The sequence below is a fragment of the Francisella persica ATCC VR-331 genome (genome assembly GCF_001653955.1).
Classification (GTDB): Bacteria; Pseudomonadota; Gammaproteobacteria; order Francisellales; family Francisellaceae; genus Francisella; species Francisella persica.
Genome location: NZ_CP013022.1, coordinates 576,715 through 807,400 on the forward strand (window position 1 = coordinate 576,715; position 230,686 = coordinate 807,400).

Genomic DNA, 230,686 nt, shown 5'->3' on the forward strand with positions numbered 1-230,686 from the left:
ATCGAGATTATACTAGCAGCTTCTTCTCTTGAGATATGATATGCTTCTCTGAAATAAGCATTACCCCAGAAACCAGCAAAAGCATCAACTGCCGTAAAGCTTAAGCCGACATAAAATGTCAAGAGCCAGTTATTTTTATTTTTGATGACTTCTTTAAGAGCATATAGAGTTTTTATCTGATTACTAGGCGAGCTAGCTCCTGGTTGTTTAGGATTAAAATCGCGCACAACAATATAGTAAACTACAGCAATCAGTAAGCTAGCTACAGAAAATAGTAGCATAGCTGTTTTCCAATCACCACAGAGTGTTATTAGATAAGCTAGCGGAGCTTGGGCACATAGCGCACCAATCATTGCTGCTGTAGCAAGGAAACTCGCAGCAAAAGCAAATTTGCGTGGTTCAAACCACACTGAGACAGCTTTGAGATAGGATATAGTAGCAAAGGATACACCTAAACCAGTGGTTATCCTTGCGATGTATGCCATACTTAGACTACCTAAGTTTGCTGCAACAATAAATAATATAATGCCAGTGGCAGAAATTGTGATTGAAATTGAGTTAATTAGTCTAAAGCCAAATTTATCGAGAATTGGTCCAGCTAAAAAGAGTTGGCAGATAATTATAGACCAAAAAAATGCTGAACCTAAAGCTCCTGTTTGTGTAGCATTAGTACCAAAGCTAGACATCATATCATCAGTGATTAGACTTGGAAATACTTGCATTACATACTTGTCAAATAGTAAAAATGAGCTAAGTATTATTATTATCCATGCATAGCCACGTATATTATATATCCCTTGTTCCATATGCCATTAATTCAGATAGTGTGAAACTTAATTTTATGTTCCAAAGTTCTATAAATCAAGCGTTAAAGCTTTTTCTTTGTTAATATTGGCTTTTTTGGTATGATAAGGTGATGTTTTGATTAATGAGACTGACGTATATGTTAGCAAATATTAGGATTTATACCAAAAAAATTATTTTACTTCAATTAATATTGGCATTAGTTGGTTATTTTGTTACTTTAGTATTTTATGGTCATGTTTATGCTAATTCACTTTTAATAGGATCATTAACAATGTTTTTAGCTAATTTTGTGTTTTTTTTCAGACTACTTATAAATAAGCAGTTCAGCCCATGGGCTGAAATAGTGATATTTTATCTTAGCGAGCTTCTGAAACTAAGCACTATAGCACTGCTGACGATATTGTTAGCAATTTATATAAAACCGAAATTATTTTCTTACATTTTTGGTTTAGTTTTGTTACAATTAACTGTGTGTTTTTATGCCTATCTTGTTCAAAAGGTGAGATAGGTTTAATTTAAGTGGTTATATAAAAAATAGATAGCATAATACTGGTGGAATATAATAAATGGCAAATACAGAAGCGGGCTCTCAAGTTGCTACTGAATATGTGCAGCACCACTTGCATCACTGGCAAGTAAGCTTAGGTCAAGGTGCTTTTTGGCAGCTTGATGTTGATTCACTATTGGTGAGTGTCATACTTGGAGTTGCATTTATACTAGCTATGTTTTTAGCAGCTAGAAAGGCTAGAGCAGGTGTTCCTAGTAGATTTCAGAATATGGTCGAAGCTGTGTGGGAATGGATGGATGGAATGGTTGCTGAAAATTACCATTACAAAAGAGATTTTGTTACACCGTTGGCACTTACTATCTTTATTTGGGTGGTGTTGATGAATTTGATGGACTTACTTCCTGTTGATCTTTTTGGTTGGATAATTAGTTTCTTTAATACTAGCCACGAAGCTTATTTCAGGATTGTGCCTACTGCTGATCCTAATGTTACTTTTGCCTTGTCAATAGCTGTTTTCTTTCTAGTAATTTTTTATAATCTTAAGGCAAAGGGTTTTGGACTAGTTAAAGAAGTGTTAAGCTCACCTTTTGGTGTTTGGTTATTTCCTTTAAATATCTTTTTTAGACTGGTTGACGAAATAGTTAAGCCAATTTCGTTGTCACTGCGTTTGTTTGGTAATATTTTTGCGGGAGAGCTTATATTTATCCTTATAGCTTTATTGCCATGGTGGTTCCAGTGGACTCTTGGTGGTATATGGGCAATATTCCATATCCTAATTGTTTTAATACAGGCTTTTGTATTTATGATGCTAACTGTTGTCTATTTAAATATGGCACAGGAAGCTCACTAGGTTTAAACAAACTTAAAAATAAATCTTTAAATAAAACAGGAGAAATAAAAAATGGATATGTCTTTACAGGTTTTAGGAAACTTAAATGGTTTGACAGCAATTGCAGTAGCTTTACTGATATCATTACCGGCTTTAGGAACAGCTATAGGTTTTGGTGTTTTAGGTGGTAAATATCTTGAAGGCGTTGCGCGCCAACCTGAATTAGGTGGAATGCTACTTGGTCGTATGTTTATTGTTGCGGCTTTCGTTGATGCATTCGCTGCTATCTCAATAGCAATTGGTTTCTTAGTTCTTTATGCAAATCCTCTAGCAATTCCTGGCTTGGCTGAAGCAGCTCAGAAAGTAATTGGTGCATAATTAAACAATAAAATCATAAGTTTCATTATGTAAAGGATAAGTAAATGGATATTAATATAACTCTAATAGGGCAAATGATAACATTTGCAATCTTTGTTGGATTTACAATGAAGTTTGTATGGCCTCCGCTACGTAAGGCTTTAGAAGAGCGTAGAGAAAAGATCGCTGAAGGTCTAGCATCTGCTGATAGAGCATCTAGAGAGCGAGAGGTTGCTAAAAGACAATCTGCAGAGATTTTGCGTGAAGCTAAGGCTAAGGCAACTGAAATAGTTGAAAATGCTTATGTAAGGGCCCATAAGGTTGATGAGCAAGCAAAAGAGGAGGCTATTGCGGCTGCTGATAAGATCAAAAGTATGGCTATTGCTGAAATAGAGCAAGAAAAGATTAAAGCAAAAGAGCAACTTAAGCAAGAACTTGTTAGTCTAGCTATAGCAGCTGCTAGCAAAATCATAGCAGTAAGTGTTGATGAAGAAGCTAGTAGAAAAGTTTTAGAAGACTTTTTAGAAAAAGTATAATTGATTAAATAAGGTAGACAAATGACAAATATAAGTGTGATTGCGAAACCATATGCTAAAGCAGCATTTGAGTTTGCAAATGAACATAACCTACTACGACAATGGTCTAAGTTGCTTAAAACATTTTCTGAGTTAATCAAAGATAGCTCTGTGGCTGAAATTATATCTAATCCTATTATGTCTCAGATTGAGATTATCAATGCTTTTAAAAAACAATTGGATGAAAGCTTTTTAAATTTTCTTACTTTGATAGCTGAAAATAAAAAGTTGTCAATAATGCCAGAAATAGCAAACCAATTTGAGTCTATTAAAAATATCCATAACAATATTAAAGTGGCTGATGTTACTTTAGCTTATGCTACAAATAAAAACATCTTGGATGGCTTGAAAGCTAGTTTGGAGAGGAGATTTTGCTGCACTATTGATATGCATATAAATATCGATCCAGCGATAGTTGGTGGGGTAGTGGTCAAGGTTGGAGATACAGTTATTGATAGTTCAGTATCTGGCCATTTAGATAAATTAAAAAGTATTTTGTTATCATAAAATTTATAGGAAGTGAGCTTATGCAACTAAGTCCATCAGAAATAAGTGGTTTAATAAAACAAAGAATCGAAAAGTTTGATAATTCAGTTGAACTAAAGTCAGAAGGTACAATTGTCAGTGTTGCTGATGGTGTTGTTACTATTTATGGATTGAATGATGTCGCAGCTGGTGAAATGGTTAAGTTACCAGGAGATGTGTATGGTCTAGCTCTCAACTTAAATACAGACTCGGTTGGTACTGTAGTTTTAGGTGAATATGAACATATCAAGGAATGTGATAAAGCATACTGTACTGGTAGAATTTTAGAAGTCCCAGTTGGTGAAGCTCTTTTGGGTAGAGTTGTCAATGCATTAGGTAATCCTATCGATGGTAAAGGTGAGGTAGCAACTGATTTAACTTCGCCTATCGAAAAAATTGCTCCTGGTGTTATTTGGAGAAAATCAGTAGATCAAGCATTGCAAACAGGTATTAAGTCAATTGACTCGATGGTACCTATTGGTAAAGGTCAAAGGGAGCTTATCATTGGCGATAGACAGATTGGTAAAACTGCAATTGCTGTTGATACGATTATTAACCAAAAGGGTACGGGTGTTAAATGTATCTATGTTGCTATTGGTCAGAAGGCATCTACAATTGCAAATATTGTAAGACAGCTTGAAGAGCATGGTGCAATGGAGCATACGATTATTGTTGCAGCTACAGCTTCTGATTCTGCAGCGCTGCAATACATTGCACCATATGCTGGATGTTCTATGGGTGAGTACTTTAGAGATCGTGGTCAAGATGCGCTTATCATTTATGATGATTTGACTAAGCAAGCATGGGCTTATAGACAGATTTCATTACTATTAAGAAGACCGCCTGGACGTGAAGCTTATCCTGGTGATGTATTTTACCTTCACTCAAGACTACTAGAAAGAGCAGCTAGAGTAAATGAAGAATATGTAGAGAAATTTACTAATGGTGAAGTTAAGGGTAAAACTGGTTCATTAACAGCATTACCAATCATTGAAACACAAGCTGGTGATATCTCAGCATTCATTCCTACGAATGTTATTTCAATAACTGATGGACAGATATTCTTAGAGACAGGTTTATTTAACTTTGGCTTAAGGCCTGCAATAAACCCTGGTAACTCTGTTTCACGTGTCGGTGGAGCAGCACAAACTAAGATTATTAAGAAACTTGGTGGTGGTATCCGTTTAGCACTTGCACAGTATAGAGAACTAGAAGCGTTTTCACAATTTGCATCGGACTTAGACGAAGCAACTCGTGCACAATTAAATAGAGGCCAAAGAATAACAGAATTACTAAAACAAAAACAATTCTCAACTTTATCTGTGGCTTTAATGGCATTGTCACTTTATGCCGCTGATAATGGTTACTTAGACAGCTTAGAAATTTCAGAAGTGATACCTTTCGAATCAGCTTTACATGCACTAGCAGAAACTAAGTATGCTGATGTAATTGCAGAAATTAATGAAACAGGTAAGTATAATGCAGAGATTGCTGATAAGTTAAAAACTATTGTTGAAGACTGTAAAGTAAATCAAGCTTGGTAATAGGAGTATAGACGATGTCTAGTGCTAGAGAAATACTTTCCAAAGTGCAGAGTGTTAAGAGCACACAAAAAATTACAGGTGCAATGGAGTTAGTTGCTGCTAGTAAAATGAGAGGAGCAATTGTTAAGATGAATAATGTGCGTCCTTATGTTGAAAGCGCAAACATTATTATCAAAAATGTCACAGCTGCAAGTATCGATTATCCTAATCCTTATTTGTTTGATAGAGAGGTAAAAAGAGTCGGTTACATAGTTACATCTACAGATAGAGGTCTGTGTGGAGGTCTTAATATTAACCTTTTTAAACATGTTCTAAAAAATATTAAGAACAATATTGAAGATAAGATTGGAATTGATATATGTGTGATTGGTTCAAAAGCTGAAAATTTCTTTGCAAAATTAAAAGGTGTCAATATTGTAGCAACAGCCCATTATAACGATAAAGACAAAGAAGGAAGTATTAGAGCTATTGGTGGTGCAGTTAAAGTAATGCTAGATAAGTTTATTGCAGGTAAGGTTGATAGGTTATATATGAGTAGTAACCAATTTGTAAGCACGATTAAACAAAAACCTAGGTTACAAACATTACTACCGATTCAAGATATTTTCTCAGCAAAAGAAATAAAAGCAAATAAAGAAAAAGCATCTAAAGGTCACTGGGATTATATCTATGAAAGAGATATAGAAGAAGTTTTAAATGCTCTATGTATCAGATATATTGAAGCTCAAGTTAGAGGTGCGATATTAGAAAATGCAGCATGTGAGCAAGCTGCTCGTATGATGGCAATGAAAAATGCAACTGATAATGCTAGTGATATAATTGATCAGTTGAAATTAGATTACAACAAAGTAAGACAAGCTATGATTACGCAAGAGCTTGCAGAAATTTGTTCAGGTGCGGCAGCAGTTTAGGAGAGGTAAATGAGTACAGGTAAAATTATTCAAGTGATTGGTGCCGTTATTGATGTGGAGTTTACTCGAGATAACACACCTAAAGTATATGATGCTTTAAATGTAATAGAAACTAGTCTAGTGTTAGAGGTACAACAACAGATTGGTGATGGTATAGTTCGTACTATTGCTATGGGATCTAGTGATGGTCTTAGACGTGGTATGGAAGTTGAAAATACAAATGCACCTATTTCTGTTCCAGTTGGTCATGGCACGCTTGGACGTATCATGAATATATTAGGTGAGCCAATAGATGAGGCTGGGTCAATTGAATATACTGAGAAAAGATCCATCCATCAAGCTCCTCCTGCATATGATGAGTTAGCATTAAGTACGGAAATACTAGAAACAGGTATTAAGGTAGTCGATCTTATCTGCCCATTTGCTAAAGGTGGCAAGGTAGGTCTATTGGGTGGTGCTGGTGTTGGTAAAACTGTAACAATGATGGAGCTTATCAATAATATTGCGAAAGAGCATAGTGGTTATTCAGTGTTTGCAGGTGTTGGTGAGAGAACTCGAGAGGGTAATGATTTTTACTATGAGATGAAAGATTCTAATGTACTAGATAAAGTATCATTGGTATATGGTCAGATGAATGAGCCGCCTGGAAACAGATTAAGAGTAGCTCTTAGTGGTCTTACTATCGCTGAAGGTTTCCGTGATGAAAAGCGTGATGTTTTGATGTTTATCGATAACATATATCGTTATACATTGGCAGGTACAGAAGTATCAGCACTATTAGGCCGTATGCCATCTGCTGTAGGTTACCAGCCAACACTCGCTGCTGAGATGGGTGCATTACAAGAGCGTATTACATCCACTAAGACAGGATCTATTACTTCTATTCAGGCTATATATGTACCAGCGGATGACTTAACAGACCCTTCTCCAGCTACGACTTTCTCACATTTAGATGCAACAATTGTATTATCACGCCAGATTGCTGAGCTTGGTATTTATCCTGCTGTTGATCCTCTAGATTCAACTTCTAGACAGCTAGACCCACTAGTTGTGGGTCAGGAACACTATGAAACAGCTCGTGCAGTGCAGAAAGTACTTCAAAGATACAAAGAGTTGAAAGATATTATTGCTATTTTAGGTATGGATGAATTATCTGATGAAGATAAGAAAATTGTAGATAGGGCTCGTAAGATTCAGAGATTCCTATCACAGCCATTCCATGTCGCAGAGGTATTTACTGGTAACCCTGGTAAGTTCGTATCACTTAAGGATACTGTAGCAAGTTTTAAGGCTATAGTTAATGGTGAATATGATCATTTACCAGAGCAAGCTTTCTATATGGTTGGTTCTATACAAGAAGCTATCGAGAAAGCAAAAACTCTATAAATTAGGTTATAATATGACAAAGAAGTATATAAAAGTTGAGGTTGTTAGTCCTATAGGTTCAGTTTTTAAAGGTGAAGCTGATATGGTGAGTCTACGTGGATCTGCTGGTGAAATGGGGATAGCATATGGTCATACTGAACTATTATCTACTTTACCAGCTGGTGTAGTAAATGTCAGAAAAGATCAGCATACTGATGTACTATATGTTTCAGGTGGTATAGTAGAAGTTACTCCAACTCGTGTAACTATTATGGTTGATGATATGGAGAGAGCTGAAAACCTTAATCAGGCTGAATCAGAGAAAGCAAGAGCAAGAGCAAAAGAAGTTCTCAAAAATCCAGATGCTTCAAAGCTTGATATTGAAGCAGCTAACAAAAGATTAAAAGAGGCAGATGCACGCCTTAAAGCACTTAACTCTTCAAATGGTCTGTATTATTCAAAAGATGAATAATTATTAATAACAGAATTAATTGATACAAAATGATAGGCTATTCAAACAAACTATATTGGTAATTTATTAATTTGTAGTTACTCAATTAATTAAAATGCTTTAAATTTAGAGTTATTATTATGATATCAGGGTAAAATTATTTATAATTCAAATATAATATTTTGAACCTGTTATTGATAAATGAGAAAATTTTTTATACAGCTTATAATATTTGCTTTAACATTACCGTTAATGCTAAGGGCTGCACCATTAGCTAATTTAGGCTCAGATTCTAAAGTTTATGAAACATTATTACCGAACAGAATAATCGCAGGGTTTCTCGATATTCGTACTCCAGGTTCGACAACAAGAGTTGATATGCAAAAGGCCAAAAAAGATGGCTATAATGTTATGATAGTTGCTTATGGGGAAGTTTATGATAATGATATAGGTTTTTATACTACTTCTGTAACTTCTACACAGACTATAATAGATAAAATTCGTAATGCTAAAAAAGCAGGAATGAAAATATTATTGGCTGTTGGTGGGAGTCTCAACACTTTCCATCCTGGAGTTAAGCAAGGAACTTTAGATCCAAAAATTTTTGGTCATAATATTTCTGATACACAAATAAAAGTTTTAGCTAATAATATAGTTAATTTTTTAAACAAAAATGATCTTGATGGTATTGTATATAGTATTAAAAAATTTACATCAGCTGACTTTATTGCCAAACTTTCTGCCGCTATAAAAAAAATCGATGCAAAAATAATAATTGCTGCTGAGCCTGAAGTTAACAATTATAAATTAGTTACGACAGGCGTCAGTAATGATTATGACAAGGCTATTCATGAGGGTAAAATAGATTATCTGTTTATACAAGAATATGGTGCATTTCCCGAGTATGATCCAAGTTTTATTTCTGAAAGTTATTCAAAGATTATTGAAAATGCCCATATTCCTCTTAATACAAAAATTTTGATAACAGAGCCAACAAATGCTGTTTCTGGCGGAACAAATACTATTTATCACCCGCAAGGTAACGCAACAAAATCATTATCAACTGAGCAAGCGGTAAAATTAATATTACCACAACTTGAGAAACTAAAATTTAAACCAAGGTTTGCGGGTGTTGCTGGGTGGTCATTGAATACAGATTATGCTGCTGATCTATATGGAGATTCTTCGCATAATGCTGGAGCCTTTGCAAAAGGGCTTAGTGAGTGCATTTATAAGAATGCTTGTGTTGAAATAGATAATAAAATACATGGTCCAGTCGTTGCTGGGGTTTTACCGCTGTGGGGTAAAAGTAGCTCTTATAATATTTCTGGTCAGCAGATAAATACTACTCCGATAAGCATATCAATGCCAAAAGATAAGGAGTATTGTGATTATAATCCTAATGTGTGTAAGTATAACGTCATTATATTAGCATATCTAGCCTACACTAATAGTAAAGGTTTTCAATTATCTTTTAATGAGGAGAATGGCAGTTCTAAGAAAATATATTCTCCAAAAGAACTAAAAGCTTTTATAGCTTATATGAATTCTAAAGGGAAACATACAGTCATTTCTATTGGTGGTAAGTATTCTCATGTTGATTGGGAGACGATAAATTTAAGTGACCTTATAAAAATCGTTCAAGAGTTTGGGTTTAATGGCATAAATTTTGACTTAAGTAGTTCTGATATACCTAAGAATGAGAAAACAGTAAAGGTAGCTGCTGATAAAATAAATAAATTAATAACAATATTAAGACAAAATAACCATGGTTTTTGGTTAACTTTTTCTCCTGAGTGGCACTATATAGTTGCACCATTAGCCAAAAATGACAAAGATAATATTTATGTCAATCATAATTACATTGAATTATTAGATAGCGTTGGTATGAATAAAATAAATTATATTTGGCTTAACACATATGCTGATAAACCTTCTGATGGAATTTTAAGTTTTTATCAGGATAAAAATGCAGAGTATATAAAAATTACTCCTACTGATGGTTATGCTAAGTTCTTAGCAGTACTTGCTTGGGCTTTGACGACGCAAGTAGGCTATGACGTAAATATGCCAAAGTATGATGAAATTGATAAACCTTTGGATATTCCTGCTAATAAGTTGGTCTTAATGATTCCTGCAACCAAGGGTACTACTCATGGTAGGATGATGTATGTTTTAACAGAAAAAGATATCAAAGAAGCAGTCTCTTTGATGAAAGAAAATAAGGCATCTTTTGCAGGTTTTGCAGTTTGGAGTATCGATTTTGATGCAACTAATATTAACAATGGTGATTTGGGTAATGACTACAGCCATAAGCCTTGGAGTACAACAGCTGCAATTTTAGATGTTAGTTTACCACCTATAGTGTCAAAAATAAAAAATCAAATAAAACAACAAACTAAAGTTATTCCATCAATACAGGGACAACAGCAAAGTATAGAGACTGGGGTTATAAATTATCCTGATAAAATTGGCTCTTATAATACTGATACTATCATAAATTTTCAAGGTAAAAAATATAAGTGTAAATCTAGTTTAGAAGTCAAATTTTGTAATAATAAAGGATACATTCCAAATGGACTATATGGTTATCTTGCTTGGGATGAGATTAATACTTTCAAGCCTAAGACAAAAACTAAACAGCACAAACTTGCTGCTGGTAAAATAGTCAAATACCCAAATTTTATTGGAAATTATAAAGTTGGACAAATTGTTATTGCTTGTGATAGAAAGTTTGAGTGTCAAAAGCAAGAGTTATGTAATGATAAATCATACCGACCTATAGGCAAAAGTGGTTATCTTGCTTGGAGTGATATAACTGATGATGTTGCTCACTTGACAAATGAAGCTAAACAGCCTAAGCCCAATGGTGCTGAGTATATTTATCCATATGGTATAGAGAACTATAAGTCAGGTACTATAGTTGCCGTTGGTCAAGAGCTATACCGTTGTAATCTTGGTCCTGAATCTAGTTTATGTACTAGTGTAGCATATAAACCAACTGGTAAGTATGGTATAGATGCTTGGACAAAAATAGATGGTAAGTAAAGATATTTATGTTTCATTATTTTACAGAATCAATTAGCTTTTTTAGTTCGCCAGATTCATTCATTTCCATAATTATATCGCAGCCACCTATTAGTTCTCCTTTTACCCAAAGTTGAGGGAATGTTGGCCAGTCAGCATATTTTGGTAAAACAGCTCTTATATCATGATTTTCTAGAATGTTAACAAAAGCAAATGGCTTACCACATGATCTAACTGCTGTTGCTGCATGAGCAGAAAAACCACATTGTGGTAGGTTTGGTGAGCCTTTCATATATAAGATGATATCATTTTCTTTTAATTGTTTTTCAATTCGATCAACTACTTTTTGTTCTTCTGGAGTATACATTTTGCTTCCTTTTTTATTTTTAAACAATTAAGTTTAGAAATTTCACCTAAAAGGTGATAGTATATTATACTATAATAGGAAGATACTACAAAGTATAATTCAACTGATTCAAGGAGAGTAAGCAAATGAAATTTGAATTACCAAAACTACCTTACAATGTTGACGCATTAGAACCAACAATATCAAAAGAAACTATAGAGTATCACTATGGCAAACATCATCAGACATATGTAAATAACCTGAATAATTTAGTTGAGGGCACTGAGCATGCTGGCAGAAACCTAGAAGAAATCATAAAGAATTCTTCTGGTGGTATATTTAATAATGCTGCTCAAGTTTTCAATCATACTTTCTATTGGAATTGTTTGACTCCTAACAAAACCGAGGCTTCTAGTCAGCTAAAAGCAGCGCTAATTGAGGCATGTGGTTCTGTAGAAAATTTTAAAGAGCAATTCTCAAAAGCAGCTATCTCAATATTTGGTTCTGGTTGGGCTTGGTTAGTAAAAAATACTGACAGTAAGCTTGAAATTGTAACGACAAGTAATGCAGGTTGTCCATTAACAGAGAACAAAAAACCATTATTAACATTTGATGTTTGGGAGCATGCTTACTATATCGATTATCGTAATGCTAGACCTAAGTATGTTGAAGCGTTATGGGATATCGTAAACTGGGAATTTGTTTCTGAGCAATTTGCCAATTAGGATTTTCCTTGATGTTAAAAATAAGACTTCTTTATTACTCTTTCGTAATTGGAGTGTTGTAAATAGTAGTTATAGTGTTTGTAGCTATGTTGTTTTTGTTTTGCAATTATCAATACTACATTTAAGATATATAGTATTGATAATTCTGCTATTACCTTGGATAATATTTGTGCTATCTCTTATAAAGTTAATAAATAAAAATTAGTGTAAGTTTGCCATTAATTTTATTTTTGTTCTAAAGATAAATATTAGTAGTGATATAACCATTCCGACTATAAAACTAAAAATAAACAATCCTTCCCATCTGTAGTGTGCTTGAATATATCCGGCTAAAGGTCCTACAAATACCCTTGCTAAAGAGTCTATTGAACTTAAAATTGCGAATTGAGTAGCTGAAAATTTTACATTAATAAGACTCATGATCATTGCTACTAATATTGCTGTACCCATTGCACCACAAAAATATTCTATACCTACAGAAATTAGCATGAGGTAATAGTTTTTACCGACTATTGCTAATAATAAATAAGTTAAATTTGCACATGCCATAATAATACTGAAGTATAAGAAGCTTTTATAAACGCCAATCTGTTTTGCAATCAGACCTCCAACAACTAAGCCACCTAGTGATGCAAATAAAGATAACACCTTATAAGAAACTGCAATAGTAGTTTTACTAAATCCAAGGTCGGTAAAGAAGATTGAATTAAGTGAAAATGCTATTGTATCAGCTAGTTTATAGCTTATGAGAATAGTTATTATAATTACCGCAGTATTTAAACCTTGACGCTTAAAAAACTCAACAAAAGGTAGTACAAAAGCATCCATGAAGCTTTTAGGAGACTCTTGATACTGACTTTCTTTAATTAGTGGAGTATAAAGAGGGCAAATGATAAAAAATGGGATAATCATTAACCAAGCAAGGTTCCAGTTGTTGTTAAGTCTATCTACGATGATTAAAACTAATGATCCTGTTACTAGCATACCAACACGATAACCCATAACTGCTATAGCATTTCCAAGCGCTCTTTCGTGTTCTAGGAGAACTTCTGTTTGATAAGCGTTTATAGCAATATCTTGTGTTGCTGATACAAAGCATATTAGAAACCCAATAAAAGCAATTATAAGGGGTGAGTTTGCTGGTGAAAATCGACTCATAATTGCAATTAGTATAACTAAAAGCACTTGAGTTAGTAGTATCCAGCCTTTTCTGCGTCCCAATCTAGGTATTTTTACCTTATCCAAGAAAGGAGCCCACAAATACTTAAATGTGTAAGGGATCGCTATAAGAGTTAAAAAACCAATATCTCTAGTTTCTATACCATTATCTTTATACCACAAAAATAATGACGAGGCTGTAAGCATAAGAGGAAACCCTGATGCATAACCTAATATTAGCATAGTAAACATTTTGGCTTCTTTAAAAGGAGCTGTGAGTTTTTCTATAAGTGATGGAGAATTATTCATTTTGTTATCTCGGCAGATTTCACATAAATTAAAATGTTAGTTAAAATAGCTAAGAAAGTAAATAAAGAATGAAGCAGAGAAATAAAATTAGAAAATTCTGCTTGTTGCACCTGTATATAACTGTCTTGGACGACCAATCTTTTGTGCTGTATCATTAACCATCTCTATCCACTGAGATATCCATCCTGATGTTCTTGCTAAAGCAAATATAGCTGTAAACATATCTCTTGGAATGTCCATAGCTTGTAAAATGATTCCTGAATAAAAATCAACATTAGGGAAAAGCTTTCTTTTAATAAAGAATTCATCTTGTAAAGCAATTTCTTCTAATTTTTTAGCTACTGTTAAAAGAGGGTTGTCACTATGACCAAGTTTAGCAAGAATTTCTTCACAGTTTTTTTTCATTGCTGTAGCTCTTGGATCAGTGTTTTTGTAGACTCTATGTCCGAAGCCCATTAGTCTAAATGGATCGTCTTTATCTTTTGCTTTAGCGATATACTTATCGATATTTTTAGTGCTACCAATTTCAGATAACATTTTAAGTACAGCTTCATTAGCACCACCATGAGCAGGCCCCCACAGTGCAGTAATACCAGCGATAATCGCAGCATAAGGAGAATTGCCAGTTGATCCTGATAATCTTACTGTTGATGTTGAAGCATTTTGCTCGTGATCAGCATGAAGCATAAATATTGTGTCCATCGCTTTGATATGTAACTCATTTGGCTTGTAGCTTTCATCTTTAGCAAACATCATATATAAAAAATTCTCAGCATAGTCGTATTCCATTTTAGGCTCTAAGAATTTTTTACCTTGATTATGTCTATAAGCCATAGCTGCTATAGTTGCGATTTTAGCTACGATATTTTTAGCAACCTCATCTTGAGATTCTTTTTGTCCCGTGTGGACATGTTCTGCAGCTAGGACATTAACACCAGCTATTAAGCCTGACATCGGGTGGGTATACTTAGGCATTGCAGCTATTGCGGCTTTGATATGCTCGCACACAGGCATTTTAGCAATAATTTCTTGTCTAAAGCTTTTTACTTGCTCATCATTTGGTAGTTCTCCATAAATCAATGCATAGCAAAGAGTTCTGTAGTTTGAATTTTGAGTCCATTCTTCGATTGGATAGCCTCTGTGTAAGAGTATACCTTTACCACCATCGATATATGTGATTTTAGATTCGCATGCAGCTGTAGACATGAATCCAGGATCATAAGTAAAAATTCCATGTTTTACCAATGATGAAACATCTATGCAGTCACTACCTAAGCTAGGAGAATATACTGGTAATTTTATTTCAATATTCTTATCTGCATACTTAAGAGTTGCGTATTTACTCATTAATATGGCCTCCAAGTTCCAAGTAAATAGTTGATCAAACATATAAGCAAAGGTTTGCAGTAAAACAGATACCTTTTACTAAAAAAAATATCTACAACTATGAGGTAGTATACAGGGAAATAATAAGCTAAAGAATTTTGTTTTGCAAATAAAAAAATCTCATAACTTGTATATCAATTAGGATTATAATTGTCGGCGATTAATTGAACTATCGTGTTTATACTTTAGTGAGATTTAAAATCAAAAAATCGCTTAACTATTTGAATTTGTTTGAGTAAAAATATATCATTAAGAGTTGTTGTAATAACATTGGTTACATCCGATCTACTTCTCTACAAAAATTGCTTCGGAGGAATATCAAGCATGAAAAAAATTACTAACATTGACTTGATGTCAATAAAATCGTATAACTTTCCGATTACAGCTATTAGTTCAATTGTGCATCGCATATCAGGAGTGGTTTTAATTATTGCAATACCACTTTGTGTAGTTGGAATGAACTATGCTCTTGCAGGGCCTGATGGCTATCAGCGAACAGTTGACCTGTTAACTAAAAGTTGGTTTAGTGTATTTTTCTGGCTTTTCTTATCATCGATAACATATCATGTTTATGCAGGTATTAGACATATGATTATGGATATGGGCTTCGGTGAGAGTATGAAAATCGCTAAACTTACATCGTTACTGGTTATCATTTTGGGTGTTTTATCAGCTATTTTATGGAGGTGCTACTTATGGCTGTAATTTCATTAACTTCTTCTGGAATTAAAGACTTTTTTGTACAAAGAGTTACAGCTGTAATTATTGCTGTATATTTTGGCTATCTTATCGTAGAAGCTTTGTACTTGTCGCATATAGGAGCTCTTAACTATGATAGTTGGAGAGGCTTGTTTACTGATGGGATGTTTTTTAGAGTTGCTACATTGATGGCTTACTTGGCGATGTTTTTTCATGCTTGGGTAGGTATCTGGATTATATGTGGTGATTATATTAAATGTGCATGGGCTTCTGCGCTTGTGATGTTGAGCTTTGTTTTGGTATATGTATTCTGTTTTTTTTGGTTATTTGCAGTTTTATTTTTCTATTAAGAGGTTGTTTTATGAGTATAGCTACGCAAGAATTTGACGCTGTTGTTATTGGTGCTGGTGGTGCAGGGTTAAGAGCTTCTTTCCAGTTATCACAGTCAGGTTTTAAAACAGCTGTTATTTCTAAGGTTTTTCCAACAAGATCACATACTGTTGCTGCTCAGGGTGGTATTGCTGCGGCACTTGGTAATACTAAATTTGAAGATAATCTGCCATCAGATGACTGGAGATGGCATATGTATGACACTGTTAAAGGTTCCGATTATATTGGTGACCAAGATGCTATTGAGTATATGTGTGAACATGCACCACAGTCTATTATTGAGTTAGAACATATGGGTATGCCTTTTTCACGTCTAGAAGATGGTAAGATATATCAGCGTGCTTTTGGTGGGATGTCGAGAAATTATGATCCAGCTAATCAAGCTAAAAGAACATGTGCAGCATCTGATAGAACTGGTCATGCTCTTTTGCATACGCTTTATCAAGGTAATTTGGCGCACAAAACTGATTTCTATACAGAATGGTTTGCTGTTGATTTAGTTAAAGCAAACGATGGTAGTGTTGTTGGTGTTATAGCTCTTTGTATTGAAAATGGAGAGACTGTTTTTCTAAAATCAAAAATTACAATACTTGCAACAGGTGGTGCAGGACGCATATATGAATCTAGTACTAATGCGTATATCAATACGGGTGATGGCATGGGTCTTGTGCTAAGAGCTGGTCTGCCGCTACAAGATATGGAGTTTTGGCAATTCCATCCGACTGGTATAGCTGGCGCTGGTGTGTTAGTTACAGAAGGTTGTCGAGGTGAGGGTGGTATTCTGCGTAATAAAGATGGTGAGAGATTCATGGAAAGGTATGCACCAAACGCTAAAGACCTTGCTTGTCGTGATGTTGTATCGCGTGCTTCACAACAAGAAATTATGGAAGGGCGTGGAGATACCTTTGGTGATTCAAGCTGTGTATGGTTGGATCTAACGCATCTTGGTGAAGATGTTATTGATGAGAGATTACCTACTGTTCGAGCACTTGCTAGAACATTTGCAGGTATTGATCCTGTTGAGAAGCCAATTCCAGTAGTGCCAACGTGTCACTATCAAATGGGGGGTATCCCTACCAATAAGTTTGGCCAAGTCATTACCCAAGAGAATGGTCAAGATAAAATCATTGGTGGTTTATATGCTGTTGGTGAATGTGCCTCTGTTTCTGTACATGGAGCAAATAGACTTGGTAGTAACTCGTTGTTGGATTTAGTTGTGTTTGGTAGAGCTGCGGGTATGCATGCTGAACAGAGCTTAAAAGAAGGTATGGCGATGAAGGAAACTTCGCAAGAGAATATTGAGGAAGCTACTGCTAGAATTAAAAAATGGGATACTTCAGAGAAGAGAGGTTGTAAAGAAAAAATTTCTGAATTAAGAAAAGAGCTACAGCAAATAATGCAACAATACTTCTCTGTATTTAGACAAGAAAGTACGATGAAAGAAGGGCTTGATAAATTATTTAAACTTAGAGAAAGGCTTGATAATGCTGTATTAGAGGATGGCTCGAGAGTCTTTAATATGATGAGAATTGAAGCGCTAGAGTTAGATAATTTGATGCTAACAGCAGTTGCTACAGCAAAGCTTGCTTTAGAGCGAAAAGAGTCTAGAGGAGCACACTCTAGAGTTGATTATCCTGAAAGAGATGATAAGAATTGGATGAAGCATACACTATACTTCCTAGATGGAGATAGAACGTCGTTACGTGATGTAAACATGTCTCCTACTAAAGTAAAAGCTTTTCAACCAGCAGAACGTAAGTATTAATACAAGGATTTAATATAATGGAAGTAAGATTTAAAATTTATAGATATAATCCAGAAGTTGATAAAAAACCTTATTATGATGAGTATACGGTTGAAGTAGAAAATCAAGGTGTTAAGGTTCTAACAGCTCTTGAACTAATTAAAGAGCAGGATCCTACCCTTGCTTTAAGAAGATCTTGCCGTGAAGGTGTTTGCGGTTCTGATGGTATGAATATCAATGGTAAGAACCGTTTGTCTTGTATTACTTCGGTTGGTGAGTTGAAGCAGCCTATCAAAGTTAATCCTTTACCAGGATTACCTGTGATTAGAGATTTAATTGTTGATATGAAACAGTTTTATAAGAACTATGAGAAAGTTAAACCGTATCTTATCAACGATGATGAGCCACCTGTTAAAGAAAGACTACAATCGCCAGAGGATAGAGCTAAGCTTGATGGTTTGTATGAGTGTATTTTATGTGCTTGTTGTACTACATCATGCCCTTCGTTCTGGTGGAATCCAGATAAGTTTATAGGCCCTTCTGGATTGCTACAAGCTTACAGATTCATCGCTGACTCAAGAGATACTGCTACAGAACAAAGACTTGAAGATCTAAAAGATCCATTTAGTCTGTTTAGGTGTAGGACTATTATGAACTGTGTTTCTGTATGTCCAAAAGGCCTTAACCCTACAGAAGCGATAGGTAAGATTAGATCAGCATTATTAAAGAAGAGTGTATAAAAATTAAAACCTGATATTTGGGTATCTATATGAAAAAAAAACAACAGGATTTTAGTCAATGGCTGGAGACTTCTCAGTTCTTTGGAGGTAATCTAGAATACCTTGAGTCAATATATGACGATTATATAACGGGCAACCATAATGGAATCGATCCTAAGTGGTTGTCCTTTTTTGATTCTATAGCAAGCTCAACAGATACAGTTCATCGTGAACTGGTTGAAGAATTTAAATACTTGGCTAAAAATAAAACTAATATAGCTAAAGTAACCGCAGTTGTAAGTGCTGAAGGTGATATTAGTCTAAAAGCTAAATCTCTAGTTAAAGCTTACCGTTGTTATGGTTATAAATCAGCTAATATTGATCCACTTAGACTGACAAGGTTTGAAAGAGATTCAGATTTGGAGTTAGCAGCACATGGATTATCTGAAAAAGATCTAATGGAGTTGGTTAATCTAGGAAGCTTTACTAGTAATAAAACAGTTCCTTTACAACAGGTCATCAATAAAGCTAAGGCAATCTATGAATCTAATATTGGTTATGAGTATAGATATATTGGTAACAAAGAAGAAAAACTTTGGCTTCAAGACAGAATAGAAGATACTAATACTATTTCTAATGACAAAAAAAAATGGATTTTACAACAATTAGTGGCTGCTGAAGGTTTGGAAAAATATCTTGCAATAAGGTATGTAGGTCAAAAAAGATTTGGCTTAGAAGGTGGTGAGTCGCTAATTCCATCTTTACAGCATATAATTGAAAAATCTGTTTCTAGGCATTCAACTCGCTTTATCCAGTTGGGTATGGCACATAGAGGGCGTCTAAATGTATTAGTCAATGTATTGGGTAAAAACCCTAAAGATTTATTTGAAGAGTTTGAAGGTAAACAAAGCGTAAAAAGCTTATCTGGTGATGTGAAGTATCATATGGGTTATTCTAACTATAGAAGTATTGATGGTAAAGAAGCTAAGATTGCTTTAGCATTTAATCCATCTCATTTAGAGGCTGTTGATCCAGTTGTTGAAGGTGCTGCTAAAGCAATTCAAGATAAACTAGGTGGTGATGTTTACAGTAAAGTTTTACCAATATTAATACATGGTGATTCAGCTTTCTGTGGCCAAGGCGTAGTAATGGAAACTTTTGGTTTCTCGCTTACAGAAGCATATAGCACAGGCGGAACAATTCATCTTGTTGTAAACAATCAGGTTGGTTTCACTACAAGTAGCGCTTTTGGGGTAAATAGAAGCAGTAATTATTCTACTGACGTGGCTAAAATGGTTGATGCACCGATATTTCATGTAAATGGAGATGATCCAGAAGCTGTGCTTAAAGTTACAGATATTGCTCTAGAGTATCGTATGAAATTCAACAAAGATGTTGTTATTGATTTAGTGTGTTATCGTAGAAATGGTCATAATGAGACTGACGAACCATCAGGAACACAGCCACAGATGTACGAAGTAATTAAGAAACTTCCTTCAACACTGAAAATATATAGCAACAAGTTGATAAAAGAGGCTGTGGTTGATACTGATCATTTTGCGCGCATGAATGCTAATTACCGTAGCAAATTAGATAGTGGTAAAGTTACGATTGATATTCTTGATAGAAATATCGTCAAAGATAAGTTAAATGTTTGTGATTGGCTTCCTTACCTTGGTAAACAAGAAACTAAATACATTTATAAGCCTATACCAAAGATAATTCTTAGGAAATTGGCTTTAAAAATGTGCGAAATCCCTGAAGAAATAAATGCACAGATGCAAGTCAAAAAAGCTGTTACCGATAGAATCAAAATGGCTAATAGTGAACTTCCTCTAAACTGGGGATTTGCTGAGTCGCTTGCGTATGCAACATTACTTAATGAAGGGTATCCGGTGAGAATTTCTGGTGAAGATAGTGGTCGAGGAACTTTTTCTCATCGTCATGCTGTGGTCAAAAATATGAATACTAAATCGCAGCTAAAAGAGTATGTGCCATTAAAACACATCAATGAAAATGTGAGATTTGATATTATCGACTCGACTCTTTCAGAATATGGCGTATTAGGTTTTGAATATGGCTACAGCTGTTACAGTCCTGATGCTCTGGTCGTATGGGAAGCTCAATTTGGGGATTTTGTTAATACAGCACAAGTTGTAATTGATCAGTTTCTTGTTTCAGCAGAAGAAAAATGGGGTATTCTATCAGGTTTAACTTTATTCTTGCCACATGGTCAAGAAGGTGCAGGAGCAGAACATTCATCTGCAAGATTAGAAAGATTTTTAAGCTCTTGTGCTAATGATAATATGCAAGTATGTACACCTACAACACCTGCACAAATTTATCATCTATTAAGACGTCAAGTTATTCGACCGCTTAGAAAACCTTTGATTGTAATGACACCTAAGAGTTTGTTGAGAAATCCTATTGCAGTCTCTTCATTAGAAGAGCTTTCTCAAGGCAAATTTAAAGCAATCATTGATGATGCAAATGCTAAGGAAAATAAAATTAAAAAACTTATATTATGTAATGGTAAGGTTTATTATGATCTTATGGCTAAGAAACAATATACGCATGAAGATACAGCTGTTGTAAGATTAGAGGAGTTGTATCCTTTTCCACAACAGCAACTTGCGGAAATATTTGCTAAATATAACAATGCGAATAAAGTAATATGGTTACAAGAAGAGCCTCAAAACAAAGGTGCTTGGTATAATATTAGACCTTTTATTGAGAAGTTGATAGATATAAACCAAGAGTTGTTATGTGTTGCTAGAGAGAGATCTTCAACCCCTGCAGTTGGATATCATGCTTTATATGTAAAACAACAAGAAGAAATTATTAACAGAGCTTTAGAAATATAAAATTAAATTATTACTAGGAGTAAAAGATGGTTGAATTAAAAGTACCTATGTTCCCAGAGTCTGTAGCAGATGGCACATTAGCTCAATGGAATAAATGTGAAGGTGACTTTGTAAATGAGGGCGATATCTTAGCAGAGATTGAGACTGATAAAGTTGTCTTAGAAGTACCTGCAACAGTTAGTGGTGTTTTAAAAGGGATAAAAAAACAGGCTGGAGATACAGTACTTTCAGAAGAATCATTAGCGATTATTGATACAGCGACTTCTACATCTGAACCTAAGCAACAAACTACTAATCAAGCAAATGCTTCTGGTCAGGAAATGGATGTCAAGGCTCCTGTATTTCCAGAGTCTGTAGCAGATGGCACATTAGCTCAATGGAATAAATGTGAAGGTGACTTTGTAAATGAGGGCGATATCTTAGCAGAGATTGAGACTGATAAAGTTGTCTTAGAAGTACCTGCAACAGTTAGTGGTGTTTTAAAAGGGATAAAAAAACAGGCTGGAGATACAGTACTATCTGCTGAGGTTATTGCTAAGATTACAACAGGGGCAGCTGCTTCTGCTGCGGCAAAGCTAGAAGCTGCAGTAGAAGTTTATCAAGCAAATAATGATCCACACCTAGTACCTTCAGCACGTAAGGCTTTTAATGCAAGTGGCTTAGATTCTTCTGCTAATATTGAAGGTACAGGTAAAAAAGGACGTATAACTTCTGAGGATGTGAAAAAAGCTGCTACTTCGGTAAACAAACCTCAACAATACACAGCACTAGTAAATAAAGGTGCTAGATATGAAAAAAGAGTTGAGATGACTCGTCTACGCCAGACTATAGCAAATAGATTAGTTGAGGTTCAACATACTAATGCAATTTTAACCACTTTTAATGAAGTAGATATGAGTGCAGTTATGGAGCTTAGAAATAAATATAAGGATATGTTTGTCAAAGAACATGATACTAAGCTTGGTTTTATGTCTTTCTTTATCAAGGCAGCAACAGAAGCGCTTAAGAAATTTCCAGATGTTAATGCTTCTATTGATGGTGATGAGATTGTTTATCATAATTATTTTGATATCGGTATTGCGGTAGGTACCTGTAGAGGACTAGTAGTACCAGTGTTGAGAGATACAGATACTAAATCTTTAGCTGAACTAGAAGCTGATGTTTTAGACAAGGCAATTAAAGGGCGCGATGGTAAGCTAAGTCTTGAAGATATGCAAGGTGGCACATTTACTATCACAAATGGCGGTACTTATGGTTCGATGTTATCTACTCCTATTATTAATTCACCACAAAGTGCTATTTTAGGTATGCATAATATTGTTGAGCGTCCCGTGGTAGTTAAAGGTGAGATTAAGATTCGTCCAATTATGTATTTAGCGTTATCTTATGATCATAGAATCATCGATGGTAGCACTTCAGTTAGATTCTTGAAGATGATCAAAGAGTTAATTGAAGATCCAAATAGAATTCTCCTTCAAGTCTAGTTATTTTCCTTTTAAAAATTATCGTAAAGGTATTTTTCTATGAACCTAGATTTTATTAAAAGTAAGATTGTGGCTGTGCCTGATTTTCCGAAACCAGGTATTATGTTTCGAGATATCACTCCTTTGCTTGTACATCCACAAGGGTTAAGAAAAACCGCTGAGGCAATGGTACAAGAGTTAAAAAATAAAGGTATTAAACCAACTGTTATTGCTGGTACAGAAAGTAGAGGCTTTATTTTTGGTGTTACCCTTGCTGAAGTATTAGGTCTAGGCTTTGTGCCAGTTAGAAAGCCTGGTAAGCTACCAAGAGAAACTTATAGTGTTAAGTATGACTTAGAGTATGGTAGCGATAGCCTAGAAATACATCAAGATGCTTTTAAGTATACAGATGAAGTATTGATAGTTGATGATTTATTGGCAACTGGTGGTACTGCAAAAGCGACAGTACAGCTTATAGAAAAAACTCAAGCAAAGGTTGTAGGGCTTATATTTGTGATGGAGCTTGATGGTTTAGGTGGTAGAGAAGTGCTTGCTGGATATAATGTTTCGGCACTAATAAAATTCTAGAGGATAAATATATGGCAAAGTATTTTGGAACAGATGGTATTCGTGGTGAAGTTGCTAACTCAACAATAACAGCAGAGTTTACACAAAAATTAGGTAATGCGGTTGGTTCGTTAATAAACCAAAAGAATTATCCAAAATTTGTGATTGTTGGTCAAGATACACGCAGCTCAGGAGGATTTTTAAAATTTGCCTTAGTTTCTGGTTTAAATGCTGCGGGAATAGATGTACTGGACTTAGGAGTAGTACCAACTCCTGTAGTAGCATTTATGACTGTTAAATATGGATCTTCAGCTGGATTTATCATTACAGCATCGCACAATAAATTTACTGATAATGGTATTAAATTATTTTCTTCTAATGGTTTTAAGCTAGACGATGCTTTAGAAGAAGAGGTTGAAGCTAATATTGATAGTGATTTTATCTATCAGCCAGAATTTAAGTTTGGCAGCTATAAGTTATTGGCAAACGCTATAAATGAGTATATTGAGAGTATCTATAGTCGTTTTGCTAATCTTGTCAATTATAAAGGTAAAATTGTTGTCGATTGTGCTCATGGGTCAGCATCACATAATTTTGAGGCTTTACTTGATAAATTTGGAATAGATTATGTTTCTATAGCTTCTAATCCTGATGGCTTAAACATAAATGTTGAATGTGGTGCTACTTGTATTTCAAATATTAAAAAAGCTGTTAAGCAGTATAATGCTGATCTAGGTATTTCTCTGGATGGTGACGCAGATAGAATAATTATTGTCGATGAAAATGGTCAAGAAATTGATGGTGATGGAATATTAAATATTCTTGCTCAATATAGTGATATTTGTGGTGGTACTAAAGGTATCGTTGGTACACAAATGACAAATATGAGTTATGAGAACCATTATAAGGCTAACAAAATTCCATTTATTCGTTCAAAAGTTGGTGACAGATATGTCTTAGAAGATTTAGTCAAGTATGGTTATAAAATCGGTGGCGAATCATCCGGGCATGTCATTAACCTAAACTTTGGTACTACTGGAGATGGTTTGTTTACAGCAATACAACTCTTAGCTATTTTCTCTCAAGCTGATAAGCCTGTATCTGAATTTAAATTGCAGATGGAGTTAATGCAACAAACATTAATCAATGTGCCACTGATTAAGAAAGTAACACCTTATGATTTACAAAAGGTTGCTAGCGATGTTAATGATGTTGAGAAGCGTTTAGGTAACAGAGGAAGAGTTTTATTAAGACCATCAGGAACTGAACCTGTTTTAAGAGTTATGGTAGAGGCAGATGATAAGAGACTTGCTACAAGCGAAGCTGAGTATTTGGTTGAAAAGGTAAAACAAAAATTGGTGTAGATATGCAAAAATTAATAATGGGTAACTGGAAAATGAATGGTGACTCTACAAGTATAAAAGAGCTGTGTAGTAGTATATCACAAGCAAAATATGATACTTCAAAAGTAGCTGTTGCTGTTTTTCCGTCAAGTGTTTATGTTAAAGAAGTAATTACACAGCTGCCAGAAAAAATAGGTGTTGGTTTACAAAATATTACTTTTTATGATGATGGTGCTTATACTGGAGAAATATCTGCTAAGATGTTGGAAGATATCGGCTGTGATTATTTACTAATTGGTCATTCTGAAAGAAGATCTCTATTTGCTGAGTCTGATGAAGATGTTTTTAAAAAGCTTAACAAGGTCATAGATACAAATATAACTCCAGTGGTGTGTATAGGAGAATCACTAGATAATAGACAAAGCGGTAGGCTCAAACAAGTTTTGGCAACACAACTAAGCTTAATGTTAGAGAATTTATCTGTCGAGCAATTAGCAAAAGTAGTAATTGCATATGAACCTGTTTGGGCAATAGGTACAGGTGTTGTGGCATCGTTAGAACAAATTCAAGAAACACATCAATTTATCCGTTCATTGCTATCTAAAGTTGGAGAAAGTCTTGCTAAAAATATAAAAATAGTGTATGGTGGTAGCCTAAAAGCTGAAAATGCTAACGATATATTAAGTTTGCCAGATGTTGATGGAGGTTTAATTGGTGGAGCATCTTTAAAAGCAGCTGAGTTTAACGAAATAATAAATCAAGCAAACAAGATATGTACGGAATAATTTTAACTATTGATATTATCGCAGCTATAGCAATTGTGGTGCTAGTGTTACTACAGCAAGGTAAGGGCGCTAATATGGGTGTCTATTTTGGTGTAGGTGCGTCAAATACAGTTTTTGGAAGTAAAGGAGCTGCCTCATTCTTATTTAAGATGACAGTATTTTTTACGGCAGTATTTTTTATGTGTTGCCTTACTTTAGGGTACTTAGGTAAAAGCAAAGCGACAACAGCAAATGTAAGTCCTGCTAGTTCTGATAGCTCAATTGTTAGTCAGTACGATCAGTACCAAAAAGAAGTTTCTCAAGCTGCTACAACAGATAATTCTAAATTAGCTTCTAAGTAGGTTCCTGCACTGATGGTGGAATTGGTAGACACGCCATCTTGAGGGGGTGGTATCCATAGGATGTGCGAGTTCGAGTCTCGCTCAGTGCACCAAATTATTATAATGTTTCAAATATATTTTGCTGATATTGTAATTATGCATATATATGAATGAGTAAAGTTATTAAAGAAGTAGTTGATAAAATGTAAGATACTTTACTTGTAGTTGAATTAGGTTCATATACTGCTGTCAAAATCTCTATTCTGTTGAAATAAATACAGTTTAGTAGTTAAGTTAGTACAACCAAATAGTAATAAAATAGAGATAATAAGAGATGGTAAAAAGTATTATGCATCTGTCGTAGGCTGTACACAAATTTAGAAAGCAGTATCTTCACTAGTAGATAACCTTAAATATATTAGAATCTTTGGGATACGCTCACTTATGACTTTATTTCTCCAAAGATAAATCAGGTGAATGAAAGTGGTAAATATACTTCTACATTTTATATTTATTTTTTATATCAGGCAAATATTTTTATCAGTTAAGCAAATATGATGTCGCAATAGTAACCTCTAAAGACTTCGAAAAATAAGATAAAGACCGCTGGATTATTGCTGCAAATATTGATGGAACAAAGATTTATGTTAGCCAATATATTTATATTGGGTATAACCTAGAGATTCGTAGAGATAGTATTGACTATAATTTAACTATCACTATCGATGGTAAACAATTAACTCATTCAATTTAAACATATAAAATTATATTGTTGAAGATGATATCCAAAAGACTAATCTTCTTGAGAAATGTTTAGGTGCTGGTATTAGTAAATATCAAAACTAAATATCATACCTTTAGAAGGCCGGTCACAACGGAAGCTCTAATTGATGAGTGGACAGTTATAGTTTTAAAGTATTTAGAAAATAAAACTAACTGAGTAAAGTTTTTTCGTGAGCAGGCAGAGGAATATATATACTGTTCTAATTAAATAGCTAAGATAATAGTAATTGTTAAGGTCTAATTGATGTTAGATTGATTATATAAAATACGATTATATTTTGGAGGTTATATATGAGTAAGGCAACTTGGTTAACTTCTATATTTGTACTATCAGTAACTGTGCAGTATCATATAATAGGTTTACTGAGGATATTCCAAATTCAACAGTGCTACCACTAGCTAAAGATTGTTAGTAATATCTACTTGCAAGATTATAGTGGTATCAACAAAGTTGAATATGATGATGACGTATATGTAGGCAATAGTTATTAATACAGATGGTTAAGAACAGTTATTTGTATATTGATGCTGCTACAGTAACAGTACCTGCACCAAAACAAGTGCTAAAGAGATTAATATGAGTCAGGCTATAGAGCAGATATTCCTCAAGGTAGATCTAAGACTAGTACAAGTGTTGAGTGTTATAATGGTGCATACAAAGTAGAGTGCCTATATAGTAATAATCAACAAGTTGAAGTTTTGGTTGATGCAGTTAGTGGCAAAATTTTACAAATAAGTTATGATGATTAGCTAAAAAGATTTATACAATCATTTAGGAACAAATAGCCTCTAGTTGTTGGTTTAATTTGATTATTATTTAGCTGTAAGAGACCCTTATCAATACCTAGTTGTAACTGTTGGCTGATAGTATTTCTTGGTAAAAAAGTTTGTTGTTCAAAATTACTAAGATTAAAGCCGTTTTTTAATCTCAGGGCGTTGAGCATAAACTCATATATAATCTCATCTTCAGTGACTATATTTGAGTCTTTGATAAATTTGTTAGTTTGAGTATATATCTTAGGGTGCTTATGTTTCCAAACTCTTTTGATTTGTTTAGTTTTAAGATCGGTAATCTTGCTATGTGCTCCTGCGCCAATACCTATATAATCACCAAACATCCAGTAATTAGAATTATGAATAGATCTTAGAGCATTTTGGGCAAAAGCTGAAACTTCATATTGCTTAAAACCAGCCTGTGCTAGAGCCTCTTTGCCAGCTATTTCAATACTCTCGAGAATTTCTTCATCAGGGAGTTTTGGTGGTTTAGCTGCAAATAAGGTATTAGGCTCAATAGTAAGCTGATACCAAGAAATATGCATTGGTTGCATTGCTATGGCTTGAGTTATATCAAAGATACCATCATCAAAGCTCTGATTCGGAAGCCCATGCATTATATCAACATTAAAATTTGAGATTTTTGAGTTTTTGATTTCATTAATAGTTGTATAAACATTTTCGCAACTATGAATTCTTCCCAAAATTTTTAGTTTATCATCTTGAAAGCTTTGCACCCCAAGTGATATTCTATTAATACCAATATTTTGATAACTTAGTATTGTACCTCTCTCTACAGTTCCTGGGTTCATTTCTAAAGTTATTTCGCAGTTAGTACTAATTTTTGCATTTTTAGTGATATGTTGTAAAACTTTACCGAGATGCTCAGCTTTAAAAAGCGAAGGAGTGCCTCCCCCAATGAAAATACTTATAACTTCTCTAGCTTGTAAATCATCAAGATGAGTATCAAAATCGGCTATAAGTTTTTGATAATACTGTTCTAAAAGATAGCTATCATCTCTTATCGGATGAGAGTTAAAATCACAGTATGGACATTTACGCACACACCAAGGAAAATGGATATAAATTCCAATTTGTTTGTTTATTTCAAACATTTTATACCTTAAAGATTAAAAATTTACTTACAACAAAAGTATATATGGCAACTAGACCCATAGTTATGAATAAAGCTAGTAGATATTGTATTTTTAAGATATGTAATAATACATAATAAATTGATTCATTAAGCCCAAGACCTATTATAACATTTATAAAAAATTGTATTACAGCTTTTTTATGAGATTGGGTAGTTGTCGAAAATGTCAGAAATCGATGACCAAAATAGCTAACATTAAATGCAGTTAAAAAAGCGAAAAAGTTTGCAACTAAAGGTCTAAAAATACTTACTTCAACAAGTATCCAAACGATAATAAAGTTAGTTATAGAAGCTAAGATGCCAACAATAATAAAAAAATAAAGTTGTTTTTTTAGCATTGTTTATGGAGTTTTGTTGTAGTTGTTTATATTATAACTGTTAAAGAAAGTTTTATAAGGAAAAGTTAAGTGGAAATAATTAAATATCAACTAGGAATTATTGAAAACTTGCCATCATCAGCTTTATATATGATGTTTAACATCAAAAAAAATACTGATACTAAGTTTGGATTAAAAATTTTACAAAGATTTGTTGATGGTAAAAGTGTAGTCTCAGGCTTTGGCAATAATCTACTAAAAATGTTTAAAATACCGGAGAATGAAAACTTTAAAAGAATTAAATTTAATAATCCAAGAATGTGCGATAATGATGGTTATGATTTGGTTCTTTGGTTAAGAGATGATGATAGAGGAGAATTATTTCACAAGGCAATAGCCATTAAAAAAGCTCTTGGAGATTATTTTGATATAGGAAAAGTTATCTCAAGCTATACTTATCGTGGTAGGTATGATTTATCAGGTTTCGAAGATGGTATTGAGAACCCTAAAGGTGTAGAAGTCATACCAGCAGCAATAAACTCTGAAGGTGAATTAGAAGGTTCTAGTTTTTGGGTGTTGCAGCAGTGGCTTCATGACTTTGATTGGCTCAATAGTGCTAGTCAATCAACAAAAGAAGAGTGTGTAGGTAGATCTTTGGATGATTCACATCAATTTGATAATTTAAAAGACTTCGCTCACGTTAAAAGATCAGCAAAAGAAAATTTTGAACCAGAAGCACAAATCTTAAGAAAATCAATGCCATGGTCAGATGATCAACTAAAAGGTGGGTTTATGTTTTCAGGGTTTGCGCCATCTTTTAGATCTTTTAATTTACAAATGGGCAATATGCTTGGTGGCAGTGATGGTATCATAGATGGTGTTTTTAAGTTTTCTAAGATTATAGAAACTAGTTATTTATGGTGTCCACCTTTTAAGAAAGGTAAGCTTGATATTTCTCTACTAAATTAGAACAAACTACTTGAAATTCTTTATTTTATATACAAATAGTCATTAACAGGTTAAAATATATGAGTGTTTTGCAAAAAAATAATTAGTATCTACGGAGGTTAAAGCATGTTTGATATTAAAAATATCACTAAGCTGAAAATAGAGGATAAAGGAAAGAAGTATTCTTTATATAGCTTGAAGAAACTTTCTCAAGAGCTTGGTAAAGATGTTAAGCGTCTTCCTTATTCAATTAGAGTATTACTTGAAAACCAACTTAGAAATATAGATGGTTATAAAGTAAAAGAAGATGATATGCACAAGGTTTTAGAATGGGACGCTAAAGCTAGTTCAAGAGCTGAGATTCCATATATGCCTGCTAGGGTTGTGATGCAAGATTTTACAGGTGTTCCAGCAGTAGTTGATTTAGCTGTGATGAGAAAGGCGATCAAGGATGCTGGTGGCGATGTAGATAAAATTAATCCTCTTGTAGATACAGCTATGGTAATTGACCATTCAGTACAGGTCGATTTTTATGGAACAAAAACTGCTTTAGCTCAAAACGTAGCTAAAGAATTTGAAAGAAATGGTGAGAGATACAGCTTACTTAAGTGGGCCCAAAAAGCATTTGATGATTTCATGGTTGTACCACCTGGTATGGGGATTATTCACCAAGTTAATTTAGAGTATATTGCAAAAGGCGCTTTAGTTAAAAACATCAATGGTGAAGATTTAATTTATCCAGATACTCTAGTAGGTACAGATTCACACACTACTATGATCAATGGTGTTGGTGTAGTAGGTTGGGGTGTAGGTGGCATTGAAGCTGAGGCTGTAATGCTTGGTCAACCATATTATATGGTTCTTCCTGATGTTGTTGGTGTGAAACTTACTGGTAAGTTAAAAACTGGTATAACAGCTACTGACCTTGTACTTAAGATTACAGAAGTACTTAGAAAGCATGGTGTTGTTGGTAAGTTTGTTGAGTACTATGGCGAAGGGTTAGAGAGCTTATCTTTACCAGATAGAGCAACTATAGCAAATATGGCTCCAGAATATGGTGCAACAACTGGTTTCTTCCCAGTTGATGAAGTAACATTAGATTTCTTCAACAATACAAACCGTAGTGAGTTAGTAGATGCTGCACGTAAAATGTATAAAGAGCAATTATTATTTAGAGAGAATCCTGCTGAAGAACCAGAATATTCTAGTATAGTAGAAATAGATCTATCCGAAGTCGAATCTAACCTTGCTGGCCCTAATCGTCCACAAGATAGAGTAGCCTTCCATGATATGAAAAAAGCTTTTGCAGAAGCTTTGGTTCATGAGCAAGGATTACATGGTTTTGGTTTAACTCAAGAACAGTTACAAAAATCAGCTGAAGTAAAAGGTCTTGGTGAAAGAATTACTCATGGTTCACTTGCAATTGCTGCAATTACTTCATGTACAAATACTTCGAACCCATCACTACTTTTAGGTGCTGGTTTATTAGCTAAGAAAGCAAATGTAAAAGGACTTAAAGTTAAACCTTATATTAAAACATCATTAGCGCCTGGATCTCAAGTCGTGACTCAATATCTTGAGAAGGCTAATTTGTTGTCAGAGCTTGAAAACTTAGGTTTTAATATAGTTGGTTATGGTTGTACTACTTGTATTGGTAACTCTGGTCCTCTTGATGAGCCTGTAGTAGAGGCTATAAATGAAGCTGATCTTGTGGTTGCTTCTGTAAGTTCTGGTAATCGTAACTTTGAAGGGCGTATTAACCCTCATGTTAAAGCAAATTACCTTGCATCACCAATTCATGTGGTTGCTTATGCATTAGCTGGGACTATTGATTTTGATCCAGTTGAAGATGTTATCGGTAAAGATGCAGATGGTAATGATGTTTACCTTGCAGATATTTGGCCAACTACAGAAGAGATTTCTGCTATACAAGCTGATGTGATTAACTCAGACATGTTCAAAAAAGCTTATGCAACAGTCCTTGATGGTACTGAGGACTGGCAAAAACTTAAAGCTCCAGAAGGCAAGCTTTATGAATTTGATAAATCTTCTACTTATATCCAATGTCCTAACTTCTTTGAGAAGTTTGCAGATGGTAATGATGATTTAGATATCAAAGGTGCTAGAACTCTTCTAATGTTAGGTGATTCTGTAACTACAGACCATATTTCACCTGCTGGAGCTATTCCAGAAGAGTATCCTGCTGGACAATACCTAAAATCGCATGGTGTTGAGAAGAAAGATTTTAACTCTTATGGTTCTCGTCGTGGAAACCATGAAGTTATGATGAGAGGTACTTTTGCTAATATCCGTATCCGTAACTTACTTTTAGATAATATTGAGGGTGGTTTTACTAAGTGTCATCTTGATGGTTCTCAACAGTATGTATTTGATGCAGCTATGAAATACAAAGAAAAAGGTGTTCCATTAGTTATATTAGCTGGTAAAGAATATGGTACTGGTTCTTCACGTGATTGGGCTGCAAAAGGTACATTCCTATTAGGTGTTAGAGCAGTTATAGCTGAGAGCTATGAAAGGATTCATAGATCTAACTTAGTTGGTATGGGTGTATTACCTCTCGAGTACGTTGATGGACAGAATGCTAAGACTTTAGGTTTAGATGGTTCGGAAATATTCAATATTGAGAACTTAAACAACATTAAACCACGTCAAAGAGTAGTAGTTGAAGCAGTTCATCCTGGTACTGCTCATACAACAACATTTGAGGCTTTAGCTCGTCTAGATGCCGATGTTGATGTTGACTACTTAAAGAATGGAGGTATTTTACAAACTGTTCTTAAAGATATTATAGTGGGTAAAAAAGAGTCTAAGACTACCGAATCTGCAACTACTGGTTGTGTCAGTATAAATGCTTCATCTGAAACATCTTGCCCATTTGCAAAGATTGCTAATTTTTTCAAGAAACTATTTAAATAATCAATCTAAAAAATTCCTTAATAGCCTATTTTTATCCTTTAGTAGGAAAGTTCTAATACCATTATTAGATTTAAGTTCTATTCTTGATATGATAAGAAAATTATTAACTCTTTGTGTACAAAAAAAGCCTCTGATTTGTATATATCCTATTATTGTAAGGCTAAATATAGGATAGATGGTAATTTAAATTAATATTGAATCATCACATGTATTAAATTGATAAGATAATTTCACAGATACTTTTAGAAATCATGACTGATGATCAAAAAGATGAGCGAAACTTACGAATGTGATTTTTCTATATATGATAGAGATAATGATGCAGATTTAGGGTAAATGCTTTTTTTCATAACCGTGGTTATGGTGAAGTATTTCGTCGTTTGGAAAATATTATTCCAACTTTAGATCAGTTTTGTGTAGCCAAGAATTCTCAAAGAAGTCCAAGCTAAAAATGGTGGTTTGATCTTAGTTACATTGTCTAAAGATTAGGGTAAGAGTAGTACTTTTGCAACATTAGTCAATGAGATTAATCAAAAATATAATTCGCATATTTTGACTATTGGGGATCCAGTAGAATTTGTTAGTACAAATCAAAGATCACTAGTTAATTAACGTGAGGTTAAAAGGATACAAGAAGCTTTAATGCGGCCATAAAAGCAGCACTGAGGTAAGGGTCCTGATTGTATCCTTGTTGGTGAGATGCGTAATTAAAAAATATTAGATTAGTACTAGAGGCAGCTGAAACAGGTCATTTGGTTTTAGGAACAATTACATACAATGTCAGCTATAAAAACGTTAATATGGTTTTTACTGTATTTCCACCTGCTGAACAGGAGCTTGTGCGCAATATGTTAGCTTAGTCATTACAAATTGTTACCTCACAGCACTTACTTATAAACGTAAAGGCAGTAACCGTGTCGCAGCATATGAGGGTTTATTTCAAATACTGGTATTAGAAATATAATTAAAGAAAACAAATTTCCGCGTATTTATACTGCACTACAAACTGGTACAGCTAAAGGAATGGCACACAATGTAACAGAGTATTGAGAATATTCTTGGCTGGAGCAATTACACCAGTAAATATATAGTTATCAGATAAGAAAGCTTAGTAGCTTAATTTTTCTTTAATTTTTCCTCTGAAAATATAATAAGCGTAGCTAGTATAAAGCAATAATAAAGGAATCATTGTAATTGCTGGGATTAAAGTAAATAGTAATGTTGTATCACTAGCTTGGGCCTGTGTATATGTTATTTGATAAGGAATAACATATGGGAATATTAGTGTTAACATACTTATATAAGTTAATATGAATATCGCTACTGCTAGCCAGTATGGTAGAGCATGATTTCTTGCTTCTATAACTTTGATAAGGAGTAAAAAGCTAATTATAGTAAGTACAAATAATTCTATTAATATTGCAATTTTATAGAAGTTATATAGAGGTAGTTTTATATATAATGGAGTCATCACACCGATTATTAGCATTAGAACAGCTAGAATAAGGCAGCATACCTTAGCAAATTGTTTAGTTTTGTTAAATAACTCTCCTTCAGTCTTTAAAATTAAGCGTGTTGCGCCAAGTAGACTATAGCCAAATACTAATGTAATACCTGTGACAGTAGAAAAACCAATAGTATAAAAGTGAGTATGAGGAAAGCCAACAATTAATTCACCAACTATATAGCCTTGAATGAATGTAGCTATAAACGATGATATAAAGAATAACCTATCCCAATTTTTTATACCTTTTGGTGAAGATTTTAATCTAAATTCAAAGCATATTCCTCTTAATAATATCATTACTACTAATAGTATTGCCGAGAGGTAAATCTTTGGGAAAATGTATGCAAAAGCTATTGGAAACATTCCATAGAAACATGCTAGTGCAAAAACTAGCCATGTTTGATTACCATCCCATGTTGGTAATAAGATACTTGTTGCTATATCTTTTTGGTGATCATCCAAGAGTGGAAATAATATTCCCATTCCTAATGCAAAACCATCCAAGATTACATATAGTAATAGAGCAAAAGCAATAATTGCTAGCCAAATTAATCCTAGATCCATAATCTACTCCTCTTCGCCTGTATTTTTTTCGACTGATTGGAAATATGAGTAAGGCATTCTTTCTTCTCCATCAGTGCTTGGCCCACTATTAATAATTTTAAATAAATATTTGAAGTAAAAGTATCCAAATATGATAAAATAAACGATAATTATTGAAGTGAGAGAAACAAAAACTTGCCAAAAACTAAGGTCACTAACTGAATATTGAGTTCTAAGAATATTGTATACAACCCAAGGTTGTCTACCAAATTCAGCGGTAAACCAGCCGGTAATAATTGCGACAAATCCTAGAGGTGTGGTTAATGTACAAATTTTTAGGAACCACTTTGATGATTCTAGTTTTTTTCTAGATAACAAGAAAGTTCCAACTAAGCCTATTAGTATCATTAATGTGCCTATACCAACCATTATTCTAAAGCTGTAAAAAACTACAGTGACTACAGGTCTATCTTTCTCAGTTACAGATTTTAAGCCGATAAGTTCACCATTAAGCTCATGTGTGTTAATCAAAGATGCTAATTTAGGGATTTCTATAGTAAACAAGTTCTTCTCTTGTACTTCACTCGGGTAAGCAAAGATTACAAAAGGAGCACCTTTTTGAGTATCCCAAACACCTTCTATTGCAGCTGTTTTTAGTGGTTGATGTTTATGAACTTCTCTACCAACATCGTCACCAATTATAAGTTGACTTATACTTAGTATCAAAATCGATATTACCGAAAACTTAATACAAGTTTTAGCAAAAACATGATATTTGCCTTTGACGAGATAGTATGCGCTAACTCCCAAGATTACCATTATAGTACTTAAATATGCTGCCATCAGCATATGAATATATCTAGGTATCACTGAAGGGTTAAATATAACATGATACCAACTATAAACTTCAAATTTGCCATTTATATAATTCACACCACCTGGAGTTTGCATCCAAGAGTTTGCTGATAATATCCAGAAAGCTGAGAGTGTGACACCAGCAAATATAATAAAGTTAGCTGAGAAGTGTATATACTTGTTAATTCTTCCCCAACCAAAAATCATTATCCCTAAAGCACCTGCTTCGATGAAGAATGCTGTTAATACCTCATAAGTAAATAATGAACCAAGTACTGGACCTACTTTTTCGGCAAATCCTGCCCAGTTGGCGCCAAACTGGAATTCCATCACAATCCCAGAGACAACTCCCATACCAAACGTCAAAGCAAATACTTTTGTCCAAAATTTAACAATAGCTAAATATCTATTATTTTTTGTAATTAGCCAAAGAGCTTCAAAAATCATCAAGAATGTTGATAATCCGATACTAAAGGCTGGAAACAAAATATGAAAGCTTATAGTAAACGCAAATTGTACTCTTGATAGAATCTCGACCCAATACATATGAGAACCTCATTTATTCTTGAATAACCTTTTTGTGTAAAGATTGTCATATCTTAGAGTTATTCTCAATATTACTACGGTAAGATTAATCAAATGTAACGTTATTTAGGCTATTTACTACTAATATAACATAATTTATAAGGTTAGATAAAAATTTTTGAAGAGGTGTTATGAGAATATTAGTAGCAGGAGGCTTAGGCTTTGTTTGGTAGATAACTATCTAAATACCTAAGTAGTTGACATGAGTTTACTCTCTTGAGTAGGATAGCAAAACAAAGTCTAGGTGCCTACAAAGATCTCATAACATGGCAGCAGTTGACACAATAGAATATTGCTAATTATGGTATTGCCATAAACTTATTTAGTTACAACATCGGTCAAAAACGCTAGAGTAGAGAGCAGTTAAGAATAAAATATTATCAAGACGTATTCAAACCACAAATAATCTTATATAACTGATAGGTAATTATGCATTATACTATATTTTACACTTTGGGTTTGTTATAGGTAATGGTAGAGTGCTTGATAAAAATAACACTACCAGCTAAGTTTGGTTTTTTAACTATGTTTGGCGATGGTCATAACATATATGAGTTGGGTAAGTGCGTATGATTTATCACGAGCTATTGTATTTATAATCGATAATAAACTAGACAGTAAATGAGTATTAAACTTAACTGCACCAAATGTAGCTCAGCATAAGCTCTTAATCTGGCTTCTAAGAAAATCTCTAGCTAAGAAACGTATTATAAAAATACCTGATGTTGTGTAAAGCTTATGTTTAGGCAAATTGGTGATGAATTGCTTCTTTCAAGTCAAAATATCAATCCAACAAAATTACAATTCATTGGAATTTGTTTTCGAATATTCAAAAATACAGCAAGCTTTAGAAAGTATATATTTAATCTTCATGTCGATGATCAAGAGGAATTTTAACAGTAACAGTTAAGCCTTTTTGGTCAGTATTGTTTTGAGCAAAAATTTTACCGTTATGGAGTCTAACGATTTCTGCAACAATTGCTAAACCTAGGCCACTGCCTTCTTCACCAGTGCCTGTTTCACGATAGAATCTATCAAAAATACGCTCAATATTTTCTTTAAGTATACCAATTCCATTATCTTTTATTTCAACGACTATATTATTTTCTTCTTGATATGAGCTAATCTCAACAAGGCCACCATGTGGAGTATACTTGATAGCATTTGAGATTAGATTTTTAAATAGTATTCCAAGTAGGTAGTCATTACTATAACAATATAAATGCTGTTGCGATGGATAAAAGACTATCTCAATATCCTTTTCTATAGCTTTGATAGCATTTTCGGCAATAAAGGTCTCAAGAACCTTATTTATCATAAGTTTTTTGCCGAATGTAATCTGTTCATTGGGTTGAATTCTACTTAATGTCAATAATTGGTCAATAATATGAGAATATCTATTTGTTGAGCTTTTGATCCGTTCAAGCTTTTGTTTGATTTCATCTATATCATTAGATGCTAAAGCTATTTCAACAAGCGTTTTGACTGCAGCTATTGGTGTTTTAAGCTCATGAGCTGCATCACCTGAAAAGCGCTTTTCTCTTTCAAGAGTTTCATGAAACTTTTCTATTAAAGAATTAATTTGATCAACGATAGATCTTATCTCATATGGTATAATGTCCTCATTAAGTTTTTCATTTTTACGCGGATTTATTTTAGCAACACGTTTATTTATACGTTCTAGTGGATGAAGTGCTGTCTTTAATATATAGTAGATAAATCCAATAAGTACGATATAAGTTGATCCTAAAAGTAGGGCAAATTTAAAGATTATTTGACGTGATATTTTGTCTTTAATAGTGTTGTTAGCAAAAACTGTGATAAGGTTATCATTATCAGTTTTTAGAGTATAAGTATACCAATTTTTCTGTTCATCATCCTCGTCAGTGTATACCCATCCAAATCCTGTTGTAGAAGTTATTCCATCATAGTTTTTATGAAAACTCGGTAAATTAGAAGTCTTTAGTAAGAGCTTTTTGTATTTGCGATCGTATACGATGAAACCAATACTTTTGTTGTAGTTTTTTATATTTAAGAAAGAATTTGAGATTCTATTCATTATCATGTGGGTGGTATTTTCATCATCTTCTAAAGGATAGATTTTTAGTACAGTCTCGATAACTTCAGCAGCAGTTTTTAGCTGGTAGTCAAAGAGTGAATCATTTTGGTGCTTAACTTGATAGAAACTAAAAATTGAGATAACGAGCATAAACACTGCAAAAAAGCTTGCGAATGAAACGACAAGAAAACTTAGTATAGAGCTTTCTTTTTTGTTTTTGAAAAACATGTTTTAACTAAAATATATTTACACTTAGCACAATTATAATAAATTTTGAATTTTATTATTATTATTTTTATAATTGTGTATAATCAAATTTAATATTTTATAAATCATAAGAAGTATAATTTTTGTTAAATCTTGTGAATAAAATAACCCAACCCTTTTATACAAAATACTATGAGTGTGTAGCTTTGTATTTCTATACTCAAGACAATCTAAGGTTTGATGTGTTTATTACATGCCATCTGCCAAGCTTAGTAAGAGTTTTGTTGAGTTTGATTTTCCTGCTATTGGTCAGCTTATTAAACTTAGCAAGGATGATTTTAATGATTTTTTTAGAGTACGATTTTGGTACTCACTAACTTAGTTATGCGATAGCTCAAAAACTATATGTAGTGGCTTATATTACTTTAGTTGCTGAGACATCTTTCCTCGTTCAATATTAGATGATGGAATATTATATCCGATTATGATCAGCATCTAGAATTAAAACAAACTATATAGATCAATATATGCAAAAACTGTGTCACATCATAGATGTAGTCCATCAGCATTTAAACCAGTATAGTCATGATTATCATCAAAAACTCTTGCTGTTTAGACACCACAGCTTGGAAACTTAGCCTTTAAGATAAATATTATCTTAGCAAGACTATGCTGAATTTCGCCATTAACATTAATATGTGTGTTATTTGTCTTAACCCCTCTATATCCTCATAGAAACCAAAGTTGCTCTTGCTACACCAAGACCTGCAACAACCTCAGGAAAAACAATTTTATAGTCAAAATAATTATCATAAACTCCAGTAATATACGATTTATGGCAATTACCTCCATTATAGCGAACATTATTGTCAATTAAACAACTGTTGTGACACCTATAGGTATTTTATCAAAAACTCTTCACCAATTAATACTGTTATTGAGATTATAAATCACAAATAAAGATAATATTAAAAGATGTCGCAATATATTTTATCAAAAAGCTCATAAGTATCTGCTATAACTAGAATCATAACCTTATTATTTAAATCAAGATTACCAATACATGTAATAATAACTCCTTCACTGTCACCATAATTATAGTCAATACCATTTAGCTTTAAGATATTGATAATAATCATCAATAGTTGAGCCTTTAGATACTACAACATTACTATGCTATACCCCAAATGCTCACCATTACGCAACTCATAAGCTAAGAATCCTGCATATTGCTCCTGTTTGTCTTGCATTTACTTTAAGTAAATAAGGAACTATTTGACCATTAATTTATCGTATAAGAAGATCAACCCCAAATTATACGTCCATATCACGTAATATCTCTGTCATCTGGCACATAACTCAATTACAGCAGGTTCTTCATTAAATTTAGATTTGTATTTATTACTTAAATGAGTCTGACCATTAAGCATCTGATCACTTAGACCTAAGCAAATTCAGCTTAATTAATCATAAATAATTCGACTATGTGCATAAGCTTTAAAATATCTCTTAGTTCTTTTTTTCACTCTCAAATCTATGGATTCCATAACCAGAACATGCTCGTGGCATCATTACATCATATTCATAGGTTCCGTTATTTTTATACTTTCCCAATATATTTCTAAAGCTTTTTCCACGTAATCATCATCACTGATTGTAGATAACTATATTAACACTATGGACTAGTATCTCCTTAGCATGTAGCATCTGTCTAAGAAAAGACTTATCATTTTAAAACTGTGTACAACGCTTTAGGCATTGTTTTAATTTTATACCAAGTAGTTCAGCTGTCACTGCGGTAAATGTAACTAAATGAGTATATTCAGAAATCACTAAACTCTTGAATCTGATCTGCATAATTCATAACTATAGTCGATAATCTATAGTGCTACATTAACTTATTCATAGTTAATATATGACCAATATCATAAATATGTAATAATTTTCAACTTTAGGCTACGGTTTTTTAGGTAATATTATTATCTCTATGGTCTTTTGCTAAAAGGCATAATGTACTCGTAACATACTTATTTACAAATGAGCTTACAAGGTCAACGCAATATATATCGGTAGGATTTGGTATATGAATAGCTTTATAACCCCAAATTTTCTAAGAAATAGCGTTTGTTGTCTTTTTTGTCATATGTTATGCACCATTTAATTGTTTTTGTTTCTGCGTAATTACAATAGCTTTAGCAAAAAAGCTTCTACCATCAGAATTAAATTATTTTGATCTACTTCTAGTTTATCTATATCACAGTTCTCATCATCTGTTGTTGTTTTAGTAAAAGATCATTAGGTATATCTATACACACAGTCTCTAATTCACAAATAAAATAATGAGCTACTAAATGCTCGGCAAGAATATAAGGTTTATCATACTACACCTCAACACCAATTTATTGAAGCCCATAAGATAAAGATTCCAGTAATACTTTAGATGCAAATATGCCGCGTGCATCTCCAGTAAAAAGCTCCTTGACTCTTTTTCCACCCTCTTTGTGAGCATTCTTATATATATATGTATATGGCGTTTCTATCACTGTTTCAGAATATCTCTCTTGTACTACATTTGGAGAATAGCTATAGATATAGACATTGTATGCAAATTTATTTAGTATTATAGCTTTTTGCTAGAGCACTAAGGCAATATGACCAACTTTTGCTAATTGAAGATGATGGCAAGCTAAATGATAGACTTTACGTGATTATTTTTTACGTAAGTTTGCTATTATGATTTGAAGACTAACTTTATGTGGTATGTAAATATTGCAAAATTATGGAATATCATTTTAAGCATAAAATAACTAATAAAGTTTTTCAAAAAAATACTTGGTAATATGCTCTCAGAGGCTACAAATAGCACAGATATTGTAGGAATCAAACAAAATTACATACGGCTATCAAGCTATAGATAAACCAGCTAAACAATGCTCTCATTATATGGCATTGCGAAATGTTTTAAGAAAAATGAACAAAAAATATCTAAATCTTAATACCAGTATCTTCAAGAATATTAACTAATATAAAGATTGTAAGATATCATGGGAAGTCCATGTCAGTATAATTAAAATGTATCTTTTAGAACTTGATATACCTTACTTAAACAAGCAAGATTTCTTTAATCCATACCCTGAGTTTGAATTATATAGACTATTAAAACTTATTAGTGATTAAGATCAGCTTGTATTTGCTTAGGTATAAGCATAGCAATTGGTAGGCATACTAACAAGAATATTATTACCATACCAAGAGCATTTTGATAACTTGTGATGGTATATATAGTCGTTGAGTTTACTATAAATGTACCAAAGTGTGTAAGTATGTAACCAACAAGTGGTAGTAGAATAATTGGTACAAAGTTGTTTATCATATTTACACCTGCTGTTGCCGAGCCAGTAGTGCCTTTTGGAGAGATTATTTTAGCTATTCCGAATGTTATAGCTTGAGGGCCAGCTGCAGCTCCAAGTAGGAAATACAACAGGGTAAAAACCAATAAATTCATTGGTAAATAAAGTATAATAGCTAAAATGATAGCAAGCGAGACTATACTTAAAACTATCATTAAGCGATATCTATTTGTCAGTGAAGCAATAATCGCAGCAATTGTAAAGCCTACAGCAGCTCCTATAAATAGTATGCCATTAAAATGTGATGCTAGTTCTTGGCTTAGACCAAATTTAGCTTGAATTAGCCCTACACCCCAGAGAGAGCCTAAAACATTAATTGGAATAAACAGTACTGCGCCAATAATACTTGCTGCCCAGAATTTTAGATTACAGAAGATTTTTGTTACTTTAACTATGGTTTCTTTAAAATTAGCTTCACTTAAATGCACAAATTTCACAACATGTTTAGGATTATCGCGAATAAATATAATGATAAGCAATAATATACCAACACCAACATATGTAAATACAGCATTACCCTCTCTCCAGCCAAGCTCAGAAACTAAGCTAGAAAGCACTATATCCGTGACTAAACCTCCAAGAATACCAACGACTGTTGCAAAACCTATAAACGTGGAAAAAAATTTCTCCGGAAGCCACATTCCAGCCATTTTTGCAGCTCCTGTAAAGCCAAATGCAGAACCTATTCCCATCAGTATTCTACCTATGAATGCTATTTCATAGTAGTTAGTAGCTGAAAATAAGTAATTTCCTAACACACAAAAAGTAGTAGCAAAACTAATCACTAATGTACGATTATATTTATCCAATATTACTCCTGCTGGGATTTGCATGATTGTATAAGATACAAAGTATGCCGATGATAGCATACCTAATTCTGTATGGCTTATTCCAAAATCACTAATTAAATCATTGCCCATAACGCTTGGAACACCACGAATAAAAAAGTCATAACCGTAATTAAGCGTTGCAATTAGGCATATTATCCAAGCCAAAGTGACCGAGGTTTTTGTATTTGGTAGATGTGATTTATTCATAATTTGCTTTAGATTTTATGTATTAATACCTGTTAGAATACCAAAGAGTTATTAATTATCCAAGTAGTAAGATTAGTTGTGTTTTGGTTTTTTTATCTAATAATTTTATAGTTAAGAAATAGTTAATTAGAAGTATTATTTAATTTATGTTCAGCATCAGTTTTGACTAATTTAGATTTATCACTAGCTATATACATATATACTACAAGCAGTACGGATAATGAGAATATTACACTAATAACTAGACCACTTGAAATAACTACACACCAATATAGTTTCTACTGATAGCACCAGCTCAAGATGAGGTTACAAGAGGTATTACACCAACTACCATTGCTGATACAGTCATTAATATTAAGAAGATAATGTGTATTATATCATATTTGTTCATCACTTCATGTTTTTGTAGGTGGTTGGCAAAAATCAACGACCATAATACTTTGCTTTGAAACCTTATTAAAGTATTTCAAACTGTGCTGATAATGCCAAGAATATCAGTACTATTGCAAATAGTATTGCCATTTTCGATATATTGACGCGCTGAACATGATAAGTTATATGAGAAGCCTTCTGGGGTAGTACGCTTCTAACGACACTTTGTACATACTCGATAACTTGTCCTTGTATGCCAGGAGTCATAACATCTGAAATTGTCGATGCGTTTAGCTATTGGAAAGTATTTAAGAGTATAAGAGGCTGTCCTTATATTTTGAAAGTTACTAAGGTTGATAGTGGCACTTCAGAATCAAATAAGTTACTAACTTCATTGGAACGAATATTAGATATTACCAAGTTTTTCTTTAGTAAGCATTTCATTCCTAGCTAATTGCGGAATAACTTCGAAACGATAACTTTTAAAGAAGAAGTAGTTAATGTAAACTCCAGTATACGAGTAACCTAGCCGTTTTAGCAATATCAGAAATTATAATGCCTAAAATTACGGCTTTATGCTATCGATATTAAATCAACAGTAGTTAAGGTCACTTTGAGCAAATAGAAACAAGCCACTTTCATCATTTTGTCAATGATCTTTATTAGTAATCTTATCAATAGCTTCATAATCGTGTTAACGCTTTGTTTTGTATAACTAAAGATAGTGGAGAGTCACCACGTGGGGTACCAGGTAAAGCAGGCGTTTGGTATGTATATGTTTGAATACCATGTATTCGGTAACTTTTGCTTGAGCAAATTTACAGCCCTACGACAATCTTATGGTGAGGATTTGCATAAGTCGCTTGAATAGCGATTGACCTATTAGAGTCATTAATAAAAGAGTTGATTGCTGTTATCTTTATAGTAAAATTTTCACTAAGATATGAGTCATATTACAAATTTATCTCCTAGCCAATTAATTATCATATTTACTTTATTTTGAGGTACTAGGAGTATAATAAAAATAGGGTCGATTGTAGTAAGTGTGGCAGCATTGTCACCATTATTGAAATATTGTCCTAAACTAATATTTTCTAATACCAACTTACTATCAAAAGGCGCTCTAACTTCTTTGAAACCTATTTGGGACTTTATGTTTTCAACTTGAGCTAGTGCAGATAGATAATCAGCATTATCTTTATCAGCAGATTCTTTTTAAGTTGCTCTTTGCTCAAAAGCTTATTATAATGATCTTTTATTATTTTAGCTAGTTTGAGTTTTGATAAATCTTTTCAAGGTTAGCTTTAAGTTGGGCTGGTATCTAGTTTTAAAAGTAAGTTGCCTTTTAAAAATTATTGACCACTCTTGAAATGAATTTCGCTAACAATACACCATACTGTGAATATATTTCTGTAGATTGAATTACTTGAGCTTCACCAATAGTGTTATGACTTATTTCTAATCAGTTTTTTTCAAATACTGATGATGTTACCACAACAGGCTGTGGCACATTATGCTGCCATGCCTTTTTTGATAATACTTTGAATAAACTCAGCAAAATTAAAAAAACACCATCAAAAAGTATGTGTTGCAACTACGATAGCAATATAAGCTGTTCTTTTATCTTTGAGTTTATGGAGTTATTTTAAACATAGTTAATTTAATATGAAATACACGATTGCTAATGATATTCCAAGTTTTCAAGCACAAGTCAAAAAAAAGAATAGTTCTTTTTGCTTGAGTTGATTTTTTTATTTAATGTCTAAAAAAGCTTTCTTAAATCTACTGTTTTATCTAACTATTTTCTTAATATTCTAACTAAAAAAAATACACAATTTATGACCAATAATGATATAAAAAATATAAAACTATATACAGCTGCACTAACGCCAGATATTCGTTCAGAAATATCAGTACAGCTATTGATTGTTCCTGTGATTGATTTGGTAGCATCAAGTAAAAACTTATTACTAACAGCCCCACAAGCGATATTATTGCTGCTAATATCTGTCAAGAAATACTGCATATAAGCTTGATCAGCGGCAATATATGCACCTAATGCTATTACTATTATGGTTATTAGTTGTATTTTTGTGGAAACACTCTTGAAATTTTTTACTGCTAATGCTAAAGAACTAAGTATCATAATAAAAAATACACATAATTGCTGAATTAGACATAAAGGACATGGTTTCCAATCTAAAATACTCATCGTGTAAATGACTATACCTAAAGCTATAAAGCAAACTAAAGTATTAAGAATAAGTATATAGATACCTAATTTTTTCATTGCTATATTAATAAGAAATATAAAATAATTTTCTTAATTGTATCATAGTTTAAATTGTTTTTTTATAATATCTGTATATAGCTGAGCTAAAGTGGTTCTGAGTTTATATTTAGGTGTTTTTATTATTAACTCACGAACTTTTATATTATTAATAGTATTGATAGTGGCTTGTAATAGCTTATAATTCCTAGGTGGAATCTTAAAACTGCTTATGCTTAGGTATTTTTTGTAGACATTTAAACTAATCTCAAATAAATTTTTGTCACGTATAATATTTGCGTTTTTGATTAGTTGAAATGTATCTTCAGCGGTTATGGTTTTATCTTCGAGTATTTTATTGATAGTGCTGCTTGCTTTTAAAAGCTTGTACTGTTTATTTGTCAATAAAAGTTCCTTTCTAACATAATCTAATTGTTGTAGTGGAACCTTAAGTAGGCAAAGAGTTATTTTCTCATTGACATTAGAACCTTGATAGCTGTTATTTTCAAAAAAACATCTACTAGGTATCAATGATGAAATTTTACTAATGTTTGGGAATATTATTTCCAAGACCTCTAATTGGTCTAAGGTGGCAAAGAAGATGTTAGGGTTGTTAAGAGCTTTGATAAGCTCTATATGTAATCTTTCGCGCGTTAAATGATTAAATTTTCCTGATCTAAGCAATTTTTTTGTAAGTTTAAGCGTTTCTTGGGCTATTGAGAAGTTGAAATTGCTAAGTTGGGCCTTAAAACGCGCAAGCCTGACTACGCGGAGTGGATCTTCAATAAAAGCTTCTGATGTATGGCGTAAAATCCTATTTTGTAAATCAATCTGACCATCAAAAGGATCAATGATATTATTGTTTTTATCGATTGCTATCGAGTTGATTGTAAGATCTCTACGTTTAAGGTCATCCTCGAGAGTTATATCTTTTGATGAGTTAACTTCAAAGCCTATGGCAGTTTTCTTTTCTGACCTTGCTAAAGCGTATTCTTGTTTGCTTTGTGGGTGTATAAAAACTGGAAAATTAGCAGTTATTTTTATAAAACCATTTGCTAACATTTCGCTTTCTGTTGCACCAACAACTACCCAATCTTTATCTTTAGGTGTTATTCCTAATAGCATATCTCTAACAGAGCCGCCGACTAAATAAAATTTCATTGCTTAATATAAGCTAAACATCTCTCTGATTACTTTATGTTAGCAGAAAAAAGTGTATAATTACTTGTTATTCATGTCGCTTTTTTAACAAATTATATAAATTTTTATGGTTAATATGATTGATAAAATAGATCTTAAGTCTCAAGGATCTAGTAATCTGAGTGGAGAAATGTCCAATAAGCATAAAGTAGGCACTCTTTATAAAAGGTTGTTATCCCAAGTTAAACATTTATGGCATTTTTTGGTTTTAGCTGCTATTGGAAGTATATTTTTCTCAGCTTCTGATGCCTCAATGATATATTTGATTAATCCGATCTTAAATTATGGTTTCAGCCCTGGTGGTGGTATTACTAAACAAAGTGCTTCGATACTGATGCTTATGGGTGTTGGTATGGTTGGTTTATTAGCACTCAGATCAATTAGTTCATTTATATCACAATACTTTATAGGTTCTTTGGGGCAGAAAGTTGTATATAAGTTTAGAAAAGATATATACAAAAGATTTATGGATTTACCAGCAAGCTTCTTTGATAAGCACTCAACAGGACAGATTATCTCAAGATTACTATACAATGTTGACCAGGTTACAGAGGCTACTTCAACTGCAATTATAACAGTTGTCCAAGATGGAACTTTTGTTATCGGTTTAATTATTGTAATGTTTGTCTCAAGTTGGCAATTATCACTATTTTTAATAGTGATAGGGCCATTTTTGGGCTTATTTATATCTATTGTTAATAAAAAGTTTAGATCTTTAAGTAGAAATACTCAATCATCGATGGGTAATGTTACTCATACAGCTGAAGAGACGATTAGAAATTATAAAGAAATAAGAATTTTTGGTGCCCAGCAAAAACAACAAAATAAATTCTTTAAAAATCTTGATTATACATATTCACAACAAATTAGAACTATAGCTTTAGATGCGCTAACATCACCAGTAATACAGATTATTGCTTCTTTAGTTTTGGCTTTCTCGTTATTTACAATAGCTGTATTTGGGACTAATGAGGATGGTGGTTCATCTTGGTTGACAGCAGGATCTTTTGCTTCATTTTTTGCAGCTGCAGCGGCTATCTTAAAACCGATTAAGAACCTTACTAAGGTAAATGTTGTTATCCAAAAAGCTATAGCAGCAACTGAAGATATATTCTATATTCTTGATTACCCTGCAGAGAAAGAAACTGGTAACAAACAACTATGGAAAGTTGATGGTAATGTAATTATCAAAGACCTAAGTTTTGCATTTGGTGATCATAAAGTACTTAGTGGCGTTAGTGTTGATATCAAAGCAGGTGAGACTGTAGCGTTTGTTGGTAAGTCAGGAAGTGGTAAAACTACTTTGACTAGTATTATATCAAGATTTTACACTCAGCAGAAAGGTGAGATTCTTATTGATGGATTTGATACAAGAGAATTAACCTTAGAGAACCTAAGGTCGCACTTGTCAATGGTTTCACAGAATGTTCATTTATTTGATGATACAGTTTATAACAATATAGCTTTTGGCCTTTCAAGAGAAGTCTCTGAACAAGAAGTAATCAATGCGCTAAAAAGAGCTAATGCATATGAATTTGTCCAAGAATTACCTGATGGTATTCATACTAATATAGGTAATAATGGTTCAAAACTATCAGGAGGCCAGCGTCAAAGAATATCAATAGCACGAGCTTTATTAAAAAATGCTCCAGTTTTGATATTTGATGAAGCAACTAGTGCTCTTGATAATGAGTCTGAGAGAGTAGTACAACAAGCCCTCGAAAGTTTGACTAAATCGTGCACTACTATAGTTATAGCACATAGACTTAGTACGGTTGAAAATGCAGATAAGATTGTTGTGATGGATAGTGGTAGGGTTGTTGAAAGTGGTAAGCATAAAGAATTGCTAGAGCAAGGCGGACTTTATACGAGGCTGTATCAATCAGGACTTCAATAGTACTTTTATGATAGATAAAATTTGGTACAGATCAAAACCAAGTTTGCTTAGTTATTTGCTAGGACCAATATCTTTGGTTTTTACAAAAATTGCAAATAAACGTAAAATGAAACAGCAATTCAATCAATATAAATCAAAAATTCCTATAATAGTAGTTGGTAATATCTCTGTTGGAGGTACTGGTAAAACTCCAGTGGTTAGAATGTTAGCTCAGCAGTATTTATCACAAGGTAGGAAACCGGCTATAATCAGTCGTGGTTATGGTGCAAAGTCTGACAATTATCCTTTTGAGGTAAAAAGTAGTACTTTGGCAAATCAATGTGGCGATGAGCCTGCGATGTTGTTTGATGCTTTACAAGCAAAGGTGCCAATAGTTATTGCACCCCAGAGAGTTGAGGCTGTCAAGTATATTGAAAAGAATTTTTCTGATACCGATATAATTATATCTGATGATGGTTTACAACACTATAAATTAGCTCGAGATAAAGAAATAGTAGTTGTAGATGCTAGTAGGATGTTTGGCAACAAGTTGTGTTTGCCTGCTGGACCACTCAGAGAACCAATTGAGAGACTCAAAAAAGTAGATCAGATTATAGTTATAGGTAACTGCTTAGATAAAGATAAGCAGTTACTTGCAAACTATAAAAATGTAACTTATGCAAAAGTAGTAGCTATTGAATTTGTTAATCTATTAACGGCTGAAAAAGTATCTAAGACTAATTTTCGTAATCAAAGTGTAATCGCTATAGCAGGGATTGGTAATCCAACAAAATTTTTTGAGATTTTAGAAAATAACGCAATAACTCTAATAGCGAGGAAAGTTTTTAAAGATCATCATAAATTTACTTATAGTGATTTTGGGGATGTTGATAATACTAAAACTGTAGTGATGACATACAAAGATGCTATTAAATGTAAAACTTTTGCTAAAGCTAATTGGTGGTATTTGGATATAGCTTTAGATGTTGATGTTTAAAAATCCGCCAAATCAGACAGCATTACAACAAATGAATTTGCTATACTAAGGCATATATATTACCATTAAAATGATAAAAAACTACAATAAGATCTATGAAAAAAATTGTTTTAGTAGATGGCTCTTCATACCTTTTTAGAGCCTATCATGCTTTACCACATCTTACTAATAGCCAAGGTGAGCCTACGGGAGCAATTATTGGTGTTATCAATATGCTCAAAAAATTGCCAATAATCTATAATACGGAATATGTTGCAGTTATTTTTGATGCAAAGGGTAAGAATTTTCGTCATCAATTATATCAACAATATAAAGCACACCGTAAAGATATGGATGATGAGCTAAGAGCTCAAATTCAACCATTGCATCAAATTATTGAGAAGATGGGCTTTCCTGTTATTGTCGAAGATGGTGTCGAGGCTGATGATGTAATAGGCACTTTAGCGCAAAACATTGAAAAACAAGGTTATCAAATCATCATTTCTACTGGTGATAAAGATATGGCTCAGCTAGTTACAGATAACATAGTTTTATATGACTCAATGAAAAATGTCACCACAGATGTTGCAGGAGTGCTAAAAAGATATCAAATTAGTCCACATCAGATGATAGATTATTTAGCCTTAATGGGTGATTCATCAGATAATATTCCAGGTGTTCCAAAAGTTGGCCATAAGACTGCAATTAAATGGTTACAAGACTATCAAAATATTGATAGTATAATAACAAATCAGCAGCAAATTAAAGGTAAAGTTGGTGAAAACCTACGCAATAATATTGATTTGCTAAAGCTATCTTATCAGTTGGCAACAATTAAATGTGATCTTGAGCTTGATTTAACTATAGAGGATTTAAAATGTAAAGCAGCTGATAAAGCATATCTTACTGAAGCTTATACAAGGTATGAGTTTAAATCTTTACTAAAAGATTTAGATAACAGCGATACTAAGATAGTATTAAGTCAAGTGCAAGCTGCCGATATCACTACTGAATATATTATTGTTACCACACAACACCAGCTTGATGATCTAATTGCAGAATTAGACGAATCTAGTAGCTTTGCTTTTGATACTGAGACTGATTCTTTAAATACTTATGAAGCAAACTTGGTGGGTTTATCTTTTTGTGCAAAAGAGGGACGAGCTTTTTATATTCCATTACAACATAGATACTTAGGTGTGCCACAGCAACTAGAGATAGGTTTTGTTCTAGATAAGCTAAAACCAATATTTGTAGATTCCAAGAAAGTAAAAGTTGCGCATAACTTTAAATTTGATGAAAAAATTTTAGCAAAATATGCAGTTGAGATAAACGGTCAAGTCGATGATACAATGATTATGGCGTATGTACTAAAAAGTAGTGGTAAGCATGATATGAATAGCCTTTCTAAAGAACATCTTGGCATAGAGCCAATTGCTTATACTGCAATAGCTAGTTCTGGTAAACAACAACAAACTTTGGATCAGATAGATATAGAGATAGTTGCTAAGTATGCTGCTGAAGATGCTGATATTACTTTTAGGCTTTTTAATCATTTTAAAGCTTTATTAGAGCAAGATGAAGTTCTTTATAAACTTTATTGTGAGACTGAGATGCCTTTGACTATTATTCTTAATCAAATGGAGAAAACAGGTGTAAAGATAGATGCTACTAAGCTTATACAGCAAAGTACTAGCCTTGCAACATCTATTAAAGAGCTTGAAAACAAATGTTATAATCTTGCTGGGCAAGAATTTAATCTATCTTCACCAGTACAGTTAAGAGAGATTCTTTTCGAGAAGCTAGGACTTCCTCCAGTTAAAAAGACAGCAAAGGGCCAAATATCTACTTCTGAAGAGGCGCTAGTTCAACTAGCTAAAGACTATGAAATCGCAGCTTTGATACTTAAATATCGTCATTTATCAAAACTTAAAAATACATACACAGATAAGCTACCTAAGATGTTAGATGCAAATGGTCGTGTACATACTTCATATAATCAAACAGGTACGGTAACAGGTAGATTATCTTCTTCGGATCCTAATTTACAAAATATCCCTATAAAAAGTCCTGAAGGGCGTAAAATTAGAGAAGCTTTTATAGCTGAGGATGGTTACTGTATAGTCGCTGCAGATTATTCGCAAATTGAGCTTAGAATCATGGCACATCTATCAAAAGATAAAAATCTCATCAAAGCTTTTAACCAAGGCTTAGATATCCATAGTGCAACAGCTGCTGAGGTTTTAGGTATTGATCTATATGAGGTTAGCAGTGAGCAAAGAAGAAGAGCTAAAGCAATAAACTTTGGTCTTATCTATGGTATGAGAGCCTTTGGTTTAGCTAAACAGTTAGAAATATCTAGAGCTGAGGCACAAGAATATATGGATATCTACTTTAATCGCTATCCAAGTGTCAAAGAGTATATGGCTACAGCAAAAGAATTTGCTAAGCAAAATGGCTATGTTGAAACCATACTAGGAAGAAGATTATACTTACCAGAAATTAACTCAAAAAATATAATGCAGCGTAATGCAGCAGAGCGAGCAGCAATTAATGCACCGATGCAGGGCACAGCTGCAGATATTATAAAAAAAGCGATGATAGATGTTAACACGATGATTTTACAGGAGTATAATGAAGTTAAGATGGTGATACAGGTTCATGATGAGCTTGTTTTTGAAGTTAAAAAAACTAAGCTTGAAGAGATCGCTGCGAAAATAAAAGCTATAATGGAAGCAGCTGTAAAGCTTAGAGTGCCTTTAGAAGTAAATGTTGATGCTGGTGAGAGCTGGGACCAAGCTCATTAAGTAGATTTATAGGATATTTTATGTTATTAGTAATGGATGTAGGTAATTCTCATATACATATTGGTGTATTTGATGGTGAGAAAATAGTTTCTCAGATTAAATATGCAACTTCAGCTGTAGACTTAACTTCTGATAAGATGGGTGTATTTCTTCAACAGACACGAAGAGAAAATTTGGTAAATTTAAGTAAAATTGATGGCTGTGCGATATCTTCGGTAGTACCACACTTAAATTATTCTATTGGCTTCGCTCTTATCAAATATTTTAATATTAAGCCATTTTTTTATAAGTATGGATACTACAGATTTAGATATGTCTGCCATTGAAGCACATCAAGTTGGCGCTGATAGGATAGCTAGTTATATTGGTGCGATAGCTGGTCATCCTAACAAAGATTTATTGATAATAGATTTAGGTACGGCAACTACCTTTGAATTTAGTAACTAAGGGTAAAAAAATATTTGGAGTCAAACTCTCTTTAAATTCTTTGTGTCAAGGTGCTTCTCAATTATCATTTGTGTCTATTGTTAAGACAGAGGTTGCTCTTGGTTATAATACTAAAACAAATCCGTTCATGGTTATATTATGTTAAAAGAAGAAGTACTAAAGAGTTTGGTAATCTTGCTTATACTATAGTTACAGGTGGCTTTGCTTGGTTCTTTAAATGAAGAATGCAATTTGATAAGATTTTTCCTGATTTGATATCGCGTGGAATTAGAATTGCTTTTTTTGAGAATAAATAAAAAAAAGGTATTTTAATTAGTATGTTAAAAAATAAAAAAGCAGTTATTTTACTCTTTGATTCATTTGGTATTGGACAAGCTCCTGATGCAGCGGATTTTGGTGATGAAGGTGCTGATACTTTAGGTCATATTGTTGATTACTTTACTAATAATGGCATGAGTATTAGCTTACCAAATTTATCAAAAAAAGGTCTTAAAAAAGCGGCAGAATATAATAGATGTAAGGAGTTTAGTCAAGATATTGCAGAATCTGGGCAAGCTGAAAATGCAAAATATGGTTATTGTGCTCAAATAAGTAAAGGTAAGGATACTCCAAGTGGTCACTGGGAAATTGCTGGAGTGCCAGTTATGTTTGATTGGTATTACTTTACAGAAAAACAACATCAAAGCTGTTTTGATAAAGAATTTATTGATAAGTGGGTCGAGAGAGCTGGTATTACAGATGGCTTTATTGATGCAGGGCATGCTTCTGGTACTGAGGTTCTAAAAGAGCATGGTTGTGAAAGCTGTGTTACCAAAAAACCAATTATTTACACATCTGCTGATAGTGTTTTTCAGGTTGCTGCCCACGAGGATTATTATGGTTTATATAAACTTTTGAAAATTTGCCAAGTAGCTAGAGAAGTCTTTGATGAAATGGGTATGAAGGTTGGTAGAGTTATCGCTCGGCCATTTATTGGTGAATCAGCTGATGAGTATATGCGTACTGGTAATCGTAGAGATTTTTCAATCTTACCTCCAGCACCAACATTGTTAGATAAGTTAGTTAGAGCAGGTGGGGAAGTTATCTCAATCGGTAAGATTGCTGATATTTACGCAAATCAAGGTATTACCAAGAAAGTTAAGGCAACAGGGCTAGAAGAGTTATTTAATAAGACTATACACGAATATATTTTAGCAAAACAAAATACATTAGTATTTACAAATTTTGTTGATTTAGACTCAAGTTTTGGTCATCGTAGAGATCCAAAAGGATATGGAAAAGCACTGGAATACCTAGATTCAAGAATACCTGATTTAGATGCTAAACTAGATGATGATACTATTGTTGTTTTAGCAGCTGATCATGGTTGTGATCCAACTTCTCCAGGTTCAGATCATACTAGAGAAAGTGTGCCATTTTTACTTTGGGGTAAAAATATCAAGGCTGAATTTATCGGTGCAAGGGATACTTTTGCAGATATTGGACAAACTATAGCTGACTTTATGGGTATTGAACCTTTAGAATATGGTAAATCAATCTTTGGAGCTAGTTATGATAACTAAGCAAAAAATAGTATCTTTGATAGACTTAACACAACTTGGAGATAATGATACACAAGTAGATATCGTTAATCTTTGTACTAAAGCGAGAAATTCTCTTGGTGAAGTTGCGGCAATCTGTATTTATAAACAATTTATTCCTGTAGTAAAAAAACAGCTAGGTAATAATTTAAAAGTTGCGGCTGTAGTTAATATTCCAAATGGAGATAACCACATAGATGATGTGATTTCAGAAGTCAAACAAGCTTTGTCTTTGGGAGCTGATGAGATAGATTTAGTTATAGACTACAAAGAGTATCTTAATCAAGGTTTTTCTGAGAATTCTTGTCAAATGATGGTTGAAGTTAAAAAATTTTGTAAAGATAAAACTCTTAAAGTAATAATTGAGTCTGGAGAGCTTAAATTACAAAAAATGATTACAAAAGTTTGTCAAGATGTCATATATACTGGAGCAGATTTTATCAAAACATCGATAGGTAGAACCTTCGATGGTGCAACATTAGCAGCTGCAGAGGTAATACTGAAAACAATCAAAAATAGCGCAAAAAAAATTGGTTTTAAAGCATCTGGTGGGATAAGAAATTATTATCAAGCAGTTGTATATATTGAATTAGCTGCTAATATTCTCTCTAATAATTTTGTGAACCCGCAAACCGTAAGTGGTCTTTTAGATAACTTGCTTAACGAGCAACAAGAGCAAATAGATGGTTATTAAATCGCTATATTTCATACTAGGCCTTATAGTTATTTATTTTTTAGCTTATGTTTGGAGTAATAATCGTAAAAATATTAGATATAAAAATCTTATAATTATCCTAATAATTCAGCTTATCTTAGCCAAATTTATGCTAAGTACTTCAATAGGTATCAATATTATTAATTATGTTAATAAATGCTTTGAGATATTACTTGATAGTACGCGTATTGGCGTGTCATTCGTTTTTGGTCATTTAGCTAATACAAAAGAGTTTATATTCTTTTTTGATGCTGCTATGCCGATTGTAGTAATGTCGGCAGTGATAGGGATTTTGCAATATTTTATGGTATTACAGTTTCTTGTGGTTGCTGTAGGGAGTATCTTATCCAAAGTAACAGGGATGGGCAAGCTAGAATCATTTAATGCTGTAAGCTCTCTGACTGTTGGACAACAAGAGAATTTTCTGATTTACAAAAAAATAATTGGTCATTTGCCAGCGAATGTATTATATACAATGGCTGCAACGGCAATGTCGACTGTATCATTGACAATAGCAGGTTCATATATGTCTATAATCGAACCTAAATATGTATGTACAGCTATTGTGTTAAACATGCTAAGTACATTTTTTGTTTTACATATAATAAATCCATATGACAAAGACCATAGTTTAAACTATGATACCCTGCATGCTGATTATGAAACATGCAGACAGAGCTTTTTTGAAATGTTGTCTGAATATATCCTAGATGGCTTTAAGGTTGCTATTATTGTATGTGTTATGATAATTGGGTATATTGCACTACTAAATCTTGTTGATGGTATTTTCCAAGAAGTATTAGGTGTTACCTTTAGACAAATTCTTGGTTATATTTTTTATCCGGTTGCGTGGATTTTAAATATTCATGGTAATGAGATATTTTTATCAAGTCAAATAATGGGAACAAAGATTGTTACTAATGAATTTGTAGCAATGCAAGAATTAGCTAAAAATTCGCAACAGCTTTCAGAACATACAAAGGCAGTTGTTTCAGTGTTTTTAGTATCGTTTGCCAATTTTAGTTCAATAGGCATTATAGTTGGAGCAGTACAAGCTTTAAACAAAGAGGCATCAATTAAAGTTGCAAGATTTAGTTTAAAAATTCTCTATGGTGCAGTTTTAGTTAGTATACTATCTGCATGTGTTGTAGGATTTATTGTTTAGCAAGCGAAGAAAATGCAAAGTAAATTTATTGTAATAGAAGGCCTTGATGGTGCTGGTAAAAGTACAGCTATTAGCTTTGTTAGGAAATATTTAGAACAAAATAAACTAGCAGCAATTTATACTCGTGAACCAGGTGGAACTAAAATAGCTGAAGATTTAAGAAACTTGGTTCTACATAATAAATATGATGAAGAAATTCATTCGGATAGTGAGCTGTTAATGATTTATGCTGGAAGAGTGCAGCATTATAGAAGTCTTATCGCACCAGCTTTAGAAAAGGGTATTAATATAGTCTCAGATAGATTTTACTGGTCAAGTATGGCTTATCAAGGTGGTGGTCGTGGAGTTGAGCTAAGCAAGATTAGAGCTTTAAATGATAATTTCCTTAATGGTTGTGAGCCAGATTTAGTAATTTATCTTGATATTGATCCGATATTGGGATTACAAAGAGCTCAAAAGGTTGGTAGTCCTGATAGGATCGAAAAAGCTGGACTGGAATTTTTCAATAGAACCCGTAAAGTTTTCAAAGATCTTGTCAAAGAGTCAGATAATGCTATTGAAATTGATGCTACACAGCCTATCCAAGAAGTTGAAAAGCAAATATATCTATTATTGGATAAGCATTATCTTCAAATAGCTAGAAAGAATTATTATGAGTGAATATCTACAACAAATTGTTAAGTGTAGGACTTTTGCAATTATTTTCCACCCAAATGCTGGTAAAATGACAATTACAGAGAAAATGTTACTTTTTGGTAATGCTATCACAATCAGGTACTATTAAAGCCAAAAAAAACAGCGATATGCATGCTAATCTGATTGTATGGAAATGGAGAAACAAGGAGGAATTTCAATCACAACCTCGGTAATGTAATTTCCATATAATGGGCGTATTATAAATCTACTTGATACCCCAGCATGAGGATTTCTCCGGAGATACTTTATATAACATTTACTGTAGTAGATTCAGCATTAATGGTTGTTGATGCAGTTAAGGGTGTTGAAAGGACTATTAAGCTTATGAATGTTTGTCGTTTAATAGATACTCTAATTGTAACTTTTATGAATAAATTTGATTGAGATACTCTTGAGCTTTTAGATGAAGTTGAGAATATCATTAAGGTTAAAATGTGTACCGATGAATTGGCCAATTAGTATGGGTAAATATTTCAAAGGGGTTGATGATTTGTATAATGATGAAGTTACTCATATTTGAAACAAGTCACGGTCATGGGATAATCCATATAAGAAGATTAAAGATTTAGCAAATGATAAGGATGCGATAGGAAGGTCTTGAGATTGAAATTGATTTAGTGGTGGTGCAAGTCATGAATTTGATGAGCAGTCATTTTTATAGGGCAGTCTCACTCCAGTATATTTTGGTACTGAACTAATTAACTTTGGTGTCAAAGACATGATGGATGGTTTTACAAAATACGTTCCAGCACCACAACACAGCGAATCAAAAAGTTGTCGCCGCTGATGAGTAAAAGCTGATTGGTTTTGTATTTAAAAGACACAGGCGAATATGGATGAAAAACATTGCGATAGATTGCATTTTTTAGAACTTGTTCTATAGGTAAGTATGAAAAGGGTATGAAAATCTTTCATGAAAGAACAGATAAGCTGATGCAAATCTCAAAAGCGTTAACTTCCATGTCAGGTGAAAGAGAACAAGTAATAATGGTAGTATCCAGATTGGCGATAGTTTTATTCAAGTAGAAAAACTAAAATTCAAATGGATACCAAATTTTACTCCTGATATTTTTAAAAGAGTTAAATTAAATGATCCATTAAAAATGAAAGCATTACAAAAAAGTTTAGTGCAGTTATCAGAAGAAGGGCTACACAAGTTTTCAAACCTTTTAATATGGAATGATTTTATACTTGGGACTGTTGGTGTTTTACAGTTTGATGTGTTTGCATAGCATTTGGCATCAGAGTACAATGTCAAGTATTCGTATGAGGGAGTTAACGTTACTTTAGCGCGTTGGATTTTTTATAATGACGAGAATAAGCTCAATGAATTTTTATGATGGGCTGGGTACCTTACATATCTTGCGCCAACTAGGGTTAATTTACAGCTAGCACGAGAAAAAAATTAGATATCATTATTTAGTGTAACAAGAGAGCACTAGAATCATATGCTTTTAAACTAGAAAAATATGCTATAATTTTTTAGTCTTTGTTTATAATTTATTAGGGTGCTAAATGTTAAAAGGTATCAGTAAGGTTTTTGTAGCTGGGTTTGCATTAGCGATGGTAAGTCCAATGTTCTCGATGGAAATATATACTGTTAAGTCAAATGATTATCTATACAAAATTGCAAAAAATCACGCAGTAACAGGTGTAAGCACATCTGATATAACAGATGCTATTAAAGGTATCAATAAATCTGAGATACCAGGGATTATTGATAATAGGATAAAAATTGGTGATAAGCTTGCTATTCCAACTACAAAGGCTGAGGTTGAAGATGGTTTAACACTGATGAGAAATCATATAATTCAAAGCTCATATAAACAATCTAGCAGCGATACAACGTCACAACCTAGTTCATCTGCTACTAACCTTGGTGATAATACAGCAGTTGCTAATGATGCTGATGATAGTTCAACTCCAAGTATAGTAAGTCAAGATAAAATTCCGGTACTAATCACTAATTATGATAATAGTGCTCCAGAGACCTATAAAAGTAATAACCTAGATACTCAAATAAGCTCGGATAATATTCAAGAAACAGCTTCTTATGAGCAACACTCGACACAATCTTCGAATGCTTGGGGATCATTATTTAGGTTTATTATTTATGCCATGATATTAGCTGTAGTTGTTATTGTTGGTAAAAGATTTTGGGAAACTAGAAGTTCAAGAAAAGAGCAAGAACTTGAGCTCATATCAAAAAAGAAAAGAGATCATCTAATGTCGCGAATATCTCCAGTTGTTTCGGATAATGAGTTCTATAGATCTAATAAGGTTAATAATAGCCCACAAGAAGAATTTGATTTCTTTGAAACTGCAAAAATATCTAGACTACATACAGCTGCTATTGATGAAGAAACTCAATCACATCAACAATTTGAAGATGCTTTTGAGCGGTCTTCTCAGAATGAACAAGATTTATTTGCTGCAAGAGATAAAAATATTATTGTCAAAACTAAGAAAGGTGTGGTTTTTGAGACAAATACAGATGACACACTTATCAACCCTACAGACGATGATACTAAAGTTGAAGAAATAGATTCACAGCAGCAAGCAGAGCAAGAGCTACAGTACATAAATGAACTTATTGAGCAATTCTTAGATAGTGAAAAGTATGTTGAGGCTAGTATCACGATCCAGGATTCATTAGAAAAAGATCCAAATAATATTAATTTACGTTATAAGCTTTTAGAAGTCTATGCTCTTGCAGGTGATGAGATAGCTTTTGAAGGCGAGGTTCATTTTATTAAGTCTAAAAATATTGTCAGCATGTTTGATCCATTACATCAAAAAATTGCTAAACTTAGAGATAAATATTTTGAGTGATTATTTGCTTAATTAGTTTTTTTAGAGAGAAAGATGTTTTTCAGGAAAAAAAAGAATACAGAAATTGATTCAGTTAGAGAAAGAGTACAAGAACAAGAGAATAAAAAAGGGTTATTTCCCCGACTTCAAGCTGGTCTATCAAAAACAGCAAATAAGTTTGGTAGTGGCTTAAGTAATATACTTATGGGCCAAAAAATTGTTGATGAAGAGCTTTTAGAAGATATTGAGATGCAACTATTGACAGCAGATGTGGGTGTTGAAGCAACTGATGAGATAGTTGCGTACTTGCGCAATAAGGTTACTAGAAATGAGTTGCAAACAGCTGATAAGCTTAATCAAATAATCCAAGAAAAACTCACAGAAATAATTTTACATTGTGAGAAACCACTACAAGTTGATACACAAAGAACACCTTTTGTGATATTAATTGTAGGGGTTAATGGTGTTGGTAAAACGACAACAATAGGTAAACTCACAAAGAAATTACAGTCACAGGGCAAATCAGTAATTTTAGCTGCTGGTGATACTTTTAGAGCTGCTGCAGTCGAGCAGCTTTGCGAGTGGGGTAATAGAAATAATACTCAAGTTGTCTATCAACATGAAGGAGCAGATAGTGCTTCGGTTATATATGATGCTATAAGCTTAGCTAAATCAAAAGGAATAGATGTTGTGATTGCTGATACAGCAGGTAGATTACACAACAAAGATAATCTTATGCAGGAGCTTAAAAAAGTTGTTAAAGTTATCAAAAAAACTAATGAGACAGCACCACATGAAATTATGCTTATTGTTGATGCAACAACTGGTGGTAATGCGTTAAGCCAAGCAGAGGCATTTAATCAAATTGTCAACCTGACTGGTATAACAATTACTAAGCTTGATGGCACAGCAAAAGGCGGTATTGTGTTTTCAATTGCTAAAAAACTTGGTTTACCACTTAGATTTATAGGCGTAGGTGAAAAAATTGATGATCTACAAGTCTTTAATGCTAGGGATTTCACTAGTGCGTTATTTAGCTCTAATGACTAACGCTACAAACTAATTTCTGAAACTTAGCACTATATGAATATTTTTTGTTACAATATTGTTTATCTAAGTTATATAAAATATAAATATTCTAATGTCTAATTATGACTTTATCTTAGGATTAAATCCAGAGCAGCAAAAAGCAGCACTACTAGATGATCGTAATGCTTTGATTCTCGCTGGTGCTGGTAGTGGTAAAACAAAGGTTTTGACGTCACGCATAGCATATCTTTGTCGTGATAAGGGCATATCTATTGAAAATATTCTTGCCGTAACATTTACCAATAAAGCAGCAAAGGAGATCCAACAGCGTGTTGAAAAGATGCTAGGGATTTCTACATTTGGTATGTGGATAGGTACTTTTCATGGTATCGCACATAGGTTGTTGCGTAAACATGCCCATGAACTTGGCTTGGATAAAAACTTTAGGATACTTGATCAAGATGAGCAAGCACAATTGATCAAAAAAGTAATTAATAGCCTAGATCTTGATGATAAAAAATATACGCCTAAATTATTGCGGAATTTTATCAACAAACAAAAAGATAAAGCTATCCGTAGTAATAAGCTTGCTAAGCAATATGATGCTAATTTTAGTCATATTTATACTGCTTATGAAGAGAGGCTTCAGCTAGATAATGCTTTGGACTTTGCAGACTTGCTTTTACATCTTTATGAGCTTTTTTCTCTTAATCAAAAGCTTAGAGAATATTATCAAAACAAATTTAAATATATTTTGATTGATGAATTTCAGGACACTAATCATATTCAATACATGTGGCTAAAGTTACTTGTAACTGATAATAACTATATGATGGCAGTTGGAGACGATGATCAGTCAATATATGGTTGGCGTGGTGCTGTCGTGGATAATATCCATAACTATGTAAAAGATCTCAAAAATGTTGAGATTATAAAACTAGAGCAAAACTATCGTTCAACAAAAAATATCCTAAAAGTAGCTAATTCAGTAATCAAAAAAAATGATAATAGAATGTCAAAGGAACTGTGGTCAGCAGCTGAAGATGGCGAAAAGGTAGAGCTTTATTGCGCTGTTAATGAGCGTGATGAAGCAAAATATATTATAGATAAAATTCGCCAGCTACATAATGAAGATGTTGATTATAGCAATATAGCTATTTTATATCGTTCAAACTATTTATCGCGTGTCCTAGAGGAGAGTTTTATTTACGCAAGTATTCCATATAGGATTTATGGAGGTTTTAGATTTTTTGATAGAGCTGAGATTAAGGATGCTTTAGCATATCTAAGGTTAGCTGTTACCAGTAGTGATAATTTAGCATTTGAGAGAATTATTAATACACCAACGCGTGGAATTGGTAATAAGACGTTAGAGACAATTATAAATTATGCGCAAATTAATTCATTGTCATATTGGCAAGCTACGTTAGATGTTATCCAAAAAGAGCTTGTAACTAAAAGAACAGCAAGTTTGCTTTTACAGTTTATTGAATTAATTAATGATATTTCTGCACAAATAAGTCAATACAGCTTAGATAAACTCTTAGAATTAGTAATAAATCAAAGTGGTCTTTTAGCATCTTATCAAGAAAGAAATAGTGAAAAGGATCGCCAAAAGATTGATAACTTAAAAGAGTTAATAAGTGCTGCTAAAGATTTTGAGCCTCAAATAGAATTACTTGATGATAATACTGATATACTACAAGATTTTTTATCATTTGCTGTTTTAGAAGCCGGTGAAATGCAAGCGGATGAGACTACAGATAGTGTTCAGTTAATGACTATTCATGCCTCAAAAGGTTTAGAGTTTCGTTATGTGTTTTTAGTCGCTGCAGAAGAAGGTGTCTTTCCACCAAGTTCAATTGTTAACTCTGAAGAAGTATTTGATAATAAAAACTCTAAAAAAATGCAAGATAAGCTTGCTGAAGAGCGTCGCCTTTTTTATGTGGCAATAACAAGAGCTATGAAAGCCTTAACTATAAGTCATGCACAAGTACGCAATATATTTGGTCGTAGTAGTTTTCAGGTTAAGTCACGCTTTGTTGCAGAGATAGACTCTCAGCATCTTAATCAAGGTAAACTAGAATTTACAGCATCTAAGCTTAAAACCAAACAAAAAACAAATTTTGGAATGTCGCCTTTTGATTTTCTTAAATCAAATAATACTACTAATAGCTTTAAACCAGGTGATAAAGTATTTCATAAAATTTTTGGCAAAGGAGTATTTATAAAAGTGCAAGCACAAGGGACAAAAGAGTTTTATACTGTAGATTTTGGTGTAGATGTTGGTCAGAAAATACTGCTAGCAGATATCGCAAACTTAGTTAAGATTTAATATTTTTGACCATATTTTTCATAACGATAAACGCTAAAATTAAAATAACAATAAATGCTGGAATTATACTCGTATTTGCTTGAATATTAGAATGATCACCGCTATAACAATAGCTAAACCTGCACCACATTGACCAATCTCTATAACTAAAGTTATTCATATTGTAATAGCAATACCTACAGCAGCAAAACTTGGTGGACATATTAATTATTTAAGTAATACTAAACTAAAACTTGTGAGGCAGAAAATGTGCCAAATAAAAAAGCTATGATTATTGTATAATTTTTTATCGTTGAACCTATTACAAAAATATTTTTCTAAGAATACACTATAATGAGAAATTATAATGCTAATGTTTTGTGAGAATACTGCTGCTGCAAGGGTACTCAAAGATATTACCAAACTTGTGATAATCTGAAAATACTTTGACTCAAAGTTCTCTAAAGTTAGTTTTATTATAACAATAAAAGCAAATGATGAACCTAATCTTACTAAGAGTTTACCAAATAGAGCTAACTCATAACCACCTGAGACAAAAATTACATTATCAAACACCACACAATAAAGTAGCGCTAATAAGTACTTTTTACTGCCAAATCTATCAAGTAGTACTACAGCGTGGATTTGCATTAAAAGATAAGTAACGTTATAGCTTGATATTAAGAAAGAGAATATAATATGTGTTGATAAATGAAAATGCTCAACTATCTGTTATTTATATGTACCTGTTAGGGCCTTATAAGAATTTGTAGCAGTAAAAGCTAATACCAATAATTAGAATCAACGAAAGTTTAAATTTTTGCATCTTAAGAAGTATAAGTGAATAATTTCTATAACTTAATTTTTCGTTTTATAAAAAGTAATAAATTTCTATGATTCTAAAAAATAATTATTATGCAAAAAGCATATTTAATCTTGTGCTTTTTATTACCATTATATACTATAAATGTTATTACTGTTAATAGATACATATGAACAAGAGAGTACCAAAAAAAGGAGATCAGACAGCAAAACTTTCAAGAAGTTTTTAAGAAATGTTCATCATTAGTGCTGCAGATGGATTATGTTGGAGAAAATTTCTTACAGCGCTTCTATAAAAAAAATCTACAAATAAAGGAAATACAGATGCTATTGGATAGCTAGGCGTGATGTATTATATAATGGTGAATATGTTAAAAAAGATCAATTTAAAGGGATATAACTTATCAAGTATAGTAATGGTATGGAAAAATCATATAAATACTATGGTACCTTAATGCTTATGAAAAATATTTAGCAATTAAAAAATAAAAAGCATGTGGTTAAGAGTACATATATTTCTAGAGAATACATGTTCGTAAATTGGAGGAAAGTATCAGCGGTGTTATACTTTCCCTAGAGAAAAATGGCCTAACATATGTACTAATAAAGAGAACAATGTTTTATCAATAATTGATCAGGTGTTACGTTATGAGGAGAATAGTAACTTTGTTAAGAAAACTCTAAATATGGACATTTATTATATCCCGAAGGCTCTTTTTTAAAAAAGAAAAGTTAATAATATGTATTTAAGACGTATCGTGAATGGAATTCATGCACTAAAAAGCATATTTTTTATACAAAGCCATACTTGATATTTATTATGATATACTTAAAATAGTAAATTCAGAGAAGTATGTATGAAATTTGTTTGGGGTTGTATTTTTTAGTTAGTTTCTCAAGTGTTTATGTAGATAACAACTTCAACCATCGAACTGGTGTGTATTATATCACTGCTAATAATTTCTTTTATCGTCCAAGTAATGAAAGAGGTAATGAAGTTATTGATAGAGAAAATGCCTCAGAATTCTCAGATAGAATATCAGTTAGTTCTATTAATATTACTGATTCGCTTGTTTTTTTGATGCATATACAAGCTCAACTAGTCTGATAGCGCAAGGATAAATGGGCGATCTCAAAGATACAAAGTTTTATATACAAGAAACAAAATTAGTTAAAAAGTTATGGAATGGTAAACTTGAGCTTTATGGTGGAACAGTTTTAGGAGCAAATACATATCAGTTAAATAATATGAATTCAGCTTATGACCCTAGTTCTAGAATAATTGCTTTTGCAAGTGGACGTACAGATGCTAAATAATAATGTTTCAAGTAACTTTGGTTTATTGGTTGAAGGACAGTATAATCTTACAGGTGAAATAGCTGACAATACTGATATGTTTACTGGCTTTAATGGTGCACAATATAGCAATTTGACATTAGTAAAGACTGGCTTTGAGTGGAATTTTTAGTATAGATAAATAAACTTTTAGCATGGTATACTTAATTGATGGTTAAGGTATGTATAACTAATTGAAGTTGATAGTTAAGAAATTATTTATATTTACATATAAGGGCTTTTGGAGCATAATTTTGAAATATCAAAACACATTTTCAGTTACTCTATGCAAAAAGTTACTAAAGCCGGTTTTATTATATGGTTTATATGTGCATTCTTTTATGCTCTAGAATTTACCATTAGAGCATCAGGAAACTCTTTATATAATGATTTCTCGGTTGAACCATATAACCTTAGTCCTGAGCAAATCAGTGTATTAAGTTCAGCATTTTATTGGGCTTATGTAGCTTCTCAACTTCCAGCAGGAATCTTGATTGACAAATTTGGCGTAAAAAATATTATGCTAGTAAGTATTTTGCTGTTTTCTATTGGTGTTTTTATTGCTACAAGAGCGATATCGCAAGAGTATCTAATTGTATATAGAGTTTTAGCGGGTGTTGGTGGTGGTTTTGCATTTTTATCAGCATTGAAATCTATTGCAATATGGTTGCCAAAAAGAACATTTCCATTATTTACTGGTGCTACGCAAATGCTAATGTATGGTGCTGGTACCTTAACAGGCTTACCATTAGTTATTTTGGCAAATCATTTTAGTATCCAAGTGATTATGTCAGCGATATTAGTCGTTTCAATATTGCTATTTTTAAATGTGATATTCTTTATACCAGCAGTTGAACCACATAATCAAAAAGATTCTGATGAATTAGCAGATACACATACAAAGATAGAAAATATTCAGATTGTATTTAAAATTAAACAGATTCTGTTAAATGGTTTTTTCTGTTTTACTATTTATGGGACAACGGCTATTTTTGCTGATTTATGGAGCTATAGATTTTTAAATTTAGATGGATATTCGGTACATTATGCAGGTCTAGCTTCATCGATGATATTTGTTGGTATTGCTATATTTAGTCCACTTTGGGGCTTTATCGCGACACTTTTAAATAAGCAAAAATCTTTACTTACTTTAGCTTCAATCCTAGGTTTTTTTATAGTTATTGCTATTGTATATATGCATGTTAATCCAATAATAATGTGCATATTATGTATATTATGGGGTGGTATGCAAGCTGTGCATGTGCTTAACTTCACGATTTTGCGTATGCATATAAGCCCATTATATATCGCAACAGGTATCTCAGCTATAAATCTTTTTATCCCTCTTAGTGGTGCTATGTTACAGCCGTTTGTTGGTTTTGTTGTATCTCTATTAGAGAGTTATGGCTTTGAGCAGCTTATAGCATTTAAGTATGCTTTATTCATTTTGCCAGTATTAATGCTACTATCAATAATCTTATCTCTTTTTATTAAAGAGAAAAGAAACTAAAATACTCTTAACAATATACAATTTGTATTAATTTTTATAAGAAGGAATATATATTATGTCAAAAGATTTCATATTAGCTGTAGATCAAGGTACAACAAGTTCACGAGCAATTATTTTTGATAAAAAAGGTAATATAAAAAAGATTGCTCAAAAAGAATTTACACAAATATATCCTAAAAGTGGTTGGGTAGAGCATGATGCGATGGAAATATGGGGAACTCAAAGTGGTGTAATGCGTGAAGCACTGGAATTTGGTCGTATAAAGCCAGATCAAATTGCGGCGATAGGTATCACAAATCAGCGTGAAACAGTTGTGGTTTGGGAAAAAGAAACAGGAGATCCTATCTATAATGCTATAGTATGGCAATGTCGTCGTACTTCAAGTATTTGTGATGAAATCAAGCAAGATACTGAATTTGTCAAATATATAAAAGAAAGTACAGGCCTAGTTGTTGATGCATATTTCTCGGGCACTAAAGTAAAATGGATTTTAGATAATGTTGAAGGTGCTAGAGAAAAAGCTAATGCTGGCAAATTGCTAATGGGCACTATAGATACTTGGTTGATTTGGAATTTGACTCGCGGCAAAGTGCATGCAACAGACTATAGTAATGCTTCGCGCACAATGCTGTTTAATATTAACACCTTAAAATGGGATAAAAAAATTCTTGATTACTTAGATATTCCTAAGTCAATGTTGCCGCAGGTTAAAAACTCAAGTGAGGTTTTTGGGGTTACAGATAGTCATATTTTAGGTGATGCTGAGATTCCTATTGCAGGTGTTGCAGGAGATCAGCATGCGGCATTATTTGGTCATTGCTGTTTTGAAAAAGGTATGGCAAAAAATACTTATGGTACTGGTTGTTTTGCGCTAATGAATGTTGGTGATAAGCCAGTATTTTCTGACGCTGGGCTTTTGACAACTATTGCATGGGCAGAAAATGGTAAGCCAACTTATGCTTTAGAGGGTAGTGTCTTTATAGCTGGGGCTGTTATTCAGTGGATTCGTGATGGTTTAGGGTTGATACGTTCTGCTGAGGATAGTGAGTACTATGCTACTAAGATTAATTCCACAAATGGTGTATATTTAGTGCCAGCATTTGTTGGCTTGGGTACACCATATTGGGATATGTATGCTCGTGCTACTATAGTTGGTATTACTCGTGATACAAGGCGTGAGCATATTATTCGTGCAGCACTAGAGGCTATAGCATATCAGGCAAAAGATGTTTTAGAATGTATGAAAGAGGATACAGGACTTAATCTTGCTGGTTTGCGTGTTGATGGTGGCGCGGTACAAAATAACTTCCTAATGCAGTTTCAATCTGATATTTTACAGACTGAAATCTCAAAACCAAAAATAAATGAAATCACTGGTTTAGGAGCTGTTTTCCTAGCTGGTTTAGCAATAGGTTTTTGGAAAGACAAGCAGGAGTTGAAATCTATTCTTACAACTGAAAAAGTTTTTGAGCCGCAGAAAGACTCTAAAACTGTTGCTCATGATTATAAAGGTTGGAAAAAGGCAGTAGAAAGAAGTAAAGCATGGGTAGAATAAAAAATGTACAATAATTATGATATTATAATAATTGGTGGTGGCGCAACTGGCTTTGGTTGTGCTATTGAGGCGGTTTCTCGAGGTTACCAAACTCTACTTCTAGAATCGAGTGATTTTGGTAAAGGAACCTCTTCGAAGTCAACAAAATTGATTCATGGTGGTTTAAGATATTTAGAGAATTTTGACTTTGCTTTAGTTAAAGAAGGTCTTGAAGAGAGATTCTCTTTTTTACGTAATGCGCCACATCTGACACATAAACAATCTTATCTTATTCCAATGTGTAGCTGTTTTGAGACTATTAAATATACTATTGGTGTTAAGCTCTATGAGTTTTTATCAGGTAAATATAAGATTGGCAAAAGTTATAATCTAAATAAACAACAAACACTTAAAGAGCTCCCTAATATAGATGCCGCAAAACTAAAAAAAAGCTTAGTTTATTATGATGGACAGTTTGATGATACTCGCCTTTTGATCTCTTTGATGAAAACTTTTGAGGCAAATGGTGGTACAGCGCTTAATTATCATCAAGTTGAAAAAATATATAGCTCAACTAATTCAAAATTAGATACTGTTAAGGTTATTGATGTTTTAAACGGTGAATATAAAGAATTCATAGCTAAACATATAATCAATGCTACAGGTACATTTAGTGATAAAACTATAAGTCTGGCAAGTCAGCAAGATGCACATAACTATGTTTCTGTCGCACAGGGAACTCATATTGTTTTTGCTAGGGATAAGTTTCCAACTAAACATGCGATTTTGATACCTGAGACTAATGATGGTCGCGTATTGTTTATCTTGCCATGGCATAATCACCTAATAGTTGGTACTACTGATATTAAAAAAGAAGCACCAAGTCTTGAGCCGAAAGCTGATAAATCGGAGATAGACTTTATATTAGAGACTTTCAACCAATATGCTAAAGACAAAGCAACTATTGCAGATATTAAGTCAGTTTACTGTGGCCAGCGTCCTTTATTAGCTCCAAGAAAAGCTAAAAATTCTGCGAAAATATCGCGTAAGCATGAAATTTTTGAGTCAAAAGATGGCTTAATTACAGTTGTTGGAGGTAAGTGGACTATTTTTAGAAGAATGGGTCAAGATACTATTGATTATATTGAAACTAAGAAAATTGCGCTAAAACCCTCGAAAACTTCAGACCAATTACTTATTGACGCTATCGAACCTAAAGAAAGTTATCCACTAAAAGTTTATGGCAAAAATGCTGAAGATATCAAAAATATTCAAAATGAGCTTAATAATTTTGAACTTTTAGCTAGAGGTTTGCCATACTATCAAGCAGAGGTTATATATCACGTTAGACATGAAAAAGCTAAAACTGTTGAAGATGTCCTTGCACGTCGAACTAGAGCAGCATTTTTGGATATCAAAGCAAGTATTGATGCTGCGCCAATAGTAGCTGAGCTTATGGCAAAAGAGCTTGGTAAAGATCAAGCTTGGCAAAACCAGCAAATTGAAAGTTTCATAGAGTTTTCTAAAAACTTTAATGTTGAAGAGTTGTATAAGTAGAGGAAGTTTATGTTAACAGCATGTATTGCAGAAGTAATAGGCACAATGTTACTTATCATTTTAGGTAATGGTGTTGTTGCTGGTATAGTTTTGAATAAGACAAAAGCACATAATGGTGGCTGGATAGTTATTACATTTGCTTGGGGTCTTGCTGTTTTTATTGGTGTGTTAGTTGCTGGACCAATTAGTGGTGCGCATATGAATCCTGCTGTGACATTAGCTCTAGCTCTTGCGGGTAAGTTTTCATTGGCTTGGGTGTTACCATTTATCATAAGCCAGATTATAGGAGCTATGCTTGGCCAACTATTAGTGTGGATTATGTATTACCCTCATTATTCAGCTACTGATAATCCTGAGCTAAAACTAGCAACTTGCTGTACATCACCGGCAATTAAGCATTTACCAGCAAATTTTGCCAGTGAAGTAATTGGAACATTTATTCTAGTTTTAGCCGTTTTGACTATGCATGGGGTTGTTGTTCAAGTTGGTAATAATAATATAATTAAAGCCTATCCAATTGATATGGGAGCTTTAGGAGGTATTCCTGTGGCATTTGTGGTTGTTGCAATTGGGATGTCTTTAGGTGGAACTACAGGTTATGCAATCAATCCAGCTAGAGATTTTGGTCCAAGACTATTTCATGCTATTATGCCAATACAAGGAAAAGGTCCTTCACAATGGAGTTATGCTTGGATACCAGTAGTTGGCCCTGTGTGTGGAAGTGTAATTGCTACAGCTTTTTATCTATTGCTAAAGGTAGAGGGGGTTTTTTTGGAGTAATGTGTGAAATAACTTTTATACCGCTATTGGCAGATGATGTTATGAGGTTGTTTATTTCTTTTATTTTATTCTTATGTTGCGTGATTCTAAGTTATATTTTTGCTAGGAAAAAGCCTTGGGATATTGCTTTTTGGATTTGTTTTTCGATATTTTTATTTAGCTTATGTGGTTATGGTTATGGTTATGGTTATGTTATTCATCATATCTATCTAGAAAATACTTTTTCGTATGATGGTTTTATTTCTGGAGCTGCTTTTATAACAGTTTGTGGACTGTTATTTTCAAGAAGAAGGTATATCGATTTTGCTGATACCTTTGTAAGTAAAAATACAGCTATTTTATTTGCAACTTTTCTCGTTTTTGCTTTTATTTATATTTTAACGATAAGATATAATTTAGGTTATGTTAAAGAGCCTCATCGGTTTTTTATAGATGCATTACAGATAGTTATTTATCCTTTGTTATTATTGTTTGCTATCTCAGCTTTTTTATATAGATTTGCCATATGTTTATCTGCGTTTGCTGTAAGTATGGCTTTATTTATAATAGAAAATATTTTGTTTATAGTTCATGCTATAGCTACTCAGCATCAATATGATATAGCATTTGAAGAGTTATCATTTGCGATTATATCGATAGTCTTAAGTACTATATCGATAGTCTTAAGTACCATATCGGTGTATATGCTTACTAGAGCAAAAAGGATATATAAGGAAAATAAAGATGTTTGATAAGGTAATTAGTAGTAGTTCATTTTTTGTTAACCTTTTGGTTGCGGTTGTTATTTTATTTGTTGGCCTCTGGGTATCTAAACATATAAAGTCTTTTGTGTATGGCTTGTTGAAAAAATATGACAAAACAGTATCACAATTTTTAGCTAGTCTAGTTTATACAATATTTTTAGTGCTTGTGGTTGTGATTGCTATGGCGAAGTTGGGTGTGCCAATATCCCCTATTACAGGTGTTCTAACTGGTATAGTTTTTGGTATTTCAATGTCACTAAAGACGTCTTATAATACTATTGCCTCTGGTATCATGTTGGCATTTAGTAAGCCTTTTGAGGTTGGTGAAAAAGTCGATTTGGGTGGTGTTAAAGGTACTGTTAAATCAATAGGTTTTTTATATACTAAGCTTGATGATAGCGATGGTAATGAAATTGTAATCTTAAATAATATTGTTATGTCTAAAGTAATTACTAGGTTTACTCAAGTAGATAAATAATGCACAAAAGTTTTCTTTCTTCAGAGAAAACTTTCTATTTACATAATGGTCAAAAGATAGTTCTCAACTAGCAACAATTAGAAGCGGTAACTTAAAATAAATGAATTTCTCAAAAGTGAAGATTGTTATTTTTTATTATCAGGTTTTGCTGGTACTGGCAAACTACTATGGTAAAAAAATCTAGATGAATATCATAAAAAAGTTATAGTATATGCTCATTCTACACGTAAAGCCAATACTGTTATATCACAAGCAACAGCTACACAAGGTTATACTATTAACTCATTGTTAAGTTTGCAACCAGACATGAATTTAGAAGATTTTAATCCAAATGGATCCAGTTTTGGACAGATCAAAAAAAGCTACTATCAGAAACTATAAATCTTGTTGTCATAGATTAAGCAAGTATGGTAAATGCAGTGCTCTTCGAGTCTAAAATAGCTACAAGCTAACACAGTTGATGCGTCATGCAAGTAATAATTCATTAGCACCATTAGTTAACAACTTCACCAACTCAATGATGAATGCCCAGAATTTAATTTTAAAGCAAACTCTTTTAAGTAAAGCAGCCAGAGGGAATGCTTTTTGTGCATTCAAACCAACCGTGAGCAATTAATCGAAGTATTTGGTTCTAGTTACGCAAAAAACTGATCTAAATTATGCTAAATTGATAGCTTGGCGTAATAAAATTATGATGCAATTAAATCGAATAACAGAGATTTGGTGTTTGGTGAGTTTGTAAGACTTGTTGAAAAAGGTGATATATTGATAGATGATCGAGCGATAAAAGCTAATTCAAAAGAAGCCTTTCTGATAAATAACTGTATAGATTATAAAGGTGGTTGATGTATCTGAAAATCAAAAGAACACAAATAGAGAAAGCAAAAATTATTTAAGGGTTTCGATGAGAAAGATATTTTTGTGATAGATTCTCAAGATGAAGCTAATTTGCGTGACTATGAAGAAATACATGATAGCTTATTGGCAATTGCAAGATCTTATAAATTATTAAATACATAAAGAATTTCGTAGAAATAACCTATTATTGATTGATATTGATAGCTACTATTATAGTAGACCTAGATCTAAGAACAATTTAATTAAAAATGATCTTGATATGGTTTTGGTGTTACAGGACATAAGGCGCAAGGTTCAATGTATAATAAGTATAATAAGGTATTTGTACTACTAAAGGATATTCAGTTAAATACAAATATCAGTGAAAGAAATCAGATTCTTTATGTTGCAATGATTAGAGCAAAAAATATTATCAATATTTTTATAAAAAGTTTGTACATTACTTTACATTTTATATTTAGGCATAGTAAGATAAGGACAGTTTTTTTGTAAAACGCTATTGTATATATGGAAAGTAAACAATAATGTAAAAAAGCTTGATTTTTAGTCAAATAAACTTTATAATTTACCTAAAAGTTTTAGGGAGGGGTTCCCGAGTGGCCAAAGGGATCAGACTGTAAATCTGACGGCTCAGCCTTCGCAGGTTCGAATCCTGCTCCCTCCACCATGCGGGTGTAGTTCAGTGGTAGAACTTCGGCCTTCCAAGCCGATAGCGTGGGTTCGATTCCCATCATCCGCTCCACCTAAGCTGGTTTTGTAATATATAAGCTCGCATGGCTCAGGTGGTAGAGCACTCCCTTGGTAAGGGAGAGGTCACCAGTTCAAGTCTGGTTGTGAGCACCATGTTTGAAGTTTTTTTGTTTTTTGTTGAAAAAAAATGGAGTAAAAAATGGCTAAAGAAAAATTTGAGCGTTCGAAGCCGCATGTGAACGTAGGTACAATCGGTCACGTTGACCATGGTAAGACTACTCTTACAGCAGCTATTACAAAAGTTATGGCTGAGAAAAACGGTGGTTCAGCACGTAACTTTGATGAGATTGATAGTGCACCAGAAGAAAAAGCGCGTGGTATTACTATCAATACTTCTCACGTTGAGTATGAGTCTCCTAATAGACACTACGCTCACGTTGACTGTCCAGGTCACGCTGACTATGTCAAGAATATGATTACTGGTGCTGCTCAGATGGATGGTGCTATTCTTGTATGCTCTGCTGCTGATGGTCCTATGCCTCAAACTCGTGAGCATATACTACTTTCTCGCCAGGTTGGCGTACCTAAGATCGTTGTTTTCTTAAACAAGTGTGACATGGTAGATGACGAAGAATTATTGGAGTTAGTTGAGATGGAAGTTCGTGAGCTTCTTGATCAGTACGAATTCCCTGGTGACGATACTCCAGTAGTTATGGGTTCTGCGCTTAAAGCTATTGAAGGTGAAGAGCAATATGTTGAAAAGATTGTTGAGTTAGTTCAAGCTATGGATGACTATATACCAGCTCCAGAGCGTGATACTGAGAAGCCATTTATTCTTCCAATTGAAGATGTATTCTCAATATCTGGCCGTGGTACTGTTGTAACAGGTCGTATTGAGCGTGGTGTTATAAACGTTGGTGATGAAGTTGAAGTTGTTGGTATCCGTCCAACTCAAAAAACTACTGTAACTGGTGTTGAAATGTTCCGTAAGCTTCTAGATAGAGGGGAAGCTGGTGATAATGTTGGTATCCTAGTTCGTGGTCTTAAGAGAGATGACGTTGAGCGAGGACAAGTATTATGTAAGCCAGGTTCAATTAAGCCACATACTAAGTTTGAAGCTGAAGTTTATGTATTATCTAAAGAAGAAGGTGGTAGACATACTCCTTTTTTCAAAGGGTATAGACCGCAGTTCTACTTCCGTACTACAGACATTACTGGAGCAGTTGGTCTTCCAGAGGGTGTAGAAATGGTTATGCCTGGTGATAACGTTAAGATGACTATTACTCTAATCAATCCAATCGCTATGGACGAAGGTTTACGTTTTGCAATCCGTGAGGGTGGTAGGACAGTAGGTGCTGGTGTTGTTGCTAGAATTATTGAGTAATTGATAGTTACTGGTATTTAGGTCAGTAGTTCAATTTGGTAGAGCAACGGTCTCCAAAACCGTAAGATGGGGGTTCGAGTCCCTCCTGGCCTGCCACATAATTAAGGCGGTGTTGTGATTTTTGCAGCATCGCTTTTTTATTTCTTGATATTATATCCTCTGTGTGTTACTTTATAGACTACATTTATTAATTTCTCTATATATAATTGCTTTCTTAAAGGATTTGTTTGTGAAAAAAAATCAAGGTTTTAATAATAACAAAATATGGATAAGTGGGGCTACAAAGACCACTGAAGTTAAGAAAATCTCTAAATCTAATAATCTAATGTTATGGTTTGCTGTGGTGGCAATCATTGTTTTAGGTGTTGCTGTTACAATGTATTCGGATGTTTTAGGTGATAATTATAGTACTTATAATACATCTTTAGCAGTGGTTGTTGTGTTACTTGCTATTGTTGTGGCTAGGTTTACAAACCAGGGACGTAGTTTCTGGGCATTTTTCCAAGCTTCAAAACTTGAATTGGCAAAAGTTGTGTGGCTTACACGTAAGGAGACAATAACTATCTCTGCGATGGTGATAGTTGTGGTAATGATTTTTGCGCTGATAATATCTTTATTTGGTGTTATATTTGAAAATTTTGTTCAGTATTTTCTGGGTTAATAAAGGGATATAAATATATGCTTTGGTATGTTGTGCAGGTGCGCTCAGGTTACGAAAAGAGAGTCAAAACTCAGCTTGAAGAAAATATAGAAATAGCTGGATTGAAAAATAGCTTTGGTAGGATTCTTGTTCCTACTGAAAATGTGGTTGAGATGAAAGGTGGTCAAAAGCGTAAGAGTGAAAGAAAATATTTTCCAGGTTATGTTTTGATTGAAGCAGATCTAACTACTGATGCTTGGAACCTTGTTAAATCAGTTATACATGTTTTAACAGTAGTTGGTTCTAATGGTAAGCCAATACCTTTGAGTAAACTAGAGGTAGAAAGAATACTTGGATTTGTCGAAGGAAATAAATCTACTGTAGAACCAAGATTAAGAAAAACTTATCATGTTGGTGAGGTTGTGCGAGTTCTAGAAGGACCATTTAACGACTTTACTGGTGTTATTGAAGAGGTTAACTATGAGAAGTCAAGATTAAGGGTTGCAGTGTCTATTTTTGGTAGATCTACACCTGTTGAACTTGAGTTTTCACAAGTTGAAAAAGAATCTTAGTATTAAACTAAGATATTGGGGAGCTTATATTGGTTTATAAGTGCTATTAACCTAAATTTGGAGTAAAAAAATGGCTAAGAAGAAAATTGAAGCTATTATTAAGCTGCAAGTTGCAGCAGGAAAGGCTAATCCAAGTCCACCAATTGGACCAGCGTTAGGTCAACACGGTGTGAATATTATGGGATTCTGTAAGGAGTTTAATGCTAAGACACAAGGTATGGAGCCAGGTATGCCGATACCGGTAGAAATATCTGTATATAGTGATCGTAGCTTTACATTTGAAATGAAAACACCACCTGCTTCTTACTTAATTAAGAAAGCAGTTAATGTAAAATCAGGTTCATCAAAACCTTCTAAAGAGTTTGTTGGTACTATAACTCGTGCGCAATTAGAAGAGATTGCAAAAGTTAAAGATCCTGATCTAACAGCTGTTAATTTAGATGCTGCTGTAAGAATTATTGCTGGTTCTGCTCGTAGTATGGGCGTAAAAGTAGAAGGGGTTTAATGATGGCTAAAGTTTCAAAAAGAATGAAAAAAATCTCGGCAAAAATTAATGCTGAGAAAAAGTATCCAGTATCAGAAGCTTTTGATATTTTAAGAGAAGTTTCTTCTGTCAAGTTTGTTGAGTCTATAGATGTATCTGTAGCTCTTGGTGTAGATCCACGTAAATCTGATCAGGTTGTAAGAGGGGCTTCAGTTCTTCCTAATGGAACTGGTAGAACTGTTAGAGTAGCAGTTTTTGCAAAAGGTCCTGCAGCTGATGCAGCAAAAGCAGCTGGTGCTGATGTTGTTGGTATGGAAGATTTAGCTGATGAAATTAAAAAAGGTAATATGGATTTTGATGTTGTAATTGCTTCTCCAGATTCTATGAGAGTGGTTGGACAACTAGGTCAAATTCTTGGTCCAAAAGGCCTTATGCCAAACCCTAAGATTGGTACTGTAACTATGGATGTTACTAAGGCTGTAACTGATGCTAAAGCAGGCCAGATTAGATATAGAGTTGACAAGGCTGGTATAATTCATGCTACAATCGGAAAAATTAACTTTACTAGTGATGCACTTAAGCAAAACTTAGAGCAGTTATTAACTGATCTGGAAAAAGCTAAGCCAGCAGTATCTAAGGGTGTTTATCTGAAAAAAGTTTCTGTATCTAGTACAATGGGGCCGGGAATAAATGTTGACTTTTCAGATTTGAACATATAAAATGCTGCCTTGCAATTTCTTTGGGTTGTATGTAAATGCAACGATCAAAGACCGTAGGAGCCAAGCTTGCTTGGCTTAATAATTATCCTACGCAGACGATGTTGACAACCTTCTTGGTCTAAATATCGTGTTAATTAAATAAAGTGTGGACAATATAATAAGGAGTCGATATGGCACTTAGAATAGAGGATAAAAAAGCAATTGTTGCTGAAGTTGCTGAACAAGTGTCCTCAGCATTGTCTGCAGCAGTAGCAGACTACCGTGGTTTGACTGTTAATGAAATGACTTCATTAAGAAAGCAAGCTCGCGAGTCTGGAGTTTATTTAAGAGTTGTGCGTAACAACTTAGCACGTTTAGCAATTAAAGGAACTGAATTAGAGTGTCTTGCTGATGCTCTTAAAGGTCCTCTTGTTCTTGCTCTTTCTATTGATGAGCCAGGTGCAGCAGCTAAGCTATTTAAAAACTTCCAAAAAGATCATAATGCTTTTGAAGTTAAGAATTTAGTGATGTCTGGTGAACTGTTTGGTCCTGAAAAGTTAGATGACTTTGCTAAGCTTCCTAATAGGGAAGAGGCACTTGCTACATTACTTAATGTTATGCAAGCACCAGTTACTAAGTTTGTTAGTACTCTTAATGAGATTCCGTCTCAGGCGGTACGAGTATTTGCTGCTGTTGGGGATAGTAAATAATTGCACTGGCTTATTAGAAAGCTAAAAAAGAATTAATTGTTAAATAAATAGGAGTTATAAAATGGCTATAACAAAAGAAGATATCTTAAATGCTGTTGCTGAAATGAGCGTTATGGATGTATGTGAATTAGTTAAAATGATGGAAGATAAGTTTGGTGTTTCCGCCGCAGCTGCTGTTACTGTTGCTGCTGGCCCAGTTGTCGGTCCAGCTGAAGTTGCTGAAGAGAAAACTGAGTTTGACGTTGTTTTAGTTGATGCTGGTTCAAACAAAATTGCTGCTATTAAAGCAGTAAGAGGTGCAACTGGTCTAGGTCTTAAAGAAGCTAAAGATGCTGTAGAAGGTACTCCTTTCACAATTAAAGAAGCTGCTTCTAAAGAAGAAGCGGAAGCTCTTAAAAAGCAACTTGAAGAAGCTGGCGCTAAAGTTGAGCTTAAATAGTAAAATTCTAAACTATAATAGTTTTTAGGAATTTATGACTAGTGGTCAGTTTCGGCCCCTAGTCTTTCTAGTATTGAAAGATACATAGATGTTGGTGCAAATATAGTCATATTTGCTTTTTATTTTGTGTAAACAAAATCTTAGGGATGTTTTTGATGTCTTACTCATACGCTGAGAAAAAAAGAATTCGTAAAGAGTTTGGGGTTCTTCCTCATATCTTAGATGTGCCATATTTACTTTCTATTCAAACAGAGTCATACAAAAAATTCTTGACTGCAGACGCAGCGAAGGGAAGAATTCACTCTGGACTTGAACTAGTTTTAAAACAATCTTTCCCTGTTGAGAGTAAAAATGGTCAATATGAAATTCACTATGTTGATTATCAAATTGATGAGCCTACTTTCGATGAAACTGAATGTCAGGTTCGTGGTGCTACTTATGATGCACCATTAAATGTGAAGTTAAGATTAGTTGTATATAATAAAGATGCTCTTCCAAATGAGAAAATTGTCGAAGATATTAGAGAAGAGTATGTATATATGGGAGATATTCCACTGATGACAACTAATGGTACTTTTATCATTAATGGAACAGAAAGGGTGGTAGTTTCTCAGTTGCATAGATCACCAGGAGTATTCTTTAGTAAAGATGACTCTGAGGAAGGAGCATTCTCAGCACGTATTATTCCATATAGAGGTTCGTGGCTTGATTTTGAATTTGACTCAAAAGGTATTATATGGGCTAGGATTGACAGAAAAAGAAAATTCTGCGCTACTGTTATTTTAAAAGCTCTTGGTTATACTCAGGAGCAAATATTAGAGAACTTCTCCGATATTAAGACAATTACTTTTAACAATAAAGGTTTTGCTCTTAAACTTGATAACCTTTCAAATATGAAGGGTGAGCTACTTAAATTTGACATCGTTGATGCTCAAGACAATGTTATTGTTAAAAAGAATAAGAAATTAACTTCAAGAGATGTTAAGAAAATCAAAGATGCTGGTGTTGACTCTATTGCAATTGATTTTGATTTAGTAAGCACATTTAGAATGGCAAAAGATATCATTAATGAAGCTACTGGTGAAGTTATAGCTTATGCAAATGATGATGTCACAGAGAGTTTATTAGAAACATGCGTAGAGATTGGTATGATTGAGCTTGAGGTTATTGATTTTATAACCACAGAAAGAGGCAAATATATATCTGATACTCTAAAATATGATCTTGCAAGAAATACTGATGAGGCTCTTGTTGAAATATATAAAGTCTTACGACCAGGTGATCCTCCTGCAGCAGCTTCAGTTAAATCTTTATTTGAAGGTTTATTCTTTATTGAAAGTAGATATAGCCTTTCTGATATTGGTAGAATGAAATTAAATGCCAGATTAGGTTCAGATAAAGTATCTAAGGATATCTATACTTTAGAAAATAGTGATATTATTGGTGTAATTGAGGAGCTTATAAATATCCGTGATGGTAAAGGTAAAGTTGACGATATCGATCACTTAGGCAATAGACGTGTACGTTCTGTTGGTGAGATGGTTGAGAACCAGTTTAGAATAGGACTTTATCGTGTTGAAAAGGGTATTCGTGAAAGTATGTCTTTAGTGCATAAAGATAAGCTTATGCCAAAAGATATCGTCAACTCTAAGCCAATTACAACAGCAATTAAAGAATTCTTTACTTCTGGTGCTTTATCGCAATTCATGGATCAAGATAACCCATTATCAGAAGTAACACATAAGAGAAGAATATCTGCACTAGGTCCAGGTGGTTTATCACGTGATAGAGCAGGTTTTGAGGTACGTGATGTTCACGCAACACACTATGGTAGATTATGTCCAATTGAGACTCCAGAGGGCCCAAATATTGGTTTAATTAACTCGTTAGCAAGTTATGCTCGTATTAATGATTATGGTTTCTTAGAAGCGCCATATCGAAAAGTTATCAACGGTAAAGTTACGAATGAAATTGAGTATTTATCTGCTATAGATGAAGATAACTATGTAATTGCACAAGCATCTACTAAGCTTGATGGAAATAACCACTTCGTTGAAGACCTTATTCAATGTCGTTCTGGTGGTGAGGCTATATTTACTGAGTCAAGTAGAGTTCAGTATATGGATGTTTCTGCAAAGCAGATGGTTTCAGCGGCTGCAGCGCTTATTCCTTTCCTTGAGCATGATGATGCTAACAGGGTATTGATGGGTGCAAATATGCAACGTCAAGCAGTACCAACTCTTAAATCTGAGAAGCCTTTAGTCGGTACTGGTATGGAGAAAATTGTTGCTAGAGACTCTGGTAACTGTATTATCGCAAGAAATGCTGGTGAAGTGGCTGAGGTTGATTCTAATAGAATCGTTATTAAGGTAGATACTGAAAAATCACAAACTAGTAATTTAGTCGATATTTACAGTCTAACTAAATTTAAACGCTCAAATAAAAATACTTGTATTAACCAGCGTCCAATAGTAAATGTTGGTGATAAAGTAGAAGCTGGTGATATTTTAGCTGATGGCTTTGCAACTGATTTTGGTGAATTGTCTTTAGGACATAACTTGATGGTTGCTTTCATGCCATGGAATGGTTATAACTTTGAGGATTCAATCTTGCTATCCGAAAGAATAGTGAAAGATGATAAGTATACTAGTATCCATATTGAAGAATTCACATGTGTGGCTCGTGATACTAAGCTTGGTCCTGAAGAGATAACTGCAGATATTCCAAATGTTAGCGAATCTAGTTTGGCAAAACTTGACGAATCAGGTATTGTCTATATTGGAGCTAATGTCGAAGCTGGTGATATTTTAGTGGCAAAAATTACACCAAAAGCAGAACAGCAATTAACACCTGAAGAGAGATTACTTAGGGCAATCTTTAATGAAAAAGCATCAAATGTTGCTGATAGTTCATTAAGAATGCCAAGTGGTACTTCTGGTACGGTGATTAATGTTCAAGTATTTGAGAATGACAAAGGCGGCAAGAGTAAGCGAGCTCTTAAGATTGAAAAAGAACTAATCGAAAAAGCTCGTAAGGACTTTGATGAGGAGTTTGCGGTAATTGAATCTGTAGTTAAATTATCAATTGAGAAAGATGTTATTGGTGCAAGAATCCAAAAAGCAAAAGGTCTTAAAAAAGGTGCTATTCTTACTAAAGAGTTCTTAGAGAAGTTACCATTTGCTAAGTGGTTAGAAATCTCTTTTGAGGATGAGAAGCTTGAAGAGAAAGTTCAGAATGCTAGAGAGTATTATGAAGAAGCTAAAATTGCTATAGAGACTAGATTTGAAGCTAAGAAAAAATCTATTACTCAAAGTAATGAATTATCTCCAGGTGTGCTTAAGACTGTTAAAGTTTTTGTTGCGATTAAAAAGTGTATCCAACCTGGTGATAAGATGGCTGGTCGTCACGGTAACAAAGGTGTTGTTTCGCGTGTACTACCTGTTGAAGATATGCCGTATATGGAAGATGGTACTCCTGTCGATGTTTGTCTCAATCCTTTAGGTATCCCATCGCGTATGAATATTGGACAGATTTTAGAGGCACACTTAGGTTTAGCTTCTTACGGATTGGGTAAAAAGATAGAAAAAGCTCTTGAGGAAACTAGAAAAGCATCTGAGCTAAGAAATACTTTAGAAGAAGTATATAATAGTGTTGGTGATAAGAAAGTTAATCTTGAGGCTTTAAATGATGAAGAGATACTAAATCTTTGTGAAAACCTAAAAGGTGGTGTACCTATTGCTACGCCAGTATTTGATGGTGCTAAAGAAGAAGACATCAAATCTCTACTGAAAATAGGTGGCTTTGCAACTAATGGCCAGATGAAGCTTTTTGATGGTCGTACTGGTAAGCCTTTTGATAGACATGTAACAGTTGGTTATATGTATATGCTAAAACTAGATCACTTAGTAGATGATAAGATGCATGCTAGGTCCACTGGCTCATATAGTTTAGTTACACAGCAGCCACTAGGTGGTAAGGCACAGTTTGGTGGACAAAGATTTGGTGAGATGGAAGTTTGGGCATTACAAGCGTATGGTGCTGCTTATACATTAAGAGAGATGTTAACAGTTAAGTCAGATGACATAACAGGAAGATCTAAAATGTATAAGAATATAGTTGATGGTAAATTAACTATGAATGTTGATGTTCCAGAATCATTTAATGTTTTAAGGAATGAAGTTAGAGCATTGGGTATAGATATGGATTTTGACTATTCATCTGAGGAAGAATAAGCATCTTAATTTAAAGCTACTTATTTTTTGTTATTAAAATAAAAGCATAGGAGAATTACCTGTGAATAACAGTATCCTACATCAAAATTACAATAGTAAAAAGTTTGATATTATTAAAATATCTCTAGCATCTCCTGAGGTTATTCGTTCATGGTCTCATGGTGAAGTTAAAAAACCAGAAACTATAAACTATAGGACATTTAAGCCTGAGAGAGATGGATTATTCTGTGCTAAGATATTTGGACCTATAAAAGACTATGAGTGCTTATGTGGTAAGTATAAAAGACTTAAGCACCGTGGCGTAGTATGTGAGCGCTGTGGTGTTGAAGTGGAGCAAGCTAAAGTAAGAAGGGAAAGAATGGGACATATTGATTTAATATGTCCTGTTGTGCATATTTGGTATCTAAAGTCTTTACCTTCTAGAATAGGTTTATTCTTAGATATGCCATTAAAGAACGTTGAAAAGGTTTTATACTTTGAGTCGTATATAGTTACTGACCCTGGTTTGACTCCATTAGAAAAAAAACAACTTCTTACAGATGAGGAGTATGCTGAAGCGCTAGAAAGCTATGGCTATGAGTTTGAAGCGTCGATGGGCGCTGAAGCTATAAGAGATTTATTAGCGGATACTGATATTGAGTCAGAGATTGAGTTACTTCAAGCTGAGTATGAAGATAGTAAATCTACAGTTAAGAAAGAAAAGGCTATCAAGAGATTAAGACTTCTTGAGACTTTCCAAGCTTCTGGTAATAAACCTGAGTGGATGGTTATGACTGTATTGCCTGTATTACCACCAGATTTAAGACCATTGGTGCCGATTGAAGGTGGTAGGTTTGCAACTTCTGATCTTAATGATTTATATCGTCGAGTAATCAATAGAAATAATAGGCTTAAAAAGCTATTAGACCTAAATGCTCCTGATATCATTGTTAGAAATGAAAAAAGAATGTTACAAGAAGCAGTCGATGCTTTATTAGATAATGGTAGACGTGGTAGAGCAGTAACAGGTGCTAACAAGAGACCACTTAAATCACTAGCTGACATGATTAAAGGTAAGCAGGGGCGTTTCCGTCAAAACTTATTAGGTAAGCGTGTTGACTACTCTGGTCGTTCGGTGATTACAGTAGGTCCATCACTTAGGCTATATGAGTGTGGTTTACCTAAGAAGATGGCACTGGAGTTATTTAAGCCATTTGTATATTCTAAGCTAAGATTAGGTGGTCATGCAACGACTATCAAACAGGCTAAGAGAATGGTTGAACTAGAAGAGGCAGTAGTATGGGATATTCTCGAGACTGTAATTAATGAGCACCCAGTGTTATTAAACCGTGCTCCTACATTACATAGACTAGGTATTCAAGCATTTGAACCTAAGCTTATTGAAGGTAAGGCTATACAGTTACACCCATTAGTTTGTGCGGCATTTAATGCTGACTTTGATGGTGACCAAATGGCTGTACACGTACCGCTAACGGTTGAGTCACAATTAGAAGCTAGAGTATTAATGATGTCAACAAATAACATCTTATCACCTGCATCTGGTCAACCGATTATTACTCCTACTCAGGATATTGTATTAGGTCTGTACTATATAACTAGAGAGAAAGAAGATGCGCGTGGTGATGGTAAATTATTCTCTAGTTATGAGGATGTAAGTAGATCCTACAACTCAGGAACTATAGATATCCATGCTAAGATAAAGCTAAGAATAGATAGACAAGTATTTGATACTAAAGGTAATACATATAATGAAAAAGGTGTAGTCACTACTACTGTTGGTAGAGCACTTTTACTAAATATACTACCTGAAGGTTTATCTTTCTCTTTACTAAACAAAGTGTTAGTTAAGAAAGAAATTTCTAAAATTATCAAGCAAGCATTTAGAGTTTTAGGTGGGAAGGCCACGGTAGTTTTAGCTGATAAATTGATGTATGCAGGTTTTAAATATTCAACATTATCAGGTGTATCTGTTGGTGTTGATGATATGACTATCCCTGATAACAAAGAAGCTAAAATTGAAGAAGCAGAAAAAGAGATTAAGCACATTACTGAACAGTATCAATCTTCATTAATTACTGAAAATGAGAGATATAATAATATTATCAATATTTGGAGTAAAACTTCTGATGAGGTTGGAGCTTCGATGATGGATGCGATATCTAAAGACACTCTTATAGTTAATGGCAATAAAAAAGAAATTGAGTCATTTAACTCTGTATATATGATGGCTAAATCAGGTGCAAGGAGTTCTTATAATCAGATGAGACAGCTTGCGGGTATGCGTGGTCTAATGGCAAAACCAGATGGTACTATGATTGAGACTGCAATTACGGCAAACTTTAGAGAAGGTCTGTCAGTATTGCAGTATTTTACATCTACGCATGGTGCGCGTAAAGGTCTAGCTGATACGGCTCTTAAGACAGCTAATGCAGGTTATTTAACTCGTAGATTAGTTGATGTTGCTCAAGATTTAGTTGTTATTGAAGAAGATTGTGGGACTGATGATGGTTTAATGTTCTCAGCTATTGTTGAGGATGGTGAAGTTAAAGTTCCTCTAGCAGAGCGAACTTTGGGAAGAACTTTAGCGGCAGATGTTGTTACTGAAAAAGGAGTTGTGTTACTCGAAGCAGGTACTCTATTAGATGAAAATCTTGTTGAGTTGCTTGATGATAATGGTATTGATATGATCAAGATCAGATCTCCAATAACTTGTAAAACGCGTAGAGGATTATGTGCTAAGTGTTATGGTCGTGATCTGGCTCGTGAGAAACAAGTTAATGTTGGTGAATCTGTTGGCGTGATTGCAGCACAATCAATTGGTGAACCAGGAACACAGTTAACGATGAGAACATTTCATACAGGTGGTGCTGCTTCTCTAGGTATTACAGTTTCTGACATCAAAGTTAAGACTGCTGGTAAGATTAAGTTTAAAAATATTAGAACTGTAACCAATAAAGAAGGTCAAGAAATTGTTATATCACGCGCCGGTGAGATTATTGTTTCTGATACTATGGGTAGAGTAAGGGAACAGCATAAGATCCCTATGGGCGCTACTGTTCCTTTAGCGAGTGGTAAAGCTGTTGAAATTGGTGATGTGATTGCTACATGGGATCCGCATGCTCAGCCGTTAATAACTGATGTGGCTGGTAAAGTTGTTCTTGAAGATGTCATAGATGGTATAACATCTAAGCATACTTATGATGATCTAACTGGTCAGCAAACTATTGAAATAACTTCGATATCACAAAGAACAACATCTAAGAACTTAAAACCAGTAGTTAAAGTTGTTGATGAAAAAGGTAATGAGCTTAAATCAATACCTTTATCAGTTGGTGCGGTGTTAAACGTTACTGATGACTTTAATCTCAAAGTTGGTGATGTCGTGGCTAAGATCCCTCTAGAAGGTTCTAAGAATAAAGATATTACTGGGGGCCTTCCACGTGTTGCTGAGCTTTTCGAGGCTAGACGTCCTAAGGATGCTGCTATACTTTCTCCATGTGATGGTATGGTTAGGCTTGGAAACAGAGACACTAAAGAGAAACAGAGAATTGAGATTATAGATAAGAATGGTCATATTGTTGAAGAAATATTACTACCTAAATCTCGTCATCTAGTAGTTTTTGATGGTGAACAAGTTTCCATGGGTGATGTTTTAGCTGATGGACCTACTGATCCACATGATCTTCTTAAGTACAAAGGGCTTGAGGAATTTGCTGATTATATCCTTATTGAAGCACAGTCTGTGTATCGTATGCAGGGTGTTGTGATCAATGATAAGCATATTGAGACAATTGTAAGACAAATGTTGAGAAAAGCTGTAATTCTTGATGAGGGTGATAGTAAATTTGTCAAAGAAGAAAATGTTGAACTAGTAAGAATTCTTGAAGAGAATGATAAACTGAGTAAGCAAGGTAAAAAAGCAGTCGAGTATGAGCTTGTACTGATGGGTATTACACGCTCTTCTTTATCTACGGAATCATTCTTGTCAGCTGCTTCTTTCCAAGAAACAACAAGGGTACTTACTGAGGCTTCGATAAATTCGCAGATTGATAATTTAAGAGGACTTAAAGAAAACGTTCTTATCGGTAGATTAATACCAACAGGTACTGGTTTAGCAGTAAGAAAAGAGTCAGCTAAAATTGAAAAAATGCGTGAAGAGTTAGGAGTTGAGGATAACATGACGTTTACTGATTTATCATCTTTAAATCCTGAAGAAATTTCTTTTGAGAGTACTCAATCTGAAAAAGAAGATAAAGATATTAATGAAGATATTGAAGAGTCATTAAGAAATGCTCTTGAGTCTTTAGATTTCTAATCTTTGATTATTTTTCAATTCAAATAAAATTTTATTATTCAAATATTTTCAATTATAATAGTGCTATATAATATAACTGTAAGAATATAGTTAATGTTTAGTGCGATTAAAAAGTTATTTTGGCAGATATTATTTGGTATAACAATCATACTAATTGTATTATTATCCATATTAAATACAGATACTGTCAGCTTTGATTATATTTTCGGTAATGCCACTTTACCATTAATGGTCTTGCTATCAATCTCATTTGTTATTGGTTTGGTTGTTGGCTCTTTCATAACTAAGTTTATCCAGATTACTAAAACTAATGGTGGTGCGGGGACTGCTAAGAAATAATGCTAGTACTTGGTATTGAAAGCTCCTGTGATGAAACAGGCTTAGCGATATATGACTATTCGACAAAAAAGTTGATAGTAGATGCTTTATATAGTCAAATCAAGTTACATAAGAAATACGGTGGTGTTGTTCCTGAGCTTGCCTCGCGTGAGCATACTGCTAAGCTTAATGATTTAGCCAAGAAGATATTCAAAGAAACAGATCTTAGCTTTGAAGATATTGATTGTATAGCATATACTGCGATGCCTGGTTTAGTTGGAGCTTTGATGGTAGGCGCTACATTTGCTAAAACATTAGGTTTAATCCACGGCATTGATACAATTGCGGTACATCATCTAGAGGGTCATCTACTATCACCATTATTAGATCAAAATAGTGATATAGAATATCCTTTTGTAGCTTTACTAGTTTCTGGAGGTCATACACAGCTATTTGAAGTAAAAGATTTTGGGAAGTATAGTCTATTAGGTGAATCAATTGATGATGCTGCAGGTGAGGCATTTGATAAAATAGCTAAGCTTTTAGGTATGGGTTACCCTGGTGGAGTTGAGGTGGCAAATTTAGCTGATCAAGCCATTGATCAGGCTAAGTATAGATTACCAAGGCCAATGAAAAATAAGCCTAATTTAGATTTTAGTTTTAGTGGTTTAAAGACTGCAGTTCTAAATACATGGTATGATGAGCAAGATCAGTCATTAGAGAATAAGGCTAATCTATGCTATGCTTTCCAAGATGCTGCTATAGATGTCTTAGTCTTTAAATGTGCTAAGGCACTACAAAGAACCAAAAATACAAGATTGGTTATTTCAGGTGGAGTCAGTGCAAATAAACTATTGCGGAAACGACTAGATCTATTAGCTAGGAGTCAAGGCTATCAAATATTTTTTCCGCCAATGAAATATTGCACAGATAATGGTGCAATGATTGCTTTGGCAGGGGCATATAGATATGTAAATGGTTTTAAAGACACTAATTTAGAGATTAATGTTAAAGCAAGGTCATCAATCTAGCCTTTGTATAAAGTACTATCAAAAAAGTTATAGTTGTGCTATCATTAAGCTGTAATAAAATTTTTTACATCCACACAGAGTGTGTCAATTCAAAAAAGGGTTCCAAATGAATAATAATCAAATAATATACCAAACCATAGAAAAAGAAGGTAGTATAGTCTGGAAAAGTGTTTTCGGGCTATTAATCCTTCCACTATTTACTTTGATAGCAGTACCTTGGTATGCTGTGACTTATGGTTTTACGACTTCTGACTATATTTGCTTAGTCGTTTTTTATGCACTGACAGGTATTGGTATCACAATGGGATATCATAGATTATGGTCACATAAGACTTATAAGGCGAATAAGATTGTCAGCTATATACTTTTAGTTTTTGGTACGGCAGCACTACAAAATAGTGTAATTCAGTGGGCTTCAGATCATAGAAAACATCATAAAGATGTTGATGATCCTGTTAAAGATCCATATGCTGCTACACGTGGCTTCTGGTTTTCTCATTTTGGCTGGCTAATAAGACATAGTAGCCCTGATGTTCAAGAAATCAGAGGTGTAAATGATCTTCTAAAAGATAAAGCACTAGTATTCCAGCATAATCATTATACTGTATTAGCGATTTTATCATGTTTTGGTTTACCTGCACTGGTAGGATTTATATTTGGTTTTTTGAGTGATCATACGCTTAAAGCTGCTTGGCATAGTGCTCTGGGTTTCTTGCTTCTTGGTGGTTTTCTTAGGGTTATATTAGTCCATCATGCGACTTTTTGTATCAACTCTCTAGCACATACTATCGGTAAAAGACCTTACTCCACAAAAAATACAGCTAGAGATAGTTGGATTACAGCTATCGTAACAGGTGGTGAAGGTTACCATAATTACCATCATGCCTTTGCTGGTGATTATAGAAATGGTATTAGATGGTTTGATTTAGATCCATCTAAGTGGTTTATTGCTGGTTTGGCTAAGATAGGCTGGTGTTATGATCTTAAGACAACACCTAAGCATTTAATTGAAATTGCTAAAGCAAAAGTTAAGTTAGAAGAAGCATTAACTAAGAAAAATAAGACTTTTCATCTTAGTATTGAAGAGAAGTATACTAAGCTTGTTACAAATGTTAAAAATATGTATAACGCTAAGCAAGAATATTTGAAAGCTAAGAAAGATAATGTATTGTCTAAAGCTGATCTTAAAGAGATTAAATCAAAATATAAAGATTTAAAAATTGAGTTTATCCAGGCGAAGAAAAAATACAATAAAGCTAGTACTATTGCATAAATATCATTCTCATATTAAAGTTAATTACTATAAAAATTTTATTTTTAGATATTCTAAGCTAATAAGTTATAAAGGTAGTTGCTGAGCTTATCGGATTACTCAATGCTCTTGCACAAGAGTATAGTTTAATTATCTTTGTTTAATTAATTCAATCAAAAAAATTGAAGGAGTATTTTGAATAGTTCAACTATTAGAATGCTCATAAATTAACAAGTTTTGCAGTAAATGCGTAGTTGTTAGCAAGAAAAATAAAATGATGACATTATCTAATAAATGGCTAAAATAGTTAACAGTGTTAAAGACTTAGAACACAATACGCTTATATTTTAGATGCTGATTTAAGAATGTCAGCCTTATCAATTTTTTCCCAACTAAACTCTGGTAATTCGCGCCCAAAGTGACCATAGTTAGAAGTCTTGTGATAAATTGGTCTTAATAAGTCGAGATTTTCAATAATTTTACCGACTCTAAGATCAAAAACCTCAGCCACGAGATTTTCTATTTGATTATCAGTCATTTTACCAGTACCAAAAGTATTAACCATTAGAGAAACTGGTTTTGCTATACCAATCGCATATGCTAATTGTACTTCACACTTGTCAGCTAGACCAGCTGCTACGATATTTTTAGCTATATATCTACCCATATAAGCGCCTGAACGATCAACTTTAGAAGGATCTTTACCAGAGAAAGCACCACCACCATGATGAGCAGAACCACCATAAGTATCGACAATAATTTTTCTTCCTGTAAGGCCGCAATCACCCTGTGGTCCACCAATTAGAAATACACCAGTTGGGTTTATATGATATTTAGTATCTTTAGTAATTAGTTCAGCTGGGATAACTTCATTAATGATTTCCTCAATCACTGCATCATGTAGTTCTTTTTGAGAGATTGACTCATCATGTTGAGTTGATAATACGATCGTATCGATAAATTTAGGTTTATCAGCCTCATATGCTAGAGTTACTTGAGCTTTTGCATCAGGGCGTAACCATGCTAATTTAGCTGTTTTTCTAAGTTCCGCTTGTTTTCTCATCAATAGGTGAGAGTAGTAAATGGCTGATGGCATTAACGTTGGTGTTTCATTTGTAGCAAAGCCAAACATCAAACCTTGGTCACCAGCACCAAGATCTTCTAGGGAACCATGATCTACGCCTTGAGCAATATCTCTAGACTGCTTACCAATAGCATTAATTACAGAGCAAGTCCTACCATCGATACCTTTGCTGGCATTATCATATCCTGTTTCTATAATAACATTTCTTACTAGTTCTTCAATATCTACCCAAGCAGATGTTGTAATTTCGCCAGCAACTAACGCCATACCAGTTTTTACTAAAGTTTCACATGCTACACGAGCATTTTTATCTTGTTTTAGAATCTCATCTAAAATTGCGTCTGATATTTGATCAGCCAGTTTATCTGGATGTCCTTCTGATACAGATTCAGAAGTAAATAAATAATTTTTTGACATTTTGTGCTCCTTTTAGTTTAGCTGAAAGGCTTCTAGAAAATTTTTAGGCAAAATTTAGTAAAAACGCTTTAGCTTATTATTTAATGTCGCAAGCAATTTGTTTGTTAAATACAGCGACTTGCGGTATTATATATTTATGTTTATGTCAAGTCAACTATTGACATTTTAGCTAAGAGACTTTAAAATACTACCGGTAAGTTTTTGCATATTTTTTTGCTAAGTTGGTGGCTACTAAGCTTAGCTAATGAAATATTAGTAATTAAAAAATTAAAATACAAAAGCGGAGAATAATAAATGGTAGTAATTCGTATGGCTCGTGGTGGAGCTAAAAAGCGTCCTTTCTATAGAATCGTAGTTGCTGATAAAAGAAGTCCAAGAGATGGTAGGTTTATCGAAAAATTAGGTTTCTTTAATCCTTTAGCTAAAGGTGGTGAAGAGAGATTAAAGCTTGATGTTGCTAAAGTTGAAGCTTGGCTAGCAAAAGGCGCACAACTTTCTAATAGAATAGCTAGCCTAATCAAAGAAGCTAAAAAAGCTGCTTAATACACCAGCTTCTTAATAAAAATTTATCTCCTATGTCACAGAATTTAGTGGAAATAGCTAAAGTTGGTGCTACTTATAAGCTTGATGGTGAGCTTAATTTATATCCTTTGGCAAGTTCAATAGAAACACTTCTAAGCTATGGCAATTGGTATATTCAATTACCTGCAACTAATGTTTGGCAACAGCTCAAAGGCGAAAGTGTGCTAAAAAGGGCTAATAAAATTTATATTAAACTTGCCAACATCAATGATGTTGAGACTGCTAAGAGGTATGTAAACTCACTAATTGGTGTGCCAAAGCAAGCGTTACCAGAGCTAGCTGAAGATGAAGCGTATTTTAAAGATCTAATTGGTTGTAGTGTCAAAAATACTAGCAATGATTCATTTGGTGTTGTAGTAGATATTATCGAAACTGGCGTTAATGAAGTTTTGGTGTGTAAGGAAGATGGTAGTGAATATCTGATTCCTTATGTTAAGCAATATATTGTTAGTGAATATCTTAATTTAAAAAAGATAGTAGTTGATTGGGAATACGATTATTAGTTTCAAAATTGACAAAAATATTTGCGTAGTTACAAATACGTTATATTGCATTAAGCTATATATTATATTCTGATAGATCAATTATCTACTCTCATATAAGAAAAATTCATTAAAGAAAAATCTTAACAAATGGGAGTAATGTGTAGTGGTCGAGCCTATGTACCTAGCCTTTATTAGAAACAAACATTTGTATTTATGCTTTCTAAAAACTACAATTAAATCTGTTGAGTTAATTTCGTTGAGTTTAATGTAATTAAAATGAAATTCGGAGTAATATCAATATTTCCAGAAATGTTTAGGGCAATAAATGATTTTGGGATTACAGCTAGAGCTTTAAAAGACTCTAAATTATCAATAAAATACTTTAATCCACGTAACTATACTACAGATAGGCGTGCAACTGTAGATGATACTAGTTTTGGTGGTGGTGCTGGGATGGTAATGAAGTATGAGCCTTTGTCAGCAGCTATAGAAGATGCAAAAAATACTTTAGGTTGTAGTGCAAAAGTAGTATACTTGTCACCTCAGGGTGGTATATTTAACCATAAAAAGGCCCTTGAGCTTTTGAAATATGATTCATTAATACTGCTTTGTGGAAGATATGAAGGAGTTGATGAGCGCCTAATACAAGATTACGTTGATGAAGAAGTTTCTGTAGGTGATTTTGTATTAAGTGGTGGTGAGATCCCTGCTATGATAATTATGGATAGCCTAATTAGGCTATTACCAGAAGTGTTGAGCAATAAAGAATCTGTTATAGAAGATTCCTTTTATGATGGTCTTTTGGACTACCCACACTATACAAAGCCAGCCGTATTGCTAAATGGTAATACAGTCCCTGATGTTTTGTTATCTGGTAATCATAAAGAAATAGCTAAATGGAGGCACAAGCAAAAGTTAATAAGAACTTATGAGCGTCGTAAAGATTTAATAGAGTGCCTATGCCTATCTGCGGAAGATAAGCAAGTTATAAATGATTATAAAATAGATAAGGTAAGCACAAAAGGAGAAGAATAATGAAAAATAAATTTGTTGAGTTAGTAGAAAAGTCACAATTAAGAACTGATCTTCCGGAATTTAATCCAGGTGATTCTATTACTGTTAATTTATGGATTAAAGAAGGTGAGAAGCAAAGAATTCAGGCTTTCAAAGGTTTCGTTCTTAGAAAAAGAAATAGAGGTCTTCACTCTGCTTTTACAGTAAGAAAGATATCTTCAGGTATGGGTGTTGAAAGAACTTTCCAAACACATTCACCATTAATAGATAGTATCATAGTAGAGAAGAGAGCAGATGTGTGTAGAGCTAAGCTTTACTACATGAGAGGTCTTACTGGTAAAGCTGCTAGAATTAAAGAAAAAGTATAATTCTAGGATTGTTAAAAAGTGTCTTCAGCAGTTGATGCTTTTCTTGATAATCTTTGGCTTGAGCATGGCTTAAGCCAAAATACTATCTCATCTTATCGTACTGATCTTAAATTTTTACAAAATTATTTCGCAAAAACTGATTTAATTAGTTTGGATTTTGAGCAGCTATATACCTTTATTTCATATCGTTCAAAAAATGGTTATAGTAGCCGTTCTAATGCTCGAATGATATCGACATTGCGTAAATTCTATGCTTGGCTTGTCTCAACTGGTCAAACTGGTAACAACCCTACAGCCAAGTTGACATTACCAAAATTAGCCAAGAAATTGCCTAAAGATATAACAGAAACTGATGTTGAGAGATTGCTTCAAGCCCCTGATATGACAGATGATGTTGGTATTCGCGATAAAGCAATGCTTGAGCTGATGTATGCAACCGGGTTGCGTGTAAGCGAATTAGTTGGGTTGAATATAGATGATATAGATATCAATATTGGTGTAATTCAAGTAATGGGGAAGGGATCAAAAGAGCGCATAGTACCAATAGGTGAGTATGCACTGGAGTATTTGCAAAAATATTTTAATGAAGCTCGCTTGAGTTTATCTAAAAAATTCAAAGAGAAAGCAGTTTTTATCAGTAAACATGCAAAAAGGATAACGCGACAGTCATTTTGGCACCGTATCAAAAATTATGCGTTTATTGCTAATATAGGTACTGATATTTCACCTCATACCCTGAGACACGCATTTGCTACTCATTTACTAAATCATGGTGCTGATTTGAGATCAGTACAGTTATTGCTTGGTCATAGTAATGTTTCAACAACAACTATTTATACACATATATCTCAAAATCGTCTACAAGAGATTTATCAAAAGCATCACCCAAGAGGCTGACTTTGCTATAAGTATTTTATTTTAAGCTTCATGCCTATAAACTAGCAGTGATTAATAAATCTAGCTAATGCAACAATATGGTATAGTTGCTATAATAGGCACAAATTTAATTTTATTAAAAATAATGGAGTGGTAATGAATATTCTTAGTGTTGATTATTATGCAGATGATGCAGCTGAATTGTTTACTAGATCTTTAAAAGAAACTGGTTTTGCAGTTCTTAGAACTCATCCTATTGCTTGGAACCTAATTCAAACAGTTTATAAAGAGTGGCGAGAGTTCTTAAAATCAGGCTTTGCTGATAAGTATATCTTTGATGTTAAGAATCAAGATGGCTATTTTCCTAAGGATGTCTCAGAAGTTGCTAAGGGTGAAACTGTAAAAGACATTAAACATTTTTATCATTTATATTTTCCAAATGGTAGATATCCAACAGAAGTCAGTAGTGCTGCTAGAGAGATGTTTGAGAAAATGATTAAGCTTGGTGAAATACTGTTACGGTGGATTGATGAGCACATGGATCCTGCAGTAGCAAGCAAGTTACCACAAAGACTGAGAGATACAGCATCTTATGAAAATACCTTACTTAGGATATTACACTACCCAGTTATACAAGGAGATGAAGAACCAGGTGCAGTTAGAGCAGCTGCACATGAGGATATTAATCTTATCACACTGTTACCAATAGCATCTTCACCAGGTTTACAAGTATTATCTCCATTTAACAACCAATGGTATGATGTGCCTTGTGATAGTGAGTCTATAATTGTTAATATTGGTGATATGCTTCAAGAAATGACAAATCGAGAATACATAGCTACTAAGCATAGAGTTGTTAAGCCTGAAGATGAAAAGGAAAATCTTGATAGAATTTCAACACCATGCTTTATACATCCTAAATCAGATGTTTATCTCTCTGATAAATATCCAAGAGCAGAGATCTTTCTTAATGAAAGACTAAAGGAACTAGGTCTAAAATAAACTATATGACTAAAGAGCAAGTTATTTCTTATTATGAAAGTCAAGCTCATGAAGATGAAGTAAGAAGTATTCTTGAAAAAGCTAAGCAAATAATAGAGAAGCGTGTTTCATTAAAAGATTGTGCTATAATTATTGATATAGATGAGACAGCTCTAAATCATTATTATCCACTTAAAAAAGCTGGTTTTCCACAAGATGATAATCATATTATATGGCATCAATTAACTTCAAGTACAAAAGTGATGCCGATAAAATCGACACTAGATTTCTATCATTATTGTCTTGATAGGGGTCTTAAAGTATTTTTTATAAGTGCTCGTTTTGCTGAATATTTGGAATCTACAAAACAGGCTTTGAGAAATGCTGGCTATGTAGGTTTTGAAGATGTGTTTGTATTGCCTGAGGATATTGAGGAATACAATTCTAACGATTTTAAGAATTTTAAGGCTGAGAAAAGAGCGCATATAGAGTTATTAGGATATAAAATACTTATTTCTATAGGTGATCAGTCATCAGATCTAGTAGGTGGTTATACACTAAATACTCTACAATTACCAAACTATTTATATGGTGAAAATTCACGATTTTAGTATACTGATTTTGATTTAAAGATTAGAAAATTACCTAAAAATATTAAAATAGCGCAAATTATCATAATATTTTGATCAAATAGTAACAATGCAAACAATGATCCCCCAATAATATATTTAAGACATTGCTAGCGTGATATTTGAATACTTAAAGGCTTTAATATATGAAAACCAGCTATATGGCCAATGATATCTATAGCTAAAGTTAGAAGTAAAATGAACATATTAACACTATGAATTATTACCCAAGTAAAAGGTAGGGAAATTATTATTGTTGAGATCTTACGAAAAAAACAATAAAGTATTTATTGCTACCTTAGCATTGAGCAGTGTTTTATACATAACCACTTCAAGCTCCAAAAATATAGCATCTAAAATTGCCAAACTAAGACCGATAAAGCTATTACTCTTATCATAAAGCTCATTTGTGGCTGTATTATAACTATTATAAAACCAACTATTTTGAATGTTGTTATAGATTCTTTAAGAAAAATTCTTGCTCCAATCATTACTACTACTGGATAGTATGATGATATAATAATCGCGGTTCCAGTCGTGATATCCCGTGTTGAGGCGATTACTTCAACATCTTGAGGACGCAATCCAATCTCTTCATATAGCTCACGATACATTGCCTGTAAAGGCGTTTCTCCAGCAACTACACCACCTTGAGGAAACTGCCAGGATGTTCGGTTTCTTCTCTGCCCCAAAAAGACTCCTGGTAGAGAGCCAAAAACAAAAGCACTCTTCTTAAATTCATTATTTGGTTATAAAACATTTGATAAAATATCATATACAAACCTTGTAAATAAATATTATTTCAGGCTTTCGTAAAGATTTGTTAAGATGATATCAAATAGTAGTTATAGTTTAGGAGCTAAGTTTTACAAAAATAATATTATCTTTTTTAGTTATAGAACCTTTTTCTGGAAAGATTAGCAGTGAAGGGCTGATTTGCCTTCCAAGCTCAATTTGTTGTTTAGTTGGTAATTTGTAGAATAATCCAAGCCATTGCATAAAGTAATATACCCGATGATTTATACTGCTTGTTTGCCACATCTTGTCTGGAAAAACATTACTTAGAAAATCTTCATTCGTGTTAAAGTAAAAAGGCTGAGAATAAATATGTTTTATATAAAAACTATTACTGGCTTTTGGGCTAGCGATAAAAACTACTGGAGTGTGATAGAGTTTATTACCAAATTTATCATGTAGAATAGAGTATATGTGTTCTAAGTTATACTCATTATATTTTTGTACCATATTTTGACTATATGTTAGTTGACAGATTTGTTTAAAATTCACAAATAAACATAAACAAGCTATAGTGGTAAATATCTTTTTTTTAGAAGATACTCTAAGGAGTAATAACATAACTATCGCAATACTTAGAGGTATTGGAAATAGTATTCTTAGTGGTATCGGAGTACCCAAAAATACCACAAAAGCAAATGGTAATGCTAAACACCCTAATAAGGCTAGTACTACAATAAAAGAAAATTTCCTAAGAAAGTATATAAGTAATAGCCATGCTAATACATATGTGAAATTAAAAGGCGATACTAGCATATTAGCAAAGTAAAGTGCTAGTTGTTTTATAACTTGGGAAAAGCTATTATTATGCCATCCTCCGTAAACATTAGCTAAATAATGAGATTGACCAATAAATATATAGGTTAATTTAGTTATTAAAAAATAACTGATAAGCGCAGCTAAAGAGACAAATAAAATTTTTACTAAAATATCTGTAATATCTTTTAAGTTATGTCTTACATTGTTAAGTTGTCCTAGAATCAGTAAAAAAATAACTCCCTCAACAAAAAGTATTATAAATGACTGATATATTCCAATAGATAGAAATAAATAAGTTATAGATATTAGGTAGTTTTTAAGTTTTTCATAGTTATGATTAAATATAAGTGAGAAGTAATATATAGATAGGGTAGCTAATACAAATCCTATACCGATACCAATTGCTTGATTAACAAAATTAAACTGAAATATATAAATAGGTGAGATAAGATAAAAACAACAAAAAACCGAAGTTTCGACTATAGAGAATTTTTTCTTAGTAAGAATAACAATCCAAACAATTCCAGATATAAATAGTAATGACATACTTATTAGTAAAGTAAAATATGGAATAGCAACTTGTCCTAAAACATAAGTTATGATTGCTAAGATAGGTCTGCCTAAAAGAAAGTACTGGATATGTAATGGGTATAAATATTCACTATTACCTAATCCATAGGTTGCAAGTTCTGTATCCATACCAATACTCCAAGATAAAATGAAGTAGGCATAAATAACAATAAACAGAAAAAATAGCACAACGATGCTATAGATAAGCTTATTTGGTAAGTTTCGTAAATCTCTTATTAATTCTTTCATTATATTTTTGCTAACTAATTAATTTAAGCTAATAATAGCCGATCATCTTCTCAAAATACAACTTTGAGTTATTTTTTTATTATCTTTTATAAATGCAATATAAAACCAAGAGGAATTAGTTTAGAATATAATAACTAGGTAGAAGAAATTTTTCTTTTAATAATGATAGATAAAAGTGGATATCGAGCAAATATAGCAATAGTTTTACTTAATAAGCAAAATAGAGTCTTTTGGGGGCAGAGAAGAAACCGAACATCCTGGCAGTTTCCTCAAGGTGGTGTAGTTGCTGGAGAAACGCCTTTACAGGCAATGTATCGTGAGCTATATGAAGAGATTGGATTGCGTCCTCAAGATGTTGAAGTAATCGCCTCAACACGAGATTGGTATAAATATAATATTCCAGACTCATTAGTTAGGACTAAAGAACCTGTATGTATTGGTCAAAAACAAAAATGGTTTCTATTAAGGTTAAAAAGCCCTGAAAGTAACATTGATTTAGATGCTAATGATTCACCTGAATTTGATAATTGGCGTTGGGTAAGTTATTGGTATCCAACCAATCATGTAGTGTATTTCAAACAGGAAGTTTATCGTAAAGCTTTAACTTATTTTAAAGGTTACCTAGCGTAGAGAGTGGTAAACTTTATCTACTATCAACAAATGCCTTAGACCATTACGTCAATATTCTTAATAATAACCCTACTCACTGCAACTAAACAGCTAATTAGTATGCTATTATATGATCAGATGGTAATAAGCCTTTTAAAAGGAAAAAAAGTGAAAGACATAGTGATATCAAACAGCAGCATTTCTGGTTTATATCTAACAAGTAATTTAATAGTCATTATCAATGATAACGACATTGCACATAACTTTTTGTGACGGTTTTTTTGTCATATATTTGTAGATATAAATTACTGTGACTATAGCTGTAATAACAGTCCAGATTTTAGGAGAAAAAATCTTAGAAGTCAAAGCTGCACTGTAATAGTTCCAGTGACAAAGAAATCACTGGCATTGTGCTAGTGTTGTAACTTTTATATCCAACAAATTATAGCTATAGCTTAGGATTACAATTATAAGCGTTAAAATCCATGTAAAACTGTCTTTTTTGCGAGTTTACAATCAAAGCAATTAATATTTAAATTTGTTCAAAATCACCAGATTAGTTGATAAAATGTAGTATTATTATAACTAAATTCCAAAAACTAAAATGTTTAATCAAGGCTGGTATAAAAAAGCTAAATATATTAAGAGTCAGAACTTTAATCAACGGGCTAATAAAAATGATATTAGCCTGGTTGTGATACATTGCATAAGTCTACCTGAAGGACAATACGATAATTGCAATGTTGAGAAATTATTTACCAATCAATTAGATTGTAGTTTGCACCCCAGTTTTACAAGCCTTAAAGGTGTTAAGGTTTCTGCTCATTTCTATATAAAACGCGATGGTGAAATTGTGCAGTTCGTTTCAGTTAATGATAGAGCATGGCATGCAGGGATAAGCGAATTTCAAGGTAGACAAGGATGTAATGACTTTTCCGTAGGAATTGAGCTACAGGGTACTGATAAAACAGTTTATACTGAGCAACAATATCTTAGTTTGAATAGACTGCTAAAAGATCTTAAAAAGGCATATCCAGGATTAGTAAATATTACTGGTCATCAAGATATCGCGCCACAGAGGAAAACTGATCCAGGTAAGTGTTTTGAGTGGACTAAGGTTATGTGGTAAGAATTCTAGTATGAATTGATAATAAATTACTATGATTTAAAAGTAAGTAAAAAGAGCTTATTATTCGACTTCTGCTCTATCACCATAGTTCTCAAGCCAATCACGGCGATCTTTCGCTCTTTTTTTAGCTAAAAGCATATCTAAAATTTCAGCATCATCATATACATCAGATATAGTAAGTTGTAAAAGTCTCCTTGATGATACATCCATTGCTGATTCACGCAGTTGTGTAGGGTTCATCTCACCAAGACCTTTAAAACGCATGATATTTATCTTGCCTGTTAGTTTGGAATTTTGAGCTAAGATAGTTTCTTTTTCATTTTCATCAAGAGCATAGAAAGTGCTTTTGCCAATATCAATTCTAAACAAAGGAGGTTGAGCTATATAAATATGACCATGCTCAATAAGTTTTCTAAAATGTTTTAAGAACATTGCACACAGTAGTGTTGCGATATGTAATCCATCAGAGTCGGCATCTGCAAGGATACATATTTTATTATATCTTAGACCGGAAATGTTATCACTATTAGGATCAACACCAATTGCTGTAGCGATGTTATGGATTTCTTGAGAGTTCATGATAGTATCAGCATCTAGTTCCCAACTATTAAGAATCTTACCCTTAAGAGGTAATACGGCCTGAAAGTTTTTATCACGAGCTTGCTTTGCTGAGCCTCCAGCTGAATCTCCCTCAACAATAAAAAGTTCAGTTGAATTAATATCAGAGCTAATACAGTCGGTAAGCTTACCTGGTAAACGAATAGAAGTATTCATTATGCGTTTACGCGTAGTTTTTTTGTCTGTGTTAATTCTCTTTTGTGCAACTTTACTAATATTTTCAACAATTTGACGCGCCTCATCAAGATTCTGGTTTAGCCATATAGTCAGTAAATCTCTCACAGCAGTAGCGACAAAAGTAGTAACATCTTTATTAGAAAGTTTCTCTTTGGTTTGACCAGCAAATTGAGGATTTGTAATTTTTACAGATATTACATAGTTTAGCTGAGCAAAAGAGTCATTGGCAGTAATTTTGATATTTTTTACGCTAAGCGAGTTTTTCTCAATATATGCCTTAATTGCATCGTAAACACCATTTTTAAGACCAGTAACATGTGTACCATCTTGAGGTGTCGGAATTAGGTTTACATAGCTATTTTTGATACTTTCAGTATGATCTTCACACCAGCAAAATACCGCATCTAAATAAGAGTAACCATTTGAAAAGTTATCAATTATAAATGGTTCAGCTGGGAGTGTTTCTCCAGCTAATTTATGATCAAGATAGCCTTTAAGTCCAGCTTCAAAATGCCATGTAAGCTTCTCTTTTTTTACTTCATTTGAATATTTTATTGTAAGAGCTTTGCAAAGTATCGCTTTTGCTTCAAGCAGATTCTCAAGGGTTTTAAAATTGACTTTGATATCATCAAAGTATTTTTTGTTTGGCCAAAACCTAATTTTTGTACCAGTATTTTTCTTACCAACATTATCAATAATTTCTAAATCTTTGGTTTTAAAACCATCCTCAAAGACTATATGATAAACATTGCCATCTCTTTTAATCTCTGCTTCAAGTTTAGTTGATAAAGCATTAACAATCGATACTCCAACCCCATGAAGACCACCAGAATGAGTATAGTTTTTGTTACTAAATTTACCACCAGAATGAAGCTTAGTCATAATAAGTTCAATACCAGATATTTTATGCTCAGGATGAATATCTACAGGCATGCCACGGCCATCATCTGCTACTTCGATACTGTTATCATCGTATAAAGTGATACTTATTTTGCTAGCAAATCCAGCAAGAACTTCATCAACGCTATTATCAATAATTTCTTGGATTAGATGATTTGGATTTTCTATATTAGTATACATTCCTGGCCTTTTCTTGACAGGGTCTAAACCAGTAAGAACTTCAATAGATTTGGCATTATAGCTTTGTATTGACAATTTTTAGATAGAGTGAAATTATATTATTTAATCTAGATTTTATCATATAATCATTTTAATTCTAAGCTTAACTAAGAATTAAAGCTTTATTTCTTGAGGAAGTAGCAACTATAAGGTAAAAATATCGTTAGACCAATAAGCGGTAAGATCACAAATGCAAAAGATAGCGTAAACTCACTACCTAGGCTGATCTGACTCATAATTGCTGTTGTTATTGAGGCTATGCCCATTTGCATAAAGCCCATTACAGATGAGGCAGCACCTGATGTGGTAGTGAAGTTTTCTAGTGCAATAGGTGTTAGTAAAGGCGTACTAAATGATATACCTATAAATGTCAGTGATAATATTGCAGTTAATGCTATCGATAATTCTAAGCCTGTGAGTTTTTTGAATGCGTAGATACATAGTATTCCTGAAATTAAAGTGCAAAACATACCGAAATTTGCAAGATGTTTGTATGCAATTAGATGGCTTAGTTTTGAGCAAACAAGAGATCCTAGTACAACGGCTGTAACCATTATCGTTAGTAAGTATAAAAAGTTAGATTTATCAAGTTTGAGAATATTGACAAATATATCTGGAGCTGTGATTAAACATGCGTATATCACACTGATATTTATTCCTAAAACAAAAGTGGCAAAGAAAAACTGATGATCTTTAAAAAGTAAAAAGTAGTTTTTTAAAAAGGACTTAAAAGTTAAAGCTTCAAAGTTTCTTTCTCTGATTGTTTCTGGAAAAAATATTGCTACTTTGATGAATAATAGACTAGCTGCAACTAACAATATCCAAAAAATCGATTTAGGACTAAGAAATACTCCAAGTACTGCGCCAAATGCTGGGGCTAGAGCAAAAGCTATATTCATAATAGCAAATACTGCACCTTGCTCTTTAACTTTGAAAGCATCTTTGACGGCAACTGTAGCAATAATACCACCAGCTGCAGCACCAAAGCCTTGTATAATTCTGGCATATATCAAAGTATTGATATGGTTATTTAATATACATATTATTGAACTAATTATGACTAAGCACAATCCTACTAACATTACAGGTTTGCGACCAAACCTATCAGAAAATGGTCCATATAATAGCTGACTAATCGAGTAGCCAAGTAAATATGAGGTAATAGTAAGTTGTACATGGGGATAGTCGGTACCTAAAATTGTTTTTAGCTCAGGTAAGGCTGGAGCATAAATAGTATCACCAAATGGTCCTAGAGATACCATGAGGATTAAGATAAATATTGATGGTCTGATGCCTTTATACATTAGCTAGGTTTACCTTTACTAAAATCACCAATTATTATAGTAGCATGGATGCCTTTTGGTTTAGTTTCTGTTGTTTGTGTGGTTTTAGCTACTACAGTACTTGTTGCTTTAGCATGTTTGTCTTGCTCAAGCGGGTAAATTTGCGCAATACTCTTACCTTTGTCAACATGATAATCACTTAGTATACTATCATAGATAACTTTACCGCTATAAGCATCAATTAAGTATATAGTTCCATTATCAGCTTCAATAACAATTCCTTTTTCGGTTGGGACTAACTGTCCGGAAATACCATAATCAAAAATATCACTTTTAGGAGTTAACTTATATCTGCCAAGATACTCACCATTTAATGAGTTAAAAAAATGTAGATAACCTTGGTAGTCAGCAACAACTATTAAGCCTTTATAATAAACTGGTGCAGTTATTTTACGCCATTTTAGAATATCTTGAGTCCAGACAGTATCACCAGTTTGTATATCATAAGCTTTTAGCTCACTATTATCTTGAGTGGTAAAAATAACCCCATTGTTAATTGCCATATTATTGATAATAGAGGCTTTTTTAGCCCAAAGCATTTTACCATTATCTTTATCTAAAGCAACTATAGCTCCTTGGTAAGCAGCAAAAATAAGATAGTGATCATATAACATTGGGTTAGAGGTGATGTCTACCATTTTATCAGTAGGTGATGAGCCGTGAGAAATCGCTATCGGTATATTGATGGTTCTATCACCACTTTTTATAGTAAAGCCTAAAACTGCACCAAAAGCATTACCAACCATTACGGTATTATTAAGAACTATAGGTGATGAGTTACTAGGTAATGTAATTTCAGGAATATTATTTGAAACACTCCATTCTTTAGAACCATTTCTTGCATCAAATGCTGAAACTGAGCCATCATGAGTTTGTAAATAAATTGAATTATCATAAATTGTTGGCTGGGAAAAAATACTGCTTGGAGCGTCTGTACGCCATAGAGTTTGGCCATCTTTACCATCTATAGCAGTCAATGTTCCTTTTATAGAGCCAAAAATAACAGCATTTGCTATAGTATTTGGTTGTGCTGATAGATTTGTACCAGTATCATTTTTCCAGATTATTTTGCCATTAGTAATTGCTAAACCATATGCCATACCATTTTGGTTAGGGACAAATATAGCATCATTTGCATAAGAAGGAGCAACATTGTAATTTGCTAACCCAGCATTACCATTTCCTGTTTTTCTCTTCCATATAACTTTTACATAAGTTTCTCTAGGAGGTTTCTTAGCTAATGGCGTAGGAGGTGGGACATTACTCTTAGAACAACTAGCTGCTAATACAGATAACAGTAAAGGAGCCATAATAAATAATAGTTTTTTCATGACTAGTTAGTATTGTTTATAAGTTGACTAATGATCTGTTTAAATTGACCAGAGCTATTAGTATCTTGTAAAGCTTTTTGCCAAGCTTCAATGGCTTTTGTTTTATCTTTTTTCTCGCTATATGCTTGTCCTAATAACATCAAAGGATAGGCATTATTAAAAGATTTGATATTTTGAAGCGTTTTAATAGCTTGATCAGGTTGATTTGTTAATATGTACAGTCGAGCAAGCCTTACTTTGCTAATATCTATAAGGCTATCTTTAGGGTTATTTTCTATACTTTGTTGTAGTACTACTATAGCTTTTATTAGATTAGTAACATTTACATTGAAGTTTTTTGTATCTAGTTTCGTTGTTGTAGTATATAGGTCAGCTAGTTGCCAACTTGCGAATATACCAAAGCTAGTATTTGGATAGTTGTTAATTACTTGCTCAAATTTATAGATTTTTGTCTCAAAAGGTGATTTTGGATTTTCATTAGTTATTAGTGCCTTTTGATACATTGTTGCTGCTTCGAGCATTTTTTTATCATTGCTAGAGTTGTAAAACTGTAAAATTATCGCGCAAATTATTGCAACTATGATTATTCCAGCTACCATATACAAAGCTTGAGTTTGTTTCTTTGATAAGTTTTTCATATTCGTAAAGTCTACAAAATTATTGAGTTTACAGTAAACATATAACATCTTAACATAAAATTTATCAACGTTGTAAGTTTATTAATCAGATTAGAATGTAATGTCTTAATCTTTTGTGTTAAAATATGTTTTTGTTTTTTTTAGGTTATTTTATTAGATTTAAATAATATTTGAATATGGCATTAATATCTTTAGCAATTGATTATAAAAAGTCCCCAATAGAAGTTCGTAGTGAGTTTGCACTCTCTGGTTTAGATGTATCTATGCTGTATAGATCAATACTCGCTATAGATGATGTTGCACATGCTGTAATCTTATCTACTTGTAACCGCACCGAAGTGTACCTTGAAATATCTGATCTAAGAGTGGTAGATGATGTTTTGGTATGGTGGCAAGGCTATGTTAGAAATCCTAATTACAAAATAAAAGATTATTTTAAGCTAAGACAAGGTACAGAAGTAATTATGCACCTTATGAAATTGGCTTGTGGTTTAGAATCAATGGTTTTAGGTGAACCACAAATATTAGGACAAGTTAAAGACTCTTACACTCTTAGTAAAAAAAATCATGCTACCGGTAAAGAACTAGATAGGGTTTTTCAGAAAGTTTTTGCAACTGCTAAAAGAGTACGCAGTGAAACTAGAATTGGTCATTGTCCAGTTTCAGTTGCATTCTCAGCAATCACTTTGTCTAAGAGACAACTAGATAATATTTCTAGTAAAAATGTCCTCATCATTGGTGCTGGTCAAACAGGAGAGCTTTTGTTTCGTCATGTTACAGCGCTTGCTCCTAAGCAGATAATGTTAGCAAACCGTACTATCGAGAAAGCACGCAAGATTACTACTGCTTTTAGAAATGCTAGTGCTCATTACTTATCAGAACTACCACGATTGATCAAAAAAGCTGACATTATAATTTCTGCAGTGAATGTTTCAGAATATATTGTTACATGCAAAGATGTTGGTGATAAACCTAGAGTTTTTATTGATATATCAATACCACAAGCTTTAGATCCTAAATTAGGCGAGTTAGAGCAAAATGTCTATTATTGTGTTGATGATATTAATGCAGTTATTGAAGATAACAAAGATAAAAGAAAACATGAGAGCTATAAAGCACATAAAATTATTGTAAAATCTCTTGAGGAATATCTTGAAAAAGAAAAAGCTATTATCTCAAATAGCGCGATTAAAGAACTTTTTCAAAAGGCTGATGTCTTGGTTGATCTATCACTAGAGAAAAGCTTAGCTAAAATAAGAAATGGTAAAGATGCCGAAGAGATAATTAAAAGATTTGCCTATGAAATTAAAAAGAAAGTTTTACACAACCCTGTTGTAGGAATGAAAGAAGCTTCTAAACAGGGTAGAAGTGACTGTATTGTATGTATGAAACGTATGTTTGGTTTAAATGTGGAAAAATAAATGAAAGATTCTATTAAAGCAAAATTGCAAAGTTTGATAGAAAGGCATGAGGAAGTTAGTTCCTTATTAAGTTATGCAGAGATTATCTCTGATCAAAATAAGTTTAGAGACTTATCAAAAGAGTACTCTCATCTTGAGCCAATTGTAAAGGCTTTTAAAGAGTATTCTCGAGCTTTAGAAGATAAAAAAGCCGCTTATGAAATGCTTAATGAAAAAAACGCTGAGCTTATTGAGATGGTAAAAGAAGAGTTAAAGTTAGCTAATGAGGCTATTGAAAAACTTGAGAGTGAATTACAAATACTTCTTTTACCTCGTGATCCTAATGATGATGCTAACGTTTTCCTAGAGATTAGAGCTGGGACTGGTGGTGATGAGGCTTCGATATTTTCAGGTGATTTGTTTAAGATGTATTCAAAGTATGCTGAGCAAAGAGGCTGGAAGATTGAGGTAATATCAGCTAGTGAAGGTGAACATGGTGGTTACAAGGAAATTATCTCAAGAATATATGGTGATGGTGTGTATTCACAGTTGAAGTTTGAATCTGGCGCTCATAGAGTACAAAGAGTTCCTGCCACAGAGTCACAAGGTAGAATCCATACTTCAGCATGTACTGTTGCAGTTATGCCTGAGGCTGATGAAGTTGAGGGAATTGATATTAACCCGGCAGATCTAAAAATTGATACATTTAGAGCATCTGGTGCTGGTGGACAGCATGTTAACAAAACTGACTCAGCAATTAGGATTACCCATATCCCAACTGGAGTGGTTGTCGAGTGTCAAGATCAACGCTCTCAACATAAAAACCGTGCAGCAGCAATGTCTATGCTTAAATCAAAACTTCTACAAGCTGAAATTTATAGACAGCAAAAAGAGCAGTCTGATACACGTAAGAGCCTAGTAGGTAGTGGTGATAGATCAGAGAGAATTAGAACTTATAATTACCCTCAAGGTAGAGTTACCGATCATCGTATAAATTTAACTATTTATAAGCTTGATGAGGTTATGGAGGGTAGTCTAGACAGTATTATACAACCACTAATTATAGAGCATCAAGCGGATCTTTTAGCAACTATGTCTGATGAGTAATATTACAATCTCTCAATTACTAGCAACTAGACTAGCTAATTTTAATCAATCAGATATAATAAAGCATGAGTTACAAATGATTATTTGTGATGCTTTATGTGTTGATAAAACATATATTTATCTAAATTCAGATAGGCAACTTGACAGTAGTATAGTTAAACTAATAGATGCTAAAATATCGCGGCTTCTAGCTGGTGAGCCATTCGCTTATATTCTTGGTTATAAGTATTTTTGGAATCAAAAACTTTATGTAACTAAAAATACGCTTATACCACGTGCTGATACTGAAGTATTGGTATCTACAGTTTTAGATGACATAGTTGATAAAAATGCTGATATTAAAATACTTGATCTTGGCACTGGTACAGGAGCAATAGCGTTAGCTTTAGCAGCTGAACTAGAAAATAGTCAAGTTGTTGCGGTTGATCTGTATCGGCAGACCCTTGATATTGCTAAAAACAATGCTCGAGCAAATAATATTACTAATGTCAAATTTATCCAGAGTAGTTGGTATACAAGCCTTGACGATGGTAAATTTGATATTATAGTTTCAAATCCTCCATATCTAGATTTGGCTGATAAAAACATTGATCAAAGCGTCAAAGACTATGAACCTGCAGAGGCTTTATTTGCCAAATGTAATGGTTTAGCAGATATTAAGATAATTATATCTCAAGCAAATAACTTTCTAAAACAAGATGGTTGTGTTTATATAGAGCATGGTTTCACTCAGGCAAATGCTGTTGCAGCGTTATTTTCAAAATATAATTTTACTGATATTAATACAATTAAAGATTTAAATAATAACTATAGATGTACTAAGGCTCGACTTAGCTATTTATGATAGGGATGACCTTCTAGTATTGTATAGGCTCTGTAGAGTTGTTCGGCAATAATAATACGCACTAAAGGGTGAGGAAAAGTCATTTTTGATATTGATATTTTCTCTTTTGCAATTTCTTTAACACTTTGGTCAATACCGTTAGGACTACCAATTAGAATCACAACATTTGGATTATTAAATTTCCAGTTTTGCATTTTCTCTGCTAACTCTTCTGTTGAGATGATTTTAGAATTAACATCAAGTATCACCAAGTGATCAGAATGATTGAGTTTACCAATAATTGTTTTAGCTTCTTTTTTCATCCATAGTTTAGGATTACCAGTTTTGGACCGTTTAGTTATTGGCAGTTCGATTAACTCAAGAGGTATTGATTTACTTAAACGTTTCTTATATTCATCATAGCCATCACTAACCCATTTAGGTGGTTTTTCTCCAAGTGTGATTATTTTAATTTTCATGGTTTACCTTGTAAAGCACAAAAGGTTTTCTTTTGATAATTCTGGATTAAATTGGTAACCTGCTACATTAAAGTTTTTGATATCACTAATATCTTCGATTCTATTTTTAAGAATAAATCTAGCTATTAAGCCACGAGCTTTTTTGGCATGGATTCCAATAGTCTTATATGTGCCTGCTTTATTCTCTTTAAAGTCAATATCTAACCATTTAGCATCTAAAGATTTTTTATCTATGGCTTGAGAGTACTCATTAGAGGCAAGGTTTATCAAAATTTTATTTTGCTGTTGGCTAAAATACTCATTTAATTTAGTTGTGATTTTATCTTGCCAATACTTATGTAGGATTTTGCCTTCGATTTTAATGTTTGTGCCCATTTCGAGTCTATAAGCTTGTATTAAATCAAGAGGGCGAATCAATCCATATAGACCAGATAGCATTAATAAATGACTTTGTGAATACTCTATGGTTTTACTATTTAACGTATCTGCTTCTAGTCCTTTATATACATCACCATTAAAAGTAAATATTGCAGCTTTTGCATTTGAGTTATCATATTTATTAGGATCAAAGTTGTTGTGTTTAGCAAATACTTCTCCAGCTAATTTAGTGCTAATTTTCATTAGTTTTTCTATTTCTTCAACTTCGTAATGCTTTAGAGTGTTTATAAGTTTTGTTATTTGTTCCTTAAATATTGGCTGCGTGAATTTATAGTCTGTTTTTATCGGCTCAAAATTTTGGCTTTTAGCTGGTGATATTATTACTATAATCATTTTAGTTAATTGTGTATTTGTTACTAACACAATGATACCAATTTATCTTAAATAATGGAATTTGCTTTGATAACTTGTAATTTCTAGCTATATCTAGTATCATATACATTGCTGACTTGGTTTCCACGCAATGATAGATTGCGAACCCCGCCAGGTCCGGAAGGAAGCAACGGTAGCTTTTGATTCATGTGCCGTGTCAAAGATAAGTCAGCACTTCAGAAATTTTATAGTTATTTCAATTCAGCATGTCTAACTCTTAACAATTATAATAATTATCATATTAAAAATAAATCCAAGTAGAAATTAATCTAAAGTTAGTTTATCTCATTAGTATTTGTTTATTTTTTTTGATTATAAATCCATGCCAGCCATTAATAATGGATGATTTTTGGCGATCAAGTATAAATTTTTATAATAATACTGTTTGTTCTAATGTCATATAATGATTATTTTTACTGGACAGGTAGAATTTCTGCTCAGATTCAGATTTATTTGCTTTTAAATAGAAGTTATCCATGTTTGATATATCTTATAGACTTGATAAATGCTTTCGCCATGACTGTATTGATTGTTTACTTATATAAATCTATTATTAAAAATCGTGAGAGTATATTATCAAAAAATTTATTGTATATATATCTTTATTTTATTATGTATTTTAAGTACAACTGGATTTATAAAATGCTATATGGAAAACTGCTGGCATACAATATTTATGGGAAATGAGTTTATTAGTTTATTGTTTTATAATTCTTTATGTGAGAGATAATTTTTCTCCAATAAAAAGCATACCATTAGCTATAAATAATTGGCTTGTATAAATTTTTATGGTTATTTTTTACTAATTTCTTTTGCTAGTAGTATTACTCTTTTATATATCTTATAGTTGGATTTTATAACTATAAAAGGATTTAATGAAGTAGGATAATTAAGAACTCAGGAAAAATATTAGCTTAAAGCCATTGCCTTTGATAGACTTTGTTAGGGATGGTATATATTATTTTGAGCTTACTCCTGATCCTAATGGATGGTATAACAAAGAATTTACTAATTACTATAGTTTTGATTCAGTTAAATTAAAGTAATCATAATATCTTAAAATGTTTTTTTATAATTAATTTATTACAGATTCAACTTTTTTATACTTTCTTTATAAAAGCTTATTTCTGTAAAATTTTAAAATAGCAAAAGTCACTAGTTATTTATAAATAAAACTTATTAATATATTAAAATTTATATATTTAAAGTTGATGAGGTAGTCATGCATAATAAATGTTATGATTTGATAAATAACAAAGGTAATTTAAAAATGAGAAAAGTAACTTTATCACTTAAAATAATCGTATTTTTAGTAACACTAAGTTCAGCAAATGGGCTACATGAGCTAGGTCATTTTTCTAGTGCTAATTTTCCAAGAGCTGAATTGAATTTAGCATATTAGAATATCAGTGGCACACCCAGAGGGACTTGAACCCCCGCCTCCGCCTCCGGAGGGCGACGCTCTATCCAGTTAAGCTATGGATGCTTGTATCAAGTTATTTACCTATGGATAAAATTAAAGTATATCTTATCGAAGGTATAATTATACATAAAAGCATATATAAGGTAAAAAATAACAAAGCCAATATCAACTACAAGAGCTACTAATAAGTTCATATTGAGTATATAAGCTACCAAAGGGATTGTAACTACAAGTAATCCCAGTTCAAAAAGCAAAGTGTGTAAACCACGAATAATAATTTTTCGCTTTGAACGGCACATACCAAATTTTATTTCTATGATATCAAAAATATAGTTATATATGAAATTCCATAACATTGCTATTAGTGAAATTATAATAGCTAAGCTTGAGATATGAAATATATCTTGATGTAAAATAAACATAGCAAAAGGTGTAAATATCACAATGCCAAAAAATTCAAATCCTATTGTATGGATTATTCGAGCTAAAAAGCTCATATTTTTTTTACACTCGTTTATACTCCTAGTTATATAAAGCTTAATTATTATGTACTTTTATTGCAATTGTTTTTTATTTGAATTTGAAAGTTTCTCTATAAATATTGATTAGACACTAAGAATTTAAGTTTACAATAATTTTAGATTAGAGAATTTATTTGACAAAAAAATAAAAAATTTCCTTGAAAAATTTTTTTTTGACTCAATATCTAAGCTTGCAAGAACTTAGAACTATGGTATTGTTCTAAGATGTACACAAATTAAAACGTTTAAACAAGAAGTTAATTTAATAAAGGAGTAAGATTGTTATGAACATTCGTCCATTACAAGATAGAATATTAGTTCGTCGTGCAGAAGAAGAAACAAAATCTGCAGGTGGAATTATCTTAACTGGCAGTGCTCAAGAGAAACCTAGTCAAGGTGAAGTTATCGCTGTTGGCAATGGTAAAAAACTAGATAATGGCTCTACACTACCCATGGATGTAAAAGTTGGTGATAAAGTGCTATTTGGTAAATACTCTGGTAGTGAAGTAAAAGTTGGTGATGAAACTCTCCTGATGATGAGAGAAGAAGATATTATGGGTATTATTGTATAATCAAAGAATCTTACAAATTTTAGAGGAGAAATTAAAATGGCTGCAAAACAAGTTTTATTTTCAGATGAAGCTCGTACAAAAATGCTAGATGGTGTTAATACATTAGCAAATGCTGTAAAAGTTACTTTAGGTCCAAAAGGTCGTAACGTTGTTTTAGATAAAGCATTTGGTGCACCAGCTATAACAAAAGATGGTGTATCTGTTGCTAAAGAAATCGAGCTAGAAGATAAGTTTGAGAATATGGGTGCTCAGATAGTTAAGGAAGTAGCTTCAAAAACTGCTGATGTTGCTGGTGATGGTACTACTACAGCTACTGTACTTGCTCAATCATTATTAACAGAAGGTCTAAAAGCTGTTGCTGCAGGTATGAATCCTATGGATCTAAAAAGAGGCATCGATAAAGCAACTGCTAAGCTAGTTGAAGAACTAAAAGTACTTTCTAAGCCATGTTCAGATCCAAAATCAATTGAGCAGGTTGGTACTATCTCTGCTAACTCTGATGCTACTGTTGGTAAACTTATCGCTGATGCAATGGCAAAAGTTGGTAAAGAAGGTGTAATTACTGTTGAAGAAGGTAAAGGTTTTGAAGATGAGCTTGATGTTGTTGAAGGTATGCAATTTGATAGAGGTTATCTATCTCCGTATTTTGCAACAAATCAAGAGAATATGACTACTGATTTAGAGAATCCATATATTTTAATAGTTGATAAGAAGATCTCTAATATCCGTGATCTGTTACCAGTATTAGAAGGTGTTTCTAAATCTGGTAGAGCATTACTAATAATTGCTGAAGATGTAGAAAGCGAAGCTTTAGCTACTTTAGTTGTTAATAACATGAGAGGTGTAGTTAAAGTATGTGCTGTTAAAGCTCCTGGCTTTGGTGATAGAAGAAAAGCTATGCTAGAAGATATTGCTATCTTAACTGGTGCTACACTTGTATCTGAAGATCTAAGCATGAAGTTAGAAGAGACTAAAATGGAGCATTTAGGTACAGCTAGTAGAGTACAAGTAACAAAAGATAATACAACAATCATTGATGGTGCTGGTGAAAAAGCAGCTATCGCTAAACGAGTAAATGTAATCAAAGCAAATATTGCTGAAGCTAGTTCTGATTATGATCGTGAGAAGCTACAAGAGAGACTAGCTAAACTTTCTGGCGGTGTTGCTGTTATCAAAGTAGGTGCTGTTACAGAAGCTGAGATGAAAGAGAAAAAGGATCGTGTCGATGATGCTTTACACGCTACTCGTGCAGCTGTAGAAGAAGGTATCGTTGCTGGTGGAGGTGTTGCTTTAATTAGAGCACAGAAAGCATTAGATGGATTAACAGGTGAAAATAATGATCAAAACCATGGTATAGCTTTACTTAGAAAGGCGATAGAAGCTCCGTTAAGACAGATCGTGCAAAATGCTGGTGGAGAATCTTCTGTAGTTGTTAATAAAGTTAAAGCTAATCAAGGCAACTATGGTTATAATGCAGCTAATGATACTTATGGAGATATGGTTGAAATGGGTATCTTAGATCCTACTAAAGTTACTCGCTCAGCTTTACAACATGCTGCTTCAATTGCTGGTCTAATGATCACAACAGAGGCGATGGTTGGTGAAATCAAAGAAGCTGCTCCAGCTATGCCTATGGGCGGTAGTATGGGTGGTATGCCTGGCATGATGTAAAATCTAGTTATATTCCTTCTAAAACTTAAAATACTTTTCTAAATTCTTTATTATTCCCTATAATACCTTTATCAAATTTTAAGATAAAGGTTCACTATATGGATATCTAATCAATATAAAGTTCTAGGTTTAAAAGATGTTATAATCATGGCTATCACAGCTAATTTTGGTATTCGCTCGATATCTCTAGTATCTTGCTTTGGTAGCTTCAGTAATATTCTTTTGGATACTTGGTGCTGTAATGTTTTTCTTACCTTTGGTCATAATCGCAGTTTAGTTATCCAGAAAAAAATTCTGATTATGGATGTATTTACTCATAGACCGTCAGAGCCTTAGAGCAAAAGGCAGGTTTTATGGCAGCGTGGTTATTTTACTAGGTAAATACAATATTTTATTATCCAGCTGTATTTTTAGCTATTAACTTTGCATATTTCATAGGTTGGCCTAACTTGGTTAATAATCACTATTTATATAATGATAGTTGTTTTAGTGGCTTTTAGGTTAATTACAGTGATTAGTTTTTATGGTTTGAAAGCTATATTAAATACCTTGTTGATATTGGTGGTGTCTTAGGTTCATTTTTGCCTGTTATAGCAATTATTGTTCTAGGTTTCATAGTATATTTAATCGTATGTAAAAGTGATACAGATTTTTTTTGCTAATATCATCCCACACAATAATATTTGGCATAACCTATCAACACTAACTATTATAATGTTTGCAATGGGAGGTAGAAATTATTCTAACTTTTGCTAATTCAGTCAAAAATACTAAGAAAAACCTATATTATGGTCTAATGTTTTCTGCATTTATTTTGTTGGGGTTGTATATATTTAGGATAATTTCCTTTAATCTTGTCGCATCACCTAACACGATAAATAGTGCTTCAGGATTGATTGAGTCTTTTGGAATAATTGGTCATAGATTTGGTTGGGATTGGTTCCCAAGATTAATGTTTTTTACTGACGTTTGCAGAACTGGCTGCTGTGAGTATTTGGCTCTTATCCCCAGTAGTAATGTTCTTTAAATGTACACCTAAAGTAATATTGTTAGAGTGGTTACTCAAAACTAACAAATATGATTCTCCTAAAAATGCTTTAGTATTTATGGGAGTGTTAGTAATAGCTATTGTATTACTAACAAACTTTTTACCATCAGTAAATTTGATGTATTAAGCTTTAATAATTATGGCTATAGTACTTTATTTTATACCTTACTTATATCTATAGTTGCTTACATCAAGCTTATTGATAGTGCTTACAAATATTTACTGGGATTTTTTGTGTTTACATCGACATCACTTGGAATTATATTTAGTTTTCAGCAATCTAGCGATTTTTTATGTATGAATTTGAATTAATTTCTCGGACCTGCGATCTTTATTATTTATTGGTTGGTTATTATATAAATTCAAGCGATAATCAAAAGGTAGCTTCGCTAGTATCTATTAAGAAAATTATCTAGAATATGTGTTGGTAGTATCTTTTTAAAAGATGCCATAATCCAAGTCGCTTTTGTAATATAGTATCTTGGTTTTGGTTTGTCGTAATTTATTATTTTTCAACAACTTATTGCAACTCTGAAATGGCAGGTTCATTAAATGGAACTTTTTTTGTGTTGGCATGCAAGTATTTTTTTATATTGCTGTTTATATACTGAAGAGTTATAATCAACATTAGTAATTGTTTAAATAGAGTTTTTTCTAAACTTGCTAGTAATAAGGTCCTGTGTTTAGACTAGTTATAAAAATATTAGAGTCTCTTAGTTCTAGACGTATGGTATCTATTAGACCTTCAATAGCATTACACTTGCATTGTATGCGCCTGTGTAATCTAAATATATTTGTTTCAAATTGTTGTTTGAAAAATTTAGTGTCAATATCTTCTAAAGCACCAGCCTGACTATATCTAGCATTATTAAATACTACATTCTAAAGTACCACCAGTTTTATTTAAAATATCAACTAAAGCATTATCTATGTGCTCATAGTTAGTTACATCTATAAGATAGGTCTCAAAACCTTTTGATTGAGTACTTCAACATCTTTTTGTTGTCTTGCTAAAGCAAAAACTCTATGACTTAAATTTTTAAGATGGATAGCTGTAACGTAGTCTATACACCATGAGAGTAACCAGTTATAAGGATTGTTTTGCTATTGCTTGACATAATGAAATTAATGTGTTTTATCTGCATATTGATTAGTTGAGGTTAAAATATTTACTATGTAAATTTATCTTATTTAAGATTTTCTAAAATATCTTCGAATTAATATATATAGCTAGTTGATTATAAAAATCTCATGCTGACCTTTATTTTTGCATCTTACGGTAACCAAAAAAGAATATTTGTATAACTTTTATAATGGATAGCTCTATACGAATCCTGTTATATACAAAAAACTTAAATTATCTTTTTGAATTTATCAAGAATCTTTTTGAAAAATCCCTTATCTTGAGTAGCAGTGTTTTGCTGCTGTAACTGTATTTGTCTGATTTGTTGTAGTTTTTCTTGAATCTTTATTTCAGCGCGATTGATTTGAGGTTTAGGTTCATCTATTACAGGTGGCTGGATATCTTGATTGTTAGTTTGTTGAGTTTGCTGTTGTTGATCTTTTATATCATCATCTAAATCAAGTTTGCTAGATTCAGGCATTCTCGGCTTAATAGAGAATTTATTTTCTGTTATGATATATATGTCATTTTCATTTTTTCTTATGAAACCATGATCTTTGAGTGCTCTACGATACTTATAGATTAAACTTTTAGATACACCAAAGCTATCTGCTAACTGAGCTGGACTGTAACCATGTTCAATTGCTTTTAGAATCGCTTTTTTTATTGCAAATTCTTTATCGGCAGGAATTTTCATACCACAAAATAGCACTTATAAATATTTAATTAATTATAGCCTAGCTTTGTTACTTATACAACTTGACCAGCAGCCCAACCAGAAGCCCAAGCCCACTGGGAATTGCAGCCACCGAGCCAACCGGTGACATCGACAACTTCACCAATAAAATAAAGTCATTTGACTTTATTTGTTTCTAGAGTTTTAGATGAAAGCTCGTCATAACTAACTCCACCAAGGGTGACTTCTGCAGTACAATAACCTTCTGTAGTTTGAGGATATATTAGCCATTGATGTATTCACTATTAATCTCATCGATTGCTAAATCACAGACTCTTTTTTCGAGAATACCACTATCGAAAAAAGTAGCTACGAAATTCTTAGGTAATAATTCTGATAGTGTGTTTTTTAGTGTAGCCTTTGTGCCTTGCTCTTTTTAAATGCTTAGAAAATCAGCAATATTGATATTAGGGGATAAATCAATCTTAATGCTTTCTCCAGAGTTCCAATACGAGGATATTTACAAAATTGCTGGACCACTTAAACCTTTATGAGTAAAAAGAATATTTTCACCAAAATTAGCTTGATGATTAGATACACGACAGAAGATTGAAATACCACGTAGTTGCTCAAATTTTTGTTGATCTTCTTAATTAAATATGAAAGGTACAAGTCCAGCGCGTTGTGGATTTACTTTTAGTCCAAATTCCTTGGCAATCTTATAACCAAAACCTGTAGCGCCAATCATTGGGATAGATAATCCACAAGTGATTGACAGCTATATTCATCTGTTTGTGTTGTAATATGAAATAAAGATACTTTTTAAATAATCTTATCAATAGTAGTATATAGTTGTATCTTAGCATCATACTTATCACATTCTCCTAAGAGCATATTCACGATATCTTTAGCTTTGTTATCACAGAAGAGTTGTCCTAAAGTCTTTTCATGAAATGGGATATTATAATAATTAACTAAGGATATAAAATCCCACTGTGTATACCTTGATAGTGCAAATAAAATGTGGATTATCAGCTAAATATCTATCAGCAGCGATATTATAGTTAGTAAAATTACAGCGTCCACCACCAGTTTTTTTGCAGCTTGTATAGAACACATAAGCCCAGCAGCATCCGTACCGATTATTATTACATTATAATTTTTTGCTGACATAAAATAAAGATTCTTTAGTTTATAACAGTATAACCCAACAATGATAAACATCAAAACTAGGTAAATAATATAATATCTGTAATGTTGCGAGCATAGTATAGCTTTGCATAAAAGAAGTTAAGCTAGTTATAATATTTACAAAGTACGTAATAGCTAAGGCAGTTCCTGATATATGTCAAAACATTGATATGCATTTTTTCATAGATAGAGGAAAAATTTAACCACACGTAAAATTTAAATAACTATAATAGTAGTTATAATAATCAAAGCTATATCATTAGTTGATAAGCTAATTACAAAAAAACTTATTGTTAATAAGGTGTAATCATATGTGTAAATATAAAAAAGATCCTCCCAATTGAAAAGTTACCTAATAACTTGTACCTAATTATTGGTGTTGGTAAAAAAACAAAACCTAAAAATATAGCAAGTTTTACAAAATAAGCGGTTGAATAACCCATTATATTTTGAATTAAGAAAAGGACCCAGGGTGTTATAGGTTATGATAAGTAAATAGGCAATTCCCATTGTGATACTTAAGGTCATAAACTTTTTATTGGTTATTACTTCAGTGATATCTTTTCTATTAATACTCAATTTTTATTGTTTCTTGTATATATAAAAACTAATATTGTCAATAAAGCTACAATTAGATTAAAGAAATAAAAACTAGATTTCCAACTAAAAGCATCTTGGAAAAGTCTCAAATTATTGGCCTTGCAATAGTCTCCAATCCCCATAGAAATCATATAGTAGATCTTAGTTTATAAGTTTATCATGAGGAAGTATATTTGAAAACACCTCTTGTCACAACACCTATTGATCCCATAAGAAATCCTTAAAAGAATCTTGAGCCTAAGCGTACGTATTCATTTGATATTAATATAGGTAGTGAGCTAGCTACTACAAATAGTACACATGTAGTAGTACCTTACGTCATAATGCATCTGTAATGATACCTACTATTTAATTTAGCCTATTTAAATATATATGAGGCATGACCATATTTGAAATAGATGCTGAAGTGTTTTAAGTGAAGTACTTATCCCAGGTAAGGATGGTGCAAAAAGATCTATACTCATACCAATAAGAATAGGGAATGAAAGTAAGACAAATATTCATATTTTATGATTATAATCATCATCATTTATAAAACTAGTTTTTTTAGTGTTAAATTTATTCTAAATGAAAAAGCTCTAAGAGTGTGATTTTAGTAGATTTTACTAGTGAATAAATAGTAGCTAGCATTTTATAAGATAATATGTTTTATTATGATTTAGTATTTACCTTGTTGAATCATAGCTTCTGCTACTTTTTCAAAACCAGCTAGATTTGCACCAGCAACTAAATTATAACCAAGGTTGTATTTACTACTAGCAAACTTACAAGCATGGAAAATGTTAGCCATAATTTGTTGAAGTTTAGATTCAACTTCTTCAGCTGTCCAAGATAATCTAGCTGAGTTTTGGCTCATTTCTAGACCAGAAACAGCAACACCACCTGCGTTAGCAGCTTTACCTGGAGCTAGAATTATACCTTTCTTAATTAAGAACTCAATTGCTTCATTAGTTGTTGGCATGTTAGATGCTTCAACAACATACTTAGCACCAGCATCAATAAGTTTTTGAGCATCTTTAACATCTATTTCATTTTGAGTAGCTGCAGGAATTGCGATATCTGCTTCTATACCCCAAGGTTTTTCACCTGCGTGCCAGCTTGCATTGAATTCTTTAGCATAGTCTTGCATTGTTTTTTCACCATTACGGATTTTTAGCAAGAATTCGATTTTCTCATCAGTTGTAATACCTTCATGGTCATGTACAAAACCTTTTGAACCAGAGATTGTAACAACTTTACCACCTAATTGAGCAACTTTCTTACATACGCCCCAAGCAACGTTACCGTAACCAGATGTTACTACAGTTTTACCTTTTAGAGTTTCACCATCATGCTTAAGCATCTCTTCTAAGAAGAATACTACACCATAACCAGTAGCTTCAGGACGTATTAAGCTACCCCCTGACTCTAGTGACTTACCAGTTAATACACCGTTCTCAAAACAAGCACGAATTCTTCTGTATTGACCATACATATAACCGATTTCTTTACCGCCAACACCAATATCGCCAGCTGGTACATCGATATCTGGACCAATATGACGTTGTAATTCCATCATAAAGCTTTGGCAGAAGTTCATTATCTCAGCGTCAGTTTTACCTTTAGGATCAAAGTCGGCACCACCTTTACCGCCACCCATAGGTAAAGTAGTTAGGCTGTTTTTGAAAATTTGCTCGAAGCCTAGGAATTTGATAATACCTGAGTATACACTTGGATGAAATCTAATCCCGCCTTTGAAAGGACCGATAGCGCCATTAAACTGATATCTGTAACCACGGTTTACTTGGATATTACCATCTCTATCAACCCATGGCACTCTGAAAGAAATACCTCTTTCAGGCTCAACTATACGCGCTAGAATATTTTCTTCGATATATTTAGGATTGTGTTCTAGAGCTGGTTTAAGCGTAGAAAATACTTCTTTTACAGCTTGTATGAATTCTTTTTCATGACCATCTCTTTTTTCTACTTGGGCAATTACGCTATCAATATACTTTTGAGCATTCATTTATGCATCTCCTTTATGATTTGAAATTTATTAGAATATATTTTCATATGTTTTATACAAGTCAACTTATGTAGTTATTATAAAGAAACTTATGAATAAATATCCTCTGCTTGTACAATTTTGCATTTAACCAAGCTAGTTTACAACTAACTTAGTTTAATTAATACGACTTTATAATAGTTTTTTTTGATTAAAAATCAAATAATTTAATTTTGTATATAAAATATTTTACAAAGTTGGTATTTATTATTGTCTTTAGACAATTAAGTATTTTCTCTGGTAAATAATATGATACAAACATGAGTATGTCTTTGGGTTTTAGTTTTATGAGTGTTGTTTAGAATCTATAAAAAGGAGTTGTGGATGTTAATTATTTTTAATCAATCTATTCACCACTGTATATAAATTGCCTAAAGTATATATAATTTTGAATCATCTTTAAAGTAATAACAAGAGCTAGAGGTTGGCCTTTATGAATTCTCAACAACAGCTTTAGACAAAATAGTTTAAGCTAAACAATTGATGGGATATCTGGTAAGGGATGACATGAATATTATCATACTTTACTAGAAATGGTGCAAACACTTGGAGAGTTATTAAACCAGCCATAGCTGTTGTGATTGGTAAAAGTGGTCTAGAATGGGCATATGCTTGTACCAAAATTTAGCAAAGGCGCTACTAAAGCAAGAAGGCGATAGCAGATCTTCAGCAGTAGTTTTTAGCTTAGGTAAAATTTTTGGTTTTGCTAATAGAACATCAGCTGACTGTATTTAAGTTAGAAACAGGCATAGAATGTATCGATGACAGTAAAATATTAAATCACATATATTAATAGCAAGCAAATTAGTGATAATAGATTGATGCTCAGCAGAAAATATGTTAAAGATTTCATTCTAATTAAATAAGGCATAGAAGTTTTGCACAATAAAAATCCAGCAGTATCAACAAAAGGCTCATTTATCTTTATGCATATCTGGAAGTCTGTAACAATTGGTACATAATGGTGTACAGCTATTGATGAATAGGATACTAGTGGATATGCAATTTAAAATGATTGGCAAGGGCATAAATTAATGAATAAATATATATTTTTTTGATAATACAAAATTAGTCAACTATATAGAATTCCCTTACAATACCTTGCTATATTTATGTGTATGTTAGGTTTTATACTTGGTTTATTTCCACCTAGCTTTTCACATGTTAAAAATGTCTTCCAGTACGCTATGATACTTGTGGTAGTGGATAATATAATTATTGCAATACCTCTTCGCTTATATGGATTTGGTTACATATAAAAAGAATTTTGTGATTCACAAAGTAAAAAAGATCATTTATATTTTTTTATTTTGTTATATAGTGATAATTAAATTCAAAACTATCCCTTTAATAGCTTTTTAAACAAGACCATACAAGCCTTTAAGGCTCAATAAAAGTTTATCAATTTTTTCAGATTTTAGAACACTAAAAGTATATTTTACTTGACTTAAATGAATCAATTATGAAGTGTAGACACTGCAATGCCTACGGCTTGATGACGTTAGAAAATTTAAAATTTCAACGTTAGAAAATTAATTTGATAAAATTTCAGCAGCTGCTTTGTTAAGATCTTTTACAGCATTTATATATATCTATAATTATTCTCTTTTTTTATCAGAAAACCAATAAGTACATATCCATCATGACCATATTTTACTTTAGTAGCACATTTAAGAGTTATGTTGTATTATTAACTATCTGCTTCTAAAACATACCACAGGCATTAGTATCTTATTTAGACGAAGTATATTTTGCCATAACATTGATTTTTGAAATTATGATTATCTTAGCATTCTAAGTATTTGATTCGAACTTCAGCAAAAACTCTTTTTTATCTAATCCACCATTATAACCACCAAGTTTACCGTTTGTACTTATTGCTCGGTGACAAGGGATAATTATTGGCAAAAGATTTTTACCATTTGCATTAGCTACAGTTCTAAAAGCTGTTGGTTTGCCAATTTCTCTAGCTTCTTCAAGATAGCTGATAGTCTCACCGTAAGGGATTTTTATTAATTGTTGCCAAACTTGTTTTTGAAAACTAGTACCTGTTAGTTGTAGTGGAATTGAGAAATCTCTTAGCTCTCTTTTAAAATATCTGTATAATTGATCTGCTGTTTGCATTGTTATGCTATTAGCTTTAAAAATTATATTTGCAGTATAAATTTTTAGCAACTTTTCTATTGAAAAGGTACTTGAATTACTGATAAAAAAACAAGCATATAAATAACTAGTATCAGCAATTGCAATTAGACTACCAATAGGCGTTTGTATTTCTTGAGCATAAAATATAGTTTTATAGGTATTTTTACTTAGCGCAGCTAAATAAATTTGATGAGTTTTTTTTAGCATGAGTATATTATGCCTTTAAAGTAAAATACTTCAAATTATGGTTAATAGTAAGTCTTATAAATTTTTGCCTATAGCATTTAATTATTGTATTGTAGCATTTTGTAGCTTTGGTGGGCAAATTATTTATCGTTAAATGCCCTGAAAATTATCAAAGTATTATAATTTTTGCTAATAGTCACTTCTTGACAAGTATAATAGTTTTATCATGCGTTTATACAGTAGTGGTGATACTTTCAATCCCAGGATCTACTATTATGTCCTTGCTTAGAGGATTATTATTTGGTTTACTGTTAGGACTTTTGTTGTTGTGGTTGCTGCTACGGTTGAGTTAGTATAGTTTTCTTTGCGGTAAGAATAGCTTTAGGGGATTCTCTAAAGACTAAAACTAAAGAAAGTATAGCTAAAATACGTAGTGGTTTTGACAAAAATGTTTTTAATTATCTGCTAGTGCTAAGGTTAATTCCGATATTTCCTTTCTTTATTATAAACATCACCGCAGGCATGTAGGTGGTCAAGTTTAGAGATTTTTTACGGGCAAATTTTATTGGTATAATCACTGGTAGTGTTTTCTATGTATGGGTTGGAACTAGTTTTGTCTATGTAATCCAGCAGGGTGCTGAGATTAAACTAGGCATTATATGAGAACCACAATTTATTGTACCAATAGTTGCTTTGACAATATTATCAGTTGTCCCTATAAAAATTAATAAAAAGGTTTACTAGTTATGATTAAGACAGATATTTGTATTATTGGTGCCGGGAGGATTTGTTGCAGTTGGTGAAGTGCAAATGGGTGCTAAAGTTTTCTTGTGTGAAGGCAACAAGATGGGTAGTGATCGTCTTAATTATGGTTGTGTACCTCACATGTTGCATATCCAACTCTAAGTGAGTTAAATAATAATGATAGGGTTAAAAAAAGTAATCCGTTTTTTACTAATGTTTAACTTAAGAACAATAAGAAATTGGAGGAATATATAAAAATAAATAAAAATTTAGTTTAGTAATAAAATATAGAAGTTGGAGAAATAAAAATGTAAAAATTAAATATAAAAAAACTTATTTAAAATTATGGTTTCGGGGGTTATCGCTACTATAGCACTTTCACTATTCATAATTATAAAAATGAAAGCTGGCATTATGAAAACTCAACCCTATAAAGACTTTAACTATGACGGCACATGATATGTTGGGAATGCCTCTTAATCCTATCATCGGGTGGATAATCCATTTTATAATAGGAACTGAGGTATAGCATTTTTTATTTTAATATAATAAATTACCTAATTCTCCAGTTGTTAAGGGTATATCTTTTGGTATAATAGCTTAGCTACTTATGATGTGTATATCTATGCTAATGAGTGGAGAAGGTTTATTTGGATTAAAACTTGGTATGATGGCTCCAATAATTATTAGTACTTCACATTATATATGGAGCAATGATAAGATTCACTTATAAGTTATTACAACCAAAATAGACGTGATAGAACAAAATAATTAGGCCCTAGTTTCATAGGTTATTTGTTAATAAAGCTGCAATTCTGTTGCCTGCTCTAAATATAAGAGCAAATACCTTACTTATACTATCTTTTATAACAGGTTTAATAAGTGCTGTTTTAGTTTTATACCCACCATGGTTAAGGCTATGGTTTTCCTTTTAATATCGGGTTATTATAGATGTGTTAGATGGTAGTCTGGCAAGGCTACAAAATCTAGTTCATGTTTTGATACAATGCTTGATATATTATCTGATCACTTTGTGTAGAGTTTTATTATTACTATTTTCATTAATTAGCTATAAATAGCATGGGTTGGTTTTTAAAATGATAATGTCTATAGTTTTTTATTAGTAGTTTTTTGTTAGTTAGTATTTTCAGTCAAAAAGAATCAATAAACAGTTTTTACTATAGTCCTGGCTTGATTGAGAGAGCTGAAACATTTATATGATTTTATCATAATGATTTTATTTCCTAGTATAGTACTTATTCTAGGATTGTTATACATTATTAGTTTTATGGACGACGTTGTATAGTTGCTATGAGTTTTATGTTTATCCTAAAGAAAGGAGTAAATTTCGATGAGAAATTTGAATAAAACTTTTGTTGGTTTTATAGCTGGTTTAATTAGTGCTTGCATATTATATTTTACTCTTATTCGTCAGCATGGTATTGAATTTAATGATCAGTTTAAGTATACATTATATCGTTTAATTGATATGGGGTTGGGTTTGGGCTATCCTATTTACACTACCATTAAGAATATTTTTATTAAAAGTTCAATTATAACTTTAGTAGTTATTTTATTTAATTTTTAGTTAAAATGCCATAGCAGTACAAGGTTTTTTGCTTCAAATGCTGGCGCTGAAATCTTTACTATGAATATCGTCTTTAACTATATCTGGGCAATATTAGCAGGACTTATATATAAAATTGTTAGCCTTAAATAATCTCTTGACAGATTCATTGATAAGGTTGTTTTTTGTATAAATCTTTCATAATTTAGCTATATTACTTGTTTTTTGCCAATTAATCCTTACATCTAATAGCATAAATTTTATAACATTAATCAAGTAGTTTATATTTAGTATAGATATTATTATTACAGTAGTATTTAGGAGTTTTAGGTATGGTAGATTATTATTCTTTACTAGGGGTGAGTAGAGATGCATCAGAAGCAGATATAAAAAAAGCGTATAGAAGATTAGCAAAAAAATATCACCCTGATGTTAATAAAGAAAAAGGTGCTGAAGAAAAATTTAAAGAAATCCAGACAGCGTATGATGTTTTGGGCGATAAAGAAAAAAGAGCACTTTATGATAGCTACGGAGAAAACTGGGATAAAGTCCAGCAAGGAGGCTTTAGCGGAGCTAGTGGTGGCTTTGGTGGTGGATCTAATAGTTTTAATTTTGAGGATCTTGGTGATATCTTCAGCGATCTTTTTGGTGGTGCTGGCGCTAGAGGTTTTACTGGTGGTCATCCAAGAGCAAGAAAAGGTGAGGATATAAATATATCATTACGTCTAAATGTTGAAGATGCGATCAAGGGTAGTAAGAGAACAGTTTCATATAGTTATCAAGAAGTAGGTGTTAATGGTATGCCGACAATGCAGCATCAAAGTGTTGATGTTAAAATACCGCCAGCGATTGGTAATGGTAAGAAACTTCGTGTTAAAGGTAAGGGTAGTGCAGGTATAGGTGCAAATGCTCAAACAGGTGATCTTTATATCAAAATAGAAGTAGTAGATCATAAAAATTATAACGTTGATGGTAATGATATTTATGAACATATTAATATTGCACCATGGGAAGCAGCTCTTGGCGCATCATTAGAAATAGATACTCCCTATGGTAAGAAAAAAATAAAAGTACCAGAAGGAAGCCAATCAGGGCGTAAAATGCGTATCAAAGGTAAAGGTCTTGGTGATGGTGATTTTTATATTGTTTATGATGTTAAGCTACCTCTTGCAGATACTGATGAGAAAAGAGAGTTCTACATGCAGATGCAAGAAAAAATGAATTTCGATCCTAGGGCTTAGGATTGTCTTTCCCTATTACCAATAAAGTAACTTGTAAGTATTAATGCACCACCAATTATTGTCGATAGATAAATTTTCTAATCATTAATTAATTTTCCAAAGATTGTTGCAAAAACAGGCTCAAAAGAGAAAATGATAGCAACTTGTGACATCCTTAAATGCTTTTGATATAATGGTCGAGATTGAGAGAATGTGATCGCAATTACTAGTATGTAATTAAAATGTAAGTATATAAAAAGATGATATATCAGTAATTAGTGGTATAGGTATACTAAAGGCTACCTGTAGTATTATTTAGTAAACGTAAATCTTTTAAAGCTTCACTACGATGATCTTTTATAGTTTCATAGCTTAGATACACAACTGATACAGCATACATCAAGGCACATAGCACTGATTAAAAGTAGCCAATAGTAAAGTTGTAAAAACTCGCACCAGATAGGGCATAGATCCCTAATAATGAGACGCAAGATGCTATTGCCATATACTAAGGCGATCAACCTTGAAAAGACTACCAAATAAAAGGAATTATAACTATATTCAAAGCAGTTTTTAAAGCTAACACACTTGAAGAAACTGTATATAGTCACTGAGTTTGTAAATAAAAAACTCATACCTTCAAATGAGCTAAATATGACACCAACTTTTAGCAAATAGATTTTGCTATTAATTTAGCTTTCAAGACTAAAGGCAAGAATAATAGGTACGATAAACTAAGCCTAATAGCCACAAAAAGCTCAGGCGGAATATACGCAAGTGAGATTTTGATTAAGGGAAATGTTGCTCCCCAAAATATGGTAACTATAAAAAGATTTAGAATAGCTTTTCTTTGAATATTCATAAAATATTAGATAAGTTTGTATCTATTTGCTCTTTAAATTAAGCTAGAAATTTTAGATGAAGATTAGTTTTGTGGTTTGGCTTAAATTTGTATCTAATTACATCATTGGAAGTATTTTTTGATGTTAGTAGATTGTTGATGTTTGTTTACATTAAATTATTAAAATTGGTATAATTTATTGTTTTTTGAAAAAAGTGCTCAAAGGTTAAACAATGAAACAAGTCTCAAAAGTTAAGCAAATTGGTGCTATAGCTATTATAGCCGGAACAGCTATTGGCGCAGGCATGCTTGGGATTCCTTTTGCGGTAGCTGCAGTTGGGTTTAATTATGCAGCGGCAGCTTTATTTCTTGTTTGGATAATTATGTATGCAACAGCTTTATTAATTGTTGAGGCAAATGTTTCCCAGCCTTTAGGTACAGATATGGACTCGATCGCGCACAGTATATTAGGTAAACCTGGTAAAGTATTAAATCTATTATTTTATCTACTATTATTATATTCTTTACTTACAGCTTATATTTTTATGGGCGGGCAGCTTTTTCAAACTTATATACTTGGTTGGTTAAACCTAGAAAATGCTAGCTTAGCAAAGATGCTATTTTGTTTAATTTTTGGTTTTTTTTTATATAAAGGTATCAAAGTAGTATTTAGTGTTAATGAACTATTCTTAAGTCTAAAAATACTAGCTTTTGTTTTATTTATTGCTTTTGTTGCTCCACAAATTCGTGCACCTATACTAGAAAATAAAGCTCTAGGGGTAGAGTATGTTTGGTTTGCTATTCCAATACTTGTTACATCATTTGGTTTTCATATTGTTATCCCAGCAATTAGAAACTACTTTGGGAATGATGTAGTTTTCAAAAAAACAGTGGCTATTGGAGCATTAGCGCCATTACTTGTTTATTTAGTATGGGTTGTAGCTACACTTGGAACAGTAAGTCTATATGGGGATAATGGTTTTATAGCGTTGAGTAATGAAGGCAAGACTCTAGCAGAAGCTTATCAAGGTTTAGATCAAAATGGTCCATTAGTTTTTATAAGACTTTTTGAGAACTTTGCGATTATTACATCTTTTTTAGGTGTTGCTTTAGCCTTATTCTCTTTTAATAGGGATCTTTATAGCTTGGATATCAGGAAAAAATTGCTAACTTTAGTGATAACGCTATTACCACCACTTATTTTTGCTATATATTTTGTAAATAGTTTTATAGCTGCTTTAGGCTATGCTAGTATCTTTGTTTCAGTATTACTGATCGTGCAGCCTGCAATGATGGTTTGGGCTATAAGAACTAAGCAAGGTAAAAATGATATCCTTAGTAAGCTATATTTATCTTTGATATTATTTAGTGGTCTAGGTATTATTGTATTGCAATTATTAGTAGCCTTTGGTAGATTACCTCATATATAATTTTGTTAACTTTCAAATCTTTGATTATTTTCTATGAAGAAACCTAATTTTGATATTAATAAGAAATCTTTTGCTAATGATGATTTAGTAGGCGATGAGTATAGTAAGAGCCCTAGTGTTGAGGAGTTTAGTATAGATAAGCTTAAGCAATTCCCTAGTGATATGATTGAGCTTTTTAAATTGGTTCAAACAGTTAGATATGATAGGACACGTCTGCAAGAAGAATACAATAACTACCGTTTAAAACTTAATAATGACAGAATGGATCTTGAGTTTGAAGTTATCAAACTAAAAAAACAATATAATGCAAAGATATGTGCTTTGCAGGAAGAATATAATTCGGTAAAATCTAATAATAATATTGAGTTAGCTAAAATTAGAGAAAGCTAATAAATGCAAAGTCAGTCGGACAGTCGCGCTTGTAATTGAGTGAGGAAAGTCCGGGCTTTACAGAGCAAGATGCCAGATAACGTCTGGGAGGCGTGAGCCTACGGAAAGTGCAACAGAAAATATACCGCCTTATTTTTAGTAAGGTAAGGGTGAAAAGGTGCGGTAAGAGCGTACCGCATTGGTGGTAACACTCAATGGCATTGTAAACCCCATCTAAAGCAAGACCAAATAGTGTCACTGTGATGTTGCTCGCATCGTGTCAGGGTAGGTCGCTTGAGCTTACTGGTGACAGTAAGCCTAGATAAATGACTGTCTATTACAGAACCCGGCTTATAGACTGACTTTGTATTTTTTACAAAAAAGTGGGTAATTATGCAAGTTATTGACTCTAAACTTCTAGGTAGTGATGGTCAAATAAAAGATAATCTTTTGATATCTGAGCTTAAAAGTTTTTATACTAGTGATAAGTTTGAGATTATAGCTGCAGCTTTAGAGCTTCTTAAGAGTAAAAGTGCTGAATCTGTGCGCCATCCTACAGGTATTAGCTCATTTTTATATGCTATTGAGATGGCGTATGTACTTTTCAAAATTAGAGCAGATGAAGAATCTGTTTCTGCAGGTATTCTTTATGAGCTGTATAATTTTGGCGATATATCTGATGAAAATATCGAGCAGGCAACTAATCAAACAGTACTTAAGATTTTACAAGGTACGCGTAAAATGTCAGCTATTAGGATGTATCGTTCAGATAACATCTCCTTAGAGCAAATTGATACATTTAGGAAAATGCTGCTGACAATCATTGAGGATGTTAGAATTGTTCTGGTAAAAATTGTCGACAAACTATGTACAATTCGTCATCTAAAATCTTTAAGTAGTAATGCCCAACTAGTTATTGCTAGAGAAACATTAGATATCTATGCGCCACTAGCAAATAGACTTGGCCTAGGTGCTATCAAATGGGAGCTCGAAGATAGAGCATTTTTCTTTTTAGAACAAGATGAATACAAACGAATAGCTAAAAGCCTAGGTGCTACGCGAAAACAGCGTGAAGATTTCTTACTTCAAGTAATACAAGATTTAAAAACAACACTTAAGAAATATAATTTACATGCAGGTATTCAAGGTAGAGTTAAACATATATATAGTATCTACAAGAAATTTAAGAATAAAGGTTATCAAGAACTTGATGATTTATATGATATTACTGCTGTTAGAGTTATAACAAATAATTTAGATGAATGCTATAAAGTACTTGCTGAGGTTAATAACTTATACTTACCAATACCAGAAGAGTTTAGTGACTATATCGCCCATCCTAAACCAAATGGCTACAAATCAATACACACAGTTGTTAAAGTTGGTGAGCAGAATATTGAGGTTCAAATTAGAACACAGCAAATGCATGAGGAATCTGAGTTAGGTTTTGCGGCACATTGGCGCTATAAAGAAGGTGTTAAATTTGATGCTTCTTATGAAGCTAGGGTTGCTTGGTTAAGATCTCTTCTTGAGTGGGAGAGAGAGATTAATGAAGATGATAGTGAAATAACTAAAGAGCTTAATAAGAGGCTTTATGTATTTACGCCAGTAAATGAACTAATAGATTTATCTGAAGGTTCAACAGTTCTAGATTTTGCTTACTCAGTACATACGATGGTCGGTCATCGTACTAAAGGTGCTAAACTAAATGGTAAGATAGTACCGTTAACAACTAAGCTAAAAACTGGTGATAAAGTCGAAATTCTAACAGGTAAAGAGCCTAATCCAAGTAAAGATTGGGCGTCAGAAAATTTAGGCTATTTATATTCTGCGCGTAATAGATCAAGAGTAACTAAATGGTTTAATGAGCAGAACAAAGAAGATAATATAGTTTTAGGAAAAGATCGGCTTCTAAAAGAGCTAAGAGGCTATGATCTTAAAGAGGTTGACTTCGTTGAAGTTGCTGCTAAGTTTAATATGAAAACTAGTGATAGTCTTTTTGCAGCAATTGAGGGTGGTAGCTTAAAGGCTAATAGTGTTGTTAACTATATTATTGACACGTATTCAGCAGAAGAAAAACTAATCAAGAAAAGAAATAAACCAATAACGGTAAAAGCAAAAACTCCAAAAGTCTTAGTTTCAGGCTTTGATGGTATGAAATATGAGATGGCTAAGTGTTGTCATCCTGTTTATCCGGATCAAATTCAAGGATATATGAGTGTTTCAAAAGGTGTGGTTATACATACTACAAGCTGTCCTAATTTAAATCATCTCAAAGATAAAAGTCCAGAGAAATTTATAGAAGTTAATTGGGATAGTGAAGACTAGCTAGTAATTGTTAGAAATTAGTTAATTGAATGTGAATGGGTAAGTTATAAAATTGGCTCCAAGGTTCGAAAGACCGTATCAAAAATTCAATTATTCAGATTTAGATAAATAGTGTTTGTTAATTGCCACGATAGTTGCCAGTATTTTTAGCTTGCTGTAACCAGCCATTTTTGATATAAAAAGTTACTTGGTTAGTTGATTTTATTTCATTACCTTGAGTAGTGCGCCCAGAGATACTAAGTTTATTCTCACCAGGAGCAGGTCTAGCTATTTTCCACTGTCCATCCTCATAGGTTGCTGGAATAGCTGAACCATTTATTATAAATGTTGGACTATCATTGCTAGCTATATGAGGATTGGTTGATATAGCAATTTTACCTTCTTTAGTAAAAATGTTAGCATAATTAGCAGGTGAGGTAATCTCAACGTTGAAATCAGCATTTTGGCCTTCTTCAAGAACTTCTTTGTTTTTCTCTGCTAACTCTGATGTTGCTAGTTTTGCTACGTCAGATTGGTTTATTTTAACTGGTTTATCATTAGTAGGATTTTGCTGAGTTTTAGTATCAATAACAGTAGGCTGACCTACTTCAATAATTTTATAATCAACCTCATCACTAGGTTTTTCTTCTGAAAATACCACATTACCATTCTCATCTCGCCAAGAATAGACTTTTGTATCAGCTGCTTTAGCAAGAGATAAAAAACTCAATATGCAAGCTATAACGCTAAAGACATTTTTATAAAATTTTGACATTATTAAATTCTCAAAGTGCTAATTGTATTAAGTATATATAAAATTAGCTCTAATCAAAAGAGTTCTTAGATTAAATTTATTTACCTATAGTACTCGCTTTCTACAAAATTCGGAATCATTATAGTTAATAATTTTATTATCTTTTATTCTACCTCGAACTGCAATTGTTACTGGACCTGGATTTCGGTTGATTGAAGTAGACTCTAGTATTGTTGCTAATTTATCATTATGCACAAAGCGGCTCTCATGATTAGCTGGTTAGATAATTTTAACTTTAAGTACTCTTATGGTTGATTAGTTGCTTGGGTTGTCGTTGCTTGGTAATTTTCGTTATCTAAAATAAAGATTATTGTGTTTTAAAGAAGCAAGTTGTTGTTTTTTGTTCGACTGGGTTTTCTTTGCTCAATCTACTAATTTTAAAAGAAGTGTTTAATATTTTTATAGACTATAAATATCAAATCTATTAGTCTTACCTTTAAGCTGAGAGCTTGGCTTCTTGTTACTGAGAAACTTGGCATTTATAGGTCTTTTGACTACAGCTTTTTTGGTTATTCGTCCTTGTATAATGTTATCTAATAAATTGGTGTTAGATATCTCATCATTAAATGCGACTTGATGGAGTATTTGCATGCCTTGTTTGACTTTAGCACTTTTTTTACGAGGTGGAAACATTGGGTCGACATATACACAATCAAATGATTTATCAGTTGTAAGCATATAATGATTACTATCTATATTGATTAAGGTTATTTTAATGACAATCTCTTTCAGATAATCTATTTGTTGAGCTCTTTGCAAAGCATCTTTTAGCAGCAGATAGAGATATGGATCTTTTTCTAGAGTTATTAGCGTATGACCTCTAGCAGCTAATGTAACAGTATCCATACCTAATCCTGCTGTAGTATCAAGTATAGTAAGCTTAGCTTTAGAGCGGCCTTCAACTGCCTGTACAACACTACATTTCTTAGCTTTAGGGTTTATTCTATTTAAGGTTTCACTATCATTGAAATCTATAAATAATTCATTATTATCATAATGAAGTTTTAGATTATCATTTTCGAGATACAGGTATTTATGTTGCTGGCAAAGCTTATACTCTAGTGTATCTTCTATAAGCTTATCAAGATGATTTTTTACATCTAAGTTAGAAATATTTATCTGCATTACTTTTTCTTTGCTCGAGGATGTGCTTTATCAAAAACACTTGCTAATTGTTGAAAGTTTAAATGAGTATATATCTGTGTACTAGAAATATCAGCATGACCTAATAAATCTTTTACAGCTAGCAGATCTTTAGATGAGTCAAGTACATGACTAGCAAAAGAATGACGTAGCATATGTGGGTGAATATGGCGGCTAGCATATTTCTCAGCAAATATTTCAAGGCGCTTTTGGATTGATCTATTTGTTAAATGTTTACCATCACGAGAAATAAATAGATAATAACAGCTTGGTTTAAGGGTATCTCTGATTTTGAGCCATCTATTGAGGTTACTTAGGGTTTTAGGACCAAAGTATACAATACGCTGTTTGTTGCCTTTGCCTGTAACACGGATACTTTTTTGTGAGATACTGATATCTTTTAGCTCAATTGACGACAATTCACTCAGTCTAATGCCACAGCTGTATAACAGATCAAAGCAGGCAATATCACGAGCTTCAATATCATTGTTTGGATTTATATCTAGTAGATATGCCAGTTCATCTGTATTAACTGCTTTAGGTAGTCTTTTACTACTTTTAGGTGCTTTGATACCACTAGCTGGATTTTGTGATATTATTTTGCTATTTATTAGAAAATTAAAAAAGCTTCTCACCGAACTAATTTTACGCTGAAGTGTCTTAGGAGAGTTACCTTTAGCGTGTAGCTTCTTTATCCATATCAATATATCATTACTAGTTAAGCTAGTAATATTTTTATCATTAAGAGATTGATTTAGTTTTAATAAATCTCTTTGGTAGTTATTGATAGTTTCTTGAGAGTAGTGTTTGAGATAAAATAAATTATCAAGGAAATTACTGATATATTCTAGGTTAGTCATACTTAGGTTTTAAGCAACAACGCATAATATAACTATTAAACCAGAAACTAGTGAAATTAGCCATAGACTTTTATAAGTTGATATCTTGTAATTGAAATTCTCACCGAGGCTATTTATCTTAAATGCCATAAGTGCTGGCATAATAATTAACAAAACAGCAATTAATAAACCAACACAAGTCATTGCATAAATAAAGATGTCTGGATCCATTTGGTTTATTATTAGTGGTATAGCAAAGGTTAGTACTGCTGCTATTGAGTAACCTACAATTTTTTTAGTTTTATATAATTTATAAGTATCTAAATTAAAATGAAATAGAGATAAGTTTATGCTTAAGAATGATGTCATAATCGCTACATAAGTAAAAATATGTAATACAGCATCTGTCGTTGGAGTTCTTACTTTACTACCTAGCATTTTTAGGATATCGCCGATATTAGCTTTATCTACTGGGATATTATTGAAAATTGAATCCATAAAGCTTACTTGGCCATGTAGGGGTAATACACCTAAAATAGTTACCACCCATACTAAATATAGGATTAATGGGATAATACTACCTATTATAACAATATGCTTCATGTCTTTAGCATTTTTACCAAGATAGTCAGACAATGCCGGTACTATAATATGTGAAGTAAAAGATGTTGTAAAAACAGGAATAGCTATTACCAGTGATATTTCAAGGTCAACAGGAGCTACAAAAAGATTAGGAACATCAATATATCTGTTAAAAACTACACACAAAATTACTAAAACTAAGATCTTAAGGATTATAAAAAATCTATTAGCATAGTCAACAAACCTAGTCCCTAAGACCACAATACTACCAAAGATAATCACAAAGATTAAAGATGATTGTTTTTCATCAAGACTTGGGAATGATGTTGATAATGAAGATGCCGCTGCAGAGATATATGCAGTACTTATGAAATACATTAATATCAAAAAAGCAATACTTGCAACAACTCCACCTGGTTTACCAAGATATTGCTCTGCTATGGTTTTGAAGCTACTGCCATAAGGCATCGAGCATGAGATATCTGATATAACTACCGCGGTGTAGGTCATTATGCTCCAAACTATGAATATGAGCATGGAACCTATTACAAAACCAAGCTTAGCGGTAATTATTGGTAGAGCTAATATGCCGCCGCCAATCATGGTACCTACAATAATCATTATAGATCCTAAAATTTTAATAAAACTATTTTGTGAATGATGCATAGGTTATTTAATCTTACTTAATGTGTGGATTGTTGTGATTGCTGAGTTTTATTTTGTAGATATATTGCATCAAAGTTGATTGGCGCAAGATTAAGAGGTAAGAAACCTCCTTTGATTATTGAGGAGTCAATTATTCTTTTGGCATAAGGAAAAAGAGTATTTGTACAATATGTATTAAGTACAGAATAAATTTGTTCTGCTGTCATGCCTGTAATTGTAAATATTCCAGATTGAGTAACTTCAGCTATATAAGCATTAGTATCGTTGTTCTTTGTAGTTACAGTAATAGTTAAATCTAGTTCGAAATTTTCATCATTTATTTTTGTGGTATTTATGTCAATGTTGAAATCAGAATCAGGATTCCACTGTTCTTTAAAACAAGCAGGTGAGTTAATAGTTTCAAAAGAAACATCTTTTGTATATACTTTCTGGATTAAGAAAGATGGTCGGATTTCATTATTCTGCATGATTTTCCTAAGATTTTTATAAAGTTTTATAGTTTTGGGAAATTATAGCAAATTGAAAAAGGTTTATATAACTAAATTAGCGTTTTTTTTAGATCAAAGAGAATATTTAATGCTTCTAAAGGTGTTATTGTGTTGATATCGATGGCATCAAGTTTTTGTTGTAAAATATTTTTTTTAGTGGTTGGTTCTAACTCAAGTTGGGGTTGGATTTGGGTTGGTTCTGTTAGTTGCTGTTTTTTTTCGAGATTATATAAATTTTGCTTTGCTGACTCTAGAACATCTTGAGATATTCCAGCAAGTTTAGCTACTTGGATGCCATAGGATTTTTTAGCCGCTCCTGCAACGGCTTTGTGCATAAAGTAGATATTATCCTTATATTCTTTTGCTTCAAAGTGGATATTGCATACATTTGAATATTGTTTGGCTAATTCTGTGAGCTCAAAATAATGTGTTGCAAACAAAGTAAATGCACCTATTTTGGCAAATTTCTCTGCACATGCCTTAGCTAAAGCCAGACCATCAAAAGTGCTTGTGCCACGACCTATCTCATCCATTATTACTAGCGATTTAGCACTAGCATTGTTGAGGATATAGGCTGTTTCAGTCATTTCAACCATAAAAGTTGATCTGCCGCTAGATATATCATCAGATGCACCAATCCTTGTGTAAATAGTATCAATGTCACAAATATCTGCGTAACTTGCCGGTACAAATGAGCCGATGTAAGCTAAGAATATTAGTTGTGCAACCTGACGCATATATGTCGATTTACCCCCCATATTTGGACCGGTGATTATTTGTAAGGTATTGGTATCTTTGCTTAGTAATGTATCATTAGGGATAAATTGCTCATCAATATTCTGTTCAATAGCTAGGTGACGAACTTGTTTAAGTTCTAATTTTGCTAAGTTATTAAACTTAGGCTGACTAAGTTTAAGTTTAATGGCTCTTTCAGCAAAATTTGCTAAGACATCTATTTCCGCAATACTTGCGGCAGTTTCTTGTATTTGCTTATAATATTCTAGAACTTTCTTTAATAGTGCATCATAGATTATTTTTTCACGGGCTAAAGCTTTCTCTTTTGATGAAAGTACTTTATCTTCAAAGTTTTTTAGCTCTTCAGTGATATAGCGTTCACTAGCTTTTAGAGTTTGGCGTCTGACGTACTCAGTCGGGATTTTATCAGCATGCTGTTTTGATAATTCTATATAGTAGCCATGGACACGGTTGTAACCAACTTTGAGTGTGCTTATACCAGTTTTTTGTTTTTGTAACTCTTCAAATTTAACTAAAAAATCATAAGAGTTATCTTTTATGTTTTTTAGTTCGTCTAGTTCTTTATCAAAACCATCTTTAATGACGCCACCATCACGAATAGTTGCTGGTGGGGTTTCAACTATAGCTTTCTTTAAAAGTGCGACAAGTTCATCAAGCTGATGGATACGTCTATTGATATTCTTAATCTCTTGAGTATTTTTGTCGTTCAAGAGTTTTTTGAGTGTTGGTAATTGCTCAAGAGAGTCGTGTAGTGCGACAAGATCTTTAGGCTTTACAGTTCCAAGTGCAACTCGTGAGATTATTCTTTCAATATCACTGATATAGTTAAGTACATCTTGAATTTTTAAAAAATACTGATTTTTACTTAAGCTATTTATAACACTATGGCGAGTAGATAAAATATTTAAATTCCTTGTTGGATTGCTGAAATACCTTTTTAGTAAACGACTACCAAGACTAGTCTTACATTTGCTAATTATGCCGAGCAAACTACTTTTTGAGTTATTATCTAACTCAAGATTTATACGACTGTTTATATCTATGTTAATGATATCTTGTTCTTGTTCATAACTGATATTAGTGATATGTCTAGGAGTATCCTTGAGAATATTTGCAAGATAGCTAAGTATTGAGCCAATAGTTGTTAGCTGTTCACTTTTATAAAGATTGAGAATATTATTAGCAATATTATTATCAAAAGAGTTGTTAATATATTTTTTTGCCTCAAAATTACTATAACACCATTCTTCTAAAGCTTTAATTGGTATCTTAAAAGGATTTTGTTGAGCAAGCTCACGAGAGTTGGTAATAATTTCTTGAGGCGATAGTTTAAGAACGGCATTTTTTAGCTCATTTAGACTAGTTAGTGTTTTAACTAGATAAATTTTTCCTTGAGTATAGCTAGTGTATGCTAAATTGTATTTATTTTTTTTGACAAAAATACTTACAAGAATACTATCTTGATTACTGTCTAAAAAAGCTTCTTCAGTAACTGTCGCTGGAGTTATAATGCGTGTAACTTGTCTCTCAACAGGGCCTTTTGATGTATTTGGATCGCTAGTTTGCTCACATATAGCAATCGATAGACCTTTTTTAACAATTTTTGCAATATAAGCTTCAGCAGCATGATATGGTACCCCAGCCATTGGAATTGATTCACCATTTGACTTACCACGAGAAGTCAGAGTGATATCTAAAAGTTCTACGGCTTTTTTAGCATCATCAAAAAAAAGCTCATAAAAATCACCCATACGGTAAAATAATAATATATCTTGGTATTGTGATTTAATTTTTAAATATTGCTGTATCATCGGGGTGTGATTAGAAGTACCTTGCATAATAGTTAAATTGTATAATCTTATTTGTAGTAATGATTATATCTATAAATGTTTAGCATAACAAACTTTCAAAATCAGTCGTTGTCACTTTTTTATTTTGCTAAAATACTTTAAAATATCACGTAGCTATTTTTTATGAATTGATTTGTATTTGAAAGGAGAAAATAAATGAATTATTTAGACTTTGAGTCAAAAATAAAAGAAATCGAAGATAAAATCACATCTTTATCACATGTATTTGAAGATGAAAAAACAGAAGCCGAAATTAAAAAGCTAAGTAAGAAAAGACTTGAGCTGATGAAATCTATTTACTCTAAACTTACAGATTGGCAAGTAGTACAGTTATCACGCCATCCTGATAGACCATATTTTAAAGATTTATTACCATTAATTTTTATGGATTTCCAAGAATTGCATGGTGATAGAACTTTCGGTGATGACTTAGCTGTTATCGGTGGTTTGGCAAAATTAAACAATAAGCCAGTTATGGTTATTGGTCAGGAAAAAGGTCGTGATACCAAGAGTAAAATAAAACACAATTTTGGTATGATGCATCCCGAAGGATACCGTAAGGCTTTAAGACTTATGAAACTAGCAGAGAAATTTAATATGCCAGTTGTAACTTTTATTGATACTCCAGGTGCTTACCCTGGTATCAAAGCAGAAGAGCGTGGTCAAAGTGAAGCTATTGCAAGAAATCTATTAGAGATGAGTTCTCTAAAAGTTCCTGTTGTATGTATCGTAATTGGTGAAGGCTGTTCTGGTGGAGCTTTAGGTATAGGTGTTGGTGATAGACTACTGATGCTGCAGTATAGCTATTTTGCAACTATTTCACCTGAAGGATGTGCTTCAATTCTGCATAAAACAGCTGAGAAAGCATCTGAGGTTACACAAATGATGAATATCACCTCAGGGCGTCTTAAAGAATTAAAAATAGTTGATGAAGTAATTCCTGAGCCACTAGGTGGAGCTCACCGTGATTATAAAACTACTGCTACTAATATTAGAAAAGCTATAACTACAGAGCTAAAAATACTTTCTGACATGACAGTAGAACAAAGAAATTCTAAAAGATATGATAAATTAATGTCTTTTGGAAGGTTCAAGGAAGCATAGTTTATAAGTACTAAATCAAAAATGTTTCGATGCTCTTACAAAAGATAAAATCACAGGCAGGCTTTGGTATAATAGAGTCAATCCTTGCCGCTTTGATTTTGTTGTTTGTGTTATCCTCAGGTTTTCTGCTGCTAAATAGTGTCTTAGTCAATATAACTCTTGAGAACAAAAAATATGAGATAGCAACTATTCTTGATGAGAGAGTAAGTGTTTATCGTCTAACTGGAGTTTTTGATGATACTAAAACCAAAGATGGTATAGAATTTATCAAATCAGTTGTGTTAGAGAAACAAAATGATGCTAAGCCTAAAGAAAAGCTAGAGGCTGTGAATAGATTTAAAGCGTTCAGTGTTACTGACGTAAGAAAAATGGTTGAAAAAGTAGATAAAAAATCCAAAAAAGCTGCTGATAACAATGTTGATATAGTATACAAAGTAGTCAATATTGCAGCTATTGATGATCATCTTGGTGTTGCAGATCGTGTTAAGGTTATTGAGCGTGAGGTAAAGCAAAATGATAGTCAAGAGCAATAATAAAAATGCTGGCTTTACACTGCCAGAGCTAATGGTTTCAATGGTTATAGCAGCTATAGTTATGGCAATGTCTATTGGTATTTATATTGATATGAAGGAGCAATATATCAAATTAAGTGACAAACATAAGATAAATACCAATCAGCTTTTGATTAAGCAAATTTTCTATAATGCGATCAGTCATGCAGGATTTACGACTAAATATGGTGATATCTATCAACAGCTTGTGGATAACTCAGGGGATAACTTTGGAGATATATTTGGTAAAATGGGAATAATAACCATTGGAAAAGCTCCAATTCAAGAGTTAGAAGGTCTGCCAAAGGGACTAAGTTTTTCAGTTGAAGCATGTAAAGAGCGGATATTACACGATGAAGATCTTAGAAATATGAATATAAACGAAAGTATTCACTGTGTACAACCAGGTACAGATTTTCTGATGATTCAAAGAAGTAGCTTAGACTCAACTTTGAAAACTAACTCGTCAAATAATATTTTTAAAATAAATGAGTTTCAAAAAGATACGATACCTGAGAAAGATCTTAAAGCTAATGATTATCTAGTTTTGTGTAATGCTCTTGAGTGTGAGCTAGTTAAAGTTGGTACTGTTACACTAGATTTTATTTCGACTACTAAACGAGTTGAAGATAAGTTTAAGATCGGTGACTATGTTGGTAAGTATATTCTAGAAGTTTTCTTTGTAGCAGATAGTGGTAAAAAAGATAAAAGTGGTCAAGAAATCTACTCTTTATATGAGTATGTCAAACAAAACTCCGATGACTCGGCAATATATGAGTTAATAGATAATGTTAGTGATTTGAAGATCGAATATGTTTTAAATTCTAATATCCATCAAGGAAGTGCAAAACTAAAGTGGCAATCACTACAAAAACAATCAATAAAAGTAAAAAGTGTAACAATTGCGGCGCTTAAGGTTTCTTTTAAAGTATCAGGTCAACCAACTAGTAAAATATTCTTATTAGATCAAGTTTAGGGGCTTATAATGTATAAAAGACTAAAATCAAAAGTTTCTGGTTCGGCATTGTTAATGGCTTTGGTATTTTCTTTTGTGATTATGGTGATGCTTACAGGTCTTTTATATACATTTAAGATGGGACTTTTGACTACTAAAAGTATCATCAAAAATAATAATGAGAAAGTCTTAGGTGAAACCTATATATATAAAGTTAAAGATGATATAAATTTCACAAAATCATCGGAGTTTGAAATAGGCGATAGTAAGTTTCAAATTATAGTTAATAAGGATAATATATCATCGTTTTTCCCCAATAATACAAATGTAGAACTTTTTCAGTCTCAGCAATATGATAGTTATGATGTAATATATAAAGCTTTTAACTTAGGTACACATGTTGATCTTACTGAAAGGATTATCTACAATGCGTTAGCGGCAAATAGCTACCAAAGTTTTGATGACGATTTTATCCCGATTAATGTGCCGATGATAAATATTGATGCTATGACTGATTACCAAGAGAGAATTTATCGCTTAAAAAGTGATGGTACTATTGATGATACACCAAAAGGATTTATTGGCTTTATACAAAAACAGAATAAGCAGTTAAATATTTTTACAAAAAATGCAAAAATTGGTGTGCCAATTCTAGATAAAATGGCAACAGACTATAAAGTTAAGGTAGGCTGGAACCTTGAGAAGGGTAAGTGGAGATTATATTTACTCCTATATGATACAGATAAATTATTTACTACAGATATACTTTTAGATGATCTTATTAATGAAGAGGTCAAAGGTTTAGCAGCTGATAATGAAGCTCTGGGTAATCAAATTGGTAAGTGGCAAGCTGTAACTAGTGGCGGTGGCAGAGGTATGAGTTCATCAGGAGAGCAATTTATCAAAGATGGTATTATTGATGTAGTTTGGTATTTTGATAAAAATGATGCACCTCCTGAGCTGTTAATTGTTAGAAGTGGTGGACAAAACCAAAGTGGTAGTAATACCAATGATAATGCTACTAAAAGAAAAAAAATAACTAGGCAACAGTTAGAAGTCTACTATTCAGAGTATTCATCTATCAATAAAAATTATGTTGTCAAATTGGCTGATAAAATTGACTTCAAAGAAGAGTTAAATGAAGATACAGTTAAGTTACTAGTGCCAGATATGGCAAGTAATCTTGAGGCTAATATGGTGCTGATATTTCATCCTAATGATCAAAGCAAAACACTTATGGGTATCAGTGATTTTAATTATAACGGTGATCATCGTGTTGGTAAAAGTCTAGATACATATGTTGATGGAGAGAACTTTGGTAAACCAATAATAGTGTCAAAATCTAATGATTCGATATATATAATTACATTTGAGCCTAATAAATTACATCGTTACGAATATAAAAAAGGCTATGGTAGTTTTATAAGTTTGGAATACGGCTCAAATAGTCTTGAAAAAGAGTTTGACTTGGATAATCAAAGTAGTGATATGGTTGTTGGCTTACCAAAATCAAAAAAAAAAGCTGATAAAAAAAATAAAGGTATTCAGTTAGTTGTATCAAAGTTTGGCTATTTATTTGTATTTACACCAGATAAAGTTATGCAACTTAATTACGACTTTGACATACTCCAAGAGATTGATTTAGCAGCATCTAGCCCACAAATTTTAGCTGATTTTGATGCTGTTAAAAACACAATTAATAAGATATATATTCAATCAGAGGCATTAGATCTTAAAGTACAGGAAATTAGAGATGAACTAGGTGATGAAGATCAGCCACAGGATAAATCTGAAATTAATGATAAAATTAAATCTTTTTCCCAAAATAAAACTAAATCAAAATCGATAGCTGAAAGAAAAAAACAAGAGTTAACAAAAAAGAATAGCAAAGCTAAAAATGAAGAAGATAATGAGCCAGCTGCTCCTGTATATTTAGATAGTAAGTATCTTTATCCTTTAGGAATAGTCAAGGAAATCAAATTATGAATATCTTAGAAAATATTAATACGGAAAAAAGAAACCCTAGAAGCTTTAATCTTGATTCAATATCTATAGCTGAAGCAGTCAATTTAATGATAGATGAAGAGTATAGTGTAATTGAAGCTCTAAAAGAACAGCATACAAATATAACAGAGGTGATTTTAGCAACATCTTATGCTTTAAAAAATGCTGGTAGGATTGTATACATTGGGGCAGGTACTAGTGGTAGATTAGGTATATTAGATGCTGTAGAGTGTCCACCAACTTTCAGTGTTGATTATAATACGGTTATAGGCTTGATAGCTGGTGGGGAGAAGGCTTTTATCCAAGCCCAAGAAGGAGCTGAAGATAATGTTAATTTTGGCAAAGAAGATTTACAGAGTATAAATCTTACAGCTAAAGATATTGTAATAGGTATTACTGCAAGTGGTAGGACACCATATGTTATTGGCGCTCTTGAGTATGCTAATTCTATCGGTGTAGCTACAGTTGCTATTAGTTGTACTAAGCAGGCAAAAATATCTAGATATGCTAAATATACCATAGAGGCAGTACCAGGGCCTGAGGTTTTGACAGGTTCAACAAGATTAAAAGCTGGAACTACTCAAAAGCTTATTCTAAATATGATATCGACTCTTTCAATGGTTGCTATCGGTAAAGTCTATCAAAATCTAATGATAGATGTAAAACCTACTAACCAAAAGCTAGTTGAGCGCTCAAAAAATATTATCTGTGAAGCTACGGGAGTAGATTATATGACAGCAGCGGATTTTTACTTAAAAGCGAATAAATCCGTCAAGGTTGCAATAGTAATGATACTAAATGACTGTGATTATGAAAAAGCTTTGGCAATGTTAAAGAACAATAGTAATTTTATCAAAGAGTTAAAATGTTATTAATATTATATTATAGCTGTTATGATTAGTTTCAATGTTTGTGCTGTTATTTATGAGACATATAAAATGGCGTGCTAGAATTATCTAATCATACATCTCAAGGTGCCAAGCAGCTAATTTAAGTGATGATCAAGTTTCTGTGATTGATATGAACAGTATTTATACACGCATAATAAGTTTGGGGTAGTAATCAGCAGCAAGTATTATATGTCTTATCCTCAACCACAAGAGGATACGCTTAAAGTAGCTTTTCCAGAAGAATTTATAGATAATTATTTTGATTTCTATGGTAGAAACTATCAATATCATAGCTTGATGTCATAAATAATGGATACAAGTATATATTCACCAAATGATGCAAATAATATGCACCTGCAAAGAAATTGCTAAATTAATTACAATTTAAACTATTGATTATAAGATTTTATGAAATCTGATAGATCACTTTGTGAGGCGAACTTTTTTACTTCTTTGTTTAAGTAGTAACCATTTTGTGGACTTGTGAGTATAAGTAACTTTATCTTTATCATTTATCTTTTTTATAATTTTACTAATTGTAGCATCTACACTTAGGCTATAACCATCATAAGGACGATTATAACGCTTGAAAAAATTTTGTCGCGTTTTTAACACTATAAACATTTTCAGTCAATAAGAGCAATATTTGATATTCAATATTACTAAGTTGATAAAGTGTATCATATTTATTTTGAATTGTTTTCTCTAAGTATCAAAAACAACTCCGTCAAAAAAATAAACATCTAGAGCGAATCATACTCCTGTTAATAGTAGTTTATTTTTGCTAATAAAAGCTTTATATTGAAAGGTTTTGATATAATAGTATTTAGCACCAAATTTGTATGCTAGAGTTTGATCTATCTCATCATCTGAAGCTGTAGCAGTAACTATATTTATAATCTTTCTAATAAACATATCATTTTACAAAAATCTAAGCCACTTTCATTATAGGCATTATAATATATAATGACATTAAGTAAATTTTTTGTGAGTTTAGAATACTCTCTGCTGTTTCTGCTGAATCTGCAATATAAATTTATAGCCCTCTTTTTCTAATAAGTCTCTTAAGTTTATTCTTATTTCTTTTTCGTCATTGACAACTAAAATACTTTTCATAATTAGTTTAATTATAAAAATTATATTTACATCTAATGATATAATGTAAATAAATGTAAATAAATGTAAATAAATGTAAATAAATGTAAATAAATGTAAATTATTTCTTTAAAGTTTTTAGACATCATTTGAGGAAATTTCCATTTTTGAGATTTCAGCACATATAATATGACTTATAATTCAATGAAATCTTGGAAATAGTACAGCTTATATAGTAGATTGATAGGCTTTATTTCTAGAATTAAAATATTTTAACTTATCAATCTCTTTACGATACTCAGTATCATTTTCAGACATTTTATTTTCTTCAAACTTCCTAAAAATTATGTTTTAATTAGCTCTTTATTCTAGCTTAGAATTAGTATATATTTAGTATAATCTTTAGATTCAGTTAGATATTCTAAGTAATCAGAAGTTATATAATACTATCTAACTGTTGTGAGATATTGACTAATACATGAGAGTTAATATTATTTCTAGCTGATAAATTAATATATTCTGAACCAAAAGATGGACTGCTAGAAAGATCTAAACTTAATAAAACTATTTTTTCATCTTTACTCCTATTTTTATATTTTAGATTAAATAGTTACTTTAAAGTTAACAATAATTGTTGAAAATAATGTTAATAGATGTTCAATTTTGAAAAAATTGTAAACATTTGTTACTTTTGTAGATTTTGAGCTAAACAGCTAAGTTTACTAAGCAGAAGACAGTCAATTTAACAGCGAAGTTTATTGTGGGCTTCGACAAATTCAAAAGTTGTAAAAATATCTTTTATAATTATTAGTAGTTGTTAGTTTTAAGCGAAATTATTTATTTATGAAATTAGATATTAAACATATTGTAAATATGGTTTATAAATCAGCCAAAACTTTATATACAGTCAAATTATTTAATAATTTTGATCTTTAAGTTTAGTAGTCACTTTAAAACTACGTGGTTAAATTGTTTTCGATAGATATTTGGAATTGTTGACTTCAAATATCTTTTTTACGATACAATATCAACATAACCAGTATATTTAATATATTATTTATTATATTTGAAAAAGCTCTTTTCATCTCTTTGATTTGAATATATACAATTCCTTCTTCTATTGAAGAATAGAAGTATAAACTTCATAATCCTCACATAAGCATTCCATAAAATTTACTATATATGTTTTAATAGGCTCAATTTTTTATTACTTTTTTGTTGTAAGTAGGTAGGTATCTGAGAAAAAAGTATTCATATCGTCAAAATATTTAAGAATTAATGAATTATTGGAATATTTATTCTCTATCAATAGTTTAGCTTTTGTAAGAGTGGTTTAAAAATCATGAGATATTGCATTTAGAGTAAAAACTCTATTTTTTATTTTTTTTATAGAAAGTAAAATTTAAAAAATAGAGTTTTTGCAATAAGTTCAATATTTTTAGTAGTAAATTGAACCTGATTAGGCTAAATAGTAAAGACTAACTACATATTAATTTTAGAGGAAAGAATATTGATATTATTATTGATAATAATATAAAATGTAGTATATAAAATTTTTAGGGTAACAAATATATATAGCTTTTATAATATCTTGATTTTAAGTATATTTTTAACTTTTTTCTTTGTAGTTCATGATTAGCTTTAGTGTCAAAAATCTATACTATACATGGTGTTAAATTTAGAAGTGCTATATAGTAACATCTACTAAATCATCATAAAAGGTATAATTTCAAATAAGTGGTTATATCATTTATAGATATATATAATTTGTGTATTTAGATAATAAACATATGAAATATATAAGAAACTAAATTAAATATAGCTATAAGAACAAGTATCACTATAAAATAGCTATAGAAAATATTTTTTACTATTATGTTTATTCAACATATATTATCTTTTATCAAAAATCGTAATTTAAAATTGTGCTAAATTTCAATAAATCAAAAAGTACGTTTTATTGTAAAACATTAGCATTTTAAATCTATACTGGTTTATATATCAATATTATTATTGAAGAGTTAATGAGACAAAGATAATTTGGTTACAAATACTTAATTTGATGCATAGGTAATATAATTTCAGTTGATATTTTATTTAAACTTTCTTTCGTGCCAACAAATTCAAAGAAATTAAAGATTTTTCAAGTTAAGTAATTGTGGCAGTTAATATTATGAGTTTTATCGTTTTACTATCATCTAATTTAGCAGTAATTGGCTCTATTACATTATTAGTCGAATAGGGGCCGATAAGCTTAGCATTTTTATTTGCAGCTCTAGTTGGAAATTCTCAAGATGATGAGATTGTGGTATATGTTTGTGAAGTTGCACCAATTTTAGGCTTTCAGTCTAGCATATTGTATTTTAATTCCAATTGGATTGGTAAATCTTGCTATAGTGATTGTTAGATATATCCAAGACAACTAAAAAATATCCAAAAACCAACGTAAAAAATCCCTATTATAAAGTCATATGTGACCTATTTATGGGATAGGTTTTATACGGATCAATATCGTTGTCTGATCAAAGAATTTGTAAAAAAATGTATGCAAACTACAAACTATTTGGACATTAGTGCGTGGATTAATTATCGAATTAATTCGCGTAAACCTACATACTCAACGCCATAAGCAATACAGGTAGATAGTTATATTCAAATACTATAAACATAAATACGAATAATTTATTAGTTATCTATAGTATTTGCAGCTTTCTTAGTAATATTGTGAGGATAAATCATATTTAGAACTATCTTCAAAGTAGAGCCTTGAGCAAGTATCGATAAGATAACTACAGTATAGGTGATACTAACTATAACATTACCTTCGTCAGGTAATGATAATGCTAAGGCTAAAGATATACCACCTCTGACTCCAGACCAAGCTACAAGCAAATTATCTCTCGCTGAAGCTCGAGTAAGTTTTTTATCAATTACAGTAATTGGTATTGATATACTAATTAATCTAGCAAATGTTACAATGAATATGCCAGCAGCACCAACCCAAAAAGCGCCATGATAAAATGGTATACTAGTTAACTCTAAACCTATGAGTATAAATAAGAAAGAGTTAAGCATATTATCAATAACCATCCAAAAGTTATCGAGTTTTTCTACTTGATCTGGAGATGTTTTTTTACGATCTGAAAGATTATTACCTATGAATAAACCAGCAACGACCATGGCAATAGGTCCTGATACATGTAAGCTATGAGCGATTACATATCCCATGCTTGCTACAGCTAATGTTACAAAAATTGAAGTTTCAGAGTCCTGATTAGTTTTGAGAAATATTAGTGCGACTCTAGCAAATATATAACCAAGTAGTATGCCACCACCAGCTTCTGAGCCAATTTGTTTAGCTATTATCCAAACATATTCAATACCATGACCATTAATAGCTTGTCCAAAATCACCACCACTACCAAAGAAAACGATATTTGATAATACGACGAAAAGGACAATACCTGTAGCATCATTAAATAGTGACTCGCCAACTACACGAGTTTTTATATGCTTAGGTATAGATTTGTTACCAGCAAGAGTACTAATTACAGCAATAGGATCAGTAGGTGAAATTAATGCGCCGAAAACTAAGCAATAGCCTAAGCTAATATCAAAACCAACTAATAGACAGAAGCCGTAAATTAATATAGCAGTTGTAAGCGCTGATAGTAATAGACCAATACTTGCAAGTCCAAATATGGCTTTTAGTTCTTTTTTTAGATCAATCATATTAAAATGTAGCGCATTGGCAAATAATAAGAAAGATAACATTCCATCAAGAACTGTTTTTTTGAAATCAAAACTTGATAAAGCCACTACTAAAAAATTTGATGGACTTAAAAAAGAGGCACATAGTGCCGAAAAGGTTATTGAGAGAATTGTTAAGCCTATTGCCTTGGGTAACTTTAGAAACTTAGTATTAATGTAACTCATCAATGCTGCTACAACAGTTAGCAAACTAAATAAAAAATATTCACTCATAATAATTCCCTATAAGCCACAGCTATATTCCCAACTGCATGCTTTTGATAATTCTTCTAATAAATTCTTTTGTGTAAAGAAACCATCACTTAACTTGCTAAAAGGTAGATCTCCAAACATAAAGCTGTTTGTTTTAACTTCTAAATCAGTTACTTTCTCAATATCTTGTTTTGTCAATATCTTAAACTGCTGCTGCGTTAAATGTATACATGGTTGGCATTCAAGACTATGTTTTGCAGGTTCAAATGGTAACTCTTTGGTTAAGTCGCAAATGTCATTATAGCTATTATTTAGTAAAGGATATGCTAAATGTCTACAATCATATCTTTCTTCTTCATCTATATTTTTTAAAAGCTGTGATACACTAGACATATCTTTGCGATGACTAAGTAAAATAGTGGCATTACCATTAGCATCAAGCTCATCGATTTTATTAAGTAAAGTTATGCCTTTTAGAAAACTAGCACACCAGCTAAACTTTTGCGATGGAAATTGCTTGCGTGTTAAAACTAATTCTTGGAAAGTATTTTCTGAATTTAAATGAAAGTAGTTTATATTTTCTCTTTTTAGCCAGTCAAAAACTGCTGCTAAATAACTATTCCACCTAGCTGCAGCAAATCCTGTATCTACAGATAAAACACAGAAGTTATCTGATAAATTTTGCTTCGCCCAGCATATAAGTGCTAAAGAATGAATGCTATAGTTAGCAATAATTATATTACCTAACTTCTGCATTTTAAATTCCTATGATATCTTTAATTTCTTTGAGTTTATTTTTTGCGAAAGGGTGTACCTTTGCAGCTCCTTGACTAAGAATATCATCAACAATTTTAGGATTATGTATATAATAGTCGTATTTTTCTCTAGCATCTCTTAGATACTCATTTATTTTTTCAAAAAGTATTTGTTTGGTATCTCCCCAACCAAGTCCACCTGCTAAGTACTTCTCTTCTAGGGCAATTATCTCTGATTGGCTTGCAATACTTTTATATATTGCATAAATAGTACAATTATTTGGATCTTTTTTCTCTTCAGGTGTTTGAGAATTTGTAATGATTTTCATTACTTGTTTTTTAAGTTTTTTCTCTGTTGAGAAAATAGCTATAATATTATCGTAGCTTTTTGACATCTTGCGACCATCTAAACCAAGTATAGTTTGGCTATCTTCACTTGTCAGAGCTTGAGGTGCTTTAAGAATTGATTTTTGGTAAATATGGTTGAAACGGTTGGCGATATCTCGAGCTATTTCTATATGTTGAATTTGGTCTTTACCAACAGGAACTAGATCTGCATCAAACATAAGAATATCTGCAGCCATAAGTACAGGATAGTTAAATAATCCTATAGTTATACCTTTATCATGGTCAGTATTCCCCTCTTGAATATTTTGGTCAACTAAAGCTTTGTAAGCATGAGCACGATTGAGCAGTCCTTTAGCAGTAGTTGTACTGATAATCCATGTTAATTCCATTATCTCAGGGATATCTGACTGACGATAGAAGTAAGCTTTATCTGGATCAAGACCAAGTGCTAGCCAAGATGAGGCTATTTCATAAATGTATTGCTGGCGTAATTTTTTATCCCAAAGCTTGATTAATGAATGTTGGTCAGCAATAAAGTACATACATTTATATTGATCATTCTTAATCATTTCTATTGCTGGTTTAATAGCACCAATATAGTTACCTAAATGTGGCGTTCCTGATGGAGTAACCCCAGTTAAAATTATTTTTTGTGACATTTTTATCTCTATTGGCTTATTAATACATTTTTAAATAATGTGAATTTTAGCATATAAGGACTGTCAAAATAAGAGAATTTATCATAAATTTATGGAGCGGGAAACGAGGCTCGAACTCGCGACCCCAACCTTGGCAAGGTTGTGCTCTACCACTGAGCTATTCCCGCAAATTTCTGAAGCATGGCGCACCCAAAGGGATTCGAACCCCTAACCGCTCGGTTCGTAGCCGAGTACTCTATCCAGTTGAGCTATGGGTGCAAAATCTGAGCCAGATTATATAGCCTTATTTTTAGTTAGTCAAGTTTGTTATGTTATTAATTGTATCAATTAATTTATTTTCTAATTCTTGATCACTTAGTTCAGTATTATCTATGATAAAATCAGCTATTTTTTCTCTTTCTTTATCAGATATTTGTAGATTTATAAAAGCAACGGCTTGCTGTCTATTTTTGCCATCACGCTCCATTAGTCTTCTAATTCTAGTTTCAAGATCTGCTTTGATAACTATTACTCTTTTTAAATAATCGTAGTGACGAAAGTTGTATGGTCCTAGTAGTGGGATATCAACAATCGTCATAACAGTGTCAGATTCTTTTATTTGTTTCTTTATCTCTTTGTTTATTACTGGATGTAGATAATCTTCTAACCATTTTTTAGCTTCTTTAGACTCAGTAATAATAGCTCTCAGCATAGCTCTGTTTATCTGCTTATTCATTATTATTTCATTACCAAATTGTTCGGCTATTTTTTTTATTACTGAAGGTTTTTTAGTGATTTCTCTACTTATAGTATCTGCACACACAACATTTAAGTTTAGTTTTTCTTTGAGAATTCTTGTTGCTGTTGATTTACCACTTGCAATACCGCCAGTTATACCAATTGGATAAGTGTTTATAAAATTCATCTACAATTTGCTTGTAAAAATTATTTGAGCACAAATTTTAATATTTTTTTTTTAGAAAGTCATATATTTTTTGAATAAAATATATTTTAAGCTTAAAATTAATTAGAGTTTTATATTTTATAAATTGGTATTTTGTGTCGCTTAAAAATATTATCTTAGAGCGGATAAAATCATCTAAGCAGCCACTGCTATTTAGAGATTTTATGCAAATGGCTTTATACTATCCTCAACTAGGTTATTATTCTGGAACAAAAGAAAAAATCTCCTCTCAAGGTGATTTTATTACCGCCACCTCCCAAACGTCTTTATTTGCGCGAACCTTTGCTAGACAGTTTGCAATTGTACTTTGTCAACTTGGTAATGACTGTAGTATTATAGAATTTGGTGCAGGTAATGGTAAGTTTGCTGCAGATTGTATTGATGAGCTTGAGAGTTTGGCAAAGTTGCCAAAACATTACGTAATTATAGAGTTAAGTAATGATCTGAGATTAAGACAGCAGCAATACATTAAGGAAAATAGACCGCATTTATATGACAGATTTATCTGGCTTAATAAATTACCTGAACAAAAGATTAAAGCTATTGTATTTGCTAATGAACTTTTAGATGCAATGCCTGTTGATGTTTTTAGATATAAAAATAATAAATTAATACAGCAGGGTGTTATTGTTGCAAACGATGGTTTTAAATTCTCTGACATGCCACAAAATGATTTTCGTTTTGAGTATGAGTTAAATAGAATTCTAAATGATGGCATTACCTTTGATAATGGTTATATAAGTGAGATAAATACTTGGATACGACCATGGATTAAATCTTTGCTTGAGTTTTTATCACATGGTATAGTTTTTTTATGTGATTATGGATATCATAGGGCTCTGTATTATTCAAAAGAAAGATATATGGGAAATTTAGCATGTTATCATCAGCATCATGTTAATTTTGAACCATTTATAAATATTGGCGAACAGGATATTACTGCCCATGTTGATTTTACAACTGTTACTGAGGCAGCAGTTGAAGTGGGTTTCCAACTTGATGGCTATATGACTCAAGCGAATTTTCTCAAAAGAGCTGGCATCTCTAAGGTTTTTAGTGATATATCGCAACGCTTAAGTACAAAACAGCACTTAAAATATAGTAATGATATAAAAGAATTACTAATTAATGACAAGCTTGCCGAAGTCTTTAAAGTTATTGCTTTTTCATTAGATTTTGACTTTGTTTTAGATGTGTTTGATAATCAAGATAATATTGATTATCTGTTATAGATTATATTTAAAAGCATAGTGAGAGCTCACTTTAGTAGTCATAATTAGTCTATTAATAACAAAAAAATCTAAACATTTATAAAGATTGTTGAAAAGCTAGCTGGGCATAAGTCGAAGTCTTATCTTCTTGGCTTGAAAAAGATATTTCGAAAAGTATTTAATATGCTTAGAAGAAATCCTTGATGATATTTAAGGTAAAAAGCCTTGTAAACTCAGTGTTTTAGCGAAAATATCTAAGACATAATCTAAGTTATATAGTAATCTTTGAGGTTATTGAAGTTGTTAATAAAGTTTTACAAGATTATAATTAAACTAATTAAATAGTTAACAAGCTTGTTATTGGTTGATGTTGTATATCTATTGGCTTATAATCTGGCAATAAGTTTTAATTTCGTTAATATTCGATTAATTCGGAGGATAAAAGATGTCGGATTTTACTAAAGATATTGATGTTTTAGAGACCCAAGAATGGCTTGAGGCCTTTGAAGATGTCATTAAAAGAGAAGGTGTTGATAGAGCTAAGTTTTTATTTGAACAATTGTTAAATAAAGGTTCTGAGCTTGGTTTTGAGAATGCTTATGCGGCAGCTAAAGTTAAAAAATATGTTAACTCTATAGATGTTTCCGAACAACCTAGTTATCCTGGTGATATTGAGCTTGAACAAAAGATAGAAGCTATAAATAGATGGAACTCTACAGTTATAGTAGCAGCAGCTAACAAAAAAGATGGCTCAATAGGTGGTCATATTAGTACTGGTGCTGGTGCTATGACACTTTATGAAGTTGGTTTTAATCACTTCTGGAAGGCACCAAATGATAAACATGCTGGTGATTTGATATTCTATCAAGGACATCTATCTCCTATTATTTATGCTCGCTCTTTTCTAGAGGGTAGAATTACAGCAGAACAGTTAGCTAACTTTAGAAAACAAGCTTTTAATGGCGAAAATGCTGTTTCTTCTTACCCGCATCCTTATTTACAGCCTACATACTGGCAGTTTCCTACAGTTTCTATGGGACTTGGTCCTCTGCAAGCCATTTATCAGGCTAGATTTATGAAGTATCTAGAGGCAAGAGGCTTAGCTAAAACTTCTGATCGTAAAGTTTGGGCTTTTTGTGGTGATGGTGAGATGGATGAGCCAGAGTCAATCGGTTCTATCACTAGAGCAGGTCGTGAAGGTCTAGATAATCTTATTTTTGTAGTTAACTGTAATCTTCAGAGACTAGATGGTCTTGTAAATAGTAATGGTAATATTGTAGAAGAGCTTGCAGATGTATTTACTGGTGCAGGATGGAACGTTATCAAAGTACTGTGGAGTAGTGATTGGGATAAATTATTAAATGATCCAAAAGCAGGCAAAAAATTACAAGAAAGATTAAGCTCATTAAATGATGGTCAGATGCATACTATTAAAGCACATGGCGGAGCAGAGTGTAGATCGGTAGTCTTTAGTGGAGATGAAGACTTAGAAGCTCTAGCTAAAGATATGTCAGATACTGATTTAGCAGCACTTCGTCGAGGAGGTCATGATCCACTTAAAATCTATGCTGCTTACAAAAAAGCTGTAGACAATGCAAATGGTCGTCCAACCATTATCTTACCTATGACTGTTAAAGGCTATGGTTTAGGTGAATGGGGAGAGTCTAAAAATATTGCCCATAACGTTAAAAAGCTTGATACTGATGCACTTGAGCACATTAAAAATAGATTTGATGTTCCTGCTACAAAAGAAGATGTTGAAAACTATAGACTTATTAAGTTAGATGAAAATTCTCCAGAAATGAAGTATCTTCATTCTAAGAGAAAAGACTTAGGTGGTTATATTCCTAGGAGATTAGAGAATAAGCAAGCACTACAAGTTCCAAGCTATAAAGATTTTGCTAAGAGCTTATTAGATGATAGTGGTGATAGAAAATTCTCAACTACTACAGCTTTTGTAAGAATTTTATCAGCATTAGTAAAAGATAAACAAATTGGTAAGCATATTGTACCAATTACAGTTGACGAATCGCGTACTTTTGGTATGGAAGGCTTGTTTAGACAGCTAGGTATCTATAATCGGCATGGTCAGCAATATGTACCAGAAGATAAACAACAAGTGATGTTCTACAAAGAGTCAGTAGATGGTCAGATCTTACAAGAGGGTATCAACGAGCAAGGTGGTTTTTGTTCTTGGATCGCAGCAGCTACTTCATATAGTGTACATAAGGTGCCAATGATTCCTTTCATGATTTACTACTCAATGTTTGGTTTCCAAAGGTTTGGTGATCTTGCATGGGCAGCTGGTGATTCGATGGCAAAAGGTTTTGTCATCGGTGGAACGTCAGGGCGTACAACTCTAAATGGTGAAGGTCTACAGCATGAGGATGGTCATAGTCATATCCAAGCTGGACTTATCCCTAACTGTATCTCTTATGATCCTACTTATGCTTATGAATTAGCTGTAATTCTTGGCGAAGGTATGAAGAGAATGTATGTTGATGGTGATCATGTGTATTACTATATCACAGTAATGAATGAAAACTATTCTCATAGAGCAATGCCAGAAGGTTGTGAAGAAGGTATTATCAAAGGTCTGTATAAGTTAGAGGAAGAGAAAAAACCAGCGGCTAAACATGTGCAGTTATTAGGTTCAGGCTCTATTCTAAGAGAAGTTGAAGCTGCAGCTAAGATGTTAAAAGAAGAGTATGGTATTACCTCTAATGTTTGGAGCATGACTTCAGCAAACGAGCTTTATAGAGAAGCTAAAGATGTAGCTAGAACTAATATGCTTCATCCAACTGCAGAGAAAAAAGAGAGCTATATCGAGAAGTGCTTTAAGAACGAGCAAGGTCCTGTAATTGCTTCTACTGATTATATTAAGCTTTATACTGATCAGTTAAGAGAGTTTATACCGCATAAATTTGTAAACTTAGGTACAGACGGTTTTGGTAGATCTGATACTCGTGTAGCTCTAAGAAGTTTCTTTGAGGTCGATAGATACCATGTCGTTGTTGCTTCATTATATGCACTATATTTAGACGGCAAAGTTGAAGCTAGCGAAGTTAAGGATGCCATCGAGAAGTACAATATAAATCCAGAGCGTATGACACCATTTTATAGCTAATTGGTAAGGAGATATTAATGTCTATAAAGATAGTTAAAGTCCCTAATATTGGGGATTATGATAACGTTGATGTGATCGAGGTTAATGTTGCTGTGGGTGATGTTATCGCTAAAGAAGATTCACTAATTACGTTAGAAACAGATAAAGCAAGTATGGAGGTTCCTTCTCCAGTTGCTGGTAAAATCACTACGTTAACTGTAAAAGTTGGTGATAAAGTTTCACAAGGAACTGCGATAATGGAAGTTGATGTCGATGGTAGTAGTGATCAAGCTGCTGCTACAAAATCACAACCACAATCAACTAGCCAAGCTCCTGCAGCAGCTGCAGCGAGTCAAATTGTCGATGTTGAAGTTCCAGATATTGGCGATTATGATAGTGTCGATGTGATTGAAGTATTTGTAAAAGTCGGTGATAAGATAGCAGAAGAGGATTCGTTAATCACACTAGAAACAGATAAAGCGAGTATGGAAGTACCATCTCCTATAGCAGGTAAGGTTGTTGAAGTTGTTACAAAGGTTGGTGATAAAGTTTCGCAAGGTAGCTTGATTCTTAAAGTTGAGACTGGTACTAGAGCAGCTGTTCCAGCACTAGTATCAAGTTCAGTAAATGAGTATGACGTAGATAACTCTAATGCTCATGCTTCTCCTGCAGTGAGAAAGATAGCGCGAATTTTAAATGTTGATCTAAGCAAGGTTAAAGCTACAGGTCGTAAGGGTCGTGTAACTAAAGAAGATTGCTACAATTATATCAAGTATGCTATCACAAAAGTGCAGACTGGAAAGGTCACTGCTAGTGGTAGTGGTTTAGATCTTTTAGATGATCCAGTAGTAGATTTCAGTAAGTTTGGTGAGATTGAGACTCAACCATTATCAAGAATTAACAAGATTAGCGCTAAGAATTTACACCGTAACTGGGTTAAGATTCCACATGTGACATTCTATGATGCTGCTGATGTCACAGACTTAGAAGAATTCAGAAATGCTAAGAAAGCCTTTACTGAGAAAGATGGTATCAAGATTACGCCTTTATCATTCTTGGTTAAAGCGGCTGCAGTTGCATTACAAGAGTTCCCAAAAATTAATAGCTCATTATCAAATGATGGTGAGAACTTAATTATCAAAAAATACTACAATATTGGTTTTGCTGCAGATACTCCAGCAGGATTAATAGTTCCGGTAATCAAAGATGCTAATAAAAAAGGTATTATTGAAATATCAAAAGATATTATGGAGTTGGCTAGCAAAGCTCGTGATGGTAAACTTGGTGCAAAAGATATGACAGGTGCTACATTTACCATCTCAAGTTTAGGTGTATTAGGTACTACATCATTTACACCAGTTATTAATATGCCAGAAGTAGCTATTATGGGTGTATCTAAAACAGCTGTGAAACCTGTTTGGAATGGTAAAGATTTTGTTCCTAGAACTATGCTACCATTATCACTATCTACAGATCATAGAGTGATAGATGGCGCATTAGCAGCTAAATTCTTAACTAGATATTGTCAGATTTTATCTGATTTACGTGAAATCATAATGTAAGCGGAGTTTTAAAAATGAGTGACATTAAAACGCAACTTGTAGTTTTAGGTAGTGGTCCTGGTGGATATAGTGCAGCGTTTAGAGCGGCTGACTTGGGACTAGAAGTAACTTTGGTTGAGAGATATGAAAATATTGGTGGTGTGTGTCTAAATGTTGGTTGTATTCCATCTAAGGCACTTCTTCATATTGCAAAGGTGATAAATGAAGCTAGACATTTAGCTGCTAATGGTATCATTGAAATGAGAGATATGAAAATTAATAAAGATAAAATTCTTAAGTATAAGGATGATGTTGTAGCTAAGCTTACTGGCAGTCTTAAAGGTATGGCTCAAATGAGAAAGGTCAAAATCGTTCAAGGTTACGGTAAGTTTATTTCTGATAAAGAACTAGCTGTAGATGCCGCTGATGGTAAAGTTACAAAGATTACTTTTGATAACTGTATTATTGCTGCAGGTTCAAGTGTTATTAAGCTACCGTTTGTACCAGAAGATGATAGAATTATTGATTCAACTGGTGCATTGCAAATGAAAGAAATCCCTGAAACTATGCTTGTAGTTGGTGGTGGTATTATTGGTCTTGAGATGGCACAGGTTTACTCTGAGCTAGGCACAAAGATTACAGTTGTTGAGTTTGCTGACCAGCTTATGAACGGTGTTGATAAAGATATCATCAAAGCCTACGAGAAGATGAACAAGCGTTATGAAGTGCGTTTAAAAACTGCTGTAACAGCTATGGATGCGCGTAAAGATGGTATTTATGTGACTATGGAAGGTGATCATCCTGCTGAAGAAGAGCGCTATGATAGAGTACTTATGGCTATTGGTCGTAAGCCAAATGGTAAGTTAATAGATGCTGAAAAAGCAGGTGTTAAAGTTGACGAAAGAGGCTTTATCCCAGTAGATAAACAACTTCGTACTAATGTTCCGCATATCTTTGCTATCGGTGATATTGTTGGTCAACCTATGCTTGCGCATAAAGCTGTACCAGAAGGTAGGACTGCTGCTGAGGTTGTCTCAGGTCTTAATCATAGTTTTGATCCTTCAGTGATTCCTTCTGTTGCTTATACTGATCCAGAAGTTGCTTGGGTTGGTGAGACAGAGACTTCTGCAAAAGCTAAAGGTATCAAGTATGAAAAAGGTGTGTTCCCATGGGCTGCTAGTGGTAGATCATTAAGTATCGGTAGATCAGATGGTATGACTAAGGTTCTATTTAATGAGAATCATAGAATTATTGGTGCATCTATCGCTGGTACTAATGCTGGTGAGCTTATTTCAGAAGCAGCTCTTGCAATAGAAATGGGCTGTGATGCTGAAGATATAGCTCTTACAGTTCATCCACATCCTACTCTATCTGAAAGCTTAATGATGGCTATAGAAGTTTATGAAGGTACTGCAACAGATCTTCCTCCACAAAAGAAAAAGTAATTTCTATTAATTTCAAGTTCTGTAAACTTTTTTCTTTTTATATATTTCATTTTGTTATAATCATAAAAAAATTCTAAAAAATAGTCTCTCAATGGTTATAACTGAATCTCTATCCGCTAGAGGCTTGCTTAAGTAATTTTTATTAATCAAATTTTACAGGAGTGCCAAAAATGATTTGGTCAGATATTATCTCAGAAGAAAAACAAAAACCTTATTTTAAACAAATACTAAACTTCTTAGCTTTTAAAATTGCTAAAGGTAAGGTGATTTTCCCAGCTAAAGAAAATATTTTTAATGCTTTTAAATATACTGAGCTAGATAATCTAAAAGTGGTAATTTTGGGTCAAGATCCGTATCATAATTATAATCAAGCACATGGTTTGGCCTTCTCAGTGCAAAAAGGGGTAGATATTCCTCCATCATTACAAAATATTTATAAAGAGCTTGCTTGCAGTATTCCAGAGTTTGAAATTCCAAATCATGGTTGCTTAGTTGATTGGGCAAAGCAAGGAGTATTTTTATTGAATACTACTTTGACAGTTGAAGCTCATAAAGCAAATTCACATAAAGATATAGGTTGGGAGACTTTTACAGATACTGTAATTAGCAAGATTTCAGAAAATAAGCAGAATGTTGTGTTTATGCTTTGGGGTTCGCATGCACGCAATAAAAAAGCTCTTATTGATAGTTCAAAGCATTTGGTTTTAGAGTCTACACATCCATCGCCGTTATCAGCACATAGAGGTTTTCTAGGCTGTAATCATTTTGTTGATTGTAATAAGTATTTGATTGAGAAAAAAGGTCATAAAATAGACTGGAATTTATTTGGTTGAACCATCCCATCATGGGCAGCCTAGGATGATTATTTAATAATATTCCAAGGATCTTGATGATATTGAGTATGATTTTTTCTACATGATTAACTCCTTTATTTCACAATTGCGCGGTGTATTTGACACGATTAATTTCAACAATGTCACCAGAAATATACTCTTTATAGGATCCTATGTAATGAAGTGTAGACAGAATTTTGCGCCAGTCATATTTTACACTTATATTCACTATCACCTGCTTTTACTACAGTTCCATTTACCATAGCTACAAATACCATATGGATATGTATATTGAGGCTCTGGGCCTGGTTTGCTTGCATCATAATTTAGTAGAATCAATATTATTATTTTGAGCAAGATTAGTTATTGATTTTTGAATTATTGTTGATTGACTGTTTTTTTTGAGTATTTGATAAACTTAGCTCTTTTAGTCTGTTCTTGTAATTTTATTGATAGCTTGATAAAATGCTTTATTAGCATCTTCTACACTGATAAAGTGAAGATCATGAATATATTATCTCGATAAGATAATTTATCACCATTGCAAATACTTGTTTTAGTCTTGCCACTGATAAAGTAACTTGGTTGTTTATTTCAATACCTGTATCTTCGTTTTTTGTTATTATTGTTGAATATTTGATTGATATAGAAAGAAACTTGACGTGAATATCTGTAATTTATAGCTTCACCAGTATTAGGCTTTGCTTCAATTCTAGTTTTTATAACTGATTGTATCTAATAACTTAAATTATCATATTTTTATACTCTTTAGTGTTGGCGCTATCTCCAGCATAGATATTTAATATGTCTTAAGTACATGGTATAGTCACCAGCATTATAGACAACATTAATCACAAATGTGAATGTTAAACCGCCAGCAGTATTTTTTTTGATAGTTTTCTAAACATTATTCCTTTGCTCATGGTACACATACCAATCATTCGTCGAGTTAACATTCATTCTATTTAAATTTGTTTAATACTTGAAATGACTAAAGTAGTTATCATTGGCCCAGAGTATATATTTATAAAGCTTCAGGACCTATTTTTTTGTCTGTGAACCATTATTATTGATATTGTATTGAATGCAGCTACAGCATCGTAGTTTGCTAGACCAAGAGCTCCCTTAGCTTCTGCTGAAGGTAGCCTTTTGAGTAGTCGTTAATCTGATAAGGTGTAGTAGTATATTTGTATATGTGCAGTTATGAATCAGTTGATCAGGATTGTTTGGCTCAAGTTTGTATATTTTTGCTTCATCAAATAACCATACATCACATCAGCTATAGTATAACATACTAACTATATTTGCATATTCGGTATTTGGTAATACGATAATATACATATGCCTCTGACTGAATTATAGTAAAAGGTTATTGTGATAAGGGTTACTTCACTTGATTTAATTGTTTATTTATTAGTAAAAGTTACTGCTGGCAACATAATTGATGCAATATATAACTAATAATAACTTTATTCATTGTTTTTCTAAAAAAAAAGTAGTTTCAGATTATAGATTTTTTTGCAAGATTTTCCTTATCAGTTATTAATAAGAGTTATCAAAAATTGATAAGTGTAATTTTATTATTTGTGATAATTAAGATATTTTGGCAGTGAGATTTTGTAAGGTTTTTGAATGGATTGCTAAAGAGTGCTTTTTGTCATCTGTTATGTTAAAATAGCGGTTATGTTTTATCTTGATTAAAAGCGATAACTAATGTCTATAACCACGAAAGAATCATCATCTATAAATATCGAAAAAGAACTAAAACAATCGTATCTTGATTATGCGATGAGTGTAATTGTTGGTCGTGCTTTGCCAGATGTACGTGATGGTCTTAAGCCTGTCCATCGTCGTGTACTTTTTGCGATGAATGAGTTATCTAACTACTACAATAGGCCATATAAAAAGTCTGCAAGGGTTGTCGGTGATGTTATAGGTAAATATCATCCACATGGTGATACAGCTGTTTATGATACTATTGTTAGGATGGCACAGCCTTTTTCATTGCGCTATACTTTGGTAGATGGGCAAGGTAACTTTGGTTCTGTTGATGGCGATTCGCCAGCTGCAATGCGTTATACTGAAATTAGGATGGAGAAACTAACGCACGAGCTTTTAATCGATATAGATAAAGAAACTGTAGATTTTTCACCTAATTATGATAATACTGAGTTAGTTCCGGATGTTTTGCCCACAAAAGTTCCAAATCTTTTGGTAAACGGTTCATCAGGTATCGCTGTTGGTATGGCGACTAATATTCCACCTCATAATATGACAGAGGTTATCAATGGTACTATAGCTCTTATTGATAATTCTAACTTAACTATAGAAGAGCTTATCGAATATATTCCTGCACCTGATTTTCCTACTGGATCATACATTAATGGTACAGATGAAATACTAGAGGCGTATAAGACAGGTAGAGGGCGCGTAATTATGCGTGCTAAAGCTAATATTCATAAAGATGAAGCATCTGGTAAATCACAAATAGTGGTCACAGAAATACCTTACCAAGTAAATAAAGCTAAGCTTGTAGAGAAGATTGCTGAGCTTGTTAAAGATAAGAAAGTAACAGGTATTTCAGAACTTAGAGATGAGTCTGATAAAGATGGTATTCGTGTTGTAATTGATCTGAAAAGAGATGAGTCACCTGAGGTTGTCCTAAATACTTTATATACCCAAACACAATTACAATGTAGTTTTGGTATTAATATGGTTGCTCTTAGTGATAACAAGCCTAAGCTACTAAACCTCAAAGAAATTCTAGAACAGTTTATTAAGCATAGAAAAGAAGTTGTAACTCGAAGAACAATTTTTGAGCTGAGAAAATCAAAAGAAAGAGCTCATATACTAGAAGGGCTGTTGCTTTCGTTAGCAAATATTGATGAGATGATTGAGCTTATCAAGGCATCTCCTTCACCGGCTGATGCAAAAGAGTCTATGCTTACTAGATCATGGAATGGTTCTATGGTTAAGAGTATGCTAGATGGTGTGGATGTCAAAATGTATCGTAAAGAAACTTTAGCGTCTCACTATGGTATCCAAGCTGATGCTTCATATAATATAACTGAGGAGCAAGCGGATGCAATACTTGCTTTGAGACTACACAGATTAACTGGGTTAGAGCAAGATAAGATTGTCAATGAATTCAAAGAGCTCATTAATAGAATTAAATATTTAATTAGTATTTTGAGCGATGTCAATGAGCTTATTCATGTTGTTAAAGAGGAGCTTATTGAAATTAGAGATAACTATGGCGATCAGAGAAAATCAGAAATTATAGAGTCAAGATTAGATCTAACTAGAGAAGATTTAATTGCAGAAGAAGATATGGTTGTAACTTTGTCTGTGGATGGTTATGTTAAAACTCAACCATTAAGTATGTATAATGTTCAAAAGCGTGGTGGTGTTGGTAAATCTGCAACTAAGACTAAAGAAGAAGATAGTATATTTAAGTTAATGCTTGCTTCAACTCATGATACTATGTTGTGTTTCTCAAGTTTAGGTCGAGTTTACTGGTCAAAAGTTTATGATTTCCCAATCTCAAGTAGAATTTCTAAGGGTAGACCAATTAACAATATTTTGCCACTAGAGAAGGATGAAAGAATAACTGCAATGATGCCAATTTCTCAGTTTAACGAGGGTTGGTATGTGTTTATGGCAACTAAACTTGGCAGAGTCAAGAAAGTTGGTCTGTCTGAATTTGCTAAACCGCGTTTAACAGGCAAGATAGCAATTGGCTTAAATGATGGTGATGAGTTATCTTACGTTGCTCTTACAGATGGTAATAAGCAGATTATGATGTTCTCTGATGCAGGTAAAGCAATCCGTTTTGATGAATCTAATGTGAGGGCTATGGGTCGTTCAGCAGCTGGAGTAATTGGTATGCGTATTCAGTCTGATCAAAAGATAGTTTCAATGCTTGTAACAAATGCAGATGATGGGATTGTCTTAGCAGCTACAGAAAATGGTTATGGTAAGAGAACAGCAGTCTGTGAATATCGTAAAACTAAGCGTGCTAGCCAGGGTGTGATAGCTATATCAACATCGCAGCGTAATGGTAAGGTTGTAGTAGCTGTTTTAGTTGAGAATGATGAAGATATTGTGATGATTACTGATAATGGCACTTTGGTAAGAACATCTTCTGATGAGGTTAGAGAATGCAGTCGCTCTGCTCAAGGTGTTAGATTGATTAATCTGAGAAATAATGAAAAACTTATTAGCTTAAAAGTAGTTAAGCAGGATGATGTTGAAAATAATGAAGGTATAGAATCTTCTGATGATACTACACATAGTGAATAGTTGGTATGTTTAGAAGAGTTAAGATTACCATACTAGGAGCTACAGGGTCAATAGGTGATAGCACTTTAGCTGTTATTAGAGAGAGTAATGATTTTGAAGTTTTTGCTTTAACAGCATTTAGTAATATTGAGAAACTGGCAAAGCTATGCCAAGAGTTTAAGCCTAAGTTTGCTGTAGTTCCCAATTTAGCAAAAAAAGAAAAGTTACAATCATTAGTTGCTAATGTTGATATTTTGATAGCAGAACAGGGGCTTGAGAAAGTATCCAGTTTGCCAGAGGTTGATATAGTTATGTCTGCTATAGTTGGTATTGCAGGGCTTAGGCCAACTTTTGCAGCAGCCAAAGCAGGTAAGAAAATTTTGCTTGCTAACAAAGAATCGTTAGTAACGGCAGGGCACTTATTGGTAGATGAGGTTATAAAAAATAATGCTCAACTTATACCTGTAGATAGTGAGCATAATGCAATATTCCAATGTATAGATAATGCTAATAAGCGATATGCCAAAGATATTGACCAAATAATTTTGACAGCATCTGGAGGACCTTTTAGAGATAAACAGTTGCATGAGCTAATTGATGTAACACATGAGCAGGCATGTGCTCATCCTAACTGGCAAATGGGACGCAAAATTTCTGTTGATTCATCAACAATGGTAAATAAAGCTCTAGAGGTTATCGAAGCATATTGGCTTTTTGGTGTCATAGCTGACAAAATAAGTGTTCTAATTCATCCTCAGAGTGTAATTCACTCAATGGTGAGATATATTGATGGTAGTTATTTGGCTCACTTAGGAGTACAAGATATGAAAACGCCTATAGCAAACGCCTTATACTATCCTCTTAGGGGTGAAACACAAGTCGCTAAGCTTGATTTTACAAAGTGTGAATTGACCTTTAGAAATGTATGTTTTGAAAGATTTGAAGCATTGAAGATTGTATTTGAGAACTTACAGAATAAAAATTATGCCGCTAATATAGTTTTTAATGCCGCTAATGAAGAACTGGTAGCAGCATTTTTAGATGAAAAGATTAAGTATTTAGAGATTGTAGAAGTAAATAAAAAAGTAACAAAAGAGTTAAATTTTGAGAATCCAAGAAATATAGAAGAAGTTTTTGAAATAGATAGAAAAACTCGTGAGTATGTGGATTCTGTTTTGGGGTAAATTGAGTGTTTTTTTTGAGAAAGAAGTTTGTATTAGCCTCTCTTCTTATGTGTATTGCATTTAATGGCTGGGCTGATAATGACAGCTTTATATTAAATAATGTATGTATTAATGGATTAGAGGGCTTACAGAGTGATGTAGTTAAGAGCCGTATTGGTTATAAGAAAGGAAGCTACATTACACCTGAAGATACAAATCAGATTATTAACAATCTTTATGGTACCGGATTTTTTAATAGTGTTGATTTATATCGTAAAGGAAGTAATCTTTTTATTAATGTCAAAGAAAGACCGATTATAGCAGGGTTTAGTTTTAGTGGTAATAAAAAACTTAGTAAAGGTAATCTTGAGAAAGTTTTTACTGATGAGGGTATATATGTAGGTAATGTTTATAATCCTAATACGATGTTTTTGATTAAGCAATCTTTGCTTAATCAGTACTCTATGATGGGTTTATATGGTGCAAAAATACAAGAAAACATCAGGAAACTACCAAATAATAGGATTGATATAAATATAAACTTTCAAGAGGGTAAACCTGCAACTGTTGATTCGATAAACTTTGTTGGTAATAAAAATTTTGATGATGCTGACTTATATACCAGTGTTGCATTTCAAGTGCCTTCGATATGGAATTTATGGGGTTTTTTGTCATCTTTTGATAGTTATTCACCAGATGGTATGAGTCAGTCTGTCCAGGGCATAACAAACTATTATTTAGATAGAGGTTATTTAGATTTTAATGTTACATCGAAACAAGCATCAATGTCCAAAGACCATGAGCATTCATACATTACTTTTGATGTTGTGGAAGGACAAATTTATAGAGTTGGTAATGTTTCTTTAACTGGTAAGTTTATTTTACCGAAATCAGAGTTACAATCTTTGGTAAAGATAAAAAAAGGTGAAGTGTTCTCAAAATCTAAACTAGTTGATACAGTTGAGGGTATAAAGACTCTGCTAGGTAGTAAAGGATATGCTTTTGCTACAGTTAATCCTATTCCTACGGTTGATAAGAATAATCGTATAGTTTCTTTTAAGATTGTTGTCGATGCTGGGAAGAAAGTTTATGTAAATAGAGTAAATTTCTTTGGCAATAATGTAACTAATGATTATGTATTTCGTCGCCAATTACAATATTATGAGCAAAGTCAATATAATAAGGAAGCAATAGATAAGTCTCAAAGAAGGTTAGACCAATTGCCATATGTTGGCTCAGCGGATATGGAGCTTGTTCCTGTTGTAGGATCTGATGATTTGGTTGATGTGAACTATAATATCAAAGAGAGGAATGCTAATTCAATAAGGGGAAGCTTAGGATTCTCGGATTTGTATGGTTTTATGATAGGCGGTAGGCTAAATATGCCTAACGTTTTTGGTACTGGCAATACTTTTAATGTTAATGCGCAGCTTTCGATCCCATTCCAACAATTAGATGTAAGTTATATTGATCCATTTTTTACTACTACAGGAATTAGCCAAAGTATTTCTGCATATGTAAATAGATCAAACTTTGCTAAGACAAATGCTGTTGTTGCGTATCAGTTAAATACGATTGGTGCAAGATTGATGTATGGTTTACCTATATCAACGTTTAGTAATGTTTCAGCAGGTATAACTTTTGCTAATAATACAGTTAAGCAATCAACTGGTTATCAGTCTTCAATTGTACAATGGTTTATCAAACAACAAGGTGGTAGAAACAACTTTAATGAGCCTGCATTGACAGCAGGTTGGAGTTACGATAACTCAAATAAATATATTTTTGCTACAGATGGAGGATCATTAAATTTAAATGGATCTGTTAACATTCCAGTTATTAGTAATATTAATGCATATAAGGTAGAAGTTGGAGGTACTTATAATATAGCCGTGCCAAATACTGATATGTCAGCGCTAACTATTAGAGCTGGAGTTCAATATGGTGGCGGTTTTGGTAAAACAAAAGAACTACCTTTCTACGAGAACTTCTATGGTGGTGGTTGGGGAAGCGTACGTGGTTTCCTACAAGGTTCACTTGGTCCACGTGATATTAACTTAATAGATGGTTCTACAGGTAAATCAATTGGTGGTAACCTTAATATTTATAATAACTATGATTTATTGTTTCCTATACCTTTTATTAAGGATAGTTCTAAGATGAGGATAGGAGCATTTTTCGATATAGGTAATACATATACAACTTATAATTTAAATGGGGTAGTAGCCGCTCAACCAAAGCAAGAAACTGTACCTTCATTTTCTAATTTGAAATACTCTATTGGTGTTGAGTTTAGATGGGCTTCGCCAATGGGACCATTAGCTGTGTCATTTGCTCAGCCATTTAATGTGCAAAAAGGTGATATAACTCAAGTATTCCAATTTTCATTAGGACAAAACTTCTAAAATAGACATGTTATTTTCTTATATAAAAAACTAGGTTTAATTGTATCTGGTACCTAAAACGGTTTAACAACTTTGGTAATATTGTGTTAGAATACATTATTAAATAATTATATAAATTTAGGGGAGATCTTATAAATGAAAAAAATTGCTTTATCAATATGCGTTTTGGCAAGTGCATTTACCGCAGTAGCGTATGCAGACACTAAAATAGCTGTAGTTAATCCAGTTGAGATCTTCAATGATTCTGATTTAGGCTCTGTTAGCGTCAAAAAACTTGAAAATGATCTTAAGCCAGATGCTACTAAGCTTAAGCAAGAACAAGAAAATATTATGCAGAAGATGAAAGCTTTACAAGATAATTCTGCAACTATGACTAAAAGTGAATTAGATAAGAAACAGCAGCAAATCCAACAAGAACAACAAAACTTTGCTGAAAAAGCACGAATCTTGCAGCAAAAAGAGTATATGGCAAAAGATAAGCTATCAAAAAAATTTCAAGCTTCATTTGATAAGGCTGTACAGATAATTGCTAAGCAAAAAAAATATAACATAGTGCTTACAACACAGGCATTAGCTTATGTCAATAATATTGATGATATATCAAACCAAGTTATTGAATTGATGAATAAGGACTCTGAATAATCCTAGGGAGTTTTATTAATGTATACTTTAGATTTTCTAGCATCAAAGCTTGATGGTGAAGTCAAGGGCAATAAAAGTATCGAGATAAATAAGATTGCTACACTATCACAAGCTGGTGAAGGCGATATTTCTTTTTGTACTAACCCTAAGTATTTAAAGGCATTATCCGAGACAAAAGCATCAGCAGTTTTAATTACAGAAGAGGCATTAGAATACTGTAATACAAACGCAATAGTGTTATCAAATCCTTATATGGCTTTAGCAAAGGTTATGGAACTATTTGATAAATCCCCGTGTCCAGATGGTAAAATTCATAGTAAAGCTGTTGTAGCTGTAAGTGCTGTAATTGGTGAAAATGTCACTATAGGAGCTAATGCGGTTATTGGAGAAAATGTAATTATCGGTGATAATGTCTGCATAGGTGCCTGTGCAACTATTGATAATGGCACTAAAATAGGTAATGATACTTTTATTAAGAATAATGTATCTATTGCTCATGATGTTGTAATTGGTACTGGATGTATTATTCATCAAAATGCTGTAATTGGTTGTGACGGTTTTGGTAATGCAAGAGATGAAGATGGTAGTTGGACTAAGATTCCTCAACTAGGTAGAGTAATTATCGAAGATGATGTTGAGATTGGTTCAGGAACAACTGTTGATAGAGGGGCTATTGATGATACGATAATTAAAAAGGGTGCACGTATTGATAATTTAGTACAGATAGCTCATAATGTAGTTATCGGTGGAAATACCGCCATAGCTAGTGTTACAGCTGTTGCAGGTAGTACAAAGATTGGTGATAACTGTCTTATTGGAGGTCAGTCAGCTATAACTGGGCACATCAGTATTTGTGATAACACTATCATAGGTGGCGCATCTAATATTGGTAAGTCGATTACTAAGCCAGGAATGTACTATGCTGCGTTTGAAGCTAAACCTAGGATCCAATGGGGTAGGTTTGTGGCTAAACTAGCTAAGATTGATATTCTAATTACAAAAGTAAGACAACTAGAAGAAAAATTAAATAAGTAAGGATTATTTAATGAGTCAGTTTAATGAAAATAATAAACAGATAGATGTAATGGGAATTAGAAAAATCTTACCTCATAGATATCCTTTTGCACTTTTGGATAAGATCGTTGATTGGAGTATTGAAGATAGAACTATTGTTGCACAAAAAAATGTCACTATAAATGAGGATTTTTTTAACGGGCACTTTCCTGATTTCCCAGTTATGCCTGGTGTATTAATAGTTGAAGCAATGGCCCAAGCAACAGCAATACTTGGTGAATTAATGGCAGAAACATTGTTTGCTCATGTGGTTGAGAAAGCTGGCGGTGGTAGAAGAACGTTTATGCTAGCTGGTATTGATAAGGTAAGGGTTAAAAAACCTGTTGTACCAGGTGATGTGTTAGTGATTGAGTCACGCATGGTAAAACAAAAAAATATCATTTGCACTGCAGAGTCAGTAGCGAAAGTTGGTGGACAAGTTGTTTGTTCAGCTGAATTAATGGCAGCATATAAGGACTATTAATCGTGATACATAGTTTGGCAGTAGTACATGAGAGTGCCAAAATAGCCGATACTGCTATAATAGGGCCATTCTGTGTTATTGGAAAAAATGTTGTTATTGGTGAGAATACTGAGTTAAAAAGCCATGTAACAATTGGTGGTAATGCTGTTATAGGTAAAAATAATCAGATTTTTCAGTATGCTTCAATCGGTGATGATCCAATTGATTATACATATAAAAAAGGCGATTTTTCTCAGGTTGTGATTGGTGATAATAATATTATCAGAGAATGTGCAACCATTCATGGTGGAACCGCAAAAGAAACTGGAATTACGTCAGTTGGTAATAACAACATTATTATGTGCTATGTGCATATTGGTCATGATTGTAAAATAGGTAGTTATATAAATTTGGTTAACGGTGTTGGTTTAGCTGGACATGTGCATATTGATGATTATGCAATCTTAAGTTCTAATGTTGGTATTCATCAATTTTGTAGAGTCGGTAAACATGCTTTTATTGCTCATGCAGCACTAATTGGTAAGGATGTACCTCCATATCTAATGGTTACTGCTGTGAATGCTGGCTCAACTCCTTGTGGTATAAATACTGAAGGCTTAAAGCGTCGTGGCTTTACACCTGAAGAAATGAAAAAAATCAAAGAAGTTTACAAGGTGTTATATCGCAAAGGTTTAATGATGAAAGAAGCTTTTGAGATAATCAAAGATATGGCTAAAGAAGACAAAGTTTTAGAGCCTTTTGTTGATGTGATTAGTACTTCGCGAAGAGGTATACTAAGATAGTGAGAATAGGTATTGTAGCCGGAGAGCTCTCAGGTGATCAATTGGGTGGCACACTAGTTAAGGTTTTAAAGCTAAGATATCCTGATGCAACAATTGAGGGTATCGGTGGCCCTAAAATGGCAGCAGCTGGTTTTAAAAGCCTCTACCCAATGGATGCACTATCATTAATTGGTTTATTAGAAATTATTTCAAAGGGTCTGCGCATATTAAGTATTCGTAGCAAAATTATCAATTATTTTAAGCAAAATAAACCTGATATATTTATAGGTATAGATGCCCCTGATTTTAATCTTACGGTTGAAAAAGAATTAAGAGCTGCTGGTATTAAGACTATACATTATGTAAGTCCTAAAATATGGGTTTGGCGCGAATATCGTATCAAAAAAATACGCAAAGCAACTGACAAGATATTAGCGATTTTGCCTTTTGAAGTTGAATACTATAAAAAAAAGCATGATTTTGAAGTTATATATGTTGGCCACCCATTAGCTAAGAATATTCCAATACATATTGACAGGGCTAAGTATAGAGAAAAACTTGGTTTAGAAAATAATTCTTTGCCAATATTATCAGTTTTACCAGGAAGTCGTACTACAGAAGTTACAAGGCTGTTACCATTATTTTTGACAGCATTACAGAAATTAGTAGATGCTGGGTATAAATTTAAGGCTATTATGCCTTTAGCTAAGTCATCATTAAAAACACTATTTGTTAAATATAAGGAGCAAATTGATGATCTAGGGATTGAAGTTTTTGAAGCAAGTTCGCATGAGGTTTTAAAAGCGTCTGATTTGAGTTTATTAGCATCAGGAACAGCAACATTTGAGGCTATGCTATGTAAACTACCTATGGTTGTAGGTTATAAATTATCATGGCTTTCAGCTTTTATTGGTAAAATGTTTATTAGTAACCATAGTTATTGGGCTTTTCCTAATATCTTGCACAAAAGCGAAATTGTGAAAGAATTAATACAAGAAGACTGTACGGTAAATAATTTATTTAGTGAATTAAAAAGATTGTTTGATGATAAAAAGCGCAACGATTATATAGTAAAAGAATTTGAAAAAATTCATACAGAAATGGTTATAGATACTGAGAGTAAGATCATCGAAGTATTAGATACTATGATAGAAAAAAATTAATTTTTATAGTCTTTAGAGATATAATACATGGATATGAAAACATTATAGGTGTTAGGTAAATGACAATAATACTGGCATTAGTTTTAGTTTTGGTGATATTGATCATAATAGATTTATATCGTAAAAGTTTGCGTCTAAAACAAGTAGAAATACTTAGAAATATTGAACAAAGTAATACTAAAGAGCTTATAAATCAAGCTAAAAGTTTCTCAGAATATGCTGCTAATATTGAAGATGTTCAGCGTGAATATCCTCTCTTAAGAGATGGTTTTTTACTACTTTACTTTGAAGCGATTGAAGCAATTCAAATAAAAGACTTAGCCGCATTTTTAAAGTACTATGGGGTGAAATATACTGATACCAAGGTTTTCCAAAAGGTTAATTATAAGGATGTTATATTTAGCATTTTACCTGATAACCAAGAGCAAGAGTTTTTTAGTGCTACGGATGGTACTATAACTGGTATTATCGCTGTAATGAATTATAGAAAACTTGCCAGTATCGATTATGATGTTAAAACATGCTATGAATTAATGCTAGATGTTTTAGAAGATTTAGCTAAGTATTTTCATGGTACGTTAATGAACGAGCATAAAGTTAGACTTACTAAAAAAGACAAACAAAACTATTTAGCGGCAATTTTATAACAATAAAAATCTAAAAAAGATTTTGTTTTTGGTAAGTCATATCCGTAATTTTGATAAAAAAATAATATATCTCATAATTTCTTAAACTTTACATCAGGAAGAATTTGTATTAGATCTCCATCTTTTATTATATTTTCAACTACGCCATCACCCATTTTTTAAAAAATCTAATCTAATTTTTATAGGCTTGATTAAATTCATTAAAGTCATCCATAAATATTGGTATGGGAAACAATATATAAGTTCCATTTTCTAAGGATAGCTTTGTCTATAGCTTTCTTAGGCTATATGATATAAATCGATAATTGAGTAAATTTTTTATTGTATTTGGCGTAGTACCATATTTTAAAATTAAATTAGGTTAGGCACATAATATATTTGATATGGGTTGCATTTTCTATATTCAAGGTTATCAGTAATAGGGATAATTTGAGTAAAACCTAATATTATATCAATATTGCTTTTTGCTAAATCACTATCTTGTTCAGAAATATTAGTTTACACTCAATCAATTAGAGGATATTTATTTATAAAATCAACTTAGTTAGATGCTTTAAGATTAGTTCTTTAGCTAAAATCTTTGATACTAATACATACAGTTAATTTACCCTAGGGAGTTTTTTGTCTAGATTCTAGAAATTTTTGAAGATTATTTACCTTCTTTAAGTAAACTCTGGCATTTATCAAACATTATTATACCAAAAGGTGTTATTTTCCATGTTTAGCTGTAGTTGAAATACAAAGTTAATCACTAGCTTATTTATAACTTAAATATTCTGCAACTTTTATATATCTTAATTGTGAATAATTTAACATATTTATTAATCTTTTATGTTTCCGTTATTATAAACCAAAGATTTATAAAGCATGGATATAATTTGATTAAATATAATTAATAATTTTTCTTTAGATATAAATAAAAAATATGGATAAACAGTTATGAAATACTAATATCCACCATGCGGGGATTCCTGTAACTGAAACACAACCTGGAGAGCGCTATAGTCAGTCCTAATATGGATATATCACTCAGGTGGTGAACTTCCACAGGCAGAATACAATAAAAGATTTACTCAATTATCGTTTTATACCAAACCGCCCATTAAATAAATTAATCCAGACACTACCTCATATAGCTTATAAAATAATAGATTTATATAGTGTGATTAAGTATAAAAATGTTCTTTTAGAACCTTATTTTCCTATAGAAGGATTTAAAGTTGCTGTAGTTGAGGAAAATGGAGAGATAATAGAGTTTTATATACAAACTGATTTGTCAAACGAAGAGGTATGGAATAAGCCTGAATTCAATCCTGTATCATAGTTAGTATTTAGATTTTTTTATAAATAAATACTTTATAATTGTTTTCTAGATATTTAATTTAGAAAAGGGAAAATAGAGTTTCTCAAGCTGCTGGTTACTACTGACAAAAACTATTGAAGTACAAATTTGGTAACTAATAGATTAAACACTCTTTTGGTAGCTAACCTAGAAAGTGCTTAGTAATTTAGTAATCTACTTTAATAGTAGCATATTAATTATCTTTATATTGTATTATTAGCTGCTTTACATTTTAAATCACTACAGTAACTACAGTAAAAATTAAAAATATTGAGAAAAATTAACATGAAATATTATTTTTTAAAATTTAAATGAGCTTTATTTAATATCATCCTTGCTAGCAGAGTTAGATAAGTAGCTGTGAGCGATGAATCTATCAAAGATATGTTTAAATATTCTTTGATTACTTATTTTAGGCTATGAGTGTACATTGAAAATGGGTACACGTACTCTTAAATGTACACTGCAATATACTCTACTATACTATCAAGGATTAAATAAATCTAAATAACACACAATTTGATACAATAAAGATATATCAAAACATCGTTATTATTTGATTTATGATATCGTAACAGTATTATGAGAAATATGTTTGGTGGGCCCAGTAGGACTTGAACCTACGACCTACGGATTATGAGTCCGGCGCTCTAACCAACTGAGCTATAGGCCCATTAGGCATGATTGTATTTTAAATAAGGTTGTTAGTCAAGAGATATTTTTGTTTTAGATTGTTATTTATATATTTTTGAAGATGTGCCTACGATAAGAGGATCAGGTGGGATTGCTATTTCATGATCTTTATTGTCATACTCAGCGTTATTAAGTATATATCTTATTGCATTTAGTCGGGCGCGTTTTTTATCATCAGATTTAACGATTACCCATGGTGCATATGGTTTGTCCGTATATATAAACATTCTTTCTTTAGCTTCAGTATAGTCATCCCATTTATCTAAAGACGCTTTATCTATTGGGCTAAGTTTCCATTGTTTTAAAGGGTGACTTTCTCTGGCAGCAAATCTATTTTTTTGTTCCTTTTGGCTGACTGAGAACCAAAACTTTATTATCATAGTACCACTATCAACTAGCATTTTTTCTAGTTGAGGAGCCTGTTCTAGGAATAAAAAATATTCCCTTTCAGTACAGAACCCCATAACTCTTTCAACTCCAGCACGATTATACCAAGATCTATCAAAAAGTACTATTTCCCCCCCAGATGGTAGGTGTTCTATGTATCTTTGGAAGTACCATTGATTTCTCTCTCGTTCTGATGATTTCTCTAGGGCAATTACCTTAGCACCACGTGGATTGAGATGTTCCATCATTCTTTTTATAGTTCCATCCTTACCAGCGGCATCTCTCCCTTCAAAAATGACTAGAACTTTTTTATTATTTTCTTTTACCCACTTTTGAAATTTTAATAGTTCTATTTGTAGGTAATGCTTTTGTTTTTCATATACATTGCGTGGAATTTTATGTTTATATGGAAAAATATTTTCTAAAAATAGCTTTTGGCGCTCATCTTGTCTTAAAACTTTCATATAGAATTAGAAAAACAGCTTAACTTAGTTAATTATATTATCATATAGAAGTGATTAAAAGGTAAACAGATTAGCTTTTTACAGGTTTAAAATTTAGCTTTAGACTAAAAAATATATAAAATATTGAGAACATTAATATTATTGTTATCAGAGGTGTTGGTGTTTTTAGCGGGTAAAGTAGTACTGCTAAGAAAGTTACGATAGCCACTAACATTGTTAAAATAAACGTAAATGTTTTGACAAATTTACTCTTACTAATATGCTCAGTTCTTGATAAGTATATATATTTTATCGGTATAAAAGAGAATATTGATAATATTATTATCGTTATTTCATTAATCAATTGACTTGACTGAAAACACAGCATATACATTACTATAACATTCCAGTAACTTGGAAAGCCGACAAAAAAATGATCATTAGTTTTTGCATTTAGTTGACAGAATTGATAAGAAGAAGAAATAGTTATCATTATTATTATCGGAATTAGCCATTGTTGGCTTACTATTGCAGACACATATATCCAAATGCAAGGAACAATTGAATATGTCGTAAAGTCTATAATATTATCAAGAAGTGAGCCATCTAGAGGAGCAAGTTTTTTGATATCAACCAATCTCGCTAGACTACCATCTATTGAGTCAATAAATATCGCTATTATAATGCTAAACATTGAAAGCTTAATATAGTAGTGATGTAGATTTGTTTGACCTAATACAATTGTTTTGGCAGCTTCTATTGAAAATATAATAGCTAAGATACCAAATACAGCACCTAATGATGTAAAAAGGTGCACTAGCCAAGCATATATTTTTTGTAGGGTTTGCATTTTAAATTAACTTTTCAATAAACTTACGGAATTGTAGCAAAAATAACTAACAGTTTCTATTAATAACTAAATCAATAAGTTTTTCAAGTTTGATTGAGCTAATGTTGTTATTTTTGAGCTTATTGATAATTTGATTGATTTCATTTTTTTTATTTACTAAATATTTATTTGCGCCTTCCAATCCCATTAATGACACATATGTTGATTTATTAGCATCTATATCCTTAGCACTAGTTTTTCCTAGCTCAGTAGTTGTCTTCGTGACGTCTAAAATATCATCTTTGATCTGAAAGCATAAACCTATTAAGTCTGATAACCTTATTAATAAATCTTCTTTTTTGTTATTTTGATTTTGTGATAGAATATAAGGTAAAACTATGCATGCTCTAAACATTTTTGCAGTTTTGTTAGTATGTAATATCTCTAATTCATTAAGCATAAGTTTTTTATTCTCACCCTCAATATCTAGCTGTTGACCGCCAACCATGCCACTAGCACCACAGCATTGAGCAAAGAATTTATTCATTTTTCTTAATTTATCTATATCTGGACAGTTGATCTCTTGTAATATTTCAAAAGCTAAAGATTGTAAGGCATCACCTGCTAATATTGCAGTAGCCTCGTTAAATTTGATATGACAAGTCGGTTTGCCCCTACGCAGTCTATCATTATCCATAGCAGGAAGATCATCATGTATTAGCGAGTATGTATGGATAGATTCTACTGCAAAAGCAATTTTATCACAGTTTGCTTTATCAATAGCTAACGCCTCACCAATTACATAAACAAACTGTGCTCTTATTCTTTTACCACCACTAAAAAAACTATAATGCATCGCACTTAGTAATGTTTTGGATATGCATCCAAACTGAGTAAATACATTTTCAGCAAAAATTTCGAAATCTTTTATTATCTTTTCACTACTCATAAAAATTTTACGATATTATTATACTGCTTTTCAAGCACATCACTGTGCGCTTTAAAGGTTTTAAGCGCGCCTGAAGACATCTGTTGTGATAGTTGTTTATCTTCTAATATTTTGAGGATGTTATTTACAAGCTCTTGTTGACTTCTTACACGAGTTAGAGCTTTATTGCGAATTAGTTCTTTGGATATTTGACTAAAATTATAGAGACTTGTGCCGCTTAAAATCGGTTTTGCTAGTGCAGCTGGCTCAAGTAAATTATGTCCACCATTATCTATTAAAGTTCCGCCAACGAAAGTTATATCTGCAATGTAATAAAGATGTAGCAGTTCACCCATTGTATCGCCTAAATATACTTGAGTGTGACTAGAAATTTGACATTCTAAAGAACTTCTTTTTTGGTATGTCAAAGAATTATTAGAGATTAGCTTTTCTACTTTCTGAAAGCGTTCTTTATGTCTTGGAACTAATATTAATAAACAGTTTGGACGTATTTTTAAGATTTGTTTATGTGCTTCAAGTATTATTTCTTCCTCGCCTTGATGAGTACTGCCTGCGATCCATGTTGGTCTAACTTCTAAACTATCTTTGATGCTATGCATTTTATTTTCAAGGTTTTCTGGAGTGATAAGATTGTATTTCAAGTTTCCTGTTACAGAAATATTGTTTTTATTTACTCCCAAAGAATAAAATCTCTTGGCATCTTTCTCAGTCTGAGCATTGATGTGAGAGAGATTCTTAAATAGAAATTCCTTACCAAAAGGAATTTTAGTATAGTTTCTCATTGATTTTTTTGATAGTCTGGCATTTGTTATTATTACAGGAACTTTCTCAACAAAACATTTATTTAGAATATTTGGCCAAATTTCTGTTTCAATAATTATAAAAATTTTAGGATTGACTTTAACAAAAAAACTATTAACAAATGGAATTATATCATAAGGGATATACATATGATGTACATTTGAATATTTACTATATAAACTACTTACAACATCACTACCAGTTGGTGTAGTTGTGGTTATAACAAAATTCTCATAAGGAAAATTCTTTAGTAATTTTTTTACTAGTGGCGCGGCAGAAATAGTTTCACCAACTGATACTGAATGTATCCATATGCTGCTGTCAAATCGAAAGCTAGTTTGTGCGAATCTTTCAGCCCATCTTTTTCTATAATTGATATTTTTAAAGCTTCTTTTAAATTTTTTTACATATAGAAAAGGTATATATACGATAAATAAACTCGAGTATATGTGAGCTAGAAAAACATAAAAGAATTTTTTTAACTGTTCCACTCTTTAAACCTAAAGTTAATAGTTATATTCTTGATAAGAATTATTTGTATATTTTAGCACATAACATATAAATTTATATAATCTGAATTGGTAAAATTTAGTTTTCTAGTAGTAGTTGTACCATTTTATGAAGTGCAATGGCTCTATGGCTTATTTGATTTTTATCTATTTCAGAGATTTCAGCTAAGGTTTTTTGCAATTGTGGCAATACGAATATAGGATCATAACCAAAACCATTTGAACCACTATTTTGATAAGCTATCTGTCCCGCTAAAAAACCATATGCTAAAATTGGGGTTGGGTCAAGTTCATGCTCTACATACGCTAGGGCACAAACAAATCTAGCGTTCCTATTATCATTACCAGCTAATTTAGCTAGTAATTTTTGTATATTAGCCTTATTGTTACCATGTTCTCCACAATATCTTGCTGAATAGATTCCAGGCTCACCGTTTAAAGAAAATACTTCAAGCCCTGAATCATCAGCAATCGTAGCTAGACCTGTATGTTTGGCGCAGTTTCTTGCTTTTAAAATAGCGTTCTCAATAAAGCTAAGTCCAACTTCATCAGCATCAGGAACATTAAAATATGTTTGAGGGATAATCTTAATATTCTTTTGCTTAAACATATTAGTAAATTCTTTAATTTTGCCTTTATTACTAGAAGCTAAAGCTATTTCTTTCATACTATTATTAAATTATTTACTTAAGGATAATATTAGCAATATATTGTTGTAAATGTTATTCTTTCAATACGTATATTTTGTATTGGTAGAAGTAAATTAATGAAAATATGTTTTATCGGTGGTGGCAATATGGCAGCAGCAATGATTGCTGGCATGACTTCCCATGGTTATAAGAGTCAAGATATAATTGTTTTTGATAGAAATGAGTATAAGTGCTTAAACTTATCTAAAAAGTACAATATAGAGATATCTGCCTCATTACTAGATGCAGTTAAACTTGCTGATATCATTATTTTAGCAATTAAGCCACAAAATATGTCTGAACTTATCAAAAATATTAGGGAGGTAGTTACATCTAGACAGGTGATAGTTACAGTAGCTGCGGGGATACAGACTAAAGCATATGAGAGATTATTTAATAAAGAGATCAGTTTTGCTAGAACGATTCCTAATATACCTAGTAGCTTAGGCTATGGTGCTACGGGGATTTATTTTAACGGTTATATTACTGCTGATAAAAAAACTATAGTTATAGACATTATGCAGACAATTGGAGTAGTAACAGTTGTTAGTGATGAAAAAGAAATTGATATCATTGCTGCTATAGCAAGTTCTGGACCTGCATATTATTTTAAATTTATGGAACATATGGTTAATGCAGCAGTCAAGCAAGGTTTAGACAAAAAACAAGCGGTAAAACTAGTTGCTCAAACATGTTTAGGAGCTGCACAAATGGCATTAAATACCAGTAAGGATATGGCATCTTTAAGAAAAAATGTAACTTCTAAAAAAGGTATAACTTATGAGGCATTAAATACTTTTGAGAAGTTTGATTTCGGTGGAATTGTAGATAAAGCAATTCAAGCAAATATAGCTAGAGCACAACAGTTAGCTATAAAATTCGATGCTGAAATAAAATAGTTAGTAATTAAAAGGCTTTGAGCAAGCTTTTTGTGAGCATTAGTAATTTTAAATAAATATTTATTTTATGTATCTTATACTATATACTTGTTCTAATAAAATGCTCTGCAAAATATTTTTAACAGCAAAGGTGGGTTATGAGATTATTGTTAGCTGAGGATGATCTTAATTTAGGAGAAGGTTTATTAGAAGCTTTACAAAAAGATGGACTTATTGTAAATCTAGTTTCAGACGGTGAAGCAGCACAAACTTTTATAGAATCTGGTTTGTATGATATAGTTGTCTTAGATATTGGTATGCCAATAAAGACAGGTTTAGAAGTTCTAAGAAATGTTAGAAATAGAGGTATTAAAGTTCCAATAATCTTGTTGACTGCTAGAGATGGTTTAGAAGATAGAATTAAAGGTTTAGACCTTGGTGCTGATGATTATCTAACAAAGCCATTTGAGCTAAAGGAGCTTGTTGCTAGGATTAAGGCTATTTCTCGTCGGATTAATACTAGATCAGGTAAAAGTCTTAAAGAAGAGATTAGATTTGGCGATTACAGTTTTAATCCAAGTTCTGAAACAGTAACTAAAGATGGTATTATTATTCCGGTATCTAAAAAAGAGTTAGCACTACTTGCAATACTAGTACAAAATGCTGGCAGAGTAGTGCCGAAGACTCAGCTTTTAGAAGAGGTTTATTCTACAGATAAAGAAATGGATACGAACACCTTAGAAGTGCATATGCATAATTTGAGAAAAAAAATTAATATTCCTAATTTTATACAAACTATCAGAGGGGTTGGTTACTTTGTACAAAAGGATAAAGTAATTAAGTAACTTCATGGGATTATTAAATTATATTCTAAACCTAGGTTTTACATTTTGGCTTTTGTACTTAACCGTTGCAAGTGGTTTGATTTATATTATTGATCTTGTATTTTTCCAAAAATCAAGATTAGCTCCATATGCTAATGAACTAAAAGGTTTTTCTAAAAAACAAAAATGCCAATTCTATAAAGATAGAGGATTAAAAGCACCTTTTATAGCTGATCAAGCAAGGTCTTTGTTTAGTGTATTTTTTGTAGTATTCCTACTTAGAACTTTCTTGATTGGTAACTTTTTAATCCCAACTGCATCGATGACACCAACACTTCCAGTTGGTGACTTTATTTTCGTTAATAAAATTGCTTATGGTATCAGATCTCCATTTTCAAATGAAACTTTAATAAAAGTCGGTGAACCAAAAAGAGGTGATATTGTAGTATTTCATTTTCCAGTTAATCCTAATGTTGATTTTGTTAAGCGCGTGATTGGTTTACCAGGTGATATAATTTCATATAAAGATAAAATGCTAACAATAAATGGTAAAAAGCTTAAATATACTAATTGTAATCGTGATGCTGTAAACTATTACAACCAATCTTTAGCTGATGGTAGTGGCGATACAGTATGTACAGAGAATCTTGATGGCGTTAAGCATGAAGTTGATTGGGTAGAGTCTATAAAAGGAACTGATTTTGAAAATCTTAAAGTCCCAGCTGGTCAATACTTTGTCATGGGAGATAATCGTGATAATAGTGAAGATAGTCGCTATTGGGGCTTTGTACCTGAGAGAGATTTAGTAGGTAAAGCAAAAATTGTCTGGATGAGCTGGGATAAGGTAGATAAGAAAGTTCGTTGGGATGAAATTGGTAAGGTCTTTTAATTAAAAATGTTTACTGAATATTCACAATTTTATAATACACTTGGTTATAGCTTCAAAGATTATACTCTTCTAATAAGAGCCTTGACACATCGAAGTAAGACTAAAAAAAATTATGAGAGATTAGAGTTCCTTGGTGACTCTATTTTAGGTTTTGTAATTGCTGAAGCATTGTATCTACAATTTAAAGATATAGCTGAAGGAAGACTTTCTCAGCTTAGATCTAAACTAGTCAAAGGAGCAACTTTAGCACAATTAGCCTTAAGCCTTAAAATGGATGAGTACGTTATTGTAGGAGCTAGTGAGCAAGGTGGACAGAAAAGTGAGAAAGTATTAGAAGATGTTTTTGAAGCTGTGATAGGAGCTATTTATCTAGATAGTGATTTTGTAACTGTTAAGAAAGTTATATTGAAATGGTACCAGCCAGTAATATCAAGTATTAATCTAGATACTATCAAAGTCAAAGATAGTAAATCAAAGCTTCAAGAGATTCTGCTACAGAATGCTTTGAGTTTGCCAGAATATAGTATTGAAACTATAGAGGGTAAAGACCATGAGCAGCAATTTACTGTAATTGCTATATCAAAAGATTTAAATCTTCAAGTTAAAGCTAGGGGAACTTCACGGAAAAAAGCTGAGCAAAAAGCAGCTGAAAAAATGATAGAAATGTTATCACAACAAGGTTTACATGAAAAAAAATAGACTAAACTTAAATGGTGTAGTTGTTATCAATAAGGCTAAAGGTGTTAGTTCAAATAAAGTTTTACAACAGCTAAAGTATTTATTTAACGCACAAAAAGCAGGTCATACAGGTACCTTAGATCCTATGGCGACAGGAGTTCTACCGATATGTTTTGGTAGAGCTACTAAAATAGCACAATACTTGCTTGATGCCGATAAAGAGTATATAGCTACGATTAGGCTTGGTATTGAAACAGATAGTGGTGATGCTGAAGGTCAAATGATAGCTAAAAATAATAACATACCGAAGCTATCAAATCAGCTAATAGAAGAAGTGTTAGCAAATTTTCGTGGTAATATCACACAGGTTCCGCCTATGTACTCTGCACTTAAACATAATGGTCAGCCTCTTTATAAACTTGCCAGAGAAGGTACGAGTGTTGAGATTAAATCAAGAAATATCAAAATTTATGAACTATGGCTATTAGATTTTGACAAAGATACTTTGAAAGTTAGAGTTAAATGTTTAAAGGGAACATATATCCGTAGCTTAGCTATAGATATCGGTAAGAAACTAGGTTGTGGTGGGCATTTAATAGCTTTACAAAGGACTCAAAGTGGACCTTTTAAATTAGCTGAGGCTTTTGAGCTAGAACAACTAAAAGATTTAAGTTTTGAGCAAAAAATTGCTAGTATAACTAGTATAGAGAGTGTATTTATCGACAAGCCAATATACTCTCTAGTAGAAAATGAGAAAGATGATTTATACAAGAGAGGAATCTTAGCTACTAAACCAAATTTAGATAAAACTGTAAGAATATATGATAACGATAAATTTGTAGCTATAGCAGAGTTTGATAAAGGTAAGTTGATTAATAAAAAATTTTTTGATCAGGATATATTGATAAGTGAGTAAATATAGCATACATAATGATCCGAATAGGGATATTGAGGCACGAAAATATGAAAATCCAATCCCAAGTAGAGAGGTGATTTTAAATTATATAAGAGATGTAAAATTTCCTGTCAGTATTGAGAATATAGCAAATACTCTAGAGATTTTCAAAAATAATCTTTTTGAAGGTCTTGTAAATCGTTTAAGTGCAATGGTTAGAGATGGTCAGTTAGAGAAATATAAGGCATATTATAACTTACCAGAAATGGCAGCGATTTATATAACTTCTAAAGTTACATCTGATAAAGATTCTCACCTTGAGTTATTTAGTCATACTTTGAATACTAAAGTTGCTATTGTCTCTCATCAAGCAAAAATGGTAATGGTTGGCGATGAGGTCACAGCAAAAGTTTTAGGTCTTAATAAACGTGGACGAATAGAAGCAGAAATAAAAACAATCGTTTCACGAGCACAAAAGACTATAACAGGTTACTATTATAAAAGCTTTGATTGTCATTTCTTAAAACCTATAAGTAAGAACATAACAAATGACATTGTTCTGTTACCACCGAAACAAAAAATAGAGCATAATTCTCTGATAGAGGCTGAAATAATAGTTTATCCTAGTATAAATAGTGCTGCAGTAGCTAGATTTAAACAAGAGGTAGAAGCTGTATCTCCAGTTAAAGAAGCGATGATTATGGCAACTCAAAAATATGATCTAGTAGAGCAGTGGAGCAAAAAATCGTTGAGATATCTAGATGACATCTCAGAACAAATAACTGTAGGTACTAGAATAGATTTACGCGATAAACACTTTGTAACTATAGATGGTGAAGATGCTAAAGATTTCGATGATGCAGTCTATGCACACAAAACTAAGAGAGGTAGTTGGAAGCTATATGTAGCAATTGCAGATGTTTCAAATTATGTTGAGAAAGATTCAGCTTTGGATTTAGATGCTAAACGTCGTTCAACATCAGTATATTTCCCTGGTTATGTAATACCGATGTTACCAGAAAAACTATCAAATTGTTTATGTTCATTAAGACCAAACGAAGATAGATATTCTCTAGTGTGTGAGATGAATATTAGTAAGGAAGGTAAGCTTTCTAGGTATAAGTTTTATTCAGCAGTAATAAATTCAAAAGCGCGTTTGACATATACAGAGGTAGATAAGCTTTTAGAAAAGAAGCAAAATCTTATTGTTGAGCAAAATCCAGAGCTTATAGAAAATATTTTTGATTTATATGAGTTGTATAAAATACTTCATCAAGCTAGAGTTGAAAGAGGTGCTATAGATTTTGATACAGTTGAAACACAGATAATCCTTGACGAGCATAATCATATCGAATCAATTGTGCCAAAGCATCGTAATGATGCTCATCGATTAATAGAAGAATGTATGCTTGTAGCTAATGTTGCGGCAGCTAAATTTGCAATAAAATATAAGAAGACGTCGCCATTTAGAGTTCATAGTGAACCTAAACAGGATAGAATGGAGACTCTTAAGAAGTATCTAGCTAAACATGGTATACATCTTGCTTATGGTAAAAATGGTAAAGTCACTCCAAAAGCATTAGCACTGATGCTGGACAGCGTAAAATATCGTCCTGATTATGATGATATTCAGATGATGACTTTGCGGAGTATGAATCAGGCTATTTACAGTATAAATAATGATGGTCATTTTGGTTTGGCATATAGTGAATATACACATTTCACATCACCAATTCGTAGATATCCAGATTTAGTAGTACATAGGATAATTAAATCAATTATTGGTGAATATGAGCATGGTGCTGCTGATTATAAACCTTATGAACTAGCTAATATTTGTGAGAATGCTTCAGATCAAGAGCGTAACGCTGATGCGGCATCTAAGCAAGTTGAGAATTGGCTTAAGTGCTACTTTATGCATGATTATATTGGTCATGTCCTTGAGGCACAAATCAAGCATATAAATGGCTTAGGTCTTTTTGCAGAGCTAAAAGATATGTATATAGAAGGTTTGATACATGTATCAGCAATTCCTGGTGATTATTATATTTATGATGAAACTAAGGATATATTGATAGGCAAGAGAACACATAAAGTCTATAATATTGGTCAAGATATAACAGTAAGAGTTGTACGTGCGGATCTAGAGAATATTCATATAGATTTCGAATTATTTGATCCAAAAAAAACATTTGGTGACAATAATTTAGATAAGCCATTTGCTAATAAAAAGCCTAAAAAGACTAAGAAAGTTAAAAAGAAAAAAGCAAGACGTAGAAGAAAAAAATAAGTCAAAAGTGAAATCCTAATTGTAATTATAAGCTTAAAGTTAAGTGTTTTTTTAGGTTGTTTAAAATCCCAGACAATCATAAGTTTCTTTAATACACATAGAATCCTATAAGTAATATCAATTTGCTAAAATTTGAGGTTATTTCTCACCGATAAATAAATTTATGATGGTTGTTGTACCAGCCTTAACCGAATGTAAATTAGTGCTATAAGCCAATTATTGCGACTATTGTCTTAAGTTTCGTCCAAATATGTGGCATTGAATTTACACTAAATGTATTTATTTTAAATATTAGCAAATAAGTGTTGAGATAATATTGCTATAAAATTAAATTTTTTATAAGGATTATTATCCTAGAGTTATACTTTATATGAATTGATGAATTTAGCGGCACTTATTCGATCTAGCTATTGTTGAGGCTTAGGAATATTATTTAATCTTTTTAGATACAATTTTCAAAGCTTGCCCAATGGATTTTAGATAAATCACTTTAAAAGTTAATAGCGGCGATATTTGATTAGAGTTTATACTATAAGATTTTATTTTGCCACTAGTTGCGGTACCAAGCTGTAGCTGATTATTATTGTGTGATTTATAATAATTTGTACTTTTGTATCTGATGGTTAGATGTGAAATACTTTTGAGCCTAAAACAAAATCCTTTATCACGTGGTTGTAACTTCTAGTTTAGCTGCAACATTTACAGCACTTAGTATACTAATTTTCATGGAAGCCGCACCTTAGATAAGTTACATAATAATAGGTATTATTAACTACTGTATTTTATCAAAGTCTTGTTGTAGGTATCGCTTTTTTATCAAAAACAGGGTGCTCAAAAAATATGTTGATTAATAATTTTCGACTGCTGAGGTTTTTGATCAGGATTAATTGTTACAAAATAGTTGGTAGTAGTGTTAAATGGTTGAAGATTATTCATCCAGTAAAGTAATTAAGAGAAACAACCTTACGTTTATATATGGTTTGGCTACTTAGATAGTTCCAACTTGACCAAGCAAGTTGACGCTTTAGCATGATATAGTCATCTGTGTGAAGTATTGCCATGTTAGATTTATATTTAATAGCTGAGATTAGCTCGTATAGTTCAATAGAATCATCAATAAATTTTTTTATATCTAATTTTTGATTAGATTCTCACGCCCATACTCTAGGAATTAAGCCTTAGTAAGTTATTAAATAATATCAAGTAATTGGTTGCATTCTGCTAGTGCTTCTACAATATCTTTGCTTGGATTAGTATGTTGCTCGAGGTTTCCTAATCTATTTTTTAGCTTTGTCAAGTTGTTTTTAGGTCATGGGCAATGTTATTTTATCTAATGAAAGATCCTCAATATTAGCCAAAAGAAGGTTAAAATATTAGCTAGATTACTAAGGTCATCCCAGTTAGTATTTGATTTGATCATTTGGCTAAAATCTTGGGTATTTACTATTGAGGCTGTTGAGTTGGCGATGTGATTAATTTTTCTGACAACAAAGATACTGATCAGATAGCTTATAATCATAACACTTGCTGTGCAGAAGATTCATATACTCAAAGGAACTATATGTTCAATAACTCTATCTCCAAGAACAGTAAAAATTATATAAACTCAAGAGATTATACATTAGTCATAGTAATAATAGTAAAAATTACCATTTTTAAGCTAGAACTTATTATGTATTTACGCTGATAGTATCTATGGAGACTATTCTTAGATGACATAGCCAAAGCCTCGTATAGTTTTTATTAGATCTGTAAGAGGCCGTCTTCGGTTAATTTGTTACGCAGGAGAGAAATATGTACTTCTAATATATTGGTTTGCTGATCAAAATCATATTCCAACTTTTTTGAGTATCAGCGTTTCGCTGACAACTTCATTTTTATGTTTTAGAAGAAAGTAGTATCTTATACTCACGTTGTTGTAGATGTATTAACGTACCATTACGTCGTACTTCATGTACAAGCTCATTAAGAACAATATCACCACAACTTAACTTATGAGTTTGAGCCTAGGTAATTTGTTTGGTTCTTTTGTAGAGTATATTTACTCTTATCATTAATTCATATATCGAGAAAGGTTTGGTAAGATAGTCATACACCCTTATTTGAGGCCTTGAATTGTTTTCAGTACTATCAAGAATGCTTAGAATAATAATTTGGGAGTATTTATATTTGGTTTGCGTAATATCTTAAGCAAAGAAATACCATCTAAATGTGGCATCATCCAATCTATAACTATGACATCATTAGTTATTGGTGTTGACTAGAAACAGAGCTTCTTTACCGTCAAAAGCTATAGTTGTATAGATGCCATTTTCTTCAAATTTGGGTTTTATGAACTGAACTATCTTTTTATCATCATCAGCTACTAAAACCTTAGTGTTGTTACTAATCGTATTTGGTTGATAATTCTAGTTGGATTTTATAACTTATAGCTAATGAATAGCTTACTATTTTGAAAAATAGCTGTAAAACTTATTTTAAAAACAAAATCTTTTATGTATAAAATATTTACAGCAAAAAAAGGAGGCTAAAATGAAGAAAGTTCTAGTGACAATCTTAGGATTAACTGTAGTTTCTGGAGTATATGCTGATAGCTACACAATGTATGCAAAGCCAGATACTAAAACACAAAAGCTTGCAACTATAAATGATCAAGATCCACGTTATAAAGCAATTTTTGCAAAAGATGACTGGATCGAGATAGTTGATAATAAAGATGGTAGTGTGGGTTGGGTCAAACAAAAACCACAAGATAAAAGTTCACAAACTATCACTCAAGATCCAATTGAGCAAATGATGGCAAACTTTCACAAGCAACAACAGTTATTAGATGAGCATTTCAATAAAATGCTAGCTAATATTGATCACAGTATTACCCAAATGCAAGCACAGCATGGCACAATTCAAGCTAAGAATAATCCTCAAGTATTTAAAAAAATTAGTTCTATTACTATAAATTCAGATGGAAAAACTGCAAAGATTGTTAAAAAGACTGAGGATGGTAATGGTGATATTCAAACTGTAGAAAAAGAAATTCCTGCAGATCAGTTAGGTAATATTAAGCTTTAATTGAGTATGGTGCTTATTCTGTTAACTAATATCTTCTGCAGGCTAGTAATATGCTTGTGAATTTATTTTAAAGCTTATTGTTATAAGTTAGTATCATGAATAGATAAATGATTAGTCTGAGGAATAGGTTATGTATGAATAAGATTTTATCAGAAAAATTACAACAGTTTAGCTTACTAGGACGTTGCTTTAGTTAAATTGTCTATTTATTAATATTTCTAACAGCAGCATTTTCAACGGTAATATATTTATTTTCATTTGAGGGTTCGTGTATTCAAAAGGCGCGTAAATACCTAAAATAATCAATAAATATAACTCAAAGTTAGCTACTACAGGTTGCAAAATTAATGATAAAGGTTTTTGATAATAAAAATGACACTAATATATATAAAAAGTCTCAACAAGAATTGTAAGCAATACTCAATCAAGCAAATAGGTTCAGTATATGTATATGTTATTAACCAACCAGTAAAGTAATTTTTACTATTTATTAACAATAACATTACTAATTGTTATAATCACTATACAAGTAATTTTTAAAGTCAACAATATTCAATGAAAAAAAAACTTTTATTTATAACTATATCTGCTAGTTTAGTATTAGTACTTAGTTCATGTGGTAAAACTATTGTAGCATATGAAGATCCAAATGGTGTTGATACAACATCTATAAATTTTAGTTCAACAGATTTACAAGCTATCACTAACAAAATGGCTGAAGATATGCTTAATTCACCTGCAGTTAAAAGGATCACTACTATGTATACGCCAACGTTGTTTTTTAATAATATCCGTAATGAGACTCGTGAGCATATAAATACGACTATGCTGTCAAATACAGTTCAAACACAGATTATAAAATCAGGGTTATTCCAAGTTACAGATATGTCACAAATTAAAAATATCCGTGAGCAACTTGGCTATCAAGCAAATAGTGGTATGGTTGATCAAGCTACTGCAACTAAGATTGGACAGCATATCGGTGCTAGATATATGGTCTATGGTTCTATCCAAGATATTGATAATACTAATGTTGATGGTGATAAGAGATCTAAGTTCTTCTTAACTACACTAAAAATGTTGGATTTAAAAACAGGTTTGGTTGTATGGCAAAATGATAAACAGATTCGTAAATCTCAAACTAAATCAACTTTTGGTTGGTAAGATATAAATTATTGTTAGGATCTTAAAAAAAGAAAATTTTAACTTCATTAATTGCCTCTTAATTTTTGGTAAGCTCATTATTTGCTGCAGATACTATAGCTGTAGACACTAAAACTACCAAGCAGCAAACACAGGCAAAAGTTGATATGTGAGCAGATGTTACTAATTTAAACAATGCTATTTCGTCAGACTCTAAACCAGTTGCGATAACTACTCAATATAAAAGAATAGCAGAAGAGATATTAAACGATGTTATGGAAAATTACATTAATCAAAATAATCTCAGAGATAGGTATGATTATGTTGGTTCTGCGATTGGTACAGCATCTGTTAATCAAACAAATTCAAACTATGTTAATAGTGTGCAGCTTGCATTTGAGAAAGCATTAATAAAGGCTCAAGCAGAGTATATATCATTTATCTCAGCAAATACCAAAGTTGATAAGAGTTTAAGTATAGATAGTACTCAATGGTCAACTGCGAATGAGATTGATACAGATGCTGATAAACCAAAACAGGGAACGCAAGCAGCTATTGATGCTAAGCAAAAGGCTTTTGATGAAGCAAAATCAGATAATCAGCTTAAAGAACAAGGCCTAAATACTAATGATTTTGCGACGCCAGAAGAGAATAAAAAGTCTCTATTGAGCCAGCAAATGACAATAAGAAACTTAACTACAGATTTTGGTAATTTATCATGATTATTACCGATTAAGACTTTTGTAATTGAGAAAGACGGCAATGCTGCTATTGGAGTAGTAGTTATCTACTCATGTTTGAGGATATTAAGCATGGCAATGAGCCAGTAATATTTGGCAAAGGTGGTCAATCACCGTCTGACCTATACAAATATTAAGTCAGGTTAGGATATAATGGGTGACTATGGTATCCGTGTTGGTTGTGGTGAGGATAACAAACCATATATTTTAGCTTATGGTCAGGGTTTTTATAATGGTCAGAGTATTCAAGGTGTTTCAGCAAGTGATTATGGCTACAAACAAGCAGAAATTATGGCAAGGGCAAATCTTGTTACTCTAATTGCAGGGCAGATGTCGACATAAGAAGCATTTACTATGTCTGAGGATATATCAAGTACTCTGGCTAAAAATACAAATATACAACAAACAAGTAGAATAGATGCTACAGCTATTGTAGCACAGAACACTTTGTAAGCACTAGTATGCTCTCAGGTAGTACAAAATGAGCTCTATAAGTTCAGTGCTTAGCTCAGCTAGTAGTGTTGGTTACAAAGGTGTAGATGAGCGTAGTAAAATAAAAATGTTTAGAGTTACAATATTACCTTTTGATACAAAAGGAGCCAAGATAGATGGTGACATTGACCTTAAATGATATTATAATTGCGCAAATCACGCAGTCGCGTAAATTTAGAGTATCAAATCGTGATGTCAATGATGAGAAAGCTTATGAAAAAGAAATTAAGCGTATACTTAACTCTGAGATAGATAATGAGAAAGAAAAGCTTAATCAAAAAATAGGCGTGGACTTTATCCTTACTGGCGATATTTTGAATCTAAATATAACTAAAAACAAAACATCATACTATGGTGAAGGTTTTACGACACTAAATGTTTCTGCTACTGTGGCATATCCTATGGTAGAATTAGCAATAATGGAGGTTAAATGGTCAAATGTTGTTACTATTGAAGTACCAACAAATATTGCTAACCAATATGCTAATGCCGATGATGCTAATTATATGCAACTATTAAGCTATTTAGGTAAGCAGCTAGGTAAGAAAATATCAGACCAAGTTATTGGAGCTATATATCCTATTCAAGTTTTGAAAGTTTATGATGGTGAGATTTATTTTAATCAAGGAGGTAATAGAATTATTAAAGGAAGTGTTTATGAGGTTCGTCAAGATGGTCGAGTTACATTAGATCCTGCTACTGGACAACATATTGTACTTGATAGTAAAGTTTTAGCAAAAGTTAGAATTACTGATGTTATGCATAAATATTCTATTGGTATAGTGATTGATGGTAGTCTAGCTAAAGTTCAACCTGGTTTACGCGCTTATCTAACTAAATAGCATTATGGAAGCGAAGAGTTATTTACTATTACTTTTGTGTGGGATTACTTCGAGTTGTGCTACATTTAGTGGTAGTAGTCATCTTAGCAAAGTTTTGAATGCTAAAAAAGCTATAGAAACTTGCCAATATAAGCTGGTAGAAACTAAGTTTATAAAAACCTTTGATAATGATGGTGTTGATGCAGCTATTGGATTTTTAGAGACTGCTCGTTTTGAGCAACTAATAGGTAATACATATTTATCACAAAAAAAATATACCAAAGCAACTGAATATGTTGCTAAGTCTGAAGCTGAAGCAAAAATAAGAGTTAGAAATATTCTTAAAGATACTCAAGCAACTCTATTAAGTGATAAAGAAAGGTATTATTACATATCTGATTATGAAATAACTTTTTTATATGCTTATCAAGCACTTAATTACCTAAAACAGCATGATTTAGAAAATGCTGCTGTAAGTATACGCAATCTATCCTATGCACAGTATGCAACATTTCAAGCCAAAGATCTAGCTGCTCAAACTCGTGATATAAATTATCAAGAGTTAAGTCATGTTAATTCTAGGCAGATATCATTAAATATCTCAAACTCAAAACAGTACAGACAGCTAGCAACAATAGCTAACAAAGTAAGAAACTCTTACGAGAATGCTTTTGGCTATTATTTAGAAGCGGTAATATATCAATCATATGATACAGATTTAAATAATGCTAATCTATCAATGAGTAATGCATTTAGGGTTGTGACAGATAATCCATATGTCAGCGCAGATTATCAACAAATTAAAAAGGCTTTTGATAGCGGCGGCAATATCTATCCACAAGGACAAGGAAAACTTGTAGTTATTTATGAAAGTGGTTGGGTTGAGCCGCTAAAAAAGTTTGATATTCCAATAACTGTATTTTTTCAACAAGCTGGTGTACAAAAAATTTCTTTACCATACTATAGCTCTTATAATTTAGCACAAAGTGCCGATATTAAGATTTTAAAAGATAACAAGCTTATTGATCATGGCAAAAGCGCTTTATTAGTTGATACTACTGCAATGGCAGCTAAATCTCTAGCTGATCAGTATCCTGTAATTGTGATCAGAGAAGTTTTGCGTTTAGTTACCAAAACAGCAATTTCTGTAGCAGCAATTAAATCTTCTGGAAACTATGCAGCTTTAGCTGCTATCAGCACATCTATTTACAACTTAGCAACGACTCAAGCTGATCAAAGAAGCTGGAATCTTTTACCTAAGAATGTTGATTTGTTTTCTAAGAATTTAGCTGCAGGTAATTACACTCTAAAAATCAATAATAACACCACAAATATTACATTACAATCGCAAAAAATAACTCTTGTGTGGCTAACTAAAGAAGGCTGTTATGAGCGTATTTTATTAAAACAAGTTCTATGATATAGCTAAATCACTATATTTTAGTTTTAATATTTTGTATTTTAAAAATGATATATTAACTAGATTTTCGTCTTTAACATACCAGGCAACAGCAGATAGATAAAGTTAAAAACATTTATATTTAACTTTTTTAGGTAATCAATTATAACTAAATGTAAAAACTTTTTATTTCCTAGTGTTATTGATAATGTTAGGTAAGATCTGCTACCGATAGGTTTTATGCTTATATTAAGGAAAATAGAAAGCCTAGATATGATGAGTTAGATTTGAATTTTATATTTTTCATTATAACTCGTTAAAAATATATAAGGTACTTTGAGTACCATATTATATTTTAAAGATAGTCTTTATTGATAGACTCTTTAACAGAATGTTTAAAATTACAATTTTTTATAAATAGGATAGATTTTAGTTATCATTTTGTGAATATCTGAAGCAGAGTCACTTGAATGATGGTGTGTAGTAATTAATTAGAAATAAAATGATAAGGAGATAATATAATGTATGGAAGATATTTATTTTAAAATACAATTAGGAGTTATTTACTTAAAATTATAGAAGAGATTTCAACCACTAATACCAAATTTTGATGAGCTGGTTGGATTTATAAAGTCTACTGGTAATGAAGATATAAATAAAGATGAAATAAAATAGGTATTAATCAAGGATTTTGAGATTTTTTTTAGATAAAAAGATAATTCTAGAGTCACAACTCAATTTAAAGAAAAGGTTAAAAGCACTGTTGAAGACGAGCAAGCTGAAATAATATAGGGTAACTTTTTTGATCGAACTAGAGTAATTTTAGCTGTAAAAGTTTAAATTTGGTGTAATCTAGGGGCGATAGGGGTCGGGAATATTAAACCTGCCATCTTATAAATGGATTTTTGTTTAATATATAAATTAGTTTTCCATGAAAACACTAAAATATAAAGCTACTTTAAATTACTAGCTTAATTCAAATCAAAGAATAAAATAAATTAAAATATTGTTAGTCTCTAAGACCAATAGAATAGCTTCAATTTTTTAGTTGGCTAAATTGTAAGGAGATAAGCTTGAACTTAGTTATATATTTTTCTGGAACTGGACAAACTGGTATTTGTGATAACTCGAGATGATGAACAACAAAATAAATGTCTAAAATGTGAAACTTTATCATGAATCATAGACATCATTGCCGTATATTTAATAAAGGGCATTTCTGTAGTAAATGTGCCACAAACTTTCCAGGCCTTGATAATCTTAAGTTTTTGTTAACTTTATATTAATGCTATAATAATATTTGGACTATGATATATAACTACTCTATAAAACTAGTAAATATATACTGTTCTACAGAACGCTTATATAAACTAGGCTAGATGTAATGTTACAGTGTAATATTTATAATAAATTTTGTTTTTTTATTAAAACATTAAACAGTTTAATTAGAGAGAATAAAGAACTTCTTTGGAAACACTTAAAATTTTAAGTATGACTTTAAACTCACGTATTCAAGAGATAGATTCTGGCTTTAATGAATTACAGGCGGTACTTATAATATATTTTAATAATATTTTAGTAGTAATTAATAGAAGAGCAGATTGGAATATAAGTAATGTAACAAATACTACAAAGCTTTTAATCAAAATCTATTAATAAAAAGTCTTAATTATCTTAAATCAAAAGCTGAAGCCTACATGAATTATGATAAAATGCTCCTGAATGTAAGTGGGTTTATATAGGAACTTCTGAAAAACGCTAGACAAAAAGTGGTTGAACTACCTATAAATCAATATTGTTTAAAAGAACAATGGCAGACAGTTACTACTATGACTAGTGTATGTAACTGCAGAGTGCAAATAAGCCAATGGCAGAAATATTAAATTGTCATAAAGTTTAGGGAATTGCTTGTTCTATTTATCTAGTAGTTATTGGCCATGATTTCGTTTTAGATGATTTTGAATTAGAAACTAAATATGAGTCAGAGCATATTTTAACTTTGAAACACGATATTTTATGGTTGAAGCGTGAGAAAGGTATTTAGCTGATTTCTCAATAGTAAATATAGTCAGAAAATAAATATGTATTAGTTTTATTCCTTATGAAAAAAATAAATATATTACGGCACAGGCAAAAGAAGGCAATAATTTAGCTATGTCTCTTCTAAGAAATTTAAAAGTTAATTTTTAATTCAGTGTTGCTCAATTTTTATGCATTCGTATTAGCTATCTGTTTAAATATAAAAAGTTCATAAATATATTTGCAATCAGCAATTAGTGAGATATATTTGTATCTATCATAGCTTTAAAAAAATAATGTAATTAATTATGAATAGATATATTGCTAACACCGTAGTCATGGTCGAGCCAAAATACTTCTGCTTTAATCCAGAGACTTCAGTTAATAATACTTTTCAAAACCAACTAGATATTTAAATGATAAGCTACAAAAAATATGGTTGCAAAGACTCGTGCTAATGGTATTGAAGTTATTGTTTTAGAATCAAAACCAAATACTCCAGATGCAGTCTTTCCTATCAACACATCTAATAAGATAACCAGCCACATACTTTTATATATCCAATGTATACACAAAATTGCCGAAACGAAGTCCAAATTTACAACAACTAACTACAAAGTTATAGATTTTTGTGGGGATTGCTCAAAAGCCCTTGAAGGAACAGGAGTTTTTATATTTGATAATGATTACAAGTTATAACAAAAAAGATACTATCTATCATATAAATGTGATGTTAAGTATAGGTGAGCATTTAGCTATAGTTTGCTTTGAGTCTATAAAGACAGCTACAGAAAGAGAACTTGTTTAAGAAACTCTTCAACAGTAAAAGTATATATCCTTAGAGCAGATGTACCAAATGTGTGGTAATGTTTTAGAAGTTAAAAATAAAGGTGATAAAAGCTTTTTAATACTCTCGCAAACTGCATACAATGGTTTTTCTCAAAGTCAATTGGCAATGATTGATAAATATGCAACACCTATAACTTGCGATATTATTAAATATCGAAGTGGTTGTTGGTAGTGCTAGATGTATGTTAGCTGAGCTACTTTATCAGCATATCTAATCTATAAGTTACTTTATATAATATAAATTAGTTTTATTGTTATTTTTTTATAGTAATATGATATTAGAAATTGATTTTTATGATATTTTAGCTATTGTTATGCCTTATAGTAGTAGCACAAAGCAATCATCTATATATAAATTGCGTATTAAATATCTAAACTACGATGACACAAGTTAACGATTAATAGTGGTATATGAGATTTATCAGTCCAATATATGGCAAAATATTGCAAATACGTGATTTTAATAATTTCATAACAGATCTTGTTGAGTATACAAAACAAGACTTGATTCATTGGAGTGAATTTGATAACTCCCCACACTATGCAGCACATGTAACAGGTGGCATTTTAGAACTTATGCCGACAGCAGATAAGAAACTATTTAATCTATATAAGTATGTAAATGGGTCATCTAGGTAATCCAAAGTATGGTAAATAAGCAGTAATTGCTACAGGATAGCTTATCTAAAACAGTTTTAGCAACTGATTATCTGGCGTGTAAAGATAGTAAAACGATGGTTCTAATAGGTACAGGAGTACAGACTTATTTTCAAACTTTAGCACATAAATTGATTAGACCTATACAGACAGTTAGATATTTTGATATAGATCCACAAGCTATGAAAAATAATATGCTATACAATATGATGATGTCGATCTTGAATTTATAGCATGTGATAGTGCTAAAGAGGCTTGTGAAGGTGCTGATATTATCGTTGTATGCACTGTGTGTAAACTTCATGCAATTGTTATTGAAAATGAATGTATCAAAGAAGGTATTCATATCAGTGGTCTAGGTGGTGATTGCAATGGTAAAACTGAACTTGATATGAGGGTAAGGTTGTAGTTGAGTATAAAGAGTAGTCAATTATTGAGGGTGAAATTCAAATCAAAATTTATCTCTGCAAGAAGTAGAACAAGTGCTTAATGCTGAAATTTGGGAAATATTAACAGGCAATAAGAAAGAGCGTGAAAATTATAAGGAAATCACAATATACGATTCTGTAGATTTTGCCATTGAAGATTTCTCAGCTTTATACTTAACTTTGGATCTAGCTGAAAAAAATATGATATAGGCAGTCAAATGGACATGGTTACGCCAATAAAAGACCATAAAACTTATTTTAAGTTCTTTAATCCATATTTATTATTTTATTCTCATCATATATAAGTATAATTTCTATTATTTACTAGTAAATTCTATTATGAGTTTTAATAACCTGCTTCTAATGACAGATAGTTATAAGCATTCACATCCGTATCAATATCCTAAAGATACTAGCTATCTACATTTTTATCTAGAAAGTCGTGGTACAGCAAATAAAGATTTAGGTAATCATACTAAGTTTTTTGGCTTGCAATACTATATAAAAAAATATTTATCTCAACCAATAACTCAACAAATGATAGATGCTGCAGAGAAAATTTTATTATCTCATGGGTTACCATTTTATCGCGCTGGATTTGAGAAAATATTAAGTATTTACAGTGGTTATTTACCGATTAGAATTCGTGCAGTTAGAGAAGGTAGTATAGTTCCTTTGCATAATGTTTTGATGACTATAGAAAGTACCAATGAAGAACTATTTTGGTTACCTGGATTTGCCGAGACTTTACTTCTAAAAGTATGGTATCCAACAACTGTAGCAACAATTAGTTTTAATATAAAACAGGTAATAAAGAAATATCTACTTGAAACAGCGGATAGTTTAGATAGATTAGACTTCATGCTTCATGATTTCGGTTATAGAGGTGTTTCGTCAGAAGAGTCAGCTGGGATTGGCGGTGCGGCACATCTAACTAATTTTCTAGGTACAGATACATTAGCAGCATTGCATATTTGTAAAGAATTTTATTCTGAGAATATGGCTGGATTTTCAATCCCTGCGAGTGAGCACTCAACTATGACAAGCTGGGGTGTCGGCACTAAGTGTGAGTATCAAGCTTTTGAAAATATGATAACACAATTTGGTGATAATAGTGTTTTATATGCTTGTGTTTCTGATAGTTGGGACTTCAAAAAAGCAATTCAAACATGGATTGATTTAAAGGATAAGGTTATAGCTAAGAAAGCAAATTTAGTTATTCGCTCTGATTCTGGAGATGCTGTTGATAATATTTTATATGCATTGCGTGAGTTAGATAAAGGTTATGGTAGTAGGCTTAACTCTAAAGGATACAAAGTTCTGAATAGAGTTGCTTTGATTCAAAGTGATGGTGTAAGTGTTAGCTTAGCAAAGAAAGTTTTAGCAGCGATGAAAGCAAAAGGTTACTCAGCGGAGAATATTGCTTTTGGTATGGGTGGGGCGTTGCTGCAAGGTAATCATGAATCATCAATAAATAGAGATAGTTTCAAATTTGCAATTAAGTGTTCAGCGATTATGCGTGGAAATACTCTAATAGGCGTCAAAAAAGAACCTATTACAGATCTAGCTAAAAAATCAAAACAGGGTCGTCTTGATTTAATAAAAGATGCTAAGGGAAATTATAAAACTATAGTTCTTGATGATAGTTATGCTCTTGGCGAATACCACCATGAGACACAACTACAAACATATTATGATAATGGTGAAATCAAGTTTGAGCAGAGTTTAGCACAGATACGAAATTACAGTCACTAAAGTTATTAATTAATATAATTTGTTTGCTTTTATCTTTTAGTAGATATACAGTTAGGTTATAAATCAAAAATTCTAGGAGCATTTATATGTTAGAACATCATCCACTAGTCAAAGAATTACCTGAGTTAAGAGAAGCAATTACATTATTTAAGTAAAAGCTCCAATAAGTAACTTTTCCTTTAATTTCTTATAAAACTTTGGCTTTATTTAGTATAACTTTATAGTTATTAGGTTATTTCTTAACAGGTGTTTGCTTTGGATTTGATATAGGCGCGTGATCTCAGGTACATTTTATAAAAGAGTAACTATTCCTTAATTTTACGCAACTGCCTGAAATAGCTAGTATTGCATTTTTGTGCACTGGTATCAAGGTTTATATCATGACCTTGTTTATATCATATTACCTTTAATTGGTTTAAAATGTTTTAGCGTTTTTTGGTGCATTCATATTTACATTTTCTATGGTTTTGGTGATGTTTTCTAATACTCATACGACATTATGTTATCAGGCTTTTACAAGTAATATCAATAGGATTGTTATTAACGGTAATTCCAGTTTATATCTCAGAAGCTATTGTAGCTAAATTCGTGGTAGAACAATTGGGATATTTCCGTTACCTCTAGTTTCTGGAATTTTCTTAGCCAACTTATTTGCTAGTTTACTTTTAGCAAGCTTTGTTAGCGTATGCTATTAATTTTTCAATTTTATCTTATTGCGCCATTCTTACCTTCGTGGTTGATATTAAAAGGCAAACATCAGCAAGTCTTGACTATTAGTGAACAACTAGTATTGAAGATACAACACCAATTAACTGAAAAATAATAAAATTGTTTTTTTTGAATTTATTAAAATAGTTATTAAACAGAAATACTATCTTTCTATATAATTTTAATTAGTTTAATGGCAGTTTAAAATGGATACTTATAGAGAAAGTATCTTTATTTAAAGGTTTTTTGATCTTACTCATAATTATGGTTATATACCAGGTTATATTTTATGGAAGCTTGTATTGTTGCATTTATCGTTATTGTGTATAAATTTTTACCAGAAATGGAAAATAAAGAACTTATTTAAGATGTGTGACTAAATCTTCAAGATTGTAACTAGAGATATTTTCTTGTTTGACATGATGTTCTTCTAAAATCATAAAATAAGCATCTGCAAAAGCACATAAATCACCTTTTTCATTATAGATATTGACCTTAATCCAAACGGTTGTGAGACCCTTACTAATAATATTAGTTTTGAATATATGTTCTACTTTACTATAAGTTGGTTTTAGGTATTTAATATTTAAGTTGTGAGTCATACAAAATGGCTTACTAATACTTAAAACATGCTTGCCAAGAATATCATCACAGATTAATGCGATAATACCACCATGAATGACATTATCCCAACCAACATTATTTGGTAAGCATTTGAATTTGGTGTACATGTGTTCTCCGATGTGATACAGAGGTAATTGTATGCTAAAGTATCTTACTAAAGCAAGTAAAATACCATGGAAAATCAATTCGTGTGTAATTACTTAAATCTATCATCTTAGTTAGCTTATAATTTAATTTAGAATTTGGTTGTATAAGTTTAGCTATTTAATTATATAAGCTACTTAGTCTAATGCACATTCAAAGTTAACATGTTTCAATAATAGCATTGGGATTATCTTGTTGAGATCTTAAATCAAAAGCACAACTGGAAATTTAGCATTTACAAAGTGAGCAGCAATTTGTGCTCCCATTGTTCCAGCACCAAAATTTTATCAATAGCTTTACGCTGTGATTTATGGTTAATACAGGTTCCAGTTTATTTGCCATTGTGGTTGGCTTACTACTATCACTTTCTCCAGTAGGAAGATACTCATCGCCATTTAAGTAACCGTGCATAGCATCTTCTTTCAACATACCATTTAATTGCATTACACACCATACATTTAGTACGCTCAACTATCCTTAAAGCCGAATTTTTTAGTATTATTGTCGCTTTTAAAACTTGCTGATAAAAAGCATACAGTTTTAGTTTTTGACTATTATTAGGTTCGAGATCAATAGTCTTATCACGAACGGCTACTAGCATTTCTTCAAATTTCTTTTCTAACTCAGTCATATTTCCCTCCCGGTGTTTATTATATGCATCTTTTTTAGATTCTGCAATTTAGGTGGAATGGCATTGGTACACTATTTTTCAGCATTTGCTGCCATTCTGGATGAGCATTTTTAGGTCCTAGAGTATAATCGTAAACTCATCTGTTTAAATAATATTATCAACCTTAGTAAGCATTTCTTTTAATAGTATTATCCTCTTGTTGTGATATGATTTTATTTTCTAGCGGCATCAATACAGTTTGACCAGTTGGTTTTAGGTAATATCAGTCTTAATTGCATCAGTTTTTTCTTGATAGTATGAGTTACTAACGATGCTAAGTACGCATTTTCAACTCTACCGATTGAATCATTATCATCATTAGGAATATAACATTTATCTTTCATCGATTGTCTAGTGGTACTGTTACTAACTAATGACTTACAGATTTGCTCTTCAAGTTTATCTAAAGGTCTTATGAACTTTTTACCATAAGGAAAAACAAAAAGTTTCAATTTTAGTAGCAAATATTCTATTTGGGAATTTTCTAAATAAATCTAGCATTGCTTGTTAAGCTTGGTATAGACAATGTTGGATACTCCAATCGACAAAAATATCCTCATTTTGAGGCCTCACAGGTATCCTTATAGTATTTCAATAGAGCAACTGCCATATACAGGTAACTCATAATATCTCCTAGACGAGATGATAATCTTCTTGACGCTTCATACCTACTCCTAAAATAGTCATTTAAATATCATTAACATAAAAAGTATGCTGTACTCATATGTGAAATATAGAGATAGTAGGAAGCAGTGAAACCACCACTTAAATCATACCAAAGCATGCGTGTACCGTTGAGAGCTATATATATTAAAATAATTTTAAAAATTACTAATAAATTGCTCTTCATCATCATTCATCAATCTTTCTATCTCTCACTACCGTACATATGGATGGCATTTCATCGCTCCTTGACAAATATAATCAGATTTCGCGTCATAATATTGGCGCATTTTACGTTTATACCAATTGGCGTAGCCATATACGGAATAGCAAGATAGTTATTTGGTCCATAATAATCGCATGGCCACCGTGGATATACAGTGGCATTGTTAATATGTAATACGACTCCATCTCGGTTAGATGACACTTGGCTATAGCAGATGATACTGATGGTCGAATACCACTATCGACGGCTACAACTGTAAATTAACGAGTTGCATTAGCGATATATACAAGCCTAGCAATTTCAGCAAGTTTTTCTTGGACACCTTCAAACTAGGAAATTGGAATCTTAAATTGTTCACGTATACTAGCATAAGCAGCTGTCATAACTGTAGACATTATGTGCCACAGGCTGGTAATGAAATTGCTCTACCTATACACTCAACTAGCATGCACCCCTTCACCAGCCATTTTTTGTCCACCAATTATCCAATCAATCGGAATAAAAACATCCTTAACTTGATATAGTCATTCATAAAAGCCTGCCTAAGCGAAAAACCACGTCTACCAATTTCTAGGTTTTATGGTTATATGGTAGTGGTGCATATGTTGAGCCTTTTTACCTTTGCCATCAAGTAGGTTATCAGAATCTTGTAATTGAAAAGCTAAGCTAACTAGGGTAGCTATAGGAGCTAATGTGATATAGCGTTTATTAATATTTCTTAGCTTGATGCCGAGAGTTTTTTGATCATTAAAATCTTCATAGCAAACAACACCATAATCAAGGTAGCGAGGTTGCATCAGATCCACAGCTTTAGGACCAATAAATGCAAAACAATGTATTTCTTGACCAGTTGCTAGTCTTGGCAGATAATGATCTTTTTGCTTATCTGTACCATAGTGGACTAAAAGCTCACTTGGACTTAGTGAATTTGGTACGATCACCGTAATTGCAGCGGTGACACTTTTTGTATTACAATCTCAGAATGAGCGGCAGCTGAGAAACCTTTACCACCGTAGTCCTTACCAATGACTAAGCCTAAGAAACCTTTAGTTCTGATAAAATCTCAAGCCTCAATACTTAGTTTATTGGTAATTTATTCGCCAATCATCAAGCATTTCAAATAATTTGGTTGTTTCATTTTTAAAAATGACTTTTCTTCTGCAGTAAGTTCAATTTTTTTAAGCTGTGTAGCTTGTTAAAATCAGGTTTACTTTGAAATATATCTTGTTCAAACCAATTATCACCAGCATTCATGGCAGTTTATTCTGTTTACGAAATTACCGGCGTGGTTTTTTGGCTATTTTATAAATCTTGTTGAACATTTTTAGCTCCTTAAGCATCAAGCTGTTCAATTTATTTATTGTTCATACTTCTTAGCATATTATTTTTGTAATGCATTTACATCTATTTTTCCAACAGTATTTTATTTAGGTAACTCATCTTTGAAGGTTATTTTAATACCTTTAAGATATCTTGCTCCAAAAGAAATTATTTGCTTCTTAGGGCTTTGGTAAAGATCGGCAATTTTTGTAACCATTAGGTGTTTAAAGTCTTTACATTCATCTGCAATTGCTTCAACATTATGAGCTAGTGCTGATAGCACTATAATTCTTTTCGCTTTTGAATCTTGGAGAATTCCTTTAATTTCTATTGGTATAAAGCGGGTTTATATTGATAAAAACACAACCTAGTTTTATCAAAGTAAAAATTACCATAGGAAACTGTAAAATATTCGGCAGCATAATCGCGATATGGTTACTTTTGCAGTTGCCAAGTTATTAGAAGCCAGCAAATTTATTGGCATAGTTATCAAACATCGTTAATGTTATTTTCTCACTATGGCATACTAGTGCATCATTATTAGAGAAATCTTGACTGGCGCCTTTGAACCATATCGTTTAAAGTTATATTAGGGATATCTATAGACTGAGGTACTTGTTTGGGTAGTTTTTGTTCCATGGTTTAGTGATCATAAATACCTCCTGAAGCTTTTTAGATTTGGTTACTAGCTAAGCCTTCAAATATCTATTTTAAAAATAACTTATTAACTCTAATAAACATTGTATAATATTTGTCTATATTGATACATTAAATAAACTTAACTTAATTATTTTTTTATGACTTCTACACCAATGTAATTTATAATTATAGACATCCTAAGCGTATTATATACTGTTATGAAAATTTATCATAATCCAAAATGTTCAAAATCACGCCAAGCTAAGCAAATTCTAGATCAAAATAATATCAATTATGAGATACACTTATATTTAGATAAGCCTTTATCGAAAGAGGAGATCATAGCACTACTTCAAAAGCTTAAGCTCTCAATAAAAGATATAGTCCGTACTAAAGAAAATATTTGGAAAGGAAATTTTAGCGATAAAGAATTTACAGAAACTGAACTTATCGAGATTGTTGCAGCTAACCCTAGGCTTTTAGAACGACCAATAATTGAGCATAAGGATTTTGCAGTAGTTGCAAGGTCTGATGAGAAAATACTAGAGATATTAAATACCTACTAGTTTTATGTTAGTATTTGAGAAAATGAAATTCTATCTATAGGAGATTTTAATGCATAAAATATTTTATACATTCACAGATGAAGCCCCAGCATTGGCAACTGGATCATTTTTACCAATAGTTGAGAGCTTTACTAAAGTCGCGGATATCAAGCTAGAAACCAAAGATATTTCTTTAGCAGCTCGTATTCTAGCAAATTTTAACGACTATCTATATGATGAACAAAAGCAGTCTGATGATTTAGCAATACTTGTAGAACTAGCAAAAACTCCTGATGCAAATATTATCAAGCTACCTAATATTAGTGCTTCAATTCCACAATTGATAGCAGCAATTAGAGAACTTCAGTCACAAGGTTATAAAATACCTGATTATCCATTTGAGCCAAAAGATGACAAAGAGCAAGAAATTAAATCACGCTATGCAACAGTTCTAGGTAGCGCAGTAAATCCAGTTTTAAGAGAGGGTAACTCTGACCGTAGAGTGGCTGATGCAGTTAAAAGATATGCTGAAAAGCATCCACATTATATGGGTGAGTGGACAAAAGATTCAAAATCACATGTTGTGAGTATGATTGATAATGATTTCTATGCTAATGAGAAATCTTATATAGTACCAAAAGCGACTAAGGTTAAAATAGTACATACAGATACTAAAGGCACTCAAACAGTTCTTAAAGAAAATTTTGCATTAGAAGAAAAAGAGATTATTGATGCTACTAAGATATCTGTTAAAGCTTTAAGAGAATTTTATAAAACAGAAATTGCTAAAGCTAAAAAAGAGGGTACTTTACTATCACTTCATTTGAAAGCCACAATGATGAAAGTTTCTGATCCAATATTATTTGGTCATGCTGTAGAAATTTTCTTTGAAGATGTTTTCAAAAAATATGCTAAAGAATTTAAAGAGCTTGGTGTAAATCCTCGTAATGGTTGGGGTGATGCAGTAGAGAAAATCAAGCAGCTACCTCAAGATCTCCAAGATAAAATCAATGCTGATATTGAAAAAGTATTTGTAAAACAGCCTGATTTAGCAATGGTAAACTCTGATAAAGGTATCACCAACCTCAACGTGCCAAGTGATGTGATTATTGATGCCTCAATGCCAGCAGCTATCCGTTCATCTGGTAAGATGTGGAATAAAGCTGGCAAGCTTCAAGATATAAAAGCGATGATTCCTGATAGGTGTTATGCTGGAGTATATGCTGCAACTATTGATTTCTGTAAAGAAAATGGTGCTTTTGATGTTACAACTATGGGCGATGTTTCGAATGTTGGTCTAATGGCAAAAAAGGCTGAGGAGTATGGCTCACATGATAAGACATTTGAGATTCAAGCTGATGGTAAAGTTGAAGTTATCGATGCTGATGGTAATGTGATATTTGAACATCAAGTCGACAAAGGTGATATTTGGCGTGCTTGTCAAACAAAAGATATCGCTGTTAAAGACTGGGTTAAACTAGCTGTTAATAGAGCTAAAATAACCAGGAATCCAGCGATCTTTTGGTTAGATTCAAAAAGAGCCCATGATAGAAACCTAATTTCCAAGGTTAATGAATATCTAATTTTACATGATACAACTGGTTTAGATATCCAAACCTTATCACCAATAGAGGCGACTAGGTACTCTTTAAAAAGAATGAAAGCTGGAAAAAATACGATTTCTGTTACAGGTAATGTTTTGAGGGATTACTTAACTGATCTTTTCCCAATTCTAGAACTTGGCACAAGTGCTAAGATGCTATCAATTGTACCACTTCTAGCAGGTGGTGGTTTATTTGAAACAGGTGCTGGTGGTTCTGCACCGAAACATGTTGAGCAGCTTATTGAAGAGAACCATTTAAGATGGGATTCCCTTGGAGAGTTCTTAGCTTTAGGAGCATCTTTAGAGGATTTAGCTATCAAAACAAGAGATACTAAGATTAAGGTATTAGCAGAGGCGTTATCTCAAGCAAATAAGGATTTTTTAGATAATGATAAGTCGCCACGTTGTAAAGTTGGTGAACTTGATACTCGAGGAAGCCATTTTTATTTAGCTTTCTACTGGGTTAAGGCTCTCGCTGAGCAAACAGATGATGCTGAGCTAAAAAATAAATTTGCACCAATTTATACAGAGCTAAAAGCAAATGAAGATAAAATTGTCAAAGAGCTAAATGATGATCAAGGTAAAAAAGTTGATGTTGGTGGCTACTATCATATGGATAGAGCAAAACTAGATGCGGTAATGAGGCCTAGTAAGACTCTAAATACAATTCTAGCAAAGCTTTGATTCTTTATGAAATCAATTATTTTTTATTCATGTTATAATTTCTTCCTTAAGAATATAAATTTCTATTGATTACTATGAAACTAAAAACTTTCTTCTCAGTGTTAGAGCTCTTCTGGAATATTTTAAAAGATATTATGGTTTTAGTTTTGTTAGCTATTTTTGTCTTTATAAGTAAAGCCATCATGTTGGTTTTAAGGTTACTTAATAAAATTCTAAAACTAACAGGTATAAAAAAGCGATTAATTGAATAGCGTGAGTATAAGTAAAAGTTTATATAGTGATTATATTAATAAAATACCAACTAAATTACGCGCTAAATATATAGTAATCCTTTAAACTAAAAATGAGATTATTGCTAAGTTAAAGTCTTTGGTTGCATTAACTAATCAGTAAAATTTATCTAAGATAACTTATCCAGATTTACCTGTTAGTGAGAAAGTTGAACAGATAAAAAAACTTATTAAAGATAATCAAGTTATAGTTGTCGCAGGTGAGATAGGCTCAGGTAAATCAACTCAATTACCTAAAATATGTCTAGATCTTATTTAGGAAAGTGTGGTTTGATAGGGAATACTCATCCTAGAAGACTTGCAGCTAGATCTATAGCTACTAGAATTGCTGCAGAAATTAGTGATCATTCAAAAGTTGCCTATAAAATTCGCTTTAGTGATCAAAGTGATGAAAATACTTTAATAAAGGTAATGACTGATGGCGTATTAATCTCTGAGATAAGAAATGATAGATTTTTGTCACAATATGAAGTAATTATCATAGATTATGATCATGAGAGAAGTTTAAATATTGACTTCTTACTTGGTGGGTGTATAAAGAAGGTTTTACCTTTTAGACCTGATCTTAAGATCATTATAACTTCGGCAACGATTGATTATCACAAGTTTATAACATTTTTTAATAATACTAAAGTTATTACAATCAGTGGTAGAACTTATCCGGTAGAAATCCGTTATCAAAGTGGTGAGGTTTTTAAGGAGTTTCCACTACAGGAAAGAATTTTATATTCTATTCATAAATTTGGTAGCGGTGATGTATTAGTTTTTTACCAACAGAAAGAGATATTTATGAAACTTTAGCTTATCTAAATAAGCAAGATCTTAGATTTACGGAAGTTTTACTTGATTCTCTAGGCTATTAATAAAGATCAAAACAAAATTTTTAACCCTGAGTGCTCTACACGCAGAATTATTTTAGCGACAAATGTAGCCGAGAGATTCTTTGATAGTGCCGCGCATAAAGTATGTTATAGATTCGGGTTTAGCTAGGATAAGTAGATATAGTTATCGCACAAAAGTATAACAATTACCAGTAGAAAAAATCTCTCAAGCAAGTGCTAATCAAAGGGCAGGACGTTGTGGTAGGTTATCTGCAGAGGGATTTGTGTAAGGCTGTATAGCGAAGAAGACTTTAATAATCGTAAAGAATTCACAGATCCTGAAATTTGGCGTACTTAACCTAGCATTAGTTATTTTGCAGATGTTATTTTTGAGATTAGGCAATATCCAAAAATTTCCTTTTATGGATCCTCCAGATTCTAGATTTATTAAAGATGGCTTTAAGCTTTTATTTGAGCTATAAGCAATTTCAGAGCTTAATTATTAAAAGCTTAAAATTACTGATGATGAGATAAAAATGGCAACTATGTCATTAGACCTAAAATTAGCAAAAATAGTTATCAAAGGACATAGAAAAATACTCTTAAAGAGATAGTTTCAATAGTTAGTTTTTTAAAGTATTCAAGACCAGTGTGAGCAACCTTTGAATTTTCAACAAAAGTCTGAAGAAATACATTCGCTTGATAAGGATAAGTCTTCAGATTTTATTGCTATCCTTAATTTAGCAAAAAAGAATTGTCCAATAGAAAGAAAAAAGAATATTTTTAAAAAGAATTTTATTTTACCAATTAAAATTTAATGAGTGGAATAATATTATCAACAAATTATTGAGGTCGTTCATCAGTTTAAGTGGAAGTTATCTTCAAACGAAGAATTAAATTATGAAAATCTCCATAAAGCTATAGCAACGGGTTTTTAAAGTAATATTGGCTATAACTAAGCAGAGTATTTAGGAAGGGGTCTTAATTTTTTATATTTCCTAGATCTCCACAATTTTAAAATAAACCTAAATGGATAATGTCATCTGAAATTATCGAGACAACCAAGATTTATACTCGTAATGTTGCAAAAAAATGAATCGGAGTGGCTAGAGAGCTTGGTAGGACACCTTGTTTAAAAACATTATGATCAACCTTGTTTGGAATAAAAAACGCAGAGCCGTAATAGTAAATGAAAGAGTAACATTGTATGGCTTAGAAATATTTTCAAAAAAAACCAGTACAATATTCGAAGATAAATCCTCAAGATGAACACGAGATTTTTATTACGAATCTTTGATTAATGGTAATTTTGATTATAAGGCATATATCTATCAACAAAATCTTAAGCTTATAAATCAAGTTGAAGATCTTGAAAACAAATCGCGTAGAAGAGATATCTTGGTTGGTGAAGAAATATTGTTTGAGCATTATGATGATTTTATTCCAGATGATGTCTGTGATGGTGTGACTTTTGATAAATGGAAAGACTTTCTCCAAAGAGCCGCAAAATTTTGTTTTTGATATAAAAGTGCTGATGAAACATAATGCAGAAGATATTACACAGCAGAAATTTTCTGATGTTTTGAGTATTGGTGATATACATTTACCGTTAGAGTATTATTTTGATCCATTAGATTAGCTAGATAGTGTAACTGTTATAGTACCTATTGTTTTTCTTAATGATATTAACCTTATAGTAAAATAGAGTGGGGAATGTATGTTTTTTTGTATGATAAGATTGTCGCGCTACTAAAATTGTTACCCAAAAATATCCGCAAAAGCTGTGTACCTATGCCAACATATGCCCAAGCAATATTTAAATAAATAGACTTTGAAGCTGATAAATATAAACCATTACAATCTATTGTTGCAAAACATATTACTCTTATTGGTTGGTTTTGTTGTTGATGAAACTATTTGTCACAATCAAGAGCTAGAAAAACACTTGGTACTAAATATACAAGTTGTTGATGAACAGAGTAAAATTCTAGCTATAGATAAAGACATACATAAGCTAAAACAAAAACTTAAAGACTTAGTGCAGCGACCACAGCTAATAGTTGAAGATAAAGTTTATAATGATTGGCAATTTGGCACTATTGAGCATATACTAGTCAAATAAGGGAACATGGTATAACTATCAAGGTTTATAATTTTGAAGAATATCAAGATGGTATGCGACTGGGATATAAAGAAACTGCAGCTGAAACTAAAGTTTGTATGCAAAATGCTGTGAAAAAGCTGGTTAAATTACGCTTAAAAATTGTTTATTAAAAACAATGATTTAATAAGCTTATCGATGTCATTAAAATTTAATGATTCAAAAGATAGTATTATTAATAAAGCTATTGATTTGAGTTTTTTATACTAAGAATGGAATTCCCATATTGCCAAAAAAAGCTTTGAAGAGTTTTATAGTAGAGGTTTATAGAGTTTTACAGCTAATAAAACTAAGGTTAAACTGTTATTTGCAGAGATAGCTAAAGCAAAAGGGCAACTTGATAGAAAACTTAAAGAAAATAGCAGTTAATTTTATCGAACTTTTTACAGCTGTCAGAAATTAGCTAAATGAGCTTTTTACTGATAATTATTCTAACACAACCTATGCCTTATTTGCAGAGGTATAAGTATTATATTCAAGCTTTAGAAAACCGATTAGATAAGGCTAAACTAAACCTACAAAGAGATATAGCTTACCAGTTAGATGTTGATGAGCTTAAGGCTAAGTTAGTGAAAAAGATTAACGCTAAAGACCTTGCTAGTAATAGTGTAGATGTAATCAAGATTAGTTTGATAACAATGAGTTATGGATATCTTGGTATTTACAAAATGTAAAAACTATTGAATTAGTTTTATATACGAGAAAATTTAGTTTACATAAATGAGATATGGTTAAGATACTTTGGTATAATTAAATCAAAATATCTATTAATTTTTTATTGAATGAAATCTTTATATGATAAAAGAGTACTTAATTTCTTGGTAATAATATTCATCACTATTATTACAGTAAACTGGACTTCTTATATTTTCAAGCAAGATGTTAATTCATACTTTTTAGCTTTTCTTATTTTTTTAAGGTGTTTGGCATCTTTTCTACTTCTTAGAGACTATATGGCAAGTTGGAGAAAATCTACACAAAAGACTTTCTTGCGTAAAGTATTTATTAACCTTCCAGTATTTTTTATAGTTGCATTTATTTTTTATGGTAAAGTTCGATTTGCACTGATATTCTCAGAATTTTTATTCTATGTATTTTTAATAAATTTAGGCGTATATTTTTACTGGCATTTGACTAATAGAAGATTGACTAATAAATCAAAAACAGCTGTAATTTATGGTGCTGGTGCTGCTGGTACAAAAATAGCTCAAGAGCTTGCTTCGGTTGGTTATCGCATAAAGTGTTTTGTTGATGATAATGAAACTTTACAAAAAAGAAGTATAGATGGTAAAAGAATTCTATCTAGTGTACAGCTAAAAAAAATGTTACTTTCCTCAAGGTTTGATTTATTAGTTATTGCCCTACCCAAAAGTGCTAATCAAATTATTAAAAGAATTTATAAAGAATTAGAAAAAGATTTTAGTCAAATTAGAATTATGCCTCCTCTTGAAGATGTGCTCCAAGATGAGAGTTTTATGTCACAGTTAAAGCCTGTTTCAGTCTATGATCTTTTATCTAGGGATTCTAAGAGTTTAGATAAAAAATCTATTTCAAATTTTATCAAGGAAAAGATTATACTTGTCACTGGTGCTGGTGGAAGCATAGGTTCTGAAATAGTTAGACAATGTATTAAATATGGAGCCAAGCAGATAGTTTTATTAGATCATAGTGAATTTAACTTATATAAAATCACGGAAGAGTGTAAAAAATTTGACATTAAGAGTATTTTATGCTCTGTTTGTGATAAAGATTCATTTGCTAATATTTTTGAAAAGTATTCACCAAATATAGTCTTTCACACTGCTGCTTATAAGCATGTCCCTTTGGTTGAGGAAAATATTTCTAGAGCTATTAGAAATAATATTCTAGGTACCCAGAATGCTATAGATCTAGCCATACAAACAGGTGTCGAATCATTTATTCTGATTTCTAGTGATAAAGCAGTGCGCCCAACCAATGTTATGGGAGCTACTAAAAGAGTTTGTGAGCTGTATTTACAAAACGTTGATCCAAAAAATACTAAGCTTGCAGCAGTGCGTTTCGGCAATGTGCTTGGTAGTAGTGGTAGTGTAATTCCAAAGTTTGAAGAGCAAATTAGAAATGGTGGTCCTCTTACTATTACTCATCCTGAGATTACGCGTTATTTTATGTTGATACCAGAGGCTTGTGAACTAGTACTACAAGCTGGTGCTATTGCAAAAAATTCTGAAGTTTTTGTTTTAGATATGGGTCAACCTATCAAAATACTTGATCTTGCTAAGCAGTTTATAAAATTATCAGGCAGAGATGATATTGATATTGAAGTAATAGGCTTACGTCCTGGTGAGAAACTATACGAAGAATTGCTTGTCGACGAAAATGATATTAGCACTGAGTATAAAGATATTTTCATTGGTAGAAGAACATTTTATGATATAAAGATATTAGAAAATAATTTAAAAGAGCTATTTACAGAGGAGCCAGAAGTCCAGGTGGCGTTGCTGAAGAAGATAGTTCCAGAGTTTGATCATAAGTTAAATTAATTTCGCTGGATACGATATAATCCTGTAAGTTCTGATGTCGTTGGGATTAGTTTTTTATTAATGATAAGAGTATCAATAAGTTTATGGTTATTATTTTGGGACATTGTCCATGTACCAAGTAATAGGTAGTTATCGTCTTTACAGTTCGATAACTTTGCCTGTGCTACGATATTTGTTATATCGCTTATGTCCCAGCCTCCCGTAAGAATTCTATCTTGGTATGCTGATAGGAAAAAGTTATATTTTACAGGTTGATCATTTGTGTATAGTACTAAGCACTCTGACTTGGATAGGATATTGCTTATAATAAGTCCTGTTTGCTTTCCTCCGCCTATATTAGCTTGAGCTTTTTCTTGGAAGCTGTATAGTTTAGTGTTACAGGTTAATGATATAAATATAACTATTAATGAAATAATAGTTGCTTTTATTATAAGGCTTGTTGAACTTAAGTTAAATTTACTTTTGTTGGGTTGGTAAATTTTTGTATTGTGCTTATTTTTCAATAATTTTGAAATATATATGCTTAAGGAAGTTATTCCAAACATTTGTACCCACACACTATTTCTATAATCATATGAGAAAGCTAAAAGCCAAACTATAGTACCAATTAGGTATGCTAGAAGCGTTAAGCTTTCGAGTTTTACTATATTTTTTGGACTTTTATATATCGAATAGATGAATAGCACAGGTGTTATAATAAGTATTAGAGTGTTTATAATTAAGTTTAATACCGAAGCCCCTTTTAAAAAAATATAGATTTTATGAGAGAAACTACTATTTTTTGTTAAGTTTATTAGGTACTCTAAGTTACCAGCATAATTGTGTGCATGCTTGTAGAATATAATTAAGAATGAGCTTATAAATATTAATGATCCTAGCGTTGAAATAGAGATAGTTAATAAGCTTCTCTTTGAGAGGTGTTTTATATTTACTGCTATATATGTGATTATAAAAATAAAAAAGAATATACCAGATTGTTTGATAATTATTGAAATGCCAGCAATAATAATAGCCAAACATATGTATATTGTGAATGTGTATTCCTTTTTATTATTTTCAGCTAAATAAAGTAGTAATAGAGAGACGCAGCCAACAAAAGCTATTGGGTAGTCCATGTAGCCACTTGTAGCAGCTGGAGTAATCATATGTGAATAGATCATTATTAGAAATGATACTGCATATATTTTGCTTGTTTTTCTATATATTGACAGTGTCATCAATAATACTATGAGAATTGGATACAGAAGAGAAATTTTTGCTGTGATATTAATTTGAGTTGTACCTTGCAGCTTATATATAAGTGACCAAATAGATGGCAGTAATATAGGGTAGGCTGTATCCATTGGGTAGTATTTGTTTTGTGCTAGTTCTATTGCCCATCTATTCCATGAAACCAAAGCATCCCAATCGATAAAAACTTTAGTATTAAAGCAGTATATTGGTATGATTAATAGTAGTACAATAGTCACTATAGAAAGCTGATATTTAGTAAATCTCATTTTAAACATATATATTAAAGCTATATAAGCGAGTGTTAAAACTATAGCTCTTAGTATATTTGTTGATATTGGCATTACTTTTATATTTAAAAAGATGATAAATAATAACCATGATCCGCTAAAACTAACTATCGTAGATAAAGCTATCTTTATAGCTGAATCGTATCGTTTTAAAAATATGTAACTACAAATTAAAGGAAGGGCAAGCACCGCTAGATAAAAAGCAATGCCAAATAATAAAATCACTTGTTAACTAACCTCTTTTTTGTTAAAAACTATGGTTCCAACAAAACTATAGCTAACTATAAAAAGTATACTTTCTACAAGTATTTTAACTAGCAAAACGTTTAGCCCTGTTGAAGAAGTTATTTTTTCTTGAATTATTACAGATACTACACCACTTAAATATACATATGCTACAAAAAGTATAAAACTGTATTTTTTTGCTACATTTATTTTGAAAACATATTTTTTAGAAGCATTGTACTGAAAAACTATAGATGCTGTCCTAGCTAAGAGGTTTGACCATGAAACACTTGCACCTAGTCCAAATGATATTGAAAATACTAAGAAGTCGATTAAGAAAGTTGCAAAAGAAACAGATACATATCTTAACAAAATAAAGTAAATTCTTAATGAGTCGAACAGTGGATTGAAATGACTTCCTGAATTATTTTCTATGTATATTGTTTGAATATCTGTTTCATAAATATTTATTTTGTCACGTACAGCAATCACAAACTGCTCTGTTTCAAATTCAAATCTATTTGATTTAATGCTAAGACAATCTTTCATGAACTCTCTACTTAAGCCTCTCAAGCCTGTTTGAGTATCTTTGATTTTTTTACCAAGTATGAAAGCATAGATTTTTTTAGAAATAGTATTTCCTAAGTAAGATTTTATAGGGATATCTTTGGTAAATGTTCTACAACCTAGGACAAAATCTTCACCTGTTGAGAGTATCTTTGCGATTTTTAAAGCATCTGTAACGCTGTGTTGGCCATCACTATCTAAAGTTATGCATCCTTTGATATTTGGGTGGTTAACTAGTATTTCATTAAAAGCTGTTTTAAGTGCTGCACCCTTGCCCATATTTATAGCATGCTTGAGAACTAGTACATTCTCAGTTTCCAAAACCTGATCAAAGAATTCTAGCCCATTTTTGCTACCATCATTAATTATAATTATTTTATCACTAGATTTTTCTCTTATTCTTTTGACTAGGTCTACTAGCATATTAGTAGGATTTTTGGAGGGTATTACAAATGCAAACATATCATTGATTTTTTAAAAATATTTTTTTAATTATACTAAGTTTGATCAAATATGAAAAAACAAATTTTTAAAGTGTAGTTTAATTTAATCGAAGTAAAATTTTATTTGCTATAATTATCTCAGTAATGATTAGATTTTATAATAATTAGATGTTTTATAGGGTAGTAAAGAGATTATTGGATGTTTTTTTGTCTTTTATCGGATTAGTGCTGTTAAGTCCGGTTTTTTTGATTATTGTTTTGATGATAAAAAAAGACTCAAAGGGCCCTATACTTTTTAAACAAAAGCGTTATGGCAAAGATAAAAAGTTTTTTTATATATACAAGTTTAGAACAATGTATACAGATACTCCAAAAGATATGCCGACACATTTGTTACAAGATCCATCAGAATGTATAACAAAAGTAGGAAAATGTTTGAGAAAAACTTCTTTGGATGAGTTGCCGCAAATTATAAATATTTTAAAAGGCGAAATGAGTATTGTTGGGCCAAGACCTGCTCTATGGAATCAGGATGATTTAATAGCTGAACGAGATAAATATGGTGCTAATAATGTTCCTGTAGGTTTAACTGGGTGGGCACAAATTAACGGACGCGATGAGCTGCCAATTTCTGATAAGGCTAAGCTTGATGGTGACTATGCTAAATATAAAAGTACATGGTTTGATTTGAAGTGTATTTTCTTAACGGTCTTTTCTGTATTTGCAAAGAATGGTGTTGTTGAAGGTGGAACAGGCTCTCTAGATAAGAAGGAAGATCAGAAATAGTATGAAAAGAGTTTTAATCACTGGCTTAAATAGCTATATTGGTAATTCTTTTGAAATCAAATACAGAAATGAGTTTGCTATCGAAAAAATATCATTAAGAGACAAGTCATGGCAAACTTTAGATTTTTCTAAATATAATACTATATTACATGTTGCAGGTATTGCTCATACATCAAAAGATCCTTCTATGAAAGATAGTTATTATGCCATAAATACAGACTTAACCTTTGAATTAGCAAAGAAAGCTAAAAGCTCTGGTGTGAGACAGTTTGTCTTTATGAGTAGTATAATTGTATATGGTGATAGTGCGCCAATAGGACAGCAAAAAATAATAACAAAAGATACCGAACCTCAACCTGATGATTTTTATGGTGATAGTAAGCTTCAAGCAGAACTTAAATTAAAAACATTAGCATCGAATGGTTTTAAAATTGCTATAGTAAGACCGCCAATGGTATACGGAGAAGGTTCTAAAGGGAACTATCCTAAGCTTGTTAAACTTGCAAGATATGCTTTTATCTTTCCTCAAATAAATAACCAAAGAAGTGTTATACATATTAATAACCTTACTAGAGAATTGAAAGATATTATAAGTAATAATCAAGATGATATCTTTTTACCTCAAGATGCTAAGTATTTTTGCACATCTGAGTTTGTTAAAGAGTATAGGCAAAATTTATTTAAAAAAACCTATCTGACAAAATTATTTAACCCAATAATTAGGTTAATAGCTACCAAGATAGGGTTTTTGAATAAAGTTTTTGGTAATATGGTATATAAGAAATAGCAAGTTTGTAATTCTCTTGGTTTGTGGAAAATTACTTTTTAAAGTAATATAATTTTGAGAGGTAATGATTGTTTGCTTATTGCGATACATACTATAGGAGATGTTGTGATAAACTTGGTACTTTGTGGTGGTAGTGGTACTAGGCTTTGGCCTATTAGCAGAAAGCTATTGCCAAAGCAGTTTGTGAAAATGTTTAGTGATAAGTCATTATTTCAGTTAACTGTAGAGAGAAATTCCACTTTATGCAGTTTAACGATGGTAGTTTCTAACGAAGGACAGTTGTTTTTAGCAAAAGATCAGTTAGATGAGCTTGGTATTTTAGATAAAAGTATTTTTCTCGAAGAACCAGTTGGTAGAGATACTGCTCCTGCAATTGCTCTTGCATGTATGAAGTTAGATCCACAGGAAATTGTATTTGTTACACCATCTGATCATGTTATTAATGTTGATGACGGGTACAGAAGTATATTGGTTCAGGCTAAGAGATTAGCTAGTGAGGGGTTCCTTGTCACGTTTGGTGTAACACCAACTTTTGCCAATACTGGTTTTGGTTATATTAAATCTTCAGGTGACTTTGATGTTGGGAGCTTTCATGAGAAGCCTAATGCTGATACAGCAGAGAAGTTTTTAGCAGATGGATCTTATTATTGGAATTCTGGAATGTTTATGTTTAAGGCTGGAGTCTTCTTAGAAGAGTTAAAAAAACACTCACTAGAAATATATGCAGCGTGTGTTGAGGTTTATGATAAAAGTGACTTGAAAAATTCAGATGCTATAAAATATGATGATATGATGAGTATTCCAGCTAAGTCTATAGACTATGCGGTGATGGAAAAATCTGATAGGATAAAAATGGTCGTCGCTGACATTGTCTGGAATGATGTAGGTAGCTTTGACTCTCTTTTTGATCAACTTCCTAAAGATAGCAATAATAATACAATAAATAGCAACCATATTAGTATTGATAGTAAAAATAATCTAATCCATAGTGAGAATGGTTCTAAGAAAGTTGCTACTATTGGAGTAGAAGACTTAATAGTTGTTGATAGTGGAGATGCTCTTCTTATTGCTAAAAAAGGGAGTTCACAACGAGTAAAAGAAGTTGTAGAGCTTTTAAGTGATGAATTGAAAAATATTCACTTAAAAGCACATAGACCATGGGGTACATATACTGTTTTGGAAGATACTCCAGGTTACAAAATTAAAAAAATAGAAGTCAAACCAGGCAAAAGATTGTCTTTGCAGAAGCACTATCACCGTAGCGAACATTGGATAGTAGTATCAGGTACTGCTACAGTTACTAAGGGGGATCAAGAATTTATCGTTAGACCTAATGAATCTGTGTATATTCGTATGGGAGAGGTGCATAGACTAGCAAATAATGGCAAGATTCCAGTGGTCTTAATTGAGGCGCAAGTTGGTGAATATACTGGTGAAGATGATATTGTTAGACTTGAAGATGATTTTAATAGAATTTAATAAAGTAAATAATAAGGGTTACAAATGAAAAAAGTAGCATTAATAACAGGTATTACTGGTCAAGATGGTTCCTATTTAGCAGAGTTTTTATTAAAGAAAGACTATATAGTTCATGGTATCAAAAGAAGAAGTTCGCTCTTTAATACAGATAGAATAGATCATCTTTATCAAGATCCTCATTTTGAAAATAGAAATCTAATTCTACACTATGGTGATATGACGGACTCTATGAATTTAACTAAAATTATAGCAGATACGCAACCATATGAGATCTATAATCTAGCGGCTATGAGTCACGTACATGTTTCATTCGAGACTCCTGAATATGTTGCTAATGCTGATGGTACTGGTACGCTTAGAATTCTTGAGGCTGTTAGACTTCTTGGTTTAGAGAAAAAAACTAAAATTTATCAAGCAAGTACTTCTGAACTTTATGGTAAGGTTCAAGCAATTCCACAAAGCGAAACTACTCCATTCTATCCAAGATCACCTTACGCAGTTGCTAAGATGTATGCTTTTTGGATAACTGTAAACTATAGAGAGGCGTATGGTATGTATGCTTGTAACGGTATTTTATTTAACCATGAGTCTCCAGTTCGTGGTGAGACTTTCGTAACTAGAAAGATTACAAGAGCAGCATCTAAGATAGCTCTAAATCTTCAAGATAAACTATATCTAGGTAATCTAGATGCGAAAAGAGATTGGGGTCATGCAAAAGATTATGTAAGAATGATGTGGATGATTCTTCAGGCTGATCAGCCTGAAGATTGGGTTATTGCTACTGGTCAAACAACTACAGTTAGAGATTTTGTTAAGTTATCATTTGCTTATGCTGGTATTAACCTAAGATTTGAAAATGAAGGTATTGATGAGATTGGTGTGGTTGATTCTGTAGACTTATCTAGAGCTGAGGAATTAGGGGTTAATTTATCGCATTTGTCAGAAGGTCAGGTAGTAGTTTGTGTTGATCCTAGATACTTTAGACCGACTGAAGTGGACTTATTATTAGGAGATCCTACAAAGGCTGAGCAAAAATTAGGCTGGAATAGGGAGTATGACCTAAGAGATCTTGTTAATGATATGATGGAAAGTGATCTTAAGTTAATGACAAAAGATGTTTATTTAAAAGAAGGTGGCTATAAAATTATGAGCTATTTTGAGTAAGGAATTATTAGAGATGCATGAAGATAGCAAAATATATGTAGCTGGTCACAGAGGCTTGGTTGGTTCTGCTATTGTTAAGAATCTTCAGTCTAAAGGCTATACTAATTTGGTACTAAAAACTCATGCTGAACTTGATTTAACAAATCAAAAAGTTGTTGAAGATTTTTTTAGTGCTGAAAAACCTGAATATGTAATTCTTGCCGCTGCTAAGGTTGGTGGGATTGTTGCAAATAATACTTATAGAGCAGAGTTTATTTATGATAATATTCAGATTCAAAATAATGTTATTCACCAAAGCTATGTAAATGGAGTTAAGAAGCTTCTATTTTTAGGCAGTACATGTATTTATCCTAAAGAAGCCTCTCAGCCAATGCAGGAAGATTGCTTACTAACTAGCCCATTAGAATATACCAATGAGCCGTATGCTATTGCTAAGATTGCGGGTATAAAAATGTGTGAAAGCTATAATTTACAGTATGGTACAAACTTTATATCTGTGATGCCGACTAACTTATATGGACCAAATGATAACTTTGATCTTGAAAAATCGCATGTTTTACCAGCTTTGATTAGAAAAATACATCTTGCTAAACTTCTTAATGAAGGGAAAATAGAAGATGTGTTAAAAGATTTAGCTATAGACTCTATTGAGCAGGCTAAGCAATACCTGTCTAAATTTGGTATAAGCAAAAGTTCTGTGGAGATATGGGGTACAGGTAAGCCAAGAAGAGAGTTTTTATATTCTGAAGATATGGCAGATGCTTGTGTGTTTTTACTTGAGAATAGAGATTTTAAAGATACTTACTCTAATGATTCAAAAGAAATAAGAAACACTCATATTAATATTGGTACTGGTATTGATATCTCTATTAGAGAATTGGCTGAACTTATCAAAAAAAATATTGGGTTTGATGGTGAGCTTAAATTTAATACTGTTAAGCCAGATGGTACTATGGTTAAACTTACAGATCCATCTAAGCTTCACTCTCTAGGATGGAAGCATAAAGTTGATCTTGAAGATGGTATCAGAAGGATATATGATTGGTATCTGGCAAAGTCATAGTTTTACATTTTGAACATCGAGTAGAGTTATGTTGTCTATAAATATCTCTTTGATTGAAATTTAGTGGCTCTACTCGTATACTATCTATTAGATACTGAAGTGTGTTCTTATTAGGATAATTTATGAAAGGAATAATATTAGCTGGTGGTAGTGGTACTAGGCTATATCCAATTACAAAAGGCGTAAGTAAGCAACTAACACCTATATACGATAAGCCACTTATATATTACCCTCTGTCTGTGTTGATGCTAGCAGGATTAAGGGATATCTTAGTAATTACAACAGAACAAGACCAACCTAGTTTTAAAAATCTTTTAGGAGATGGTTCTGATTTAGGTATTAATCTTAAATATATAGTACAGCCTTGTCCTGATGGACTTGCTCAAGCTTTTATATTAGCAGAAGAGTTTTTGGAAGGTGATTCAGCTTGTCTTGTGCTAGGTGATAATATTTTTTATGGGCATGGTTTACCAAAAATGTTCGCTAAAAGTATTCAAGATGTAGAAAAAGAGAATTGTGCTAGCATCTTTGGTTATTATGTAGATGATCCTGAAAGATATGGAGTTGCTGATTTTGATGCAGAAGGAAGTGTTGTAAGTATCGAAGAAAAACCAAAAAAACCAAAATCCAATTATGCAGTCGTAGGGCTATATTTCTATCCTAATGATGTTGTGGAGAAAGCTAAGCAGGTACAGCCATCAGAGAGAGGAGAGCTAGAGATTTCAACGCTTAATCAGATGTATTTGGATGAAGTACGCCTAAAAGTTAAGACTATGGGTAGAGGGTATGCATGGTTAGACACTGGTACGCATGAAAGTATGCTTGCTGCTAGTAATTTCATTCAAACTATAGAAGATAGACAAGGATTAAAAGTTGCATGCCTTGAAGAAATTGCTTATGAAATGGGCTATATTTCTAAAGAACAGCTTCTAAAGTTAGCACAGCCATTGAAGAAAAATCAATATGGTCAATATTTGATCAAAAGAGCTAAAGAAAGAGTGGTGCCACGATGAAATTTACTCGTGCAGATATTGAGGATGTTATCATCTGTGAACCGGCTGTACATGGCGATCACAGGGGATACTTTGTTGAAACTTTTCGCGAAGATAAACTGTTTGATTTCTTAGGTTATAATATTAATTTTTGCCAGGATAATGAGTCAAAAAGTTCTTATGGTGTGCTTAGAGGATTGCATTATCAACTGCCACCTCATTCACAGACAAAGCTCGTAAGAGTTATACAAGGTAGTGTACTTGATGTTGCTGTGGATATTCGTAATGGTAGTCCTACATTTGGTCAGTATGTTGCTGTAGAGCTAAGTGCTGAGAATAAAAAGCAGGTACTAGTCCCTAGAGGTTTCGCTCATGGTTTTGTTGTTTTAGAGGATGATACTATATTTGCTTATAAGGTTGATAGCTACTATTCGCCTGATTGTGATAGAGGGATAGCTTTTGATGATAATTATATTGCTATAGATTGGCAAGTACCATCATCTGAACTGAAACTTTCTGTAAAAGATAAGGTTCAGCCAAAACTAGCTCAAGCAAGCGATTTGTTTGAATATGGTGCGAATTATTATTAATTTTTTTTTTAATTGGTGATTAGTTATTAGTACCAATTAACTAGTGCACTACTAGCTAATAACATAATAACTGTAAAAATAAGAATATATGAGAATATTAGTAACAGGTAGTAGTGGCCAACTTGGATCCGAATTAAAAGAATTAGTTCAAAATTCAAAATTCAAAATTCAAAATTACATATTTGTGTTCACGGATAGTAAGTTATTGGATATTACTAATCATGAAGCGATTGAGAAGTTTATAAAAGACAATAATATAAAAATTATTATTAATTGTGCTGCTTATACAGCTGTCGATAAGGCAGAGTCTAATATGGAAATGGCTGATAAGATAAATCATTTAGCAGTTGTAAATATATCTAGAATTGCTAAAAACTACAATATTAAGCTTATACATATATCTACGGATTATGTTTTCAATGGTGAGAACTTTAAACCATATATAGAGACAGATACTACGAATCCACAAGGCATATATGGAGCTACTAAGTTAGCAAGTGAAAAAGCTATCCAAAGCATAAACCCAAAAAACACCATCATTATTAGAACATCTTGGGTTTATTCATACTATGGGACTAATTTCGTAAAGACAATGATGCATTTAGGTAGTGAAAGAGAATCTTTAGGTGTAATCTTTGATCAAGTAGGTACGCCTACTTATGCTAGGGATTTGGCTAGTGCTATATTACAAATATTGCCTAAGCTTAATAATCAAGATGTTGAAGTTTATAATTACTCCAATGAAGGTGTAGCAAGTTGGTATGATTTTGCTAGAGAGATTATGAGGATTGCAAAATTAAACTGCAAAGTTAACCCCATTGAGACTGTAGACTATCCAACTCAGGCAAAACGCCCCCACTATAGTGTGCTTAATAAAAACAAAATAAAACAAGATTTTGATATCACAATACCATACTGGAAAGATTCCCTACAAGATTGTATAAAGAGATTACAAAAGGATTTATGAAAATGTATAAAGCAAAAAACATATTAGTAACAGGGGCAGCAGGTTTTATAGGTAGTAATTATGTGCGTATGATGTTATCACGTTACAATGATATTAAGATAGTATCTTATGACAAAATTACTTATGCAGGTAGCTTAGATAATTTAAGAGGTTTAGCAAATGAGCATAATCACACTTTTATCAAAGGCGATATTTGTGATGAGGCATTAGTTTATAAAACTCTAAAAAATCATAGTATTGATACTATAGTGCATTTTGCAGCGGAATCACATGTTGATAATTCCATTGTTAACCCTAAAGTGTTTTTAGAAACAAATGTGATAGGGACTTTTATACTTTTAAACTGTGCCAAAAGATATTGGCTAGATGAATTGGGTTTAGATGAAAATAGTTGTAGATTTCATCATGTATCTACTGATGAGGTGTATGGAACACTAGCAAAATATGAACCAGCATTTAACGAGACAAAGGCGTATGAGCCAAATTCACCATATTCTGCATCTAAAGCAGGTTCTAATCATATTGCTAGAGCATATTATCATACCTATAAGCTACCTGTAACAATTTCTAATTGTTCAAATAATTACGGGCCATATCAGCATCCAGAGAAGCTAATACCAGTTGTAATTAATAGTTGTATAAATCAAAAACCCATTCCAGTATATGGAGACGGCTCAAATATTCGTGATTGGTTATACGTGGTGGACCATTGTGATGCTATTCAGACAGTTGTGGCAAAAGGTGTAGTAGGTGAGGTTTATAATATTGGTGGTATAAATGAAGTTGATAATCTCACACTTATAAACACTATATGTAAGCTAATGGATGAATACAAGCCACGAAATGCTCCACATAGTAGATTAATCTCATTTGTTGAAGATAGGAAAGGCCATGACTGGCGATATGCTATAGATAATGGTAAAATTCAAAATGAGCTAGGATGGAAGCCATCACAAGATTTTGAGAGAATGTTTAAAGAGACTATTGAGTTTTATATAGGTGAAATAAATACTGTAGTAAGTACAAAGGTTTGTAAAATGTTTAATAAAAAGAGTATATAATGTTTAATAATAAGATTATATTAATAACAGGTGGTACAGGTAGCTTTGGTAAAAAATATACAGAAATTCTTTTATCTGAGTATAATCCTAAGAAAATAATTATTTATAGTAGAGATGAACTAAAGCAATTTGAAATGTCTCAAGTTTATGACGCACCGTGTATGAGATATTTTATTGGAGATGTAAGAGATCCTGAGAGACTCAAAGAAGCAATGCAAAGTGTTGATTATGTGATACATGCCGCTGCTCAGAAGCAGGTTCCAGCAGCTGAGTACAATCCTATGGAATGTATAAAAACAAACATACATGGTGCTGAAAATGTCATAAAAGCAGCGCTATCAAATAATGTTGAAAAAGTAATTGCTTTATCTACTGACAAAGCAGCAAATCCTATTAACTTATATGGAGCAACTAAATTAGCATCAGATAAGCTTTTCGTAGCAGCTAATAATATGGTTGGTGCAAGAAAAACTCGATTCTCAGTCGTTCGTTATGGAAACGTGCTTGGTAGTAGGGGCTCTGTGATTCCTTATTTTCAGAAGTTAATATCAGAAGGTGTAAAAGAGCTTCCGATTACGCATGAGAAGATGACTCGTTTCCTGATTACTTTGGAGGAAGGGGTTAGGTTTGTGCTGAAGAACTTTGAGAGAATGCAAGGTGGTGAAATATTTGTACCAAAAATTCCGTCTATGTATATGACAGAATTGGCAAAAGCAATGGCTCCTGATTTATCGTTGAAAATTATTGGTATTAGGCCAGGAGAAAAATTGCATGAGATTATGTGTCCTTCTGATGATTCCCATTTAACACTGGAGTTTGATGATCATTATGTACTTTGCCCTACGATTCAGTTTGCATATAAAACTAATTTTCTTGAGAATGCTATTGGTGAGAAAGGAAAATTTGTTGAACAAGGTTTTGAGTATAATTCGGGTAACAATACCGAGTGGTTAACTAAAGAATCATTTTTGGAAATGATGTCAAGGATGTGATTATGGATTTTATCCCCTATGGAAGACAAAATATATCTGCTGAAGATATAGAAGCAGTGGTAGAGGCTTTGAAGTCTGATTTTTTAACTCAAGGTCCAGCTGTGATTAGGTTTGAAGAGTCTGTTGCAAAGTATTGTAATGTTAAGTATACCTTTGCTGTAGCAAATGCAACGTGTGCATTGCATTTGGCATATTTGGCACTAGATGTTGGTAAGGGTGATGTTATCTGGATATCTCCAAATACTTTTTTATCTACCGCAAATGCTGCTTTGATTTGTGGAGCTGATGTCGATTTTGTAGATATTTGTTCAAAAACATATAATATGTCTGTTGATGCATTGGAAAAAAAACTTATAGAGGCAAAAACAATAGGAAAGCTTCCTAAGGTTGTTACTCCCGTGCATTTTGCAGGGCAGTCGTGTGATATGCAAAGGATTTATGAATTATCAAAAGAGTATGACTTTGCAATTGTGGAAGATGCTGCGCACGCTATTGGTGGTAGATATATTGATAAACCGATAGGGTCATGCCAGTACTCAGATATTACAATTTTTAGCTTTCATCCAGTCAAAATAATTACTACAGCTGAGGGAGGGATGCTAACTACAAATTGTTATAAGTTAGCACAAAAGATCAGTTTACTACGTACACATGGTATGACTAGGGATAAGTCTTTGATGATTAATGAGGTAGAGGGGCCTTGGTACTATGAGATGATAGACCTTGGTTATAATTATCGTATTACAGATATTCAGTGTGCTTTGGGCTTATCTCAGATGTCTAGACTTGATGAGTTTGTTGCAAGGAGACATGTTGTAATGGATAAGTACAAAGAGTTGATGTCAGATTGTAAAGAAGTTATTCTTCCTCATCAGTTTGAAAAAAGCTATTCTGGGCTACATTTATTTCCAGTGGTTGTTCCAGCAAATAAGAGAAGAAAAGTTTTTGAATACTTGAGAGATAATGGTGTTGGTGTTAATGTGCATTATATTCCAGTATATCTGCAACCATTTTATCAAAAGTTAGGCTTTAAGCAGGGATATTGTAAAAATGCTGAATCATACTATTATGGTGCAATAAGTCTACCTATGTATCCTGATTTGACATGTGATCAAATTAAGTTTATCTGTGATAAACTAAGGTATGTTTTAAAATGAGACTTGCTGTAATACCAGCTCGTGGAAGCAGTAAAAGAATTCCTCGTAAAAATATTAAGCACTTTGATGGAAAGCCTATTATTGCTCACTCAATACAAGCACTGTTAGATTCCAAAGTATTTGATAGGGTTATTGTATCCACAGATGATGCTGAAATTGCTGAAGTTGCTAAGCAATACAGTGCAGAGGTGCCATTTATGAGGCCAAGCAATATTTCAGACGATTTTGCAACAACTGGTGATGTGATTAAGCATGCGGTTGAATGGTATTATTCCAAAGGTGAGTGTGTTGAAACTGTATGCTGCTTATATGCGACTGCACCATTTATAAAAAGTCAAGATTTAATTGATTCTGTTGGAATTTTGGAGACAGGTGATACCGAGTGTGTATTTTCTGCAACTGAATTTAGTTATCCAATATTTAGATCATTTGCACTAGATCAACAGTTACGCCCAAAAATGTTTTGGCCAGAAAACTTTACAAAAAGGTCACAGGATCTACAGGTAGCCTATCATGATGCTGGGATGTTTTATATTGCAAAACCAAGTATTTTCATTGAACAAAAACCTTTATTTTCAGATTACTCAAAAGCTTATTTAATTCCACATTACAGGGTGCAGGATATAGATACTTTAGAAGACTGGAAAAGAGTGGAATTGATGTATGGAGCATTAAAAAGTTCTGGAGAAATTTAATGAAAGTCATAATCAGAGCGGATTCATCATCTAATATAGGTACCGGACACATTATGAGAGATCTTGTATTAGCGACTCAGTTCAGCGATGTAACCTTTGTCACGAGAGATCTACCTGGGAATATTAATTTTAAGATTAATGATGAGGGGTATAAACTAGAGATTATTAGCGATAATAGTGTTGTAGAGTTTGAAAAAGTTGTTAATAAAATTTCTCCTGATCTAGTGGTTATAGATAATTATGATATTGATTATTTTTTCGAGAAAATTCTTAAAGACAAGTATCCTAATGTATTACTAATGGTTTTAGATGATACTTATGAAAGACATTATTGTGATATTCTTTTAAACCATAATATTGGTGCTGATGAAAAAAAGTATAAAAACTTAGTTCCTAAAAACTGTGAGCTCTGCTGTGGATCTAAATATACTCTTTTAAGACAAGAGTTTTATGACTATAAGGCAAAACCAAAACAAAAAAATCAAATTCCTAAGATATTTGTTGCAATGGGGGGAGCAGACCATAGTAATATAAATATTTCCATTTTAGAAGTCATAGAAGAGATTGGTGGCGTATATGTAAATCTAGTAACAACAGTTGCCAATAAAAACTTAGATGAATTGAGAGAGTATTGTCGAGATAAGAAATGGATTAATTTACATATTAACTCTACTGAAATAGCAAGATTAATGCATGAAAGTAATTTCGCTATTGTAACACCAAGTGTTACGGTTAATGAAATCTATTTTATGCAATTACCACTGATAGCCATTAAAACAGCTAAAAATCAGAGTGATATTTTCGAATATTTGATTAAGAATGGTTATGATGCAGTTGATGGTCTTAATACTGGACTGTTGAAAAAGTATATAGAAAGACATAAGCAAAATGTAATTGTGGGTTATGATCTTCAAGATTTTGTAGATTTGTCACAAGATGATAGCTTAAAAATTTTATCATGGCGTAATGATCCAACCGTTCGTAATAATATGTATAATACAGAAAAAATATCTGTAGAAGATCATTTGAAGTTTGTTAATAGCTTGTTTGCTTGTACTAATAAAAAATATTTCTTAGTTAGAGAATATGGCCATGATATTGGTGTTATTGATTTTACTCAAATCATACATGGTGACAGTCTTCATATGGGTTTGTATGCGAAGCCGAATGTAAATGGTGCTGGCAAGATTCTAATGAATGCTGTTGTTGAATACGCTTTCAAGATTTTAAAAGTTAAAAAAATATTTGCTGAAGTTTTTGAGTTTAATAATAGAGCCTATAACCTATATTTGAGATACGGTTTTAAAAAAATAGGCGATAAAGAAGTTAATAATAAAAAAGTAATTTGTATGGTGTTTGAAAAATGAAGATAGGTAGTTTTGATTTAAAGAGAGATGGTGTTTTTATAATTGCAGAGTTAAGTGCAAACCATGGTGGTAAAATTAAAATAGCAAAAGAATCAATTAAAGCCGCTAAAGATATTGGTGCAAATGCTATTAAACTGCAAACATATACTGCAGACACATTAACATTAGACTGTGGCAAAGATGATTTTATAATCAAAGGTGGTACACTATGGGATTCACAGAAATTATATAATCTTTATCAAGAGGCATTTTTACCTTGGGAGTGGCATGAGGAGTTATTTAGATATGCTAGAGAGATTGGTATAGATATTTTTTCTTCGCCTTTTGATAAGGCAGCTGTTGACTTTCTAGAGCAGTTCAAACCAACCGCATACAAAATAGCATCTTTTGAGATTACTGACTATGAACTTATTAAGTATACAGCTTCAAAAGGTAAGCCAGTTATAATATCAACAGGTATAGCAACTATTGATGAGATTCAGGATGTAGTCAATATTTGTAGGGATGTTGGAAATAATAATATTGTACTTCTAAAATGTACGAGTGCATATCCAGCTAAACTAGAAGATGCAAATCTGGCAATGATTCCTAGTTTAGCCGATACTTTTGGTGTGGTAGCTGGATTTTCTGATCACACATTAGGCTCTACAGCACCTGTAGTTGCAACAACACTTGGTGCAAAAGTTATTGAGAAACACTTTATCCTTGATAAATCTATTGGTGGTGCAGACACTGACTTTTCCTTGGATAGGGATGAGTTCGCTCAAATGATAACTGAAGTAAGAAATGCTGAGAAATTGTATGGTAAAGTAGACTATACACTTACTGAGAATAAAAAGAAAAGTAGGCAGTTTGCTAGAAGCTTATATGTGGTAAAGGATATCAAGAAAGGTGAAGTTTTTACAGAAGAAAATGTTCGCAGTATAAGACCTGGATATGGAATGCATCCTAAGTATTTAAATGATATATTGGGTAAGACTGCAGAAAGAGATTATAAATTTGGAGACAGGTTTGAAAAATGAATTAAACTTAATGTGGAATATTATGTACTATTATTTAGTAGAATGTTTTTCAATGTGATTTAAAGTTGACTAAAGTAATAGCTATGAGTTTTCTAGATAGGTATATTTTCATTAATTAGTAGTCAATATTTAGTTTATAAGTTTAAGTCATTATAAAAGTTTAATGATAGGAGATATATGCAGGCTTTAATTTTGGCAGCAGGAATGGGTAGTAGGCTTGGTAAGTATACAAAAGATAACACTAAGTGTATGCTCGAGATTAATGGGGAAACATTAATTAAACAAGCAATGGAAAAACTAAATAATGTGGGAATAACAAAACTCATTTTAGTTGTAGGTTATAAGAAAGATAATTTAATTGATCATGTTGGCAGTAGATATAAAAATATAAAAATAGAATATATAGAGAATCCAATTTATAGTAAGACAAATAATATTTACTCATTATATCTTGCTAAAGACAAATTAGCCGAAGATGATACTATTCTTTTAGAGAGCGATTTGCTGTTTGAAGAAAGTATTTTGGAGAAACTATTAAGTGATAATAGAAAATCATTAGCAGTAGTTGACAAATATAAATCATGGATGGATGGAACATCTGTAACAATTGATAATGAAGATCGTATTTTGAATTTTTTTTCTAAAAAATCATTTCGTTTTCAAGATGTGGGTAATTATTATAAAACAGTTAACATTTATAAATTTTCTAAAGATTTTTCTAATAATATATATATTCCTTTTTTAGAAGCTTATTCTAGGGCTATGGGTGATAATGAGTATTATGAATCAGTATTAAGAGTTCTTACAGTATTAGACAGTCATGAATTGCGAGCACTTAAGCTAGATTGTGAAAAATGGTATGAGATTGATGATGTTCAAGATAAACATAATGCTGAAGTTATTTTTGCTAAAACGCCAAAAGATAAATTAAATTTAATCCAAGAAAGATTCGGTGGATATTGGAGATTTCCTGAATTAAAAGATTTTTGCTATTTAGTGAATCCATACTTTCCAACTATTAAAATGCAAGAAGA

The 230,686-nt window shown here is 32.3% G+C and carries 171 protein-coding genes, 9 tRNA genes, 2 other RNA genes and 37 pseudogenes (2 of these 219 running past the window's edge); 152 read left to right on the forward strand and 67 right to left on the reverse strand.

Translation table 11 applies throughout. The features are described 5' to 3' along the window. Positions 1-806, reverse strand: the 5' portion of a protein-coding gene (locus FSC845_RS02720; RefSeq protein WP_064461655.1) for an MFS transporter. The gene continues 499 nt to the left of window position 1, outside the view; 806 of the gene's 1,305 nt are visible here — the first part of the coding sequence; its start codon is at positions 804-806; the stop codon falls past the left edge of the window. Positions 807-943: 137 nt separating this feature from the next. On the opposite strand from FSC845_RS02720, the gene FSC845_RS02725 reads away from it, so the two are divergent. The 10 genes from FSC845_RS02725 to FSC845_RS02770 all read left to right on the forward strand — a co-directional run bounded on the left by FSC845_RS02725 (position 944) and on the right by FSC845_RS02770 (position 10,920). Continuing rightward, a complete protein-coding gene (locus FSC845_RS02725; protein ID WP_082343479.1) occupies positions 944-1,315 on the forward strand; it encodes an ATP synthase subunit I in 372 nt (123 codons plus the stop codon). Positions 1,316-1,373: 58 nt separating this feature from the next. Beyond that, on the forward strand, positions 1,374-2,165 hold the full coding sequence (gene atpB / locus FSC845_RS02730; RefSeq protein WP_064461657.1) for a F0F1 ATP synthase subunit A: 792 nt from the start codon (positions 1,374-1,376) through the stop codon (positions 2,163-2,165). 51 nt (positions 2,166-2,216) lie between these two features. Then, positions 2,217-2,522 (forward strand): F0F1 ATP synthase subunit B, encoded by a 306-nt coding sequence (locus FSC845_RS02735; protein ID WP_064461658.1) that lies wholly within the window; start codon positions 2,217-2,219, stop codon positions 2,520-2,522. Positions 2,523-2,566: 44 nt separating this feature from the next. Then, positions 2,567-3,037: a F0F1 ATP synthase subunit B gene (locus tag FSC845_RS02740; RefSeq protein WP_064461661.1), complete on the forward strand. Its 471-nt coding sequence runs from the start codon at positions 2,567-2,569 to the stop codon at positions 3,035-3,037. A 21-nt stretch (positions 3,038-3,058) separates the two neighbouring features. Next, complete coding sequence (locus FSC845_RS02745; RefSeq protein WP_064461663.1) at positions 3,059-3,583, forward strand: F0F1 ATP synthase subunit delta; 525 nt, start codon at positions 3,059-3,061, stop codon at positions 3,581-3,583. 20 nt (positions 3,584-3,603) lie between these two features. Beyond that, positions 3,604-5,145 carry a F0F1 ATP synthase subunit alpha gene (gene atpA, locus FSC845_RS02750; RefSeq protein ID WP_064461665.1) on the forward strand — a complete coding sequence of 514 codons (1,542 nt, stop codon included), beginning with the start codon at positions 3,604-3,606 and terminating at the stop codon, positions 5,143-5,145. Positions 5,146-5,159: 14 nt separating this feature from the next. Next, positions 5,160-6,056 carry a F0F1 ATP synthase subunit gamma gene (locus FSC845_RS02755; RefSeq protein ID WP_064461667.1) on the forward strand — a complete coding sequence of 299 codons (897 nt, stop codon included), beginning with the start codon at positions 5,160-5,162 and terminating at the stop codon, positions 6,054-6,056. A 9-nt stretch (positions 6,057-6,065) separates the two neighbouring features. Then, on the forward strand, positions 6,066-7,442 hold the full coding sequence (gene atpD / locus FSC845_RS02760; protein WP_064461670.1) for a F0F1 ATP synthase subunit beta: 1,377 nt from the start codon (positions 6,066-6,068) through the stop codon (positions 7,440-7,442). Positions 7,443-7,455: 13 nt separating this feature from the next. Beyond that, positions 7,456-7,893 carry a F0F1 ATP synthase subunit epsilon gene (locus tag FSC845_RS02765; protein WP_064461672.1) on the forward strand — a complete coding sequence of 146 codons (438 nt, stop codon included), beginning with the start codon at positions 7,456-7,458 and terminating at the stop codon, positions 7,891-7,893. A gap of 180 nt (positions 7,894-8,073) precedes the next feature. Next, positions 8,074-10,920: a glycosyl hydrolase family 18 protein gene (locus FSC845_RS02770; protein WP_064461674.1), complete on the forward strand. Its 2,847-nt coding sequence runs from the start codon at positions 8,074-8,076 to the stop codon at positions 10,918-10,920. 16 nt (positions 10,921-10,936) lie between these two features. Here FSC845_RS02770 and grxD read toward each other — a convergent pair whose 3' ends face one another. Beyond that, positions 10,937-11,266 (reverse strand): Grx4 family monothiol glutaredoxin, encoded by a 330-nt coding sequence (gene grxD / locus FSC845_RS02775; protein ID WP_064461676.1) that lies wholly within the window; start codon positions 11,264-11,266, stop codon positions 10,937-10,939. Between the two features lie 125 nt (positions 11,267-11,391). On the opposite strand from grxD, the gene FSC845_RS02780 reads away from it, so the two are divergent. Further along, positions 11,392-11,970, forward strand: a complete 579-nt coding sequence (locus FSC845_RS02780) for a superoxide dismutase (RefSeq protein WP_064461678.1) — start codon at positions 11,392-11,394, stop codon at positions 11,968-11,970. 201 nt (positions 11,971-12,171) lie between these two features. Here the strand turns inward: FSC845_RS02780 and FSC845_RS02785 are convergent, their stop codons facing one another. Further along, the gene (locus tag FSC845_RS02785; protein WP_064461680.1) at positions 12,172-13,437 is read right to left on the reverse strand and encodes an AmpG family muropeptide MFS transporter; all 1,266 of its coding nucleotides are present in this window, start codon (positions 13,435-13,437) and stop codon (positions 12,172-12,174) included. Positions 13,438-13,524: 87 nt separating this feature from the next. After that, the gene (locus FSC845_RS02790) at positions 13,525-14,784 is read right to left on the reverse strand and encodes a citrate synthase (protein ID WP_064461801.1); all 1,260 of its coding nucleotides are present in this window, start codon (positions 14,782-14,784) and stop codon (positions 13,525-13,527) included. A gap of 270 nt (positions 14,785-15,054) precedes the next feature. On the opposite strand from FSC845_RS02790, the gene sdhC reads away from it, so the two are divergent. The 12 genes and pseudogenes from sdhC (at position 15,055) to FSC845_RS09590 (ending at position 27,250) form a co-directional block, all read left to right on the forward strand. Continuing rightward, positions 15,055-15,528, forward strand: a complete 474-nt coding sequence (gene sdhC / locus FSC845_RS02795; protein WP_144416529.1) for a succinate dehydrogenase, cytochrome b556 subunit — start codon at positions 15,055-15,057, stop codon at positions 15,526-15,528. Then, positions 15,504-15,872, forward strand: coding sequence for a succinate dehydrogenase, hydrophobic membrane anchor protein (gene sdhD, locus FSC845_RS02800; protein WP_144416530.1), 369 nt, complete (start codon positions 15,504-15,506; stop codon positions 15,870-15,872). Before sdhC ends, sdhD begins: the two co-directional genes overlap by 25 nt. A gap of 11 nt (positions 15,873-15,883) precedes the next feature. Then, on the forward strand, positions 15,884-17,677 hold the full coding sequence (gene sdhA, locus FSC845_RS02805) for a succinate dehydrogenase flavoprotein subunit (protein ID WP_064461688.1): 1,794 nt from the start codon (positions 15,884-15,886) through the stop codon (positions 17,675-17,677). A 17-nt stretch (positions 17,678-17,694) separates the two neighbouring features. Continuing rightward, complete coding sequence (locus FSC845_RS02810) at positions 17,695-18,396, forward strand: succinate dehydrogenase iron-sulfur subunit (RefSeq protein WP_064461690.1); 702 nt, start codon at positions 17,695-17,697, stop codon at positions 18,394-18,396. A 29-nt stretch (positions 18,397-18,425) separates the two neighbouring features. Next, the gene (locus FSC845_RS02815; protein ID WP_064461692.1) at positions 18,426-21,239 is read left to right on the forward strand and encodes a 2-oxoglutarate dehydrogenase E1 component; all 2,814 of its coding nucleotides are present in this window, start codon (positions 18,426-18,428) and stop codon (positions 21,237-21,239) included. A gap of 26 nt (positions 21,240-21,265) precedes the next feature. Beyond that, complete coding sequence (gene odhB / locus FSC845_RS02820) at positions 21,266-22,723, forward strand: 2-oxoglutarate dehydrogenase complex dihydrolipoyllysine-residue succinyltransferase (RefSeq protein WP_064461694.1); 1,458 nt, start codon at positions 21,266-21,268, stop codon at positions 22,721-22,723. A gap of 39 nt (positions 22,724-22,762) precedes the next feature. Next, positions 22,763-23,290 (forward strand): adenine phosphoribosyltransferase, encoded by a 528-nt coding sequence (locus tag FSC845_RS02825; RefSeq protein WP_064461696.1) that lies wholly within the window; start codon positions 22,763-22,765, stop codon positions 23,288-23,290. A gap of 11 nt (positions 23,291-23,301) precedes the next feature. Further along, complete coding sequence (glmM, locus tag FSC845_RS02830; RefSeq protein WP_064461698.1) at positions 23,302-24,633, forward strand: phosphoglucosamine mutase; 1,332 nt, start codon at positions 23,302-23,304, stop codon at positions 24,631-24,633. A gap of 2 nt (positions 24,634-24,635) precedes the next feature. Then, on the forward strand, positions 24,636-25,397 hold the full coding sequence (gene tpiA / locus FSC845_RS02835) for a triose-phosphate isomerase (RefSeq protein ID WP_064461700.1): 762 nt from the start codon (positions 24,636-24,638) through the stop codon (positions 25,395-25,397). Next, a complete protein-coding gene (secG, locus tag FSC845_RS02840; protein ID WP_064461702.1) occupies positions 25,385-25,738 on the forward strand; it encodes a preprotein translocase subunit SecG in 354 nt (117 codons plus the stop codon). The genes tpiA and secG overlap by 13 nt, the downstream gene beginning before the upstream one ends. A 6-nt stretch (positions 25,739-25,744) precedes the next feature. Next, positions 25,745-25,830: transfer RNA gene (locus FSC845_RS02845), tRNA-Leu, on the forward strand. Positions 25,831-26,791: 961 nt separating this feature from the next. After that, positions 26,792-27,250, forward strand: a pseudogene (locus tag FSC845_RS09590) (PepSY domain-containing protein). Here the strand turns inward: FSC845_RS09590 and hemW are convergent. Together hemW and FSC845_RS02855 are read right to left on the reverse strand one after the other, a co-directional pair. Then, positions 27,247-28,389: a radical SAM family heme chaperone HemW gene (gene hemW, locus FSC845_RS02850; protein WP_064461704.1), complete on the reverse strand. Its 1,143-nt coding sequence runs from the start codon at positions 28,387-28,389 to the stop codon at positions 27,247-27,249. The pseudogene FSC845_RS09590 and the gene hemW sit on opposite strands and share 4 nt — an antisense overlap. 1 nt (position 28,390) lies before the next feature. Then, positions 28,391-28,768, reverse strand: a complete 378-nt coding sequence (locus FSC845_RS02855) for a GtrA family protein (RefSeq protein WP_064461706.1) — start codon at positions 28,766-28,768, stop codon at positions 28,391-28,393. Between the two features lie 69 nt (positions 28,769-28,837). Here FSC845_RS02855 and FSC845_RS02860 point away from each other — a divergent pair, with 69 nt between their 5' ends. From FSC845_RS02860 to FSC845_RS09595, 3 genes and pseudogenes are all read left to right on the forward strand, one after another. Beyond that, positions 28,838-29,716, forward strand: a complete 879-nt coding sequence (locus FSC845_RS02860) for a Dyp-type peroxidase (RefSeq protein ID WP_064461708.1) — start codon at positions 28,838-28,840, stop codon at positions 29,714-29,716. A gap of 105 nt (positions 29,717-29,821) precedes the next feature. Beyond that, positions 29,822-32,632: an aconitate hydratase AcnA gene (acnA, locus tag FSC845_RS02865; protein ID WP_068594357.1), complete on the forward strand. Its 2,811-nt coding sequence runs from the start codon at positions 29,822-29,824 to the stop codon at positions 32,630-32,632. A gap of 88 nt (positions 32,633-32,720) precedes the next feature. After that, positions 32,721-33,734: pseudogene (locus tag FSC845_RS09595) on the forward strand (type IV pilus twitching motility protein PilT). A 6-nt stretch (positions 33,735-33,740) separates the two neighbouring features. Here the strand turns inward: FSC845_RS09595 and FSC845_RS02870 are convergent. Further along, a complete protein-coding gene (locus FSC845_RS02870; protein WP_064460655.1) occupies positions 33,741-34,703 on the reverse strand; it encodes a cytochrome d ubiquinol oxidase subunit II in 963 nt (320 codons plus the stop codon). A gap of 3 nt (positions 34,704-34,706) precedes the next feature. Further along, positions 34,707-36,083: a cytochrome ubiquinol oxidase subunit I gene (locus FSC845_RS02875; protein WP_064460656.1), complete on the reverse strand. Its 1,377-nt coding sequence runs from the start codon at positions 36,081-36,083 to the stop codon at positions 34,707-34,709. A 170-nt stretch (positions 36,084-36,253) separates the two neighbouring features. Here FSC845_RS02875 and FSC845_RS08695 point away from each other — a divergent pair. Then, a pseudogene (locus FSC845_RS08695) lies at positions 36,254-37,032 on the forward strand (DUF1731 domain-containing protein). Here FSC845_RS08695 and FSC845_RS02885 read toward each other — a convergent pair. After that, on the reverse strand, positions 36,985-38,409 hold the full coding sequence (locus FSC845_RS02885) for a sensor histidine kinase (RefSeq protein ID WP_064460657.1): 1,425 nt from the start codon (positions 38,407-38,409) through the stop codon (positions 36,985-36,987). The pseudogene FSC845_RS08695 and the gene FSC845_RS02885 sit on opposite strands and share 48 nt — an antisense overlap. A 122-nt stretch (positions 38,410-38,531) precedes the next feature. Between FSC845_RS02885 and FSC845_RS09600 the strand changes: the two are divergent. After that, positions 38,532-38,984 (forward strand): annotated as a pseudogene (locus tag FSC845_RS09600) (hypothetical protein); the annotation flags it as partial. A 372-nt stretch (positions 38,985-39,356) separates the two neighbouring features. Here FSC845_RS09600 and FSC845_RS09975 read toward each other — a convergent pair. Together FSC845_RS09975 and FSC845_RS09605 are read right to left on the reverse strand one after the other, a co-directional pair. Next, positions 39,357-40,495 (reverse strand): annotated as a pseudogene (locus FSC845_RS09975) (ATP-grasp domain-containing protein). A 39-nt stretch (positions 40,496-40,534) separates the two neighbouring features. Beyond that, a pseudogene (locus FSC845_RS09605) lies at positions 40,535-40,973 on the reverse strand (hypothetical protein); the annotation flags it as partial. A 487-nt stretch (positions 40,974-41,460) separates the two neighbouring features. Between FSC845_RS09605 and FSC845_RS09980 the strand changes: the two are divergent. After that, complete coding sequence (locus tag FSC845_RS09980; protein ID WP_407637673.1) at positions 41,461-41,565, forward strand: hypothetical protein; 105 nt, start codon at positions 41,461-41,463, stop codon at positions 41,563-41,565. On the opposite strand, the gene FSC845_RS02895 is transcribed toward FSC845_RS09980, so the two are convergent. The 6 genes and pseudogenes from FSC845_RS02895 to FSC845_RS02910 all read right to left on the reverse strand — a co-directional run bounded on the left by FSC845_RS02895 (position 41,555) and on the right by FSC845_RS02910 (position 46,637). After that, entirely contained in the window at positions 41,555-42,835 is a 1,281-nt protein-coding gene (locus FSC845_RS02895) for an MFS transporter (protein ID WP_064460658.1), read from the reverse strand. The genes FSC845_RS09980 and FSC845_RS02895 overlap by 11 nt on opposite strands. Before the next feature lie 122 nt (positions 42,836-42,957). Further along, positions 42,958-43,287: pseudogene (locus tag FSC845_RS09985) on the reverse strand (efflux RND transporter permease subunit); the annotation flags it as partial. Between the two features lie 13 nt (positions 43,288-43,300). Continuing rightward, a pseudogene (locus FSC845_RS07105) lies at positions 43,301-44,021 on the reverse strand (efflux RND transporter permease subunit); the annotation flags it as partial. A 7-nt stretch (positions 44,022-44,028) separates the two neighbouring features. After that, positions 44,029-44,954, reverse strand: a pseudogene (locus FSC845_RS08705) (efflux RND transporter periplasmic adaptor subunit); the annotation flags it as partial. 51 nt (positions 44,955-45,005) lie between these two features. Then, positions 45,006-45,497 (reverse strand): disulfide bond formation protein B, encoded by a 492-nt coding sequence (locus tag FSC845_RS02905; RefSeq protein ID WP_064460660.1) that lies wholly within the window; start codon positions 45,495-45,497, stop codon positions 45,006-45,008. A 42-nt stretch (positions 45,498-45,539) separates the two neighbouring features. After that, positions 45,540-46,637, reverse strand: coding sequence for a CCA tRNA nucleotidyltransferase (locus FSC845_RS02910; RefSeq protein ID WP_064460661.1), 1,098 nt, complete (start codon positions 46,635-46,637; stop codon positions 45,540-45,542). Between the two features lie 106 nt (positions 46,638-46,743). Between FSC845_RS02910 and msbA the strand changes: the two genes are divergently transcribed. The 12 genes and pseudogenes from msbA (at position 46,744) to FSC845_RS02970 (ending at position 63,113) form a co-directional block, all read left to right on the forward strand. Further along, positions 46,744-48,573, forward strand: a complete 1,830-nt coding sequence (gene msbA / locus FSC845_RS02915) for a lipid A export permease/ATP-binding protein MsbA (RefSeq protein ID WP_064460662.1) — start codon at positions 46,744-46,746, stop codon at positions 48,571-48,573. Positions 48,574-48,580: 7 nt separating this feature from the next. Next, on the forward strand, positions 48,581-49,549 hold the full coding sequence (lpxK, locus tag FSC845_RS02920) for a tetraacyldisaccharide 4'-kinase (protein WP_064460663.1): 969 nt from the start codon (positions 48,581-48,583) through the stop codon (positions 49,547-49,549). Between the two features lie 95 nt (positions 49,550-49,644). After that, positions 49,645-52,335: a DNA polymerase I gene (polA, locus tag FSC845_RS02925; protein ID WP_064460664.1), complete on the forward strand. Its 2,691-nt coding sequence runs from the start codon at positions 49,645-49,647 to the stop codon at positions 52,333-52,335. Between the two features lie 20 nt (positions 52,336-52,355). Then, positions 52,356-53,078 (forward strand): annotated as a pseudogene (locus FSC845_RS09260) (type III pantothenate kinase). Positions 53,079-53,099: 21 nt separating this feature from the next. After that, positions 53,100-54,344 carry a phosphopentomutase gene (locus FSC845_RS02935; RefSeq protein ID WP_064460665.1) on the forward strand — a complete coding sequence of 415 codons (1,245 nt, stop codon included), beginning with the start codon at positions 53,100-53,102 and terminating at the stop codon, positions 54,342-54,344. Then, a complete protein-coding gene (gene deoC, locus FSC845_RS02940; RefSeq protein ID WP_082343458.1) occupies positions 54,307-55,056 on the forward strand; it encodes a deoxyribose-phosphate aldolase in 750 nt (249 codons plus the stop codon). The genes FSC845_RS02935 and deoC overlap by 38 nt, the downstream gene beginning before the upstream one ends. Continuing rightward, entirely contained in the window at positions 55,046-56,242 is a 1,197-nt protein-coding gene (locus FSC845_RS02945; RefSeq protein ID WP_064460666.1) for a NupC/NupG family nucleoside CNT transporter, read from the forward strand. The genes deoC and FSC845_RS02945 overlap by 11 nt, the downstream gene beginning before the upstream one ends. 12 nt (positions 56,243-56,254) lie before the next feature. After that, positions 56,255-56,902, forward strand: coding sequence for a dTMP kinase (gene tmk, locus FSC845_RS02950; RefSeq protein WP_064460667.1), 648 nt, complete (start codon positions 56,255-56,257; stop codon positions 56,900-56,902). Further along, positions 56,895-58,347: pseudogene (locus FSC845_RS02955) on the forward strand (peptide chain release factor 3). The gene tmk and the pseudogene FSC845_RS02955 overlap by 8 nt, the downstream one beginning before the upstream one ends. A 106-nt stretch (positions 58,348-58,453) precedes the next feature. Next, the gene (locus tag FSC845_RS02960; protein WP_064460668.1) at positions 58,454-59,770 is read left to right on the forward strand and encodes a LysM peptidoglycan-binding domain-containing protein; all 1,317 of its coding nucleotides are present in this window, start codon (positions 58,454-58,456) and stop codon (positions 59,768-59,770) included. Between the two features lie 33 nt (positions 59,771-59,803). After that, a complete protein-coding gene (gene ftsY / locus FSC845_RS02965) occupies positions 59,804-60,799 on the forward strand; it encodes a signal recognition particle-docking protein FtsY (protein ID WP_064460669.1) in 996 nt (331 codons plus the stop codon). A gap of 91 nt (positions 60,800-60,890) precedes the next feature. Next, positions 60,891-63,113 carry a UvrD-helicase domain-containing protein gene (locus FSC845_RS02970; RefSeq protein ID WP_064460670.1) on the forward strand — a complete coding sequence of 741 codons (2,223 nt, stop codon included), beginning with the start codon at positions 60,891-60,893 and terminating at the stop codon, positions 63,111-63,113. Here FSC845_RS02970 and FSC845_RS02975 read toward each other — a convergent pair. Then, a pseudogene (locus FSC845_RS02975) lies at positions 63,103-63,918 on the reverse strand (hypothetical protein). The gene FSC845_RS02970 and the pseudogene FSC845_RS02975 overlap by 11 nt on opposite strands. 849 nt (positions 63,919-64,767) lie before the next feature. Between FSC845_RS02975 and FSC845_RS02980 the strand changes: the two are divergent. The 24 genes and pseudogenes from FSC845_RS02980 to FSC845_RS03090 all read left to right on the forward strand — a co-directional run bounded on the left by FSC845_RS02980 (position 64,768) and on the right by FSC845_RS03090 (position 89,495). Continuing rightward, a pseudogene (locus FSC845_RS02980) lies at positions 64,768-65,382 on the forward strand (hypothetical protein). A 153-nt stretch (positions 65,383-65,535) separates the two neighbouring features. Beyond that, a complete protein-coding gene (locus tag FSC845_RS02985) occupies positions 65,536-66,759 on the forward strand; it encodes an MFS transporter (protein WP_064460671.1) in 1,224 nt (407 codons plus the stop codon). A 55-nt stretch (positions 66,760-66,814) separates the two neighbouring features. Next, positions 66,815-68,314, forward strand: a complete 1,500-nt coding sequence (glpK, locus tag FSC845_RS02990) for a glycerol kinase GlpK (RefSeq protein WP_064460672.1) — start codon at positions 66,815-66,817, stop codon at positions 68,312-68,314. Positions 68,315-68,317: 3 nt separating this feature from the next. After that, positions 68,318-69,850 (forward strand): glycerol-3-phosphate dehydrogenase/oxidase, encoded by a 1,533-nt coding sequence (locus FSC845_RS02995; protein ID WP_064460673.1) that lies wholly within the window; start codon positions 68,318-68,320, stop codon positions 69,848-69,850. Positions 69,851-69,859: 9 nt separating this feature from the next. Continuing rightward, complete coding sequence (locus FSC845_RS03000; protein ID WP_064460674.1) at positions 69,860-70,630, forward strand: MIP/aquaporin family protein; 771 nt, start codon at positions 69,860-69,862, stop codon at positions 70,628-70,630. Next, positions 70,630-71,361, forward strand: coding sequence for a hypothetical protein (locus FSC845_RS03005; protein WP_064460675.1), 732 nt, complete (start codon positions 70,630-70,632; stop codon positions 71,359-71,361). Before FSC845_RS03000 ends, FSC845_RS03005 begins: the two co-directional genes overlap by 1 nt. Then, positions 71,354-71,851: a mechanosensitive ion channel domain-containing protein gene (locus tag FSC845_RS03010; RefSeq protein WP_064460676.1), complete on the forward strand. Its 498-nt coding sequence runs from the start codon at positions 71,354-71,356 to the stop codon at positions 71,849-71,851. The genes FSC845_RS03005 and FSC845_RS03010 overlap by 8 nt, the downstream gene beginning before the upstream one ends. Positions 71,852-72,574: 723 nt before the next feature. Then, positions 72,575-72,697, forward strand: coding sequence for a hypothetical protein (locus tag FSC845_RS09990; protein ID WP_257719640.1), 123 nt, complete (start codon positions 72,575-72,577; stop codon positions 72,695-72,697). A 594-nt stretch (positions 72,698-73,291) separates the two neighbouring features. Then, a tRNA-Tyr gene (locus FSC845_RS03015) sits at positions 73,292-73,376 on the forward strand. Position 73,377: 1 nt separating this feature from the next. Then, a tRNA-Gly gene (locus FSC845_RS03020) sits at positions 73,378-73,451 on the forward strand. A gap of 25 nt (positions 73,452-73,476) precedes the next feature. Further along, positions 73,477-73,552, forward strand: a tRNA-Thr gene (locus tag FSC845_RS03025). 46 nt (positions 73,553-73,598) lie between these two features. Further along, on the forward strand, positions 73,599-74,783 hold the full coding sequence (gene tuf / locus FSC845_RS03030; protein WP_064460677.1) for an elongation factor Tu: 1,185 nt from the start codon (positions 73,599-73,601) through the stop codon (positions 74,781-74,783). A gap of 19 nt (positions 74,784-74,802) precedes the next feature. Next, a tRNA-Trp gene (locus FSC845_RS03035) sits at positions 74,803-74,879 on the forward strand. A gap of 94 nt (positions 74,880-74,973) precedes the next feature. Further along, positions 74,974-75,444 carry a preprotein translocase subunit SecE gene (gene secE, locus FSC845_RS03040; protein ID WP_144416531.1) on the forward strand — a complete coding sequence of 157 codons (471 nt, stop codon included), beginning with the start codon at positions 74,974-74,976 and terminating at the stop codon, positions 75,442-75,444. Positions 75,445-75,461: 17 nt separating this feature from the next. Then, positions 75,462-75,995: a transcription termination/antitermination protein NusG gene (gene nusG / locus FSC845_RS03045; protein WP_064460679.1), complete on the forward strand. Its 534-nt coding sequence runs from the start codon at positions 75,462-75,464 to the stop codon at positions 75,993-75,995. A 70-nt stretch (positions 75,996-76,065) separates the two neighbouring features. Further along, positions 76,066-76,500, forward strand: coding sequence for a 50S ribosomal protein L11 (gene rplK, locus FSC845_RS03050; protein ID WP_064460680.1), 435 nt, complete (start codon positions 76,066-76,068; stop codon positions 76,498-76,500). 2 nt (positions 76,501-76,502) lie between these two features. Further along, positions 76,503-77,198 (forward strand): 50S ribosomal protein L1, encoded by a 696-nt coding sequence (rplA, locus tag FSC845_RS03055; RefSeq protein ID WP_064461712.1) that lies wholly within the window; start codon positions 76,503-76,505, stop codon positions 77,196-77,198. Between the two features lie 170 nt (positions 77,199-77,368). Further along, positions 77,369-77,887, forward strand: coding sequence for a 50S ribosomal protein L10 (gene rplJ / locus FSC845_RS03060; RefSeq protein ID WP_064460681.1), 519 nt, complete (start codon positions 77,369-77,371; stop codon positions 77,885-77,887). A 61-nt stretch (positions 77,888-77,948) separates the two neighbouring features. Beyond that, entirely contained in the window at positions 77,949-78,326 is a 378-nt protein-coding gene (rplL, locus tag FSC845_RS03065; protein WP_064460682.1) for a 50S ribosomal protein L7/L12, read from the forward strand. Positions 78,327-78,481: 155 nt separating this feature from the next. Next, positions 78,482-82,558, forward strand: coding sequence for a DNA-directed RNA polymerase subunit beta (gene rpoB, locus FSC845_RS03070; protein ID WP_064460683.1), 4,077 nt, complete (start codon positions 78,482-78,484; stop codon positions 82,556-82,558). 61 nt (positions 82,559-82,619) lie between these two features. After that, positions 82,620-86,873, forward strand: a complete 4,254-nt coding sequence (gene rpoC, locus FSC845_RS03075) for a DNA-directed RNA polymerase subunit beta' (RefSeq protein ID WP_064460684.1) — start codon at positions 82,620-82,622, stop codon at positions 86,871-86,873. Positions 86,874-86,966: 93 nt separating this feature from the next. Next, on the forward strand, positions 86,967-87,212 hold the full coding sequence (locus FSC845_RS03080) for a LapA family protein (protein ID WP_064460685.1): 246 nt from the start codon (positions 86,967-86,969) through the stop codon (positions 87,210-87,212). After that, positions 87,212-88,222 carry a tRNA (adenosine(37)-N6)-threonylcarbamoyltransferase complex transferase subunit TsaD gene (gene tsaD / locus FSC845_RS03085; RefSeq protein WP_064460686.1) on the forward strand — a complete coding sequence of 337 codons (1,011 nt, stop codon included), beginning with the start codon at positions 87,212-87,214 and terminating at the stop codon, positions 88,220-88,222. The genes FSC845_RS03080 and tsaD overlap by 1 nt, the downstream gene beginning before the upstream one ends. Before the next feature lie 106 nt (positions 88,223-88,328). Beyond that, positions 88,329-89,495, forward strand: coding sequence for an acyl-CoA desaturase (locus tag FSC845_RS03090; RefSeq protein WP_064460687.1), 1,167 nt, complete (start codon positions 88,329-88,331; stop codon positions 89,493-89,495). 319 nt (positions 89,496-89,814) lie between these two features. Here the strand turns inward: FSC845_RS03090 and metK are convergent, their stop codons facing one another. After that, positions 89,815-90,975 carry a methionine adenosyltransferase gene (metK, locus tag FSC845_RS03095; protein ID WP_064460688.1) on the reverse strand — a complete coding sequence of 387 codons (1,161 nt, stop codon included), beginning with the start codon at positions 90,973-90,975 and terminating at the stop codon, positions 89,815-89,817. A 294-nt stretch (positions 90,976-91,269) separates the two neighbouring features. On the opposite strand from metK, the gene rpsP reads away from it, so the two are divergent. The 7 genes from rpsP (at position 91,270) to FSC845_RS03130 (ending at position 95,892) form a co-directional block, all read left to right on the forward strand. Then, a complete protein-coding gene (rpsP, locus tag FSC845_RS03100) occupies positions 91,270-91,518 on the forward strand; it encodes a 30S ribosomal protein S16 (protein WP_064460689.1) in 249 nt (82 codons plus the stop codon). 32 nt (positions 91,519-91,550) lie between these two features. Beyond that, positions 91,551-92,060, forward strand: coding sequence for a ribosome maturation factor RimM (gene rimM, locus FSC845_RS03105; protein ID WP_064460690.1), 510 nt, complete (start codon positions 91,551-91,553; stop codon positions 92,058-92,060). A gap of 258 nt (positions 92,061-92,318) precedes the next feature. After that, positions 92,319-93,077, forward strand: coding sequence for a tRNA (guanosine(37)-N1)-methyltransferase TrmD (gene trmD / locus FSC845_RS03110; RefSeq protein ID WP_064460691.1), 759 nt, complete (start codon positions 92,319-92,321; stop codon positions 93,075-93,077). Then, complete coding sequence (gene rplS / locus FSC845_RS03115) at positions 93,077-93,424, forward strand: 50S ribosomal protein L19 (RefSeq protein WP_064460692.1); 348 nt, start codon at positions 93,077-93,079, stop codon at positions 93,422-93,424. The genes trmD and rplS overlap by 1 nt, the downstream gene beginning before the upstream one ends. A gap of 18 nt (positions 93,425-93,442) precedes the next feature. Continuing rightward, on the forward strand, positions 93,443-94,321 hold the full coding sequence (xerD, locus tag FSC845_RS03120; RefSeq protein ID WP_064460693.1) for a site-specific tyrosine recombinase XerD: 879 nt from the start codon (positions 93,443-93,445) through the stop codon (positions 94,319-94,321). A 135-nt stretch (positions 94,322-94,456) separates the two neighbouring features. Beyond that, the gene (locus tag FSC845_RS03125) at positions 94,457-95,302 is read left to right on the forward strand and encodes a 2OG-Fe(II) oxygenase family protein (protein ID WP_064460694.1); all 846 of its coding nucleotides are present in this window, start codon (positions 94,457-94,459) and stop codon (positions 95,300-95,302) included. 5 nt (positions 95,303-95,307) lie between these two features. After that, positions 95,308-95,892 (forward strand): HAD family acid phosphatase, encoded by a 585-nt coding sequence (locus FSC845_RS03130; RefSeq protein WP_064460695.1) that lies wholly within the window; start codon positions 95,308-95,310, stop codon positions 95,890-95,892. A 560-nt stretch (positions 95,893-96,452) separates the two neighbouring features. Here the strand turns inward: FSC845_RS03130 and FSC845_RS08315 are convergent. After that, positions 96,453-96,608, reverse strand: a pseudogene (locus FSC845_RS08315) (NUDIX domain-containing protein); the annotation flags it as partial. Between the two features lie 154 nt (positions 96,609-96,762). Then, entirely contained in the window at positions 96,763-98,283 is a 1,521-nt protein-coding gene (locus tag FSC845_RS03140) for a glucosyltransferase domain-containing protein (protein WP_064460696.1), read from the reverse strand. A 162-nt stretch (positions 98,284-98,445) separates the two neighbouring features. Here FSC845_RS03140 and FSC845_RS03145 point away from each other — a divergent pair, with 162 nt between their 5' ends. Beyond that, the gene (locus FSC845_RS03145; protein WP_064460697.1) at positions 98,446-98,913 is read left to right on the forward strand and encodes an RNA pyrophosphohydrolase; all 468 of its coding nucleotides are present in this window, start codon (positions 98,446-98,448) and stop codon (positions 98,911-98,913) included. A gap of 135 nt (positions 98,914-99,048) precedes the next feature. Here FSC845_RS03145 and FSC845_RS09995 read toward each other — a convergent pair. Then, positions 99,049-99,422, reverse strand: a pseudogene (locus FSC845_RS09995) (phosphatase PAP2 family protein); the annotation flags it as partial. A gap of 74 nt (positions 99,423-99,496) precedes the next feature. Between FSC845_RS09995 and ampD the strand changes: the two are divergent. Then, positions 99,497-100,021 carry a 1,6-anhydro-N-acetylmuramyl-L-alanine amidase AmpD gene (gene ampD, locus FSC845_RS03150; protein WP_064460698.1) on the forward strand — a complete coding sequence of 175 codons (525 nt, stop codon included), beginning with the start codon at positions 99,497-99,499 and terminating at the stop codon, positions 100,019-100,021. A gap of 60 nt (positions 100,022-100,081) precedes the next feature. Here the strand turns inward: ampD and parE are convergent, their stop codons facing one another. The 4 genes from parE to FSC845_RS03170 form a co-directional block, all read right to left on the reverse strand. Continuing rightward, the gene (gene parE, locus FSC845_RS03155; RefSeq protein ID WP_064461714.1) at positions 100,082-101,965 is read right to left on the reverse strand and encodes a DNA topoisomerase IV subunit B; all 1,884 of its coding nucleotides are present in this window, start codon (positions 101,963-101,965) and stop codon (positions 100,082-100,084) included. 92 nt (positions 101,966-102,057) lie between these two features. Continuing rightward, on the reverse strand, positions 102,058-103,239 hold the full coding sequence (locus FSC845_RS03160; protein ID WP_064460699.1) for a multidrug effflux MFS transporter: 1,182 nt from the start codon (positions 103,237-103,239) through the stop codon (positions 102,058-102,060). Next, positions 103,239-104,609 (reverse strand): outer membrane protein assembly factor BamB, encoded by a 1,371-nt coding sequence (gene bamB, locus FSC845_RS03165; RefSeq protein WP_064460700.1) that lies wholly within the window; start codon positions 104,607-104,609, stop codon positions 103,239-103,241. Before bamB ends, FSC845_RS03160 begins: the two co-directional genes overlap by 1 nt. 2 nt (positions 104,610-104,611) lie before the next feature. Continuing rightward, positions 104,612-105,247: a YfgM family protein gene (locus tag FSC845_RS03170; RefSeq protein ID WP_064460701.1), complete on the reverse strand. Its 636-nt coding sequence runs from the start codon at positions 105,245-105,247 to the stop codon at positions 104,612-104,614. Between the two features lie 176 nt (positions 105,248-105,423). Between FSC845_RS03170 and FSC845_RS03175 the strand changes: the two genes are divergently transcribed. From FSC845_RS03175 to prmC, 3 genes are read left to right on the forward strand one after another with little or no spacing between them, the layout of a single operon-like run. After that, on the forward strand, positions 105,424-106,668 hold the full coding sequence (locus FSC845_RS03175; RefSeq protein ID WP_064460702.1) for a glutamyl-tRNA reductase: 1,245 nt from the start codon (positions 105,424-105,426) through the stop codon (positions 106,666-106,668). Then, positions 106,669-107,754, forward strand: coding sequence for a peptide chain release factor 1 (gene prfA, locus FSC845_RS03180; protein WP_064460703.1), 1,086 nt, complete (start codon positions 106,669-106,671; stop codon positions 107,752-107,754). It begins immediately after the preceding gene. Further along, positions 107,747-108,598, forward strand: coding sequence for a peptide chain release factor N(5)-glutamine methyltransferase (gene prmC, locus FSC845_RS03185; protein ID WP_064460704.1), 852 nt, complete (start codon positions 107,747-107,749; stop codon positions 108,596-108,598). Before prfA ends, prmC begins: the two co-directional genes overlap by 8 nt. Here prmC and rlmH read toward each other — a convergent pair. Further along, positions 108,589-109,056 (reverse strand): 23S rRNA (pseudouridine(1915)-N(3))-methyltransferase RlmH, encoded by a 468-nt coding sequence (rlmH, locus tag FSC845_RS03190; RefSeq protein ID WP_064460705.1) that lies wholly within the window; start codon positions 109,054-109,056, stop codon positions 108,589-108,591. The two genes, prmC and rlmH, sit on opposite strands and share 10 nt — an antisense overlap. A 3-nt stretch (positions 109,057-109,059) precedes the next feature. Next, complete coding sequence (gene yaaA, locus FSC845_RS03195; RefSeq protein WP_064461716.1) at positions 109,060-109,824, reverse strand: peroxide stress protein YaaA; 765 nt, start codon at positions 109,822-109,824, stop codon at positions 109,060-109,062. Positions 109,825-109,941: 117 nt separating this feature from the next. On the opposite strand from yaaA, the gene ffs reads away from it, so the two are divergent. Together ffs and FSC845_RS09385 are read left to right on the forward strand one after the other, a co-directional pair. Next, positions 109,942-110,038, forward strand: an RNA gene (gene ffs, locus FSC845_RS03200) — signal recognition particle sRNA small type. A gap of 1,098 nt (positions 110,039-111,136) precedes the next feature. Then, positions 111,137-111,268 carry a hypothetical protein gene (locus tag FSC845_RS09385; RefSeq protein WP_257719641.1) on the forward strand — a complete coding sequence of 44 codons (132 nt, stop codon included), beginning with the start codon at positions 111,137-111,139 and terminating at the stop codon, positions 111,266-111,268. Positions 111,269-111,276: 8 nt separating this feature from the next. On the opposite strand, the gene FSC845_RS03205 is transcribed toward FSC845_RS09385, so the two are convergent. Both FSC845_RS03205 and FSC845_RS03210 read right to left on the reverse strand, forming a co-directional pair. Continuing rightward, positions 111,277-111,352 (reverse strand) — tRNA-Arg (locus FSC845_RS03205). A gap of 14 nt (positions 111,353-111,366) precedes the next feature. Next, positions 111,367-111,786 carry a PACE efflux transporter gene (locus tag FSC845_RS03210; RefSeq protein ID WP_064460706.1) on the reverse strand — a complete coding sequence of 140 codons (420 nt, stop codon included), beginning with the start codon at positions 111,784-111,786 and terminating at the stop codon, positions 111,367-111,369. Positions 111,787-112,094: 308 nt separating this feature from the next. Here FSC845_RS03210 and FSC845_RS03215 point away from each other — a divergent pair, with 308 nt between their 5' ends. The 3 genes and pseudogenes from FSC845_RS03215 (at position 112,095) to FSC845_RS08720 (ending at position 115,474) form a co-directional block, all read left to right on the forward strand. Continuing rightward, on the forward strand, positions 112,095-112,382 hold the full coding sequence (locus tag FSC845_RS03215; protein ID WP_064460707.1) for a co-chaperone GroES: 288 nt from the start codon (positions 112,095-112,097) through the stop codon (positions 112,380-112,382). Between the two features lie 36 nt (positions 112,383-112,418). Next, positions 112,419-114,053 carry a chaperonin GroEL gene (gene groL, locus FSC845_RS03220; RefSeq protein WP_064460708.1) on the forward strand — a complete coding sequence of 545 codons (1,635 nt, stop codon included), beginning with the start codon at positions 112,419-112,421 and terminating at the stop codon, positions 114,051-114,053. Positions 114,054-114,200: 147 nt separating this feature from the next. After that, positions 114,201-115,474: pseudogene (locus FSC845_RS08720) on the forward strand (APC family permease). A 16-nt stretch (positions 115,475-115,490) separates the two neighbouring features. Here FSC845_RS08720 and FSC845_RS10000 read toward each other — a convergent pair. From FSC845_RS10000 to gdhA, 5 genes and pseudogenes are all read right to left on the reverse strand, one after another. Further along, a pseudogene (locus FSC845_RS10000) lies at positions 115,491-115,854 on the reverse strand (short-chain dehydrogenase); the annotation flags it as partial. A gap of 24 nt (positions 115,855-115,878) precedes the next feature. Next, positions 115,879-116,219 (reverse strand): annotated as a pseudogene (locus tag FSC845_RS10005) (SDR family NAD(P)-dependent oxidoreductase); the annotation flags it as partial. 234 nt (positions 116,220-116,453) lie between these two features. Next, complete coding sequence (locus tag FSC845_RS03230; RefSeq protein WP_064460709.1) at positions 116,454-116,921, reverse strand: FTL_1293 family small RNA FtrC-regulated protein; 468 nt, start codon at positions 116,919-116,921, stop codon at positions 116,454-116,456. Between the two features lie 53 nt (positions 116,922-116,974). Then, a pseudogene (locus FSC845_RS09615) lies at positions 116,975-118,073 on the reverse strand (aminoacetone oxidase family FAD-binding enzyme). Between the two features lie 1,276 nt (positions 118,074-119,349). Next, on the reverse strand, positions 119,350-120,699 hold the full coding sequence (gdhA, locus tag FSC845_RS03240; RefSeq protein ID WP_064460710.1) for an NADP-specific glutamate dehydrogenase: 1,350 nt from the start codon (positions 120,697-120,699) through the stop codon (positions 119,350-119,352). Positions 120,700-121,338: 639 nt separating this feature from the next. Here gdhA and FSC845_RS09390 point away from each other — a divergent pair. After that, positions 121,339-121,473: a hypothetical protein gene (locus tag FSC845_RS09390; RefSeq protein WP_257719642.1), complete on the forward strand. Its 135-nt coding sequence runs from the start codon at positions 121,339-121,341 to the stop codon at positions 121,471-121,473. Positions 121,474-121,838: 365 nt separating this feature from the next. Continuing rightward, positions 121,839-122,011: pseudogene (locus FSC845_RS08740) on the forward strand (APC family permease); the annotation flags it as partial. A 521-nt stretch (positions 122,012-122,532) separates the two neighbouring features. Here FSC845_RS08740 and FSC845_RS03245 read toward each other — a convergent pair. Beyond that, positions 122,533-123,090, reverse strand: a complete 558-nt coding sequence (locus FSC845_RS03245) for a methylated-DNA--[protein]-cysteine S-methyltransferase (protein ID WP_064460711.1) — start codon at positions 123,088-123,090, stop codon at positions 122,533-122,535. A 37-nt stretch (positions 123,091-123,127) separates the two neighbouring features. Here FSC845_RS03245 and FSC845_RS03250 point away from each other — a divergent pair. The 5 genes and pseudogenes from FSC845_RS03250 (at position 123,128) to FSC845_RS03260 (ending at position 126,621) form a co-directional block, all read left to right on the forward strand. After that, a pseudogene (locus FSC845_RS03250) lies at positions 123,128-123,813 on the forward strand (TVP38/TMEM64 family protein). A gap of 2 nt (positions 123,814-123,815) precedes the next feature. Further along, positions 123,816-123,951: pseudogene (locus FSC845_RS07790) on the forward strand (dihydrolipoyl dehydrogenase family protein); the annotation flags it as partial. 674 nt (positions 123,952-124,625) lie between these two features. Next, positions 124,626-125,168, forward strand: a pseudogene (locus tag FSC845_RS09620) (CDP-alcohol phosphatidyltransferase family protein). Further along, the gene (locus tag FSC845_RS08745; protein ID WP_227806639.1) at positions 125,165-125,401 is read left to right on the forward strand and encodes a hypothetical protein; all 237 of its coding nucleotides are present in this window, start codon (positions 125,165-125,167) and stop codon (positions 125,399-125,401) included. The pseudogene FSC845_RS09620 and the gene FSC845_RS08745 overlap by 4 nt, the downstream one beginning before the upstream one ends. Before the next feature lie 311 nt (positions 125,402-125,712). Further along, positions 125,713-126,621, forward strand: a complete 909-nt coding sequence (locus FSC845_RS03260; RefSeq protein WP_064460712.1) for a DnaJ C-terminal domain-containing protein — start codon at positions 125,713-125,715, stop codon at positions 126,619-126,621. Here FSC845_RS03260 and FSC845_RS03265 read toward each other — a convergent pair. Beyond that, positions 126,618-127,462 (reverse strand): annotated as a pseudogene (locus tag FSC845_RS03265) (DMT family transporter). The gene FSC845_RS03260 and the pseudogene FSC845_RS03265 overlap by 4 nt on opposite strands. Before the next feature lie 212 nt (positions 127,463-127,674). Here FSC845_RS03265 and FSC845_RS03270 point away from each other — a divergent pair. The 4 genes from FSC845_RS03270 to FSC845_RS03285 all read left to right on the forward strand — a co-directional run bounded on the left by FSC845_RS03270 (position 127,675) and on the right by FSC845_RS03285 (position 131,568). Further along, positions 127,675-128,871, forward strand: a complete 1,197-nt coding sequence (locus FSC845_RS03270; protein ID WP_064460713.1) for an amino acid permease — start codon at positions 127,675-127,677, stop codon at positions 128,869-128,871. Between the two features lie 33 nt (positions 128,872-128,904). Beyond that, the gene (locus tag FSC845_RS03275; RefSeq protein WP_064460714.1) at positions 128,905-129,261 is read left to right on the forward strand and encodes a hypothetical protein; all 357 of its coding nucleotides are present in this window, start codon (positions 128,905-128,907) and stop codon (positions 129,259-129,261) included. Between the two features lie 7 nt (positions 129,262-129,268). After that, positions 129,269-129,610: RNase P RNA component class A (rnpB, locus tag FSC845_RS03280), an RNA gene on the forward strand. 23 nt (positions 129,611-129,633) lie between these two features. After that, positions 129,634-131,568 carry a RelA/SpoT family protein gene (locus FSC845_RS03285; protein ID WP_064461718.1) on the forward strand — a complete coding sequence of 645 codons (1,935 nt, stop codon included), beginning with the start codon at positions 129,634-129,636 and terminating at the stop codon, positions 131,566-131,568. Positions 131,569-131,686: 118 nt separating this feature from the next. Here the strand turns inward: FSC845_RS03285 and FSC845_RS03290 are convergent, their stop codons facing one another. The 6 genes from FSC845_RS03290 to mutS all read right to left on the reverse strand — a co-directional run bounded on the left by FSC845_RS03290 (position 131,687) and on the right by mutS (position 138,673). After that, on the reverse strand, positions 131,687-132,322 hold the full coding sequence (locus tag FSC845_RS03290) for a DUF4124 domain-containing protein (RefSeq protein ID WP_064460715.1): 636 nt from the start codon (positions 132,320-132,322) through the stop codon (positions 131,687-131,689). A 438-nt stretch (positions 132,323-132,760) separates the two neighbouring features. Then, positions 132,761-133,486 carry a class I SAM-dependent methyltransferase gene (locus FSC845_RS03295; RefSeq protein ID WP_082343459.1) on the reverse strand — a complete coding sequence of 242 codons (726 nt, stop codon included), beginning with the start codon at positions 133,484-133,486 and terminating at the stop codon, positions 132,761-132,763. Beyond that, entirely contained in the window at positions 133,486-134,364 is an 879-nt protein-coding gene (locus FSC845_RS03300; protein WP_064460716.1) for a tyrosine-type recombinase/integrase, read from the reverse strand. Before FSC845_RS03300 ends, FSC845_RS03295 begins: the two co-directional genes overlap by 1 nt. Before the next feature lie 9 nt (positions 134,365-134,373). After that, positions 134,374-135,591, reverse strand: a complete 1,218-nt coding sequence (locus FSC845_RS03305; protein WP_064460717.1) for an amino acid permease — start codon at positions 135,589-135,591, stop codon at positions 134,374-134,376. Positions 135,592-135,608: 17 nt separating this feature from the next. Then, the gene (gene secB / locus FSC845_RS03310) at positions 135,609-136,058 is read right to left on the reverse strand and encodes a protein-export chaperone SecB (RefSeq protein ID WP_064460718.1); all 450 of its coding nucleotides are present in this window, start codon (positions 136,056-136,058) and stop codon (positions 135,609-135,611) included. Positions 136,059-136,129: 71 nt separating this feature from the next. Then, positions 136,130-138,673, reverse strand: a complete 2,544-nt coding sequence (mutS, locus tag FSC845_RS03315; protein WP_064460719.1) for a DNA mismatch repair protein MutS — start codon at positions 138,671-138,673, stop codon at positions 136,130-136,132. Positions 138,674-138,841: 168 nt separating this feature from the next. Here mutS and FSC845_RS03320 point away from each other — a divergent pair, with 168 nt between their 5' ends. The 6 genes and pseudogenes from FSC845_RS03320 to FSC845_RS03345 all read left to right on the forward strand — a co-directional run bounded on the left by FSC845_RS03320 (position 138,842) and on the right by FSC845_RS03345 (position 144,561). Beyond that, complete coding sequence (locus FSC845_RS03320; protein WP_064460720.1) at positions 138,842-139,789, forward strand: acetyl-CoA carboxylase carboxyltransferase subunit alpha; 948 nt, start codon at positions 138,842-138,844, stop codon at positions 139,787-139,789. A gap of 29 nt (positions 139,790-139,818) precedes the next feature. After that, positions 139,819-140,322: a type IV pilus modification PilV family protein gene (locus FSC845_RS03325; RefSeq protein ID WP_064460721.1), complete on the forward strand. Its 504-nt coding sequence runs from the start codon at positions 139,819-139,821 to the stop codon at positions 140,320-140,322. Then, positions 140,303-141,316: a PilW family protein gene (locus FSC845_RS03330; RefSeq protein WP_064460722.1), complete on the forward strand. Its 1,014-nt coding sequence runs from the start codon at positions 140,303-140,305 to the stop codon at positions 141,314-141,316. The genes FSC845_RS03325 and FSC845_RS03330 overlap by 20 nt, the downstream gene beginning before the upstream one ends. A 9-nt stretch (positions 141,317-141,325) precedes the next feature. Beyond that, on the forward strand, positions 141,326-143,281 hold the full coding sequence (locus tag FSC845_RS03335; protein WP_064460723.1) for a hypothetical protein: 1,956 nt from the start codon (positions 141,326-141,328) through the stop codon (positions 143,279-143,281). Beyond that, positions 143,278-144,174, forward strand: a complete 897-nt coding sequence (gene murQ / locus FSC845_RS03340; RefSeq protein WP_064460724.1) for an N-acetylmuramic acid 6-phosphate etherase — start codon at positions 143,278-143,280, stop codon at positions 144,172-144,174. The genes FSC845_RS03335 and murQ overlap by 4 nt, the downstream gene beginning before the upstream one ends. Before the next feature lie 18 nt (positions 144,175-144,192). Next, positions 144,193-144,561, forward strand: a pseudogene (locus tag FSC845_RS03345) (hypothetical protein). Between the two features lie 51 nt (positions 144,562-144,612). Here the strand turns inward: FSC845_RS03345 and FSC845_RS08755 are convergent. The 8 genes from FSC845_RS08755 to coaE all read right to left on the reverse strand — a co-directional run bounded on the left by FSC845_RS08755 (position 144,613) and on the right by coaE (position 151,913). After that, on the reverse strand, positions 144,613-144,813 hold the full coding sequence (locus FSC845_RS08755; protein WP_227806640.1) for a hypothetical protein: 201 nt from the start codon (positions 144,811-144,813) through the stop codon (positions 144,613-144,615). 129 nt (positions 144,814-144,942) lie between these two features. Beyond that, positions 144,943-145,104, reverse strand: coding sequence for a response regulator (locus FSC845_RS08760; RefSeq protein ID WP_227806641.1), 162 nt, complete (start codon positions 145,102-145,104; stop codon positions 144,943-144,945). A gap of 2,865 nt (positions 145,105-147,969) precedes the next feature. Continuing rightward, positions 147,970-149,268 carry a cation:proton antiporter gene (locus FSC845_RS03355; protein WP_064460725.1) on the reverse strand — a complete coding sequence of 433 codons (1,299 nt, stop codon included), beginning with the start codon at positions 149,266-149,268 and terminating at the stop codon, positions 147,970-147,972. A 9-nt stretch (positions 149,269-149,277) separates the two neighbouring features. After that, positions 149,278-150,003 (reverse strand): hypothetical protein, encoded by a 726-nt coding sequence (locus FSC845_RS03360; protein ID WP_064460726.1) that lies wholly within the window; start codon positions 150,001-150,003, stop codon positions 149,278-149,280. Position 150,004: 1 nt separating this feature from the next. Continuing rightward, the gene (trpS, locus tag FSC845_RS03365; RefSeq protein ID WP_064460727.1) at positions 150,005-151,009 is read right to left on the reverse strand and encodes a tryptophan--tRNA ligase; all 1,005 of its coding nucleotides are present in this window, start codon (positions 151,007-151,009) and stop codon (positions 150,005-150,007) included. A 92-nt stretch (positions 151,010-151,101) separates the two neighbouring features. Further along, positions 151,102-151,176 (reverse strand) — tRNA-Gly (locus FSC845_RS03370). 14 nt (positions 151,177-151,190) lie between these two features. Then, a tRNA-Arg gene (locus FSC845_RS03375) sits at positions 151,191-151,267 on the reverse strand. Positions 151,268-151,298: 31 nt separating this feature from the next. Next, on the reverse strand, positions 151,299-151,913 hold the full coding sequence (gene coaE, locus FSC845_RS03380) for a dephospho-CoA kinase (RefSeq protein ID WP_064460728.1): 615 nt from the start codon (positions 151,911-151,913) through the stop codon (positions 151,299-151,301). A gap of 134 nt (positions 151,914-152,047) precedes the next feature. On the opposite strand from coaE, the gene FSC845_RS03385 reads away from it, so the two are divergent. The 5 genes from FSC845_RS03385 (at position 152,048) to ung (ending at position 160,088) form a co-directional block, all read left to right on the forward strand. Continuing rightward, on the forward strand, positions 152,048-153,184 hold the full coding sequence (locus FSC845_RS03385; protein WP_064460729.1) for a class I SAM-dependent methyltransferase: 1,137 nt from the start codon (positions 152,048-152,050) through the stop codon (positions 153,182-153,184). Positions 153,185-153,608: 424 nt separating this feature from the next. After that, positions 153,609-156,290 (forward strand): pyruvate dehydrogenase (acetyl-transferring), homodimeric type, encoded by a 2,682-nt coding sequence (aceE, locus tag FSC845_RS03390; RefSeq protein WP_064460730.1) that lies wholly within the window; start codon positions 153,609-153,611, stop codon positions 156,288-156,290. A 17-nt stretch (positions 156,291-156,307) separates the two neighbouring features. Then, positions 156,308-157,831: a dihydrolipoyllysine-residue acetyltransferase gene (locus FSC845_RS03395; RefSeq protein ID WP_064460731.1), complete on the forward strand. Its 1,524-nt coding sequence runs from the start codon at positions 156,308-156,310 to the stop codon at positions 157,829-157,831. A 14-nt stretch (positions 157,832-157,845) separates the two neighbouring features. Next, positions 157,846-159,255, forward strand: coding sequence for a dihydrolipoyl dehydrogenase (lpdA, locus tag FSC845_RS03400; RefSeq protein WP_064460732.1), 1,410 nt, complete (start codon positions 157,846-157,848; stop codon positions 159,253-159,255). A gap of 170 nt (positions 159,256-159,425) precedes the next feature. Further along, positions 159,426-160,088: a uracil-DNA glycosylase gene (ung, locus tag FSC845_RS03405; RefSeq protein WP_064460733.1), complete on the forward strand. Its 663-nt coding sequence runs from the start codon at positions 159,426-159,428 to the stop codon at positions 160,086-160,088. A 29-nt stretch (positions 160,089-160,117) separates the two neighbouring features. On the opposite strand, the pseudogene FSC845_RS10010 reads toward ung, so the two are convergent. Continuing rightward, positions 160,118-161,565 (reverse strand): annotated as a pseudogene (locus tag FSC845_RS10010) (chitin-binding protein). A gap of 236 nt (positions 161,566-161,801) precedes the next feature. Here FSC845_RS10010 and gyrA point away from each other — a divergent pair. The 10 genes from gyrA to FSC845_RS08765 all read left to right on the forward strand — a co-directional run bounded on the left by gyrA (position 161,802) and on the right by FSC845_RS08765 (position 174,011). Continuing rightward, positions 161,802-164,390 (forward strand): DNA gyrase subunit A, encoded by a 2,589-nt coding sequence (gene gyrA / locus FSC845_RS03410; RefSeq protein ID WP_064460734.1) that lies wholly within the window; start codon positions 161,802-161,804, stop codon positions 164,388-164,390. Between the two features lie 5 nt (positions 164,391-164,395). Beyond that, positions 164,396-165,553: a 1-deoxy-D-xylulose-5-phosphate reductoisomerase gene (gene dxr / locus FSC845_RS03415; RefSeq protein WP_064460735.1), complete on the forward strand. Its 1,158-nt coding sequence runs from the start codon at positions 164,396-164,398 to the stop codon at positions 165,551-165,553. A gap of 5 nt (positions 165,554-165,558) precedes the next feature. Beyond that, positions 165,559-167,937: an outer membrane protein assembly factor BamA gene (bamA, locus tag FSC845_RS03420; RefSeq protein ID WP_064460736.1), complete on the forward strand. Its 2,379-nt coding sequence runs from the start codon at positions 165,559-165,561 to the stop codon at positions 167,935-167,937. A 135-nt stretch (positions 167,938-168,072) separates the two neighbouring features. Next, the gene (locus FSC845_RS03425) at positions 168,073-168,579 is read left to right on the forward strand and encodes an OmpH/Skp family outer membrane protein (RefSeq protein WP_064460737.1); all 507 of its coding nucleotides are present in this window, start codon (positions 168,073-168,075) and stop codon (positions 168,577-168,579) included. 18 nt (positions 168,580-168,597) lie between these two features. Beyond that, positions 168,598-169,614 (forward strand): UDP-3-O-(3-hydroxymyristoyl)glucosamine N-acyltransferase, encoded by a 1,017-nt coding sequence (gene lpxD, locus FSC845_RS03430; protein ID WP_064460738.1) that lies wholly within the window; start codon positions 168,598-168,600, stop codon positions 169,612-169,614. Positions 169,615-169,624: 10 nt separating this feature from the next. Further along, positions 169,625-170,116 carry a 3-hydroxyacyl-ACP dehydratase FabZ gene (gene fabZ / locus FSC845_RS03435; protein WP_064460739.1) on the forward strand — a complete coding sequence of 164 codons (492 nt, stop codon included), beginning with the start codon at positions 169,625-169,627 and terminating at the stop codon, positions 170,114-170,116. Positions 170,117-170,118: 2 nt separating this feature from the next. Further along, positions 170,119-170,898 (forward strand): acyl-ACP--UDP-N-acetylglucosamine O-acyltransferase, encoded by a 780-nt coding sequence (gene lpxA, locus FSC845_RS03440; RefSeq protein WP_064460740.1) that lies wholly within the window; start codon positions 170,119-170,121, stop codon positions 170,896-170,898. Next, a complete protein-coding gene (gene lpxB, locus FSC845_RS03445) occupies positions 170,898-172,040 on the forward strand; it encodes a lipid-A-disaccharide synthase (RefSeq protein ID WP_064460741.1) in 1,143 nt (380 codons plus the stop codon). The genes lpxA and lpxB overlap by 1 nt, the downstream gene beginning before the upstream one ends. Positions 172,041-172,099: 59 nt before the next feature. Then, on the forward strand, positions 172,100-172,687 hold the full coding sequence (locus FSC845_RS03450; protein ID WP_064460742.1) for a cell division protein ZipA C-terminal FtsZ-binding domain-containing protein: 588 nt from the start codon (positions 172,100-172,102) through the stop codon (positions 172,685-172,687). A 1,162-nt stretch (positions 172,688-173,849) separates the two neighbouring features. Continuing rightward, positions 173,850-174,011, forward strand: coding sequence for a hypothetical protein (locus FSC845_RS08765; RefSeq protein ID WP_236940298.1), 162 nt, complete (start codon positions 173,850-173,852; stop codon positions 174,009-174,011). Positions 174,012-174,625: 614 nt separating this feature from the next. On the opposite strand, the gene FSC845_RS03460 is transcribed toward FSC845_RS08765, so the two are convergent. From FSC845_RS03460 to rdgB, 6 genes are all read right to left on the reverse strand, one after another. Then, positions 174,626-174,702, reverse strand: a tRNA-Ile gene (locus tag FSC845_RS03460). A gap of 61 nt (positions 174,703-174,763) precedes the next feature. Beyond that, complete coding sequence (gene ppk2, locus FSC845_RS03465; RefSeq protein WP_064460743.1) at positions 174,764-175,573, reverse strand: polyphosphate kinase 2; 810 nt, start codon at positions 175,571-175,573, stop codon at positions 174,764-174,766. A gap of 70 nt (positions 175,574-175,643) precedes the next feature. Beyond that, positions 175,644-176,402: a CDP-alcohol phosphatidyltransferase family protein gene (locus FSC845_RS03470; protein WP_064460744.1), complete on the reverse strand. Its 759-nt coding sequence runs from the start codon at positions 176,400-176,402 to the stop codon at positions 175,644-175,646. Positions 176,403-176,448: 46 nt separating this feature from the next. After that, complete coding sequence (locus FSC845_RS03475) at positions 176,449-177,330, reverse strand: polyprenyl synthetase family protein (RefSeq protein ID WP_064460745.1); 882 nt, start codon at positions 177,328-177,330, stop codon at positions 176,449-176,451. Further along, on the reverse strand, positions 177,327-178,622 hold the full coding sequence (gene waaA, locus FSC845_RS03480; protein WP_064460746.1) for a lipid IV(A) 3-deoxy-D-manno-octulosonic acid transferase: 1,296 nt from the start codon (positions 178,620-178,622) through the stop codon (positions 177,327-177,329). Before waaA ends, FSC845_RS03475 begins: the two co-directional genes overlap by 4 nt. Positions 178,623-178,719: 97 nt before the next feature. After that, positions 178,720-179,307 (reverse strand): RdgB/HAM1 family non-canonical purine NTP pyrophosphatase, encoded by a 588-nt coding sequence (rdgB, locus tag FSC845_RS03485; protein WP_064460747.1) that lies wholly within the window; start codon positions 179,305-179,307, stop codon positions 178,720-178,722. A 99-nt stretch (positions 179,308-179,406) separates the two neighbouring features. Between rdgB and proC the strand changes: the two genes are divergently transcribed. The 6 genes from proC (at position 179,407) to rnr (ending at position 185,783) form a co-directional block, all read left to right on the forward strand. After that, complete coding sequence (proC, locus tag FSC845_RS03490; protein WP_064460748.1) at positions 179,407-180,228, forward strand: pyrroline-5-carboxylate reductase; 822 nt, start codon at positions 179,407-179,409, stop codon at positions 180,226-180,228. 137 nt (positions 180,229-180,365) lie between these two features. Continuing rightward, the gene (gene qseB / locus FSC845_RS03495) at positions 180,366-181,052 is read left to right on the forward strand and encodes a response regulator QseB (RefSeq protein WP_064460749.1); all 687 of its coding nucleotides are present in this window, start codon (positions 180,366-180,368) and stop codon (positions 181,050-181,052) included. 4 nt (positions 181,053-181,056) lie between these two features. Then, the gene (lepB, locus tag FSC845_RS03500) at positions 181,057-181,920 is read left to right on the forward strand and encodes a signal peptidase I (RefSeq protein WP_064460750.1); all 864 of its coding nucleotides are present in this window, start codon (positions 181,057-181,059) and stop codon (positions 181,918-181,920) included. A 6-nt stretch (positions 181,921-181,926) separates the two neighbouring features. Then, positions 181,927-182,619, forward strand: coding sequence for a ribonuclease III (gene rnc / locus FSC845_RS03505; protein ID WP_064460751.1), 693 nt, complete (start codon positions 181,927-181,929; stop codon positions 182,617-182,619). Next, positions 182,606-183,514, forward strand: a complete 909-nt coding sequence (gene truB / locus FSC845_RS03510) for a tRNA pseudouridine(55) synthase TruB (RefSeq protein ID WP_064460752.1) — start codon at positions 182,606-182,608, stop codon at positions 183,512-183,514. Before rnc ends, truB begins: the two co-directional genes overlap by 14 nt. After that, the gene (gene rnr / locus FSC845_RS03515) at positions 183,507-185,783 is read left to right on the forward strand and encodes a ribonuclease R (RefSeq protein WP_064460753.1); all 2,277 of its coding nucleotides are present in this window, start codon (positions 183,507-183,509) and stop codon (positions 185,781-185,783) included. The genes truB and rnr overlap by 8 nt, the downstream gene beginning before the upstream one ends. A gap of 41 nt (positions 185,784-185,824) precedes the next feature. Here the strand turns inward: rnr and FSC845_RS08770 are convergent. The 3 pseudogenes from FSC845_RS08770 to bfpR form a co-directional block, all read right to left on the reverse strand. Next, positions 185,825-186,093, reverse strand: a pseudogene (locus FSC845_RS08770) (acyl-CoA desaturase); the annotation flags it as partial. Between the two features lie 354 nt (positions 186,094-186,447). Beyond that, a pseudogene (locus tag FSC845_RS10015) lies at positions 186,448-187,502 on the reverse strand (hypothetical protein). Further along, positions 187,492-188,173, reverse strand: a pseudogene (gene bfpR, locus FSC845_RS08775) (two-component system response regulator BfpR). Before bfpR ends, FSC845_RS10015 begins: the two co-directional pseudogenes overlap by 11 nt. A gap of 142 nt (positions 188,174-188,315) precedes the next feature. On the opposite strand from bfpR, the gene FSC845_RS03520 reads away from it, so the two are divergent. The 13 genes and pseudogenes from FSC845_RS03520 (at position 188,316) to FSC845_RS03555 (ending at position 199,155) form a co-directional block, all read left to right on the forward strand. Further along, entirely contained in the window at positions 188,316-188,852 is a 537-nt protein-coding gene (locus FSC845_RS03520; protein ID WP_064460754.1) for a hypothetical protein, read from the forward strand. Between the two features lie 555 nt (positions 188,853-189,407). After that, positions 189,408-190,016 carry a penicillin-binding protein activator LpoB gene (gene lpoB, locus FSC845_RS03525; protein WP_068594358.1) on the forward strand — a complete coding sequence of 203 codons (609 nt, stop codon included), beginning with the start codon at positions 189,408-189,410 and terminating at the stop codon, positions 190,014-190,016. Between the two features lie 65 nt (positions 190,017-190,081). Next, positions 190,082-191,167: pseudogene (locus tag FSC845_RS03530) on the forward strand (DUF6844 domain-containing protein); the annotation flags it as partial. Continuing rightward, positions 191,165-192,069: pseudogene (locus FSC845_RS07795) on the forward strand (penicillin-binding protein activator LpoB). The pseudogenes FSC845_RS03530 and FSC845_RS07795, both read left to right, overlap by 3 nt. A 4-nt stretch (positions 192,070-192,073) precedes the next feature. Continuing rightward, positions 192,074-193,468, forward strand: a complete 1,395-nt coding sequence (locus FSC845_RS03540) for a COG3014 family protein (protein ID WP_064460756.1) — start codon at positions 192,074-192,076, stop codon at positions 193,466-193,468. A gap of 1,446 nt (positions 193,469-194,914) precedes the next feature. Continuing rightward, positions 194,915-195,103, forward strand: coding sequence for a hypothetical protein (locus tag FSC845_RS07800; protein WP_169815254.1), 189 nt, complete (start codon positions 194,915-194,917; stop codon positions 195,101-195,103). Between the two features lie 798 nt (positions 195,104-195,901). After that, positions 195,902-196,487 (forward strand): annotated as a pseudogene (locus FSC845_RS07805) (arginine deiminase-related protein). Between the two features lie 100 nt (positions 196,488-196,587). After that, positions 196,588-196,710, forward strand: coding sequence for a hypothetical protein (locus tag FSC845_RS09395; RefSeq protein WP_257719643.1), 123 nt, complete (start codon positions 196,588-196,590; stop codon positions 196,708-196,710). A 16-nt stretch (positions 196,711-196,726) separates the two neighbouring features. Further along, positions 196,727-196,954, forward strand: coding sequence for a Rossmann-fold NAD(P)-binding domain-containing protein (locus FSC845_RS10020; RefSeq protein ID WP_227806643.1), 228 nt, complete (start codon positions 196,727-196,729; stop codon positions 196,952-196,954). Between the two features lie 26 nt (positions 196,955-196,980). Continuing rightward, complete coding sequence (locus FSC845_RS10025; RefSeq protein ID WP_250635896.1) at positions 196,981-197,205, forward strand: hypothetical protein; 225 nt, start codon at positions 196,981-196,983, stop codon at positions 197,203-197,205. 38 nt (positions 197,206-197,243) lie between these two features. Then, positions 197,244-197,381, forward strand: a complete 138-nt coding sequence (locus FSC845_RS10030) for a hypothetical protein (protein ID WP_407637680.1) — start codon at positions 197,244-197,246, stop codon at positions 197,379-197,381. A gap of 73 nt (positions 197,382-197,454) precedes the next feature. Beyond that, positions 197,455-197,610, forward strand: a complete 156-nt coding sequence (locus FSC845_RS10035; protein ID WP_227806644.1) for a hypothetical protein — start codon at positions 197,455-197,457, stop codon at positions 197,608-197,610. 129 nt (positions 197,611-197,739) lie between these two features. After that, positions 197,740-199,155: a nicotinate phosphoribosyltransferase gene (locus FSC845_RS03555; RefSeq protein WP_064460757.1), complete on the forward strand. Its 1,416-nt coding sequence runs from the start codon at positions 197,740-197,742 to the stop codon at positions 199,153-199,155. A 1,067-nt stretch (positions 199,156-200,222) separates the two neighbouring features. Here the strand turns inward: FSC845_RS03555 and FSC845_RS03560 are convergent. The 4 pseudogenes from FSC845_RS03560 to FSC845_RS09630 all read right to left on the reverse strand — a co-directional run. Next, a pseudogene (locus FSC845_RS03560) lies at positions 200,223-200,700 on the reverse strand (PaaI family thioesterase). A gap of 99 nt (positions 200,701-200,799) precedes the next feature. Then, a pseudogene (locus FSC845_RS07180) lies at positions 200,800-201,262 on the reverse strand (acyl-CoA-binding protein); the annotation flags it as partial. 34 nt (positions 201,263-201,296) lie between these two features. Beyond that, positions 201,297-203,512 (reverse strand): annotated as a pseudogene (locus tag FSC845_RS09290) (acyl-CoA dehydrogenase). A gap of 131 nt (positions 203,513-203,643) precedes the next feature. Further along, positions 203,644-204,163: pseudogene (locus FSC845_RS09630) on the reverse strand (AMP-binding protein); the annotation flags it as partial. Positions 204,164-204,367: 204 nt separating this feature from the next. Between FSC845_RS09630 and arsC the strand changes: the two are divergent. The 4 genes and pseudogenes from arsC to FSC845_RS03595 all read left to right on the forward strand — a co-directional run bounded on the left by arsC (position 204,368) and on the right by FSC845_RS03595 (position 212,775). Continuing rightward, entirely contained in the window at positions 204,368-204,715 is a 348-nt protein-coding gene (gene arsC, locus FSC845_RS03580) for an arsenate reductase (glutaredoxin) (protein ID WP_064460760.1), read from the forward strand. 49 nt (positions 204,716-204,764) lie between these two features. Beyond that, positions 204,765-206,981, forward strand: coding sequence for an NADP-dependent isocitrate dehydrogenase (locus FSC845_RS03585; RefSeq protein WP_064460761.1), 2,217 nt, complete (start codon positions 204,765-204,767; stop codon positions 206,979-206,981). Positions 206,982-207,239: 258 nt separating this feature from the next. Further along, positions 207,240-211,035, forward strand: a pseudogene (gene hrpA / locus FSC845_RS10040) (ATP-dependent RNA helicase HrpA). Further along, positions 211,036-212,775: a polysaccharide biosynthesis protein gene (locus FSC845_RS03595; RefSeq protein ID WP_064460762.1), complete on the forward strand. Its 1,740-nt coding sequence runs from the start codon at positions 211,036-211,038 to the stop codon at positions 212,773-212,775. Here the strand turns inward: FSC845_RS03595 and FSC845_RS03600 are convergent. Both FSC845_RS03600 and FSC845_RS03605 read right to left on the reverse strand, forming a co-directional pair. Further along, positions 212,772-214,274, reverse strand: coding sequence for a hypothetical protein (locus tag FSC845_RS03600; protein ID WP_144416469.1), 1,503 nt, complete (start codon positions 214,272-214,274; stop codon positions 212,772-212,774). The two genes, FSC845_RS03595 and FSC845_RS03600, sit on opposite strands and share 4 nt — an antisense overlap. Positions 214,275-214,523: 249 nt before the next feature. Then, positions 214,524-215,549, reverse strand: coding sequence for a glycosyltransferase (locus FSC845_RS03605; protein WP_064460764.1), 1,026 nt, complete (start codon positions 215,547-215,549; stop codon positions 214,524-214,526). Positions 215,550-215,698: 149 nt separating this feature from the next. Here FSC845_RS03605 and FSC845_RS03610 point away from each other — a divergent pair, with 149 nt between their 5' ends. From FSC845_RS03610 to FSC845_RS03680, 15 genes are all read left to right on the forward strand, one after another. Beyond that, the gene (locus FSC845_RS03610; protein WP_064460765.1) at positions 215,699-216,316 is read left to right on the forward strand and encodes a sugar transferase; all 618 of its coding nucleotides are present in this window, start codon (positions 215,699-215,701) and stop codon (positions 216,314-216,316) included. A gap of 1 nt (position 216,317) precedes the next feature. Beyond that, positions 216,318-217,103, forward strand: coding sequence for an NAD-dependent epimerase/dehydratase family protein (locus FSC845_RS03615; protein WP_064460766.1), 786 nt, complete (start codon positions 216,318-216,320; stop codon positions 217,101-217,103). A gap of 105 nt (positions 217,104-217,208) precedes the next feature. After that, on the forward strand, positions 217,209-218,582 hold the full coding sequence (locus tag FSC845_RS03620) for a mannose-1-phosphate guanylyltransferase/mannose-6-phosphate isomerase (protein ID WP_064461723.1): 1,374 nt from the start codon (positions 217,209-217,211) through the stop codon (positions 218,580-218,582). 24 nt (positions 218,583-218,606) lie between these two features. Continuing rightward, a complete protein-coding gene (gene gmd, locus FSC845_RS03625) occupies positions 218,607-219,746 on the forward strand; it encodes a GDP-mannose 4,6-dehydratase (RefSeq protein WP_064460767.1) in 1,140 nt (379 codons plus the stop codon). Between the two features lie 13 nt (positions 219,747-219,759). Continuing rightward, positions 219,760-220,809 carry a GDP-L-fucose synthase family protein gene (locus tag FSC845_RS03630; RefSeq protein WP_064460768.1) on the forward strand — a complete coding sequence of 350 codons (1,050 nt, stop codon included), beginning with the start codon at positions 219,760-219,762 and terminating at the stop codon, positions 220,807-220,809. A 122-nt stretch (positions 220,810-220,931) separates the two neighbouring features. Further along, the gene (rfbA, locus tag FSC845_RS03635) at positions 220,932-221,822 is read left to right on the forward strand and encodes a glucose-1-phosphate thymidylyltransferase RfbA (RefSeq protein ID WP_064460769.1); all 891 of its coding nucleotides are present in this window, start codon (positions 220,932-220,934) and stop codon (positions 221,820-221,822) included. Continuing rightward, positions 221,819-222,391 carry a dTDP-4-dehydrorhamnose 3,5-epimerase gene (gene rfbC, locus FSC845_RS03640; protein ID WP_064460770.1) on the forward strand — a complete coding sequence of 191 codons (573 nt, stop codon included), beginning with the start codon at positions 221,819-221,821 and terminating at the stop codon, positions 222,389-222,391. The genes rfbA and rfbC overlap by 4 nt, the downstream gene beginning before the upstream one ends. Before the next feature lie 88 nt (positions 222,392-222,479). Continuing rightward, a complete protein-coding gene (gene rfbD, locus FSC845_RS03645) occupies positions 222,480-223,358 on the forward strand; it encodes a dTDP-4-dehydrorhamnose reductase (RefSeq protein WP_064460771.1) in 879 nt (292 codons plus the stop codon). A gap of 2 nt (positions 223,359-223,360) precedes the next feature. Continuing rightward, positions 223,361-224,419: a dTDP-glucose 4,6-dehydratase gene (rfbB, locus tag FSC845_RS03650; protein WP_064460772.1), complete on the forward strand. Its 1,059-nt coding sequence runs from the start codon at positions 223,361-223,363 to the stop codon at positions 224,417-224,419. Beyond that, entirely contained in the window at positions 224,419-225,411 is a 993-nt protein-coding gene (pseB, locus tag FSC845_RS03655; protein ID WP_064460773.1) for a UDP-N-acetylglucosamine 4,6-dehydratase (inverting), read from the forward strand. The genes rfbB and pseB overlap by 1 nt, the downstream gene beginning before the upstream one ends. Before the next feature lie 2 nt (positions 225,412-225,413). After that, positions 225,414-226,568, forward strand: a complete 1,155-nt coding sequence (gene pseC, locus FSC845_RS03660; protein WP_064460774.1) for a UDP-4-amino-4,6-dideoxy-N-acetyl-beta-L-altrosamine transaminase — start codon at positions 225,414-225,416, stop codon at positions 226,566-226,568. Then, the gene (pseF, locus tag FSC845_RS03665; RefSeq protein ID WP_064460775.1) at positions 226,565-227,263 is read left to right on the forward strand and encodes a pseudaminic acid cytidylyltransferase; all 699 of its coding nucleotides are present in this window, start codon (positions 226,565-226,567) and stop codon (positions 227,261-227,263) included. Before pseC ends, pseF begins: the two co-directional genes overlap by 4 nt. Continuing rightward, the gene (pseG, locus tag FSC845_RS08105; RefSeq protein WP_064460776.1) at positions 227,263-228,630 is read left to right on the forward strand and encodes a UDP-2,4-diacetamido-2,4,6-trideoxy-beta-L-altropyranose hydrolase; all 1,368 of its coding nucleotides are present in this window, start codon (positions 227,263-227,265) and stop codon (positions 228,628-228,630) included. Before pseF ends, pseG begins: the two co-directional genes overlap by 1 nt. Next, entirely contained in the window at positions 228,627-229,652 is a 1,026-nt protein-coding gene (pseI, locus tag FSC845_RS03675; RefSeq protein WP_064460777.1) for a pseudaminic acid synthase, read from the forward strand. The genes pseG and pseI overlap by 4 nt, the downstream gene beginning before the upstream one ends. Positions 229,653-229,829: 177 nt before the next feature. Then, a protein-coding gene (locus FSC845_RS03680) for an aminotransferase class I/II-fold pyridoxal phosphate-dependent enzyme (protein ID WP_064460778.1) crosses the window boundary here: on the forward strand, positions 229,830-230,686 show its beginning. It continues 949 nt past the right edge of the window; 857 of the gene's 1,806 nt are visible here — the first part of the coding sequence; its start codon is at positions 229,830-229,832; its stop codon lies beyond the right edge, outside the window.

Excerpts from the sequence above, each read along its gene's own strand:
- FSC845_RS02725 (WP_082343479.1), top strand. The coding sequence starts at position 944 with ATGTTAGCAAATATTAGGATTTATACCAAAAAAATTATTTTACTTCAA.
- atpB (WP_064461657.1), top strand. The coding sequence starts at position 1,374 with ATGGCAAATACAGAAGCGGGCTCTCAAGTTGCTACTGAATATGTGCAG.
- FSC845_RS02735 (WP_064461658.1), top strand. The coding sequence starts at position 2,217 with ATGGATATGTCTTTACAGGTTTTAGGAAACTTAAATGGTTTGACAGCA.
- FSC845_RS02740 (WP_064461661.1), top strand. The coding sequence starts at position 2,567 with ATGGATATTAATATAACTCTAATAGGGCAAATGATAACATTTGCAATC.
- FSC845_RS02745 (WP_064461663.1), top strand. The coding sequence starts at position 3,059 with ATGACAAATATAAGTGTGATTGCGAAACCATATGCTAAAGCAGCATTT.
- atpA (WP_064461665.1), top strand. The coding sequence starts at position 3,604 with ATGCAACTAAGTCCATCAGAAATAAGTGGTTTAATAAAACAAAGAATC.
- FSC845_RS02755 (WP_064461667.1), top strand. The coding sequence starts at position 5,160 with ATGTCTAGTGCTAGAGAAATACTTTCCAAAGTGCAGAGTGTTAAGAGC.
- atpD (WP_064461670.1), top strand. The coding sequence starts at position 6,066 with ATGAGTACAGGTAAAATTATTCAAGTGATTGGTGCCGTTATTGATGTG.
- FSC845_RS02765 (WP_064461672.1), top strand. The coding sequence starts at position 7,456 with ATGACAAAGAAGTATATAAAAGTTGAGGTTGTTAGTCCTATAGGTTCA.
- FSC845_RS02770 (WP_064461674.1), top strand. The coding sequence starts at position 8,074 with ATGAGAAAATTTTTTATACAGCTTATAATATTTGCTTTAACATTACCG.
- grxD (WP_064461676.1), bottom strand. The coding sequence starts at position 11,266 with ATGTATACTCCAGAAGAACAAAAAGTAGTTGATCGAATTGAAAAACAA.
- FSC845_RS02780 (WP_064461678.1), top strand. The coding sequence starts at position 11,392 with ATGAAATTTGAATTACCAAAACTACCTTACAATGTTGACGCATTAGAA.
- FSC845_RS02785 (WP_064461680.1), bottom strand. The coding sequence starts at position 13,437 with ATGAATAATTCTCCATCACTTATAGAAAAACTCACAGCTCCTTTTAAA.
- FSC845_RS02790 (WP_064461801.1), bottom strand. The coding sequence starts at position 14,784 with ATGAGTAAATACGCAACTCTTAAGTATGCAGATAAGAATATTGAAATA.
- sdhD (WP_144416530.1), top strand. The coding sequence starts at position 15,504 with ATGGAGGTGCTACTTATGGCTGTAATTTCATTAACTTCTTCTGGAATT.
- sdhA (WP_064461688.1), top strand. The coding sequence starts at position 15,884 with ATGAGTATAGCTACGCAAGAATTTGACGCTGTTGTTATTGGTGCTGGT.
- FSC845_RS02810 (WP_064461690.1), top strand. The coding sequence starts at position 17,695 with ATGGAAGTAAGATTTAAAATTTATAGATATAATCCAGAAGTTGATAAA.
- FSC845_RS02815 (WP_064461692.1), top strand. The coding sequence starts at position 18,426 with ATGAAAAAAAAACAACAGGATTTTAGTCAATGGCTGGAGACTTCTCAG.
- odhB (WP_064461694.1), top strand. The coding sequence starts at position 21,266 with ATGGTTGAATTAAAAGTACCTATGTTCCCAGAGTCTGTAGCAGATGGC.
- FSC845_RS02825 (WP_064461696.1), top strand. The coding sequence starts at position 22,763 with ATGAACCTAGATTTTATTAAAAGTAAGATTGTGGCTGTGCCTGATTTT.
- glmM (WP_064461698.1), top strand. The coding sequence starts at position 23,302 with ATGGCAAAGTATTTTGGAACAGATGGTATTCGTGGTGAAGTTGCTAAC.
- tpiA (WP_064461700.1), top strand. The coding sequence starts at position 24,636 with ATGCAAAAATTAATAATGGGTAACTGGAAAATGAATGGTGACTCTACA.
- secG (WP_064461702.1), top strand. The coding sequence starts at position 25,385 with ATGTACGGAATAATTTTAACTATTGATATTATCGCAGCTATAGCAATT.
- hemW (WP_064461704.1), bottom strand. The coding sequence starts at position 28,389 with ATGTTTGAAATAAACAAACAAATTGGAATTTATATCCATTTTCCTTGG.
- FSC845_RS02855 (WP_064461706.1), bottom strand. The coding sequence starts at position 28,768 with ATGCTAAAAAAACAACTTTATTTTTTTATTATTGTTGGCATCTTAGCT.
- acnA (WP_068594357.1), top strand. The coding sequence starts at position 29,822 with ATGTTTGATATTAAAAATATCACTAAGCTGAAAATAGAGGATAAAGGA.
- FSC845_RS02870 (WP_064460655.1), bottom strand. The coding sequence starts at position 34,703 with ATGGATCTAGGATTAATTTGGCTAGCAATTATTGCTTTTGCTCTATTA.
- FSC845_RS02875 (WP_064460656.1), bottom strand. The coding sequence starts at position 36,083 with ATGTATTGGGTCGAGATTCTATCAAGAGTACAATTTGCGTTTACTATA.
- FSC845_RS02885 (WP_064460657.1), bottom strand. The coding sequence starts at position 38,409 with ATGTTTTTCAAAAACAAAAAAGAAAGCTCTATACTAAGTTTTCTTGTC.
- FSC845_RS09980 (WP_407637673.1), top strand. The coding sequence starts at position 41,461 with ATGTATCTTTTAGAACTTGATATACCTTACTTAAACAAGCAAGATTTC.
- FSC845_RS02895 (WP_064460658.1), bottom strand. The coding sequence starts at position 42,835 with ATGAATAAATCACATCTACCAAATACAAAAACCTCGGTCACTTTGGCT.
- FSC845_RS02905 (WP_064460660.1), bottom strand. The coding sequence starts at position 45,497 with ATGAAAAAATTAGGTATCTATATACTTATTCTTAATACTTTAGTTTGC.
- FSC845_RS02910 (WP_064460661.1), bottom strand. The coding sequence starts at position 46,637 with ATGAAATTTTATTTAGTCGGCGGCTCTGTTAGAGATATGCTATTAGGA.
- msbA (WP_064460662.1), top strand. The coding sequence starts at position 46,744 with ATGGTTAATATGATTGATAAAATAGATCTTAAGTCTCAAGGATCTAGT.
- lpxK (WP_064460663.1), top strand. The coding sequence starts at position 48,581 with ATGATAGATAAAATTTGGTACAGATCAAAACCAAGTTTGCTTAGTTAT.
- polA (WP_064460664.1), top strand. The coding sequence starts at position 49,645 with ATGAAAAAAATTGTTTTAGTAGATGGCTCTTCATACCTTTTTAGAGCC.
- FSC845_RS02935 (WP_064460665.1), top strand. The coding sequence starts at position 53,100 with ATGTTAAAAAATAAAAAAGCAGTTATTTTACTCTTTGATTCATTTGGT.
- deoC (WP_082343458.1), top strand. The coding sequence starts at position 54,307 with ATGGTAAATCAATCTTTGGAGCTAGTTATGATAACTAAGCAAAAAATA.
- FSC845_RS02945 (WP_064460666.1), top strand. The coding sequence starts at position 55,046 with ATGGTTATTAAATCGCTATATTTCATACTAGGCCTTATAGTTATTTAT.
- tmk (WP_064460667.1), top strand. The coding sequence starts at position 56,255 with ATGCAAAGTAAATTTATTGTAATAGAAGGCCTTGATGGTGCTGGTAAA.
- FSC845_RS02960 (WP_064460668.1), top strand. The coding sequence starts at position 58,454 with ATGTTAAAAGGTATCAGTAAGGTTTTTGTAGCTGGGTTTGCATTAGCG.
- ftsY (WP_064460669.1), top strand. The coding sequence starts at position 59,804 with ATGTTTTTCAGGAAAAAAAAGAATACAGAAATTGATTCAGTTAGAGAA.
- FSC845_RS02970 (WP_064460670.1), top strand. The coding sequence starts at position 60,891 with ATGTCTAATTATGACTTTATCTTAGGATTAAATCCAGAGCAGCAAAAA.
- FSC845_RS02985 (WP_064460671.1), top strand. The coding sequence starts at position 65,536 with ATGCAAAAAGTTACTAAAGCCGGTTTTATTATATGGTTTATATGTGCA.
- glpK (WP_064460672.1), top strand. The coding sequence starts at position 66,815 with ATGTCAAAAGATTTCATATTAGCTGTAGATCAAGGTACAACAAGTTCA.
- FSC845_RS02995 (WP_064460673.1), top strand. The coding sequence starts at position 68,318 with ATGTACAATAATTATGATATTATAATAATTGGTGGTGGCGCAACTGGC.
- FSC845_RS03000 (WP_064460674.1), top strand. The coding sequence starts at position 69,860 with ATGTTAACAGCATGTATTGCAGAAGTAATAGGCACAATGTTACTTATC.
- FSC845_RS03005 (WP_064460675.1), top strand. The coding sequence starts at position 70,630 with ATGTGTGAAATAACTTTTATACCGCTATTGGCAGATGATGTTATGAGG.
- FSC845_RS03010 (WP_064460676.1), top strand. The coding sequence starts at position 71,354 with ATGTTTGATAAGGTAATTAGTAGTAGTTCATTTTTTGTTAACCTTTTG.
- tuf (WP_064460677.1), top strand. The coding sequence starts at position 73,599 with ATGGCTAAAGAAAAATTTGAGCGTTCGAAGCCGCATGTGAACGTAGGT.
- nusG (WP_064460679.1), top strand. The coding sequence starts at position 75,462 with ATGCTTTGGTATGTTGTGCAGGTGCGCTCAGGTTACGAAAAGAGAGTC.
- rplK (WP_064460680.1), top strand. The coding sequence starts at position 76,066 with ATGGCTAAGAAGAAAATTGAAGCTATTATTAAGCTGCAAGTTGCAGCA.
- rplA (WP_064461712.1), top strand. The coding sequence starts at position 76,503 with ATGGCTAAAGTTTCAAAAAGAATGAAAAAAATCTCGGCAAAAATTAAT.
- rplJ (WP_064460681.1), top strand. The coding sequence starts at position 77,369 with ATGGCACTTAGAATAGAGGATAAAAAAGCAATTGTTGCTGAAGTTGCT.
- rplL (WP_064460682.1), top strand. The coding sequence starts at position 77,949 with ATGGCTATAACAAAAGAAGATATCTTAAATGCTGTTGCTGAAATGAGC.
- rpoB (WP_064460683.1), top strand. The coding sequence starts at position 78,482 with ATGTCTTACTCATACGCTGAGAAAAAAAGAATTCGTAAAGAGTTTGGG.
- FSC845_RS03080 (WP_064460685.1), top strand. The coding sequence starts at position 86,967 with ATGTTTAGTGCGATTAAAAAGTTATTTTGGCAGATATTATTTGGTATA.
- tsaD (WP_064460686.1), top strand. The coding sequence starts at position 87,212 with ATGCTAGTACTTGGTATTGAAAGCTCCTGTGATGAAACAGGCTTAGCG.
- FSC845_RS03090 (WP_064460687.1), top strand. The coding sequence starts at position 88,329 with ATGAATAATAATCAAATAATATACCAAACCATAGAAAAAGAAGGTAGT.
- metK (WP_064460688.1), bottom strand. The coding sequence starts at position 90,975 with ATGTCAAAAAATTATTTATTTACTTCTGAATCTGTATCAGAAGGACAT.
- rpsP (WP_064460689.1), top strand. The coding sequence starts at position 91,270 with ATGGTAGTAATTCGTATGGCTCGTGGTGGAGCTAAAAAGCGTCCTTTC.
- rimM (WP_064460690.1), top strand. The coding sequence starts at position 91,551 with ATGTCACAGAATTTAGTGGAAATAGCTAAAGTTGGTGCTACTTATAAG.
- trmD (WP_064460691.1), top strand. The coding sequence starts at position 92,319 with ATGAAATTCGGAGTAATATCAATATTTCCAGAAATGTTTAGGGCAATA.
- rplS (WP_064460692.1), top strand. The coding sequence starts at position 93,077 with ATGAAAAATAAATTTGTTGAGTTAGTAGAAAAGTCACAATTAAGAACT.
- FSC845_RS03125 (WP_064460694.1), top strand. The coding sequence starts at position 94,457 with ATGAATATTCTTAGTGTTGATTATTATGCAGATGATGCAGCTGAATTG.
- FSC845_RS03130 (WP_064460695.1), top strand. The coding sequence starts at position 95,308 with ATGACTAAAGAGCAAGTTATTTCTTATTATGAAAGTCAAGCTCATGAA.
- FSC845_RS03140 (WP_064460696.1), bottom strand. The coding sequence starts at position 98,283 with ATGAAAGAATTAATAAGAGATTTACGAAACTTACCAAATAAGCTTATC.
- FSC845_RS03145 (WP_064460697.1), top strand. The coding sequence starts at position 98,446 with ATGATAGATAAAAGTGGATATCGAGCAAATATAGCAATAGTTTTACTT.
- ampD (WP_064460698.1), top strand. The coding sequence starts at position 99,497 with ATGTTTAATCAAGGCTGGTATAAAAAAGCTAAATATATTAAGAGTCAG.
- FSC845_RS03160 (WP_064460699.1), bottom strand. The coding sequence starts at position 103,239 with ATGTATAAAGGCATCAGACCATCAATATTTATCTTAATCCTCATGGTA.
- bamB (WP_064460700.1), bottom strand. The coding sequence starts at position 104,609 with ATGAAAAAACTATTATTTATTATGGCTCCTTTACTGTTATCTGTATTA.
- FSC845_RS03170 (WP_064460701.1), bottom strand. The coding sequence starts at position 105,247 with ATGAAAAACTTATCAAAGAAACAAACTCAAGCTTTGTATATGGTAGCT.
- FSC845_RS03175 (WP_064460702.1), top strand. The coding sequence starts at position 105,424 with ATGGCATTAATATCTTTAGCAATTGATTATAAAAAGTCCCCAATAGAA.
- prfA (WP_064460703.1), top strand. The coding sequence starts at position 106,669 with ATGAAAGATTCTATTAAAGCAAAATTGCAAAGTTTGATAGAAAGGCAT.
- prmC (WP_064460704.1), top strand. The coding sequence starts at position 107,747 with ATGAGTAATATTACAATCTCTCAATTACTAGCAACTAGACTAGCTAAT.
- rlmH (WP_064460705.1), bottom strand. The coding sequence starts at position 109,056 with ATGAAAATTAAAATAATCACACTTGGAGAAAAACCACCTAAATGGGTT.
- FSC845_RS09385 (WP_257719641.1), top strand. The coding sequence starts at position 111,137 with ATGAGAAAAGTAACTTTATCACTTAAAATAATCGTATTTTTAGTAACA.
- FSC845_RS03210 (WP_064460706.1), bottom strand. The coding sequence starts at position 111,786 with ATGAGCTTTTTAGCTCGAATAATCCATACAATAGGATTTGAATTTTTT.
- FSC845_RS03215 (WP_064460707.1), top strand. The coding sequence starts at position 112,095 with ATGAACATTCGTCCATTACAAGATAGAATATTAGTTCGTCGTGCAGAA.
- groL (WP_064460708.1), top strand. The coding sequence starts at position 112,419 with ATGGCTGCAAAACAAGTTTTATTTTCAGATGAAGCTCGTACAAAAATG.
- FSC845_RS03230 (WP_064460709.1), bottom strand. The coding sequence starts at position 116,921 with ATGAAAATTCCTGCCGATAAAGAATTTGCAATAAAAAAAGCGATTCTA.
- gdhA (WP_064460710.1), bottom strand. The coding sequence starts at position 120,699 with ATGAATGCTCAAAAGTATATTGATAGCGTAATTGCCCAAGTAGAAAAA.
- FSC845_RS09390 (WP_257719642.1), top strand. The coding sequence starts at position 121,339 with ATGGGCATATGCTTGTACCAAAATTTAGCAAAGGCGCTACTAAAGCAA.
- FSC845_RS03245 (WP_064460711.1), bottom strand. The coding sequence starts at position 123,090 with ATGCTAAAAAAAACTCATCAAATTTATTTAGCTGCGCTAAGTAAAAAT.
- FSC845_RS08745 (WP_227806639.1), top strand. The coding sequence starts at position 125,165 with ATGAGAAATTTGAATAAAACTTTTGTTGGTTTTATAGCTGGTTTAATT.
- FSC845_RS03260 (WP_064460712.1), top strand. The coding sequence starts at position 125,713 with ATGGTAGATTATTATTCTTTACTAGGGGTGAGTAGAGATGCATCAGAA.
- FSC845_RS03270 (WP_064460713.1), top strand. The coding sequence starts at position 127,675 with ATGAAACAAGTCTCAAAAGTTAAGCAAATTGGTGCTATAGCTATTATA.
- FSC845_RS03275 (WP_064460714.1), top strand. The coding sequence starts at position 128,905 with ATGAAGAAACCTAATTTTGATATTAATAAGAAATCTTTTGCTAATGAT.
- FSC845_RS03285 (WP_064461718.1), top strand. The coding sequence starts at position 129,634 with ATGCAAGTTATTGACTCTAAACTTCTAGGTAGTGATGGTCAAATAAAA.
- FSC845_RS03290 (WP_064460715.1), bottom strand. The coding sequence starts at position 132,322 with ATGTCAAAATTTTATAAAAATGTCTTTAGCGTTATAGCTTGCATATTG.
- FSC845_RS03295 (WP_082343459.1), bottom strand. The coding sequence starts at position 133,486 with ATGCAGATAAATATTTCTAACTTAGATGTAAAAAATCATCTTGATAAG.
- FSC845_RS03300 (WP_064460716.1), bottom strand. The coding sequence starts at position 134,364 with ATGACTAACCTAGAATATATCAGTAATTTCCTTGATAATTTATTTTAT.
- FSC845_RS03305 (WP_064460717.1), bottom strand. The coding sequence starts at position 135,591 with ATGCATCATTCACAAAATAGTTTTATTAAAATTTTAGGATCTATAATG.
- secB (WP_064460718.1), bottom strand. The coding sequence starts at position 136,058 with ATGCAGAATAATGAAATCCGACCATCTTTCTTAATCCAGAAAGTATAT.
- mutS (WP_064460719.1), bottom strand. The coding sequence starts at position 138,673 with ATGCAAGGTACTTCTAATCACACCCCGATGATACAGCAATATTTAAAA.
- FSC845_RS03320 (WP_064460720.1), top strand. The coding sequence starts at position 138,842 with ATGAATTATTTAGACTTTGAGTCAAAAATAAAAGAAATCGAAGATAAA.
- FSC845_RS03325 (WP_064460721.1), top strand. The coding sequence starts at position 139,819 with ATGCTCTTACAAAAGATAAAATCACAGGCAGGCTTTGGTATAATAGAG.
- FSC845_RS03330 (WP_064460722.1), top strand. The coding sequence starts at position 140,303 with ATGATAGTCAAGAGCAATAATAAAAATGCTGGCTTTACACTGCCAGAG.
- FSC845_RS03335 (WP_064460723.1), top strand. The coding sequence starts at position 141,326 with ATGTATAAAAGACTAAAATCAAAAGTTTCTGGTTCGGCATTGTTAATG.
- murQ (WP_064460724.1), top strand. The coding sequence starts at position 143,278 with ATGAATATCTTAGAAAATATTAATACGGAAAAAAGAAACCCTAGAAGC.
- FSC845_RS08755 (WP_227806640.1), bottom strand. The coding sequence starts at position 144,813 with ATGTTTATAGTGTTAAAAACGCGACAAAATTTTTTCAAGCGTTATAAT.
- FSC845_RS08760 (WP_227806641.1), bottom strand. The coding sequence starts at position 145,104 with ATGTTTATTAGAAAGATTATAAATATAGTTACTGCTACAGCTTCAGAT.
- FSC845_RS03355 (WP_064460725.1), bottom strand. The coding sequence starts at position 149,268 with ATGAGTGAATATTTTTTATTTAGTTTGCTAACTGTTGTAGCAGCATTG.
- FSC845_RS03360 (WP_064460726.1), bottom strand. The coding sequence starts at position 150,003 with ATGCAGAAGTTAGGTAATATAATTATTGCTAACTATAGCATTCATTCT.
- trpS (WP_064460727.1), bottom strand. The coding sequence starts at position 151,009 with ATGTCACAAAAAATAATTTTAACTGGGGTTACTCCATCAGGAACGCCA.
- coaE (WP_064460728.1), bottom strand. The coding sequence starts at position 151,913 with ATGAATTTTATAAACACTTATCCAATTGGTATAACTGGCGGTATTGCA.
- aceE (WP_064460730.1), top strand. The coding sequence starts at position 153,609 with ATGTCGGATTTTACTAAAGATATTGATGTTTTAGAGACCCAAGAATGG.
- FSC845_RS03395 (WP_064460731.1), top strand. The coding sequence starts at position 156,308 with ATGTCTATAAAGATAGTTAAAGTCCCTAATATTGGGGATTATGATAAC.
- lpdA (WP_064460732.1), top strand. The coding sequence starts at position 157,846 with ATGAGTGACATTAAAACGCAACTTGTAGTTTTAGGTAGTGGTCCTGGT.
- ung (WP_064460733.1), top strand. The coding sequence starts at position 159,426 with ATGATTTGGTCAGATATTATCTCAGAAGAAAAACAAAAACCTTATTTT.
- gyrA (WP_064460734.1), top strand. The coding sequence starts at position 161,802 with ATGTCTATAACCACGAAAGAATCATCATCTATAAATATCGAAAAAGAA.
- dxr (WP_064460735.1), top strand. The coding sequence starts at position 164,396 with ATGTTTAGAAGAGTTAAGATTACCATACTAGGAGCTACAGGGTCAATA.
- FSC845_RS03425 (WP_064460737.1), top strand. The coding sequence starts at position 168,073 with ATGAAAAAAATTGCTTTATCAATATGCGTTTTGGCAAGTGCATTTACC.
- lpxD (WP_064460738.1), top strand. The coding sequence starts at position 168,598 with ATGTATACTTTAGATTTTCTAGCATCAAAGCTTGATGGTGAAGTCAAG.
- fabZ (WP_064460739.1), top strand. The coding sequence starts at position 169,625 with ATGAGTCAGTTTAATGAAAATAATAAACAGATAGATGTAATGGGAATT.
- FSC845_RS03450 (WP_064460742.1), top strand. The coding sequence starts at position 172,100 with ATGACAATAATACTGGCATTAGTTTTAGTTTTGGTGATATTGATCATA.
- ppk2 (WP_064460743.1), bottom strand. The coding sequence starts at position 175,573 with ATGAAAGTTTTAAGACAAGATGAGCGCCAAAAGCTATTTTTAGAAAAT.
- FSC845_RS03470 (WP_064460744.1), bottom strand. The coding sequence starts at position 176,402 with ATGCAAACCCTACAAAAAATATATGCTTGGCTAGTGCACCTTTTTACA.
- FSC845_RS03475 (WP_064460745.1), bottom strand. The coding sequence starts at position 177,330 with ATGAGTAGTGAAAAGATAATAAAAGATTTCGAAATTTTTGCTGAAAAT.
- rdgB (WP_064460747.1), bottom strand. The coding sequence starts at position 179,307 with ATGAAAGAAATAGCTTTAGCTTCTAGTAATAAAGGCAAAATTAAAGAA.
- proC (WP_064460748.1), top strand. The coding sequence starts at position 179,407 with ATGAAAATATGTTTTATCGGTGGTGGCAATATGGCAGCAGCAATGATT.
- qseB (WP_064460749.1), top strand. The coding sequence starts at position 180,366 with ATGAGATTATTGTTAGCTGAGGATGATCTTAATTTAGGAGAAGGTTTA.
- lepB (WP_064460750.1), top strand. The coding sequence starts at position 181,057 with ATGGGATTATTAAATTATATTCTAAACCTAGGTTTTACATTTTGGCTT.
- rnc (WP_064460751.1), top strand. The coding sequence starts at position 181,927 with ATGTTTACTGAATATTCACAATTTTATAATACACTTGGTTATAGCTTC.
- truB (WP_064460752.1), top strand. The coding sequence starts at position 182,606 with ATGAAAAAAAATAGACTAAACTTAAATGGTGTAGTTGTTATCAATAAG.
- FSC845_RS03520 (WP_064460754.1), top strand. The coding sequence starts at position 188,316 with ATGAAGAAAGTTCTAGTGACAATCTTAGGATTAACTGTAGTTTCTGGA.
- lpoB (WP_068594358.1), top strand. The coding sequence starts at position 189,408 with ATGAAAAAAAAACTTTTATTTATAACTATATCTGCTAGTTTAGTATTA.
- FSC845_RS03540 (WP_064460756.1), top strand. The coding sequence starts at position 192,074 with ATGGAAGCGAAGAGTTATTTACTATTACTTTTGTGTGGGATTACTTCG.
- FSC845_RS09395 (WP_257719643.1), top strand. The coding sequence starts at position 196,588 with ATGATATTAGAAATTGATTTTTATGATATTTTAGCTATTGTTATGCCT.
- FSC845_RS10020 (WP_227806643.1), top strand. The coding sequence starts at position 196,727 with ATGAGATTTATCAGTCCAATATATGGCAAAATATTGCAAATACGTGAT.
- FSC845_RS03555 (WP_064460757.1), top strand. The coding sequence starts at position 197,740 with ATGAGTTTTAATAACCTGCTTCTAATGACAGATAGTTATAAGCATTCA.
- arsC (WP_064460760.1), top strand. The coding sequence starts at position 204,368 with ATGAAAATTTATCATAATCCAAAATGTTCAAAATCACGCCAAGCTAAG.
- FSC845_RS03585 (WP_064460761.1), top strand. The coding sequence starts at position 204,765 with ATGCATAAAATATTTTATACATTCACAGATGAAGCCCCAGCATTGGCA.
- FSC845_RS03595 (WP_064460762.1), top strand. The coding sequence starts at position 211,036 with ATGAAATCTTTATATGATAAAAGAGTACTTAATTTCTTGGTAATAATA.
- FSC845_RS03600 (WP_144416469.1), bottom strand. The coding sequence starts at position 214,274 with ATGAGATTTACTAAATATCAGCTTTCTATAGTGACTATTGTACTACTA.
- FSC845_RS03605 (WP_064460764.1), bottom strand. The coding sequence starts at position 215,549 with ATGTTTGCATTTGTAATACCCTCCAAAAATCCTACTAATATGCTAGTA.
- FSC845_RS03610 (WP_064460765.1), top strand. The coding sequence starts at position 215,699 with ATGTTTTATAGGGTAGTAAAGAGATTATTGGATGTTTTTTTGTCTTTT.
- FSC845_RS03615 (WP_064460766.1), top strand. The coding sequence starts at position 216,318 with ATGAAAAGAGTTTTAATCACTGGCTTAAATAGCTATATTGGTAATTCT.
- gmd (WP_064460767.1), top strand. The coding sequence starts at position 218,607 with ATGAAAAAAGTAGCATTAATAACAGGTATTACTGGTCAAGATGGTTCC.
- FSC845_RS03630 (WP_064460768.1), top strand. The coding sequence starts at position 219,760 with ATGCATGAAGATAGCAAAATATATGTAGCTGGTCACAGAGGCTTGGTT.
- rfbA (WP_064460769.1), top strand. The coding sequence starts at position 220,932 with ATGAAAGGAATAATATTAGCTGGTGGTAGTGGTACTAGGCTATATCCA.
- rfbC (WP_064460770.1), top strand. The coding sequence starts at position 221,819 with ATGAAATTTACTCGTGCAGATATTGAGGATGTTATCATCTGTGAACCG.
- rfbD (WP_064460771.1), top strand. The coding sequence starts at position 222,480 with ATGAGAATATTAGTAACAGGTAGTAGTGGCCAACTTGGATCCGAATTA.
- rfbB (WP_064460772.1), top strand. The coding sequence starts at position 223,361 with ATGTATAAAGCAAAAAACATATTAGTAACAGGGGCAGCAGGTTTTATA.
- pseB (WP_064460773.1), top strand. The coding sequence starts at position 224,419 with ATGTTTAATAATAAGATTATATTAATAACAGGTGGTACAGGTAGCTTT.
- pseC (WP_064460774.1), top strand. The coding sequence starts at position 225,414 with ATGGATTTTATCCCCTATGGAAGACAAAATATATCTGCTGAAGATATA.
- pseF (WP_064460775.1), top strand. The coding sequence starts at position 226,565 with ATGAGACTTGCTGTAATACCAGCTCGTGGAAGCAGTAAAAGAATTCCT.
- pseG (WP_064460776.1), top strand. The coding sequence starts at position 227,263 with ATGAAAGTCATAATCAGAGCGGATTCATCATCTAATATAGGTACCGGA.
- pseI (WP_064460777.1), top strand. The coding sequence starts at position 228,627 with ATGAAGATAGGTAGTTTTGATTTAAAGAGAGATGGTGTTTTTATAATT.